The organism is Microvirga sp. 2YAF29 (assembly GCF_052114605.1).
Lineage (GTDB): Bacteria > Pseudomonadota > Alphaproteobacteria > Rhizobiales > Beijerinckiaceae > Microvirga.
Window position 1 is genome coordinate 1 of record NZ_JBFRFB010000006.1, and the last position, 230,686, is coordinate 230,686.

The following is a 230,686-nucleotide window of genomic DNA, read 5'->3' on the forward strand; positions in this document are numbered from 1 at the left end:
TTCAGGCGCACGGCCTCCTCGACGGCGATCTCGTCAAACGGGTTCATCGACATCTTCACGTTCGCAAGCTCGACGCCAGACCCGTCCGCACGAACCCGGATCTTCACGTTGTAGTCAACAACTCGCTTCACGCACACAAGAAGCTTCATATTGAGAACCCCTAACGAGGAATGGTGTTTAAGCCGCCTCAGCTCGAGGAGCCGCGAATTCTTGCAGCAATGCGTTTCTGCGTGCCTCCGCCTGTTCGATAGCGGCCTGCTTGACGGGACCGAAGCCTCGGATGGCATCAGGTAGGGATGCGATCTTGATCGCCGTTGCAAGATTCGTCTGTGTCAGATTGCTGAGCACAAGAGCCAGATCACGCTCGTAGTTGCTGATGAGATCACGCTCCTGCCGGCGTTCATGCGTCCAGCCAAATGGATCGAGAGGAGTCCCGCGCAAGCTTCGGAATTTCGAGAGGGCATTCAGAACCGGGAAAATCCAGGGCCCGAAACGCATCTTCTTAGGGCGCCCGGTCGTCTCATCCTTTCGGCTCAACAGCGGAGGAGCGAGCCAGAGAGAAAGCCGCTCATGTTCCTCGAAAGTGCGGTTCAAGCGCGCCTTCCATGCACTCTCGGCATAAAGCCGGGCGACCTCGTATTCGTCTTTGTAAGACATCAGTTTCGCGAGATTCAAGGCAACCGCTTTCGCGAGGTCGTCGGAGCCTGGTGCGATACCATGTTCTGCCTTTCGCACCCGCTCGATCCAATGAGCATAGCGGCTTGCCCATTTTTCATTCTGATAGCAGGTCAGATGTCCGATGCGATGCTCGACGATCTCGTCGAGAGTATCCAACCTGCGCGGCCTTTTCTCGCCAGCTGAGACAAGCTCTGGCGACACGGCACACAGACGGCCGAGATCGAAGGCATCGAGATTGAATGCAACCGCTGCGCCGTTGAGCTCTATCGCTTTTCTCAACGCATGAAGCGGCAGCGGGAGCCAACCCTTCTGATAGGCGAAGCCCACTATCATCATGTTCGCGCCAATCTTATCTCCGAGCAATCGATGAGCGATGTCTTCCACATCGAGCACGATAGCTTCGGCTGCGGCTGCCCTGACGACCGAAACAAGACGATCCTCATCAAGCCTGAAATCTCGGTTCGATTGGAAGGCGGCCGTTGGCGCTGGATTGGCACCGAGGATCACCCTCGTGCGCGCCGTCGAGCATGCCTTTATACCGTCTGGGCTCGCAGCGGTGACGAGGTCGCATCCAAGGACCAGATCTGCGCTTCCCGGGCCTATTTGCGAGCCTTTGAGGTTGTCAGGACTAGACGAGAGCCGAAGGTGACTGAAGACTGCCCCGCCCTTTTGGGCAAGACCGGTCATATTATAGCTATTGGCTCCCTTGCCGACCAGATTTGCAGCCATGGCAAGGACGCTGCCAATCGTCACGACGCCAGTTCCGCCAACTCCCGTAATCAGCACATTGCAATTCTCGAAGTCAGCGGCGGCGACCTCAGGCAAGCCCGCAAGGCTCTCCCGGTCAACCGCGCCGGACTGCTTTCGAAGCCGCCCACCCTCCACGGTCACGAAGGAAGGACAAAAGCCTTCGACGCAGGACATGTCCTTATTACAGGACGATTGCTCGATCCTTCGCTTGCGACCGAGCTCGGTCTCTACTGGAAGAATGCTGACACAGTTGGACTGAACAGAGCAATCGCCGCAGCCCTCGCACACATCCTCATTGATGAAAATGCGAACGGACGGATCAGGCATGAGGTTGCGCTTGCGCCTCCGTCGCTTCTCGGCCGCGCAAACTTGTTCATAGACAAGAACTGTTGTGCCAGGCGTTTGACTGAGTTCCTTCTGCACCCGGATCAGTTCACCACGCGCGACCACATCGACACCTGGAATCGCGATCGCGGTGCGGTCGAGGTCGTCTGTAACGACCACCACCTTTGCAGCTCCTTCAGCCAGAACCTGCCTCACGATCATCTCAGTAGAGAGCGCCCCTTCGACAGGTTGCCCGCCAGTCATCGCGACAGCGTCGTTGGCGAGGATCTTATAGGTTATGTTCACATCCGAAAGGATTGCGGCTCGGATAGCGAGAAGACCGGAATGCGAGTAGGTTCCATCTCCCAGATTCTGGAAGATGTGCTTTGTATCCGTGAAATGTGACAGCCCGATCCAATTTGCTCCCTCACCGCCCATCTGGACCGGTTTGAGCGTATCGCGGTTCATCCACATGGCCATCGAGTGGCAGCCGATGCCCGACATAGCGAGAGAACCAGCGGGAACCTTGGTCGACGTGTTATGAGGGCAGCCAGAGCAAAAATATGGCACACGGCGGGGCTGGCTCGCATCCGGCGCAGGACTGCCCGTAGGGTGCGCCTTCGCGTAAGCCTGCCGCACCTCGTCGTCGGCAAGCCCCAGATCTTCCATTCGAGCCAGAATCGCCGCAGCAATCATCATGGAATCGAGCTGGATGTCGGAGGGGAGAAGCGCCTTACCCGCCAGGTCCTGCTTTCCGACGATGTGCGGTCGCATCTCGTCATTGAACAGGATTTTCGCAGCTTGGTCTTCAAGGAAGGGCCGCTTCTCCTCTACGAAGAAAAGCTCGCGGCACCCGGCGGCGAACTCTTTTATTCCGGATGGCTCCAGCGGCCAAACCAAGCCTACCTTGAAGACCGCAAGCCCTCGTTCGACAGCTCGCTCCTCGTCGAGCCCCAACAGGCCGAGGGCATCCATCAGGTCGGCATAGGCTTTGCCTGCGCTGACGATCCCGAGTTTGGCGCCAGCGCGCCCGAGTTTGCGGACATCGAGCTTATTCGAGCGGGCATACTCGTGGATCCGCGGCAAACGTTGGCGAATGACCACCATTTCGTCACGTTGCGGCCCGTAATCGAGCTTGGGTCTGATATCCGTTGAAGCATCCGCTGAAGTAGGCAGGGTGATTTGCGGCATATCCTCTGCCATGCTCACCGTCGACGTCGTCTCGACGGTCTCGTTGACCGTCTTGAGGCCTACCCAAAGCCCGGAATAGCGGGACATGGCCCAGCCATGGATTCCGTACTCCATGATTTCCTGAACATTCGCCGGATAGAGGACAGGCACAAGGTTGGCGGCCAGCGCCTGCTCACTCTGATGCGCGACGGTGGAGGACTTCCCTGGATGGTCATCCCCGAAGACCACCAGAACCCCACCATGCTCTGTCGTCCCGGCATAATTGCCATGCTTGAACGGGTCACCGGAGCGGTCGACACCAGGCCCCTTGCCGTACCACATGGCGTAGACGCCATCGACCGTTTTGCCTGGTACGCTATCGATCTGCTGCGTTCCCCATACCGACGTCGCAGCCAGGTCCTCGTTCACACCGGGCTGAAAGACGATGGATGCACCTTTCAGCAGGTCTCGCGTCTTCCAGAGTTCCATGTCGAGCCCGCCGAGTGGCGACCCGCGATATCCGGAGACGAAGCCGGCTGTGTTCAAGCCAGCTTTGCGGTCACGCTCCCCTTGAACCAGCAACAAGCGCACTAGGGCCTGAGTGCCACTAAGGAACAGCGTACCGGAAGTTTGAGTGTAGCGATCAGTGAGGGAAACGTCCCTGAGAGCGATATTCATGAGAAGCCCTTCTTTCAGACTGCTTCGCGGCGCAGGCCAAGATTGACGACTCCTTCGCGAGCTAATGAATCGATAGCCTCCGCACTCCAACCGGCAGCTTGAAGGACATCTTGCGTGTCGCAACCAATCTCAATGGGTAGGCGGCGAAACTCGGGAACCGCTCCATCGTAGCGCACGGGATGGGCCAGGACCGTTCCTACGCCCTCACCCACATCGAATTGCTGAATGCACTGATTATGCAGAACCTGCGGATCGCTCCGGATGGCATCATAGTCCTGAACTTTTTCATACCACATCGAAAGCGGGGCAAGCGTCCTGTCGAGACGGTCATAGGTCCAGCTCTTCAACTCCTCGCCCAGGATTTTTGTGAGCGCGTCTCGATTTGCCATTCGGTCGGCGGACAGTGCAATGAGATCGGGATTGCCGATCGCCTCCGCGAACTTGGTCACTTCCCCCCCGAGACTAATGACGGCGTGACAGTCGGCAAGCTGATAGACCCCATAGGGAGCAGGAAGAAACCACGAGGCCAGCCGGGGATCACGACGGAAGCGTTCGCTCGTGCGCTTCCCGGAGAAGTAGCCTGCAAAGGATTCGGTCTGCAGGTCCAATCCGGCATTCAGAAGGTTGGACTCGATTCTCGTGCCTTGCCCTGTCTTCAACTTCTTGATGAATGCGGCATTGATTGCCATCGCCATCAATGCCGCCGCATGCTGGTCGACAATCGGCGCGCCCGGCACAGTCGGCCCCGACTCGAGATTACCCGTAATCGCGATCAGACCACACCTCGCCTGGATGAGGAGATCCTGGCCCGGCATTTCGGCCATAGGCCCTGAAGATCCCCAGCCTGATGCCGAGGCATAGATGATATTCGGCTTGACCGCTTTGGCGGCCTCATAACCAAAGCCGAGCCGCTCGAGCACGCCGCCGCGATAGTTTTCCAAAAGGACGTCAGATTCTTGGATCAAGGAAAAGATGACTTCCTTCCCTCTCTCGCTTTTAAGGTCGACTGAAATCGAGCGCGTATTGCGGTTGACGGAGAAGAATGTCGCGCTCAATCCATCAACGAAGACATCGTCGGCACCATAGCTGCGTTCAAACGCGCCATTGAGGGGCTCAACCTTGATGACGTCGGCTCCCATATCCGCAAGATACTGCGCCGCAGCAGGCCCTTGGACGAAATGGGTGAAGCTCAGGACCTTCATGTTTTCGAGCATATCGTGGTCCCCTTTATTTATTAGGCTTAAAGCGACTGGTAGCCGTTTTTCAGCAGGCTACGGGCAATGATGACACGGTGGATATCGGACGCGCCGTCGAAGATCCGGTAGACGCGAGCGTCACGGTAGAGTTGCTCGAGAGGCATCTCACGGCAATATCCCATACCGCCGAATATCTGGACCGCTTTGTCGGCTACTCGCCCAAGCATCTCAGAAGCGTAGTATTTCACCATGGAGACTTTCTCCCTTGGGTCCATTCCCTGGTCCGTCTCCCAGGCCGCATTCAGGACCATCATCCGGGCCGCGAAGATTTCGGTCGCTATGTCGGCGAGCATGGCCTGCACCATCTGAAAGTCACCGATATTTTGGCCGAACTGTTCGCGCTGGTTCGCATAGTCGATGCACATCTGCATCAGCTTCCGCGCCATTCCGACAGAACGGCCTCCAACCATTCCAAGGCGCACCTTGTTGATCGTCGACAACGCCTGATAGAGACCGGATCCTTCCGGCCCGAGCATCTGACTTTTCGGAAGCCGGACGTCCTCGAAAATCAGTTCCGAGTGGTTCGTTGCCCTTAGCCCCATCATGTATTGGATGCGGCCCACGGTGAAACCGGGTGTACCCTTATCGATCAGAAAGGCACTGATACCCTTGCTGCCCTTCGATGGATCAGTGACTGCCGTGATGATGACCGCATCAGCCACATCTGCATCACTGATGAAATGCTTCGTTCCACTGATGATATAGTCGTCGCCGTCGCGCCTCGCGGTAGTCTTGATGCCGGCGGCATCCGAACCGGCATTCGGCTCGGTCATTCCGAGAGCAACATTGATATCGCCATGAACCGCTGGATAGAGATACCTCTCGCGCTGCTCACCTACGCAGTTGACGAGAGACCCAGGGATCGCCCCGAATGCACGCCTGACAAGCGCATCCTTCGTGAAGCCGAACTCTTCCTCACACAGACACATATCAACGGCACTGAGACCGCCGCCACCGACCTCCTCCGGCATTCCCATCGCGAAAAGGCCCAGCTCCTTCGCCTTGGAGCGCAGGCTCCTGGCGAGATCCGGCCGGACCTGCTGGATCTCTTCTACCTCTGCTTCATGGGGAGCGAGCTCGTCCTTGATGAACCGCCGCACTGTACCGAGGATCATTTGAGTTTCCTCGGGAATGGAAAAATCTATCACGTCACATTCCTCCAGATGCTCTCACAGGAGCCATAGATTGGTCTTTTGCTGTCGAAGAGAGCCTGGTTCAGCCTTGAGTTTCGAAAGCAGCAGGATTCAGGCGATCGTTAAATTTCGCTGGTCTCTTGGCACGGAAGGCTCCAACGCCTTCGCTGAAATCGCCGGTCTGCGAAAGGCCTTCACTGAGATCCAATGTCCTTTTGATCGCCAGTTCCTCCGGCAGATCGTGAGCATATTCCAGAGCAGCCTTACACGCATACATTGCTTGGGCTGGGCCCGATGCGAGGGTGGCAGCCAATTCCCGCGCGACTGTCAGCGCATTGCCTTTTGGAGCGATCCGGTTTGCCAGTCCCCAATCAAGGGCCGTTCGGGCGTCGATCGGATCGCCCAACAGCATCATTTCCTTGGCCCGACCGAGCCCGATGCGCTGCGTAACCCGTACCGTTCCACCACTTCCGGGGAAGCCGCCCAGTTTGATTTCAGGAAGCCCCAGGACTGCGTCTTCTGAAACCACAACGAGATCGCAGCCGCTGGCCAGTTCCAGTCCGCCACCAAGCGCGAGCCGCTCAATGGCGGCGACGATCGGTTTCGGAAAATGGGCGACCTGCCCGTAGACCTTGTTCTCGGGGCCGAGCTTGCGCGACACGATTGCTCTCTCGGAAACGAGCGTGGGAAACTCCTTGATGTCGGAGCCTGCGCAGAAAGCCCGATCCCCTTCGCCCGTCAACACCAATGCTCCGACGGCGGGGTTCGCGGCGAGATCGGCCAGGGCTTCACCCAACTGCCGAGTCAAATCTAGGGTAACTACATTCAGAGGGGGATTTGAAAGAAACAGGGTCGCAACTCGACCATCGATTTCCACCCGAATTTTATTATCAGGCATTTTGGGGCGTCCTCCATGATCGGAACTTGACTTATACTGACTTGCACGTCAATAAGTTTTTACAGGCTTTGGCACGCACTATGCCTCGGTGTTCTGGCCACACCCGCCTGCAGCTTTGTCGAGGCGCGAAAACACAAAAGTTATGGAGGAGACACGCAGCATGGCCGCCATCGTCGTCGCGAAGATAAAAGTCACCGACTCCGACAAATACGAGCACTACAAACCGCTCGCAAAGCACGCCATCGAGCTCTTTGGTGGCCGTTACCTCGTTCGGGGGTCCGAGCCGCACAGTATCGAAGGAGATACAAGTGAAGCGCGATACGTAGTTGTCGAGTTCGACTCCGTCGACACCATTCGCCGCTTTTACGATTCACCGGAATATCAGAAGGCGCGAGAGGCGCGCGCAGGCGCCGCGATTGCCGAGATCATCGCGCTTCAAGGCATCTGACGATAGGAAGAGATCCATGCCCAGAATGAATTACGATTGTTCCGGCGTCATCCCGGCCTGCCTCCTCCCTCTTCACGACGACCTGTCGATTGATGTGAAGAGCTTTCGAAAGCATCTTAAGGACGTCGCGTCTGTCCGCGGCATTTCCGGCATCACCGTAAACGGTCACGCATCAGAGGTATCTTCATGCACATTTGAAGAGCAGGAGCGCCTTTTGGACGTAGCGCTGGAAGAGATCGGCAGCAGCGCACCGATCATCAACGGCGTCTATACAGACAGTGGAGTTGAGGCCGCGAAAATCGCTCGCATGGCCGATCAAAAGGGCGCATCCGCACTTCTAGTATTTCCGTCCAATGTTTTCATCCTTGGATCGCGTCCCGACATGATCATCGATCATTACAAGCGGGTCGCCGAGGTGACGGATCTGCCGCTCATCATTTTCCAGTTCCCCGTCAACACGCCCTTGACCTACTCGCACGATGTTCTCGCCCGCCTCATCGAGCAAATTCCGACCGTGCGCGCGATTAAAGATGGATGTGGCGATCCGGCCCGCCATGAGCTGACCGTACGTGAGCTCCAATCCGACAAGCGCCCCTTCCACGTTCTGTCGACCCACAGCGCCTGGCTCCTCAGCTCTCTCGTCACCGGTTGCAACGGCCTCCTATCAGGTGCGGGCAGCACCATAGCCGATCTGCAGGTTGCCCTCTTCGAAGCCGTAAAAAGCAACGATCTCGCGAAGGCAAAGGCTGTCGCGGCACGAATTTACCCGATGACTCATGCGTTCTATGGCGCTCCCGGGGTCGATATGCACAACCGCATGAAGGAGGCTCAGGTCATTCTCGGCCGCCTGCCCAGCGCGGCGGTTCGTCCGCCTTTGCAAAAGCTCGACAGTTCTGAGATCGAAAGAATTCGACGGGCCCTGACGCTTGCCGGAATTCAGAATGAGGGCGCAGTCATGTCGGCTGCGTAATTCACAGGCCTCTAATTGCAAGAACTTGCGAAAACTGAGAATATGGGGGAGTTGACTACCAGTGAAAGCGGTCAAATGCCCAATAGATGGTTTCATCTCCCCCATGCGTGAGCAAATCAAGCTCGTTGCCGAGGAACTTCTTATCAAGCACGGTTATCGGGGCCTCAGTTTCCGTCAGATTTCAGAGGTTCTCAACACAACACGTGCCAATCTACATTACCATTTCGGCAGCAAGGACGGCCTCGTCGAGGAAGTCCTTGAGGACTATGCCGACAGGACGATTGCGTCTTATCGGGACATCTGGACGGATAATACGACGACGCTCCGGAAGAAGGTCGCGTCCGTCTGTACGCATGCCAAACAGCGCTATCAGACCTATAACCCGCCTGGCAGCCACGGCGAGCCTTGGAGCCTTCTTATCAGGCTCAGGACCGACAGTGATGCTCTTACGCCCAAAATGCGCGCCAAACTCCGGGATTGCACCGTTGAGTTCGAAACGCTGGTCCGTGTCGGCGTAAGGGCGGCTATCCAGTCCGGTGAATTGGAAGCAGATGCGCCCCAGGAGCAGATTGTCATTCAGCTGGTCAACATCATTCACTATGCCGGCTCGATCACCCGAGATCATGGCAGCTTCGACCGGCTGGCGCATTTGTGGGAGGCAACGCTCTCCACGATCGAGCAGGCCTACGGGCGCAAAACAGCTAAGAGCAAGCAAGCCGCGCGCATTTAGACGACCTGCGTCGGCTTTTCTCCCGATCTATTATCGATGCTCGCAGCCTCACTCAGGCATCCGCCTCTTGAGGAGCAGCGCGCGCATTTTCGATCAGAGCTTTCAAATCGATCCCGTGCGCCTTACGGTCCCACGTCCGGCTAGTCACCCCGGCAACTCTCAGATCGACCTTCCGGGTTTTCTTCGTAGGCGTTCGAGGCATCTCGTCGAGAACCTCGATGTATCTGGGAATCATGTAATGCGGCAGGTTGGATGCGAGAAAGACAAGCAGGTTCTCCGGTGAGAAGGAGAATCCTGGCCGCACCACTACGCACAGCTTGATATCGTCATCGGATTCATACTCGGATGGCACCCCTATCGCTGCGCTCTCCTCTATCGCGGGGAATGCATTAGCAATGGCCTCGATCTCGTATGACGATATGTTCTCGGCTCTGCGCCTGATGCGATCGCCGAGGCGGTCGACGAAGTAGACCCACCCGTCCGCGTCCACGTAGCCGCTGTCCCCGGTATGGAACCACAGGTTCCGCCAGGCACGGACGGTTGCGTCCGGATTCGCGAAGTAGCCCGGGCTGATGATGCCCGGCAGTTTCGGGCGTATTGCGAATTCGCCGACCTGCCCTTGAGGCATTTCTTCGTCGGTATCCGGATCGACAATGCGGAAATCATACCATTCATGCCGCACTTTTCCGCAGGAGCCCGGTTTCAAGGGCTCCTCTTTCGGATGCCAGCATGGGATGTTGACCTCGGTCATCCCCCAGGTCTCGATGCCCTTGACGCCAAAGCGACGCTCGAATGCCGAAGCGATGCTCTTGGGAAATGGCGAGGTCCCGACTCGCGCCAACTTCGTATCTGCGTCGTCAGGACGCTCCGGCTGTGAAAAAATCATCTCCAACAGGGGCCCATGTCCGATCGTCACTGTTGCTCCTGTGGCCCGGATACGATCAATCCATTCGGGAGCAGAAAACTTTCTATCAAGATGGATCTTGGCCCCGGTCAAGAGCGACGCATAGATCACGCAAAACCGTGGCGACATATGAAAGAGGGGATGAGCGCAGTAAAAGGTATCATGACCCGCAACCCATAACCCCTCGACGGTTTGACGCGCCGTCAGAAAGGCTTGCGCATGGGTGAGCATGACGCCCTTCGAAGGCCCGCTTGTGCCCGATGTAAACAGAATCGACATGACGTCGCTGTAGCGCGCTGTCGGTGATAGCTCACTTGCTGTTGCGGCATGTGAGCCTTGGACGAGCGGCAGGATCTCCATGGTGAATTTTGAAACAATGCGATCGGAGTCGGCATCGATAGTAAAGACCTTGCGAACATGAGAAAGGCTTGACTGCATGTCATGCAAGGCAGGCAGCAACGAAGCCTCAATGATGACTGTCTCCGCTTCCACAAGGTTCAAGGTGTGTTCTAGCGGCTTGCCGGAAAGTGCCGTGTTGACAGGTACGTCAATGGCGCCAAGAAGGTTGATGGCGAACCAGAGAGCCACGTGTTCCGGCCGGTTGCCGACCAGGAGGACCACTCGGTCTCCAGCCCGAATTCCTGCCTGCCTCAGACTGGAAGCATAATCTCCCGCCTTCTGGCGGATCTCAGAGAACGAGATTGGGTCATCGTCATGAAAAATGAGAAATGGCGCATTAGGCGTAAGACCGATGCGCCAGTCCAAGGTTTTCACAAGTGTCCAATCCTGAAGTCCAATGTCAGAATACTTTTCATACACGGCGCTGACCTGACATCATCATAGCTGGCGGAGCGCACGGATGCGCCCCGCCCTGCATTCTCATTTCACGGTCTTGAATTTGCCGTCGCGAATTTCAACGGTGATCAAAGTATCCTCGAAAACTCCTTCATGCTGATCTTTTGAATAGCAGAGCTTTCCGTCGAGATAAGTATCCTTGAAATCGCAGATCGTTTCCAGCGCGTCACGGATCTTCGGACCTGTGACATCGCCTTGGACCCGCCGCACAGCCTCAAAGGCGGCAATGATCCCGGTTGAACCAATCAATTCCGCATAGCCTTTCGGCGTCTTGCCGGCTGCTACGATGACCTCTCCCAGCTCCTTCTGCCTCTCAGAAGGATCATCCCAGTTTCCTATCGAGACGATCTGAATGCCCTCGCCGGCGGGTCCGGACGCATCAAGGAAAGGCCGCTGGTTCAGGCTGCCAGTGCCGATGATGGGCGCCTCGATTCCGACCTGCTTGGCCGCGCGCACGAAAGCTGCTCCGAGAGCGGGAGCGGATGTCTTGAGCAGCACCACATCGGGCTTGGAATTGCGGATGTTCGTTGCTGCCGCCGTGAGGTCGATGGCGTTAAGCGGAGCACCGACGGCGGAAACGATCTCGATATCACGCTCTTCCGACAGCTTCTTCGCCTGCTTCATGCCTGCTTCGCCATATGCATCTTCCTGATACATGATGGCGACACGCTTGTGCTTCGGCTGAAAGACGCCGCGCTCCATGATCGCCGAGATGATGAGCGTATCGGAAGGTGCGGTGCGGAAGACCCAAGGCCAGAACTTATTGTCCTTGGAGGTCACGGTAATGGTGCCAACCGGCGCAAGCACAGGCACTTCGTTGGAGGCGGCAATCGGCATCAATGCCAATGTTCCCGTGCCAATCGTCGAACCAGTGATCGCCACCACCCTATCTTGACGGATGAGCTTGGTGGCGCAGCGCGCGGCTTCTGTCGGATTGGTTTGATCGTCGCAGAAGATCACCTCGACCTTCTTTCCGTTCAAGCCGCCCTCTTTATTTGCTTTTGCAACGAGCGCCTCTACGATGTCTCGCTCCGGCACACCGAACGGTGCAGCCGGGCCGCTCAGGCTGTAGATACCGCCAATCTTCACCGTTTCTTGTGCAGATGCCGCTGCTATGAGAAAGCCGCTAGCGGCAATTCCAGACAGCAGCCCCAACATGAACTTCTTCATGACTTGATCCTTTCCGAGTTCCCTGCTTAGACGACGTTAGTTGCTCACCTTGCCCAGAAAAGCGTCTGCAAGCTCTTTCGGGTTCGCGAGATCTTCCTTGCCGCCGCTGCGAATGATCTCTCCCTGCGACAGGATCACGTATCGGTCTGCGATACGCGCGGCGAAGGGAACATTCTGTTCGGCGAGGAGCAAAGCCAAGCCCCTCTCCTTGAGCACGGCAAAAGCTCTTTCGAGAATATCAAACACTGCAGGAGCCAAGCCTTGACTCGGCTCGTCAAGGATCAGGACGTCGGGCCGACGTCCAAGAGCGAGGCCGATTGCCAGCATCTGCTGCTCCCCTCCGCTGAGAACGCCTGCCATGGCCGTCTCTCGCTTCTTCAGGATAGGAAACAGATCGTTGATGAAATCGCGCTGCGCTTCACGTTCCTCGGGAGGGAGAAGGCGCAGCCCGATATCGATGTTCTCCTTGACGGACATCGTAGAGAAAATGTTACCGCGCCTTTCCGGAACGAAGGCGATACCGTTGCGAGCGCGGAGATGTGCATTCATCCGTCCCACATCCTGGTTCTTTACCCTGACCTCACCACTCCCGCTGACGGTGCCGGCGATCGAACCGAGCATGCTGCTCTTCCCGGCACCGTTTGGCCCGAGGATTGCGAGCATTTCCCCGGAGCGTAAGGAGAAGTTCAATCCTGATACGACGGTAATGCGACTATAGCGCGCCACAATGTCCCGACAGGACATCACCACCGTGTTCTGGTGTCGGCTAAATTCGGAAGCTTTGTCTATGATGGTCATCGCCCGGTGCTCCCGAGATACGTGTCGATGAAGGCCTGGTTTTTCGCTATGTCAGTTGGAGTACCCTCGAGCAGGGTAGATCCCTCCTTCAGCACCACAACATGCTCCGCCAGTTCACGGATGAGGTTGAAGTTGTGCTCGACAAGGAGAACGCCAACGCCGCGCTCTGCGAGACGGCGCACCTCATGGCTGAGCATGCGTTGCTCATCGACGGCGAGACCAGCAGCCGGTTCATCGAGGAGGATATATTTGGGCTCGTTCGCAACGGCGCGGGCCACCTCCACGAGACGCACCCGTCCCATCGGAAGTTCGCTCATTTGCTGTGAGCGGAACTCCGATAGCTTGAGGTCGTCGAGGATTTCGTCACAGCGGCTCCGAAAGCGCCTTTCCTCAGCAGACGCACTGGGCGTGCGAAGCAACGAGGCCAGGATGGAAGTGCGGCGCAGCCGGAAGAACCCGCACATTACGGCTTCTTCAACCGTTACCTTGGGGTCGAAACGCGGCGTCTGGAATGTCCGCGCCACTCCCCATGCAATTCGCTTGTAAGCAGGCAGGTCATCGATTCTCTTTTCGTCGACGACTACCGTGCCAGCTGACGGCTTCGCCATCCCCGTGATCGCATTGAACAGGGTGCTTTTGCCTGAGCCATTTGGCCCGACGACGGCAAGGATCTTGCCCCGCTCAAGAGTAAGTGACGCGTCCTTGAGAGCTGTGACGCCGCCGAAACGAACTGTGACATCCTTGACTTCGATCGTCATGCCGCACCTCCACCCACAGCCGGCTGCACTCGCGCGACGTCCGATTTGCGTTTCCTTCCATGAAGGATTCTCCGCCAGTCAGTTCCGAGCACGCCGTTCGGCGCAACAAGCAAAACGAGGATCAGGACGGCACCGAAAATCATGCCCTGAGTTTCTGCCGCAGGCAGATACAGGGTGATCAGAGTAAGAAAGGCCGCGCCGAGAATAGGCCCGAGGAAGGTCGAAGCGCCCCCGATGACAGCCATGAGCATGATCTTGATCGAGACATGCATCGTCAGAGAGTCGGGCCCCATATAGGTGAGGTGATGGGCATAGAGCCATCCAGCGAGCCCGGCCACCGATGCCGAAAGCGCAAAGTATACCGCCAACAGCGAAGGCACCTGCACTCCGTCCGCCGTTGCCCTCAGCGGATCGTGCCTTGCCGTTCTCACGGCGCGACCGATGGCGGAGTTCGTCAGATTGACGTAGAGGACAAGGACGAGCGCAACGAGCAGCCATCCTAGGATATGCATCGAGACCAGATTGGGCGCGAACCAAAGTGTGGGAATTCCCGAGAGGCCGATATAGCCTCCGGTGAACTCTCCTCCTTCACGTATGGCGAGTTCCAGAACCAGGCTTAGCAGCAAGGTCGCAATCGACAGCGGCAACGGCGAGAGTCGGGTAATAGCTCTTGCCATTGGATAGGCAAGGAGCATCGGCAGCACCAGCGCAAGACCAAGCCCGATCAGAGGCGAAAGGCCATAGCGCGTGGTGACGACGCTCGTGGCGAACGCGCCAATCGACGCGAAGGCGGCGGGTGCGATGGAGAGAATTCCTGCCTGCCCGTAAGCCATGCCCATTGAGAGCGCCATGAGCGAGAAGATCGCGACGAGGACGGAGTTGTCGAGCCAGAAGGGGCTGGAGACGATAAACGGCGATATGAACGCAATCACCAAAATGACCGAGAGAGCTGGCAAAAGCAGCTTGAACCTTGAGCCTTGCATCAAACCCGCCCTCCCGTGGCAGCGATCTGGTTCATGCGTCCCATGGAAAGGATTACGAAGATGAAAATCAGCGGCGCGGCCGTTGCCCAACCTCCCGGCAAATAGCCGGAGCTGAGAGCCTGAACCACGCCGATGATCAGCCCACCCGCGAAACCACGCAGCGGACTATGCATTCCGAAGATGATCGCAGAGCCGAATCCCCAGATGGTCAGCGTAAATGCAGTGCTGTAATCGGCACCTGTCGAGAAGAGAATGAGAACGCCGGCGACCCCAGCCAGCAATCCACCCAGCACATAGGTCGAGAACCAGATTAGTCTGACCGGGATACCATTCAGAGCCGCACCGACCGGATTGACTGCGCTGGCACGCATGGCGCGACCAAATGGCGTGCGCTGAAGGACGATGAATAGAACGGAGAGGATGACGAGACAGACGGCAAGATTGATGCCCATTTGAGGGCTGATCCGAATGTCACCAAAATTCCAGAACGCGGTGAACGGCTGCCTGATCATTGGGCTTGTGCCGAATATCGTCAGAATTAATGATTCCAGGAAAGTCGCAAGGCCGAACGTACCGAGCACTGCGATCACGTGGTCGACCGCGCCAGGACGATTGAGACGCATCGAGATGAGACCGACAACGGTCGAGGCGAGGATAGCCGCGCCAATAGCAAGGATCGCACCCGCCGGCCCGCCCACCGTATACATGATCGCAGCAGCCAAAACCGCATAGGCGCCAAGCGCAACGTCCACCGAACCAGTCGTTACAAAGAGCAAACTCACGGGAAAAGCGAGAAGCCCATAAGTAACGCCCAGCAGAGATCCACGCAGGAGATATTCCGCCAATTCAAACAACTTGTTCCTCCCTCGGCCTACTTCTCGAGGCATTCGAGTTTTTTGCTTACTTACCTATGAGTAAGTATCGTTTCGATTAACCTGTCAAGCCGTTTGCGCCCGCTTGCTTCTCCCCCATTCGCACTAGTTCATCCAAAGTCCGCCAGTGACGTTGATCGACTGCCCGGTCATGTAGCTCGCCTCATCGGACACCAGGAATGCAACTGCCTTCGCAATATCCTCGGGCTGCCCCAACCGCCCTAGCGGGATCAGGTGAACCCGCTCAGACGCTGGAGGCAGTCCGTTCGCGACCGCCGCAGCGTCCGCCTCATCACGCATACGTGTATTTGTGATTGTCCCAGGGCACACCGCATTCACCCGAATGCCATGCTTCGCCAGGTCGAGTGCCATTGATTGCGTCATACCGATAAGTGCAAATTTTGAAGCGCAGTAAGCCAGTGACATTGGACGGCCCGATTTTCCGAACCATGAAGCGACATTGATGATCACTCCGCTGTTACGCTCGACCATCCCAGGAACGACTGTATGACAGCAATTGAATACGCCCCGGACATTGACTTGTATCGTACGGTCGAAGTCTTGCGGCGCTGCATCCAGAATGGAAGCCACCTGCCCGATTCCCGCATTGTTGACAAAAATATCCGGGACTCCGCCGAGCGCATTTGTCGTGTCCTGGAAGACATCTTTTACAGCGGCGAGATCAGAAACATCGACATGATGCGCCGACGCACGCGCGCCTGCCTTCCGCAACTCCTCGACGGTCGCATCAAGGCTCGACTTGTCATGATCCCAGAGCGCAACAGCACATCCTTCGTCGATCAACCGCTGAGCGATAGCCTTACCGATCCCGTGGGCCGCGCCAGTCACGACCGCTGTTTTTCCTGAGAATTCGTACATCACGACCTTACTGAAAAGTGCCATCCGAAACGCCAACTTCTCGTTGACATATCGCAGACCGGGGAGAACGCCGCTCTCACCGGTGCGATGAGGAGCGGTCAATTTTGCCTAAACGATTTCTGGTTCTCGGGACCGAACCGGGACCCAACGCATGATATGCGTTGCCGAGGCGACTACTTCGCCATGCTGATTGATGACAGCGACATCGGCAAAGGCCCGGTTCTTATCGGAGTCGATTTTGGCAATCGTGTAGGTGACTGTCACTGTATCACCGAAGAACACTGGTCCAATGAAGCGGACACGGTCATACCCTTGAGACACAGGCGTGAGATCGGCATATTTCTCGACATGCGGCGTGTACATCACTGTCGAAGCAGTAGACATGAATCCCATGGACAGCACGCCATGAGCAATCCGCCGTCCGAAAGCCGATTTTTTCATGAACTCTTCGTTACAGTGAACGTCGGAAAGATCTCCGGTGATGCCGGCGAATAGATAGACGTCGCTTTCACTCACCGTCTTCGAAAAACTGACCTTGTCGCCGATAGCGACCTGGAAATCCGCATCTCTCATAACGTCCCTCCTGTGATTTTTGCCAGGAACGCTAATCCTGACTTGCATGTAGGTCAAGATGGAATATTATTTGGGGCAGGAGGAGATGAAATGGGAATTGAGGGGAATGGCACGATCGCGACGCCTGATCGCGACATCAGTCGCGTGCTGATTGGCCTCGCCGACCGTTTCGGCGAGAGAGTGAGCACCAATCCAGCGGTCCGCCAGCAGCATTCGAGCCAGCTGACCTGGCTGACAGGCCAGCCCCCGGATGCGGTCGTTTTTCCTGAAAGCACGGAAGAAGTGTCGGAGATCGTCCGAATCTGCGCCACCGAGAGGGTTCCCGTTATCCCCTTCGGGGCGGGTTCCTCCTTCGAAGGGCACGTTAACGCTCCATATGGGGGCGTCTCTATCGATCTCAGCCGCATGAAGAAGGTCCTCTCCGTCAATGCGGAGGATCTGGATTGTGTTGTTCAGGCAGGAGTGACGAGGAATGAGTTGAATGAGCACCTGCGCGACACAGGCCTGTTCTTTCCAATAGATCCCGGGGCTGATGCTTCGCTCGGCGGCATGGCTGCGACACGGGCATCCGGCACCAACGCGGTTCGATACGGGACCATGAGAGAGAATGTTATTGCCGTCACTGCCGTGATGCCCAACGGCGATATTGTAAGAACGACCCGTCGAGCTCGGAAGAGTTCAGCCGGCTACGATCTCACCCGGCTTCTCGTTGGCTCGGAAGGCACGCTCGGTGTCATGACGGAACTGACGCTTCGTCTATCCCCCATACCCGAAGCCATTGCTGCGGCCGCCTGTCCGTTTCCCACGGTCGGCAGCGCCTGCGACGCGGTCATTGCAACGATCCAGAGTGCCATTCCTGTGGCGCGCGTCGAGTTGCTTGACGAAGTCACGGTCAAGGCCGTCAATCAATATTCCGGACTTGCTCTGGCCGAGACGCCACTTCTCTTGCTTGAATTTCACGGCACACCAGATGGAGTGGCGGAGCAGTCACGACGTTTTGAGGAGATTGCAAAGGAGGTTGGAGGCGGCCCCCTGACCTGGTCTGCCAAGCAAGAAGACCGCTCGACACTTTGGAAGGCCAGGCACGATGCTTATTGGGCATGCGTGGCGTTGCGCCCTTCCGCACGCCCGATTCCTACGGATGTCTGCGTACCGATTTCGAGACTGGCTGAATGCGTGGAGGAAACCAAGGCCGAGATTCAGCGACTTGGCCTGATTGCTCCCATCGTCGGCCATGTCGGCGACGGCAATTTCCATGTTCAGCCCCTCGTCGACATGACGAACCCCGAAGAGATCGAAACCGTGCGGCGCTTCGTTGGGAACATGGTCGAGCGGGCGATCTCCATGGATGGCACATGCACAGGCGAGCATGGCATTGGGCAGGAAAAGATAAAGTACTTACGATTGGAACACGGGGACGCGACCATCTCCCTGATGCAACTCATCAAGCGTGCGGTCGATCCCGACAATATCATGAATCCTGGAAAAATGCTGGAGGCCACACGATGAACTTCGCCGCTGCACGTCCGCCTCGCGCGGGATCCGTGGACTTTGTCAACGGTCGTACGCGACTTTACGGGATTGTCGGCCATCCCATTGAGCAGGCCCGCTCGCCGGAAACAGTCACCTTCGAACTCCAACGGCGCGGCCTGAATGCAATTTTGCTGCCGATCCACATTAGGCCCGAGGAATTCTCGGATGTTTTTCCCCGGGTCCTGCGAATTGGAAATCTGGACGGCATCGTCGTTACAGTGCCCCACAAGGGCCGAGCTCTCTCCCATGTTCATCGGGTTGGGCCCATGGGACAACTGAGCGGCGGGGTATCCATCATAGGCCGATCACTGGATGACCGGTGGATCGGCGAAATGTTTGACGGCGCTGGATGCGTCGCAGCCCTTTTACGCCGCAAGGTAGCATTAGCCGGCCGGCGTGTTCTTTTACTCGGCGCAGGCGGCGCAGGATCGGCCATCGCGGCGGAACTGGCTCGCTGCGAGCCTGCCGTTCTGTTCATCCATGATCCGGAGACGCCGCGCTGCGCCGAAGTGATCGGCAAAGTCAGCAGAGCATTTCCGGCCATTCGGATACACTCTGGGCTCCCTCCGCTGGAGGACATTGACGTGCTGGTGAATGCTTCTTCGGTAGGCATGCTTGACGACAATGCCTCACCACTCAACGTCGACCGTCTGCCGAGCCGGATGACGGTAATGGATGCCATCATGGATCCCGACAGAACAAAGCTGTTGCGGATAGCTGAGGAGAGCGGATGCCAGACGGTCTATGGCCGGGAAATGCTCGATTCTCAGATCGTCGCAGCCTGCGATTTCATGCTGGATATCAGGACAAGGATGGCCGACGACGTCGTTTTTCAGAGCCATCGGCCACTCCAGTCCCTCATGCAATCCTGACGATCAGCTTCCCCTTGTTTTTTCCCTGCAGCAGACCGATGAAAGCATCGGGAGCTGCATCGAGCCCATCCACGATATCCTCAAGGTGAGTGATTTTGCCGGACGCGACAAGCGGCATGGCCATCTCAAGAAACTCGTCGCGATACTCTGCGAAATCGGTGACGATGAAGCCGCGCATGGTCAGCCGCTTGATGAGCACATCGCGCATTAAAGAGGCAAGACGCGTCTCGCCTTCGTAAGGGCCGTCGTCATTATATTGAGATACCAAGCCGCAGACGGGCACTCGCGCGAAGTCATTGAGTAAAGGTAAGACGGCGTCCAAGGTCCTTCCGCCGATATTTTCAAAGTAGACATCAATGCCCCTCGGACAGGCTTCGGCAAGACGTTCTCCCAGATGAGACGCCCGATGATCAATTGCAGCGTCGAAGCCGAACATTTCCTTTGCCAACGCGCACTTCTCCGGGCCGCCGGCGATCGCGACCGTGCGGCAGCCCGCGAGTTTCGCGAGTTGCCCTACCATGGAACCGACCGGCCCTGTTGCCGCGCCGACGACAACTGTCTCGCCAGGCTTAGGCATCCCGATCTTCATGAGACCAGCATAAGCCGTGAATCCTGGGCTTCCGAGCACTCCTAGAGCGGTTGATGGCGGGACATTGCCCGTCAGCTTTTGCAAGGTCTCGCCCTTAAGGATGGAGTACTCCTGCCAGCCCCCACCACCTAAGACTGTGTCACCCGGCTTGAACCCAGGATGCTCGGAGACCAGCACCTCGCTGACGGTCGCTCCGACCATGACCTGCCCGATCTCGACGGGACGCGCATACGACTTCGCATCATTCATGCGCCATCTCATATAAGGGTCCAGCGAGAGGAGAAGATTTCTGACAAGAACCTCACCTTCCACGACTCGCGATTTGAGAGGAACAGACTGCAAACTGAAATCCTCGACACTGGGTTCTCCCATGGGGCGACGCGCCAGCGTCCAACCTTGATTTTCCAGCATGTTCCAGTCCTTTCCGACACTGAGGTCCCTATTTACTTACGTGTAGGTGATCGATACATTCTCAGCAAGACTGCAGGCATCTTCAAGCTCCAGATGATCACTAAACTGGCTGCGCCAAATTTGGCGGCGAAGTTCATTGGTATGATCATGAAGATGGAGTGCAATGATCTCACTCTCGCTCAAGGGACAAACGGATGAAGGTTCAGGGCAAGGTCATTGTTGTGACAGGAGGCGCAAGCGGCATTGGCGAGGCACTATGTCGATGTTTTGCTCATGCAGGCGCGGCTCGCGTGATCGTTGCCGACATCGACCGAGAGAAGTCTGCTGATGTCGCGCGTTCAATCGATGGCGAGGCAGCCTATTGCGACGTCACGGATGAGGACCAGATCCGACACCTCGTAGAGATGACCGAAAGCACGATCGGTCCGATTGACCTCTTCTGCTCTAATGCCGGCATCGCCACGGGCTTCGACACTACCTTCGAGAATGCGGCTGGCGCACCGAACGACGTATGGGCGAAGGCATGGGCGGTGAATGTGATGGCCCATGTCTATGCTGCCAGAGTGCTAATCCCGCGTATGAAGGCCCGCAAGAGAGGATATTTCCTGCTGACTGCATCCGCTGCGGGACTTCTCTCGCAGGTCGGCAGCGCCGTCTATTCTACGACCAAACACGCTGCAGTGGGATTTGCCGAAAATCTTGCCATCACACACCACGATCATGGGATCCGTGTCTCAATACTTTGCCCTCAGGGTGTGGACACTCCCCTGCTGCGCGATCTTCCAAGCGGACCTCAGGCGTTTGACGGTATCCTTTCAGCCGACGCCGTATCAAAGGCTGCCCTGGAAGGTATTGAGGCCGAGCAGTTTCTCATTCTCCCTCATCAAGAGGTAAAAAAATATCTGCAATTCAAGACTCAAGAATACGATGAATGGATCCGCCGCATGGCGAGGCTGCAGCAGAGGGCCTATGCCTCCTGAGGCCATGGAACGACAAGGCTAGGATGACCCCCTAAGGCACTCCCTTGGTTAGTCTCAACAGCGCAGCCCTCGATGCTGCGGCTCCAGCTGTGCTCGAACCTTTCTCCGTATTAGCCGGCCTCTCTCGAACGCAGACATACGATATCGAACCGGCATGGAGTCGCCTGCCCACGCTAAATGAAACCTAGTTTCTGAGTGCAGATCGCATTTGCGCCATGGTGACATGCATGATGGAGGCTACCTGAAAGAAGATTGATTTGGCGCAAGGCAGGACCAGCGGTTGATCGGTTAAATGCTTGACTTTCCCAGCCGGTGGAACTTGGGAGATTGGCCGTGCTGCCCCGGACCTCACTGCCTCGCCATGGACAGGTGCTTCCGAGCGAGGTCGACCCGGGTGAAGCGCGCTCCCCCGCCAGAACGCCCCCTCGCCTTTCCCGGCTCATTTGGCTCGTCAGTGCCCGCGACCAGTTCGCGCTGGCGCTGTTGTCCGTCCTTGCCTTCACGTCTGAAATTGCTCCGCTGGAACTTCAGCGGCGGATCATCAACGATGCATTCGTCGGCGGGGCGGCGGGGCCCATCGCCCGCCTTGCAATCGTCTATGCGGGTCTTGCCATGCTGGCTGGATTTCTCAAGCTTGGGCTGAACATCTATCGAGGCTATGTCGGCGAGAGTGCAACGCGTTGGCTCCGGACCGCCCTTCTGGACGATTTCCGACAGATCAGGCCTGAACTCTGTCAGGCCGGCACCGAAGGTGTCCAGATCTCCCTGGTTGTCGACGAGGCGGATCCAATCGGAGGATTCGTTGGGACGAGCGTGTCCGAGCCCCTCCTCCAAGGCGGCCTGCTCATCGGCGTACTTGCCTACATGGTCTATTTACAGCCGCTGATGGCTTTAGTCGCCTTGGCCGTCTTTTCGCCGCAGCTTGTTTTTGTGCCATTGATGCAGAAGGCCATCAACAAGCGGGTGGCTTACAGAATCGCCACGCTCCGCCAAGTCAGCGTCGGCATCATCGATCAGCCACGCGCGGGCGCTGCCGCGGGGAGCCCTCAGCAGGATCGCATTCAGCAAGTCTTCGTTCTCAACATGGGGGTCATCCGATTGAAGTTCTCAATGAACTTCCTGATGAACCTCATGCATCATCTCGGCATCGCCGCCATCCTCGCACTCGGCGGTTACTACGTCATCAAGGGTGAGGCCGAGGTTGGGACCGTCGTCGCGTTCATATCTGGACTGGGGCAGCTCAACGAGCCTTGGGGAGACCTCGTGAACTGGTTTCGGGATTTGAAGGTAACCCAGACGAAGTACGATCTGATCAGCCGCGCTGTCGAAAGTCTCCGCGCTTGAAGGATTTTGCGTGCATCCTTGGTGCTGGAGACTGGCATCTGGCCAGGGCAGCCGCGAAAGCCTAAGATGTGGAGGCGGTGTTGTGCGCTTTCATCTGATTGCGACTCGCCGATAGTGAGAGCACAGGCCTTGAGACCCTGGGCAATTCCCTCCGTCTATACGATCGTCAGTCTGGCGGCAGCCGCCGTCTTGCCTCGGCTCGAGCACCATTTCCTGCCAGGCTATACGCACGCCATGTCGGCTGCCGCCGCCATGGCGTTCCTATCGGCTACGGCATCCGGAATTCTCGCCTTCACGGCAATCGTCTTCTCCGTCGCTTTCGTCATGGTGCAATTCAGCGCCGTCGCCTACTCACCTCGGCTAGTTTTGTGGTTCGCCGGCAAGCACGAACTCTACCACGCTCTCGGCATCTTCGTTGCGACATTCACCTATGCCATGGCCACGCTCCTGTGGACCGACCGTGGCGGCAGCGGTGAAGTCCCACCGCTGTCGACGTTGCTGGTCCTGGCGCTCCTAGTCGCAAGCATGCTGATGTTTTCGCGCCTGGTGCAAAACTTGGCCAAGATACAGATTACCGATGTTCTGATAATTGTCGGCGATGAGGGACGGCGGGTGATAGAGACACAAGCGCACCTGTTCGATACCTCCACAATCTCGTGGGTGACCGAGAACCGGTCAGAGAACCATCGTGCGGAACGTTCGGTCGAGACAATCGTTCATCGCGGCTCGCCGCGTTGCGTGACACGCATCGATTTTCACGCCCTCTTGTCCCTTGCCGAAGCGACGGACATTCTTGTCGACCTGGTGGCCGCTGTCGGCGACACGTTGGTGGAAGGAGATACCATCCTCAAGATTTATGCTTCGGCGAAGCCATTGCCGAAGGGCGACCTGGTCAGGTGCATCCAGACCGGACGCGAGCGCACCTTTGAGCAAGACCCCAAATACGCCTTCCGTATACTCGTGGATATCGCAGTAAAGGCCCTGTCGCCGGCTATCAACGATCCAACCACGGCTGTGCAGGCACTCGACCAGATCGATGATCTTCTGCGCCGCCTAAGCCGCCAGCCGCTAGGCAATCTGTGGATCAAGGACCAGGCCGGCACCGCACGCCTGTTCATCCCCATGCCGGCATGGGAAGATTACCTGTCGCTGGCCTTCGATGAGATCCGCCAGTACGGCCTGACATCTGTTCAAGTCATGCGACGGCTGCACGCCACTCTCACCGCACTTGCTGAAACAAGCGATGTGAAGCGCCGTACCGCAGTGCGGCGTTATCTGGCCCATCTCGACGCGACGATCCGGCATTCGGGCCTCGACGCGCAGGATCGAGCTGCCGCTCGTCAAGAGGATCCGCAGGGATTAGGATTTGCGCGCAGTGAACGTCTGGACGATCTCACGCCGGCACGGCGCAAGTAACGATGGCGCCGGAATGCATGGGTGCGCCCAAGTCCGAGCGGCCCGCAGCGAGAGTAGGCTCTATGGCTGTTGGGGGTTTCTGTCCCGCCGGCGCAAATTGTCCAGCAGTATATGCACACTGATCAGCAGCACCCAAACGGGCAAAACCATGATGCTCCAGCTGATATAGAAGCTGCCGAGCAGCACAAGCGCGGCCAACGCGTAGCCGATCCCGGCCATCCATCGGGGAGCGATCCCGGTGTAGATCACGACCGTGGACGTGGAGATCATGAACACGCCAGCCATCTTGATCGCATAGACATTGATCAGAATATACGCGACCGCCCTCGCGAAGTGGAACGTCGAAGCGGCGCCCATCTCACCCGACTCGTTTGACGGGGCCATGAGAAGCAAGGCGCCGACAATCGTCGCTGCAACGAACAGAACAGCCAGGAACAACAGGCCGCTGCCCAGGAACACCGTCGCGAAGAAACGATCTTCCTCCGAACCGAGGCGATCACGCAGCACACCGATGAACCATAGGAAAGCGATCCCCGCAAAGGGAATGAGGTTCAGCGCCAACGCGACGTGCCCCGAGCCACCGACCAGCCAAATGCCAGGGTCTAATGGATCGGCAGGAACCGCACTTCGGAACCCCCAGAAGATGATAACCAGTAGGATGGAAAAGGCTATGCCTGCAACGGCCGCCGCTCTCGGCGTTCTCAGATGTGAGTATATGGGTGTCTGTTCCTGAGACATCCTCAACCTCTTCGCATGCATTCAACTTCTTGCACCTGATTTTACCGTCGGCGGGGCACCGGGGTGAAGGGGCATAAGGAGGTTTGCCGGGCCCACCCTAGGGGCCGCCGATTCAACATCGTGATCCGGAAAACGTCGTTTTCGTGTATGATCAGATCGGCGACATAATATTGGTGACCACCCTACTCCCGGAGGCGCCTATGACCCTTTTCCAAGATCGCGAACAAGCCTTTGAACAGATGTTCACGCATGACGAGGAGGCACGGTTCAGGGCCCTGGCACGTCGCAACAAGCTCCTTGGACAATGGGCAGCGACCCAACTCGGCCTCGTGGGGCAGAAGGCCGACGCCTATGTCAGCGAGATCAGCCAAAGCTTGGTGGCACGTATCGTCGATGAGGCTCTGGTCGAGAAGCTTCGGACCGATTTCGAGGCAAACGGCATCAACCAGTCCGACGAGCAGATTCGCGAGAAAATGGCCGAGCTGATGACAGCCGCCATCGCTCAGATCCGCTCAAGCACGTGGTGAGCGGACGACAGCTCTTTGCTCATGCGGCTTGCGCGGAAAGAATCCGTCAGACCGGCGAACAGGGCCTGGAGGTCCTCATCGCCTTGAGCCAGATCCGCCTTTGACGGACTCGATGCATATTGTCATCAGCTTCCCCGCCTCGTTGCTGTAGTCGCGCAAGGCTTCCTCCATCCAGCGGGACTGGATGGCAGCAATGTCTGCCGGATCCTTGCAACTCATCATGGCGCGGATTGTCTCGCCGTCCTTATCAAGCCGTTTGGAGATAAAGCCGATTGCCTCCCGCTGGCATTCGGCTGTTGCGGAGAACCAGGCCTCCGTGGCGGCGGCCAAAGCTTGGCTGCCTTCAGGCCAGCTGATTCCGGTGCTGCTGCGCCGGGCCTCTGAGGTTACTGCTGTCTTCGGCATTGCGGCCATAATCCATCCTCCTTTTCCGCATCAGAATAAAAGGGTTGTTTTTACCAGCTCAAAGCGGCTGATGGCATAATCAGCCTCTCGGCGCGCCCGGTCGTCCCGCATGGCTTCGCGCATAGTCTCCAGACGTAAGATCTCTTCGTCGAGACGATCACGCGTGAGCTCCTCGGGCGGCAAAGCCCGCTCGGCCAGGACCGACACGCTGGAGCCGGTAATCTGCACGAACCCGCCCCGCACGAAGGCGCGGTGACCGTGCCCCTGAATATCGGTTACCGCGATAATCCCGGGGTTGAGCGTCACCATGGTTGGCTCGTGGCCGGGCATGACGGTCATGTCACCCTCGGTCGCAGGCAGCATCACTGCCCGCACCACGCCGGTGAACAGGATCCGCTCCCGAGAAATCAGCTCGAACAGGATATTAGCCACGGCGTTCCTCCCTGCTGTTGACGCTAATGCCCACCCCCGAGCACAAGGGTCTGGATCGGGTAAACCAGTGCATGGATGCGCAGGATCATGGCATGCACTAGCCCAACCCCGTCCACTACATGGAGAACGATCCGTCGCATTGCGCCCGTCTCCGGCGAGATGATTTCCTCGTGGTGACTGGTATAGACATTGACGACGCAACTGCTGCCTGCGGTGACTCCGTTAAAACCGCCCTCGTAGAGCGGCTCAAGAAACGTCAGGATGGTTCCCGGCTGCGTCACCTGTTGCGGATCGAGCAATTGCTCGCCACCGCGGAATTGGCCAGCGGCGATGAAATCCTGCACGCCCGTCACCACCATGGGGATAACAGTCCAGGGCTTCGACGCGCAGGCCGCCTCGGTGGCCATACCGACCTTCATCACTTGAGCCTCAACTTGCCCGAAGCCGGCTTGCAGGCGCCCTTGCCCAGCGCCCTCCGGAATCAGGACGCCGGCAGGCCGCATGAGCGGGTTGACCACATCGCCCACCCGCAATGTGAACTGCTCCACCCGTCCATTGACGCCGGCCCGAATGACGGTCTTCGACAGATCCACTTCAGCCTGGGCCAGCTCGGCCTCAGCGCTGGCCTTCTGAGCGGGGAGCAACGTGGAGAGCTGCGCCTCGGACTGCTCCATGGTGGCAACGGCGGCGTCGATGCCACCTTGGCGGCCCTGCACGGCGACTTTGAGCTTCTCGATGTCCCGCGTGGCGACGGCACCGGGATTGCGCCGGTAGATCTCCTGCTTTGTCGCCAATTCGTCCACGGCCTGTTGGTAAGAGCTTCTGGCCTCCTGGATCTTGCCTTCGGCAGCCTGGATGTCGGCATGCGCGACAACCATGGCAGCATCGATTTCAACGATCCTGCGGCGGGCGGTTTCAGCGGCAGCCTCCTGCTTCGAGTCGTCGAGCCGGAAGATCGGTGCGCCTTGCTTCACCTCGCCACTAACGCCTCCCACATAGATTTCCGCAACGCGCCCATTGGTTTCCGGCAGGATCGGAATGGTGCGGAAGAAGGCCGTGGCATTCGTGGTCGCCGGATGGTTATAGAAGACGGTCGTGATCAGCCCGATGGTGAGCATCAGGCAGAGCGTAATGCCCCACCGCAACTCGAACCAGACCGAATACGGCGTGATTTCTTTGCCGATCCGTTTGCCCTGGCCATAGCGGCGGTAGAGATAGTCCGGCAGGATCGTCAACATGGAGCAGAGAAGGAGTTCAAGCATGGGCTCTTTCCTTCGGGTTCCAGAGGAGACCACATTTTTCGGTGGCTCGATCACGCCCCTTGAGCCTTCGCGGATGGCGTGGCTTTCGCGCAGCGTCATCCAGGGTCTTCATAAGTTTCTGTGCCCATTGATATTCTGCAAACCGGCGAACATCGTCATAACCTTCACGAGAATGTTGCAACCGTCAGACACGGTGATTAACCTCGGCAGATGAAGAGACAGCAGCATTGCGAGACAGCCTCTTGAGTGACTGCCCTCGAACTGCTTGGACCTGCTGATTTCATCTCGGCATTCTCCTGCCTGCAGCAGGTAAGTCAGGAGCCTGTATCCCTCTTAATCTCGACCGACTCTAAAGCCTGAATTCTACGCTGAACCATGCGAGCTGCTTGATCGAGTGAGACATCTTCTTGACAGAACAGGACGATGGTCGTGTCCGTCGGGTCTGGACCCTGCGGGCGTCACCTGCCAGAACAAGGTGCAGGCAACGGTGGAGGCGTAGTGAGTGGGCCGGAGGCGAGATCTCCGGCTCATTCCGCTCACGCTGAAAGAGTGCCTTTTCCGGCTCGGAGAGCGGTCGGCTCCGAGTGGCTCCCTCTGAACGAAGGTGATGCCCGATGCAGCGCCGCTCACCCGCAAGGACAAAGCTTTCTCCAGCCTCAAGCACTTCGGAGGCATTTTCCTCTATCTTTGGGCCCTGCTGTCCATCCCAGCTCTGCACAAATCGCTGATCCTGTCGGAAAGCGGTATCCATTATCGGCAGGGCTTTGCAATTGTGAATGCCCTCATGCTGGCGAAGATCATATTCGTGGCGGCGGCACCCGCTTGGCATCGTGACGACAACACTGCGCCTGTTCTTTTCTTTGCTCCCATTCTTCGGCTTCCGGGAGCTCTGCACAGTGATTGGTGAACCGGAGCTTCATCGCGTTCTGTTCATCAAGCGAGAACGGCTGAGAGTCATGGACGAAGCTTGAGCGAAGGCGCCGCCGGGCGTCTCCGTAAAAGGCTTGGCCGTCTTATTCGCACAGGATCTGCCGGCGGAACGCGGCTGGTGTTTCTCAGCCCACCTTGTTTTGCTGGATTCGAGACTGAGGCTATCCAGATACTTCGGAATGTCTGGTTGATGGCCGAGCTGAGATTGCACATGCCAAGGCGCGACCTATGATGACTGGTCTACGGTGTTAGACATTACCGATATTTCACTACAGACATCGGTGCGCCTCGGTTAGGATTTCCGGATCGGGAGAGGCCGACATGCCACGCTATTCCAAGTTCATGATTGCCCTGCATTGGGCTACCGCCGTGCTCATTCTGGCAGCCTGGTTCACCTCTGAAGGCGGCCGTCACATGCGCGAGAACCCGCCACTGTTTCACTTCTCGCTCGGTCTAACGGTACTCGTCCTCACGATCCCGCGCCTGATCTCGCGCCTGACAGGCGGAGCGCCACGCGTCGAGGACATCCAAGGTCCCTGGCTCAACTTGGCGGCGAAGATCGGACATTGGGTTCTGTACATCTTTCTCATCGGTTTGCCGCTCACGGGCTGGTACGCTGCCTCGCGGCTTGGCGTGCAGATCTCGTTCTTCGGGATCGGTCTGCCAGCCCTTGCCGCACCCGCTCAGGGGGCACCCGGCATGCTGGCGGAACTGCACGAGACGGGCGGCACTCTGATCCTCTGGCTCGCTGGCCTACACACTTTGATAGCGCTCTGGCACCACTTCGTTCTACGCGATGGCACGCTACGCCGCATGAGACCGGTCTAGAACATCGTTTAAGTGGAAACCGGAATCGCTTTTACTGACGCAATCCTCTGGGTCCGCGCAATGCACGAGATCACATATTCAACCTCCTTGATCTGGATCAACTCCATCGCGGGAAAATGCTGTCATGCTTATTCCCTGTTTGCTGAGAATGTTTCTTCAGCCTGACCGCCAAGCTGCTGCATACTTCCAATCGCAGCCTGTGCGATTTTCAGGTATGATCAGAGCCAAGCGGGCTTGTTCATGAATCGGAACAACGGCGGAGGTCTCCATGATCTTCAATGATGAGCATTCGCATATTTCAAGTGGTCGCAACGGTTATCAGGTTTATGATCCGGGCGCGCTTCCACAACTTCAGTCGCTTCTGGCGATCTTGGCTGATATCGATGTTGACCATGGGAACAATCTGCGGCTGATCGAGAACAAGCGGATGGACGATGCCAGCAAGGACCGAATGATAGCGGATCTATGGCAGAAGCATCGCAAGCGGCGCGCGCCTTATGTCCATGAGATCGATTCGCTCAGGAAGCGAATGATAGCCGCATTTCGCTGAGGCGATGTCATGATAGCCATGACTCTGCACGAGGTGCACGCACCTCTGATCATGGAGGAGTGCTCGCTCCCATCGCCAAGTGCGGGCGAGATCCGCATTGAGGTGGAAGCCTGCGCGGTGTGCCGGACAGACCTTCATGTGGTGGATGGCGATCTGCCGCATCCCAAGCTTCCCGTCATCCCGGGCCATGAGATCGTGGGACGGGTGGAAGCACTCGGTTCAGGCGTCCACGATCACAAGTTGGGAGAGCGCGTCGGCATTCCCTGGCTTGGCCATACCTGCGGACATTGCCCCTACTGCGTCAGTGGGCACGAGAACCTCTGCGACGAGCCGCTGTTCACCGGCTACACCCGCGACGGAGGGTTTGCGTCTCATGCGGTTGCGGATGCGGCCTACGCCTTCAGGCTGCCTGACGATGGCGATCCTGTTGCTTTGGCTCCCCTCCTCTGCGCAGGACTGATCGGGTGGCGCTCCCTCGTGGCGGCGGGTTCCGGCGAAACGATAGGCATCTATGGATTTGGCGCGGCAGCACATATCATCGCTCAGGTCTGCACATGGCAGAAGCGGCGCATTTGCGCATTTTCGCATTCACGCGACCGGGCGATGATGCGGCACAGAATTTCGCGCGCTCGCTCGGTGCGGTCTGGACTGGAGGATCGGAGGAAATACCGCCCGAAAAACTCGACGCCGCGATCATCTTCGCGCCCGTCGGCGAGCTCGTTCCTTTAGCGCTCCGTGCAGTGCGCAAAGGCGGGCGTGTCGTCTGCGGCGGCATTCACATGAGCGACATCCCGCAATTTCCTTACCGGCTTCTGTGGGAAGAGCGGCAAATCGTATCCGTCGCCAATTTGACCCGTCAGGACGCCATCGACTTCCTGTCTATCGTTCCCGAAGCCAACATCAGAACGCAAACGGTGCGATATCCATTGGAAGCCGCGAATGAGGCGCTGGACGATCTACGATCGGGACGGTTACAGGGCGCGGCGGTTCTGATCCCGGAGCAGACGCGACTTGAGGGGCCGACACTCGTCACCTGAAGAAATTCTGCAGGAGGACCATTATGCTGGAAAACATCCGAAGCATTCTGATCGGACTAACGGAAGAAGGAGATGCCGAGGAAAAATCTTCGGCCCTTGCTTATGGGCTCTCCCTTGCCCGTGCGGCCGGTGTCCATGCTACCGTTCAGGCGGCCTCGCTGAAGCTTCATCTCACCCATGCCTTCATCAGCAACATCGCCGAACAGCTCGTGGCAACTGAAAATCAGCGCCTTGACACCCTTGCTCATGCCGTGGCGGACTCATCGCAACGGGCAGCGGCCTCGTCGGGCGTCGCCTGCACGACGGTCGCACCACAACTCGCTTATCAGGATCTGATCAGAAGCTTTACAGCGCTCGCCAGAATCCATGATCTGACTGTGCTGGATGCCGAGCCCGCCGCCACCGCCGTGGATCGAGGACTCATCGAGGCTGTTCTGACGGATAGCGGACGTCCTCTGATCATCGTTCCACTTGACCGCGAAGCATTCACTGGAATGCGCATCATGGTGGCATGGGACGGCAGTGCGAAGGCGGCGCGTGCGCTTAACGATGCCCTGCCTTTCCTGCGCGAGGCCGAGCTGGTCGATCTGGTCAGCGTCACCGGCGAGAAGGACCTGAAGGACACCGTGACAGGTGCAGATATCGGCCCGCATCTGGCACGCCACGGCGTCAATGTAACGGCCCTTGACCTGCCGGCGCTGGACGGCGATGTCGCCGAGACTTTACGCAATCATGCCAACCTGACGCGTGCCGACATGATCGTGATGGGAGCCTTCGTGCATTCGCGCCTGCACGAGATGTTTCTCGGCGGCACGACACAATCGATGCTGAAGGACTGTCCGGTGCCTCTGTTCCTATCTTACTGAGCAAAAGCACCGAGATATCATCCAGAACGCTTTGGCCGAGATACCCTAGCTTTGAATGGATTCCAGGTACGCGAGCAAATCGTTGATCTGCGCCGGATCGAGTTGGAACTGAGGCATGGACGGATGGCCTGTCGTAATGCCCTCCGCAAAAGCCTCGGCCAGGTCTTCAATGGGGTAGCGGTTATGAAGCGTCCGGAACGGTGGCGTCTCAGGGATAGGGCTGTCACCGTAGCGCCCGATGGCGTGGCATTGGGAGCAGTTCGTCTGTGCGAAAGTCAACCCACGCTGCGCGCGCCCGGACTGCGCAACAGCCATGGATGCACCCAATGCAAGCGCAACAGCAAGAAGAGCAAGCCGCCTCATGATCGATGCTCCTCTACTTTGACGGGCTCGGCCCGCTTCACGGACACGATTTGAAATGTATACGACTTCTCGTCGTCATCCTGAATAGTAATGTATTCGCCCTCTGCGAAACGATGCTGGTTGAGCCGATAACCTGCCTCTTCGTCGCCTGGGCGATCCTGATTGTAGTCAATCATCCAGGTTGCCCCGCCGGCTCCGCCCGGGCGATGAATGAGAATGCCCTGGCGATCCCCTTCGCCGGCCCAGAAACGACGGACCCGGCAATAGGCGCGTTTGCCGGCCCATTCTTCCTGGTCCAGATGTCCCTGCGCGTCGAGAGGCGCGGTGATTTCGTAGCCGTAGCGCGGACTGCCCTCTGGAAACTCTCTGCTGCGGGCCAAGTGAAGCGTGACGTGATAAAGCACTTTTCCCTCCAAGGTTCAGAGCGCGTCTCAAGCGAACACCGCCATTGTGGCAAAGCTTAGAGGCATGCCGCTCGACAGCCTTGATTCCGATCAATCCGTCGTCGAGATGGAAGCTCGGCCGAGCCTACTCTTTAGGGTTACTCTTCAAAGCCTCCCGATACGCCGGATGATGACGCCCTTTGCCCTCCTATCAGCGGCAGCCTCGACGGCATCGTTGAGCTAGAGAAGCAGCTCCGCATAATCGTTATGCCAGTCCCGATGCCCTGCGCTTGACCCAGGCAGGTAGATAAGGCAGGGCCAACGACACTCCCTCAACGACCATCGTTGAACCTGAAAGCCGAACCCGAGATCCAGCATCTGCCTGGCTAGAATCAGGATTGCTCATGCCCCCACAAAGCCCGCAGGGCATTCAGGATCACGGCGACATCGATTGCCTCCTGGATAAGGGCACCCTGCACGGGCGACAGATAGCCCAGCGAAGCCACGATCATCCCGGCAACCGAGAGCCCGATCCCGACATAGACGCTCTGAAGTGCGATCCGCCGAGACCGCCGTGCGGCACGAATGGCGACGGGAATTTTGTCCAGCTGATCGACGAGAAGGACCACGTCGGCGGCCTCAGCCGATGCGGCTGCACCTTTCGCGCCCATGGCGACACCAAGGTCGGCAGCAGCGAGTGCGGGCGCATCGTTCACGCCGTCGCCGATCATCATCACAGGCCCATGCCTCTTCTCATCCTGCACGACGCCGATCTTCCGCTCTGGCGTGAGATCGGCGTAGACAGCGTCGAAGTGCAATCCGACGGTCACAGCCTCCGCCACGTCGCGGCGGTCTCCTGATGCCAGGGTAAGCCGGGCAATTCCCAGCCGGCGAAGACTATCGAGCACCCGTGCGGCGTCTGAGCGTAGCGGATCTGCCAGGACCAGAAGTCCGGCAGCGCGGCCATCGAGCACCACGGACACCACCACCGATCCAGTAGGGAAAAGACCATCGGCAAGCGCCCTGGCGGCCTGCGGAACACGTTGCGAAACGAACCGAAGACCACCTACGACCACGCGTCGGCCATCGACGATCCCTTCCAGCCCCTCACCGGGACTCTCCTCGACCTCGGTAGGAGGCAGGAGATCGAGCCCTCTGGCCTGCGCCTCCAAGGTGAGGGCCCGCGCGATGATGTGTTTCGACGCCTGGTCGAGCGACGCCGCAAGCTGGAGAAGCCTTTCGGGCGAGAGCCCGGCCATAGGGCGAATTTCGACGATCTGCGCCTGGCCGTGCGTGAGAGTGCCGGTCTTATCGATGACTAGCGCACGCACACGGGCAAGCGTCTCCAATGCCTTCCCGCCCTTCACGAGCACCCCGGCTTTCGCGGCGCGCGACACCCCCGAGACGATGGCTACAGGTACGGCAAGGATGAGAGGACAAGGCGTGGCGACAACGAGGACGGCCAGGGCCCTTATCGGGTCGCCACTCCACAGCCAGGCGCCGCCTGCGAGCATCACCGTCACCGCAAGGAACGCCATGGCAAACCGGTCGGCGAGACGCGCCATGGGCGCCTTGGAGCGTTGGGCGGCCTCGATCAGGCGAACGATGCCGGCATAAGTGCTGTCGGCGGCGCTGTGTGTAGCCGACAGATCGAAGGTATCGCCGACATTCGTCACGCCGCTCATGACCGGCTCGCCGACTGCCTTCTGGACAGGAACGGATTCGCCTGTCAGGGCCGATTGATCGAGAACGGCCAGCCCTTCGGCGACAAGTCCGTCGACAGAAACGGTATCCCCTTGGCGGATCATCAGGCGATCTTCGGGCTTGACGGCATCAAGCGGGATCTCCTCAAGCCGGCCGTCCCTATAGCGGAGTGCTGTCCGCGGCACGCGGGCAAGGAGCGCCGTCATCTCACGGTTGGCGCGGCGCTCGGCAAAGCTCTCCAGGTATTGCCCGCCGGCGTACATCAAAGCCACGACTACGGCGGCGAGATGCTCGCCGAACACCAGCGCGCCGATCATGGATAGAGCTGCGATAATGTCGAGCCCGACATCTCCGCGCCGCAGACTGGAAACGATCTCGATGAGCAAGGCGAGCAGGACCGGTATCGTCGCTATGGCCCAAATCGTCCCCGACCAATATCCGCTTCCGATAAGATGTGCTCCGAAGCCGGCGAGAAGTCCCAATGCGGGCAAAATGACCAGGATGGGGCGGACGAATTTGTGGAGATCCCGCAGCGAAACGATTCTCTGCGCCTGCGGAGTCCGCAGAACCTGAGAGGATTGAAGACTGGCTTTCTCAACGTCGAGCATCGGCGATCCGCAATCGGGCGAAGGGCCTCGCAGGCGAGAGGCGGGAGAGCCTGCCATGGAATTTGGGATGATCCTGGATGGAGGCAACACGCTTCCTACCGGCACTCGTCGCTTGTTGCTGGACGCCACCATCAACATCGCCGGAGGCCAAGCCTAGCTCCGCCGATCCTGCTGAACGGATGGTGCGGCCAAGAGGAAACGCCCGTTGGCTGAGCACTCTCAATGGGCCACCAGGACCGGGCTGTCGGAGGCGGCGAGCATGTCCCGGGTTGCACCGCCGAATATCTGCTCCCTCAGGCGAGTGTGACCGTAGGCTCCCATGATGACGAGATCCGCCGAGACACTGCGCGCTTCATCGAGGATGACATCTGCGACACGACGATCTTCGCTTTGGGCGGTGGCGATCTCCGCGACGATGCCATGGCGGGCGAGATGGGCCTTCACCGATGCTGCGGCGTCGGGGGAAGGATCAACGATGAGAACAACTGTGCGCTTTGCTTCGCCGATGAAATCTAGTCCCTCGCGCAGGGCGCGGGCGGATTCACGGCTGCCGTTCCACGCCACCAGCACGGTCTGGATCGGTCCCTGGCGATGGCGACCGGGCGGCACCAACAGAAGTGCGCGCCCGCTGCCGAAGAGCACGGTCTCGACGAGATCCGACCATTCGAGCGCACTGGCTTCGCCGAGGGGCCGCGTGGCGATGAAGAGATCGGCGCATCGCGCCTGTTCGACTACCCTTGCGGACAAGGCATTGTATGTCTCATCCAGCCGACGCAACTCGCTCGGCACCTGAAGGCTGGCAAGCCGTTCCGTCAGCCGCTTGGCGGTGGCGTCGCCCTCCTGGCGGGCCCTTTCCTCAAGCTCGGTCAGAACTTGAATCGCGGCCGCACCGCCATCCATCGGCATGGCCATGTTAAGCTCGGGCAACAGGTTGGTGTAGATCCCGGTCAGATGGGCCCGCCCCGCCGAGGCGAGGGCCTGCCCATGCTCCAGACGGATATCGTCTTCGGAACTCCCATCGAGATGTACCAGGATGTCCTTGATCATCGCTCTCTCCCTTCACGGCCTGACCGCGCCTGCCGTGCCGCAGCAACTATCGATCATCATGTGGTCGAAATCGGGGTGAATGCTTTGATCTGAAGCAATTTGCGTGAGAGTGGCCCGCTTTAGCGTCGATCACCGATCCCGGTGTGAGGGGAGCTCTGGAGGCTGCGATGCCGTCCCATCCATCTGGTGTTTTTACACGCCATCGAGCATCGAAGAACCAGCCAGTCTTAGCGCCTGGGCAGATGGGCCCGCCCTCATCCAATGCGTTGGCCCATCTATCCGATGAGGCCGAGCTTCACCGGATCCGGGACACTCTCGATCATGCAGCCCATGCAAGCTTGGCCCGCCTCACCGGCGGCCTGTCACCGGCGGCGCTCACGGCCGCGTTCACGGATTGGGCGGTCCATCTTGCCGTCTCGCCCGGCAAGCAGGTCGAACTCACCGCAAGGGCAATTCGCAAATGGAATTGCCTGGTGCAGTTTGCTACGTGTTGCGCCCTCAGCGGTGGAACCTCCGAGCCGTGTATTGAGCCCCTGGCTCAGGACCGTCGTTTCGCCGGAGACGAATGGCACCGCTGGCCGTTCAACACCTTCCATCAAGCCTTTCTGTTGCAGCAGCAATGGTGGCACAATGCGACGACGGATATCGACGGCGTCACCAGGCAACATGAGGCTGCGGTCGAGTTTGTCTCACGCCAGATTCTCGACATGGCATCACCTTCCAACTTCATCGCCACAAATCCGGTGGTGCAGAGGCTTATCCTTGAGACCGGCGGCGCGAGCCTCATGCAAGGCCTGCACAATTTCCTGGATGACTGGGTGCGGATCGCTCGTTCGAAACCCGCTGCCGGAACAGAGGCTTGCCAGGTCGGCCGTGACGTTGCCACGACACCGGGAAAGGTGATTTACCAGAACTGTCTCATCGAGCTGATCCAGTACGAGCCTGCTACCCACAACGTCAGGCCTGAGCCGATCCTGATCGTACCCGCCTGGATCATGAAGTACTACATTCTCGATCTCTCGCCTCAGAACTCTCTCGTCCGCTACCTTACCGATCAGGGCTTCACGGTTTTCATCATTTCCTGGAAGAACCCCACGGCAGAAGACCGGGATCTCGGCATGGACGAGTACCGGAAACTCGGTGTGATGGCCGCGCTCGATGCGGTCAACGCCATTGTCCCGCATCATAAGGTTCATGCGGTCGGCTATTGTCTTGGCGGCACGCTTCTATCGATTGCCGCAGCTGCCATGGCACGCGACGGAGATAAACGCCTGCAAACCGTTTCACTGCTGGCAGCCCAAGCCGACTTTCGCGAGGCCGGAGAACTCACGCTCTTCATCAACGAGAGCCAGGTCCACTTCCTCGAAGACCTGATGCGCAGCCAGGGTTATCTCGATACGCGCCAGATGGCAGGTGCCTTTCAGCTCCTGCGCTCCAACGATCTCATCTGGTCGCGTGTCGTCCGGCATTATTTGCTCGGCGAGCGCACGCCGCTGAACGATCTCATGGCGTGGAATGCCGACGCGACCCGCATGCCCTACCGCATGCACGCGGATTATCTGGAGCAGCTTTTCCTCGACAACGACCTTGCCGAGGGACGTTTCCTGGTCGACGGACAGCCCATCGCCATCAGCGATATTCGAGCGCCGATTTTCGCCGTCGGCACGGAACGCGATCATGTGGCGCCGTGGCGCTCCGCGTTCAAGATCCACCTCCTGGCAGATACCGACGTGACGTTCCTTCTCACGACAGGAGGCCACAATGCCGGCATCGTGGCGGAACCCGACCGACCGGGAGGGCGCTTCCAGGTTCTGACAAAATCCGCCGCAGACCGCTACCTCGATCCTGACACTTGGGCCCGGATCGCGCCCTCTCATGAGGGTTCGTGGTGGCCGGAATGGACGCAGTGGCTGACCTCGCATTCGGGCAAGCCCACGCAGCCACCAACAATGGGCGCACCATCTCGCGATTATCCCGTGCTGTGCGACGCTCCAGGCACCTATGTCCTGCAAACCTAGCCCTGATGAATTTGTCGGCTGGGCTAGGGAGTGATGGCCACCTTCAATACACCGTCGCGCTGGTGGGCAAACAGGTCATAAGCCTCCTCGATCTGATCGAGCTTGAATCGATGCGTCACTAATGGACGCGTATCGACACGCCCGGATGCAACCACTTCCAGGAGCCGCCGCATCCGCTCCTTGCCGCCCGGACAGAGCGTCGTCCGAATGGTGTGGTCACCAAGTCCGGCCATGAAGCCGTCGAGCGGGATTCGAAGGTCGGATGAATAAACCCCGAGCGACGACAACGTACCGCCGGGACGGAGCACGCGCAGCGATGCCTCAAAGGTTTCCTGACGTCCGAGCGCCTCGATGGAGACATCGACACCGCGTCCACCCGTGAGACGCCGGATCTCTTCGACCGGATCAGCTTTCGTGAAGTCGACCACATGATCCGCCCCCATCCGGCGCGCCACTTCCATGCGCGCGGGCACGCTCTCGACCGCGATGATCGTACTTGCGCCCATCAACCGAGCGCCAGCCGTGGCACAGAGGCCGATGGGACCCTGTGCGAATACGGCCACCGTATCGCCGATGCGGATGCGCCCGCTTTCCGCCCCCGAGAAGCCGGTCGACATGATGTCAGGACACATGAGCACCTGCTCATCGGTGAGTCCATCAGGCACAGGGGCCAGATTTGCCATGGCGTCCGGGACGAGCACGTACTCGGCCTGACAGCCGTCGATGGTGTTACCGAACCGCCAGCCGCCGAGCGGCTTCCATCCGTGCTTCGTACCGGCTCCGTCCTGCGAATGGAAGCCGCAGAGGCAAGCCTCGCTGTGACCGCTCGGCGTGATCGCTCCGGCAATGACACGCTGCCCCTCGCGGTAACCCTGCACCGCAGAGCCGAGCTTTTCGATGATGCCGACGGGCTCGTGGCCGATGGTCAGCCCCCTGGCCACGGGATACTCGCCCTTGAGGATATGCACATCGGTGCCGCAGATCGTGGTGGTGGTGATGCGCACAAGCGCGTCGAGCGGACCGATCTCCGGAACCGGCTTCTCGTCGAGGGCAATGCGTCCAGGCTCGACGAAGATGGCGACTTTCATCCTGGGCATGGTCATCTCCCCAAGGAATGTTCCTGCAAAGCATAGCATGTCAACGATATTTAGCAGAACTAAGTCTGCGAGCCGTCCGCCGCTACCGGTGCGGCCGCGCGCCTCCAGACCTTACGACTTGCTGGGAGTGAAAAGTGAAAGCTGTCCCAAAATGCCAAGCCGTCGTCACGTCCGGTCAAGCGATGATGGAGCATTTCTGTATGCTGCCTATCGATCGCTGCCCGCAGCGACCCACGATGATGCCATTCCAAGGACGTGGTGCGTGACATGAAGCGTCAAGACCTTCTGAAGAACGAGAGAGCCGACGTCGGCACAGCAGTTTCCTCCGACAATCGGGAGAGGATGAAGCGGAAGGATTTCGAGAGCGAGCTGAGGAAGCTGCAGGTCGAGCTCGTGCGCCTACAAACCTGGGCCAAGGCTACAGGCGCCCGGATCATCGTGGTCTTCGAAGGTCGCGACACCGCCGGCAAAGGCGGCGTGATCAGCCGCATCACGCAGCGGGTGAGCCCGCGCGTGTTCCGCCACGTCGCCCTGCCCGCCCCGACCGAGCGCGAGAAAAGCCAGCTCTACATCCAGCGCTACATGGCCCATTTCCCCGCCGCCGGCGAGATCGTGCTGTTCGACCGCTCCTGGTACAACCGAGCCGGTGTTGAACGGGTAATGGGCTTTTGCAGCGATGACGAATACGAGCGCTTCATGCGCCTGGTGCCGTCGTTCGAGCAGGAGATCGTCGGCAACGGCGTCATCCTGCTCAAGTACTTTCTCGATGTCAGTCAGGACGAGCAGCGCCGCCGTTTCGCGGACCGGATCGAGGATCCGATCAAGCATTGGAAGCTTAGTCCGATGGACACCGAGTCGGTGCGGCGCTGGTGGGATTATACGCTGGCCTATCAGGCCATGTTGCGGGCCACCGACACGCCAAACAATCCCTGGTTCATCGTACCGTCCGATGACAAGCGCCGCGCGCGCCTGAACCTGATCGCGCACCTGCTCGACCAGATTCCGTACAAGAAGATCAAGGTCGATCTGCCGAAAGTGCCCAAGGCCGAGTCCAAACCCAAAGGAGCCAAGGACGGACTGCCGGCATCGCATGTCGTGCAGGCCCCGTATTGAGGCCTCCATAAGGGCATAACACGGAGCGCGGTCATGGCCGGTACGCCCCCAGTGGATCCGCTTCCTCACAGCCGGATGAAAGCTGCGGCGGCGCCGCCTGCTGATGAGGGCAATGAGATGGGTGGGCCTGTGGCGTCTGCCGCCCATGGAAACGGCCTAAAGGTCGAATGGTCTCGCTGGACGCCCGGGCTCAGCACCCTCCTCCGATACGAGGCCGCGTGGCTGGGCCACGATGTGGTGGCAGGCTTGGTGCTCGCGACCATGCTTGTCCCCGTCGGAATTGCCTATGCCGTGGCGTCCGGCCTGCCGGGCATCTGCGGCCTCTACGCAACGATTGTGCCGCTGTTGGTCTATGCCGTACTCGGACCAAGCCGCATCCTCGTCCTCGGCCCGGACTCGGCCCTTGCAGCCGTCATTCTCGGCGTCGTGCTCCCACTATCCGGCGGAGATCCGCAGCGCGCCGTCGTTTTAGGCGGCATGATGGCCCTCGTATCGGGAACGGTCCTGATCCTAGCCGGTCTGGGACGCTTGGGATTCGTGACAGAACTCCTGTCCAAGCCGATCCGCTATGGCTACATGAACGGCATTGCCTTGACCGTCCTGATTAGCCAGCTTCCCAAGCTCTTTGGGTTCTCGGTCGCGGGCACAGGCCCATTGCGTGAGCTGTGGTCAATCGGCGGGGCTATCCTGGCCGGCAGGACAAACTGGGTGGCCTTTGCGATCGGCTTGGGAACGCTGGCGACCATTCTGCTGCTGCGCGGAAATCGGCGCGTGCCCGGCATCCTGGTCGCCGTCGTCGGCGCCACAATTCTCGTCGGCATGCTCGATCTCGCGGAACGCTACGCCGTCTCGATCCTCGGCTCTCTTCCCGAGGGCCTGCCTCGTTTCGCGATCCCCTGGATCGCCTTCGATGACGTCGTTCCTGTGCTGATCGGAGGCTGCGCAGTCGCCATGGTGTCGTTCGCCGACACCAGCGTGCTCTCGCGTGCCTACGCAGCAAGGACCCGCACCACTGTCGATCCCAACCAGGAGATGGTGGGGCTCGGAGCCGCTAATTTTGCCACCGGGTTTTTCCAGGGTTTTCCGATCAGCAGCAGCAGCTCGCGCACGCCGGTCGCCGAAGCCGCAGGCGCGCGTACGCAACTGACGGGCATCGTCGGCGCACTCGCCATCGCTTTGCTGCTCCTTGTGGCCCCCGACCTCCTGCGGAACCTGCCGACCTCCGCTTTGGCTGCGGTCGTCATCGCGTCCGCCATTGGACTTTTTGATTTCACCGACCTCAGGCGAATTTATCGCATCCAGCGCTGGGAGTTTTGGCTCTCGATCGCCTGCTTCGCCGGCGTGGCCGTGTTCGGCGCTATTCCGGGGATCGGCTTGGCGATCGTGATCGCAGTGATCGAATTCCTATGGGACGGATGGCGCCCCTACTACGCAATCCTTGGACGTCCGGCCGGCATCGAGGGCTATCATGACGTCACGCGCTATCCGGAGGCTCGTCGAATTCCTGGACTTGTCCTGTTCCGGTGGGATGCGCCGCTTTTCTTCGCCAACGCTGAGTTATTCCGGGAGCGCATTCTCGCTGCCGTAACGGATTCGCCGACGCCTGTGCGGTGCGTGGTTGTCGCGGCAGCCCCGGTCACGAGCGTCGACGTGACGGCGGCCGATGCCCTGACGGAGCTCGACGAGGCATTGCTGGCGCAAGGCATCGAGCTCCGGTTCGCCGAACTGAAGGATCCCGTCAAGGACAAGCTGCGCCGGTTCGGGCTGTTCGACCGCTTCGGCGAGACGCGGTTCTTTCCGACGATAGACGCTGCCGTATCGCGATACCTCGAAACCAAGTGAAGCCGTCTAATTCTTCCGGTGCGGATCTAACGCAAACTCTCCGCGACGCACCGTCCCAATGCTCACGGCCTTCCTGTCCGATCGCCGCTGCGCATGGCTTGCCTCAGCACCTCGAAGATGACCGCTGTCGACCAGCCGAACAGCAGCACGCCATTCATGGCGGCCATCGGCCCGAGCAGCCGCCATCGCTCGACAGGCAAGACGTCGCCGTATCCAAGCGTCGTATAATTGACGAAGGCAAAGTACAGGACATCCGTTCCGCCGGGCGCGGCATCCAGGATTGCATAGGCAAGCGACCAGGTCATTACCTCGGCCACATGTGCAACCATCAGCACCCCGACGGTCACGACCATAACGACAGCAAGCCAAGCCTGGGATTGGCGACGTTCCCATTTCGAAGCGTTGCGAGCGGTGCCTACGACCGTCGCCATCACGATGGCATGGATGGCTATGTTGCCCAGACTGACGACCCCGCCGACGAGTATCTGTCGCAGCATGGCCGGCATCCTAAGGCGTGGCCGGGATCAGATAGAGGATAGCAGCGATGATGAGGTAGAGCGCGAGCAGTTGCGCCCCGCGGAACCAGGTGGAGTGCCCCGCCGTGGTAACGATCGCTCCGAGAAGAACCGCGCCGAACAGCATCCACATCTCAGCCTGTGAGAAGACCAGCCGGAACTGGGATTGGCCTAAGGCCGGCGCAACCAACACCAGGACCGGCGCCACGAAAAGAGCGATCTGCACACAACTTCCCAAAGCAATGCCGATGCTGAGATCCGGACGGTTCGCTCGGCCCATGGCAATTGCCGATCCGGATTCCGCAGCGCCGCCGACGAGTGCCAGCACGATCAGGCCCATGAACATCTGCGACATGCCGAGTGAATGCCCGGCCTGCTCAGCTGCCCCGACGAGAATTTCGCTCATCCACGCAGCACCGAGCGACGCGACCAGCAGGGTCGCAATGCCCCGCGCGAGGCTGGGGTGCTCCTCAGCCTCTTCATCCACAGCAGGCGCGTTGAGCTCGGTGAAAGTTTCCGGGTGCGTCCGGAGCGAGTAGAGTAGGAAAAGCCCGTAGAGGCCCAGCAAAACGATCGCCACGACGAGATCCAAGGTGGCGTGCACACCAAGGTGGGGTTCCGTATCGAGGGCGCGGTGAAACGCGCTCGGAAGCGCCAGGCTGATCCAGGCCAGCACCATTGTCGAGGAGTAGGTGCGGACGGCACTCGGATTATACTCCTGACTGTGGTGGCGCAGGCCACCCAGAAGGAAGGACAAACCGAGTGCCACCAGCAGGTTCGCGAGCAGCGCCCCGACGATGGAGGCGCGAACCATTTCCAGCAGACCAGCCCGCAGGGCAGTCATGGCGATGATCAGCTCCGGCAGGTTGCCGAAGGTGGCGTTGAGCAAGCCGCCAATCGTGGCGCCGGTGTGAGTGGCCACCTGCTCCGTGCCTTGAACGATGAGTTTGGCGAACGGCACGATCGCCAAGGCGGCGCAGAAGAACACGAAGCCGGCAGGCACGGTGCCGATGCCGTCAAGGATGGCGGCGATGGGCGCAAGGACCAGAAGCCACAAAAGCGATGGCCTGAGCAGGGATGATTTGCTCAGGGGCGCCAAGACCATTGGTTGTGCATCGGAATAGGGCTTCTCCGTCATGCTCTCGTCACTCTGGTTCCAGCAGGCAGCCGGTGCAGGGTCAATCCTAGCGTATCTTGAACGCAGCGCTTGATAAGCTGGGACAATTCATTGACGCTTTGGGCCACGCGTATGCCGCCCAACCCCGAAGGCTACCTCAACTCGCCTTCCACGTGGGATGTGACCGGACAGCTGAGTTCTATTTCGGAGGCGCAAATCTCGCGCCTGCTCGTGACCGCTTTACGTCTTCTTTACGTCTTCGGAATCGGCACTTGCCTTGAGATCGCCCGACTTGGCGTATCAGCTCTCTTCACAATAACATCAATGATACAACGGCGGGGTCATGCGGGAACCTCTCCTCGAGCGCTTGGGCGCTGTGTTTTTTATCAGCCGTTGGTTTCGTCCGGCGAGCCTTGTCGTGGCTTTGGCGTTGATGGGTGGTGGATCGGAGGCCCAAACGGTCTCCGCCTTGCCCAAACCATTCAGACATCACACGACAAGGAGCTATCCCGTCATGCCTGTCCCGGGCTGGATCCGTTTCTGCAAGCAGAGGCCCGAGGAATGCGTGATCGATTCCTCCGAACCGGCAATGGTTCCCCTCACGCCGCAGGTATGGGAGGTCCTCACCCACATCAACCAACAGGTGAATGCCGCTATTCGCCCCATTACCGATATTGCGCATTGGGGAGTGGATGATCATTGGGGCCTTGCCGAGGATGGCTATGGCGACTGCGAGGATTATCAGCTCGTCAAGCGCAAGCAGCTGGTTTCCGCCGGGTTTCCTCGCAGGGTGCTACGCATGACGGCCGTCATCGATGAGGGCGGCGAACCCCATGCAGTCCTGATGGTGCGGACAGATCGAGGGGACCTTATCCTCGACAACAAACGCGATGCCATCCTGCCTTGGCGGCAGACCGGCTATGTCTACCTTCAGCGTGAAGGCAGCACGGGATCGACCTGGGTATCGCTTGGCGGCACCGTCAATTCACCCGCCACGGCATTCGCCCCTGTATCGCGCATCGTCAGACAGCCCTTGCCGCGCCCCAGAAAAACGCCGGGATCCCAGTAGCAGGCTCGGAGTCGTTGCCCATAGCCTGAAGCGCAGAGCGATTTCAACGCAGGCCGATCTCCACCCCGCTCACGCTGGCATTGAGCTCAAGTCCGACGGTGCGCCCCCGAAGTTCGAGCACGACACCTTTCGCGTTTTGCAGCCGAATGCCGGATACTCCGCCCCCAACCGCGGCGCCACCACCGACAGCCGTATAGGTGCCGGCGATGTCGGAGGGACGGCGCAAATTGTGAGCACGTCCAACCATCTCCGCCTTCGATGCACCGATGGTCGCGCCTACGCTCAATCCGCCGACGCTCAAGGGGTAACGGCGCCCCTGGAAGACAAGCGTACCACGTCCCCCTCCAACGCCGACGATGAACCCCGCCTTGGCAATCTCGATATGGACTGTTCCGGTTGCTGCCCAAATGGGGCTCACTGGCACGGACAGGAATATGGACGCGAGCGCGACCAGACCGTTTCGCAGAACCTTCGGTGCTCTGAGCATCAATCCCTCCATCTCGCGGCGACGAGATCCGTCTTTCGGCAACTCGATTTCGGACTGTCCGCTCTCACTGAGCTCAATAGGCTCCTACGACCGAGCCGCGAGCCCGGCCTCCCGTGGTGCGGCAGGAGCATCCCGTCCCAACCGGGGCGGCATTGATGAGCGCGCAGGTCTTGACCGAGGTTGCGCAATATCCGCCGGCGCCCAACGCGACGGGCGTCTGATAAGTGGCAGATGGGTAGCTGTTGTACGGGTAATTGTAATACGGGTATGCGGTCGCGGCACCAACCACTGCCCCTGTGGCCAGACCTAAGCCCCACCCGCCGTAATAATTCCCGTAATACGGATAGCGCCCCCCATAGTAAGGATAACGTCCAGCATAATTTGGATAGCGTCCGCCATAATACGGATAGCGTCCGCGCCAATCACCGCGATTGCCGTAGCGGTTACCATAGCGGCCAGGATTGTTGATTGCCGCTTGACGAAAATCACTGCGCCCGGGCCGTGCCGCAATCGCCTGCCCGCGGAAATTCCCGCCCCCCATGCCGACGCGAGAGCCACCCATCCCGCCGCGCGGCGGGATATACATCCTGGAGCCGCCCCCGAAATTACCGCCCTGAAAGCCGCCACCACTTCGGAATCCACCTCCACCTCCGAAGCCGCCACCTCCGCCGATGCGGCCGCCGCCGCCTCCACCGCGACCGCCACGCTGGGCATCGGCAACATTCGGGATCAGAAGCGCGCCCGCTGCGAGAGCGCATAGAGCCAGGAGGGTCTTGTTCATTGGCATTCTCCCTTTCGCTGCCCAGCGCACTGCACCACACGGGGCAGGCTGACATGAACAGAGCACATTGCGCTCATTCCAGGGAATTTGCTTGATCATTTGGGACAAGTGCTTGGCATTTGTTGCCATGAAACTCGCAGGGAAGCTCTGCAGGCGCGATGTTCGGCGAGCCTTATTGTCCCAAGATGGCAAGCAACTGGCCCTTTCGGTCAAGCAACTCGATCTTTCAGTGCCATACTCATGCAGGTCGGATGAATGCTATCCGGCTTTCGAGGGGCCGCCGCTGCACCGAACTACACCGCGCATCTTTCCGCCCTTTCACTTGGGCTATGAATCCGCTGACATAACGGCGCATTCAACGGCCCGCCATCGGAGAAACAGAATGACCGCCTCCGACGATGTGCAGAAGACCATCCTCCGCAACAAGCTCCTTGGCCGATGGGCAGCAGAGAGACTGGGCATCACGGGCCGGGACGCCGATGCCTATTCGGACGCCCTTGCCTGCGACACGACTGACCCCGAACGCTGCGATGTGTTCACTAAAATTCGCAGGGACTTTGACGCTGCGGGCGTAGTTGAATCAGATGACCGGATCCTACAGGTCATGACTGAGCTCATGCTCAAGGCTGGGAATCTGATGCCAACCGCCCGAGGCGATTCCTCCGATGCGGCAACAGTGGCGATCGCACGCAATCTCATGTCGCGGTAAGACAGTGAAGCGATCCGAGTGAAGCAGCATTCGCGTTTCCCGCCCTTCCGGCTTGATGCAAATCAAGCGCCGGCACCGTACTCAATCAGCAAGGACAACCCCTTGATACTTCGGGCTTGCCGCATGGGTTTACTGACAAGGGCGGAGGGGTATCGCCTTGATATCGATGCCTTCCTTCTTCAAGTAAAATCGGCAGGCGCCATGACAGTGACTAGAAGTCTTACACGGCGCGGCTCGGCATACAGGCTGCATTCTTTCTGTCTCAAACTGGCAAGAAAGAGTCCCAAGCCATCAAGCAGACCGCAGCCCAGTGTCTAAGCTGAGATTCGTGAAACCTCTAGGAGATTGATATGCGAAGGGAAATTATCGGAGTGGCAGCGGCTTTGTTAATCGCTGGCGCGCCTGTGGCTCATGCCCAGCAAACTCCTTCGGGCTCTGCCGGCCCACCAGAGGCCGGTCGACTCGGTCAGGCCGATTTCAAGATGCTGACCGATATTCGGGTCGCGGCAATCAAGGCTGCACTGCAGCTCACCCCGGATCAGGAGAAGCTCTGGCCCGCCGTGGAAGATGCGATCCGCTCGAGGGCCGACACACGCTATCGTCGGATCGCCGCGATAGGAGAACGCATGGACCAATCGCGCGACATCGATCCGGTGCAGCTCTATCGCCAACGCGCCGATATCCTCAACGAGCGCGCGGGAGGCTTGAAAAAGCTCGCCGATGCCTGGCAGCCGCTTTACCAAAGCCTAACTCCCGAACAGAAGACGCGGCTGCGTCTCGTGACGGTACACGCCATCGAGGGCTTCCGGTCCGCGATGGAGAACCGGCGCATGGGATTGGATAACGAGGAAGACATCGATCTCTGGGTTTTCAGTGATTAGGCGAATCGGCGCCACTTCCACGTCCGTGAACCGCTAATGCATCCAACCGCTGATCAAGGAGATATCATGCAAACGATCGTCATCACGCTTGCAATAAGTATTGTACTGGCAGGCTGCGTCTCAAGCTCCGGTTCGATCTCGCAGCCGCCGAACTACGTTTCGTCCCAGGCGACCCAATCCCCGGGGATCCGCAACGACGCCTTCGGAGGAGCTGCGATGCCGATGCGAGGTCAGCCCCGCTGACATCCTTTAGCCGAGCCGCCCGGGCAATCTCGAAACCTGTCTAACAGAGGCGTAACATCTCGGAGCAGAAAACAGCTCGCGAGATCGGATGGCAGTTCGATATACGTCTCCGGCCAGGCCCTCCCTAATCGCGCTTATATGGGCGCGATCTTCGCTCCAAGTTACACGAGCCCCATAACCAGCAGAACAGTGCTGGCCATTGCCACGCGCGTGCCTTGGAACGATGGCCATTGCGGCGGCGATGTGTCCTGCGCCGGAAGATCGCGCTGTTGGAGTTCTCGCTATCCTGCCGGACAGAACCCGCATCCGCCGCGACGCGAGCCGCGCCTTCTGGGAGTATTCTTGACAGGCTCATTGGATGCGGGGAGCCATTTTCTGCGTGGCGCTCATAGAGAGGTGCGCGGGTTCAACCAGATTTGTCTGGAACAGGCGCATTTACACTATATCTCTCATCATCGACGGCACGTATCATCTGTGCAACGACAGGAGAAGCTAGGCCATGGACATCAAAAGAGCTGGCTCGCAGCCATCCGGGAAAGGACCGGAGGAATATTTCACCGGAACAGTTCGGGTCGATCCGCTATTCAGTGCACCCGATCCCGCTCGCGTTGCAGGGGCTCTCGTGACATTCGAGCCTGGCGCCCGCACGGCCTGGCACACGCACCCCCTCGGCCAGACCCTCATTGTGATGACCGGCTTGGGCTGGATTCAGAGCGAAGGTAGACCGATTGAGGAGATACGCCCCGGCGACGTCGTTTGGTTCGGGCCCGGCGAGAAGCATTGGCACGGGGCCACGGCGACAACCGCCATGAGCCATATTGCCATTCAGGAGAAACTCAACGGATCGCCCGTGAATTGGATGGAGCACGTCACCGACGAGCAGTACCGCGGCTGACGCCTGGGGCGAACACCGCGGTTCCGTCGCCTCGTCTATGCAAGGGTGCCTACAACGGATTGACGATTATCAGGTCAAGCCATGCAAGGCTCACCTAGATGCTGGTGATCAGGCCGCCATCGATCCGGATGACCGAGCCGGTGATATAGGAGGCGCGGCCGCTCGCCAGAAAGGCAATCGCGTCGCCATACTCCTGCGGCTCACCATATCGTCCAACCGGGATAGAGCCGGTGCTTTCCGTGACCACATCGTCGAGCGTTCGCTCCTCCCGCTTCGCCTTTTGCTCGTCCAGAAAAACGATTCTCTGCGTAGCGATACGTCCAGGCAGGACGATGTTTGCGGTTATCCCATCGCGACCAACCTCGCGGGCGAGGGTTTTCGACCAGCCGACGAGCGCAAGCCGTAGGCTGTTGGATATGCCAAGATTAGGAATTGGCGCGACCACGCCCGACGATGTCGAGGTAATGATCCGTCCCCATTTGCGCTCGCGCATGCCAGGCAGAACCGCATCCGTCATTGCGATCACCGACCGCACCATCAGGTCGAAATACTTGGACCATTCATCGGACGGCTGACCGGCTACGGGGGTTGGCGGTGGGCCGCCGGTATTGTTGACCAGAATATCGACCGGCCCAAATTTGGCGGCCACCTGATTGAGCATTTCCGGAATGAGCGATTGATCAGCGATGTCCCATTTCATAGCAAGCGCCTTGCCGCCGTCTCCAATTATGGACTCGGCTGTCGCCTCGGCTGCGTCGCCGTTAATATCTGCAACGATCACTGATGCGCCCTCCGCAGCCAGAGAACGCGCAATTGCACCCCCGAGACCTCCACCCGCACCGAATACGAGAGCGGTCTTGTTATCGATTTGTAGATCCACTGCTTCTCTCCTTTTCCCTCTTATACCCGCGCAGGGATGCAAAAATGAGCTATGCTTTTCTCTCTTCAGACGATAGAAAAATTAAACTATGGAAACCCGCTTTCTGGAGACGTTTGTTCAAGTCGTGCAGCTTGGCTCTCTCGCGGAGGCCTCACGCCGCCTCGGCATAACTCCTGCAGCAGTTGCCCAGCGGATTACTGCGCTTGAAGAAGAGATCGGCATGCCCTTGCTGGTTCGCGCGGGCAGACGTGTAAAACCGACTGAGGCGGGCCGTTCTATTCTGGAGCATAGCAGCCGAGTTCTTTCCGACGTGCGCCGCCTACGATTTCTAGCGCAGCAAGATCAAGCTTCTGGTGAACTAAGGCTCGGAGCGATATCGACGGCACTTACCGGAATGCTGCCGCCAGCGCTGCGTTTCATCTTCGATAATATGCCGAATATGGAGGTCTTCCTTCTGCCTGGCACTTCCGCAGATCTCTATCAAAGCCTCATGGACGAGAAGATTGATGCGGCAATCCTTGTTCGTCCGCCTTTTCCGATACCGAAGACACTCGAGTGGAAAACCTTGCGCTCGGAGAAACTGATCCTGATGGCTCCTCGAGCCTTCAAGGAAGCCGACCCGCATGAGCTTTTGCGCAGTCAGCCCTTCATTCGTTATGACCGAAGCAATTGGGGTGGGCGCCTAGTCGATCACTATCTTCAACAGAACGGCATCCTTCCACGCGACTGGCTGGAACTCGATTCTCTTGAAGCGATTGCGGTGATGGTCGCGAACGGGCTTGGTGTTTCGCTTCTTCCGGACTGGTCAGCGCCCTGGCAAGAGACCATGAACATCGTGCGTCTCGACATGCCGGAGAAAAGCGCCTCGCGTGAGGTCGGATTGCTCTGGCCGAGGAACGCGCCGGCGGGTCGGCTGGTTCAGATCATCCTGGATGCCTTGGCAAAAGGGCCATAGCAGCAAACCTGTTTCGACAAAGACAAGGCCGCTGGAGACATCTCCCCAGCGGCTGAATTTCTTGCGCTTGCTCCAACAGATGCCTTTTATGCGACCTGACCCGCAGCCTTGAAGCGCCGCAGGATAAACGGCAGCGCCAAAAAGAGGAGCACCAATCCGAGCAGAAGCGCTGCGAACGGCCGGTTGAGGAAGATCATAGGGCTCCCCAACGACAGGAGGAGCGACTGTCGCAGCGACTCCTCCATGAGAGGGGCAAGCACGAGAGCCAAAACCAGAGGCGCTCTCGGAAGATCGAGCTTGATCATGGCATAGCCGATTGCGCCGAACACCATTGCGGTCACCATGGTCGAGTAACTCAAGGTCGCCGCATAGGCTCCGATCAAGGAGAAGATGATGATGCCTGGGGCGAGATAGACATATGGAACTCGCAATAATGCCGCAAAAAGTGGCGCCAGCGGGAGGTTCATGATCAGCAGGATGATGTTGCCAAGCAGCATCGAGGCGATCAGGCTCCAGACAAGAACGGGCTGATCCGTCATCAGTGTCGGGCCCGGCCGAATGCCCTGCAGAACCAGCGCGGCGAGCAACACGGCAGTACCCGTCGAACCGGGGATTCCCAAGGCAAGCATCGGAGCGAGGGCGCCGGTGACCGACGCATTGTTGGCGCTCTCCGAAGCGGCCACGCCGTCGAGCGCGCCATGCCCGAAACGCTCCGGCTTCTTGGAAAAGCGACGCTCGGTCACATAAGCAAGAAAGGCGGCGATGGTTGCTCCCGCGCCAGGCATGAGCCCGACCAGAAACCCGATCAGCGTACCTCGGGCAATCGCCATGCGGCTGGCCATCCATTCCGACTTCGTAAGCCACATGTCTTTCAGACGAGCCGGCAACACCGGTTCACGCTTGATGCTTTCAAGCGATACAAGCACCTCGGCGATGCCGAACAAGCCAATCGCGACCGGCAGAAAGTCGATCCCTTCCAGAAGGGCATTCGTATCGAATGTCAGGCGGTTGAGCCCACTGATGGGATCGACGCCGACGAGCGCGATCGCGAGACCGAATCCTGCCATCAAAAGGGCTTTTACGGGAGACCCTGTGCCAAGGCTCGCTGTCGCGATAATTCCAAGAATAGCCAGCAGGAAGAATTCCGGAGCATTGAACTGCAAAGCAACGGAGCTGATAGCAACGGCTGCGACCGCCAGCGCGAACGTTCCGGTGATGCCTGCAAAGAATGATCCGATGGCGGACACCGACAAAGCCGCACCGGCACGGCCCTCGCGGGCGAGCTGGTGGCCGTCGATTGCAGTCATCACGCTGGACGATTCTCCAGGAACATTGATCAGGACGGAAGTGAGCGTCCCACCATACATTCCGCCGTAAAGAATGCCCGCCAGCATCATAATCGCTGCGGTGGGTTCCATACCAAAGGTGATCGGCAGCAGCAGCGCCATGCCCGCCGCAGGGCCCAAGCCCGGTAGTGCGCCGACCACCTGCCCGATCAGCACGCCGAAAAAGACCGCGACAATGCCGGACCATGTGAACGCCACCGCGAAGCCTTCAACGATTCCTCCGAAGCCACCCATAGCGAACACTCCCAATTATATTCCAAAGATCCCGACCGGCAGGCGCAGATCGAGCCAAGCGACGAAGATTGAGTAGATCACCCCAATCGTAACGATTGATGCCAACAGGCTCGGCAACAGAGGCTGTCGGAGGATGAGCAACAAGGTGACAAGGATGAACACGAAGGCGGCGACGATGATTCCCAGCGGGACCGCGATCAAGGCGAATGCAATGATCGCGAGCGCGATAAAAATGATCCTTCGGCCATCGCTGCCTGTAGGAAAATCAATCGCCGCGTCCGTCGCGTGCTGATTGACTTCGTACATATACAGCGCGGACAACACGAGGATCGCCGTTCCGACGAGAATGGGCATGAAGCGCGGTCCAGGCGAAATGCCGCTCCAGAACTCAAGGCCCGCCGTTCCGAGAATAATAACCAACGCCACTGCACCGAGAACCGCTGCGGCGATGAGCTGGAAGCGCTTCATGACTTTACCTCGTTACTTTGCGGCGCCGATGAGCTTCAACACTTCAAGCCGGCGCTCGTGGAAGCGATCCATGTTCTGCGGCAAGCTGTCGCCGACATACACGGTGGCACCAAGGTAGTTCTGCTTGAGCGCTGCCTTCCAGGCTTCAGTTTGCGCCAGGGCCTGAATCTTCTCACTCCACCAGGCTGTTACCGCAGGATCCAGCTTCGGCGCACCGAGAAGACCGAAAACCTGCTCCCAGGCGACATCGATGCCTTGCTCCTTGGCCGTCGGCACATCCTTGAGAGCTTCTTCTGTCCGACGCTCGTTGTTGAGGATCGCCAGCGCCCTGGCCTTTCCGGCCTGAACGTGCGGCAGTGCTTCGTCGAGCGTCAGGACGATCAGCTCCGTGTTGCCACCCAGGAACGTGGCTTGTGCAGCGCCGCCGCCGGAATGCGGAATGAACGTCATATCCACTCCGCCCGCCTTCTCAAGAAGGCCCATGATCTGATCGTCGGTGGCACCTGCGCTCGAACCGGCGACACGCACCTGTTGCGGTCGGGCACGCGCGTCTTCGATGACATCCTTCAGCGTTTTGTTCGGGCTGTTGGGTTGCGTCAGGATCATCAGCTGCGTTTGTACGAAAACGCCCAAGGGAGTGAACTTATTGTAGGCAGGTTCCTTTCCCTGCACGATCGGCGTGGAGAAGACCGGCTCGGCAAGCGCCATGAGGTTGTTTTCGTTGCCTGGCCGGTCAAGCACGAAATTCATTGCCGTCGTCATCCCGCCCCCTGGACGGTTTACGATCACGATCGGGTTCTGGATGATTTTCTCATCGTTCCAGATCTTGGCGGCCCGGCGCATGAGAACGTCGGGCGTGCAACCAGCGGCGCATCCGACGGATATCTCGATTGCTCCGACAGGCGCCCGGGCATTCTGTGCGAACGACATGGGCGCAAAGGCAACGAACGTGGACAACGCGAGCGTCGTCGCATGAGCGAGTCTGAACATTGCTGGCATGGTTTCTCCCTAACGACATGGCGCATGGCCAATCATGCAACCACATCACATCAATGCCTCCAGACCTGGCGGCCTGATGGCTATCTCACTTCATGTGAGTTCGATGCTGCCGAAGCCTTGTTATTGAAGTTGTATAGCTCGGCAGGATTATCTGTTAGAATTTTGCGGCAGATTGCTTCGTCGGTTACCCAATCTCCCAATAGATCGAGAAGATCGGGATCATTCGGCATCGCCTTGACCTGCATCACATGCGGCCAGTCCGATCCCCAAACCAGCCGAGACGGAGCCGCCTCCACCAGTGCCTCGGCAAAAGGCCTGACATCAGCATATGGAACGCGGTCTTCTCCCGAGATGCGATACGGCGCGGTCAGCTTGACCCAGCAACGTCCATCCGCAACCAACCCGAGAAAGCGTCTGTAACCCGGGTGGTTCACAGTTAGGTGTGTTTTCGTATAACCGAGATGCCCGACCGAGACGAGCACCGCCAGTCGCGACACGATTTCCGGCAGCTCCTCGACTTCCTCAACATGGACGAGGAGTTCGATATGCCAACCCATGTCTTTGATGCGCTCGCCCATTGCGACCAGCTCGTCGAGGGACTCGAAGGGCATTCCGCCCTTGTCCACCATATTGACCCGGATGGCGCGGACTCCGCCCTCGTGAAGCCGGGCGAGTTCCTGGTCAGTGACATCACGAGACACGGAGGCGACCGCCCTGAGCCTATCGGGCGCCCACGCCACGGCGTCCAGTATCGCGCTGTTGTCGGTTCCGTGGACACTGGCCTGGACGATGACGCCCCGCTCGATCCCCAGAACCGAGTGCAGCCTGAAGAGCATGTCGGGCGTGCAGTCATAGGGCGTATAGGCTCGATTGCGCTGGTAGGGATAACGCTCGCGCGGGCCGAAGACGTGAACATGGCAGTCGCACGCGCCAGCCGGCACGCGAAGCGATGGCACGCTCAACTCCGTGGAGGGCGGCGGGCAATAGGGAGCATCCTGATCAAGCATCGGCAGGGCCTCCCGACCTTGCTGCCGGATGGAAGCGCTCGGCCAGCCAATCCGCAGCGAATGCGATTCCAGCGGGACGGTCATCGACATGCGCATGAGCGCTCCCGCCCTCCTCCTCTTGGAAAATTCGCAGCGTCTTGTCTGTTGTCTCCGGGATTGCATCGAACAGCTTCTGCGCATTAGCAACAGGGACAACCCGATCCTTGCCCCCATGCGTGACCAGAATCGGACAGCGTATCTCGTGCGCGACTGTCTTCACGCTAAAATCCTCGGCGATGCGAAGGGCGCTCTCAGAGTCGGGCGCGCCGACCACCCATTGGAACTGAAAGTTCGATTGGGCGACGGATTTCTGCTCCGCCCTCGCCTTTTCCATGACCTCGCGTTGGAATGCAGCCAGATCCCAGTGACCCGCCGTGAGGGCAATGGCAGCGGCAATCCTCGGCTCATGGGCCGCAATTCGTGCGGCGTAATAGCCGCCGAAACTGTATCCGAGAACGGCGATCCTCTTGTCGTCGACGTCGGAGCGCGCGCTCAGCCAGTCGATGGCGGCCGCAGCCGGGACCTCGTAGTCATGCCGAGCGTGGATGCCGCGAAGTCGCATCGTTTCCCCTTGCCCCGGCCCATCGACAGCAAGGGTGTGAAAGCCGCGCTCCGACAGCTCCAAGCCGACGAAGAGAATACTCATCTCCTTACAGTTATCCATCCCGTTGAAGATGATAACGCAGGGCGCGTTGCCATCGACACCCTTCGCAGGCATGAACAAGGCCGGCAGCGACTTGTCGCCATAGGGAAGTTCGACAAATTCGATCTGCGGGAACCGCCGACGAATTCCCTCGTGGTAGCAACGGAAGGCCTCGCGGCTGGCCTGTTCCTTCTCAGGGCCAGGCTTGAGGAAGCGCTCCCCGGTATAAAGGTAATTTCCTGCTCTCAGATAATAGGAGCCTGCTGTGCGGGCACTTCCCCGCTCATCAGCCTCTTTCGCGAGCTCCTCACTCTGGCGCCCGACAGCGCTCCACTCACGGTACCAGTTTTCAGGCGTAACATCGCTCTGCGCCAACCGGTCGACGATCCGGTCGAGATCGGCGAGGGAGACCGCTCCGTAGGGCGCCATGCCTTTGCAGACGAGAAGGGCATTGGACCATTGAAAATTGCCGGGGAACTGCTCCACCCAAGACGGCCGGACATTCATCAAGCTGGTTCCTCCATGAGACACACCATGGGTACCAACATTTATAAAATTGGGCAACCCAGTTATCTAAGTTTTATTGATTTTCTTCTGGTCAGGTTTTTACGGATCGGTGTAGACATCGGAGAACGAACTAAGGAGAGCAGCATTGGACAAGGACGCGGCCAGCCATCTGACTGAGGCGGATTTTGCCCCGGTTCGGAATACGCGCCTATCCGAGGAAATCATTAAGCAGATCGCCTCCCTCGTCGAACGGGGGCACATCACCTTAAATCAACGGTTTCCGAGCGAGCGTGAGTTGCAGCAGCGTTGGAGGGTCTCGCGCCCGGTGCTGCGCGAGGCGTTTCGCGTCCTAGAGACCCAAGGCGTGGTGGAAAGCCGCCAAGGTGGCGGACGTTATCTGCGGTCAACGAGGGTGCTGGACCCGAGCAAGCTGAGATCGTCGGAACTCGCTGCCAACCGCGATGTTTTGTTACGGATCTGGGAAGCTCGCGAAGCGGTCGAGACCAAACTCGCTGAACTCGCTGCTGAGCGGGCTACGCCGGAACAGCTGGCCGCAATCGAGAGGCCGCTTCTTGCGATTGCCGCAGAACCATCTGAAAACCTCATGGACCTCGACCTCAACGGCGAGTTCCATGGGGCTATCGCCAAGGCCGCAGCCAACCCGATCCTGGAAGAGATTAGCGAACGCCTTCTGCAAACGTCCAAACAGGTCGGCTTCAAATCGATTGTCGGCGTGCAGGATTGGCGCGCGCTGCAGGGAGAGCATCAGCCGATATTCGAGGCCATCAGAGACCGCGACCCGAATGCAGCCAGGCTGGCAATGGTGGATCATTTCCGTAACCTGCGTCAGCGGGTCCTTGCCGCGAATGAAACGAACACCTGAATATGCGAACTGATCTAGAGGCCCTAAAGGCGATCATCGGAGCGCCGTGAAGCGCTCCGATGATACTTGGACTTCGATAAGGCTACCGACTGCGTGGTCCTTTAATTGATCACCTCGATCACACGACGGGTGCTTGGCTCAACCAGCGCAATCTCGTCGCCGATCACGACATACCGATAAGTGCGGAGCTCCGGGACGTCCGAGATGATGGTCTGAGGAACATCGAGAATCTCGACCTCCTGCGGAAGGACGACACCTTCACGGATCTCGATCCGCGATGTGCTCGCGCGGGTGGATCCCGTCGTTTCAACCGTGGTCTTGAACTTCCTGCGCTGTTCGCTGCTGAGGCTGATCGATGCCGACTTGCGTGAACCACCGGTTTTATGAATCACCTCGACGATCTTCTTAGTCTTGGGTTCAATGATCACGATTTCTTCGCGCACCACGATGTATTGATAGCCTCGATACTGCGGGACGATCCGCACCACTTCGGTCGGCAGGGGCGCAAGACGAATGTCCTCCGTGATCGTCGTACCGACCGACACGTTGAAGGATACGTTCGTGACGGTATTCACATTCGTGCTGCTGAAAGCCTCGGTCACTTCTGAGCGCTTCTCAGTGTTCAGATTCGCAACGGCATTGGTTGAGGAGCCGGTTGAACCAGATTGCTGGAAAGCGGAGTTCTGCTGCACGGTAGCGCTCGGCTCCGGCTGAGCATTCTGCCGCTGGGCCGAACTCGATGTGGGCTCCTGGCGATTGTCGCCCGACGACTGGGAAGCCGAATTGGATCCCTTGGTCGGATTTGCGCGCTGATCATTCGCAGACTTGGACTGATCCTGCTGAAGCCGCTTCTGGCCCTCGGACGCCTGGGTGGAGATCTGCGAACTTGAGTTGCTGTCGGCCGCATTCGGACGTTCGGGTTGACCGCTCTGCTGCGACGAAGAGCCGGACGATATGGTTGAACTCTGGCTGCGGCCGGGAGCAGCCTCGGACCGACCAGGAGCATCGGACGACATGGTCGAGCGGTTCTGGCCCGGCGCACTCTCAGACTTGCCTGGAACGTCAGGCGAAATGGCTGGCGGTTTGATTTGGCCCGGTGCGGTTTCCGACGCTCCCGGGGACTGAGTCTGAGCGAACGCTGGAGCAGAGGCGAGCGTCAAGGCGAGGACAGCCCCGGATGAAAGTAGGATATTACGCATGAATGGATTTCCTTATTTTTTCTGATGCGTGCACGAGCAAAAGGGCCATCGCCCCTCAATTCAACAAGCCATTTCATTCCAAAGGCCGTGCTTCAGCCGCCGCTCATTCCGTGCGACGAAATGCGGGAGCTCATCGACATCGATACCTATTGGAGTTGAGCAGTCCAAGCGCGTCGCTCTTTTCATTGGACCGCGCGAGCAGGCGAGATGTATGTGGGCAGCCTCAAGAGGCTGCCCACACTTTCTTCTCTTGCAATCCGCAGCTTAGCGGATGACCTGAACGATCTTGCGCGAGCTGGGTTCAACCAGAACCGGAGTATCATTCACAACCGTGTAGCGATAACCCTTTACCTTGTACTGCGTGGGGACCTCATGGTAGATCACACCGCTCTCAGGCAGGACGGTTCCCACGCGCACTTCCTCCTTATATGCGTAGGAAGGCACCTTCTGGGTCGTGACATACTGGCGGAACTCCGGCTGCTGCTGATCAGCAATGCCGCCAACAATCGCGCCGGTGACTCCGCCGACTGCCGCACCGACTGGGCCGCCGACAATGGCACCGCCTACAGCACCGGTTGCTGCGCCTGCTGCTGCGCCACCCGATTGTGCGAAGGCGGCAGCCGGGGCGATCGTTACGAGAACTGCGCTGGCCAGAAGAACTTTCTTGAACATCTATCACTCCTGAAGTTGCTCCGGATCAAACATCCGTTGCCCTGCAAACGCGCGCCGCTTCAAGTAGTTTCACGCACCCTCAAGTTTTCATGATATTTTCAACTTACGTTCATCTGCATGAACGCGAATTTATGCACCACCCTTAAGCCAAGCGCGAGTATTTGTCAGTATATAAGAAAATTTGAGGCGCATATGGAATAGAAGCGCAGCGCCATCCGTTCTTTCAAAAATGACTTCGAAATGATGGCTGGCACTCGTGCGCGCTTCTTATCGTCTAGCTCTGTTCATTCTCACATTGAGCGTCTCTGGAGTGGGTGCGCAGTCGTTGTTTCATGCTCGGAACGGAGAGATCTCAGAGGGCGCTTCATTTCACCTCGACATATTCGATACAAGCATGATTCAAATTGCACGAAGGACGTTCGAACTCATCAGCCACTCACTGACTGAGCGCAATCATGATGAAATGAGGATTACGACCGCTTCCCCGGAAGCCATACTTCTTCAAGAGATTCCAGGACACAAATCGTACAGCTACGCAGTGATCGGAAGTCAACGCGTTATTGTAGATTCAGCGACCTATGCTGTGATCTACAGATTGAACTAGCCGTCCGAATTGCCGTCATCGACAGACCGGATGCCGCCAAGTCCCGCGAGCGGAACCATTCATCTTGCCGATGTGGATTGCTGGGCTTGCCGAACTATAAGCTCAAACCTGCATATGTTCGGAAATGCGGATCAAATGCTGGCCAACAAAAGGCTTATGCCGATAAAGGCCGACAAAGACGTAGCAAATGCGAGAGACGCCTTTTGAAGCGACATAACAGACGGATGGAATTTGGAGGCCTCGAAGTCAGCCATTTGCTTATCTTTATTCATTGAATAAACCCCATGCTCTCACATGGAGTAAACAAATTTTAAATATACCAGTTCCAATTTATTGTATAACTAAAAGTAGTAAATTATTTATACGGAATTTTATTAAATAAATAAAGATCGGCCTTCAATAAAGACGATCTTTTTTCAGCAAATAATTGAATTATACGAATTATCGCAGGAGCAAAACTTCGTGACACTAGGAAACGGCAAGGGAGAGTTGTCAGATAACTGCGCCTCGTCCTCAACCAAATCTCGGAAGCGGCGGACGGCTTTGAGACTTGCCAAATGAGCGTTCTGCTCACGCATGAGCGCTTCCAGTGAAACCAAACGGCGCGCGAGATCGCTTCCCAAATCCACATCCTGGGCGATGAGCAGGTCGATCATGGCCGCGAGCACACTTTCCAACCCGTCGAGGCGGGCGCGATAGGTCTCTTTCCACTCAAAATCTGATGCAGCACTCATCATGCAGTCTCCGCGAACCTCCGATAACGGAGCCTGCATGCGATTTATTCCCGCGCGGCCAAAAATTCTTGAGTGCCGACCTCATTGCCAAGCCCCGGCAGTGAGTTATCTTGCCCCGGGAATAGATGAGACATGTCTTCCGTTCTCAGAGGGACCGGGCATCAAGCGAGGGATGTATGGCGGCGATCGGGCATGAGTTAGTGGCGCTGCTTCCCCGGCTTCGACGCTTTGCTCTGACCCTGACCCGCTCGCCGACTCTTGCCGACGATATGGTGCAGATAGCCTGTGAGAAGGCGCTTTTGAACGCGGAAAGCTGGACGGCTGGAACACGTCTGGACGCATGGGTTTTCCGGATCCTGCGCAACTCCTGGATTGACCATCTGCGCCATCATAAGGGCGACGGGATGATGGATGACGTGCACAACTACGAAGACCGTCTCATGGATCAGGACAGCGGCGAAAGCCAGATCGTCAGCAAACTAACCCTGGCAGATGTTCAGCGTGCGATTGCGGAATTGCCGGCAGAGCAGAGAGAGGTCCTTGTTCTTGTCTGCGTCGAGGATCTCGCCTATCGCGAGGCCGCCGAGGTCTTGGGTGTTCCGATCGGCACCGTGATGAGTCGCTTGGCGCGAGCCAGAAAACGTATTGTCGAGGCTACAGATGCCGCCTGAAGGAAAGAGCCGAGTTGAGAGGGGGAAGCCTTGTCTCGCATTCATTTGACCGATGAAATTCTGATGGCCTATGCCGACGGAGAACTCGACGAGCCGGTCAGAAGCGCCGTCGAAGAGGCCATGGCTCGCGACTCCGAATTGCGTCAGCGGGTTGCCGGATACACGCGAAGCCGTCGCCTGGTCCAAACCGCGCTCTCGACAGATGACTATCTTGCTGTCCCTCCAACCTTACGGGCGAAGGTCGTACGGCAAGTGTCGGCTGCCGAAGGAAGAGGCCTAGAAAATACCAAGACAGAGACGATGCTAAATGCTGGCGCAGCCAGGCCAAGGGCTGCGGCTCGGTCGCGCCTGCCGCAATATCTGCTGCTGATGGCGGCCTCCATGGCTGCCATTGCGATCGGCGTCGGCATCTTCTTCGCGGGACGATGGACGGACGGTGCCGCATTCACCGAACAGAGCCTTGTTGCCAGTTTGGAGAGTTCTTCCGTTCAAGCTGCACTCGGCAGGGTAGCTTCAGGCCAATCACAGAACCTCGAGGCAGGTCAATTCCGGGTAATAGCGACCTACGAATCAGAAAGCGGAGCCCTTTGCCGAGAGTTCACCCTTCAAGACGCCTCAGGCAAAGCCAATGCCGTTGCCTGCCGCTCCAAATCGGATTGGAACATCACGTTCGCGCTGGTCGAACCGGCTCAGGCATCCGGCTACGCTCCGGCGGATGGCGGCGATCTGATAAGCTCCTATCTGCAAGGATTGAACGCGGGTGACCCGCTCGAACCATCTCTTGAGAAAAAGGCACTTTCCGCATCCGAGTGAGACATCGGCGAAGGCCTTTATCGCGGGGCTGCCACGCTCATCGCGGAGCTCGATTGGGCGATAGGCTGTTCATCCTGCGGCAGCGGACACAAGTGAGACATCTGAATAAGTCCGTGGCCATAGGTCGTATCGCGTCCAGGTTCACCGAGATCTTGAGTGCTCTGCTCCAGACGCACCCGAAGTTCCTTGGCATCGACATTGGGGTCATGCGCCTGCGCCAAGGCTGCGGCCGCCGTAATGTAAGGAACTGCGTACGAAGTGCCGCTCCGAAGAACGGTCGCGCCAGAAGCGGAAACCGTACGGATTCCGACACCAGGTGCGGCAAGGTCAACATAGGATCCCCGTGTCGCCCGCGCATAAACCTTGCGCTGGTTGTCGACCGCCGTCACGGCAATGACGCCGTCATAGGCGGCAGGATAGGATGGTTCTGCCCCAGGGCCGTTATTCCCCGCGGCGGCAATAATCAGAACGCCTTTCGCCTGAGCAGCTTTGATGGCTTGCAAGAGAACGCTATTGGGCGGTCCGGACAGGCTCATGTTGATGATCCGAACACGGCGTTCGACAAGAGCCTCCAAAGCCTGAACGAGGGACACTACGTCGGTACGGTCATTGCTGGCGCCGTCAAAGGAGAAAGCATCAACCGCGATAACCCTGGCGTTCGGCAGCAAGCCTGGAGTTTCGCTGTCGCTACGCCCCGCGAGAAGCGCCGCGATTGCCGTTCCATGATCAGGCCTTGAGGCAGGAAGTCCGTTCTTAGGGATCCCCACCAAGTCGATCACCTGATCCTTCAAGGCTGCATGAGTAGGGTCGATTGCCGTGTCGATCATCCCGAGTTCAGGTATTGCGGCGCATTGACCGACGATCTCGGGATTCCACTCGACGAGGGAGGCCATTTCACAAGCCTGGCTGTCACACAGGCCTGGGCCTTCATCCGTATAGTAATAATGATCGAGATCGGTGACGGCTGCGGCATCGACCATTCGAACAGCTCTTCGCGCTTGAGAGAGAGACATCCCTTGAGGAACGCGGAGCCGGGCCACGTTTACAATCGTGCCCTTGGTTACGCTCTCGCTCCTGAAGCCCTGCGCGGCCAAGCGGCCGAGCTGTGCGGGCGTGAGGCCTGCCGTGACGATGGAGCGCGATGCATAGCGTGGCTGCGGGAGGCTGTTTTGCCCGTCAGCGCCAGCTATGGGGCGCTGGACATTTTGGCTGGCACTTTTGGCAGAATTTTTCGCGGGATTTTTGGCATTCTCTTCCTTTGAAGCTTTGCGGTTTGCGCCTGCCTGAGTTTTGGCGGACTTGCCGCTAGGGACTGAAGCCTTCGCTCTACTCTGTGACGTATCTTGCTTGGCTTTTACAGGTGCTGCCTGTGTGTTGGCTGGGCGGAAGCTCTCGACGAGCGCTCCTAAAAGGCCCGGCAACCCAGCAGGCGCTTGTGAGTTCGATCCAGCCGTAGGATTTCCCAATGATGAGGGATTTTGGGCAGAGCTATTGCCACGATTAGCGCCATTATCGTTGCCTCGCCCTTGGCCGGTTCCGTTAGCGTTTCCTTGTCCATTGCCTCCTGGGCTGCCACGTCCGGAGTTCCCGTTTGGATTACCGCCCTGGTTACCTTGACCTTTTCCATTATCACTGCCTGCGCCATTACGGCCTCCGCCCGAGGCGCCATTGCCCTGACCGCCGCTGGCGTTGCCCCCACCGTTTCCGCCTCCGCGACCGGGATTCTCTCCTCCATTGGCATTACCATTGCCGTTATTGCCATTTCCGCCGCCGTTGGCGTTGCCACCACCGTTTCCACCTTCGCCGCGGCCTGAGTTCCCCCCTCCCTGACCTCCGCCTCCATTACCGTTGCCATTGCCATTACCGCCACCGTTGCCTCCATCATTGTCGCCTCTTGCGAAGGCGGCGGCATCGGTCAGAGCGACGGTATTGCCGGATGATAGCCCGAGCTGAAACTGGACAGGGCATGCAATAGCCAAACAGGAAACGAGGAGGGAAATGGAGAACTGCTTCGAGAGCATATTGACCATCACCTTTGATCAAAATCGGGAATATGGAACAACGATAACGGATATGCTCAAGATTAGTTGCCTGAACCAATCCGACCTGCTTCATCGTGGCTCACCCTATAAGACGCGAACCATCATCCCCAAGGTGCTCGTTATAAAGATGCACCATCATCGCAGGAGACGATCAAACGGCACCTGTTTCGAATACGTGTTGTCAGTCTCAGCAATCTCGGCTTTCAGTGCGGCTCCATGTCCAAGAAATGAGCCAACCAGCCGGCTCATCCTTCCGTCTTTTTTGAAATTTTGCCTCAGGTCCGGCTAGACCAATACCCGGCCAGACTGGTTCCATCCCGAGAACCCCAGCCCTGCTGGCTCGCCTCGTCGTAGACGGAGAGTGTGCGTTCGGCGACGGGAAGCGAAAGACCGAGTTCGCCTCCCTCTGCGATCATGGTTCGCAGGTCTTTCCGGAAGGAATCGACATCGAAAGTCACGGGCTGCGGCTCATCTCCGCGCATTCCATTCGCGATCATGGCTCCGCGCGCCTTGAGAATATTGGCGCCGCCGGATGTATCCGAGAACAGGTCGATGATCCGCTCCGGCTCGATGCCGAGATGGCGGCAAAGCGCATAAGCTTCACCCAGCGCCTGATAATAGACGACCAAGGGCAGGTTCACGGCAAGCTTCAGGCTAGCCCCGGAGCCGACCGGCCCGGCATGTTCGACGCGACGGCAGAACTGCTCGATGATCGGGCGGGCGCGGGCAACCGCTTCGGGCGTGCCGCCGACAAGGCCGATCAGCCGGCCCTCACGGGCTGGCCCTGTCGAACCACTCACCGGACACTCCACATAGGCTCCGCCTTTTGCGTTGACCTGCTCGGCAAGGGCACGCTGCATCTTGGGCTGGACAGTGCTCGTCTCTATGAACAGTTTACCGTTCAAATCCGTGGTTAGAATTCCTTGATCGCCATTGAATATATTCTCCAAAGCATCCGCGTCTAAAACGCAGGTGATGATCGCCTCGGTCTGTCCGACGACAGCGGCCGGAGATGCGCCAAGCACGGCGCCAGCCTCAACGAGGCTCTTGGCCTTTTCAGGCGTGCGATTCCAGACCACGAGCTCATGCCCGCAGCCCTGAAGCCGCGTTGCAAGGGCAGCGCCCATACGGCCAAGTCCAATGATGCCAATCTTCATCGACGCCTCCCGGTCTTCGCGTGCTAGTGTTGACGGTGATTAAGAGAGGCAGCCTGTCGGAGTTTTGCCGCCTCCCCCTTTAATGCTCAGGAAAGCCTAGCCCTGTCCGTTCCAGCTCCTGACGAGCTGATCCTGCTGGCCAAGGCCTTCGATGCCCAAGCGAACGCGATTGCCGGGCCGCAGATAGACCGGGGGCTTCATTCCCATGCCGACGCCGGGCGGTGTACCGGTCGCGATGACATCGCCCGGCTGAAGGCTCATGAACTGGCTCAGGTAGCTGACCAGGAACGCGGCCCCGTAGACCATCGTCTCCGTGCTGCCGTTCTGATAGCGATTGCCATCCACTTCCAGCCACATCTGGAGGCTCTGGGGATTGGAGACTTCATCGCGCGTGACAAGCCAGGGGCCGATCGGTCCGAAAGTGTCGGCGCTCTTACCCTTCGTCCATTGGCCTGAGTGCTCGATCTGGAAAGAGCGCTCCGAGACATCATTGACGACGCAATAGCCTGCCACATGCTCAAGCGCCTCGGCTTCGTCCACGTATTTCGCAGCCTTGCCGATCACGATGCCGAGCTCAACTTCCCAATCCGTCTTTTCGGAACCGCGCGGAATTTCGATATCGTCATTCGGACCGCAGATGGAGCTGGTCGCCTTCATGAAGACAATGGGCTCAGGCGGCACGGCCATGCCGGGCTCGGCTGCGTGATCGGAATAGTTGAGACCGATGCAGATAAACTTGCCCACCTGCCCGACGCATGGACCGATGCGCGGATGACCCTGGACCCGCGGCAGCGTGGATGGATCGATGCTGCGCAGCCGCTCAAGCTCTTTATTCGACAGGACCGCGCCCGCGATATCCGGAACGACACCGGAGAGGTCGCGGATGTCGCCATTCTGATCGAGAAGGCCTGGCTTTTCCTGGCCGAGCGGACCGTAGCGTAGCAGCTTCATGAGGTTTCCTTGTTTGTTTAAGATGATTATTAAAATGGGATGGACTGTCGAGCAGACGCAGTTGCCCTGAACGCCTCCGTCAGCCGGGCGGCGAGCGATCCAATCTGATCTTGGGCGTGGGGTGAATTTGATCTTCGATGTGCCTGAGCGTCGTCTGGTAATGCTCGATGAGCCGCTCGACGGCCAGATCCGCCTTGCGATCAAGCGCGGCTTCCATGAGAGCGCGATGCTCTTCCAGGGTGTTCCGATAGCGCTTCGATGACGCCACGGAAATGAAGCGATATCTCTGCGCCTGATCCATCAGGTCCTTGCAGATTCCGATCAGAATCGACGAGCCGCAGGCTGCGATCAGGGCGAGATGGAAAGCGCGGTGACGATCCTCCCACGCAGGATTGGTGCTCGTATCCTCCTCGGACAGCTTCCATGGAGTGCGTGAGAGATGGTGGAAGTCAACGACGATGCGCTCCTCCCAGGACTGGTCGCCATTCTTGATGGCCTCTTCAAGGGCCTTGCCTTCGAGCCAGCATCGGGTCTTCACCAGCTCGCGCCAGCCCTCGATGCTCACCGGCGGTACGAAGAAGCCTCGCTGATCCTTTCGCTCGAGCAGCCCTTCGGAAGAAAGACGGTTGAGAGCTTCTCGGACCGGATTGAGGCCGGCTCCGTACCGCTCGGAAACGAAGTCGATCAGGAGTTTCTGTCCCGGCCGCACTCCGCCGTTCAGAATGTCCTGGCGAAGCCTCTCGTAGACCGAGGTTGCCGCAGTTATCTTTTCGATCTTGTTCATGACGCAGCTCGCGCAAGGTGTGATTCAGAGCGGAATGTCCCGGCGGCCGATGAAGGTCAACCGCCGGAACGCCGCACTCCCTCTATTGCGCAAGAGTCTCCTCTGTAACGCTTTCCTTATGCCAGAACACGAACCGGCGCTGGACCCAGGCTACGATCCAGAATGTCGCCAGCCCGAGCAGGCTCAGGTAGATGATCAGCGAGAACACGCGTGGAGTATTGAGCTGAGCTGCCGCCACGCGGATCAACTCCCCGAAGCCTTTTCCGCCGCCCAGAAACTCCCCCACCACGGCACCGACGACGACCAGCACCGCAGCGTTCTTCAACCCCGAGAAGAAGTGGGGCATACCAATGGGAAGTTTGAGCTGCACCAGAGTCTGCCAACGGCTTGCCCCCATCGTCTTGAACAGCATGCGGGCATTGTGGTCAGCCGCGTGCAGGCCCGCCGCCGTCCCGACGATGACCGGGAAGAAGGCGATGAAGGCAGCAAGCGCCACCTTGGATGCGATGCCGAAGCCCAGCCACGATACGAAGAGGGGCGCGAATGCCACCTTCGGCATCGTGTTGATGGCCACCAGATAGGGCATGACGGCCTTCTCGCCGAAAGCTGTCTCGCCCACAAGGACACCGAGCCCGAAGCCGAGAACGACAGCGATCACGAAGCCGAGGAGAACCTCCTGCGTCGTGACCCATAGGGCCTTGAGCATGTAGTCGCCGGTCAGCAGGTTCCTGCCGACCACGAACAGATCCTCGATCGTCTCGATCGGACTGGGTAGAATGATGGGCGAGATCAGTTCGATTAAATATACGAATTGCCATACGGCCAGGAAGCCGATCATCAGGGCCAGCATCGACACCCAACGCGGAACTCGGTCGATCCAGGAAACGTGCTCTGCCCATACGGTCTGTTCGGGAATGGCGGGAGCAAGGACTTGTGCCTGGGTCATTGAAACGCTCCTTTGTCGAGATGACTGCGGATGCGGTGGACAAGCGCTCCGAAGCGCGGATCGGTCATCATGTCCAAGGTTCTCGGCCTGGGCAGGTCGACCGTGATGGCCTCAACGAAACGGCCCGGCCGCGGCGACATCACGTACACCACGTCCGACAGGATCACGGCCTCAGGAATCGAGTGGGTTACGAGGCAGGATGTCGCGTTGCGCTCCAGGCAGATCCTCTGCAGCTCCATGTTCATGAAGTCGCGGCTCAATTCATCGAGTGCGCTGAACGGCTCATCGAGCAGCAGGACCGCGGGTTCAGTGATCAGCATTCGGCAGATCGCCGCGCGCTGCGCCATGCCGCCGGAAAGCTCGCTTGGATATACGTTCTCGAAGCCTTTCAAGCCGACAAGATCGAGAAGCTGGCGCGCCTGACCGTGCTTGGCCCGAGCGGCCCCCTTGCCGTCGCGGATCTCGATCGGCAGCACGATGTTCTCAAGGGTGGTCCGCCAGGGGAATAGGGTAGCCTGCTGGAACATCATGCCGATGTCCCGACGAGGTCCCATCACCGGCTTGCCTTCGAGAACGACACTGCCTGACGACGGCGGCTGCAAGCCTGCCATGATCTTCAGCAAGGTGGATTTACCGCACCCGCTCGGCCCGATGATCGATGAGAAAGTGCCCTCCCGCAGCACCAGATCCACCTTGTCGAGAGCCTGCACATTGCGCCTGACGAAAGTCTTGCTCACGCCTCGCAGTTCATACACCGGTCGGCCCATGAGGCCGACCGGTGCAACAGCTTGTCCAGCCATCGAAACCACCGCCATTACTTCGCGCCCTTGTTCCAGGCATCGACAAACTGGTTGGTGTAAGCTGCTTTCAAATCAGGAAGCGGAGCTTTCAAAACACCAGATTCCACGGCGCTCTTGTGCCACAGTTCCCAATGCTCCGGCGGCTGGTAGCCCCAGCCTTTCGACTTGTCGAACGGCGTGATCCGCTCCTTCACCTGCTCGAACAAAGCCGTCGACAATTTGGTATCCTCGCCTTCCTGCGGGTTTCCGGCCTTCGTGTGCTGCAGCACCTTTTCCTTGTTCTCCGGCTTCAACCCGAATTCCGTTGCCTGCACGAGAACGCGACCGAACTTTTCGACAGCCTGAGGATTCTGATCGATGAAAGACTTCATCGCCGCGTAGCCGTTTCCGAAATAGCTCAGATATTGCTCGGGCGTGATTTCCCGCAGCTCGATTCCTCGCGTTTGCATGATGGCTGCATCGCTGACGGCTGCCGCATAGGCTTTGATGTCACCGCGCAGGAATGCCGCCGCAGCAAGGCCGCCGTCACCCACCGGAAGGAACGTGAAGTCCTTACCCTCCTGCATCTTCAAGTCGTTCAGAATGGCGCGCGTGAAGCCGACCTCTGCGCCGTCGGCGGTTCCGACACCGATAACCGTTCCCTTGAGATCGGCAGGCGACTTGATCGCAGATTTTGCGGGAGCAACCACACCGAAGACCGATTTCGCAAAGTGATTATAGATGAAGACCACATCGACACCGCGGGCGCGCGCGGCGAGAACCGGAGCCGGGCCCGGCTGCCCGATCTGTGCCTGGCCGGCCGACATGGCCTGAAGGACCTGTGAGGAGCCGTCCACGGCTTCGACCGTCACAGCGAGCCCTTCCTTCTCGAACATCTTTTCGCCGAGCGCCACATAAAGCGGGAAGTTGTTCACGGCAGATGGATTCGGAAGAACAACAGTTATCTTCGTGGGCGCGTTCTGCGCTTCAGCAACGCTCATCGCCCATGGAGCCAGGGCAAGCGTTATCGCTAATCCAAGAGTCTTGCTCATCTTCATCGACGTTTCCTCTCCTGCATTCTGCGCTCTTTGGCGCCGCCGCTTTTTTGACGCGGCGACTAATGATGTACGGGCCACCGTCGAATGTCAAAAAATGTATATTTTTATTCTAAAGTACAAACTCCATTTATACGCTCATTGCGTTTTGCAAAGCACAATATAATCCAGAAAAATTAATATTTTCATTGTGCAATGCAGTAATTATGGATCCATCAATAGAATTGATTACAGCCTTACCCTACGAAAGAATAACTCGCATCCAGCCGATAAAATACATTTTATAGAGCCAAATGAGAAATCAGTGATCCATGCAGGCACCTGAGCACAGGTGCATTTAGGAGGACGGCGATGGATGTTAGTTCTTATGTGATAGCGCCCCCGGCTCGCGCTTTTTTGCCTGTGACGGGCACGAGCCAGACTTTCCCGGTGCGAAGGATCTATTGCGTCGGCAGGAACTATGTCGCCCATGTACGCGAAATGGGTGGCGACGAGTCTCGAGATCCGCCGATCTTCTTCCAGAAGCCCGCCGACAGCATCGTCCAGGACGGGAGCACGATCTCCTACCCGCCCATGACCAGCAACTACCATTACGAGCTCGAGTTGGTCGTTGCGATCAAGGAAGCCGGGCGGAACATTCCGGTCGCGAACGCTCTCGAGCATATCTACGGCTATGGCATCGGCCTCGACATGACCCGCCGCGATATTCAGATGGATCTCGGCAAAAGCGGCCTGCCGTGGGAGGCCGGCAAGGCTTTCGATCACTCATGCCCCTGCGGCCCCATTCATCCGGTCGAGCAAGTCGGGCATATCTCGGAAGGCTCTATCCGTCTCACCGTAGACGGTGAGGTGAAGCAGGATTCCAATCTGGGATTGATGATCTGGAAGGTGCCGGAAATTATCGCGAATCTCTCCAAGTACTTCACACTCCAGCCTGGCGACATCATCCTGACCGGCACTCCGGCGGGCGTCGGCCCGGTGGTACCGCGCAATGAACTCGTCGGTACGATCGACAAGCTGGGAACGTTGAGAGTGCAAATTAGCGACTCAGAAACATCTCAGCGGCAATAGCACGCGTGAGTCAGAGCACAGGCCAACATCGTCTCAAAATGAGTCCAAAGCACAATTTTGTCAGGGATCATTCAAGACGACTTGGCCTGCGCCAAGACTTTGTCGAACTCCTCCACTGGTAGCTGGGATCCGCCAGTTGTCCAGACGACGCAGGTGGAGGGAAGCTGAGCACCCTGCGCTTTCAGTCCTTTGAGATAAGAAGCGACAGATGCAAATCCCGAAGCGGCGGAAGGCTCCAGTTTCATGCGCGCCTCATCGCCCATGCCGGGGCCGATCTCTCAGGCGCTCTTCTTATTGAAGCGTGCCGTGCCAGATTACGAAGACGGAAGCGCCGCCTGCGAGGAGAACCAGCGGGTTGAGTTTCGGGCGCCACGCCAGGATCGCCGCCGAGACCCCTGCGACGATCCAGGACAGTACACCCGCACCGGCAATGCGAAAAATGGCAAAGACACCAGCCAGGATCAGTCCCGCGCCGATAGGCGCGAGACCATTCTCCAGCGCCGTGTGCCAGTGGCGCCCACGATAATGGTTCCACATCTTCGTCACGCCGTAGCAAAGCAGGGATGAGGGGATGAACAGCGCAAGCGTCGCCACGACGGCTCCGGTCCAGCCAGCTACCTTCCAGCCGAGCAAGGTCACGAGCATGGAGCCCGGGCCGGGCGCGGCCCTGGCGATGGCGAAGAGATCGACGAATTCCCGCGCGCTGACCCAGTGATAGACCTCGACGGACTGATGCTGGATGCCTGCAAAGATGCTGGGCCCTCCCCCGATGGAGACCAGGGAGAACGGCACGAAGACGACCATCAGAGTCCAAAGGATATTGTCACGCATTGGACGAAGCCTTCCACCAGGCATAGGCGACCGACACCGGCGCGAGCCCCAGCACGACCGGTACCAATGGCCATTGCAGAAGGCCAACAGTCACGAAGGTCGCCATCAGGATCATGAACGGAACGAGCTTTTTGCTCGTGCTGTAGGCTCCCTTGGCGGCGACGATCAGGAGCAACCCGATGGCAGCGGCAGCCGCCCCGCTCATGGCATCCTGAATCCACGTCATCGTGGAGAAGCGTGCATAGGCCGTGACGAGCGCGATGACCGCGAAAAAGGGACCGATGATAAGACCGGTGAGAGCGCAGACCGCCCCCATGGGCCCGCGCAGGCGCTGCCCGATATAGACTGATAGGTTAGTGATGTTCGCCCCGGGAAGGATCTGCGAGAGGGCCAGACCGGAGAAGAAATCGCCGTCGCTCATCCAACCGCGCTGGGTCACCACTTCGCGATAGACCCAGCCGGAAAGCCCGCCGCCGAAACTGAAAAGTCCCACGCGGAAGAACACGAGGAAAAGCGATGATAGGGGAACAGGCGCCCGGGTCGGGGACATGACGATATTCAGAACTCGAACTTGGTGACTGTCTGGGGATATGCAGGCCAGCACGTCAAGCGCATCGGGCATTCCCTGCGACACCCTATTCTATAGCTTTTGCCGGGTCGCATCCGCAATGGCGGCGAAACTATCTTTATTCCTGGATTGCAGGCCCTGATTGGCGAACATGGATACAGCAGCTAGAATGCCTGCGTTGAATACAAAGGAGGTCCTGCCAAGCCGTTCGCGCATTTCAGCACTCGAGGCCGGCAGATAAACGATTCTCGCGAACTTTTCCCTTCATCTATCGCCCTACGGTTTAGCTCCCATGAACCTGTTCGTCTTTGGCGCCGGCTATACAGCCAGCCACTTTATTACCCAATGCAGGAAAGAGTTCACGACGATTTGCGGCACCGCGCGCTCCAGTGAGAAAGTCCAGGCTTTAGAAGAGACAGGCGTCTGCGCCTATCGGTTCGATGGCGCCGATCATGATCCTGCTCTGATCGAGCAGCTTTTATCCGCCGATGCGCTTCTCGTCTCCATCCCACCAAGCAACGGGACGGATCTTGTACTGAACCGTTTCGCGGACGTGATTGCGTCTTCCTCGCGGCTGCGCTGGATCGGATACCTCTCCACCGTTGGCGTCTATGGCGACGCGCAAGGCCGGTGGGTCGACGAAGACACCGCGCCAAGCCTGGCGACGGATCGCGCGCACCAGCGCATCGAGGTCGAGCAGCAATGGCTGCGCCTTGGTCAGGACGCTTCATTCTCGGTCCAGATTTTCCGTCTTGCGGGAATTTATGGCCCAGGGCGCAATGCTCTCCAGCGTGTTCTGGACGGCACGGCCAAGCGCCTTGTCAAGCCAGGGCAAGTCTTCAACCGCATCCATGTCGATGACATCGCTCAGGTTCTGATGTCGTCCATCGAGAGGCCGAGCAGAAGCGCGATCTACAACGTGGCCGACGACGAACCAGGGCCTCCGCAGGACGTCATTGCCTATGCGGCCGAACTCCTCGGATGTGAACCTCCCCCGGAAGTTCCATTCGAGGAAGCTCATCTCCCTCCCATGGCCCACAGCTTCTACCAGGACAATAAGCGTGTGCGAAACACGCGCCTCAAGACGGATCTCGGGGTGGCATTGCACTATCCCACTTACCGCGAGGGCCTTCAGGCGCTACTGCCATCGGTTTTGGAGCAAGGCCGTTGAAGAGGCCGCCCGGCGAGTGTGGCTCGACTATCCCTACGGCCATGGAAGACCGAGCTGGGACTGGGGACAGATATGGTGAGGCAGGTCCGATATATGCATCGCGCCACCAAGTGCACAAGCGCACACCCCTGCAGATGAGAAAATGCCACGGTACACTTCATCGCCGTGGGCCTATGGAGACAAAGAATGCGCATGATCCTCGCAGTCCTTTGCCTGTTCTGGGGTTCACTGGACGATGTCGCAGCGGAAAGTCTCGATACATCGCAGAAACGGAAGATAGAACATTATCGGACGCTGCTCGTTGAGCTGGCATCCTCGGATTCGCGCCTGGAAGCCAAAGGCCCGATCGATCTTCCCGAAGGACTCAAGAATGCCATTGAGGATTGGACGCGCAGCTAAGGCCCCGCCATCAAGGCGCATCCATCTGCCCCCCACTCAGGAAGAACGATGAGGATCCGTGAGCGCGTCGCCGATCTCGTGAACGCGCGGCCCTGCATCGGACATCATCACTCCGGTTTGCCGCTCGATCATCCGGCGGACACTCGGCGGATTGGGGCCTTGATGAAGCGCACGAAGCCTCTCGCCGACGAAGGCATCGGCATGCGTCCGGCGCTGGTTGTGCCGCACATATTCCAGCCATGTCGGGCTGTGGTAACGTTCGACCCAGAGCTCTGGATTTTCAAGGTCCCGCAGCAGCGTCCAGTGGCGCGCGCCATCCCTGCGGCGAATCCGACGCCGCTCTGCCATGATGGCTAAAAATACTCCGGTATCCGCTTCCCGAATAAGGTACTCGATCGTCACGACGATAGGACCGCTACGCGTGCGAATATCGAGGGCGACATTCGGTTCGGCCCATCGGTTCAATGGATCGAGATTGAGCGACTTCATTTCCGGAAGGGTGAAATGCAGGCCAAGTGCGGCTCCCGCCAGCAGAACGATGGCCGAGATCAGCAGCGCGTTCGTCGTTCCAAGGTTCTCAGCAGAGATGCCCCAGATCCAGCTGCCGAACGCCATCCCGCCGAAGGTGGCCATCTGGTACAACGCGAGAGCACGCCCGACCACCCAGCGCGGAGAAGACAGCTGCACCGTGGCATTGAAGCTGGAGAGCGCCAACACCCAACTGGCGCCGCCTAGAGCCATCGCGGCAAGGCTCATGGCCGCACTGCTGCTCACACCCGACACAGCCGCGCAGATGGCGAAACCGACGAAGGCGATGCGCACCAATGCTTCGAGCGACATGGCCTGTCTGAGACGTGCACTGAGGAGAGCGCCACCGACGGCACCGGCACCGAATGCACCCAAAAGAAGGCCAAACGTGAACGGTCCGCCCTGGATGAGATCACGGGCAATAAGCGGCATCAATGCCTGAACAGCGACGGCGGCGAAGCCGAACACGGCTCCGCGCAGAAGAACGACGCCAAGGTTGGGAGACATGGCGACATAGCGGATACCGGCAGCCATTGCGGTCCCGAGGGACTCCGGAGGCAGGACCCTGGGAATGCTTGCAGGCCGCCAGCGCGCCAGCACGAGGATCAACCCAAGATAACTCATCGCATTGATCGCAAAGGCAGCAAAGGCTCCCGCCGCCGCGACGATGAGACCACCAAGGGCAGGCCCCACGCTGCGTGCGATATTGAAGCCCATGCTGTTCAGGGCTATGGCGGCCGGCAGGTCATGGCGTGGCACCATCTCCCCCACCAGTGATTGCCAGGCTGGCCCATTGAAAGCGATCCCGCAGCCGACCAGGAATGTGAAGGTGAGCAGGAGCCAGGGCGTCACCAGCCCGAGATAGGCGAATAGGGTCAAGGCAACCGACACCGTCAACAGGAAGAGCTGCGCGACGAGCATCAGCCGGCGTCGGTCGAAATTATCTGAAATGGCTCCCGCCATCAGGGAGAACAGCATGATCGGCAGAGTCATGGAGGCTTGGACCAGAGCAACCATATCCGCAGAAGCGCCGATCGAAGTCATCAGCCACGCCGCGCCGACCGATTGGATCAGCCCACCCAGATTGGAGGCAAGGCTTGCGAGCCAGACGGTGAGGAAGATGCGATGCCGGAACGGGGACAAAGATGAAGCCCCACCCACAAAAGGACCGGTTTCTCGCGATGTATAGCGCACTCGGCTTCGCTCCCCCTTCCTTAACTAGCAGAGCCTGCCTGATTTGCCACCTCTTTGGATGATCCTTGCTCGAAGACACGCAGTTTCAGGCGAGGGTCATCTCTTACCGTCGCCCCTCGCCTCCATCAGGACCTTGATGCTGTCGAGCGAATTTGCCACGGCAATGGCATCGTCCCACTCCTCAAGCCGATAGCGGTGGGTAACGATGCCTTTCGAGATGACAAGCCTGCGCGACAAAAGATTGATGGCGATGGGGTAGCAATAGGGTCCGAGATGGGCTCCCCGGATATCGAGCTCCTTGCGGTCGCCGATGATCGACCAGTCGATGGTTGCCGGCGCCCCGAACACGGAGAATTCCACGAAACGGCCGAGCTTGCGAATGATATTGAGGCCCTGCTCGACTCCTGCCGGAGAACCGGTGGCCTCGATATAGACATCGCAGCCATAGCCGTCCGTCAGGGAACGGACGACAGCCAATGCATCCTGCCCGCGGGGATTGATGACCACATCCGCGCCGAAAGACTTCGCGAGTTTGAGCCTTTCATCGACCATATCGATGGCGATGAGCAATTTCGGCGTCTTGAGCCTCGCGACCTGAATCATCATGAGCCCAATGGGCCCCGCGCCTGCGATCACCACCACATCATCGAGCTGAATGTCGCCCCGGTTGACCGTGTGAATCGCGCAGGAGAGCGGTTCGATGATCGCCGCGTCATCGTCGGAAATGTCCTCGTCGATCTTGTGCACCCGCGCAGTGCGCGGAATGCGCATGTACTCGGCCATCCCACCATCGGCCACGATACGCTGGAACCCGAAGATATTATGGACCTCACACATCCAGTATTTACCGGTCCGGCAGAACCGGCATCGATCGCACGGCACGATCTGCTCAGCGATCACACGGTCTCCGGACTTGACGCCGAAATGTCCCTCGGCGCCAGGCCCCAACTCGTCCACATAGCCATAGAATTCGTGGCCGGGAATGACGGGCGGCTTCACATACGGATTGTCGCCGCCCCAGAACATCTTGGCGCCCGACCAGCATTTGCAATCGCTGGCGCATATCCCGCACGAAGCGATGCGGAGCACCATTTCCTGCTCTCCCGGCACCGGGCGATCCACCTGCTCGACGCGGTAATCCTCGGGGCCGTGGCAGACGATGGCCGTCATTCTGCGATTGGAGCCCTGGGGTTTCTCTTCGGTGACGGCCATGTCGAGATCTCCTGCCCTTTGATGTGCTAACAAACCAATCCGCTGTGCACTTTTAAGATACCGATGCCGCAAAGGATGACTTCAGGTCCGAATACAATCGGCGATACAGAGAGCGTCGGGACACAAGTGCCTCGACCAGCTCAGGCTCCGGCGCGATGACATGAGAGATAGGCGGCGGCGGACATGCTTCATCGAGACTCACGCCCGACGCCGCAATCCTGCCGAGCCGTGCCGCGCCCAAAGCCGGCCCCACTTCGCCACCATGGTGATAGGTGAGAGGGCGCTGAAGAGCAGCTGCCAGAATTCGTCCCCACAGTTTCGAGCGCACCCCTCCGCCGATAACCGAAAGCCCTCCGATGCCCCCGCCGCTCGCCTCCAGAACATCGAGGCCATCGGCCAAGGCGAAGGCGACCCCTTCGAGAGCGGCGCGCCCCAGATCCGCTCGCGTCGTCGACCCATCGAGCCCGAAGATGACACCGGATGCAGCCGGATCGTTGTGAGGTGTGCGTTCACCGCTGAGATACGGCAGGAAGACAAGACGGCTTTGCACCTTGGTCGCGAGGCCGGCGGCCTCCACTTCCGCAATCAGGGCTGCCTCGTTATCCGCGCCGGAAAGACGGGCGGCGAAAGATAACGTCGCGGCCGCCGACAGAATGACGGCCATCCTGTGCCACATGCCCGGGATGCAATGGCAGAAGGCATGAACCGCGCGCTCCTGGTCTGTCTTCAAGCGGTCGTCGGCTACGAAAATCACGCCGGATGTGCCGAGCGAAACAAAGGCCATATCCGGATGCACGACGCCGATGCCGACAGCACCGGCGGCATTATCGCCTCCACCTCCGGCAACCGGGATGCTTGGCGGCAACCCAAGCAATGCGGCGGCCTGCGAAGACAGCGTTCCAGAAACCTCAGTTCCCTCCACAAGGCGTGGCATGTGCCGTTCATCGAGGCCGGTCGCGGCAAGCATGTCGGGCGACCATTGCCGCCGTCCGACATCGAGCCACAATGTGCCCGCGGCATCCGACATCTCGCTGACAGCCTCGCCGGTGAGCATCAGGCGTAGCCAATCCTTTGGAAGCAGAACCCGCGCGGTTCGCTTAAAGATCTCAGGCTCGTGCCTCGCCACCCACAGGAGTTTGGGCGCCGTGAAGCCGGGCATCGCAAGATTTCCAGTGATCGAACGGCTTTTCGGCTCGCGCTGTTCCAGCTCCCTGCATTCCGCGCCGGCACGCCCATCATTCCAGAGAATGGCAGGCCGCAGCACCTGATTGCGATCGTCGAGCAGAACTGCACCATGCATCTGCCCGGATAACCCGATGCCGGCCACAGCATCGAGCGGGCGACGCGTTTTCAAGCGGCCAACAGCCACTTGGATCGCTTCCCACCACGCCTGAGGATCCTGCTCTGACCAGAGAGGGTGCGGGCGAGACAATGCGAGCACAGCCGATGCCTCGTCGATGAGCGAGCCGTCTTCGTCGATGAGGATGACCTTGACGCTGGAGGTGCCTAAATCAATTCCCAGATACATCGGCTTTCCTCCTCCATCGCATCAAGCGGGGGTGCCGCTCAAATAACGCTGCAATGTCGCTCGTGTCCCCTCCCGCCATAAGCCGTTGAGGGCAATCCTGAACTGTGATCGGAATTGGGAGGAATCCGCGAGATCGCCGAAGATATCGCGCAAGGACAGGAATGCGTCCGGGTCATCTTTCGCAGCGAGAGCCGCTGGCGTCACGCGCCCGGCATTCGGATCATTCAACTCGAAGGCGGCGCCTGCATCCGTCGTTCCCGCGCAATAGCGACACCAGAGTGCCGATTCCAAAGCAAGGCCGGCGACATTCGCTCCAGCCTCCAGCCTGTCGCGTGTGGAAGGCAGGATGAACTTCGGCTGGCGGTTCGATCCGTCCTGCGCCAAGCGCGGAATAGTATCGCCCACATCCGGGTTGGCGAAGCGGTTCGCAATGAGCTTGTAGTAATCGTTGAGATCCACGCCAGGCACTGGCGGCACATGAGGAATGATCTCTTCGGTCTCCAGCTTGTCGAGGAAACCGCGCACGAGGGGATCGGCCATCGCGTCGTGCACGAAGTGAATTCCCAGAAGTCCCGCCGGATACGCGATAGCCGCGTGTCCACCATTGAGGATGCGCAGCTTCATCAGTTCGAAGGCCGCCACATGCGACGTGAAAGTGACGCCGACCTCTTCAAGAGCCGGCCGACCTGTGGGGAAATGGTCCTCGAGGACCCATTGCCGAAAAGGCTCGCAGAAGACCGGCCAGTTGTCTTTGACGCCGAACCGCTTCTCCAGAATGGATCGCTCTCGATCCGTCGTGGCCGGAGTGATGCGGTCCACCATGCTGTTCGGAAATGCGACCACCTCGCGCACATGGGCCGCGAGTGCAGGGTCAACCAAGTCCGCAAGGCCAGCGACGGCATCCATCGTCACACGCCCATTGTGGGGGATGTTGTCGCACGACATGACCGTGAAAGGAGCCAGCCCCCGATCTCGGCGGCGCTTCAAGGCGGCGAGCAATATGCCGAACACGCCTCTAGGCGCATCCATGTGGGAAGCATCGTAGCTGATTTCGGGATGCTCAGAGTTGAAAGTTCCTGTTGCCGGATCGATGCAGTAACCGCCCTCGGTTACGGTGAGCGACACGATCCTGATTGCCGGATCGCCGAGGGCGTCGACAACGGCACTGCCATTCTCATTCACCGGCACGAAACCGATCATGGGGCCAGTCACGCGGGCTCTGTTGGCTCCAGGCTCCAGCTCGACCACGGTGGTAAGCCAGTCCTGCGGCGCGAGCGCTTGGCGCATAGCCGCATCTCCCTGTCGCACACCGGCGCCGACAATGGCCCAGTCATGGTCCTTTCCGGCATTGAACAGATCGTCCAGGTACACGGCCTGGTGGGTGCGATGGAAGTTTCCAAGGCCGATATGGAGAATACCTGCGCGCAAGTCCCCACGGGCATAGCGTGGCCGGGCAACCGTGTCAGGCAAGGATGCGAGATTTGCAAGGGAAAGGGAGCGAGCCATCCGATCAGAACCTAACGAGTGAGGACAACGGGATTCATAGACTTTCCGCTGGAGCGCCGAATGCCTAGACGAAAGAGTTTTACTCCGCTTTGCCTCTGGGGATCAATTGATCATGAAGCCGCCATCGACAGGCATCGCCAACCCATTCAGCATCGCGGCCCGGTCGCTCAACAGGTAAAGGATCACCTCCGCGACGTCTTCCGGATCGGCAAAGCGCCCAAGAGGAATGCGCGAACGCATCCTGCCGGACTTCTCAGGATCGCTCCATGCCTTCGTCGCCATCGGCGTGAGGGTTACTGTCGGGTTGATCGCGTTCACGCGGATCTGGTGACGCCCCAGTTCGTTGGCCATCACCCGCGTCAGGGCATCGAGCGCGCCTTTCGAGGCACAATAGGCCGCATGATCAGCAAAGCCGATGAAGGACGAAATCGAAGAGACGTTCACGATGGATCCCGGCAGGCCACGAGCCACACGATCTCGCGCATATTCCTGGGCGACGATCATCGGCGCGCGGGTATTGACCGCGTAGATCAAATCGAACGTCTCCGTGGTCACATCCAGGAACGGATCGAGAGCCGTCGTTCCGGCGCAGTTCACCAGATAATCGACAGGAACGGCGGCAAGCGCTGCCTCACGTGTCGCAACCGCATCCGCCAGATCGACAATGATGGAGCGGCAGCCGATCTCTGCCTCCAGGATATCGAGATCTTCCTTAGTACGCGTCATCGCCACCACTTGAGCGCCGTGCTCTGCGAGGCGCCTTGCCGTTGCACGACCGATCCCTTTACCGGCTCCGGTCACTAGAACACTTTTTCCTGAAAATTCCATTGATGTTCCCTCACCAGCACGTAAAGCCGCCATCGGCGCTGACCACGGAGCCCGTCATGAGGCTCGCCCCATCGGACGCCAGGAAATGCACCACGGATGCGATCTCATGCGGCTGCCCCAATCGTCCCATGGGCGTATCGCGCAGCCACGCTTCGACCATCCCAGGCGTCTCGTAGGCGTATTTTGTCAACGGTGTCTCGATATAGGTCGGCGCGACCGCATTCACACGCACACCACGATCCGCCCACTCAGCTGCGAGCGAGCGCGTCAGATGATGAACGGCTGCCTTGGACGTGTTGTAATAGCTCTGACGCTGAGGGCGATTGACGATGAAGCCAGACATGGAGCCGATATTGACGATGGCGCCGCGCCGGGCCTGAAGCATGTGTCGCCCGAAAGCCCGATTGCACCAGAAGACGCCGTTGTAATTGACGTCGTTCACATTCAGCCAATGCTCATCCGTAACATCTTCCGCAGGGGTTCCCGTACGGGCGATCCCAGCACTGGCGACGAGGATATCGATGCGCCCAAACCGTTCTACCAGTGCATCGGCTAACTGCGTCACCTGGGCGGAGTTGGTGACATCGAGAGAAGCGGCTTCAGCCGAGAAGCCTTTACTCTTCAGATATGACCGACCCTCTTGCGTGACATCCGCGTCGATGTGGGCGATGACGACCTGTGCTCCTGCATCAGCCAAAGCCTCGCAACAGGCAAGTCCGATCCCACGCCCTCCCCCGGTTACGACGGCCACACGGTCATCAAGCCTGAGCTTTTCAAGGAACATGCTGGTCTCCTTAATCGACAGCCTTCAGGACAGCTTATGCCGTGGATGACCTCAGCGTTGGCATAACGCTTTCTGACATTGCTGATCGTGACTGGCGCCATAAGCTACTCCTGGTATTCCTGGTCCTGCATATCGATCTGAATTTTGACCTCCCCCTTCGGAGCCGAAGCCGCGTACTCGAAGGCCTCGATGCTCCTGGAGAATGGAAAGGTGCGGGTGATCAGCGGCCCAACATCGATGGAGCCCGATGCAAGCATGGCGATGCAGCGCGGGAACACATGGGCGTAGCGAAACACGTGCTCGACGCGGGCTTCCTTCACCTGGGCCTTGGCAACATCATAGGCGATGGGCGCAAGCGGGATGCCGACATAGACCACGCAACCTCCCGGACGCAGCGGATCGAATACATTGGCAGCGGCTTTCTCATTGCCCGAACATTCGAACACGAGGTCCACGCCCCATCCGTCCGTCTCGGTGCTCACCACCTCATTCAGGTCGCGATTGCGAACATTCACGGCAGTGACCGGTCCCAACGTCTCGGCGAGTGAGAGCTTGTCGTCATCGACATCGGTCACGATCACCCGGGCGCATCCGGCAGCCAGAGCCGCAAGCACCGTCACGAGGCCAATGGGCCCCGCGCCGATGACGACGGCAATGTCGCCCGGCTTGACCTGCGCCTTCGTGGCAGCGTGAACGCCCACGGCCAAAGGCTCCACCATGGCGGCAGCCTCGAGGGAAACGTTGTCCGGCAGCTTGAACGTAAAATCCGCCGGGTGAACGACACTGGGGCGTAAGACACCATGAACGGGAGGCGTGGCCCAGAACCGCACGGCCGGATCGAGATTATAAAGCCCGAGGCGGGTGGCTCGGCTGGACGGATCGGGAATGCCCGGCTCCATGCAGACACGGTCTCCCACCTTGAACTCCCGAACGTCGGACCCAAGCCCCGTGATGACGCCTGCGGCTTCGTGGCCCAGCACCATCGGCTCGCGCACGACGAAGGGGCCGATGGCGCCGTGGGTATAATAGTGAACATCGCTGCCGCATACGCCCACCACCTTCAGCTGAATGCGGACATCGCGCGGGCCGAGCCTTTCTTGGACGACGTGATCACGAAGGGAGAGCTTTCCCTTCTCCTCAAGAACCAGTGCTTTCATCATGGATCCTCCTACCCACGCGCGATGACGATCGCTCCTATAACCAGCGACAGGACGGCCGCGATGCTGAGAGGAAGGACGGATTCGACGAAGCGCATCCAGAACAGGTTGATGGCAACGAAGGCGAGGACCGCGATGAAGACCCGGTCAAACGCATTAGTCTCGATCGGCAGGAATCCGCGGCGTTCCACAGCGGGCCGTTCAGTATCATCGGCCATCCGTCACTCCTTCACCGCGCCGAAGGTGAGACCAGCCACAATATGGCGCTGCGCAAGGCTGAGCACTATAAGTGCCGGGATGAGGGTCAGCATGGCGGTCGCGGCCATTCTTCCCCAGTTCGTTCCGGTCACGGTTACGAATTCGGCCAACCCTGTCGTGATGGTCCGGGCATTAACACTCGTCAGTGTTGCCGCGAACAGGTACTCGTTCCACGCGAAGACCCAGGTAAGAATTCCGGTCACAGCAAGGCCCGGCCTGGCCAGTGGCAGAATGACCCTGGTCAGCACCTGCCACGTATTGGCTCCATCCACGAAGGCTGCCTCGTCAAGCTCCTTGGGAATGCCATCGATCACCCCGCGTAAGGTCCAGATCGCGAATGGAAGATTGAAGACACAGTAGAGAAGGATCAGGCCGATCCGTGTGTCGAACAACTTGAAGTCGCCAATTACGAAAACCTGCGTATAAAGAAGAAAGAGCGGGAGCAGGAAGACGGCAGGTGGCGCCATGCGGTTCGTGATGGTCCAGAAGAAGACGTTTTCCTTTCCCGGCAGCTTGTATCGGGACAAGGCATAGGTCGCGAGCAGGGCTAGCGCCGTGACCAGCAACGCGTTCGATGTGGCGATCACGATGGAATTAGTCATATAGCGCTGGAAGGCAGGATCGCTCAGCGTGGTCGTGTAGTTCTCCGTAAAGAAGCTCGAGATCAGGAAGCTCGGGCTCCCGAACAGTTGTACGCGGCTCTTCGCGGATACCGCGAACATCCAATAGATCGGGAGCAGCGTAATGAGGCTCGCGATCGTCCAGAAAGCGATGGGACCGAGCACTGCAGATGCCCTGTTACGAAGATGCCGCATCATTCAGCCCTCTTCAAATCGCGCCGTGCGACAAGGCCCGCATAGAGCATCCAGCACATGACGATGGTGAGATAAAGCGTGATAAGGGACATGGCGGATCCGTAGCCGTAATCCGTTCTCGGAAAGACGACGCGCCAGATGTAAAGTCCGACATAGCGCGTGGCAGCGCCAGGCCCTCCGCCAGTCAGCATCCAGACTTCGTCGACCGTGCGTAGAGCATCCATCATTCTGATGAAGACCGTGGCGAGGATGGCCGGCTTCAGGAGCGGCAGCGTGATGTGCCAGAAGATCTGGAATCGGTTCGCGCCATCGATCTGCGCTTGTTCGAACGGCTCTTTCGGCAGAGAGGAAAGTGCTGCGAGCAGTGTCAGGGTAACGAGCGGCGTCCAGTGCCAGGTATCCATGACGACTGTGGTGAAGAACGCTTGGTCGATGTAGCGACTGATATTGAAATCATAACCGAACCACCGGTTCAGATAATAGGGCAATGGTCCGAGGCCGGGCACCGTCAGGAGACGCCACGTCGCGCCGACTGCAATGGGTGCAATGACGAGCGGCAATGTATGAATGGTTCGGAAGAAGCCCTTGCCAGGGAAATCGCGCATGAAAAGCTGAGCCAGAAAGTAACCCAGCACAATCTCGCTTACCACGGCAAAAAATGCGAATTTCAGCGTGATCCAAAGAGAATAGAGAAACTGCTCGTCAAAGACGAGGCGCCTGAAATTGCCGCCCCATATGAACTGCATATTCGGATTGGCGGCAAAGCTGTTCCATTGCATGAACCCGATGACGAGAACATAGAGAAACGGAACGACGCCGAAGATGAACAGAATGACGAGGGTTGGCGCGAGGAAAAGCCATCCCACCGAATTCGAACGCATTGGATGCTCCTGCCGGCCGAGCGTCACCGTTCGGCAAATTTCGGGTTAGATGACCACCGCGCTTTAAGCGCGGTGGTCCAATCAGCCCAATGGGAGGGCGCATTACTTGCGATAGCCGAGGTTCTTCAATTCCGCATCTGCGGCCGCAGCAGCCTTATCGAGAGCCTCATCAGGCTTCAGTTCGCCCGTGATCGCCTGGTAGATAAAGGGAGCGATCGCCTCACGAACCTGATTGTGGAACGGGAACGGAGGAGCGCCACGGAAGAGCGGCCCTTCCTCGCGCATCATCGTGTAATATCCGTCGACCTTGGCATCCTGAGCCTTAACCTTTGGATCGTCATAGGTTGCCTTGTGCGTGATGCGGGATCCGGCGAGCGCCCAATCGGCCTGAACTGAATCCTGCGCGATATATTGCAGCCAGAGAAGCGCGGCGTTCTTGTTCTTCGAGGAGTGCGGGATGCCGAAGGCGCCACCATCGTAGTAGCCGATATATCCGACGCCGGATGCCGCCTGCTCCATGACGCCGGGCTCTACAGGTGGAAGCGCAACGCCTACCTTCCCGACGACAGTGGATTTCTTGTCGTCGGTCGCGACCCAGGCCGCGTTCTCACCATAGACGAGACCCTGTGCGGCGCGGCCAGCCGCGAAGGTCGCGGCAACCTCATCCCAGGTGCTCGATGTCGATTCCGGCGGTGCGTAAGCGAGATTGCCGATCCACCACGCGAAAGCCGCCTTGGCCTCAGTGCTGTTCATACGCCCGCCATTGGCAACGGAAGCACTATAGGACTTTGTGTCGATGCCCCAATTGTAGACACCGAAGGTGGGAAATATGCTCTCCACCACTTCATAAACGGCAGCCGGATGTCCAGAGGCTGCCTGAACGGTGGTTCCCCAAAGCTCCTTCCCGTTGCTCTTGCCCCAATCGGTAAAGAATTCTGCGATCTGGCGATATTCCTTGTGATTTTTGGCAGGCACGAGGTCAGTGCCGTATTTCGCCTTGTAGGCGTCCTTTATCTTCGGATCCTCGAACAGATCTTTGCGATAAAGATAGACCTTGATGAAGGCTTCCATCGGCACGCCGAAGAGGTCGCCCTTATCGTTCTTGAAATTATCGACGAAGCTCGTGAATTTCGACACGTCGAAATCAGGGGACTTGAGCTTGGGGTTATCGTTCAGCGCCTTTGTGAGATCGACGAGAAAATTGCGCGCGAGATAGCTGTAGATGATGTCCTGTTCGATATAGACGAAGTCATAGATACCCGTATTGGCCTCCATGTCCTTGATCGCCTTATCGTACATCTGATCCCAGGACGTGGCCTCGAACTCGACCTTGATGCCGGTTGCTTTGGTAAAGGCTGGTCCCAGCACATCCTTGGCGTAATTGGATGGCGGCGTGCTCTCGGAGATTCCTCGAATAGTCGTCCCTTCCATGCCCTTCGCAGCATCCGACCAGAAGTCGGCAAAAGCTGGCGATGTGCCTGCAAGCAAGGCGGCAGTGAGCGTAGAGGCTACCAAACTCTTGAAGTGATACATTGCGTTTTCCTCCCGAAAGTGAACCCAAGCCAATCTATTGGCGTCGCTTGAGGCCAGAATGCACGGCGCACCCATTGAGAGATGCGGCATGTCGTTTTCCTGGGCGCTGGGCGAGCGATCTGGAGCCCTGTGCCCGGACTTATTCCCGAAAGCCGTCCGAATACTTCGCCGACTTCTTAGGAAATTTTAGAAAGTGGTTGCGGAGGCTTCCACGCCTCTGCTCATCGGGAACTGTACTTTTTTGTCCGCACCAGCGTTAGATCCGTATCTGACAGGCGCAAAAGAACTCTCCTGTCCTGCGGCAGAAGCCGGTGTCGTGCAACGCCGCGCCGTTCTGCGGTAGGCAGACGGGGTCTGGTCGCAGATCTTCACGAACTGGCGATTGAAATTCGCGATGTTGTTGAAGCCCACATCGAAGCAGATCTCCGTCACTGACCGATCCGTATGGGCTAGCAGCGTGCAGGCTGAGTAGATGCGCGTCTGATTGACGAATTTTGCGAAGGTATGTCCCGTCTGTTTCTTGAAGAAACGCGAGAACGCGCTGGGCTCCATGCCGCAAAGCTGAGCTACGACTGGGAGGTGAATATCGGAAACGTAATGATTGTGGATATAGTTGATCGCACGCTCCGCCTTCTCCGACGGGCGAGATAGAATGGTTGCCGCCGGGGCACGATGAGACAGCGTCTTCCGCTCGGATGGATTGTTGGCCAAGGTGGCCAGAAGCTCCAGAAACAGGATCATCCGCTGAGCACCCTGAACATGACCGATCTGCCGTAGCAGGGATGCGCCCTTGCGCGCCGTCTCGCCGGAGAACAACAAGCCGAATGCCGCTTCGGCGAGAAGGAGTTGCACTTCCTCGAATTCAGAGAAGTTGCTGCAGATGCGGTCCGCGCATTCAGGGCTGAATTGAACCAGCATGTCGCGGTCGGGGACGATGAGACTACCGGTCTCGCTGAGCCAATTGTGAGGCAGGTTCGGCCCTGTCAGGACGAGGCAGTCAGGCTCGAAAGGGCCGACGTAGTCGCCGATCATCATCGTGCCTGACGAGTTCTGGATCAGGTGCAGCTCGTACTCGATATGGTAATGCCACTTTGCCAAGTGATGGGGGTAATCATGCACGTTCCAGCGGAACGATGCGGATGGCGGAAATACGATAACCTCATACGCGGGGACTGATTTACGTTCCATTCTCGCCGCCCTCCATGTGGTGCAGCAGGCCGTTTCCTCTAAAGTCCGCTCTTTGGCGGTTATTGTGCCGCGTCTTGTTTCAACGAGACTGCGGTGCGAATCAAAGCCCGCGATGCAGGCTCTTTATGCATTCCCGTGTCACTCTTCAGTTTTGTGATAGAATTTCATACCGTCGATCCTTGGTAGGATACCGAACTGACGCCGTCACAAATTCGGCGGCCCGATGCCCGAGCATCAGGGCTGCCGCATTTGTGTTGGCGGAAGGAATGAAGGGGATGGCGGAGCAGTCGATCACGCGAAGATTCTCGATGCCGCGCACCCGCATTCGGCTGTCGAGCACGGCCATCGGATCATTGTCGGGTCCCATCCGGGCAGTGCCGGATGGGTGATAATTGGTCTTCACGGTGCGGCCGCAATAGTCGATGAGCGCTTCATCACTCGCGATGTCGGAACCGGGCAGCAATTCCTCGGCGATCTTTGGGCCGATCGGCTTTGTTCCAAGTAGCCGCCTTGCAACACGGAGAGAGGCCAGCGTCAGGCGCAGGTCATCCGGATGACCGAAGAAGTTCGCGTCGACCAGAGGCTTGTCGGCCGGATTCGCGCTCCGCAGCCGTACGCTTCCCCTTGCCTTCGGGCGAAGCAGACACGAGGTGAGCGTGACTCCGAAGGTCGGCGTTGCGCTCGATACATCGCGATCCAGATAGACGATGGGAGCACAGTACAACTGCATCGTGGGCCGCTCGCCGCCGTCCGGGTCGTAGAACAGGCAGGACTCGATCCCCGTCGTCGTCACGGGGCCTGTGCCGAACAGAACGTATTGCAAGCCATTGCGCAGCATTCGCCAACCCTTGTCCTGCCCGAAATAGCCACTCGGCCGGCGCGTCGATGCGATGATCGGCACCTCGTGATGGTCCTGCAGATTGGCCCCGACACCCGGAAGATCGGCCACGACCTGAAGATTATGCTGCTTGATGTGATCCGCAGGACCCAAGCCGGATAACATGAGAAGCTTGGCCGTATTGTACGTGCCTGCCGCAACAAGGACCTCACGCTCGGCATGAGCGCGTAATGTCTGTCCGTGGTGGATGTACTCCACGCCGACGGCTCGGCCATGCTCGACAATGATCTTGCTGACAAGGGCATCCGTCACGATGGTGAGCCGTGAATCGTCGAGCACCTGGGACAGAAAGGCCGACACGGCATCGCACCGAACCATGCGCCCGCCGCCATTCGTGCCCATCGTATGCTGCATGATGCCGATTCCTGCCTGGCGTTCGCCGTTGAAATCGGGATTGTAGGAATGGCCCATTCCCTGAGCGGCTAAGAGGAAGTCCTGCGTCGTGTCGCATAGATTTCCTGGGTCGGAGACCAGAAGCTCCCCATCGATGCCGTGATAAGTATTGTTGAACTTGGTGTTGCGCTCCATCGCCTTGAAATGCGGCAGCACATCCTCATAGGACCAGCCGGAGCCTTTACCGAGATAGACGTCCCAACCGTCATAGTCCTCGCGTTGACCGCGCATGTAGACCATGGCGTTGACGGCGCTGCCGCCACCCAGAACTTTCGCCTGTGGCACGATCGGCGCACGCCCCCCCAAACGCGCTTGCGGCAAGGTCTCGTGCATCTCCAGAAAGTCGTCGCGCGCAAGATATTTCATATAGCCGGCAGGCATGCGCATGATGGGTGCTGTTCGGGCCGGGCCTCGCTCGATCATCAAAACACGGCAGCCGAAATCACGAACAAGCCGGGTCGCCGCCACACAGGCGGACGAGCCGCCCCCGGCAAGAATGAAGTCGTATCGCGCCGTCTGACCCGATGACGTCATAAGGCTTCCACCCTGCTTCCTCTCTTTCATGAGAGGCTTGCCAAAGAGCCTACGATGGCAATTTCCTACCGGCTACAATCTCTACTGCGCCCGACCTGTACTTTTTTGATCTAAAGGCGGATTTAAAGTATGCGCCGGGATTTCGAGGTAATACTTCCTCTTCCGCGCGCAGCACGGACAAGGGCACCAAATATCAGAAGCCCAGCAGGCTCATTGCGCATTCCGCTGATACGACAAGCTTAAGAGCCTGCGACGGACGAGCAGTTATTCCGTAGCGATCAAGCAACGTCGTATGCGGTCTCGCCTCAACCCTGCGAACTACTCGGGGTCGCCAATCGCGCCTGGCAGGTCCGGGTCGTTCCCCATTGAGCCTCGAGGGATTGGAGACTGGGTAAGCTGGGACTCAACGTAGTTGGGAGGCCTTCCATCCGAGCTTCCAGACACGCAGCCGGAAACCAAAGCCGTCAGGATGATCAGAAGTGGGAGCTTAGCTTGCATCGACTGTTCCTTCACATGGAGGAAATCTGAAGCGGCCTCTATGGCCAACGCAACAAAAGCCAAGTCTGTATGTCTCTGGCAGATAGAAAGTGAAAATCTGCCTTTTTCTTAGATTTGAGGAGCCCTGCTCCCTATTGTTTAGCTTAAGCCTCTCAGGTCAAGTTTAAAGTGTTTGTATAATTTCACCGACATGTACCGTGATCTCAGGAGGTCAGGTTGAATGCCTGCTTGATGCCGAGCACAATGCCATTCACGGCGACACTGGCGAGGATGAGTCCCATGACGCGGCTGATCACGCTCGCCCCGGCATCGCCGATGATCTTGATGATCCGCGAAGCCATCAGCATGAGAACCAGGGTAACCGCCAGAATGAACGCCATCTGCAGGACGGTTTCGGCCTGCTCGGAGATACTGAACTTGCTGTTATCCGTCAGGGAGACGACAGCAAGCATCGCTCCTGGGCTTGCGATGGACGGAATGGCCAAGGGATAGATCGATCGATCGGAAACCGAACTTTTAATATCCTTTTCTTCTGCTTCCAGCTTCGGCTCGCCGAAGATCATCGTCATGGCGAACAGGAAGAGCACGACGCTGCCGGCGATCTGAAATGCATCGAGGTCGATGTCCATCGCCTGAAGCAGTACTTGGCCTGCAATGACGAAGAACAGGAGAACCGCGAAAGCCGCAAGCGCGGCACTGAGAGCCGTCCGCCTGGCAGCGGCAGCACTCATCCCGGCCGTGACGGCGAGAAAAACCGGAAGGGTTCCGATCGGGTCGATTACCACCCACAGGGTGATCAAGTCAGTCAGATATTGGCTCATGCGGCAAAGCTCAGGTTCGGGAGCAAACTTAAGCGTTCTCAACGGCTCTCGCCAAGCTCAGCTGTTAGCTCCCTCCCCCCATTCAGTTGCCGATGGCTACGCCTTCCCGGCGGCCGTCCGCACCGCCAGTCAGGCCATTGGGACCAACCACGATGGCCTGAATGCCGGAATTCATCTCAATCGCCTTCACCTCATGCCCTTTGGCCTCAAGTGCCGCTTTCCAGCCCTCCGCTTCAGTACCGGCCTCGATCTCGGTTGGGCCATTGCGGCTGCCGAAATTCGGCAGATCGACCGCCACCTGCGGATCGAGCTTCCAGTCCAGAAGGCCGACCAGGGCCTTCGCTACATAGGGAATGATCTGGCTTCCGCCGGGCGATCCCACGACTGCATAGAGCTTGCCGCTGCCGTCCAGCACGATGGTCGGCGCCATGGAGCTGCGTGGGCGCTTGCCGGGCTCCACGCGATTGGCAACCGGCTTGCCCTCCTCGACCGGCGCGAAGTTGAAGTCCGTGAGTTCGTTGTTCAGAAGGAAGCCGCTCCTGGTCATTATGCGAGATCCGAACCCATCCTCGATCGTGGTCGTCATCGATACGGCATTGCCGTCTCGATCAACGATGGAGACGTGGCTGGTGCCGAACTCAATCCCGTCCGAAGGGGCAAAGCGAAACTCCGTCTTCTGGAACGGCGGATCACCCGCCTTGGCCTTTCCCATGGATTTATCGGGGCTCGCCAGCGAGGCGCGGCTCTTGAGATATCCCGGATCGACAAGGCCGCGAACCGGGACGCTCACAAAAGCCGGATCGCCGAGATAGAGCGCCCGGTCGGCGAAAGCGAGACGGCCGGCTTCGGCCATCCAATGCACCGCCTCGGGACCGGGCTTCATCGCCGCCATGTCCTGAGTCTCGAGCACGCTCATGATCTGCTGGACGGCCACACCTCCAGAGCTCGGTGGGCCCATGCCGCAGATGCGGTAGGTGCGGTAAGAACCGCAGACGGGCTCTCTCTCCTCGACCTTATAGGATTTAAGATCCTCAAGCGTCATGTCGCCCGGATTGGCGGTGTGGCGCGTGACCGATGCAACGATATCGGCCGCGATATCACCGGTGTAGAAGACGTCCGCTCCCTTCTCGGCAATTTCGCGCAGTGTCCTGGCGAAGGCCGAATTCTTCAGGATAGTGCCGACAGGTTTCGGCGTGCCGTCCGCCTGATAAAAGTATGCGCGTGCAATGGGATCGTTCTGAAGAAACTTCTCCTGAGTAAGAAGGCCGTTGAGACGCGGTGAAATCGTAAAGCCATCTTCTGCCAAGCGGATGGCCGGCGCGATCACCTGAGGCCAAGGCAGCTTGCCCCAGCGCTTATGCGCTGTTTCGAGCAGGCGAACAGTCCCAGGAACTCCAACAGAACGCCCCCCTACGACCGCGTCGTAGAACTTCATCGGCTTGCCGTCAGGTCCCAGAAACCGCTCCGGATTCGCTGCGGCGGGCGCTGCCTCGCGCCCGTCCAGGGTCGCGAGTTTCGTCTTGTCCCAATAGAGGAGAAACGCACCGCCGCCGATGCCGGAACTCTGCGGCTCCACGAGGTTCAGAACGAGTTGCACCGCGACGGCGGCATCGACTGCGCTTCCTCCCGCACCCAGAATCTCGCGTCCTGCCTGTGCGGCCAGCGGATTGGCGGCCGCGACCATATCGCGGGCCGATGTGCCGGCCTGCTTAACGATGCGCCCCGTAGAGGCTTCAGGAGCGGGTGCAGTTGGCTGGGCCTTTGCGCCGGATATCAGGACAAGGCTTAAGGCCAGCAGGCTTGCACAGACGACATGTTGCCAGGAGGAAAGAGCATGATCGGTCATAACGTGGTCCTTAACCAGGGGTGCACAGGCACCACGAGCATAACAGCAGGTTTTGGAGTTAGGAAATTCTGCCGGAGTCTTCAGACTTGAGTGAGCCTGTCCCTAGTTAATTATCGCGCTCCATAAAGAACATTTCGTTCTTTAAAAAAAATCTCTGCCAGAAACGATCTTCCGCGGTTTTCTCCTCCCGAAGCTCATAACCGGAGAGAGGAATGCATCGCAGGCAACATTTCGCATTGGCGCTATGATCGGCACCGATGAATCACAAGCTGCCCCGTACGCGCAGTGGCACGGCGGCTCGGTGGGTGGAAAGCTCTTGATAGGACTTGCCTAACCGAGGACAATTGCTCCGAGCCATTCTCGCAAGAAATACAGGCCAAGGGGAAGCGCCCGTGACTCCGTCTGTCTACGATACGAATCTCGATAAGAACCCGGCGAATTATCAGCCCTTGACGCCACTGCTCTTTCTGGAGCGCGCGGCGGGTGTCCATCCTGATCGGACAGCCATCATCCATGGTTCCCTGAGACGCAGCTATCGTGACTTCTATGCCCGCTCCAGACGCCTCGCCTCGGCTCTGACACGGCGCGGCATCGGACACGGCGACACGGTGTCCGTGGTGCTACCCAACACGCCCGCCATGCTCGAATGCCACTATGGCGTTCCCATGGCAGGGGCAGTGCTCAACACGCTCAACACGCGCCTCGACGCCAAGGTCATCGCCTTTTCTCTTGAGCATAGCGGTGCGAAGGTCCTCATCACAGATCGCGAGCTGTCAGGCGTCGTAAAGGCGGCCCTTGAAATGGTTGCCATCAAGCCGCTTGTCATCGATTACGACGACCCGGAATTCACAGGACCGGGCGAACTCTTGGGCGATCTTGAATATGAGGAACTTCTAGCCGAAGGCGATCCAAATTTCGCATGGCAGTTGCCCCATGACGAGTGGGACGCCATCACCCTGAACTACACCTCCGGCACGACCGGTGACCCCAAAGGCGTCGTGTACCATCACCGCGGCGCGTATCTGCTGGCGATGGGAAATATCGTCACCGGCGAAATGGGGCAGCACCCCGTCTATTTGTGGACGCTTCCCATGTTCCACTGCAACGGCTGGTGCTTTCCATGGTCCTTGTCGATCGTTGCCGGCACGCATGTGTGCCTGCGCGCTGTGCGGGCAAAGCCCATATACGACGCCTTGGCAGAACATGGAGTCACGCATCTTTGCGGCGCGCCAATCGTCATGTCGACGCTTCTCAACGCTCCCAAACCTGAGAAGCGTGCCCTGCCGCACACGATCCGCTTCATGACAGCCGCCGCCCCACCGCCGGAAGCCGTGCTGGCCGCCATGAAGGAAGCCGGCTTCGATGTCTCGCATCTGTATGGCCTGACCGAGGTCTACGGACCTGCTGTCGTGAACGAATGGCATAAGGATTGGGACAATCTATCCTCAGCCGAATATGCCGCCAAGAAGGCCCGCCAAGGCGTCCGCTATCCAGTGCTGGAACAGCTGGATGTGCTCGACCCGGAAACGATGCAGCCCGTGCAAGCAGACGGAAAAACCCTCGGCGAAGTCATGTTCCGTGGCAATGTCGTCATGAAAGGTTACCTGAAGAACCCAGCCGCGAACGAGAAAGCCTTCGCAGGCGGATGGTTCCATTCCGGCGATCTGGGCGTGAAGTATCCGGACGGTTACATTCAACTGAAGGATCGCTCGAAAGACATCATCATCTCAGGAGGAGAGAACATCTCATCCATCGAAGTGGAAGATGTTCTCTACAAGCACCCCGCGATCCAGGCCGCAGCCGTAGTTGCGATGCCGGATCAGAAGTGGGGGGAGACCCCATGTGCCTTCGTGGAACTGAAACCGGACCAATCAGTCACGGCTGAGGACATCATCACCTGGTGCAGACAGCATCTCGCTTCGTTCAAATGTCCGCGCACGGTGATCTTCATTGAACTGCCGAAGACCTCCACGGGCAAGATCCAGAAATTTCAGCTGCGTGAACTGGCGCGCGCCCATGCGGGAGCTGCTTGATTGGTGAGCCGTAATTACCGCCCTTTCCACTCCGGCTTGCGCTTGCCGATGAAGGCATCGATCCCCTCCGCCGCATCTTCAGCCATCATGTTGCAGGCCATCACTTGACCAGCGTAGGCGTAGGCATCCTCCAGGCCCATGCTGCGCTGGCGGGCGAACATGGCCTTTCCGGTGCGGATCGCGACAGGGCTCTTGGAGCAGATCACATCCGTCAAGGCGGCAACGGTTGAGTCGAGCTCTGCATCCGGGGCCATACGGCTGATCAGCCCGTAGGAGAGAGCCTCGGCAGCTGAAATGAAGCGCCCTGTCACGAGCATGTCGAAAGCCTGCTTGGGCGCCACGTTCCGGGAAAGGGCCACTGCCGGTGTGGAGCAGAAGAGGCCTACATTGATACCGGAGACGGCAAATGTGGCGCTCTCACCTGCAACAGCGAGGTCGCAGGAGGCGACCAACTGGCATCCAGCCGCAGTCGCCATGCCATGGATACGGGCAATTACCGGAACGGGCAGATTCACGATGCTCTGCATGACCCGGCTGCATTGCTCGAACAGGTTCTCATAATATTCCTGTCGTGGATTGGAGCGCATCTGCTTCAGATCATGCCCTGCGCAAAATGCCTTCCCTGCCGCGCCAATGACGACACATCGAATGCTTTCATCCACCGCAAGCTCGTCCAGGTTCTCCTGCAAGGCACGCAGCATTCTCTCCGACAGCACATTGTACTGGCCCGGCTGGTTCAGCGTCAGAGTCACGACGCCGTCCTTGTCCTGGCGCGCCAGAATGGAATCATCGGCGATGATCTGCTGTGCGGTCATAGGCTTTTGCTCCTGCCCTCATACTTTAGCGCGTTGTTCGCCCAGGCCAAGCCGAATAAGCTGGCACGCGAACGAGCCGCCTACCCAGTAGAGGCTCAGCGAAATGGCAGGAGGGAAGATATCGTGAACAAGGCGCCGATAAGCAGATTCTCAACACCGGAAATCGCTGACCTGCCGGATGATATCCGCACGCGCATTCTCACTGTGCAGGAAAAGTCGGGCTTCGTTCCGAACGTATTCCTCGTCCTAGCCCGGCGTCCCGACGAATTTCGCGCCTTCTTCACCTATTACGATGCCCTCATGGACAAACCTGGGAACATCACGAAAGCCGAACGTGAGATGATTGTCGTCACCACCAGCAATGCCAATCAGTGCCAATATTGCGTCATTGCCCACGGGGCCATCCTGCGCATTCGAGCGAAGAACCCTCTAATTGCCGATCAGGTGGCGATCAACTACCGAAAGGCCGATATCACGGACAGGCAGAAAGCGATGCTCGATTATGCTATGAAAGTGGCTTTCGAGGCATATGCCGTCAACGGTGCCGATATGGGGCTGTTGGCCTCGCACGGTTTCAGCGAGGAGGATGCATGGGATATCGCCGCCATCGCGGCCTTTTTCGGGATGTCGAACCGCTTGGCCAATGTCACGAATATGAGACCCAATGACGAGTTCTACACGATGGGGAGAAGCTAAGAGGCGTGCCCCTTAAGAGCAAATTGTATGCGAGGCAATTTAGGATCACTTTGTAGAGCGAGATTCCACCAACCACCCGCCAAGACCCATGGTGCTCTATTACTCTGATCGAGAGCGGGATTTTGGAACACGTGTGCTCCTCTTCCCGCAGGCGCCCTTTCTATCCGGTTTCACGGAGCCCGAAGTCGTTTGGCTGTCGCCCCCCGCCGGAAGCGTCGGACCAGGCCCGGCGGATGATCGGATGTATGTCATCGACGCGATCGGCAAGGATGAGCCTTATGCGTTCCCTTATCTCCCACCTTATCTCGGCCCGATCAGGCCTCCTGTTGCACCTGACGCCAACGGTCATTTCGCGTATTTGACTCCCGGATCCCGCGATTTTCTGGCTGTCCACATGTATGGCTCCGTCCGCCGGGTGTTGGATATCTTCGAGAGCTATCTCGGACGGAAGATCGAATGGCCTTTCCGTCATGACTATCCGCGCCTTGAGATCATTCCTTTGATTGACTGGGACAATGCACAATCCGGTTACGGCTATATAGAGTTCGGCCGACCCTCTTCGGCCGAAGATATCACCCACTCCTACGGCCTCAATTTCGATGTTATCGCCCATGAAATCGGGCACACCATCCTGTTCTCATTGGTGGGATTTCCCACCACCAGCCAGCTGCCGCTCATGTTCCGCGCATTTCATGAGGCCTGCGCAGACGTCACGGCCCTGATCGGCCTGCTGCATTTCGACAGCGTGCTCGATAGATTGCTACGCGCGTGCCGCGGCAACATCTACACGCTCAATGAGCTCAACCGCCTCGCCGAGGTATCGGATACGAAGCAGATCCGCATCGCCAGCAACAATGCGCGTATGTGGGAAGTGGGATCCGAACCTCATGACGTGTCGCGTCCTCTCACCGGGGCATGCTTCGACATCATCGCTTATCTCTACGCGTCAGAGCTCCAGCAGCGCGGTCTCATTCCGCGCGATCTGTGGGAGCTTGCTTACGAAACCAACGAGATGGGTGAGGCGGCGCACCATGTCTCCGAGGCCTTCGCGAGCCACTACGCGAACCGTCACTTTGCCTTCAAAGCAGCTCTTGTCGAAGCACGGGACATCTTCGGACGCTGTCTTGTCTCATCCTGGCAAGCCATGTCTCCTGACCAGATGAGCTTTGAATCATTCGGCTCGGCTCTTATCGATGCCTGCCGTATCATCTCCGGCGACCGCCATGTCGGCGAGTTCGGTGCCATCTTCCGCTGGAGAGGCATCGACATCTCGAGCGCTACGCCTGCGTTTCGCTGAAAGGTCATCGTCATCGCTGAGGGCGACAATGCCCTTGATCATCGTTCCAGGCCGAAACATATCGATAAAAAGACGGACGTCCACAATGAATCCAACGGAGGAAACAGGAGGATTGATCTCAAGCAGGTCTGCTTCGCTCCTACCGTCGCAGGTTTGGTACTCCGGCAGACATCGGTAGAGATCGACAATCGTTCCTTTCACATGCCCATCAATAAATTTCTCCGGAATCTTCGGCACACCTCGCTTTGTCCAGAGATCCTCATAATGAGGAAAAGCGATGCGCTCGATGGTACACTCGGCCCCTCGGATATTGGCAGAGACGCGACCGAGAAGAGAATCGCATCGTGGAGCGATGAGTCTCACCCTGAAATATCGCGCATCGACATGAGTGCAGGCTGTGCGGACATAAGCGGGCGATCTGAGCTCGTGCGTCTCATCAATGGCCCCAGAGAAAAATCCGAAAACCGCCACCATCACGATGCTCCCTCAGATCACTCCGTCAGCTTCCCGCTTCGATGCGCCATTCGATGAGCGATGGAATAGGCGACCGGCTGCTTGGCCACGTTGATATTGCGGTTGAGGATCAGTTGCTCGAACGTGTCGCCTTGGACCTGCAACTGGATGGTCGGAGCGAGCTTATCGACATCCCAGGAAAAGTAACCTTGATCCTCCCACCCACATCCTTTCGCATCATCCCCTGGCCCTGAAACGAGGACGATCACGGGCTCCGGCAATGAGTAGCAATGCCCCTGATAGCAAAATCCATAAACCAGAGCCAAGGTACGCTTCGGATGGGGAGGGTCCGGGGTGCAGACGATTGTTCCCTGCTCTCCCAGTTCGAGTGCGAAAATGGGAACACCATAGAGAGTGATGCGAGAGGGGCTGTAGCTCAAGTCAGCCGGAACAGGTCTCTTCCGTGTGACTTCGACCAGATCGGTCATTGGCCCACCTCCTGCTGCCAGCGTATTTCAGGTAATGCCCGCGCTTAAGTCAATCGACACGATCAGGTGCAGTACTTTTACGCCTTGACCAATCGCTAAAGAGATACTCCCGAAGAAGCGCTCTATTCATGGCGGATACGTCGGAAAATCCCAGTTTCTGTGCCAGCATTGCGGGCGACATCATCAGCATCTGCCCCGGGAACTTTCTGCGCCAGAACCAGCCGAGCATGGCGGCCGGGGATTGCGCGCTTGTCTGCGTCGTCGATCCCTCTTTTCCGATGCTTCGCAGCGCCTGCCGCTTGGCATGGGCACGTTGGATAAACGGGGCAAGCGTGCCATGAGAGCGCAGCGCGCCGAGAAGGTTTTCTTGAGTGACAGGATCGAGTCTTTCTGCGGTCCAACGGACAAGCGCCTCATCACTTAGAAATTGACCTAGTCCAATTTCATCCAGCCCGCTCTTTTCAAGAGCCTCCTGCAGGCCCATGCCACGCTCTCGAAGCCACTCCCGCAGGGCATTCTCCTTCTCTTCCTGTTCAGCTGCAACTCCGTGACGCTGCGCCTCCCGAATGGAGAGGACACGGAGCAGTGCCTCCCTCTGGGCAATCATGTAGTCAGCTGGCGACAGACGAAGCTCATCGAGAACGTCGTCCACCGGAAGCGCATCAACTTCGCTCGCAATGGATTTGGGAAAAGTATTCGCAGCCTCGTAATCTAGATCCCAGACATCGGTCCTCTCGAATAAAAATCCTGACGTGAAAGGCGGTGGGTCAGATGCCATGAAGCTTCGGATGGCTGTCAGCAATTCAATTGCATCGTCGCGCTTGCGACATACCTTCCCAGTCGGTATCCAAGCCTGCAGGGCATCAATCATTGTGCCATCGAGGACAGAGTTTCGAGCGCACTTGAAAAGCTCCTCCCAACACCGCTCGGGATAAAATCGCCGCTTTGCTTGATTGAGGAAGTATTCTTCTGAAGTCCTGTCGATGACTCCATGCCGCACAGCCGCATCGACTGTTGCCCTGATATCGACCATCGCTTCGCTCAGCGGCATAAAATTCAGTTCGCTCGGCCCATGCTCGATGGCGACTTCGTCATCATCCTCAAGCTTCCCGTTTCGGTAGTCCGAGAAAATTGATCCGATGCCAACCATGCCGTGGTCGCAGAGTTCGGCGGCTCTGAGAGCCCCCATGCTGGCAGCCCCGAATACGTGTATCCCTTCGGATAAAGCCCAGAGAATTTCCTTATGTCGCACTGCCGGAGCAGACCGGAACATTCCGTCGATGATGGCAATGACGCACGGCCGCGGCGTCAGTTTTGCTGCTCTGATGACATCACCATACCCAGCGGGTGGAAGGCAGATCGCGTCGAGATGCTCACGCACTTCCGCGGCGGAGATTGTCGGCCCGCAAAAGATGACAATGCTCACGATCCCCGTCCCATATGCAGACGAGCCCTTCTCCCGAGAACAACGCCCGGCTCAAGAAGCCCCTCGAGTCCCGGCACGACGACGCGAACGACGGAAAGCGGAGCGGAACTTTCCTGCAGCAGGTCCGCGACAATGACTTCACTGATTCCAACTCGCTCAAGGCGCTGGACGATGTAATCGACATCTTCATCGATTGTTGCATGAAAGGCATGAGGAATGTCGCTGTAACAGCGGCTCGCCTTATCGGAACCGATCCGTTCGCGCCACCTGCTCAGTTCCTCCATATCGTCGAAGCGCTCATAGAGGCTGGGACCTGTATCATCCCGTGTGCCGGCGATGATTGTCGCGCGGGATTGAACGGCTTCGAGGAGCGCTCTCAAAAGTGCGATGCCCTTATCTGGATGACAGCCGTGCCCTTCGGCAGGCAAAGGCATGAGACCCGGGCCGCCGCGCCGCTCCATGATGTGACATTTGAAAGCTGCGATGCCGATATCCGAAGTCAAGTCCCATACGGCCACCACGAAACCTTTCGCAGTGATCTTCGTCACAATGGAGAGGGCATCCGGTTCATCCATCGACGCAAGATCCAGACGCCGACTCTCGAGACATGCCGGGTCGAGCGAAAAAAGAACCTGCGCATCGCGTTCGATCAACTCGCACAGGCCATGAACGATAGCCTCACGCACGTCATTGCCGGAAGCGAGACCATTGGTGCTTGCGGTAAAGTGTCCGCTGCCCGCAGGCCTTGGAAGAGTAAAATTTGTGTGGACGCATTCGAAGGGGAGCCAACACCCCGATCCAGTGAGGAGCTGGCGCCCCTCGAACCAAAGAATGCGGGTCGTCTCAGAAAAGCGGGCACCTCGGTGAAAGGATAAGTTCCTGACATCAATGATACTCCTTCCGGCTTTTCGCATCTCGCTGGCATGAGCCCAGATCAAGGGACCCTGCACACTCTCCGCGCAGAAGGCTTCGATGGATTCCATGATGGCGGAAACCTTCGCCGCTGCACGATCCAATCCTTTTCCCTGCGAGGTAATGTTTGAGCGTGAACCGGGCCGTATGGCGACTGCGACCGGAATTCCGATGGAATCGAGACCCGTGATATCCGCAACCCGAGCGATGCCGAATGCGCCGAGCATGGGGCGCAGTCGATCCAACGTTATTGCCGGCTCGACTGCGCGGTGAGTTCCACGAAGGTAGAGTTTCGACAACAAGGCCGGCGGTACACTCATGCGGCTTCTCGCAATCTCTTCAACAAGTTCACGGCCAAGGACCTATCCGCCGTCGGCGCAGCCTCCGGGAGGTTCGCTATTGCTTTCTCAAGTCGCGCAACAGCGTCATGATGCAAGCCACTCTCGACGAAAACAGGAGAGCTGCTGATGGCGACACGCAGACAGAGAGCATTCGCGTTTTGAGACTCAGCGGTGGAAACAGCTTCATCGTAGCATCGTAGCGCCTCATCATTCCTTCCGAGAAAAAAGAAGAGTTCCCCCCTTCGCCGCAAGAGCTCGGCAAGCCAGTAACGCAGATTGGTTTCATCAACGATTTGGGTGGCCTCTTCGATGACTTCGAGACCGCGCGAGAACCTGCCTGCAAGGCCATAGGCTTCCGCCAACATCTCCAGATAAGCTGGGAAATCCTCCTGCGTGCCGATAAGGCGCTGTGTCGCAAGGCCCCGCTCGATCTCTACTATGCCTTCGTCATGTCTGCCGCTCAGCGCGACTGCCCACCCACCAAATATTTCAGCCTTCGCAGCGATATCCTTGAAGCCGAGCTCATCAGCGAACCGATGCATTCTCATGGCGCGCTGTTTGACGGCTTCTATGTCACGGCGGTAGCGTAGAAGGTTGATCTCCGCCTCTTCGAAATGCGTTTTACTGGCCCGGTGATCCAGCGCTGCAGCGTGCCGTGCGCAGGCCTTGATGGCGGCCTGGGAGCGTCTGGAGAAGCCCTGTATCCAAAGCGACAATGCCTTCTCGCCAAGACCGCAGACTTTGGGATCATGCCCTCCATAAAGGATGGCGTCGTGTCGATGCTCGACCGCATCGTAAAGCGCGAGCCCTTCAGCCACATGTTCGCAACACCGCCTCTGTTCGCCGAGCATGAAGAGGGTGGCCCACTGACAATGATGGGCCTGCAAGGACAAATGCGGATCGGAAAGGTCTTGGACGATAATGGATAATTGATCCGCACGTTCTCGCATGCTCTTGAAATTCGAGGCTGTCCTCCACCATCCCCAATATGCCGTAAAGCGGCGATAGTCGTGTATGGAATCTGAGAGCGCTATGGCTTGTCTATAGAGGCCTTGCACTTCTTCGGCACCGGGTCCGGCTAAAGAGATAAGCAGCGGAGCGAGAGCCAAATATATATCGAGTTCGATCTCGGTTCGATCCTGCCCCGGCTCAAGCTCGCTCGCGAGGGACAAAGCGCGTCGAAAAAGACTGATCGCCTCCAGATTGGCGGACCGCGATGCCGCTCGCTTGCCGGCCTGTTGAAGCTTGTCAATCGCCTCCCTTGGGAGTCCAGCCTCGGTGAAATGGCGCGCGAGGATTTCAGGCTCGGCGTAGGCTGTTTCCAGAACCTGGGCAAGTTGCCTATGAACAGCCTGGCGGGTTGTCTTCAGCATACTGTCATAGGCACTCTGCTGCAGAAGAGCATGCCTGAAACTATAGGAGCGCTGTGGCACTTCCTGTTCAAGGGTAATGACCCCAAGTTCGTATAATCGATCCAGTCCAGAATTGACGTCTCTCTCATCGAGGCGTGTTGCTTGCCGCAGAAGATCGGCAGGAAAGGTGCGCCCGATAGCGCTGGCAGTCTGCGCGATCTGTTTCCCTAGGGTGGACTGATCAAGCCGAGATGCCAGAATATCCTGAAGCGATGTTGGCAAACTGCTTGCATCGTCAAAATCCCGATCTCGATTAAGAAGTTCTACTGTCAGCTCTTCCAGGAAAAAGGGATTTCCTTCTGCCCGATTAAGAATATGTCGCAGTTCCTTCAACTCGAGAGGCGCTGCGCCGGCGACGTGTTTGATGAGGGCAGTCGCGGCCTCTTCTCCCAAAGGAGAAAGGTCGATCCTCGTCACATTTTCTGAATCCGCCTGCTGCAGAACTGAGTCCACGGGGCGCCCAGTCATAAGCAGAAGAACCGGCAGATCCGTGATGCGTACGATGAGGCGGTTGAGCAGTTCCGACGAGCTTGGGTCGATCCAATGTGTATCCTCGAATATGATCAAAAGCGGTCCGCGTTTCGCCAGACGCGCGACGATCTCGATCAACGTCGCAAATGCTTCTTCCTTGAGCTGTTCTGTCGATCTAGGACCTTGGCCAAAATCTGCCTCATCCTGGAACGAAAAGAGGATATGATTGAGAACGGGCGCTGCCTCCGGGAAAGACAGCACGGGCATGTTGAGGAGGCGGCTCAATCCTTTCTCGGTCGAACCCTGCCGCTCGTCAGTGTTATTGAGATACCTACGCTCAAGGAGCGACCTTATAGGATATAGTGGCGTCAGAGCATGAAGCGGCGAACATTGGAGGCTTAGCGCTGTCGCAGCCTCGTGGGCCAGAACTGTACGAATTTCAGCCGCCACGCGCGATTTACCTATGCCAGGATCGCCGATCAGAATAACGGCCTGTCCCTGTCCGCTCCGCGCGAGACGCCATTTATCGGTCAGTTCGGCGAACTCCGCTTTCCTCTCAAGAAAAGGAGTGACACCGCGCGAGTGCAGCCCCTCGAAGCGCGTCTGCGGATGTCGGGCGCGAAGGACTGTCCAAGCCTGTTGCAGATGCGTGAACCCCGGCAATTCGAGTTCATGTATCCCCCCGAACCGGAACATGGTGCCGACGAGTCTGTGTGTCGCATTACTGACAAGGACCGAGCCCGGTGCCGCCGCAGCCTGAAGGCGAGCCGCGAGATGAGGCGCAATACCGACGACCTCGTCGGCTCCGAATCCTCTCTCTCCCGTCATATTCCCCGCCACGACCTTGCTGGTGGCGATACCGACGCGGACGCTTAGAGCGTGTCTGCTGCCGGATACGGTTACCCCCAGCTGCGCGCAACCTTTTACAATGGCGAGTCCTGCATGGATGGCCCGTTCCGCGGCATTCTCGTAAGCCGTGGGATACCCGAAATAAGCCATGCCTCCATCACCGATGTAACGGTTGACCTTGCCGCCGGTCTCCTCGATGGCGGCGGTGCACATGGCGTGGAAGCTCTGAAGGAGCGTGTGCATATCTTCCGGATCGAGGCGCTCCGCAAGGCGGGTTGAACCCACGAGATCATACGCGAGTGCAGTGACCTGCCTTCTGTCGGCAGTGCCTAAAGAGTGCGCCGGTGGGACATGCTGTGGCATCTGCGACCCCGCTGCGCCGCAAAATTTAGCATGTTTTATCCAGCGAGTATCAGCCTGATCGTTAGGCAGCGTCTCCTGAATGAGGTCAAGCCTGGCAAGTTCTTGCGGAGTCAGAGCTCGGACGCTTCATACAAACGGGTCACTTGTACCCGATTAATCGTTGCAACATTTCGTTTCCAACGAAGGCGCCGACGCAAAGCGTCAGAATCTGACGCCGAGATATGCTCTGTCGTCGGCCCAGAGGGAGGCTGTCGATCCTTTGGGGGAAGGGTACAGAAGGACCTTTGCTGGATCCTCGCGCTCTGCCTCGGCGAATGCCTTTTCCCAGGCCGCGACGCCGAAGCCGTTTCCGGGCTTGAAGTAACCGTCTGAGTAGATTTCGATCGTTCTCACATCCGAGCAGGAAAATTGTTCGATCTTGAGCATGTGCTGCGGCACCTCGAAGCCATCCAGGCAAGGATATCCGAGCTGCAAAGAGGCATTGTTCTGATAGCCGCCCTGGGCATTCACGATTCCGCCGCGTACGAGGTTCTCGATATCCGCCCTGGACACATGCGGCAGGGCTTCGAGATTGGCGGCAATAGCGCGGCTCTCGATGACGGCCATGTCATCGGCATCGAGCGTTCCGGCTACATTCTCCAGAGATTGTTGCGTACCATGCCAAGTCACCTGACGGGACATCTGCTCGTGCCTCTCAGGGTCCGAGACCTTGCGCCCGATCACAGGCCAAGCCTGGCGGCGCAGAAGCGAGGTGATCAGGTCGAGATCCTTCTCTACCCGAATGGTGTGATTACCATTGATCCGAACACCGCTGTCACCCACGAGGAGCACATCCACGGTTTCACGCCGGACCAACACAAGGGCCAGGGCAGCCGAAATCCGGAAATTCCAGTCGGCCTGAGCCCTCTCGGCCATGCCATGCTTCTCATAGACGGGAGCCAGCGCCGCCGTCAGCGCGTTGACGATGGCAACCGGATCGTCCGATCCATCAGGCGCGCTCAGCAGATGCTCGAGCGCGCGCTGGACGGTCATGGCCGCATACTGACCGGAGAGCATTCCATCGAAGCGCGTTCCGAGGCGGTCCGTGACCCCGTCTATGACCGCATAGGCGCGGCCCGGCAGGATCACGAGACGGTCCTCGTTGGTGTGAGGCGCGGACGGATCCTTCGCCTCGGTGAATGCCTCGATCAGCATGACAGCCGTTAGACCTTATGAATGCAAAGCTCAGCGGTTCTGCAGAGCTGCCTTCCACTTGGCAACCCAATCGCTCCGATTCTGGGCGACCTTCTTGATGTCATACTCGACCAGCTTGATCTCGCTCATCGGCTTAAGGCCTGCACCGGTGACGTCCTTGCGGACGGAGCGGCGTCCAATTTCGGAAACGAGCTGTTCCTGCACGGGCTTGGAAAGAAGCCAGTCGATGAACACCTTGCCGTTCTCCGCATGAGGAGCGCCCTTCACAAGCGCAACGCCATCGGCGACGGTGGAAGAGCCGTCCTCCGGATAGACGATGGCAACGTTGCCGCCGCCCTTCACGTAATCCAGGGCGTTGTCTTCGAGGGTCAGGCCTACGAGCGCCTCGCCATCGTTCACATAGCGAGCAACGGCACCCGAGGAATCGGACAGGTTGATGTTCGCGAGAGACTTATTGTAGACGTCCCACCCCTTGTCGCCATGGGCGATGAGAACGGTCGCAAGCTGCTGGAAGCTGGAGCCGGAGGTATCGGCACGCGCGGAAGAGATCTTACCCTTCCATTTGGGGTCACCGAGATCGGTCCAGCTCTTCGGATAATCGGCGGGCTTGAGTTCCTTGTTGTTCACAGCCATGACCAGAAGGATGCCGGTATAGGGGATCCATTCCGGGCTCACCTTGTAGTTGGGAAGGAGGACATCGTCTTCCTTCGGCTTGTAGGTCGCCAGGAGGTCCTTGTTATCCTCCAGCTGCTCGCCGCCGATGCTCCAGATCACATCGGCCTTCGCCGCGGAAGACTCCGCTTTGACGCGCTTGATGATGTCGCCGGAACCGGCCTTCACCACATCAACCTTGATTCCGGTGTCCTTCTCGAATTTCGGGACCAGGGCATCGACGATGGAGGCCTTGTGGGCGGTGTAGACCACGACAGTCTTATCCTGGGCCAAGGCCGCAGTAGCAAAGGAAGCGAGCAGCACGCCCGCGGTCAGTCCGACTTTCAACACGTAATCCTCCCATGGATTTAGTTAGCCAGGTAATAGTATGTTGCTGAAGGCGGCAACTTTTGTAAAGTCGTGCCCCGTCGAAGTTGAATTATACGAACAAGGGAGCCGTGTGTGGCCGATTTGAAGATCCAGGGGCTGGCCAAGAGCTATAGGGACGTACGCGTCCTGGAGAGCATCGATCTCGCGATTGCGTCCGGCGAGTTCTTCACCCTTCTGGGCCCTAGCGGCTGCGGCAAGACTACGCTCTTGCGGACAATCGCGGGCTTCCAGCACCAGGATCGCGGTGAGATCATCGTCAATGGCGAGCGCATCGACCACAAGCCTGCCCACAAGCGTGATATCGGCATGGTTTTTCAGGATTATGCCGTATTCCCTCACCTGACGGTTGCAGACAATGTTGCCTTCGGCCTCAAGGCCAGGTCCCTACCAAAGTCTGAGATCGAGGCCCGCGTGGCCGAGGCTCTCAAGATGGTTCGGCTTGAGGGTTATCAGAATCGCCTGCCGGCGGAAATGTCAGGAGGGCAGCAGCAGCGCATCGGCCTTGCCCGCGCCATGGCCATCCGCCCGACGCTTCTTCTGATGGACGAGCCGCTTTCGAACCTCGACGCGAAGCTGCGTATCGAACTGCGCGAAGACATTCGCGACATCCAGCGACGGCTGGGCATCACGACCATCTACGTGACCCATGATCAGGAAGAGGCTCTTGCGGTTTCGGACCGCATCTGCGTGATGAATAAAGGCAATGTCGAGCAGATCGGCACACCTTTCGAGATCTACCGGAAGCCTCTGCGCCGTTTCGCGGCGACATTTGTCGGCACCATGAACCTCCTGCCGGGAGTCATTGAGGACGGGCACCTGCTTATCAGCGGCCACAGGATTGCCTATCCGGCGACGCCGGGAGGCGTTGAAGTCGCCATTCGTCCGGAGAATGTGCTGCTCGCCGGCATGCCATATGATGGTGAGGCCATCGCCCTCAAGGGTATCGTGCAGAAAGTCACGTTCCTCGGGCGCGAGGCTCACTACACCCTCAAAACCGATGCCGGCGAGATCGTCGCCCAGGTAGCGGACCCGGCGCACGACTTTATCGCGATGGAAGGGCGTCAGGTCGATGTAAGGCTTCCGCTTCAGAAGATCGTTCTTTTTCGCGAGAATGGCGACGTGATCGATGCGGGGCAGGCATGATGAGAAGGCGGGCTCGCTTCGATATCTGGACCTTCGTGCTCATTGCCGCGTGGGTCATTCTCATCATTCTTCTGATCTGGCCACTCTCCTCGGTTCTGCGCGCCAGCCTGATCGATAACGAGACCGGCGCGCTCTCGCTCACGCATTATGTAGAAATTGCCACCACCAAGGTCTATCAGCGCGCCATCCTCAATACTCTCCTTGCAGGCCTGGGGGGCATGACCGGCGCTCTTATTCTCGGCGTGACGCTCGCCTTCATCACGACACGATTTCACATCTATGGCCGGGCGCTGATTCAGACCCTGGCCGTGGTCGCACTTGTGTCTCCGCCGTTCATCGGAGCCTATGCGTGGATCGTGTTGTTTGGTGCAAGCGGCGTCGTGCGCAAGGGACTTGCGACAATCGGGATTTCCATACCACCGCTTTACGGTGCCCTTGGCGTGATCCTTGTCTTCACCTTCAAATTCTTCCCGCATGTCTTCCTGCTGACATCGGGGGCGCTCGCCTCTATCAACCGCTCGGTCGAAGAGGCTGCGGAAAGCCTCGGCGTATCGCCAACGAAGCGGCTCTTCAAGATTACGTTTCCATTGATCCTGCCGGCGATTTCGGCGAGCGCTCTCCTGACCTTCATTCTGTCGATCGCCGACTTCGGAACACCACGCATTATCGGGCGCGACTTCAATGTGCTGGCAACGGAGGCCTTCAACCTTTACAGCAGCGAGGTCGGCGGCAATCCCGGCATGGCCTCAACCTTAAGCATCGTGCTGATCATTCTGTCCATGATCGTCGTGTTCGGTCAGCGTTGGGTTCTGCGCAAGAACGTCTATCACAGCAATCTCATCAAAAAGCCGGAACGCACGCCAGTCGGCGGCCTTAAGAGCCTCGGACTTCATGTTCTGGCCTATACCATCGTGCTCACCGGCGCCCTACCGGCCATCATCGTGGTTCTCTTCTCGTTCCGCCGAACCAGCGGGCCGGTTTTCCAACCAGGTTTGAGCTTGCAAAGCTATGAGAAGGTTGTCTCTAACCTGTCGGCGCCGATCTGGAACACGCTGATCTTCTCTACTGCCGCAGTCGTCGCTATAGTGATCACCGGCACTCTGATCGGCTACCTGATCTCGCGGCGTCCGAACATTGCCACGGGAACGCTCGATGCGCTGCTCATGGTGCCATATGTGGTGCCGGGAATTGTCATGGGTATCGCGTTCATCACGCGATTCAACGATCCGCCGCTGGCACTGACAGGAACCGGCCTGATCATCATCATGGCCGTTTTCATACGCCGCCTGCCCTATTCCGCCAGATCCGTCGCCGCTGCCTTGAAGCAGGTGAGCCCGAGCCTGGAGGATGCCGCGGTGAGTCTCGGCTACTCCCCCGGCAAGGCCTTCCTCAAGGTGACGGTGCCACTCATCCTGCCCGGCATCATGGCAGGCGCGCTCATGAGCTTCGTGACAGCCATGAACGAGCTTTCATCCTCGCTCGTGCTCTACGTGGGCAGCACGATCACGATGCCGGTCCGCATCTACCTCTCGGTCATGGACGGCGAATACGGGACCGCATCGGCTCTCTCGACCGTTCTTCTGACCATGACCGTGCTTGCCGTCTATGCGGCCTTCCACCTTTCAGGCCGGAAGGAAAGCGCGCTTCTCTAAATCTGAAACGTCAAGGGTTCGCCTGGCATCGGGCGGGACCCTTCGATCTTTAGGATTTCGCATTCAAAGGTTTATAGGCAATCGCCTCGATCTCGATCTTGATATCGACCATCAGGCGCCCCTCGGCTGTTGTCCGCGCCGGTGGATTCGAGGGAAAGTAAGTCGCATAGACCTTGTTGAAGGCACCGAAGTCGCGAGCATCCTCGAGCCATACCGTCGTCTTGACCACATCCGACATGTCGGCGCCAGCCAGTGCCAGAGCGGCCTTCACGTTCTCAAGCACCTGACGGGTCTGCACCTCGATGGTGCCGCCGACATATTCTCCGTTCGGCCCCACCGGAACCTGCCCTGAAATGAAAATGAAATCTCCGGCCCGCACCGCAGGCGAGAGGGGAACATAGGACGACCCGAAAGTCTGCTTCATCACTTCATCCTTCTTTTGAAAACTTACTTCACGGCGCCGAGCGCAAGGCCGCGCACAAGGTAACGCTGGAGCCATGCGAACGCGATGGCAACAGGGACAGTCGCGGCGAAAGTCGCCGCCATCACGTGGTGCCACTCGACGGTATAACGGCCGGAGACAAGCGAGAAGATCTGAATGGGCAATGTGTAGCTGTCATGCGAACGAAGCAGAGTCAGCGCGATGACGAACTCGTTCCACGCATTGATAAAGGTGAAGATCGCCGTCACGACGATGGCCGGCACGGCAAGCGGCAGGAATACCTTCACGAGAGTTTCGGCCCGCCCTGCCCCCTCCATCCAGGCCGCTTCCTCCAGATCGAGCGGAATGGTGGCGAAGTAGCTTTGCAGCATCCAGACCGAGAAGGCGATGTTGAATGCCGCATAGACCACCGTCACCGCATTGATGTTGTCGATCACACCAAGCGCCACCATCAGTCGAAAGAGCCCTACCACCAGAACGATGGGCGACAGCATCTGTGTGACCAGGAGGAACTGACGATAAAGTTCACGCCCCTTGAAGTCGAAACGCGTCAGGGCATAGGCAGCGGGGATGGAAACGATCAGCGAGCCCAATGTCGCCAGAACGGAAACATAAAGCGAGTTCTTCAAGGCATTTCCAAAATTCGTGGCAACCCACATGGTCTGGAAGTTTTCCCAGGCGATCCGGGAAGGCCACCATGTCGGCGTGAGAACTTCGGTATTGGGCTTAAGAGCCGTGATCAGCATCACCGCGAAGGGAAAGATCGCAGCGACGACGATCGGCGACAGAATGAGCCAACAGATCACGGACCGGCGAAACTTAGATGCGTTCATACTCTCGCCCTCGCGGAAGCGGTGAGGCGCACATAGATCAAGGTGAAGATGAGAAGGATCCCGAACATGACCAGGGACACGGCGGAAGCCTCACCGAGTTTCCCAAGCCGGAACCCGACTTTGTAGAGATAGGTCACGAGAATGTCGGTGGAGTTGGCCGGCCCACCCTGCGTCATGGCCCAGATGATCGGAAACGAATTGAAGACGTAGATCGTGTTCAGCACCAGTGCGATGTTGAGAAACGGCGCGATCAGCGGCAGCGTGATATGCCGGAACTGCTCCCAGCGACCAGCACCTTCCAATGCGGCCGCCTCGTAGAGATCATCGGGGATGGATGAAAGCCCGCCAAGGATGATGGTGACCGTGAAGGGAATGGTGACGAGGATGCCGATCAGGATCTGCATCGGGAAGGCCGTGCTCGCTTCGGCAAGCCACTGGATATTCTGGTCGATGACACCGAATTCGATCAAGGCCGAGTTCAGCATGCCGCTCTCGCCAGAAAGCGCCCAGCGCCAAACGATGGCGGTCATCGTGAGCGATACTGCCCAGGGCAGCATGACGATCACGCGCGCAAGGTTACGCCCATAGAAATCCTCGTTCAGGACGAGAGCCACGGGGACCGAACAGAGGATAGCGCCTCCGACAACTGCGACGGTCCAAATGCCTGTGCGCCAGAACGATGCGATGAAGTTCGGATCATCGAGAAGCGCGCGAAAATTCGCCATGCCGACGAAGTCGCGCAGCTGGCCGAAGCGGTTCACGCTATGGCTTGCGAGCTGTGACAGCTCGTTGACGGGCCAGATGACGATCAGGGCTGCGAGCACGAAGCTGGGAAATATGAGAACGTAGGGCGCAACCACACGCTTTGAGGTCATATGCGTTCCGCTGACAGAGCAAACAGCGTAAAGGGACAGGGCCCCAAGGCCCCATCCCTTTGTCGATACTACTTTTTCAGGATCGCGTTAGCCTTGGCTGCAGCTTCTTTCAGCGTCGGCTCGATCTGTCCCTGGCCGAGATAGATCCGCTGGAGTGCCGATGAGGTCGTATCTGCGATTTCCTCCCAGCCTGCGATCACAGGCGCGAAGCGGGCAATCGGCAGGAGGCTCGTGAACACCTTGAGATTGGCATTCTCGGTGAAATACTTGTCTTCGGCCTCGGCCTTGGTCACCGGCAGGAAGCCCTCATCGACCGTGAACTTGATGCGTTGCTTCGGCTGGAACAGGAAGTCGAGAAACTTGAATGCCTCGGCCTTGTTCTTGGAGTTCTGGAACATGATGACGGAATCGGTCACGCCATAAGTTCCCTGATCGCCACCCGGCCCCTTTGGAATTGGAGCCACGCCGTATTGCAGATTCGGTGCCTCGTCACGGATCTGGTTGGCAAGGAACGGCGCGGTTATCATCATGCCGATCTTGCCCTGCTTGAACAGGTTCTGCACATCCTCACGGGCGTAAGACGTCATGCCCGGCTGTGTGGAGCCCTGATCGATAAGGCGCTTGTAGAGCGATGCGGCATCGATGGCGGCTTTCGAGTCGAGACCCGACTTGCCATCCTTCACGATGTCGCCACCGAAGGACCACATGCCGTAATAGAAATAGACGTCTGTCTCGACTTCCTTGCCTTGAAGGCCGAAGCCATAGACACCGTTGCCCAAAGCGGAAATCTTCTTGGCATACTCCTCCAGTTCGGCCCAGGTCTTCGGCGGCTCGGAAAGGCCCGCCTTCGAAAACAGATCCTTGTTGTAGTACATCGCGCGCGCAGAGGCTGCGATGGGCAAGCCATATGTCTTGCCGTTCATCACGGAAGGCGTGAGGAAAGTCTCGATGAAACGTCCCTTGATCTCGGGAGTGATATAGCTGTCGAGCGGCTCTGCGATGCCCTGCTGAACGAAATCCACGAGCCAGCGCGTGCCGATGATCGATAGGTCGGCATTGGCATTGGCCGAGATATCGGTGGTCAATTTCTGGAGCAGGTTATCCCACGGCACGACTTCGTACTGGATCTTGATACCCGGATTCGCCGCTTCGAAGTCCTTGGCGACCTGTTCGAAGTAAGGACCGGTTTTGGCCGAGTATTCCGCGACCGTGACGCGGACGGTTCCAGCATTGGCGCTAACGGACAGCGCGACGGCGCCGAGGCCGGCAAGCATAAGTCCCTTGAGGCTGAAGAAGGTGTTCTTGTGGTTTGTCTTCACGTGCATGTTCCCTCTGCTTAGGGCCGCACACCTTAGCAAAGCAGCCCGGCAGTTCATATTGTTGTGAAAGATAATTACTTGCGCAAGGGAATTTTTGCATACGCTACGACCTTTCATGTTGCTAAATTTCATAAATCGCTCCAGCCTCAAGGAATCCCAAAGGTTAGAAACGGTTTGGAGTAAGTCTTTGGCAAACAGCTTGGAGGGCCGGCTCGCGGTAATTACCGGTGCGGGCGGCGGCATCGGCGCCACAATGATCCGTTGCTTTCAGGAAGCCGGAGCAAAGGTCGTCGCCTGCGACGTCTCGGAAGACGCTCTTGAAGCGCTGGATGTCGCTCACAAGGAATTCTTTGACCTCAGCAATGCCGGCGCATGCAGGCAGGCCTGCGAGCGCATTCAATCGAAGTTCGGCCTGCCCGACATCATCATCAGCAATGCAGGCTATACGCGCGCGGAAACCCTTGAGCAGGTCGATGACCAGGCATGGAATTTCGAGCTCGACGTGAACCTCAATGGTGCCCGCAATTTCACCGCTCCATTCCTTGAGCCCATGAAAGCCAGAGGCTCCGGTGTATTCGTCTTCATCTCATCCGTGAATGCACTCGCGCATTTCGGCAACCCGGCCTACGCCGCGGCCAAGGCAGGCCTCGTGGCTTACGCCCGCGCCATCGCAACAGAATACGGAATCCATGGCATCCGCTCGAATGCGATCTGCCCGGGTTCCGTGCGTACACATGCCTGGGATCACCGCATCGAGAAAGATCCTCACATTCTCAAGAAGGTGTCGCGCCTTTATCCGCTCGGCCACATGGTCGCCCCCGTCGATGTCGCGAACGCCGCGGTTTTCTTGGCCTCGCCGCTTTCGGCCGGCATTACTGGCGTGACCTTGCCTGTGGATGGCGGCCTGACAGCCGGCAACCTGCCCTTTATCGATGCTATCCGGTGAGAGGAGGAGCGTCCCATGGCCGATCTCCAGCTCGACAACGTCAAGAAACGCTACGGCGCATTCGACATTCTCCATGGAATCGACCTCGACGTTGAAGATGGCGAGTTCGTCGTGCTTGTTGGCCCGTCGGGATGCGGGAAATCCACCCTGCTGCGCATGATCGCCGGCTTGGAAACGGTCTCCGACGGGGAAATCCGCATCGGCGGGCGGCGGGCCAATGAGGTGCCACCGCAGAAGCGCAACATTTCGATGGTGTTTCAGTCCTATGCGCTATTCCCTCACATGACGGTAAAGGACAACATCACGTTCGGCCCACGCATACGCCGAGAGGGTTCACAGGAAACCGAGGAGAAACTGAAACGCGCCGCCTCGATCCTGAATCTTGGTGCCTATCTGGAGCGCCGACCCGGTCAGCTCTCCGGCGGCCAGCGCCAGCGCGTCGCAATGGGACGCTCCATCGTCCGCAACCCGGATCTTTTCCTGTTCGATGAACCTCTCTCCAACCTCGATGCGAAGCTCAGGGTGCAGATGAGGACGGAAATCAAGGCACTGCACCACAAGTTCGAAAGTACGATCATTTATGTGACGCACGATCAGATCGAAGCCATGACCATGGCCGACCGCATCGTCGTCATGAATGGCGGGCGCATCGAGCAGGTTGGCACGCCCCTGGAGCTTTACGATCGTCCCGCCAACCTGTTCGTCGCAGGCTTCCTGGGCTCTCCAGCCATGAGCCTGATCGAGGGGACGCTGGTTGGAACCGATCAGGGCGCCGCAATTCGGCTCCCGGATAATACCATAATACCGATTGCGGCCACACTCGCACCTGATGGTGGCAGCGTCATTCTTGGCATCCGGCCGGAGCATTATCGCCTCGACCCCGCAGGGCCGATCAGGCTCGTGGTAGACGTCGTCGAGCCTACCGGCTCGGAAAGCCACATCTACGGGCATGTCGGCCCTTCGGAAGTACGTGCCGTCCTCCGAGAACGGATTTCCGTCAGCCCTGGCGAAACGCTTCGCCTGTCCGTCGAACCGGAGAAGGTTCACCTTTTCGATGCCGATACCGGCATGCGGCTTTCGGGAGCTTGAACGTGAATGCGGCGCAGGACATCATTGCACCGTGCGCCACTGGCCCGAGGACAGCAGTCTCTACAAGCCCAACTCTGCCCGTTATGCAATGATGGCCATTGTGGATCTGATTGCGATGAGTACGGCTGAAACCATCGGCCCTTCCCTTCTCGAAGGGCTTCGCCGCATCAAGCACAGCCTGGCGGCGCTGAATATCAACGACCCCAGGCTCCCTCTGGGCGACTAGAAGATGGAAGATTCTACGATGACGAAGATCCAGGACCTTGATACCCCTGTCGTGCTGATCGACCTCGACCGTGTCGAAGCCAATCTCAAGCGCGCGCAGGACTATGCGGATGGTCACGGAGTAAAGCTGCGCCCCCATGTCAAGACGCACAAGCTAACCCAGTTCGCCAAGCGCCAGATGGAACTCGGCGCCATCGGCATCACCTGTCAGAAAATCGGCGAGGCGGAAGTGATGGCAGATGCCGGGATCACGGACATCTTCCTCCCCTACAACATTCTCGGCGCGCCCAAGCTGAAGCGCTTACTGGCACTTGCCAAGCGGACATCGATCAAGGTCATTGCCGACAGCACCACTACCATCGACGGCTATTCAAAGACCTTTGCTGGATCTGGCATCACCATCCCCGTGCTCGTAGAATGCGACACGGGCGGCGGGCGTGTGGGCGTCCAGAAACCTGAGGATGCGCTAACCCTTGCCAAGCGCATTGCCGATTCTGACGGTTTGCACTTTGCAGGTCTGATGACTTATCCCGCAAAAGGTACGGTCGCACAGGCGAATACGTGGATGGAGCAGGCAACTGATCTGCTGAAGCAGGCCGGCCTGCCGCCTGAGATCGTCTCGACAGGCGGAACGCCGGATATCTGGCGCAGCGACGAGAACCGCGCCGCGACGGAATATCGCCCAGGCACCTACATTTATCTTGACCGTTTTCAGGTGCAGGAAGGCGTCGGCAGCTTCGATGATTGCGCACTCACCGTGCTTGCAACCGTTGTCTCGCGGCCGACCGATATCCGCGCAGTGCTCGATACCGGCTCGAAGTCACTCACCAGCGATACCCTTGGCCTCCAAGGCTTCGGCCGTATTGTCGAATATCCGGACGCCAGTATTGTTTCGTTGAGCGAGGAGCATGGTGTCGTCGATCTCACCGACTCCAAGGCAAAGCCGAAGGTCGGTGAGATGGTTCGCATCATTCCAAACCATGTCTGCCCCGTGTCGAATCTCTTCGACGAAGTGACTTTCGTGCGAGGAGACCACGTGATCGAAACGGTCCCGGTCGCAGCACGCGGCAAGGTATCTTGAAGCATCTCACTCTTTTTCTCCCCTCGGAGTCTCTACCGTGATGTCCCATATGCAAAATCCCTTTTCCGAGACCGACCCGGATCGCCGCGAGATCTGGGCCATGCTGGTCGAGCGCGACATCGATGCTTTTCTCGCTGCCGACTGGGCGATGGTGGATGGAGACTTCCGCCGGGAGGGATTTCTAGGCCTGCATGCGCATAAGTCCGAGCTGCCCGACAGCTGGCGTCTCGATTTCCCGGATCTGGAGACTTATCGCGATGAGTGGCTGCGCCAGGCAAAGGCCTCGCAAGGTGTCGAATATGCCGAGCCTGTCCGCGACGCGCTATTCCGCGCAACGAATATGCGCGACATCGATTTGAGAGGCGACACCGCCGTCTGCCATAAGAAATTCGATGGCACCATCGCGCTGAAGGATGGCGGTGTCGATGTGCTCAACTGGCAAACACTGTATTTCTGCGCGCGGCTCGACGGCCGCTGGAAGATCACAGGCTTCCTGGGATACATGCCATTCCCGATGGGCAAGCCCCGCACCTGATCCGAAGTTACAGAATTTATGCGGTCGAGAAGACAATGACGAGAGATTGGCTTATCCGGAATGCCCGGATCATCGATGGCACTGGAGCCCCTTGGTTCCGTGGCGAAGTCCATGTGGCCGATGGGCGGATCGCCAGTATCGGCTCGAATCTGAAAACGAAGGCGGGCGCCGTCATCGTCGATGCGCAGGATCGCTATCTCACGCCCGGCTTCATCGATGCCCATTGCCATGACGACCTGATCTGCCTTCGCGATCCTGATCGGCCCGAGAAGGCGTTGCAGGGCGTAACCACCGTTGTCGTCGGCAATTGCAGCTTCTCGCTTTATCCGGCACGCGGTCCATCCCGAGAGGATCTGCGAAAGCATTTCTCCGGCCTTCTCGGCCAGACTGAACCAGAAGAAATCTTTGACGACTTCACAGATTATCGCGAGCGCCTCCACGAGGGTGTCGCCATCAATGTCGTCTCCCTTGTGGGGCACGCGGCTTTGCGTCTCGCCGTCATGTGCTACGAGCGACGCGCCGCGGACCCGGATGAAATTGCCGCCATGGAAGCCCTTCTTGATCGGCAGCTTGCGCAGGGTGCCATCGGCTTGTCGCTTGGCTTGGTCTATCCTCCGAGCGCATTCGCCGCGCTGGACGAGATGGTGGCCCTTGCAAAGGTCGTGAATTCTCACGGTCGCCTCATGACCGCACATGTGCGCAGCTATGAAGATGGCCTCATTTCCTCCATCGAGGAATTCATCGAGATTCTTCGCCAGTCCGGCGCTGCGGGTCTCCTGTCGCATCTTCAATCCGCCGGGCGCCCGAACTGGGGCCAGATCCCTCAAGCATTGGAGACTCTGGAAAAGGCGCGACAGGAAGGCGTCGACATAAGCTTCGATATGTATCCCTACCCGGCGGGAAGCACCTATCTGCTGCAGTTACTCCCGCCTGCCGCTCTTGAGGGAGGCGTCGACCAGCTGAAGAAGAGGCTGCGCGATCCTGAAGTCGGCCCCGTGCTGCGCCGCTGGGTGGAGAATGGCGGCCCGGCCTTCCATGGCCAAAGCAAATTATCCTTGATCGGCTGGGAGAACGTACGCATTTCCGGCGTCAACAATCCGGCTCTCAAGGCCCTTGAAGGTTTGGACATGCTTCAGGCCGCGGAGCGTGAGAAGATCGAGCCCTACGACCTGCTCATCCGCCTTGTCGAAGAAGACGAAGGGCAGACTGGCGTCATTCTTTTTCAGCTCGATGAAAGCGATCTGCATGCCGCGTGCTGCCACCGGCTGTATATGGCAGGATCCGATGGCCTGCCTCGCCCGGGCACGAAACCGCATCCGCGCGCCTTCGGTACATTCCCTCGCATCGTCGGCCCTTTGCGCAGGGACAAGGGATGGTTCCCCATCGAGGATGCCGTACGGCGCATGACATCAATCGCGGCGCAGCGCTTCTCCCTGCAGGACCGCGGCCTGGTGCGGCCCGGCCTGGTGGCGGATCTGGTGCTGTTCGAAGATGGCGTGACGGATCGGGCCACTTTCGATACTTCGACACTGCTGCCCTCCGGCATCGATTACGTCTGGGTCGATGGAGAGGCCATCGTTCGCGACGGTATTCCAACCGGCGCCCGGCCGGGACGCATGCTGCAGTCCTCGAAATAAGAAGAGCGTTCTCAAGGCTTCGCTACTCTCCGGTGCGGCAAGACACAGACAGCGATGGGTACAATCCCGCTCTATGCGAGAGAACGGCGATCTATCTTGGTCGATGACATATGGCAGCCATCGAGACTTGGCTTTCAAAGTATCGCTTTTCAGGGAAGCACCCAGAGGCCTGCCCCAAGCTGAGCCATGGCTTCTCTCAGAATCCTGAATAGGGTGATTGTTGACGCTAAACCAAAAGCGCAACAATAATCCGATCCTGCAAGCGATACGGGGATGGGTCCATGTTCCGTCAGTTAATGTCAGCCGCATTGTTTTCCATGGCGCTGGCGCTTCCCAGCGGCGTTCTTGCCCAAACCCCAAAATCCTTTGTCCGAGACGATCTGGCGAGCCAGTCAATCCGGTTGGAACAGGCTCTCAAGACGGAGGGCAGCGGATCGATCGGTGGGCGCTCCGCTCAGCAATTGCGCAAGGATGCGGAAACCTATCTCTCCCAAGGCCTCGCCCAAAACGCCATGACGGCCTACTCGGTAGCCATCGCGGCAGAACCTGGCAACGATGCGAATTGGCTGGGCTATGCCCGCGCCGCTTTGGCTGTCGCGCCCAGCAACAATTGGGAGGAGCGTTACAAGCTTCAGGAGCGCCGAACTGCTGCTGCCTATATGGCCTACCAGAAAGCCAAAAGTGTCTCTGGCGAGGCTGCGGCGCTCACTGTGCTCGGTGAGGCCTATGCCGTTCAGAAGTCCTGGCGCCCCTCACTCAACGCCTATGCCGCCAGCCTGAAAACCCGGGAGAACCCCGACACCCGAATGATCTATGAGGCGTTGCGGGAGGAGCATGGTTTTCGGGTTCTCAATTACAAAGTGGATTCAGATGCCGCCTCTCCCCGGGTCTGCTTCCAGTTTTCCGACCCGCTGGCTCTAAAGGGCGATTTCGGGCCATATGTGACGGTATCGGGCGCGAGCAATGCAGCCGTCTCCACCGATGGATCCGAGCTTTGCGTGGATGGGCTGAAGCATAGCGAGCGCTATACTTTCCTTTTGCGCGAGGGCCTTCCCTCAAGCGTCGGGGAGAACTTGCTGCATCCTGTCGAGAATGAAATCTACGTGCGCGACCGCGCCCCTCAGGTGCGTTTCACGGGCCGCAATTATGTGCTGCCCAGCACAGGCCAAGAGGGCATCCCCGTCGTTTCCGTTAATACGGCCAAGGTAGATGTCCGCATTTATCGCATCGGCGACCGAAGTCTTGCTCCGACTGTTCATTCATACAACTTCCTCCAGCAGTTGGAATCCTACTCCGCCGCGAGGATCGGCCGTGAGACTGGCTTCAAGGTCTGGAGCGGCACCTTGGATACGCCGTCTGCCCTCAATCAGGAGGCGATCACCGCATTTCCCGTCACGGAAGCCGTCGGCAGGATGGAACCCGGTGTCTACGTGATGACGGCGAAGCCCGGCACCGGAACCCCCAGCACCGATGAAAATGGTGAAGACGACTACGCGAGCCTTGCAACGCAATGGTTTGTGGTCTCCGATCTCGGTCTCACCGCTTTTACGGGCAAAACAGGAGTACAGGTTTTCGTGCGCTCGCTCGCCAGCGCTGCCCCCGTCGCTGATGTGGAAGTCCGTCTCGTTGCGAAGAACAACGAAATCCTGGCAACGAAAAAAACCGATGGAATGGGCGTCGTCACATTCGATCCGGGGCTCGCAAGAGGTGAAGGCGGCCTAGCGCCGGGTCTTGCTGTCGCAACAGCAGGCTCCGATTACGGCTTCCTGAATCTCGAAACCGCTGCTTTCGATCTCTCGGATCGGGGCGTCAAAGGCCGCTCTGTCGAAACTGCCGTCGATGCATTTCTATATACGGAGCGCGGCGTCTATCGGACGGGTGAGACCGTCCATCTGACAGCCTTGCTGCGGGACAGCCGCGGCACCGCCATCCAAAACCTTCCCCTGACTCTCGTCGTGCGCAGGCCTGACGGCGTCGAGTATCGCCGAACTCAGGTCGAAGACCAGGGACTTGGCGGGCGCGCATTTTCCATGCCCATTCTCCCAGGCTCATTACGCGGCACTTGGCGTATTTCCGCTTATACGGATCCGAAAGGATCGCCGGTGGGGCAAGCGACATTCCTCGTCGAGGATTATGTGCCCGAACGGCTTGAGGTGAACCTTACGCCCCAGGGAAAAGCCTTGCAGCCCGGCGAAGAGGCAGCCATCGATGTCTCGGCTCGTTATCTCTATGGGTCGCCCGGTTCAGGATTGAACGTCTCGGGCGAGGTTGCCGTCGCAGAGGCAAAGGCAAGCGGCATCAAAGGCCTCGAGGGTTTCGCCGTCGGACTGGACGACCAGCCCGTCGAGGCTTCGACTGCCGAGATTGAAGCAAGTGCCGTCACGGATGATAAGGGCCATGTTGTCATGCAGGTTCCTGTTCAGGAGGTGACAGCCACCCGCCCGACGGAAGCGCGCATCACATTGCGCGTTGCCGAGCCTGGCGGGCGCGCGGTGGAGCGCAGCATTACTCTGCCAATTCTGCCGAACGGTCCCGTTATCGGCGTCAAGAAACTGTTCGAGGAACTGACGGAAGGGGCCAACGCGACCTTCGATGTGGTGCTCGCCAAGCCTGACGGTCAGCGCCTCTCATCGCGAGGCGTGGCGTGGACGCTCTATAAGATCGAGCGCCGTTATCAATGGTACAGCTCCAGCGGCACTTGGAATTATGAACCGGTGAAGAACGCCCGCCGGGTCGCGGACGGCACGCTTGCCGTGACCGAGAATACACCGGCAAAGATCAGAACGCCTGTGGAATGGGGTGCCTACCGACTCGATGTCAGCGCTCCCGATCTCGGCGAGACGGCGCAGACCAGCGCTTCCTTCACGGTCGGATGGTCGGGCGACCAGACTGCTGAAACGCCGGATCTGCTGGAGATGAATCTCGACAAGGCCAGCTATGCGGCGGGTGATACGATGCAAGTACGCCTCAATCCGCGCTTTGCGGGTAAGGCGACACTGGCCGTGGTCAGTGATCGTGTGCACGATATCCGCGTCGTCGATATCGCTGCCGCCGGATCCGATATCGGCATTCCCGTCAAGGCGGAGTGGGGGCCTGGAGCCTATGTCGTTGGAATGGTGCACCGCCCTCTCGATCAGGCTGCGAAGCGTATGCCCGGACGGGCGCTCGGTACGGCTTGGTTCGAGATCGACCGCGATGCACGCTCACTTACCGTCGATCTCAACGCGCCGGACAAAATCGCACCACGCACGAGCCTGAGCCTGCCCATCAAGGTCACGGGCCTTCAACCGGGCGAGGAAGCGCGCATCACGGTCGCCGCCGTGGATGTCGGCATTCTCAATCTCACGCGCTATCAGGCGCCTGAGCCCTTCGCGTATTTCTTCGGCCAGAAAAGCCTGTCGATGGATATTCGCGATCTCTATGGATATCTGATCGACGGAATGCAGGGTACCCGTGGCGCCATTCGCTCCGGTGGCGACGGAGCGGCTCCTGCGCTCAGCGACATTCCGCCGACGCAGGAGCCATTCGCCCGCTTCTCAGGGGTCGTGAAGGTGGAGCAGGATGGTACGGCAAACATCATCTTCGATGTGCCGAGCTTCAACGGCACGGCGCGCATCATGGCCGTCGCCTGGACCAAGGATCGGGTCGGCAGCGCAAGCCACGACATCATCATTCGCGACCCTGTCGTGGTCGCGGGAACGCTGCCGCGGTTTCTCGCCATCGGCGATCAATCGCGCTTCTTCCTTCAGATCGATAATGTGGAAGGTCCTGCGGGAAACTATGAGGTCAGTCTCGCGGTGAATGGGCCGGTTACTGTTGCGGCCAGTGCCATGCGCGCAAGCCTGAGGCTCGATGCCAAGTCCAAGGGCAGCTTCACCGCACCTTTGACGGCAAGGAGCATCGGAAATGCCGTGATCGACGTATCGCTGAAAGGCCCCGACATGGAGCTGATCACGCAATCCTTCACGATCGCGGTTCAGCCGGGTACGTCATCCATGGCTTATCGCGTGGTTCGCCCCATCGACCCGGGAACCAGCCTCACGCTGTCGAAGGATACCATGACGAATATCCTGGAGAGCACGGGCGCCGCATCGGTCTCCGTCTCGCCACTGGCAGCTCTCGACGTGCCGGGCCTGCTGAAATCGCTCGACCGTTATCCTTACGGCTGCACCGAACAGACCGTGAGCCGCGCCTTGCCGCTCTTGTACGTCAACCGACTGGCACGGGAAGAGCGACTGTCTCTCGACGAGAAGGCCGATGAACGCGTGCGCGGCGCGATCGAGCGCATCCTCGCCCGGCAGGGCTCCGACGGCTCGTTCGGCCTTTGGGGTGTCGGCGGCAACGACCTATGGCTCGACGCTTACGCGACGGACTTCCTTACGCGAGCCCGCGAGAATGGCTTCCCCGTTCCGCAAACGGCGCTGACTGTCGCCATCGACCGCCTGCGCAATTTCGTCGCCAACACAACCAACGTGGACGAACAGGCATCCGACATTGCTTATGCGGCCTATGTCCTGGCACGCAACGGCAGGCCCGTCATGGGTGATCTGCGTTATCTTGCCGACACCAAGATCGAGGCCTTCACTTCCCCGCTCGCACGGGCACAGCTCGCCGCCGCCTTGGCCCTCCTGGGCGACCGGGGGCGTGCTCAGGCCACATTCGGGAATGCCGTGAAAGGATTGCAGGCATCGAACGACAATGGCCAATATCGGCATGATTACGGCTCGCGGCTGCGCGATGGCGCGGGTCTTCTCGCCCTAGCATCCGAGACGGACAATACCGCCGCCGTTCTTCGTCCTGTCGCCAACATCATCGCTCAAGAACGCGGGAACCGCCGCACAAGCACTCAGGAAGAGGCCTGGCTTGTCCTGGCGTCTCAAGCCGTCAGCCGCGACGCGGGAGCGATGCGCCTCAACGTGGATGGCGCCGATCACCAGGGCGCGTTCTACGGGACATACCGCGACACGGTGCTGGCCTCCCATCCGGTCAGGATCGCCAATAACGGCCGCGATATCGTGCAGGCCGTGATTACCGTCACCGGCAACCCCATCGATCCCGAGCCTGCAATGTCCCATGGCTACGCCATCGAGCGCAGCTATCACAAGCTGGACGGCACTCCAGTGCAGCCTGACAAGGTGCGCCAGAACGACAGGCTCGTGGTCGTTCTCAAGGTCACCGAACCGGAAGCGAAGCAAGCACGCCTGCTTCTCGTCGACCGCTTGCCAGCCGGCCTCGAGATCGACAATCCCAGTCTCGTGGACAGCAACACGACAGCCAATCTCAGTTGGCTCGGCACCAATCCCGAACCGGCTCACACCGAGTATCGTGATGACAGGCTCGTTGCTGCCTTCGATCGTGACACGAACCAATCCGCGACGTTCAGCATCGCCTACATGGTAAGAGTCGTTTCGCCCGGCATCTACGTCCACCCGGCAGCGCATGTGGAGGATATGTATCGCCCCGAGCGCTATGGACGGACGGGATATGGAAAGATCGAGGTTCTGACGGCACAGCCATGACACAGGCGGCGGCAGGAAAAGCGATTCTTCGGATACGACGCCGCCACGCTGCGGCGGCGCTTCTGGTGTGCGCCGTCATCCTGCCTGGAGCGGCCCTCTGGCGATATACGAAATCCCTCGGCCCGCTCGATCTCACGATGTCAGAGCAGGGTTCGACACTCGTGCTGGATCGGAACGGACACCTGCTCCGCCCCTTCGCGACTGCGGAAGGGAGGTGGAAGCTGCCTGTCGATCCTGGCGATGTCGACCCGCGCTACATTACAATGCTGGAGGCTTACGAAGATACGCGCTTCGAGAGCCATTTCGGTGTCGATCCCATTGCGATGGCTCGCGCTGCCGTGCAACTCATCCGCAACGGCCATGTAGTGTCCGGCGGCTCGACACTCACCATGCAGGTCGCGCGTCTGCTCGAGCCGAGGCATGAGCGGACATGGCGGGCCAAGCTCAGGCAGGCCGTTCGCGCCGTACAATTGGAGCAGCGCTTTTCCAAGCAGGAGATCCTGCGCCTTTACCTGACACTCGCCCCCTTCGGCGGCAATCTTGAAGGTGTGCGGGCTGCAAGCCTGTCCTATTTCGGGCGCGAACCGAAGCGCCTTTCCTTCGCGGAGGCCGCCCTGCTCGTGGCGCTTCCGCAATCTCCGGAGACCCGTCGGCCGGACCGTTTCGCCAATGCGGCCAGGAAAGCACGCAACCGTGTACTTGATCGCGCGCACGAACGTGGTCTTCTGACGGATGCCGAAGTCGAGATGGCAAAGGCGGAGCAGGTTCCGAAAGCCCGTGAACTGTTCCCCATGCTGGCGGCTCACGCATCGCAGGCAGCCGTCTCTGAACGGCCTGCGGAAACAACCCACAAGCTGACAATCGATGCACGGCTTCAGACTAGCCTGGAGGCTCTGGCTGTAGAACGGGTCGCTCAGGTCGACCGCAGACTATCAGCCGCCATTCTCGTCATCGACAATGCTACAGGCGAAGTGCTGGCCCATGTGGGCAGTCCTGCATTCCTGGGCCAGGAAAGGGCCGGAGCCATCGACATGACGACGGCCCTGCGCTCGCCGGGCTCCGCCCTGAAACCCTTCATCTATGCACTCGCCTTCGAAAGCGGTCTTGCTCATCCTGAAACATTGCTGGACGACAGACCGTCCCGCTATGGCATCTATCAGCCGGAGAATTTCGATCTCGTATTCCAGGGCACGATCACGGCCCGCAAGGCTCTGCAACTCTCGCTCAACCTGCCGGCGGTGGAGTTGCTGAATGAACTCGGCCCATCGCGATTTCTGGCCCGGCTGAAGCAGGCGGACATCCCCGTAGCCTTGCCCAAGGATGCAGCTCCTGGTCTTGCAATCGGTCTTGGGGGCTTAGGCATTACGCTGACCGATCTGACGCGGCTCTATGTCGGGCTTTCCCGTGGCGGCGAGATCCCGACTCTCGTCAGACGCATGGGCGAAGCGAACAGCTCCCCATCGAGTACACGGATCGTCGACCCCGTAGCCGCCTGGTATGTGTTCGACATTCTGCGTGGTGCGCCGCCGCCGGATCGTGCGCTCGGCGGCCAGATCGCCTTCAAGACCGGAACATCCTATGGATACCGCGATGCCTGGGCCGTCGGCTACGACCAGCGCCACACCATCGGCGTTTGGGTCGGACGCCCTGACGGCACGGCAGTTCCCGGGCTGATCGGCCGCTCCGTAGCGGCCCCGATCCTGTTCGATGCCTATGGTCGTTTAGGGGCTGAGCCAAAGCCCCTGCCTGTCCCACCCTTCACGCTTCAGGCCACGACAGCCAGTCTTCCACCACCGTTGCGGCACATCCGTCGCGATGTGCCGAAGACAATTCTGTCCACCGTGCAGGCGCCGCTCAAGATCTCGTTCCCGCTCGACGGATCGCGTCTCGACCTCGGCCTGTCCATGACCTCGGTGGACAAGGCTCCGCTCGCGCTCAAAGCTTCCGGCGGTGCGCCTCCGCTCACATGGATGGTCGATGGAGCGCCGGTTGAAGCAGGCACCCTACGGCGCGAATCCTCTTGGGTTCCAGACGGTGCAGGCTTCGTCCGCCTCTCAGTCATCGATGCCAGAGGAGCAACCGACAGCGTGGTCGTGCGCGTGGAATGATCGCCGTCCCGCCAGCCCGCTTACGCCTCTGCACGAAATCTGCGTAAAAATTCTTGAAACCTGAACAGCCTTCGAGAGCCGCTTCGCGCCGACAGGCCTGATCGTGAGCTTAGGGCCACGTGGAGGTCAATTGTCTGCTCCTCACCCTAGCGGCAGGGTGATCTGCACGCGTCCGCTCGTGGCATCCGTCAGTGTTTGAGCGATCTGCTGGACCATTGCTTCCGGGAGAAGCGCTTTGATGATGGCGCCCGTTTCCGTAAAAGTCTCGCTTTGAATGTGAACACTCCCGATGCCGGCAAGCCGTGCCTTGACCAGGGCAAGATCGGAGAATGCTGCAGCGATGGTTACCTCCCGAACGGCGACGACCCCGACCAGAGTGGCCGCGCGCAGACAAGCCGCGGCGGTTCCGCCATAGGCTCGGATCAGCCCTCCACTTCCAAGGAGCACACCGCCGAACCATCGGGTCACTACGACCGCGACGTTATCGAGCTGCAAACGGTCCATCGCCTGCAGGATCGGCTTGCCCGCTGTGCCACTGGGCTCGCCGTCATCGTTGAAGCGGTAGGTCTGCCCCACCCGCCAGGCCCAGCAATTATGATTGGCAGCGGGGTCGGAGTGGGCCGCGACAAAAGCCTTTGCAGCGGATTCACCTGAGATAGGGCCAGCCACGGCAATAAACCTGCTCTTCTTGATGACCTGCTCAAGGGTCTCGATCTGCTCCAGGGTAAACATCGTTTCACATAGCGCTCCATCACTGCACGGGGCAAGCCGGCACGCCCGGATGCCGGGCAAGTGTCCTCACAGAGAACTTTTCGCTCCCCATTCCCGAAAGGGCTTTACGCCGCTAAAAGTCCTTGGACCCTTTTGCTTTCAACCGGATCGTACCCATGGCCACCAGCGTTACCGACCGTTTCCTCCGTTATGTCGTCATCGATACCCAGTCCGACGCCGCATCCTCCACCCAGCCTTCGACCGAGAAGCAGAGAAACCTGGGGCGCCTTCTCGTCGAGGAACTCCTCGAGATCGGAGTCTCCGACGCGCATCTCGACGAGCATGGCTATGTCTATGCGACCATTCCGTCCAACTCGCCCAAGAACAATATTCCGGTCATCTGCATCTGCGCCCATATGGATACGGCGCCCGATTTCAGCGGCACCAACGTCAAGCCGCAGATCATCAAGAACTACCAAGGTGGCGATATTCGACTTCCCGGCGATTCCAGCCAAGTCATCCGGGTCTCCGACCATCCCGTGCTGAAAGACCTGATTGGGAACGACATCGTCACGTCGGACGGCACCACCCTGCTGGGGGCCGACGACAAGGCCGGCATCGCCGAAATCATGGCGGCCGCCGAGTTCCTGATCAACAACCCGGATATTCGTCACGGCACGATCCGCATTCTCTTCACGACGGACGAAGAGATCGGGCGTGGAGTAGACAAGGTTGATCTGCAGAAGCTCGGCGCTGATTTCGGCTACACGCTGGATGGCGAGACGGCTGGCACCATCGAGGACGAGACCTTCTCAGCCGATGCGGCCGAAATCACGATCAAGGGCGTGGCGATCCATCCGGGCTTCGCCTACGGCAAGATGGAGAATGCCATCAGGATCGCTGGCGCCATCGTCGCACGCCTGCCGAAGGACATGGCGCCTGAGACGACTCAAGGGCGCGATGGCTTCATTCATCCAACCGGCATATCCGGCGTGATGGAGAAGGCGAAGCTCAGCTTCATCATTCGCGACTTCACGGAGGAAGGCCTCAAGAGCAAAGCGGCGCTACTGGAGAAGATTGTGAAGGAGGTAATGGAGAGCTATCCGGGCTCCAGCTACACCTTCACGGTCAAGGAACAGTACCGCAACATGAAGGTCGTGCTCGACCGGCATCCCGAGATTGTCGAGAACGCCGTCGAGGCTATCAGCCGGGCCGGCATGAATCCGGTGCGCGGCAGCATTCGCGGCGGCACGGATGGTTCGCGCCTCTCGTTCATGGGGTTGCCTTGCCCGAACATCTTCGCGGGCGGCCACGCCTTCCATTCGCCACTGGAATTCGTCAGCAGTCAGGATATGGAAAAGGCCGTAAAGACCATCGTCGAACTCGCAAAAGTTTGGGAAGAACGCGCGTAAGCCTTACGGTTTCACGCATCTCGGCGGAGCGCCATGACCCGGCAATGCGGGCATGGCGCTCTTTTCCTGATCGCTCTGGATCATCCTCTTATGAATGCAAGGATATCCGTATTGGCGATGTCTGGATGTGTCGTGCAAAGGCCGTGCGGCAGGCCTTGATAGACTTTGAGCGTTCCCTGTTTCAGAAGTTTGGCGGACAAAGGCGCCGAGTCGGCAAAGGGCACGATCTGATCGTCGTCGCCATGCATGACCAAGACCGGGATGTCGATCTTCTTCAGATCTTCGGTGAAATCCGTTTCCGAGAAGGCCTTGATGCAATCGTATTGCGCCTTGGTGCCGCCCATCATGCCCTGGCGCCACCAATTGTCGATGATGCCTTGGGAGACCTTCGCGCCCGGACGATTGAAGCCATAGAAAGGCCCTGCAGGAATATCGACGTAAAACTGCGCCCGGTTCGCGATCAGCGTCTCGCGGAAACCATCGAAAACCTCGATCGGCAGGCCACTCGGATTTTTCTCTGATTTGACCATGACAGGAGGCACGGCACCGATCAGCACGGCCTTCGCAGCGCGGCCCGTGCCATGCCGGCCCAGATAGCGGGCCACTTCTCCGCCGCCCGTGGAATGACCGATATGGATCGCTTCTCGTAGATTGAGCGCTTCTGCAAGCTGCGCCACGTCGTCGGCGTAAGTATCCATCTCGTTGCCGGTGTCGGTCTGCGTCGAGCGTCCGTGTCCACGGCGGTCATGAGCGATGACACGATAGCCCTGATGGAGGAAGAACAGCATCTGATTGTCCCAATCATCCGCGCTCAGTGGCCATCCGTGATGGAAAACGATGGGCTGCCCAGTTCCCCAGTCCTTGTAAAAAATGTCCGTGCCATCCTTTGTGGTGATGGTACCCATTGTCCTACCTCCTTCATTTAATTGCGTAGTCGGATGTTACGGAGCACAAAGTCGGAAGCCGGACTCTGATGCCCCGAAGCGGATATCAACGCGCCATCGCTCTTCCCTCCAAATCCGTTGCGTATTCAGGCTACGCAATATTGGAACAAGAGCGGTGATGTGGGACTGAGATGCGGTATTGAAGGATACTAACGGCCTCAACGCTCTCGCTAGCCCGACTCATTTCAGCACATGGGGAAACTAATATGCGACCGTTTCAAATGAGCGGCCTTCGATAAAGTGAAATAAAGGTGAAGTGCGGCCTTTCCCTGCCCCACCTTCATTCGCTTTCACGCCATTCTCTTCGTCATCTCAGCACAAATCCGAACTTTTCATGGAAGGAGAATAAGCTTTACTCCGCATGGAAAGCTGCTGACTGGATGTGAAAGAATCTTAGATTTCGGCAACTGTCCGCTTCGCACCCTGGGCGTAGAGCTTTTTGAGCGCAGAGGTTACAGACCCGGTGAAGCGAGGATCGCGAGGGAGGTCATCCCCAAATATTTCCCGAAGAGTGAACAACTCGCCGGATAAACGCTCGGCATCAGGCCCCGCTCGGCTTGCCCTCTCCTGCAAGCGGGCTACCATCGGATCACGCACGTCAATCGGCGCGCCATTTTCATCGATGCCTGTCACATAACGCATCCATGCGGCAACGCCGAGCGCCAAGCGGTTGATCGGCGCATTGTCGCGCAGACGATCCCGAACCGTTCCGAGGAGGCGCTGCGGCAACTTCTGCGAGCCATCCATGGCGATCTGCCAGGTACGATGCTTCAGAGCTGGGTTCTTGAAACGCTCGACAAGCGCACGCCTGTAAGGGACTAGATCGGTGCCCGCAGGCATGTGCAATGTGGGCGCAACCTCCTCGTTCATGAGGCTTTCGATCAGCCGCACGAAAGCTGGGTCAGCCATGGTCTCGGCAACCGTTTCGTATCCACAGAGGTAACCCAGATAGGCCAGTGTCGAGTGACTGCCGTTGAGCAGCCGCAGTTTCATATGCTCATAGGGCTCGACATCGGCGACGAACTCAGCACCTCCCTCTTCCCAAGCCGGACGCCCCTGCGGGAAGCGATCCTCGATCACCCATTGAGTAAAGGGTTCCGTCACGACGGGCCACGCATCGGCTACACCGAGCGCCTCGGCGATGCGTGCGCGATCATCATCGCTGGTTGCCGGCACGATCCTGTCCACCATGGTGGAAGGGCATGACACCTCTTCGACAACGAACCGACCGAGTGCCGGAGAAACCAGTTCCGCAAATCGGGTCAGAACGCGTTTGACCGTGCGGCCATTGGAGGGAAGGTTGTCACAGGTGAGAACGGTAAAAGGTGGGAGGCGCGCCTCACGGCGGCGGCGCAGCGCTTCAATGACAAAGCCTGGAGCCGAACGAGGCGTGCGCAGGTTCGCCAGATCATGAATGATATCGGGGTGAGCTTCGTTCAATGCGCCTGTCGCCGGATCATGGCAATAGCCTTTCTCGGTCACCGTGAGGCTCACGATCCTGGTTGCCGGGTCGCTCATGACGGCGAGAAGATCCTCAATGGCGCGTGGTGCGACGATGACACGGCTGATGGAACCGATCACACGCAGGGCCTCGCCCGCTTCTGAGCGGACGGACAGAGTATAAAGCCCATCCTGTGGCTCGAGAGCATCGTAAGTGTCGGCGCTGCGCAAGCTCGCGGCCACGATGCCCCATGCGGGATCAAGCGCCATCACTTCATCGGTATAGGCGGCCTGATGCGCGCGGTGGAAGGCGCCGACGCCCAGATGCACGATGCCCGTTTTCATAGAGAGCCGGTCATATGAGGGGCGCGCTATCGCCTCCGACAAACGGTCAAGCGCGTCTTCGTTCAGGCGATCAACCATCGTTGCCTCAATGTGCGGGCTGTTGCTTTGCGCGGGTGACGATCTGCGTCGGATTGACGAAGCGCAGCGCAATGATAAGCCAGACAAGGGTCGTGACCATATAAACCACTGCCATGGCATCGATGGACTGCACCGCCCGTACACCAGCGGCGAACACAGCGTAGTAGAGCGCCACCACAAGCGTCTGGCTAGTCGGGCCCGCGACCAGGAAGGTCAGCTCGAACATGGCGATGGTGCGCACGAGCACCAGCAGCAAGGCCGCCAGGATACCTGGCAGGAGCAGCGGCAACAAAACATGAATGAACAGCTTGAAGGTGTTAGCGCCGAACACCCGAGCCGCCGCCTCGATCTTCGGATCAATTTGCTCGATGAACGGAATCATGACGAGGATCACGAAGGGAACCGTCGGGACGAGATTGGCAGCCACGACACCCCAGAACGTGCCGGCAAGACCGGTCCGATAGAGGACCGTGGCAAGCGGGATGCCGAAGGTGATCGGCGGAATGAGGAGAGGCAGAAGGAACAGAAGAACGAGAAGGCGCTTTCCTGGGAAATCGCGGCGGGCAAGTGCGTAGGCAGCAGTGACGCCGAGAGCGCCGGAGATGAGCACGACCGCGCCCACGACCTGGAATGTGACCATCAGCACATCCCATAATTGAAACTCGCTCCAGGCGGAGGAGTACCAGCGCGTGGTCCACCCAACCGGCAGCCATGTGCCGAGCCAGCGAGTAGCGAAGGAACTCGTGACCACTGTCGCGATCATCGCCAGAAGATTGAGAACGAAGAAGCCTACCAGGAACCAGATGGCCGCAGCCCATAGCTTCGAGCCGAGTGTGGTATCGCGTATCATCAGCTCACCCTTTCGCGCCGGAAGCAGGACCACGGTAGAACAAGCCACGAGCCGCCAACACAGCCATCACGATGGCGAGTTGGACGAAACCCATGATCATCGCGACTGCGGAAGCCATGGAATAATCATATTCCTCGAAAGCCGCCTGATAGGCCGCGATCGAGATTACACGCGTCAGATTCGCCGGCTCGCCGAGAAGCACTGCCGATGGGAACACCGAAAACGCCTGCACGAAAGACAAGCAGAAGGTAATGGCGAAGCCTGGCATCAGGAGCGGCAGATAGATGTGGCGGAATCGCTGCCACGCATTCGCACCAAGCGTTGCACCCGCCTGCTCCAGGGCGGGATCGATACCGGTCACGTAAGAAAGCGTCAGCAGGAAGGTGAAAGGGAAGCCTGTTATCACGAGTGAGGCGAAGACACCCCAGTAATTATGGACAAGCTTAAGCGGCTGGGAGATCAGGCCAAATGCCATCAGCGTACGGTTGAACCACCCTTGCGGTCCGAGATAGTTCAGCAAGCCCTCTGCGACGAGCACCGTACCGAGGGTGATTGGAAGAACGAGGATCGTGGTCAGCAGACGCTGATGGCGCAACAGGCGCACGCGGAATGCAATTGGAACCGCAAGGATCAGGTTGACCAGTGTGGTCGGGATCGCGAGCCATAGGGTCTTGCCGATGGTGTCGTAAAGATACGAGTCTGAAAAGAACCGCTGGTAATTGGCAAGCCACTCGCCGTTCTTCGGCTCGAAGGAGAGAAGAAAGCCGAAGGCGAAGGGATAGACGAAGAGCAGTAGACTGAAGATTGCCGCTGGAATGACGAGAAGCGTCACGGCGTCGAAGCCACGGGCGGCCAAGCGCTGGCGCAGGCTCGGGCCATGGTCGATGGGAGTTGCTGTGGCAACGGTGTCCATCAGTTCCTCCCCTGGATTGGCTCCGCGAAGACGAGAATGCGTTGATTGTCAGCACGGAGGTGCACGGAGGATCCGGGCTCCACCGCCTGATGAGCACGGAACACGACATCCAGCCCGCCCGTACTATGCGCCGTACCGACAAACTCACGCCCGCGATACTCGATAGTGTCGACGGTCACCCTCAATGCATCCGGGCTGGGCTCTCCGAGCTCGAGATCGTCCGAACGGATCGCTGCATAAGCGCTTGAACCGACAGACAATGTTTCGCGGGCGGTTCCGCTGAACCGTGTCCCTTCGACGTCGACCACGACACGGCCGCCCTCGGCCGCGACCACCTTTCCGCGCAGCTTGTTGCGGAACCCCATGAAGTCCGCCACGTCGAGATGGGAAGGCGCTTCATAAAGCTCCTTCGGCGATCCGACCTGACGGACGACGCCGTCGCGCAAGACGACAATGCGGTCGGCCAGCGACAAGGCCTCGTCCTGATCGTGCGTCACATAAATCGTGGTAGCCCCAAGCTCGTTGTGAATGCGCCGGATCTCGGCGCGCATTTCGAGACGCAGTTTGGCGTCGAGATTGGACAGAGGCTCATCCATCAGGACAAGCGGCGGTTCGATCACGATGGCCCGCGCGATCGCGACACGCTGCTGCTGGCCGCCCGAGAGCTGGCCCGGCAGTTTGTTTTCCTGTCCTTTGAGGCGCACGAGGTTGAGCGCCTCATCGACCTTGCGGTCGATCTCCGCTTTCGGCCGTCCGCGCATCTTAAGCCCGAAGCCTATATTCTGGCGTACGTTGAGATGCGGGAAAAGCGCATAGTTCTGGAACACCATGCCGAATCCGCGCTCCTCGGGGCGCAGGGTATCGACACGGTTCTTGTCGAGCCAGATCGCGCCACCCGTTACAGGAAGAAGACCCGCGATGCAGTTCAACGTCGTTGACTTCCCGCATCCCGATGGGCCGAGCAGCGCGATGAACTCGCGCCGCCGGATCGTGAGAGAGATGTCACGCAAAGCGTTGAGCGCCCCGAAGTCACGGCTGACCCGGTCGAGCCGCACTTCGTCGAATTGGGAAAGGGCAATGGTCATCGCGGATCCTTCGCTTGTCTTATCTTATTTGCGCTTCGCGCCGCCCACCTGCTCGTCCCACATGCGGAAGGCGACGACCATCTGCTCGGGCTGGAGCGGCAACTCGATTGGATTCTCGGCGATCCACTTCTCGTATTCAGGACGGCCGAATTCCTTGATTGCGGCTTGGCTTTCCGGGGGGGCCATGTCGAGCGTCACGCCCTTCACGGCAGGACCTGGATAGAAGTAGCCTTCATCGTAGGTGTAAGCCTGCTGCTCCTTGGTGAGCAGGAAGTTCATGAGGTCGATGAGGACAGCGAGCTTCTCGTTCGACAGCCCCTTGGGCACGCACATATAATGGGCATCCGCGACCCAGTGGAAGCCCTTGAGCGCAGCGACTTTCGCCTCTTTCGGCACGACGCCCAGAACGCGCGGATTGATGTCCCAGCCGGTGGTGGACACAGTCATGTCGCGCGAGCCTTCGCCGAGTTCCTTCATCACGGCGCCGGTGCCGGACGGGTAATACTCGACGTTCTGCCCCAGCTCCTTGAGGAAAGCCCATGTCTTGTCCCACCCCTTTGCCGGATCTTGCGGATTGCTGTCTCCGAGGATGTAGGGAAGGCCCATGATGAAGGTACGGCCCGGCCCCGAATTCGCGGGGCGTGCATAAAGGAAGCGGCCCGGATTGGCTTTGCTATAGGCGAGAAGCTCCTCAGCCGTCGTGGGCACGGTCTTTACCTTGTCGGGCATGTACTCAAGCAGTGGCCCCGACGGATAGTAAGTCACGACGACGCCTTGTCCCTTGGCGAGGGTCTGCATCTTGGCGGCAGGCGGAAGATAAATATCGTCGAGCTTCGGCAGAGAGCCCGCATGCTGCGGAATCATCTCGACCCAGAGTTTCTGATCGATGCCCGCAGAGAGTGCGTCCGTGCCGGTCAGCACGAGGTCGATATCGACGCGGCCAGCATCCTGCTGCGCCTTGATCTTACCCGCAAGCTCCGGCGCCGGAGCTTTGGTGAATGTGATACGCGAGACGAGATTGGGCTTCGCCTTGCGATAGTTCTCGATAGCTTTCTGTGTCAGGGCCAGATTGCCGGCAACATCAATGATGTTGAGCGCCACAGGGCTCGTCGGCAGCGGCAACTGCTGGGCCAAGGCGCGCCCGCCGAGCGCGGCGACACCGGCAGCACCGGCGACCCCGCCGACGAAAGTCCTTCTGGTGATCACGTTCGTCATCGTCTTCCTCCCTTTTCTGTGCTGCATGGCCGTCGAGGGCCATGCCCATCGTCACAGCTTGTAAGCCTCTTTCGCGAGGCGATATGCGAGGTCGTATGCCACCTCATTCGCCTCATCTTCATCGAGGCGATGGGTTGTCACGAGATTGGCGAGATACGCGCAATCCACTCGGCGCGCGACGTCGTGGCGTGCCGGAATGGACAGGTAAGCCCGGGTGTCGTCGTTGAAGCCGACTGTGTTGTAGAAGCCCGCGGTCTCCGTGGTGAGTTCACGAAATCGCCGCATGCCCTCTGGCGCATCGAAGAACCACCAGGCAGGGCCGAGCTTCAGGATGGGATAATGCCCCGCCAAGGGAGCCAGCTCGCGCGAGTAACTTGTCTCATCCAAGGTAAAGAGAATGACGGTCAGGTTCGGCTCGTTCCCGTAACGGTCGAGCAGCGGCTTGAGTGCATTCACGTAACCCGTCTGCGATGGAATATCGGCACCCATATCACGACCGAACCGACTGTAGATCTTGTGGTTGTGATTACGGAACGAGCCTGGGTGGATCTGCATCACCATGCCGTCCTCCACGCTCATCGCCGCCATCTCGCTGAGCATCTGAGCACGGAACAGCTCGGCATCGCCTTGATGCATATCGCCTGCCGATACGCGGCGGAACAGAGCTTCTGCGTCGGCCTTGGGAAGGTCGGCTGTGCGCGCAGTCGGATGGCCGTGATCGGTGGAGGTGGCTCCGTACTCACGGAAGAAGGCGCGCCGTTTGCGGTGGGCTTCGAGGTATCCGCTCCAGGTGGACGTGTCGCAGCCGGTAATTTCGCCAAAGCGAAGGACATTGTCACGGAAGCCGTCGAAATCCGGATCGACGACAGGATCGGGACGATAGGCCGTCACGACGCGACCCTTCCAGCCCGATTGCCGGATCGTCTCATGGTGTTTCAAGGAATCAAGCGGACTTTCCGTCGTGGCGATGGCTTCAATGCGAAAGCGCTCGAAAAGAGCGCGCGGACGAAATTCCGGGGTACGCAACGCCGCATCGATACGATCATAGTATTCATCCGCATTCTTCTCGGAGAGCCGTTCCGTGAATCCAAAGAGCGTGGCGAAGGTATGATCGAGCCAGGTGCGCGTCGGAGTGCCGCGAAAGAGATCGTATTGTGCAGCGAAACGACGCCAGATCTTACGGGGGTCCTTTTCGACAGGGCCTCCATCCTTGGCCGGAATGCCGAGATCCTCAAGCCGCACACCCTGGCTGTAGAGCATGCGGAAAATATAGTGATCGGGAATGACGAAGAGAGCGGCGGGATCGGGAAAAGGTTCATTCTCCGCATACCAGCGCGGATCCGTATGGCCATGAGGCGAAATGATGGTCAGATCCTGGATTCCCGCATAGAGCCTACGGGCCACAGCACGGGCCTCAGGCTCGGCAGGAAACAGCCGGTCCGGATGGATCAGCATGGCGTTCTCCCTGGCGCTCGCCTCCACCATGAATGGCCGAGTTTTAAGCGCCGTTGGGTAAACTTTAGAGAGATCCGATCTCCTTTGCAATGGTCTACTAGTATGGTAGTGTGCCACTTATGACTAATAGACCGCCCCTCTCCAAGCTCGATACCGGCCGCGAACCAATGGCCCGGCAAGTCACGCGCGCCTTACGCCAAGCCATAGTGACGATGCAGCTGGCACCCGGGGAAATGTTGTCGGAACAGGATCTTGCCCAGCGTTTCGGCGTCAGCCGATCCCCGGTGCGGGAGGCCCTGATCAAGCTGAGCGAGGCGGGCCTCGTGCGGGTTCTGCCGCAGCGAGGGACGCAGGTCGTCAAAATCTCGAAGGCTGCGGTCGAGGATGGCCGCTTCATCCGCGCCGCCGTGGAATCGGCTGTCGTGCGCGAGGCCGCCATGAATGCAACCCCTGTGATGGTTGCCGAGCTGAACGCGAGCCTGACGCGGCAACGCCGCGCGCAGCGCTCCGCCTCCACGGAGGAGTTCCTCTCACTCGACGAAGAGTTTCACCGGCTTCTTGCGGAAACGGCGGGGCGCCCTGCAGCTTGGCAGATGATCGAGGACATCAAACCTCAGATGGACCGGGTGCGATTTCTTGACATGACCAAGGCTCTTCCACGCCATGCGGTGCTTGCGCAGCACATCGTCATCGTGGACGCGATCAAGGCCAAGAATCCTGTCGCCGCCGAACAGGCGATGCAGCAGCATCTGAGCGAGATCCTGCGTTCGCTGCCGGAACTCGCCGCTCAGTATCCCGACCTTTTTGAACCGGAAACAAGTGCGTCTCCCGAAGCACTCAGCGCCTAAGCGCGCCGTGCTCGCGAAGATCGGGGCGCCGTAAGGATGGAACCATGTTGGACAAGCCTGCCCTGTCGCCACGCAGCGTGCGCCTGCACGAGAGCGACAAGCTGGTGGTCGCAGTCGATGCTATCATGCCCGGCGCGGTCGTTCACAATGTTACCGCCAAGGACCGTGTGCCCAAGGGGCACAAAATGGCGATTGCCCCAATCAGTCAAGGCGAGCCGATCCTGAAATTCGGGCAGATCATCGGCTTCGCTTCAAAACCAATCGAGCCGGGCGAATGGCTGCACGAACACAATGTGGAGATGCACGCCTTCGCACGCGACTACCATTTCGCCGAGGATGCGCAGGCGGAAGAAGTCCTTCCCGTCGCATTGCAGGCTACCTTCGAGGGCTTCCGACGTTCGAACGGCAAAGTCGGCACGCGTAATTACCTGGCAATTCTCACCAGCGTGAACTGCTCGGCCTCGGTCGCGCGTTTCATTGCGCGCGAGGTCGAGCGCTCGGGCCTTCTCGACGATTATCCCAATGTCGATGGTGTCATTCCGCTCGTCCATGGCACTGGCTGCGGCATGGATCAGAAGGGCGAAGGCTCAGATATTCTCAAGCGCACCCAATGGGGATACGCCTCCAATCCCAACATGGCCGGCGTGCTGATGGTGGGCCTTGGCTGCGAGGTGTTCCAGATCGGCCGATGGAAGGAACTCTACAACATCGAGGAGAGCGACACCTTCCGGTCCCTGACGATTCAAGATACCGGCGGCACGAGAAAGTCCGTCGAGGCCGGTGTCGCCGCGATCCGTGACATGCTGCCCTTAGCGAACAAGGTGAAACGCGAGACGGCTCCGGTCTCCGAGCTGATGCTGGCCCTGCAATGCGGTGGATCGGACGGCTATTCGGGCATCACCGCCAATCCGGCCTTGGGAGCCGCCGTCGATCTTCTGGTCCATCACGGTGGAACTGCGATTCTGTCCGAGACGCCGGAAATTTATGGCGCGGAGCATCTTCTCACGCGGCGCGCGGCCACACACGAAATCGGTGAGAAGCTCGTCGAGCTGATCGCGTGGTGGGAAGATTACACGGCCCGCAATCGCGGTGAGATGAATAACAACCCATCGCCTGGTAACAAGGCCGGCGGCCTCACCACGATCCTCGAAAAATCCTTAGGCGCCGCCGCCAAGGGTGGCACGACGACACTCAATGGCGTCTATCGCTACGCTGAGCCAGTCACGGCAAAAGGTTTCGTGTTCATGGATACACCCGGTTACGATCCTGTCTCGGCAACGGGGCAAGTGGCCGGCGGCGCGAATGTTCTATGCTTTACCACCGGTCGCGGATCAGCCTATGGCTGCAAGCCTACGCCCTCGATTAAGCTCGCAACCAACAGCGAGATCTACCGCCGCATGATCGACGACATGGATATCAATTGCGGCGATATCCTCGACGGCGTACCGGTTGCCGAAAAGGGGCAAGAGATTTTTGAGACGATTTTGAAGATTGTCTCCGGCGAGCGCTCCAAATCGGAAGAGCTCGGATACGGCGACGCCGAGTTCCTGCCCTGGCAGGTCGGCGCTGTGATGTAAAATCGAAAAGAGGACCGGCCTATCGGCCCATCCTGTAAGGAGACACTCATGGAACAGACCTGGCGCTGGTTCGGCCCTGACGATGTCGTCAAGCTCCCCCATATTCGTCAGACCGGCGCGACGGGTATCGTGACGGCCCTTCATCACATCCCCTATGGTGTCATCTGGAGCATCGAGGAAATCGAAGAACGCAAGGCGCTGATCGGATCCGATGCCTCTCTTGGTCTTCGCTGGAGCGTGGTCGAAAGCCTGCCGATTCATGAAAACATCAAGATCGGCGAAGGCGACCTGAAGCCTCTCTTCGACAATTATCGCCAGTCCCTGCGCAACCTCGCACAATGCGGTGTCACCACCATTTGCTATAACTTCATGCCGGTCGTGGATTGGACGCGCACAGAGCTTGCCTACCCGCTTCCCGGCGGCGGCACGGCACTGCGTTTCAACCTTCATGAATTCGCGGCATTCGACTGCTTCATGCTCGAGCGCCCTGGAGCAGAAGAGGATTTCTCGAGCGATGTCCTGACGCGTGCCCGGGAATGGTTTGACCGCTCGACGGAGGCCGACCGACGCAAGCTCCTCGAAAGCATTATGGCAGGTTTGCCCGGCGCCTATGATCGTTATGACGTTCCCGGCCTTCGCGTGATGCTCAACCGTTATCGCGGCATCGACAAGGATTCACTGCGGAGCAATCTTGCGCGTTTCCTGCGCGAGGTCATTCCCACGGCGGAAGAAGTCGGCATCCGCATGTGCATCCACCCGGACGATCCGCCGCGCTCTTTGATGGGCTTGCCGCGCATCGTCTCCAACGAAGAGGACATCGCTTTCATTCTCGACTCCGTGGGCTCTCCGGCCAACGGCCTCACGCTTTGCTGCGGATCGCTGGGTGCGAACGCCGCAAACGACGTGCCGGGAATCGCCAAGCGCTTTTCAGACCGCATCTGGTTTGCCCATCTGCGCAACGTCGCCAAAGATTCTGATGGATCCTTCATGGAAGCGGATCACCTTGGAGGTGACACCGATATGGTTTCCGTCGTCAGCCTTCTTCTGGAAGAACAGAAGCGCCGCAAGGATTCAGGGGATGACAGATGGCGCATCCCCTTCCGCCCGGACCATGGTCATGAATTGCTCGACGACGTAGGAAAGTCCACACATCCAGGGTATCCGGCTATCGGCCGCCTGAAAGGCCTCGCGGAAATCCGTGGTGTCATGACAGCGGTGTCATCCTTGAGAGGATTGCCGCTTTAACAATCACGGGCTTGGGGGCACGAATCTCAACGTCGATACGTTGCGATTGCCCCCTCAAGCCGCGTCCATGCAGCTTCCGAGCCCGGCAGTCCGAACCGGAGGCGTCGGGAATTATATTCGAAGCGGCGCACCCAAATGCCGCTGCGCCCCAAATGCTTGAAAAGGTCCGGCGCCTGCTTGCACTCCATCAGGCGATACAGCGTCGTGCCCTTCGGGGCGCTATCGGCAACAGACATCAGAATGCTATCGAGGCGTCGGGCATCGGCGGCACGTGCCTCTTGTGCAGCAGCCAGCCATGCGTGGTCGCAGAGAGCCTGACGGCCAACCTCGATGGCAGGACCTGAAACCGCCCAGGGCCCGAGCATCGTCCTCAGCTTTTCAGCCATGTCGATCCCAGTAATCGAAAAGCCGAGCCTTATGCCTGCCAGACCATAGGTTTTGCCGAACGAGCGCAGAACAATGGCGTTGTCAGGCAGGTGCGGAACGAGGGTTTTGCCTGCATCGAAATCGGCGAAGGCTTCATCGACGATCAACCATCCCCCCTGCTCGCGGAGACGGTTAGATATCCCAATCAGATCCTGCCTTGGAATGATTCGACCATCTGGATTGTTCGGGTTCACGACAATGAGGATGTCGGCATCCGGTGCCTGCTCAGGCGTTGCGCATTCCACAACCCTATGGCCTGCCATGCGCCAAGCCCGCGCATGTTCGGCATAGGTTGGCCCCAACACGGCAACATGCGACTTTTGCCAGAGGGCAGGCAGAAGACTGATCAGGACTTGCGTTCCGGGAGCCGCCACGACCATGCCGGCATCGGCGGTGCCATAAGCCCTGGAGGCAGCACGCTCCAGATCCTTGTGATCCTCCGGTGACGGCAGTCGTTGAAAGATGGAGGGTGGCAACGGGGGCATGGGATAGGATATGGGATTGATCCCTGTCGACAGGTCGACCCACGGTTGGGGCGCATCGGGGAAGAGCCTTGCGGCTTCACCCAGATCGCCTCCGTGCCAGATCTGCGCCTCACTCATTCGATCTCACCCATGGTTCTGCCCGATAGTCTGCTCATCCTGGTTCTCGCCCTCGCGACGGAAGCGGCCTTCGGTTACCCGAACCGGCTTTACACGGCCATTGGGCATCCCGTCACCTGGATAGGTCGGCTGATCAAGCTCCTCGATCACGGTCTCAACCAGGAAACTTGCCGTCCCAAGGTTCGTCGTGCGGCCGGCATTCTGGCCCTCGCCGTCATTCTCTTCGTAACAGGGTTGGCAGCGTGGTTTCTACAATTTCTCCTGTTCCCCCTTGGGATGACAGGCCTGGTGATTCTCGCGATGCTCGCCAGCACTCTCCTGGCTCAGCGCAGTCTCCACGACCATGTGGCCGCTGTCGCCAAAGGTCTGCGTGGGGGAGGTCTCGATGAGGGACGGCATGCTGTCTCGATGATCGTCGGGCGCAACCCGAAAAGTCTTGATGAAGCAGGCGTCTCACGCGCGGCCATTGAGAGCCTGGCCGAGAATTTTTCGGATGGCATCGTGGCGCCGGCCTTCTGGCTCGGTCTCGGCGGACTCCCCGGAGCTGCCCTCTACAAGGCGGCGAATACGGCAGACAGCATGATCGGCCACCGCACACCCCGCCACGAGGCCTTCGGTTGGGCGGCGGCACGGTTCGACGACCTCATCAACCTGCCGGCCTCGCGCCTGGCAGCCCTTTTCATCATCGCGGCCGCCTCCCTCAGCCGTGATGCCTCGGCACGTGGCGCCTTCAGATCCGTCCTGCGGGATGCCCGTCACCATCGCTCCCCCAATGCCGGCTGGCCCGAGGCTGCGATGGCGGGAGCTTTGGGCCTGCGTCTGGCAGGACCGCGCATCTATGGCGATGTGCGGATCGAAGATCGCTGGATGGGCGATGGCCGGGCGGAAGCGACCGCGCAGGATATCGAGCGGGCACTCTTGCTCTATCGAACGGCATGCGGACTGCAATTCGCGCTCGCTGCGGCGCTTGCTCTTGTCAGCTTTCTGATCGTGCGCTGATCGCGAGAATATGGTCGCAATCGAGATTCGCTTCCAGATGATCCGCGAAGCGATCGAGAATGTCATCGACCAACGCCTCATAGGCGAGATCGCTGCTCTCGGCCCCAAGCCGCTCAAGCCACCTCTTCCTCTGGAGATCATCCGCGAAGAGGCCATGCACATAGGTGCCGGAGACACGCCCATCCTTTGAAACCGCACCGTCGAAACGGCCCGTTCCCAGCCGCGCGAAAGGACGTTCCGCAGCCTCAGCTCCAGTCGTCTCGCCGATATGCATTTCATAACCGGAAAGCGGCGCTCCATCAGAAATCGTGGCGCCGGTGACCGCCTCAAGCCGCTTCCTGGCTGTCAGCGTCGTCGTTACGTCGAGAAGCCCCAGGCCTTCGACAGAGCGGCCTGCCGCGCCTTCGATGCCGAGCGGATCGTCGATGCGCTGCCCCAGCATCTGATATCCCCCGCACAGACCCAGCACGTGTTCCCCGCGGCGCACATGAGCCTTGAGATCGATGTCCCAGCCCTGCGCGCGGATGAAATGAAGATCGTCGATGGTCGTTTTCGATCCGGGCAACAAGACGAGAGCTGCATGAACGGGGAGCGGCGCTCCAGGCTCGACCAGTACGACCTCAATCCCCGGCTCCTCGCGCAACGGATCGAGATCGTCGAAATTCGAAATCCAGGGTGTCACAGGAACCGCAATCACAACGGAACCCTCCCGCCTCTGGGTTCCTTTCCGACGAAGCCCTAGACCGTCTTCTGCGGGCAAGCGTGCAGCATCCGCGAAATGTGGCACAAGGCCAATCGCCGGCCAGCCTGTGCGCTCGGCGATGATGCGCATCCCTTCATCGAACAGGAGCGGATCGCCCCGGAAGCGGTTGACGATGAACCCCTTGACCATGGCGGCATCGGCATCATCGAGCACCGCCTTCGTGCCCACGAGACTAGCAATGACGCCGCCTCTGTCGATATCGCCGACGAGCACCACCGGTACGTTGGCAGCACGGGCAAAGCCCATATTCGCAATGTCGCCTGCGCGCAGGTTCACCTCGGATGCGGAGCCTGCGCCCTCGGCGAGAACGAGATCGGCCTCGTCCGACAACCGGCCATAACTATCCAGGACAGCTTCCATGAGACGCGGTTTCCATGATTGGTATTCGCGCGCCCGCGCTATACCGACGACGCGGCCCTGCACCACCACCTGCGATCCAATCTCGCTTTGCGGCTTAAGCAGAACCGGATTCATGTGAACGCTCGGCGCAATGCCGGCGGCTCGCGCCTGAAGCGCCTGCGCGCGGCCGATCTCGCCACCATCCGCCGTGACGGCGGCATTGTTCGACATGTTCTGCGGCTTGAAAGGACGAACCCTCAAGCCGCGCCGCGCGAAAACGCGACAAAGGCCAGCCACGAGCAGCGACTTCCCTACATTCGAACCGGTGCCCTGCACCATGAGCGCGCGCATCAGAACTCGATGCCTTGCTGCGCTTTCACGCCAGCCGCGAAATGGTGCTTCACAAGCGTCATCTCCGTCACGAGGTCGGCGGCTTCGATCAGTTCCGGCTTCGCGTTGCGCCCCGTCACGACGATATGGAGATCGGCTCTGCGCCCACGCAGCGTTTCCACGACGTCGGTGAGAGGCAGGTAATCGTAGCGCAAGGCGATGTTAAGTTCATCGAGAACGAGCAAGCGAATATCTTCGCGCGCCATCAACTCCTTCGCCTTGCTCCAAGCCCGCTCGGCAGCAGCCACGTCGCGAGCGCGATCCTGCGTCTCCCAGGTAAAGCCCTCGCCCATGGTGTGCCATTCGATCTGGTCGGAGAATCGATTCAAGGCAAGTTTCTCGCCGGTCTCCCAGGCGCCCTTGATGAATTGTACGACGCCGACATGAAAGCCGCGCCCGATTGCCCGCAGCATGAGTCCGAAGGCAGCCGTCGATTTGCCTTTGCCCGGGCCGGTATTGACGATGAGAAGCCCCTTCTCGACTGTCTTCGCTGCAACCTCGCGGTCCTGAACTTCCTTGCGTTTGATCATTTTGGCGCGATGGCGCGCCTCGTCGTTCAGGGGCATCGGGTCTATGTATCCCTATGAAAGAGCTGCACCATGACGACCACGGATGAGGATTTCAAGGCCACTCTCTGTTCATGAGCAGGCTTGAAAGATGCTTCTTACCCCGGTAAGTATGTTTCTGACGGTGCCCCGGCAACGGGGTGAAAAGGGAATGCGGTGAGACACCGCGGCTGCCCCCGCAACTGTAAACGGCGAGCCTGCGCTCCGAAAGCCACTGGAATATTCCGGGAAGGCGGCTGCGCAAGGCATCGACCCGTGAGCCAGGAGACCTGCCGTCATCAACAGCTTCTCTCGGGACTATCGGACGGGGTGCGCCGATTGTGACCGTAATCGAATGATCGGCAGTCATTCGATTCCGTCCGTGGAAGCTCAACTGACCTCACGGTCTCCGGACGGAGAATACAATGCCTGTAGTACCAAAAACCAGTCTTCTTGCCCTGACTCTCGGCGGCTTCCTCGCCGCTACGCCTGCCTTGGCGCATCACGCTATGGACGGTGAGACTCCGACGACCCTGATCCAGGGCCTTCTGTCGGGCCTCGGCCATCCCGTCATCGGTCTCGATCACCTCGCCGCCCTCATCGGCGTCGGTCTGGTTTCCTCGCGTTTCCCCCGTGGTTGGACGCTTCCTGCCTTCTGGATCCTCGCCATGGCAGCGGGCGTCGGCATCCACCTCGCCAGCGCGGATCTTCCGCAGGTGGAGTTGCTCGTAGCGCTGAGCGTCGTGATCATCGGCATCGCCGCGACCCTTCGCACCACCTTGCCCTATGCTGTCATCGCGGCCCTGTTTGCCGCGGGCGGTCTTGTGCATGGCTATGCCCTGGGCGAATCGATCATCGGCGCGGAAGCCGCTCCTCTGGGCGGATATCTCGTGGGACTGGTCGTGATCCAGACCGCCCTTACAACGGGCATTGCCTATGCGGCGACCAAGCTCTCGAAGGCGTCCTTCGCGTCTCCGTCGCTCCAGTTCCGTCTGGCCGGCCTTGCCGTCGCCGTGACGGGCGCGGCCTTCATCGCCCTTCCGTCCTTCGCATAAAACGGGCGGCCCGGTCATGACCGCAGCTCCTGAGGAGATCTGCCTCCATGTCTGCGTCACCTGCCGGCAGGCAGGCGGCCCTGACGATAAGGCCCTTCGCCCTGGGGCGGTCCTGCACCGGGCCCTCTCTGACGCGCTCGCGCAACCAGGTGCTCCTGCGGTGCGGGTGGAGGCGGTCGAATGCCTCTCCGTCTGCAAGCGCCCCTGCACCATCGCAGTCTCCGGCCCCGGGCGCTGGACTTATATTTACGGCGATCTGGATGCCGAGATCTCAATCGACACCATCATCGAAGGACTTCGCCTTTATGCGGCGACGTCCGACGGACTTGTGCCTTGGCGCGCGCGGCCGGAAGCCTTCCGCAAAGGCGTCGTCGCCCGCATTCCTCCTTTCAAGACAAGCAGCGCGGCCTGATTGAAAGCCGCTGAAAGGTTCGCCTCATGAGCGATCTCTCCAAGATACCCTGCACCATCATCACCGGCTTTCTCGGTGCCGGCAAAACCACGCTGGTGCGTCACCTGCTGGAGAATGCGGGTGGCCGTCGCCTTGCCGTTCTCGTCAATGAATTCGGTGATCTCGGCTTCGACGGTTCATTCATCGAAGGCTGCGGCATCGAAGGTTGTACGCAGGAAGACATCGTCGAACTCCCGAACGGCTGTTTGTGCTGCACGGTGGCGGATGACTTCGTGCCTGCTCTGAACACACTTCTCAACCGGCCAAATCCACCTGAGCACATTTTGATCGAGACATCGGGCCTTGCCCTGCCCAAACCGCTCGTGCGCGCCTTCAACTGGCCGGACATCCGCTCACGCGTAACGGTCGACGGCGTGATAGCCGTGGTGGATGGCCCCGCCGTCGCATCCGGTGCCTTCGCCGACAATCCGGATGCGCAGGAGGCCCAGCGCAACGCCGATGCTTCCGTCGATCACGAGAACCCGCTCGAAGAAGTCTTCGAGGATCAGCTTCTCTGCGCCGATCTCATCCTGCTCAATAAGACGGACCAGATGGCAGCAGGCGACAAGGCGAAGGTTCTCGCCGAGATCAACGAACACCTGCCTCGCGCCGTGAAGGTGATCGAGACCTCGCACGGCAAGGTCGATCCGACAGTGCTGCTCGGTCTCGGTGCCGCTGCCGAAGCCGATCTCGAGTCTCGTCCCTCGCACCATGAAACAGCGGATGACCATGACCACGATGATTTTGACAGCGTCGCCATTCCGGTCGATGCCGTCGCCACTCCGGAAGCATTGATGGCCCGTGTGGAACGTGCGGCTGAAGCTGCTGGCGTGTTGCGCATCAAGGGTTTCGCGCCAGTCGAAGGCAAGCCCATGCGCCTCGTGGTTCAGGGTGTCGGACAGCGCATCGCCCATCACTTCGACCGGCCCTGGAAAGCCGGCGAGACGCGGGCCGGGCGCATGGTGGTGATCGGCCTCAAAGGTTTCGACGTGAAGGCCGTCGAGGCCGCTTTGCGCAACGGGTAAGATGCACCTCCTTCCGGTCACAGCTATTTCCCTCGATGAAGGCGCTGAGGCCATCGACCTCCAGCAGCCCCCTGGGGACATCGTGGTCCTGTCCTTCGCGGACAGCGACCTCGGTGCGCTGGCGGCCGCTCATAAGCAAAAGCCGGACGGTCCGTCGCTCCGTCTGGCTTCACTGCGACGCCTGCGTCATCCTCTTTCGGTCGATCTCTATGTCGACGACACAGCTGCAAAGTCGCGCTTCATTCTCGTGCGCTGCCTTGGGGGGCGCGATTACTGGCGTTACGGACTGGACCGCTTAGCCGAAACCTGCCGTGCCGCAGGCGTGAAACTCGCCGTGATGCCGGGCGATGATCGCCCCGACTCACGGCTTGCAGCCTATGCCACGGTTTCCCCATCTCTCTGCGATGAATTGGAATCCTACTTCCGGGCTGGCGGCATCGACAACATGCGCCGTCTCCTTGAGCGCGTCGCTCACGAGATCGGCGAGACGGACTCGATTGCGGAGCAGCCTGTGGCCGCCCCTCGCGCCTTCGCCTGGACGCCGGAAACCGGGATCGTCGATCCCGAGACCCTGCTCGCCGGATACTCCGATCAGCGCCCGCTCGCTCATATCCTCGTCTATCGCTCATCCGTTCTCGCTGGCGACACGCAAGCCATCGAAGCTCTGTCGATTGCCCTTCATGAACGCGGCATCACTCCGCTCATCCTCGCTGTTTCAAGCCTGAAGGATGTGGAGGCCGCCTCTATCCTCCGCCGAGCGATCAAGACGCGGCGTCCTGATGTTATCGTCACGACGACAGCCTTTTCCTCACGCGACGATTCCAGGTTCGTGCTCGACGAGGCCAATTGCCCGATTCTTCAGGCCATTCCGGTCGGCAGCGCGAAGGATGCCTGGAAGGCTTCGCCCCGTGGCCTTTCCGCCGCCGATCTTGCCATGCAGATCGCGCTGCCCGAATTCGACGGGCGCATCGCGGCAGGCCCCATCTCATTCAAGGCCGAGATGTCTGCCGATCCTGCCCTCTGCTTCTCCCATCGCGTGCAGGCGCCGGATACGGACGCCATCGGCACGGTTGCGGATATGGCTGCGGCCTGGATCAGGCTTAGGCATGCACCACACCAAGACCGGCGATTGGCGCTTGTTCTCTCCGATTATCCGGCGCGTGGCGGACGAGCGGGCTTCGCGGTTGGGCTCGATACGCCAGCGAGCACCTGCGCCATCCTCGATCTGCTGGATGATGCCGGATATGACGCGCAAAAAAGCTTCAGTGCCGCCGACTTGATGCCGCGCCTAACCTCAGGCGATCATTCATTCGAGGTTTCCCATTCTGCCTATCGGGCCTGGCTCGACAGCATTCCCACCGAGCAGCGCACCGCGATCACCCATCGATGGGGCAATCCTGAGAGCGATCCCCTTTTTGACGGTAAAAACTTCCTCTTTCGCGCCCTGCGAGCAGGCAATATCATCGTTGCTCTTCAGCCAGATCGCGGCCATGGGCAGGACCGCAAAGGCTCCTACCACGACCCCGATTGCCCGCCGAGCCATGGCTACCTCGCCTTCTATTTCGGCTTGAGGAATATCGAGAATATCCACGCGCTCATCCATCTAGGAACGCATGGAACGACCGAGTGGCTTCCCGGCAAGGCGGTAGCACTTTCACCCATCTGCTGGCCGCGCCTCACCATGGGTCCGCTTCCGGTCATCTATCCCTTCATCGTCGATGATCCTGGAGAGGCCGCACCCGCAAAGCGCCGGATCAGTGCCGTGACGATCGGGCATCTTGCGCCGCAAACCGGCGAAGCGGGCCTGCATGGCGAAGCGGCAGCTTTACGCGAATTGGTGGAGGAGTTTTCCTCCGCCCAGGTGCTTCATCCGGGGCGGGCGGAGCTCGTGGCTGGCGAGATCCTGGAACGCGCACGCGCGAGCGGTCTTTCTGCCGCCTGCGGCGTGGATGATGCGATGCCCATGGACGAGGCTCTGACTCGACTCGATGCCCATCTCTGCGATCTTGGCGAAGTCACGATCCGCGAAGGCTTGCACGTGTTCGGGCATGCACCCGAAGGCTTCGAGGCCTGCAGCGAGGGTGAACGCAGAGGTCTGTTGAAGGCGCTCGATGGTCGCTTCGTTGTTCCTGGCCCTGCCGGATCGCCTTCGCGCGGACAGATGGATGTTCTGCCCACCGGCCGCAATCTTGCCACCCTCGACCCACGCGCGATTCCCACGCGCGCAGCCACCGAACTCGGCACACGAGCGGCATCCGAGGTTGTACGCCGCCATCTGCAGGAGGAAGGCGACTGGCCGCGCCGGATCGTGATGGACCTTTGGGCCTCGCCCACGCTGCGCTCAGGCGGTGAGGATATCGCACATGCACTCGCGCTCATGGGGGTGCGCCCCGTATGGGATCACGCCTCCACTCGCGTAACAGGATTTGAAATCGTCCCGCAGCCGCTACTCGACCGCCCGCGCGCCGACGTGACGCTGCGCGTTTCCGGCGCCTTCAGGGACACGTTTCCAGAGCAGATATCCCTTCTCGATCAGGCTGTCCGTGCTGTGGCCGCGCTCGATGAGGATGACGAGTGGAATGAACTCGCCGCCGCTCGCCGTCGTGGAGAGCCGCTCTCGCGCGTGTTTGGATCGGCACCAGGCACATATGGAGCGGGTGTTTCCTCGCAAGCTTTGGACGGGGAATGGAATGCGAGACACGAGCTCGGTCATACTTACCTTGACAGAACGTCCCATTCCTTCGGCACATCAGGGGATGCAAGCGCGGACGAAAGCTTTTCGCAGCGTGTCCGACAGGCTGAGGCCTTCATCCATGTGAGCGATGTGGCCGAGCGTGACATCCTGGATGGCGACTCGGCGGCCGATGCCATGGGCGGCTTCGCAGCTGCGGCGGAAGCTCTGGGCGCGTCTCCCTCGCTATACAGCCTCGACACAAGCCGTCCTGGAAATCCGAAATCTCGCACCCTTGACGAGGACATAGACCGGCTCGTGCGCGGACGTCTGACGAATCCGCGCTGGATCGAGAGCCAGCTTCGCCATGGCTGGCGTGGCGCCGCCGAGATCGCGCAAGGGGTGGACGCACTCTTCGCGTTCGCGGCAACAACGAATGCGGTTTCGACCGCGATCTTCGATCTCCTGTTCAATGCTCTTGTCGCGGATCAAGCCACTCGCGAGCGGCTCGCAACGGCAAACCCGGCTGCATCTCAGGCGATTCGGGACCGCATGACCGAGGCACGACGGCGCGGCCTGTGGCAGAGCCGGCTTAATTCCGTGGCATCTCTGCTCCATGATGATCGGCAGGAGGCGGCGGAATGACAGAGGCACCCACGATCATACGCAAAGGCTGGTGTCCGGACATACGCCGTCCCATGGCAACCGGCGACGGTCTTCTCGTGCGCCTCCATCCCCTGGCAGGCCGGCTCACAGCCGATCAGGCATGCCTCATCGCCGAGGTCGCGCGCCGGCATGGCAACGGCCATTTGGATATCACCGCACGCGGCAATCTTCAGATTCGAGGCGTGCGCGAACAGACCTATCCTGACTTAGTGGCGCTTTTGGATCGCGAAGGTCTCGTCGAACCGGAGGGCGATGGTCCAAGTCGTCTCGTCATGGTGTCGCCGCTTGCCGGAATCGATTTGAACGAACGCATCGATACCCTGGCTCTCGCGCAGGCCATCGAGGAGAAGACACGTCCTATTAGGGTGCTCCCTGCCAAGTTCTTCGTGTCTGTCGGCAATGGCGGCTCTCTGTCGCTCGACAGGGCCGGCGCCGATCTTCATCTGGTGCCTCGCAATAGCGAGATCATTGCCTTCGCTCTTTCAACGCCCGGTGGTTGGAATTGGATCGGCGAGACCTCTCTCGGCCAGACTCTCGAGGCCGTCCAGGCCATTCTCTCAGGCTATGCAGCCATGAGAACATCGGGCCTGACGGATGCACGGCGGCTGCGGGGTCTTCACTCCGCTATCATCCCGCAATTGGTGGCACAGGCGCAGCTAAAGCCGACCGCTCCGCATCCTCAAGGTCAACCTGTATCCCGCGCCGGTGTTCTGAACGTCGGGAGCAGCAAGGCCGTTCTCCTTGCCCTGCCCTTTGGCCGCTGCACCAGAATGCAGTTGGAACAGGCTGCTTCATGGAGCGAACGGTTCGGCACCGGTGAGATCCGCCTGTCGTTCACGCGCGGCATCCTGATCCCTGGCGTCGACCAGAGGCACCTGACTGAATTGCTTGACGCGGCTGCCGTGGCCGGCTTCGTCACTGACGGAAATGATCCTCGTCTCTCATTGCATGCCTGCCCCGGCAAACCTGATTGCGCAAGCGCTCTGACATCCGCTTCAGCAGATGCTCTGAGGGTTGCAGAGGCCTGCAAGGGCCTATTGTCTCAAGGCGTTACTCTCCACGTCTCGGGATGTGCCAAGGGATGCGCCCATCCCGGAAAATCCGACCTGACATTGATTGGGCGATCCGATGACAGTTATGACATAGTCCATCAGGGCTGTTCCCGAGACGCAACATCCCTTCATTTGTCTGTCGAAGAGATCATGAAGAAGTTATCGCCTTTAACCACTCTGGACGATTTGCGCAGCGCATTACAGGAGAAGGCGCGATGAACAACGCCCGCGACTACATCCGTGAAGGCGCCGAGATCTATCGCCGCTCCTTCGCGATCATCCGCTCCGAATCCGACCTGTCACGGTTTTCCGGCACCGCCGAGCGCGTGGTTGTCCGCATGATCCATGCCTGCGGCATGACGGATCTGCCGAAGGATGTGGACCTTTCGCCGGATTTCGCTGAAGCTGCGGAGGATGCACTCAAGCGCGGCGCGCCGATCCTGTGCGATGCCAAGATGGTGGCAAACGGTATCACGCGCGCGAGACTTCCTGCGAACAACGAGGTGATCTGCACCCTCGACGATCCACGCGTCCCCGCACTGGCGGCTGAACTCGGCAACACCCGCTCGGCTGCCGCCATGGAATTGTGGCGAGAACACTTGGAGGGAGCGCTTGTGGTCTTCGGCAATGCGCCGACCGCACTCTTCCACCTTCTCGAAATGCTCGATGCCGGCGCGCCGAAGCCCGCCGCTGTCATCGGCATTCCCGTCGGGTTCATCGGCGCGGCGGAATCGAAGGAAGCGCTTGTCCGTGATGGGCGCGCGCCGTACCTCGTCATTCACGGACGACGCGGCGGGAGCGCGATGGCGGCCGCAGCGGTCAATGCTCTCGCGAACCCGATCGAGTGAGGCAGACATGACCGAAAACGCAATTCGCTTCTACGGATTGGGGCTAGGCCCCGGCAACCCGGATTACATGACCGTGCGCGCCCGCAAGGTGTTGGAGACCGCGGACCGGCTCGTCCATTTCTGCAAGCGCGGCAAACGCGGCAATGCCCGCACGATTGCGGATGCCATCGTCGGCATGAGTCCTGAGAGAGAGATTGCCCTGGCCTATCCGGTCACCACGGAAATCCCCGCCGATCACCCGGATTACGCCGCAGCACTCAATCCTTTCTACGAGGCCGCGGCATCGCAGCTTCTCGCCGAGGTCGAAGCAGGCCGCACGGTCGCGGTGCTGTGCGAAGGCGATCCATTCTTCTACGGCTCTTTCATGCATTTGTGGTGGCGCCTCAAGGACAAGGTGGCAACAGAAGTCGTGCCCGCCGTGTCCAGCATGTCGGGTGCCTGGACACGCGCCGGCGCACCGATCACCTGGGGTGACGATGTGCTTACGGTCGCACCAGGAACGTTGTCTGAAACAGAACTGACGCGGCGTCTTTCCGGCACCGATGCAGCCGTGGTGATGAAGCTGGGGCGTAACCTGCCGAAGGTTCGTGCGGCACTCGCAAGGGCTGGTCTGTCGGAGCGCGCCATCTATGTGGAGCGCGCTACCATGGCCGAGGAAAAGATCATTCCGCTGTCGGAACTGCCAGTCGGAACGGAAGCTCCCTATTTTTCTCTCATCATCGTCCCGGGCCAAGGGAGACGCGTATGACGGGCCGCGTCACCATCGTGGGCCTTGGCCCCGGCGATCCGCGCTGGCTCACACCTGCGGCCTCCGCAGCGCTTGCCGATGCCACTGACATCATCGGCTACAGTCCCTATGTCGACCGCGTGCCCGAGCGCCCAGGCCAGCACCGCCATGGCTCCGACAACCGGGTCGAGCTTGATCGTTCACGCCACGCGCTTGAACTCGCGGCAGGGGGCGCGCGCGTCGCCGTTGTTTCCGGTGGCGATCCTGGCGTCTTCGCGATGGCAGCGGCATTGTTCGAAGCCCTCGAGAACGGCGATCCCGATTGGCGCAAACTCGACATCCATGTGGAACCCGGCATCACCGCAATGCTCGCGGCGGCGGCCCGCGTCGGCGCCCCCCTGGGTGGAGATTTCTGCGCCATGTCGCTTTCCGACAATCTCAAGCCCTGGGAAGTTGTGGAGAAGCGTTTACGATCTGCTATCGAGGCCGACTTCGCGGTCGCACTCTACAACCCCATCTCTTCCGCACGGCCATGGCAGCTGGGTGCGGCCCTGAAGATCGTCTCCGGCATACGCAGCGCAGATACCCCGATCATTCTCGCACGGGCCGTGGGACGAACCGATGAGCGGATCACAATTTTACCACTCGGCGACGTAGACGCTTCAATGGCCGACATGTCCACGATGGTAATCATCGGCGCCAGCACGACGCGACTGATCGACCGCCCCGAGGATCAGACGCCCTATGTCTACACCCCTCGTTTCTACGGAGTGCGGCAGTGATGTTTTTCGAGCCAATCGAGAGCAGCCTCAGCGGTCGTGACCTCCTCGACATCCCGCGGTTTCCCAGGACGCGATACGATGATGACCGGAAGTCCCAGGGCGCGCGCGGCGGCAATCTTCGGATAGGTCGCATCGCCGCCGGAATTCTTGGTCACCAGCATATCGATGCATTCACGCTCCATCAACGTGCGTTCGGCCGCCTCGTCGAAAGGCGCGCGGTCACGAAGGGTGAGGACATTCGGCACGGAAAGCACATCGCCAATGGGCTCGATGGTGCGGACCAAATATGTATGCTGTGGAGCCGATGCGAAGAACCGAAGTTCGAGGCGGCCAATCGTGAGGAATACGCGGCGAGGCATGTCTCCAAGAACGCTGGCAGCCGCATCCATGGACGGAGCCTCGATCCAATGATCACCGTCCTGCTGCTTCCAAGGCGCTCGGCGCAGACCGAGAAGCGGCACGGCGGCTCGCGCACAGGCTCCAGCGGCATTGTGCGACATGATGGCCGCGAATGGATGCGTCGCGTCGATGACGGCTTCGATGCGCTCATTCTTCAGAAAGTGAGCAAGCCCCTCGATACCCCCAAAACCGCCGATGCGGGTTGGGATGGGCAAAGGCCTAGGGTCGCTGGTGCGACCGGCCAAAGACAGGACAGGACTGAATTCGGACCGTCCCGAGAGCCGCGCCGCAAGCGCGGAGGCTTCCGTGGTACCGCCCAGAATGAGAATGCGCATGACCCTCTTTTCTCCGAATTCTGAGTCTAAGTCGAGCGGTTCGGCAACCCGCCCCTGGCTGACCATCATCGGCATAGGAGAGGACGGCCGCGCTGGGCTCTCAACGGCTGCCCTTGCCGCGCTTGATGAGGCCGAATTCGTGATCGGCGGCGCACGCCATCTCGACCTCGCAGCCCCACTCTCCGCGCGCACGTTGACATGGCCGAGCCCCTTTTCCGTTGGATACGCCACGGTCGTTGACCGTCGTGGCCAGCCGACATGCGTGCTCGCAACGGGTGACCCCTTCCATTACGGCGTGGGTGCGGAACTCGCCCATCTGATTCCTGCCGCCGAGATCGTCAGCTTCCCCCAACCCTCAGCCTTCAGCCTTGCCGCCGCTCGTATGGGCTGGTCCTTACCCGATTGCGATTGCGTGAGCCTCCATGGTCGCGCGCTGGAGCGCATCATCCCGCAACTCCAGCCCGGAGCACGCATCATCGCTTTATCCTGGGATGGCTCGACACCCGGCGAGATCGCAGAACTTCTGACGAGACGTGGGTTTGGAGCGTCCTCCATCACCGTGCTCGAAGCCATGGGCGGCCCACGCGCGACCACCCGCAGCAGAGCGGCGGCTGATTTCGATATTGCGGGGATCGACCCGCTCAACACGGTCGCCATCGACATCGTGGCAGCGACTGATGCCAGGATTGTCTCCCTTGCGCCTGGTCTTCCCGACACATGGTTCGAGAATGACGGCCAGCTCACGAAGGCGGAAATCCGCGCACTGACGCTGGCGGCTCTCGCACCGAAAGCCGGCGAATTGCTCTGGGATATCGGCGCCGGTGCCGGCTCGGTCGGGATCGAATGGTGCCTGCGTCATCCCCGCAACCGCTGCATCGGCATCGAAGAGAAACAGGAGCGAGTCGAGCGGGCACAGCACAATGCGACTGAGCTCGGCGCAACCGCCATGGAGTTCAGGATTGGTCATGCACCAAAAGCGCTGTTGGACCTGCCTTCGCCGGATGCGGTGTTTATCGGCGGCGGGGGATCCGAGCCCAGCGTGTTCGATGCTGCCTGGGCGTCTCTCAAGCCTGGCGGACGCATCGTCATCAATGCGGTGACGATTGAAACAGAGATATTGCTCGGCACGCTCCACGCCCGCCATGGCGGTGTCATGCGTCGGTTCTCGCTTTCACGCCTGGATCGCGTCGGCGGCATGCATGGCTGGCGGACGGCGATGCCGGTCACGCAATGGGTGGTGACAAAGCCATGATCGTAGCGGGGGTAGGATTCAGGCGCAGCGCCACCGCCGATGAGATCGTATCGCTCGTGGAACAGGCTGTCGCCCGCGCTGTATCGGGCGGTGATGTCTTGAAGCGATTGGCGACAATCGGATCACTCGCCAACCTTCCCGCCTTCGCGGAAGCATCGCATCGTCTTGCTGTTACGGGTGTCGCCGTTGACGATGCCGCCATCAATGCTGCGGCCCCACGGGTAAGCACGCATTCCGTGCGCTCTCTGGCGGCGCATGGCATCGGATCGGTCGCGGAAGCTGCCGCTCTTGCTGCGGGAGGGTCTAAGGCCAGGCTCATTCTGAAGCGTATCAAATCCGCATCGGTGACATGCGCCCTCGCACAGGGAGAGGCCAATTCATGACCGTTCATTTCATCGGAGCAGGCCCCGGCGCCGCCGACCTTATTACCGTTCGCGGGCGCAACCTTATCGAGCGCTGTCCCGTCTGTCTTTATGCGGGCTCCATCGTCCCGCCGGAAATTCTCTCATGGTGCCCGATCGGTGCGCGCCTCGTCGATACGGCACCTCTCGATCTCGATGCGATCACGGCTGAATATTCGCGCGCTCATGAGAGCGGTGAGGATGTCGCGCGTCTGCATTCAGGCGACCTCTCGATCTGGAGCGCGATGGGAGAGCAGATCCGGCGGCTCGATGCGCTCGGTATTCCGTACACCATCACACCCGGTGTTCCCGCCTTCGCGGCGGCGGCTGCAGCGCTCGGACGTGAACTGACGGTGCCGGAAATCGGCCAGTCGGTGGTACTGACCCGAACATCAGGCCGGGCCTCGGCCATGCCCGAGACGGAACAGCTTGCAACCTTCGCGCAGACGAAAGCGACGCTCGCCATCCATCTCTCGATCCATGTGGTCGAGAAGGTCGTCGAGGAATTGCTGCCCTCCTATGGAGCCGATTGCCCGGCTGCCGTGGTCTGGCGCGCATCCTGGCCTGACGAGCGCGTGATCAAGGGCACGCTCGGCACGCTTGCCGCCATGGTGCATGCGGAGAATCTTGAGCGCACAGCGCTGATCCTGGTCGGCGAGGCGCTCACCGCAAAGGATTTTCGCGACAGCGCCCTCTATTCGACAGATTACGACAGGCGCTTCAGGCCCAGTGCAGACGAAGGCAAGCGATGACACGTTCTTATCAAATTCCCTCTCCCGATCGCGCATGGTGTCATGCATGACTTCCCTCGCCACTCTCTCTCCAGATTTTACGCCCGGCACGGTCTGGCTTGTCGGCGCCGGCCCAGGTGACCCGGGACTTCTGACCATTCATGCTCTCAACGCCTTGAAGGCAGCGGACACGGTTGTTTACGACGCTCTCGTCGAGCCTGGGATCCTCTCCCTGAGCCGTGAGGGCGCCGTTCTCGAATATGCAGGCAAGCGTGGTGGGCAACCCTCGGCGGTGCAGAAGGATATCTGCGAGCGCCTGATCGCACTTGCCCGCAAGGGACATCGCGTTCTTCGCCTCAAAGGAGGCGACCCCTTCATTTTCGGACGCGGGGGTGAAGAAGCAATGGCTCTAGCGGAAGCCGGTATTCCGTTCCGCATCGTCCCCGGCGTGTCGAGCGGACTGGCCTCGCTTGCCATCCATGGCATTCCGGCAACCATGCGCTCCGCCAACCACGCCGTTATTCTTGCAACAGGTCATCGCGCGCCGGATCAACGGGCGGATTGGGCGGCGTTGGCGCGCACGGGTGTGCCGATCGTGCTCTACATGGCGGTTACGAATCTACCGGACATCGTCGCGGAATTGATCGAGGGCGGCCTTCCTGCATCGACCCCTGCCCTCGCCGTGCATGGGGTGACGACCTCGCGGGAGAGTGTAGTCGATGCCACACTTGAGGAACTGCCTCAGCTTGTTGCGGAAGGTGTCATCCGCTCTCCGGCGATTGTCGCCATCGGCGCCATTGCAACCTTCCGCGCCGCGATCCAGAACCATCTCCTGACCCACGGCCCCGAGGCCGCGCAATGACGTTCGCTCGCGGGCTGCTGATCGCAGCACCCAGGTCCGGCTCCGGCAAAACCACCGTCGTGCTGGGCCTTCAGCGCGCATTCACACGCCGCGGATTGCGGGTTCGCGGTGCCAAATGCGGCCCCGATTATATCGACCCCGCCTTCCACGCGGCGGCGACAGGCGCGCCGAGCTTCAACTTCGACAGTTTCGCGATGGGAGAGCCTCTTCTACACGCGCTTGTGACGCGAACGGCGGACGATGCGGATATCGTCATTGCCGAAGGATCCATGGGCTTGTTCGACGGCATCCGGCAGGAGACCGGACGCACCGGAGCGAGTGTGGATATGGCGGCCCTCTTCGGTTGGCCTGTCGTACTGGTTCTCGACGTGTCAGGCCACGCACAATCCGCCGCTGCCGTGGCTTTGGGTTGCGCGCGCTTCGATCCGCGCATCACGGTTGTCGGCGTCATCCTGAACAAGGTCGCGAGCGAACGCCACCGCAGGCTCGTCGAGGATGGCATGGCACGCATCGGCATGCCTGTGCTCGGTGCCGTAATGCGAAGTAGCGAGCTTATCTTGCCTGAACGCCACCTCGGTCTCGTCCAGGCTGGCGAAACCGATGAGCTCGACCAGAGGCTGGAGCGGCTTGCCGATGCAATCGAGACATCCGTCGAGATCGAACGCCTGCTCGCCTTGAGCGGGCCGACGAAGATCGGCACGGCTGGAACCGGCGCGGCATTGCCGCCTCCCGGGCAGCGCATCGCTCTGGCGTCGGACCAAGCGTTCTCGTTCGTCTATCCGCATGTGCTCGCAAGCTGGCGCGATGCGGGAGCAGAGGTCGTGACATTCTCGCCCCTCGCGGACGAACCCCCGCCGGAGCATTGCGACACCTGCTGGCTGCCGGGCGGATATCCCGAACTTCATGCTGCGCGCATTGCAGCCTCTCAGCGTTTTCTCGACGGATTACGCGCCTTTGCCCAAACCCGGCCCGTTCATGGAGAGTGCGGTGGATACATGGTGCTGGGCGATACCCTCGAGGATGGCGACAGGCAGTCATACAGGATGGCAGGGCTTCTGCCCGTGAGCACGAGCTACGCCAAGCGCAAGCTGCATCTTGGCTATCGGGTGGCGCGCCTTCTCCACTCGGGAGCGCTTGGATCAGCCGGCCAGCGGCTTGTCGGCCATGAGTTCCATTATGCTTCCGTCACCTGTGGAAACGAAAGCGGGGAGGCTGCCTTTGCCACCATTACGGATGCCGAAGGCAACAATCTCGGCACGGCAGGGCATCGCGTCGGACTGACGACAGGAAGCTTCTTTCACGCCATTGCCCATGGGTGAGGGGTCGGATTGATGATCGTCCTCGCCAAGGCGAGATTCGCAGGTGCAGATGATCCTCGATATCTAAAGCCTAGCAGTTCAGGCCCTGCCAGCCGCATCCTGGAAGATTCTGCATCCTATGAACCCTTGTGATACTGTCTCGCTTCGCCCCCGAACCTTGTGGAACCGCTCCGTTCCCAACGAGGTTTACGGAGGAGCCAAGCCCGTTCGGCTGGCATGTGGTGAATGAGGTCGGTCGGAGATGGCGAATAATCCAGCAGTACAGCAATCCAGGTCATCATCATCCACGGCGTTGACGACCATGTGGGCAGTGGTCCTTGGCTGGGCCCTTGTCAGGCTGGTCGCCAGCGGGGAGCGCCAACCGCTACCGGCCACGAGATCCAATAGACGGCGAGTTCCACAACGATCCAGCCAAGCCTCGGGAGGCGATAAGGGCTTCGAAGAAAAGGAGCACGCCGATCCGAATGCGGCCGCATCGGAAAACGGCCGTGGTCGCCATGCCGATACCCCGACCGAGATTCCCGCGCGGGGCTGGAAGGATATTCTTTGGCGCACCTATGAAGAATTCGGCAAGGACCGCATCATGTCGGTCGCGGCGGGCGTCACTTATTATGCCCTGCTCGCTGTTTTCCCGGCAATCGCGGCTCTCGTTTCAATCTATGGCCTGTTCTCCGATCCCGGCACGATTCGAGACAACCTGACTACAATGTCGGGTGTTCTTCCAAGCGGCGCACTCGAGATCGTTGGAGATCAAGTTACACGCATCTCGTCTCAGGGCGGTGGAGCATTGGGCATCGGCTTCATCATCGGTCTGGCGATTTCGCTTTGGAGCGCCAATGCCGGCATGAAAGCCATCTTCGATGCGCTCAACATCGTCAATGACGAAGAGGAGAAGCGCAGTTTCATCAAGCTGAATTTGATGTCTCTGTCTTTCACGCTGGGCGCAATTTTCTTCATCCTGTTTGCGCTTGTCAGCATCGTCGTACTGCCCGTGATCTTCAATTTCATCGGCCTTGGAAGCCAGACGGAATGGATCCTCGCCATCGCGCGCTGGCCTATCCTCCTCGTCGGCGTCGTTCTTGCTCTATCGCTGATCTATCGCTTCGGACCAAGCCGTGACAAGGCGGAATGGCGCTGGGTGACTCCGGGCGGCATCGTTGCGGCTGTGCTGTGGCTTGCCGTCTCCATGCTCTTTTCGTGGTATGTGTCGAATTTCGGCAGCTACAACGAAACGTATGGATCTCTGGGCGCCGTCATCGGTTTCATGACGTGGATCTGGCTCTCGTCGATCATCGTTCTCCTCGGCGCGGAAATCAACGCCGAGATGGAGCATCAGACCGTGAAGGACACGACCGAGGGCGCTCACCAACCCATGGGCGTCCGGGGCGCTACAATGGCGGATACGGTCGGCCACGCGAAAGCTTGATGGTCATTCGATGAAATGGAAAAGGGCGCCTGTCAGGCGCCCTTTGTACATGTCCGAATAGGCTGTGATCTTCTAGATACCCGCCCTCTCAGTGAGGGAATGCTCGCTTGCATATTTTGTGCGTGCAGCACCATCCGGTGCCATGCCTTGCGCCAGGCACCATGCTCTGAACTCTTGCGGGTAGATCATGACGCGCACGATCTCGAGCCCTGCCTGCCGGCCTACAGCCTCATTATTTTCCGCGGCAGAAAGCCATTGCTCGTAAGTCGAAGCCAACACATACGGATCGTCCATCACCTGACGGATCGTGGGATAATCTTCGCGACGATACCAGGGCAGACCGATGATACGGCGAGGCGCGTCCGACACGAAAAAACTCCATTTGCAGGCAAGCCGGTTTCGATCTTTTGAAAGCGCTCGGAACCGGCTTGAAAGATCAAGTAAGCAGATAAAACACTGTAGGCGCAGCTGCCAAGACACCGGCTGCGGTAAACAACATAAGGCGGTGATCGGGATTGGCCAAGCGGTGAACTTTTCGGGCCGTCGTGCCTGCCTCCATGCTCCACCCGTTCATGCAGGAGCAGAGGAGCCGATGAGCTGCGCGGTCCGAGAGATCGAAGAACTCCACCGCGTCCCCAAGCTTGTCGCTTCTCAAGCCCGCCGCCCTTAGGACGGGATCCTCGAATGCCACCGTGATGGGTGATTCATCGGATCTCAATTCAGGGCGCTTGTCTTCGGGCGTGAACTCGATTTCGCCCAAAGAACGGAGCCGACGCTTCGGCTGCCTCTCCAGAACTTCGGCCCAGCGCTCCAGACGCTCACGCCGGGATAGAAAACCTTGGCTGAATTCATGAACCTCAGCAACGCCACGCAGTGCTTCTACAGGCTTATGTTCCATCGGTGTTCTCCAGAATGGGAGCCGGCCTTGAGGCCAAGGCCATGCCCTGGAGAGCCCATGATCATTCCAGTCATAGGCTTTTTTGCGTCAAAGAGGGTGCTCAAAAGAGCGTTTCGTGCGGATGCGCCACATGTTCCTGGAAGACCGCACCGGTTGCTGCCTCGACCTCCTTCAGGACCACGTCGTAGCCCCAGAGATTGGCCACCATCTGCAGGACGCGTTGGGCATCGTCTTTATGCAGAAGATTCTTGTCGAGGACGTGATGGTGAAGGATGAGACGGCGGTCGCCCGCCAGATCCACATCGACCACCTGAATGTCCGGGTCGCTCCAGCCCACATCGTATTCGCGCGACAAGGACCGGCGGAGGCGGCGATAGCCACGCTCATCGTGGATCGCCTCAATTTTCAGTTCAGGGCGATCCGGATCGTCGATGAGATGGAACATCCGCCATTGGCGGATAAGGCTTGGGCTCAGATATTGAGAGATGAAGCTTTCATCGCGGTAATTGGCCCAGATACCGCGCAGGACCGCCATCTCATCGCCCTTGCCCGCGATGCCGGGGAACCAGGCGCGGTCCTCATCCGTCGGCCTGGTGCAGATACGCTCGATATCCTGCATCATTCCGAAGCCGAGAGCGTAAGGGTTGATGCCGCCGTAATGAGGGTCGTCGTATTCGGGCTGGCGCGTCACATTGGTATGGGACTGCAGGAATTCCAGGAAGGCGCCATCGCTGATTTGCCCAGTTTCATGCAGTCGGGTCATGATGCGATAATGGCAATAGGTGGCGCAGCCCTCGTTCATGACCTTGGTCTGGCGCTGCGGATAGAAATACTGCGCGATCTGACGGACGATGCGCAGGATTTCGCGCTGCCACGGCTGAAGGCGCGGAGCCGACTTCTCCAGGAAATAGAGCAGGTTCTCCTGCGGCAATTCAAGCAGGGCACGGCGCCGATCCTCGCTGATTTGAGGCTTCGACACACCTGCCTTCGACGGAACCGTGCGCCAGAGATCGTTGAAGGTCTGCTCCTGATGCAGCTGCCGCTCTCGCTCTCGGCGCTCTTCCGAACGCAAGTCAGGCCGCTTCTTGCGGGGATAGCGATGGACGCCATGGGACATGAGCGCATGAGCAGCATCCAGGATGCGCTCAACCGCGGCGTGACCGTAGCGTTCCTCGCAGCGCGCGATGTAGCTCTTGGCGAATTCCAGGTAATCGAGAATGCCGTCAGCATCCGTCCATTCGCGGAACAGATAGTTGTTCTTGAAGAAATGGTTGTGCCCGAAAGCGGCGTGCGCGATCACGAGCGTCTGCATCGTCGCCGAGTTCTCCTCCATGATGTAGGAGATGCAGGGGTTCGAATTGATGACGATCTCATAGGCCAAGCCCATGAGACCCTGGCGATAGCCCGCCTCGTGGGTAGCAAAGCGCTTGCCGAAAGACCAGTGCTTGTAGAACAGCGGCATGCCGATCGAGGCATAGGCATCGAGCATCTGCTCGGCGGTGATCATCTCGATCTGGTTCGGATAGACATCGAGACCGAGTTCATCGACGGCGATGCGTTCGACGGCATCGTAGATCCGCTGAATGGCGCCGAAATCCCAGTCAGCGCCATGATAGAGCAGCGTGTCCTTATCGGTAACACTCATGGGACCCTTGTCTCGGCATCACGCCGCCGGAAAAGCTCGCGGAACACAGGGTAGATTTCGCGACGGTGATTGACTTTGCGTATGGCGATATTGGCGCCGTCCTCCTGCAACGCTTCGTAAGTCTGCCACAGGGCCGTCTTGTGATTGATGAAGCCGGCCTGCATCCGATCATGATCGCTGCCTACTTCAAGATAGGCGTAATATTGGCAAGCCGGCAGAATCACATCCCTGAGGAGGGCCGCACTCGTCGCCCCGTCATTGGGAGAATTGTCCCCATCCGAAGCTTGAGCTGCATAGATGTTCCAGCTCTCGGGAGGGAAGCGATCGGCCACGATCTTCTCCATTTCGCGAAGCGCGGAGGACACGACTGTGCCGCCGGTCTCAGGACTATGGAAGAACGTCTCCTCGTCGACCTCCTTCGCCTCGTGGGTGTGGCGGATGAAGACGATCTCCACATGCTTATAGCGCCGCGTCAGGAAGATGTAGAGCAACATATAGAAGCGCTTGGCGAGATCTTTCATGTGCTCAGTCATGGAGCCCGACACATCCATGAGGCAGAACATGACCGCCTGCGCCACGGGCCGCGAGATCGGCTCGAAACGGCGATACCGCAGATCGAGCGGATCGATATAAGGGAAGCGGCGCGAGCGGAATTGCAGCTTTTCCAACCGCTCCCGCAACTCCAGAAGCTTCTCCATGTCACCGCCTTGCTCTTCGAGCAGAGCGATTTCTTCCTGAAGATGAATCAGCTCGGCAGCCTTGGGACGCCGCATGGCGATCCGGCGAGAGAGTGCATTGCGCATGGAACGCAGCAACGCAAGATTCACCGGCGAACCGGAGACCGAATAACCTGCCCGCCGCAGACCCTGCACTTCGACCGTGGCGAGACGGCGTTTGGCGAGATCGGGAAGCTCCAGATCTTCGAGAAACAAATCCAGAAATTCTTCCCGGCTCAGAGCGAAGCGGAAATCGTCCTCGCCTCCACCACCATTGCCGGCATTCGAACCGCCCTCCCCGGCGCCCCTCGGTGGCCGGTCGATGGCGTCGCCTTCGACGAAGCGCTTGTTGCCGGGAAGGATGTGGTTGTTGACACCACCCTCCCCCGAGCGGCGAAAGCTGGGCTCCCGGACGCCATCGGCGGGGATCGAAATCTCGCCGCCTCTTTCGAGATCGGTGATGTCGCGGTCCCCAGCTGTCTGACGCACGGCGCGTTGAATCTGGGCTTTGGCACGACGAAGGAAGCGCTGGCGATTGGCGAGGCTCTTGCCGCCGGGATTGAGGCGTCTGTCGATGATGTACATAGGAACGCCTGCTCTGCCTCCGGGTGTATCAGCCTGCCTGCTTCACACGCATGTACCACTCCACCAGGCGCCGGACCTGGCGCTCGGTATAGCCTCGCTCCATCATGCGCTTTACGAACTCGCCATGCTTCTTCTCGGTATCGCTGTCCTTTTTCGAACCGAAGCTGATGACGGGCAGCAATTCCTCCACCTGCGAGAACATGCGGCGCTCGATGACGTCGCGGATCTTCTCGTAGCTCGTCCATGATGGGTTGCGGCCATTGTTGCCTGCTCTGGCGCGCAGGGAGAACTTGACCACTTCATTGCGGAAATCCTTCGGGTTCGCGATGCCGGCGGGCTTCTCGATCTTGGTCAACTCCTGGTTCAGGAGTTCACGGTTGAGAAGCTGCCCGGTATCGGGATCCTTGAAGTCCTGATCCTCGATCCAGGCGTCGGCATAGGATACGTAGCGGTCGAAAAGGTTCTGCCCGTAATCGTGATAGGATTCGAGATAGGCCTTCTGAATTTCGTGCCCGATGAAGTCGGCATAGCGCGGCGCGAGATCGGCCTTGATGAATTCGAGATAGCGCCGCTCCACATCCACGGGCAGCTGTTCGCGGCGCAGGGATTGTTCGAGCACATACATCAGGTGAACTGGGTCGGCCGCCACCTCGATCGTATCGTGATTGAAGGTTGCCGCCAGAACCTTGAAGGCGAAGCGGGTGGAAATTCCATCCATGCCTTCATCGACGCCCGCCGCGTCCTTGTATTCCTGCAGGCTGCGTGCCCGCGGATCGACCTCGCGCAGACTTTCGCCGTCATAAACTCGCATCTTCGAATAGAAGTTGGAGTTCTCGTGCGCACGCAGGCGAGAGAGCACGGAAAAGCGGGCCAGCATCTCCAGCGTCGCCGGAGCGCATGGCGCATCCGACAGCTCTGAGCTTCGAATCAGTTTTTCGTAGATCCGTTGCTCTTCCATGACGCGAAGGCAGTAGGGCACCTTGATCACGTAAATGCGATCGATGAAAGCCTCGTTGTTCTTATTCGATTTAAAGCTCTGCCACTCGGCCTCGTTCGAATGCGCGAGGATGACGCCGGTGAAGGGGATCGAGCCGATATTCTCTGTGCCGACGTAATTGTTCTCCTGCGTCGCCGTCAGCAAGGGATGCAGCATCTTGATAGGGGCCTTGAACATCTCGACGAATTCGAGAATGCCCTGATTGGCCCGGTTGAGGCCGCCGGAATAGCTGTAGGCGTCCGGATCGGCCTGGGAGAGCGTCTCGAGCTTGCGGATATCGACCTTGCCGACGAGGGACGAAATATCCTGGTTGTTCTCGTCGCCGGGCTCGGTCTTGGCGATGGCGATCTGGCGCAGGCGCGACGGATTGACCTTCACCACGCGGAATTTGGAAATATCGCCGCGGAATTCATCGAGCCGCTTGATCGCCCACGGGCTCAAAAGATTGGTGAGGCGGCGTCGGGGGATTCCGTAGCGCTCTTCGAGATCGCCGCCCATCTGCTCGGGATCGAAGAGAGCAAGAGGACTTTCGAAAACGGGGCTGATCTCGTCGCCTGCCTTCAGCACATAGATCGGATGCACCTCCATCAGAGCCTTTAGGCGCTCCGCCAGAGAGGATTTGCCGCCGCCGACGGGGCCGAGCAGATAAAGGATCTGCTTGCGCTCTTCCAAACCCTGAGCGGCATGGCGGAAGAAACTCACGATCATCTCGATCGTCTCTTCCATTCCGTAGAATTCTGAGAAAGCCGGATAGACCCGGATCGTGCGGTTCATGAAGATGCGCCCGAGACGGGCATCGCGCGAGGTATCGACGAGCTCCGGCTCGCCGATTGCCGCAAGGATGCGCTCTGGAGCGCTTGCATACATCATGGGATTGTCGCGGCACCCTTCCAGGAATTCCGCAAGAGACATCTCCGCCTCGCGGCGGTTTTCGTAAGCTTTCAGGAAACTCGAGAACAGGTCGTCGGAATCATGCATAGCGCCACCGAAATCAGATCCCTCTCAGAGATAACGATTCTGCACCGCTAAGGTTGCCCAGGCCACGTGGTGCGATGATGCGGCAGATCGTACTTTGGCGACATCCCCTTACATGCGGCGTAACTCAACGCGGTCACGGATGCCCAGGATCTGGTACGTGGCTTCCATGACCGGAAGCGAGCCGTCTTTGCTAAGCCCCAGCCTCGCGGATTGCAGCGTCATCGGCAAGATAAAGTTTCTCAAAGCCGTGTGAAATCCACTGTGCTGCTTTGCCGCCGTTACAAGCGTTCCACGCGTGAGCGCTCGAACAGTGAAAAGCACCTCATCCTTAGATAGATCGTCCGCCGGACAAAACCAGATCGCCGCCACATAAAACTAGTTACATTGTATCTCTGAATGAGCGTGTGGATGCCAACAACACTACCATTGAGAAGCCGTTCGTCCGCTCATCATGCTAACTTTGGCGGAGCGCGTGTTGACGCCCGGCATGTTGAGCCTATCGTTCTACCGGTCGCCCTCGTGGCCTTGCAGGCTTCGCCATTCCTCAACGATATTGGAGGCTCCCGTGATCAAAGCATTCGGCTATGCCGCTCAGGATGCATCGACCCCTCTCGCGCCTTTCAGCTTCGAACGCCGAGATCCGAAAGAAAACGACGTTCAGATCGAGATCCTTTATTGTGGCGTATGTCACTCCGACCTTCATACGGCTCGGGCCGAATGGGGTGGCACGAACTATCCATGCGTGCCCGGTCACGAAATCGTGGGCCGCGTCACACGCGTCGGCAGTGGAGTGAAAAAGTTCAAGGAAGGCGATCTCGTCGGCGTCGGCTGCATGGTGGATTCCTGCCGCACATGCCGCAGCTGCCGGGAGGGCTTGGAACAGTACTGCGAGGTCGGCTTCACGGGCACTTATAACGGCCCGGAGCAAGGTACGGGCGCCAATACCTATGGCGGTTATTCCGACACGGTCACCGTCGACGAGAGCTTTGTGCTGCGCGTTCCGGATGGGCTCGACCTCGCGGCCACGGCACCGCTGCTGTGCGCTGGCATCACCACCTACTCCCCCTTGCGCCGCTGGCGTGTTCAGCCTGGCCAGAAAGTTGGCGTAGTCGGCCTCGGAGGTCTCGGGCATATGGCCGTCAAGCTCGCCTGTGCGATGGGCGCGCATGTGGTTCTCTTTACCACCTCACCCAACAAGCGCGAGGACGCCCTTGCCCTCGGCGCTCACGAAGTCGTCGTGTCAAAGGATAAGGAGGCGATGGCTGCGCACGTGAACAGCCTCGACTTCATCCTGGACACCGTCGCCGCCCCGCACGACCTCGACGCCCTGCTCGTCCTGCTGGCCCGGGACGGCGCCATGGTGCTGGTGGGCGCGCCGGCGGAGCCCCACCCCGCCACGACCGTGTTCAACCTGATCATGAAACGCCGCCAGATCGCAGGATCCCTGATCGGCGGCATCGCGGAGACGCAGGAAATGCTCGATTTCTGCGCCAAGCACGGCATTACGGCTGAGATCGAGATGATCCCGATCCAGGACATCAACCGTGCCTATGAGCGCATGCTCAAGAGCGACGTCAAATATCGCTTCGTCATCGACATGAAATCGTTGAAGCAGGACGCCGCCTGACCCTCACAATTCAGCTCCTGTCATGGCCGGGCTTGTCCCGGCCATCCCGATCCAAAAAGTGTGATGCTTCAAGTCATCGGGATCACCGGTACAAGGCCGGTGATGACGGCAGTGGGTTCCTCCACGTGAGATCATTCAGGAACACAACGAAGCCGCTGCCGGTTAACTGCCAAGGCAATGCTCACGCTTTGGACCATGTGGGCGGGAGAGAAACGGCACAGGCATGCTTTCCGACATTTGGCGACTTCTGAAAGCGGCATTCGCAGGCTGGTGGAACGACCGCGCCATGAGCCTCGGGGCCTCCATTGCGTTCTTTACGGTGTTTTCGCTGGCTCCGATGCTGCTCGCGGCCATAGCCGTCGCAGGCCTCGCCTTCGGACGCGAGGCCGCCCAAGGCGCCATCGTCTCGGAACTCGGCGGCCTGATCGGAAAAAGCGAAGCTTCCGCACTCGAAGCCATGATCGCCAGTGCCAGCAATGTCGGCTCCGGCCTCATCGGCACGACGGTGGGCATAGTCACCTTCCTGCTCCTCGTGACCGGCGCCGTGGTGGAATTGCAGGATGACTTGAACATCATCTGGAAAGCCGAGCCGCCGCAAAGCTTCGGGGTACTGGATTTCCTCCGCACCAGGCTTCTCAGCTTCGCCCTCGTGCTAGGGATCGGCTTTCTCCTGCTGGTTTCGCTGGTTATCGATGCAGGGCTTTCCGCCATCGGCTCCTACGTAGAGCCCAACTTCTCCGGCGCGGCGGCGCTCTTGCAATTCCTCAACAGCCTGGTTTCCTTCGCCATCGCTGTTTTTCTGTTCGCGATGATCTTCAAGCTGCTGCCTGCAGTGCAGATCGAGTGGAGCGATGTCTGGATCGGCTCCCTCGTCACCGGGCTCCTGTTCACGATCGGCAAGTTCCTGATCGGCTACTATCTCGGCAAGAGCAACCTGGCGTCGAGCTACGGCGCAGCCGCATCGATCATCACGATTCTGTTGTGGATCTATTATTCCTCGCTGATCCTGCTGTTCGGCGCGGAATTCACCAAGGTCTATGCCGAAAGCCGGGGCAGCCGGAGCAAACTTTAAGAGAAAACCCTGTCGCCCTGCTCGTCGATGATCTGCTTGCCCTTCGCAATGGCGAAGGTTGCGGCATCGTCCTTGCTGGGATGGGTCTCGGCGCGCACGAAGCGGTGTTCCTTCATGCCGCCTTCGAAATCCTTCTCGATCACGCCTGCGGTCTGGAACTGCCCCTTGGCCGGATAAGGCGCGGGTCGGATGCGGAAGCCCTTGTACTCCACCGCTTCCGCTTGCGGCTCGGACGAGGGCGCGCCATCGTCCGAGCCGCCGAGACGAGCCCATAAACCTTTGAAGAACGAGGACATACTGCACCTGAATGGGATGATTCGTTTGCGCAGGATATCGTTAGAGGACGGGCGCAGGTCAATCGAAGCCGATCACAAGCACCTGATCCTGCTCCCAATCCACACCTTAGCGCCTTGACGGAGGCTCGATGGGTCCAACCTCTCCTGGAGGTATTATCGATCCAACCAGCATGGGATTGCATGTCATGAGATATTCTCTTTCAGGCCTGCTTCTGCTTGGAGCGCTGACGACCGGAGGCTTGGCCTACGCGCATCACGGCTGGGGCAGCTACGATGCGTCGAAGGTTCTGACGGTGACCGGCCCGGTCGAGAGCGCCGCGTGGCAGAATCCGCATGTGATGATCATTGTCCGGCATGAGAACGAAAATTGGCACGCCGTTCTGGCGCCGCCTTTCCGCATGAGCGCGCGAGGCCTGCAACCCGACATGCTGAAGCCCGGCACGCAGGTAACCCTTGTAGGCTATCCCTCCACCCGCGAGGATGCCGAGTTGAGGGCAGAACGGATTACAGTCGACGGCAAGACCTTCGAGCTGCGCTAGGCCGCCGATGTATCCCGATCTTCTCGCCGCGCTCGAATCGTCAGGCCTAGGCCATGCAGGCCGGCATTCCGCATGGCTCTATACAATCGCGAACCTGCTGCACGTGCTGGGCGCGGCCTTCGTGGTCGGCGGCATCGCCGTCTTCGACCTGAAGGTCCTGGCCGAGCACGGCAAGAACGCACATCAGGTTGGGCGCTATGCGATTCCGCTGGCCGCCACAGGGCTGGCGATCCAGATCCCCACAGGCTTTTTGCTGCTGGCAGTGGAGGCCCGCGCACTCGGAACCAACCCGGCCTTTTATGTGAAACTTGCCTTCCTCGCTCTGGGCCTCGTCAACGTCGCGCTCTTTCATGCGCGCTTCGGCTCGTCCTTAAGGAGCGACACCCTGCCCGCTGAAGCGCGTCTCTACGCCCTTGTTTCCCTTCTGGCCTGGATCGTCGTGCTCTTGGCGGGGCGGATGATCGCCTACCTCTAATCGTGTTCGTTCCAGCGAGGTCTTTCATGCGGTTCGTGCTGCCGCTGTTCTGCGCAAGCCTGATCTGCTGCGGCGCGGCTCGGGCGAGTTCCGGCGCGGAAGGCGAAACCATCGAGCAGGCACTCTGCCGCCTCATCGAAGGAGCAGCGAAAGACCATCGGGTCCCCCGAGATTTCCTGACCAAACTCATCTGGCAGGAAAGCTCCTTCCGGCCCGGCGTCGTCAGCTCGGCGGGGGCGCAGGGCGTCGCGCAGTTCATGCCAGGCACCGCCAAGGAGCGCGGATTGAGCGATCCCTTCGATCCTGAACAGGCGATCCCGAAAGCAGCGGAACTCATCGCGGAGCTGTCAGGTCAGTTCGGCAATCTGGGGCTTGCCGCAGCAGCCTATAATGGCGGTCCGGCGCGGGTGAGCGCCTGGCTGGCCGGCCGCGGACAGCTTCCCTTCGAGACAAGCCACTACGTTCTGAGGATTACCGGACGACCGGCGGAAGATTGGGCCAAGGATGTGAAGGAGGCATCGGAAGCGGCAGAGGAGAAAAAGGCCGATCCGGAAAGCTGCCATCAGGTCGTGGCCACGCTCCGCCTGCCCATGCGCGGCGAGGCTATGGAAGCGCCCTTTGCGCCTTGGGGCGTTCAGTTGGCTGGCAATTTCTCGAAAGAGCGCGCCCTCGCAAGCTTTCAGCGCGCAAGCCAATCCTATGTGTCCCTGCTGAAGGATTCGCGGCCCATGATCATCGGAACGCGCCTGCGCTATCGCGGGAGCAGAACCTTCTATCGAGTGAGGGCTCCGGCGCAGACACGGCAGATGGCGGAGGATTTATGCAGGAATATCCGCAAGCTCGGGGGCAGCTGCATCGTGCTTCCGAGCTGACGAAATAAAATGGCCTGCAGGGTGAGTGCAGGCCATTCTTATTCTTAGAGCTGTTTCCACTTGCGTGGAAACAGCTCTCCTCTTTGTGGGACCGCATTTTTGACGGCGAACCGGATCCACTTCGCCGAAAAATGCTCTAGCGGCGCTGCGGGCGTAGCGAGCGCGCCAACTCGCGGATGACGTTGTCCTCGATGCTGAGATTCAGATCGCTCTCGTCTTCCGCGACCTCCACATCGGTCACGACCGGAGGCGTCGGTTGGGCCGCAGGCACACCCTGCGCGGCAGGAGCGCCCTGGCTCACCTCGACTTCGGCGGAATTGCGCATCTGATGCGCAGGCGCATAGGACCGCGCGGAGCTGTAGCGGTTCTCCAGCGTATCGAGCAGACTGTTTAGCGCAGCGTTCGTCAGCGCGACATCAGGAACCTGAGGCAACCCTTCCAGCGCGATGAAGCGGTTCTGGTAGATGGTATCCGACGTGACATCAGGGCCGAACCACGACAGAGGACGGAAATCCTTTGCCTCTTCTTCGCTCTCGAAGGAAACCGAGATCATGTCCAGAGGACCGGGCGTGACGAAGCGCGCGATTTGAACGTCGCGGGTGCCGACGGTGAGGTGAGTCAGCAGGTAATCGAGCTTGCCGGGTGTCACATCAAGCAGCGCTTCAGCATGAGCGCGCGGCACATCCGTGCGTTCTTCCACAGGGCCGTCGGCGCCGTTCTGAAGCAGGACCAGGCTGCCTTTCTCGCCATCCACGATCACGAAGGAGCTACGGTCTGCCTGGTTCGGGAAATGGCCCTCGGTGACGCGATTGCCCCCCCTCTCCTTACGGATCAAGCGCGCAAGGGATGAAGCAATGAGATAACGTCTGTAAGCAACCATTTTATGCTCTCTGAAACAATGAGTAGAATTACTCGCTAGCTTACAGAATTCAGCGCGCTCTCGATTGCAGAATGTAGTTTCAATTCACATGAACAGTGTCGATTATCGCTGCAATCGACACAAAACAACATTCTGCTTCGGCGCAGCTTCCTTTCTGTCAACTTCAAGTACTCAGTGAGCGCTTATGATGGCGTTCCAAAGGCAAAGTTCAATGGAACAAGCAATTATCGCCTGAGGATTTGCAAATGGGGTTAACTCGTTTGGCAACATCGTTCGGTGGAAGACGAATGACGTTGAGATCAGACGTCGGCTGATGTGTTGAGCAATCCGCGCCACGCAAGATTGCGCATGAATGCGTGAAGGCCGAAGGTCCACGGCTCGCATTCGGAACTCGGCTTCATGCGGTTCACAAGCATTCCCAGTTCCGGCGCGGCGATCGAGACAATGTCGCCCGTCTTGTGCGTGAACCCCATCCCTACATCATCCCGATCCTTCGTGGGCGCGAACATCGTTCCGAGAAACAGCACGAAGCCGTCGGGATATTGATGATGAGGCCCAAGTGTCTGCGCCACCAGATCCTCCGGATCGCGGCTGATCTTCGTGATCGACGATGCGCCTTCCAACTTGAAGCCGTCTTCACCCTCGACCGTCAGCGTCACCGTCGTCCGGCGCACGTCGTCGAGCGAGAAGCTGGCGTCGAAGAAGCGGATGAACGGGCCGAGTGAGCAAGAGGCGTTGTTATCCTTGGCCTTTGAGAGCAGCAGGGCGGAACGCCCTTCGAAATCGCGCAGGTTCACATCGTTGCCGAGGGTTGCGCCGACGATCCTCCCATCGGCGGTCACGACCACCACAACTTCCGGCTCGGGATTGTTCCAGGTGGATTTAGGATGCAGGCCCGCATCCATGAACGCGCCGACGGCGGACATAGTGGGAGCTTTCGTGAACACCTCCGCATCCGGCCCGATACCCACTTCGAGATACTGACTCCAGGCGCCTTGCGCCATCAGCACCTTCTTCAGCTCCATCGCCTCGGGGGACCCTGGCTTCAGGCGGCTGAGATCGTCACCGACGAGACGAAGGACCTCGGCGCGAATGGCCGCCGCTGCACTGGCATCGCCGCGCGCCCTCTCCTCGATGACGCGCTCCAGCATGGAAACGGCGAAGGTCACGCCCGCAGCCTTGACGACCTGCAGATCGACCGGTGCCAGAAGCCACGGCTTCGATGAATCGCGGCGGTCGCCGGGTGTGTTCGCGATGATCTCTGCAAGGGAAGCAATCCACTCCCCCCTGGCTTCCTTGAGCGCCTGCGCCGGATTGGGAAGCGCCGCCAGCTCGCTCATGGTGGGATGAAGCGCCGAGATGTCGAAAACGCCATCCTCGCGGATCGCGACGACGCATGGCCCGATTTCAGGACGCCAGACGCGCCCCGCGAGCGCCCCGCGATAGCCATCGGCAGGCAGGATCTCAGCGGCATTGTGAACGGAGAGGTCTCTCACAGGCGGGCTCCCTTGCATGGGGCGTGCCGCCCCTCTTTGGCCGCCACTATAGCGGCCCTGGTCATGGGGCCTATAGGGAAAAGGGCGGAACCGACCCGCTCGGAACAATCCTTCCTCGTCCTCCGTTGCGCCCATGATCCCCATGTTGCGGATTCCTTCGCATCGCCACTGAGCTCCAAGAAAGGATGCCGGCCCATGTCCGACACCCCGAACCCCACGCCTCCGCAGCCCGACGTGCCGAACCCCGCGCCGCAGCCCGTGTACCCCGATCCAGGCCCTGCAGGCATCCCCAATCCGGGCGAGCCCTTGGGCGTTCCGCCGACCATACCGAGCGAATCGCCGAGCCCGGCGGAACCCGTGGGCATCCCACCCGCCGGTCCCCAGGAAATCCCGACAAACCCGGCAGGCTCTTAACCGAAGCCTCAAGATGTGCTTTGTGCGGGAGAGGATCACAGGAGCCTCTCCCGATGGATAACGGCAAGCCTTCGAACGCGGCGATCACGGCTTCGGCCTCCTATCGCCTCGCCGCCCTGGATCAGGACTTCCTGCTGGGCGACACCATGCGTGGCGTCCGTTTCCAGCTGGAATATGCCAAGGCGGAAGAAAGCCTGCGCATCTGGGGTGTCCGCTCGACCATCGTCGTATTCGGCAGCGCGCGCATCCGCGAGAGCGGACCTGGCAGGCACCCATACTGGTATGAACAGGCCCGCGCCTTCGGCGCCATTGCCTCCCAAAGAGGCGGCGCGCTGAAAGTGGATAGCGGCCTGCGGGACAACGTGATCGCAACAGGCGGCGGCCCCGGCATCATGGAAGCCGCCAACAGAGGTGCTTTCGACGTCGGCGCGCCCTCCATCGGCTTCAACATCACCCTGCCGCACGAGCAGGAGCCGAATCCGTATTCGACACCCGAACTGACCTTCCGCTTTCACTACTTCGCCATGCGCAAAATGCACCTCGCCATGCGCGCCAATGCCCTCGTGGTCTTTCCTGGTGGGTTCGGGACCCTCGACGAATTGTTCGAGCTCCTGACACTTCGTCAGACCGGGAAAGTGCCATCGCTGCCCATCGTGCTGTTCGACAAGGCCTATTGGCAATCTGTGATCAAGTTCGATGCCCTGCTCGAGCACGGCATGGTCAGCGAGGCAGATCGTAGCCTCGTTCATTTCGCGGAGAGTGCAGAGGACGTCTGGACGAAGCTGGTCGAGAATGGCCTTCTCGTTCCCTCCGATATCGACCATGCCGAAGCGAAGACGGCGCCGTGAGCGACGGGGAGAAACCTTCGGGGGCCCATGGGGTTTCACTTTCCGAAGCCTTCCGCACCTGGCTTCGCGTAGCCGCATTGAGCTTTGGAGGACCGGCCGGGCAGATCGCGGTGATGCACCGGATCCTCGTCGAGGAGAAGCGCTGGATTTCGGAAGCGCGGTTTTTGCATGCGCTCAATTATTGCATGCTCCTGCCAGGCCCGGAGGCGCAGCAGCTCGCCACCTATATGGGCTGGCTCATGCATCGGACGCTCGGCGGCCTGATGGCAGGGTTGCTTTTCATCCTTCCGGGCATCATCGCCATCATGGCCTTGAGCTGGATCTATGCGCTCTTCGGCAATGTCGGCCTCGTCGCAGCCCTGTTTTTCGGCTTGAAAGCAGCCGTTCTCGCCATCGTTTTCGAGGCGGTTGTCCGTATCGGCAAGCGGGCGCTCAAAAGCCGAGCCATGATCGCGATTGCAGGCGCGGCCTTCGTCGCAATCTTCTTTCTCGGAGCCCCCTTCCCTCTCATCATCCTGACGGCAGGCATCGTCGGTTTCGTTAGTGCGCGGGCAGGTGCAAGCCCGTTCATGATCGCCTCTCCGAAAGACAAGGAAGAGATGGATGATCTGCTCGGAGAGGAGCTGCCCGCCCATGCAAGGCCGAGCCTTTCCCGAAGCCTGCGGGTATCCGCTCTATGGCTGACACTCTGGCTCGTGCCCGTGGCGGCCTTGCTCATGATCCTCGGCAGGAGCGACGTCTTCAGCCAGATCGCCGTCTTCTTCTCGAAAATGGCCATGGTCACGTTCGGCGGCGCTTATGCCGTGCTGGCCTATGTGGCGCAGCAGGCTGTCGAAACCTATGGCTGGCTGCGGCCCGGCGAGATGCTGGATGGGCTTGGCATGGCCGAGACGACGCCGGGGCCCTTGATCATGGTGCTGCAGTTCGTCGGCTTCATGGCCGCCTATCGCGACCCTGGAGCGCTGAGCCCTCTCATGGCGGGAACGCTCGGAGGCCTTCTCGCCACATGGGTGACATTCGCACCCTGCTTCTTATGGATCTTTCTCGGCGCGCCTTACATCGAGATCCTGCGCGGCAACCGGGCCCTGAGCGGCGCTCTGTCGGCAATCACGGCCGCAGTGGTGGGCGTCATCCTCAACCTGGCCATCTGGTTCGGCATCCACACGATCTTCCGCGAGGTTCGCAGTGTCGAATGGGGCCCTCTCACCCTCGACATGCCTGTGTGGAGCAGCGTGCATCCATGGGCGCTTCTGCTGTCGCTCGCCGCAATGATCGCCATGTTCCGCTTCCATGTCGGAATGCTGCCGACGCTGGCGGCAACATCGGCTGCCGGTATCCTGCTTTACACGTTCGGTATCATCACTTGAAATGGCGGAGCGAGGAAAACCCTCCTCGCCCCGCAATCAGGTTCAAGTCACGGACGAGATCTGTCCGCCATCCACGCGCAGGATCGAGCCCGTCATGAACGAGGCCTTCTCGCTGGCCAGGAACACGGCTGCCGCCGCGAACTCCTCGATCTCGCCGTAGCGGCCCGCCGGAATGCCCGCACGGGCGGCCGTGGCCACATCCTCGACGGAGCGGCCGGTGCGCTCGGCATTGACCGTATCGAGTTGCTTGAGGCGATCCGTGGCGATGCGGCCGGGCGCAATGGCATTCACCGTCACGCCGGAAGGCGCAACTTCGCTCGACAGCGTTTTGGCCCAACCCACAAGGGCTGGGCGGATCGCATTGGAGATCGCAAGGTTCGGAATCGGCTGGATCACGCCGGAGGAGATTACCGAGATGATGCGGCCGAACTTGCGCTCAATCATGCCGGGCAGCAGTAGATCCGTGATGCGCACGAGGTTGACGAACATCGCATCGAAAGACTGGCGCCATTGATCGGAGGAGACGCCCTGAGCCTTACCGGGCGGCGGGCCGCCGCTGTTGAGCACGAGAATATCCACGCCGCCAAGCGCGGCCGTGACATCTTTGGCGAGAGCATCGACCTGCTCCACCTTGCCCGTGTCGCAGATGAAGGGCAGCACGTCCCGCCCGATCTTGTCGGCGGCGGCTTTCGAGCCCTCCATGGTGCGGCTCGCAATCGCCACCCGCGCGCCCTCTTCCGCCAAGCCCTGGGCGATGCCGAAGCCCAGTCCCTTGCTTGCGCCCAGCACCAGTGCGCGCCTGCCCTTCAATCCCGTTTCCATGCCTCAAGGCTCCCCGTTTTCGAATGAGTCACCCATCCCTATCCGCATTGGCCCGAGGGCTCAACCTTGGCTTTTGGATGATCCGTACGGCGGGCCCCAACAGCAAACTGCCCGGACGAGGCCGGGCAGTTGCAAAGCTTGATCGCGATGAGGGGACAGTCAGTGCCACCCACCCTTCTTGCCGCCACCGTCCTGCTTGTTCACGGTAGCCCAGGCACGACGCTCAGCCTCCTTCTCGGAGACGCCGCGGTTCTCGTAACCTTCCTCGATATGCTCGGCCTTACGCTTCTGCTTGTCCGTGTAATTGGACTTGTCGCCACGTGACATAGTTTCTCTCCATCGTTCGACTGACGAAGCTTGGCCGCCCCGCGAGGGACTGAACCATTGCTGCATCGTTTCAACCCATCGCTGGAAAGAGGATTCCTGCCTGCGCTCGTCAGCCGCTGTTGCGAAGACCCGCAGCGATGCCGTTGATGGAAAGGTGGATGCCCTGCACGACCTGTTCGTCCGCATCGCCCGAACGGTGACGCTTCAAGAGCTCGATCTGCAGATGGTTCAGCGGATCGAGATAAGGGAAGCGGTTGCGGATGGAGCGCGCCAGAAGCGGGTTCTTGTCGAGAAGCGCTTGCTGTCCGGTGATGGCAAGCAGCGTCCCGATCGAATCCTCCCATTCACGGCGAAGACGCGGGAAGATCGCCTCACGCAGGGCCTCATCCTCGACGAGCTTGGAATAGCGCGATGCAATGGCGATGTTGCTCTTGGCGAGCACCATGTCCATGTTCGACAGCAGGGCCTCGAAGAAAGGCCACTCGCGATACATTTCCTGAAGAAGCTTCAGGCCTGTATCCGCGTGCTTCTCGAGAAATTCGTCGATCGCGGAACCGAAGCCATACCAGCCCGGCAGCATGAGGCGGCATTGCGCCCAGCCGAACACCCACGGAATCGCACGCAGATCCTCGATCTTGCGCGAATTCGTGCGCGATGCGGGGCGGCTGCCTATATTGAGGTTGGCGATCTCGCCGATGACGGTGGATTCCCAGAAATAGCGCTCGAAGCCCTCGGTCTCATAGACGAGCGCGCGATAGGCCTTGTAGGCGCTGTCCGACAGTTCCTCCATGGCTTGCAGATACTCGGCGCGCGGCGCGGGTTGCCCTGAATGAAGAAGAGACGCTTCCAGCGTCGCCGCCGCGAGAATTTCGAGATTGCGCCGGCCGAGATCCGGGTTCGAATATTTTCCGGCGATGACTTCGCCCTGCTCCGTGATACGGATCGCGCCCTGCACCGCACCGCCGGGCTGTGCGAGAATGGCCTGATAGCTCGGCCCGCCGCCACGGCCGACGGAGCCGCCGCGACCATGGAAAAGACGGAGACCAACGCCGTGGCGCTTGAACACGTCGATGAGATCGATCTCGGCCTTGTAAAGCTCCCACCCGGAGGTGAGGAAGCCGCCGTCCTTGTTGCTGTCCGAATAGCCGAGCATCACCTCCTGCGCCTGATCGCGGCTGCGCAGCAGGCGCATGTAATCGGGCAGCGAGAAGAGGTTGTCCATCACGCCGCTGCAATTGCGCAGATCCGCAATGGTCTCGAACAGCGGAATGATGTTGACCGCCATCTCGCCTTCGCGCGAGCGCAGCAGGCCTGCTTCCTTCAGCAGCAACGCGACTTCGAGAATGTCGGATGGATCGCTCGCTTTCGAGATCACATAATTGGGCACGCTGGCACGTCCATACAGGCGGTGCGCCTTGGCGGCCTCGTGAGCGATGGCGAGCTCGGATGTGGTCTCGGCTGAGTATTCGAGGTAGGGCGAGGTGAGAAGCCTCGGTGTCCGCAGCTCTTCCAGCAGGAGAGCGACCCGCTTTTTCTCCTCCAGCGTCTCATAAGCCGTCCCGGGAACTGCCTTCTCGAACAGCTCCGCGACGACCCGCTGATGCACATCGGAATTCTGGCGCAGGTCGATGCTGGCGAGATGGAAGCCGAAGACGTCGACCGCGCGGCGCAAGCGGCGCAGGCGGCCTCGTGCGAGCGATCCCGATCCATTGGAGACCAGCGAGCGATGCAGAATCGCGAGATCGCCCTCGAACTCCTCTACACTGGCATAAGCCGGCGCTTCGCCCACCGCGTGGCGCGCCACGTCGCTGTGACCCAAAGCCTGCGCGGTGGCTGCCAGGCGCGCATACATTCCGGTGATTGCGCGGCGATAAGGCTCGTCCTGCCGGTGCGGCGACGGATCAGGCGAGATCTTCGCCAGCTCCGTCACCTGCTCGGAGACATTCACGTAGCGCCCATCGAGCGACAGTTCCGCGCCGAGGCAATGCAGCTCCTCCAGATAGGAGCCGAGCGCGTGCCGGCTTTGCAGCAGCAAAGCCTGCCGCAGGGCATCCGCAGTCACGAAAGGATTGCCGTCGCGGTCTCCGCCAATCCAGCTTCCCATGCGCAGGAAGGACGGCAGTTCCACGTTCTCCCATTTCGGGTCCATGGCGCAGAGCTGATCCTCGATGGAGGCATAGACGCGCGGCAACTCCTTGAAGAAGGTATAGTCGTAATAGGACAGGCCGTTCACGACCTCGTCGATCACCTTCAGCCGGTTGCGGCGCAGGATGCTCGTCTGCCAGAGGGTCAGGATCGCGCGGCGTAAGGACTCCTCGCTCGCGCCTGTCTCTTCAGGCGTCAATTCATTCCGGTCTCGCTGCGCCAGGATTTGTGAGATCTCCATCTCGCGGTCGATGGTGCTCTTGCGGCGCACTTCGGTCGGATGCGCGGTCAGCACCGGACAGACGAGCGCCGATGCGAAAAAGGCCTGAAGGGCCGTTTGGCTGATCCCGGCCTCCTGCGCCAGTTTGAGCGCCCTGGCGACAGTGCCTTCGCGTGGAGCGGGCGCCGCCATCGCATGCGCGCCTGCCATGGCATGGGCGCGGGAGCGGCGGACGTGATGCTGATCCTCCGCGATGTTGGCGAGATGCGAGAAATACGTATAGGCTCGGATAATCTGGTTGGTGCCGCCACGAGACAGGGAGTTCAGGATCGTCTCAAGATCCCGACGGGCATCCTCGTCCTCATCGCGGTGGAAGCGGATCGAGGTCTGGCGGATGCGCTCGACAACCTCGAAGACCGCATCGCCCTCCTGCTCGCGGATCGTGTCGCCGAGGAGCCGCCCGAGCAATCGGATATCATCGCGAAGCGGAAAATCCTTTTCAGGCGTCACATCGGGATTGATCAGGGACACGTTTTGGGCTCCGCTTCAGGCGTTCATGCTGCACCTGCGAAGTAAAGCGCATATTTCCCCATCTGCAAGCGTAATTTAATGCGCCAAAGGCCTAGCTTGTGTGAATAGCCCAGCGCCCCGGGTCTTCGGTCTGGCCGATCAGCGCCAATCCATAGGCGATCGATTCGAACTGGTCACCCGAGGCCAGACGCTCTTCCCCGAAGCGCTCTACGAAGAGATTGCGGATGGCAGGCACGAAGGAGGTGCCGCCGGTGAGGAAGACCTTGTCGATGCCGCCCGGCTTCACGCCGGCATTGGCCAGCGCCTCATCGACGGTCTGCGCGATCCGGTTCACGTCCTCCGCGATCCAACTCTCGAAATCCGCACGTGCGATGCGCGCCTTGATATCGACGCCCTCGCCATGGAAATGGAAGTCTGTCTCATCCTGGCTCGATAGCGCCACCTTCGTGGCGGAAACGGCGCGGTAGAGCGCGAAGCCGAGATCGTACTCGATGATGTCGATGAATTTCTCCAGCGGCTCAGGCTCCAGCGCCACGCGAGCCAGCTCGCGCAGCTCCTTCAGATCCCCGCTGCCCTTCATCATCGCCAGCTGATTCCAGCGCGCAAAATTGGCGTAGTAGTGGTTGGGAATCGCGAGGATCTTGCCCATGGAGCGATAGGAGCCGCCCTTGCCTAGACGCGGCGAGACCACACGGTCGACGATGCGGTAATCGAAGGCATCGCCCGCGATGCCGATACCGGAATGACCCAAGGGCTCAGCCCGCAGCACGCCGCTTCTGCGCGAAAAGCGCATGACGGAGAAGTCGCTCGTGCCGCCGCCGAAATCCGCGACGAGAACCGTGGAATCGTGTTCGAGCTGGCGCGCATAGAAAAAGGCCGCGCCGACGGGCTCATAGACATAACGCGCGTGATCGGCCCCGAGCTTACCAAACGCCGCGCGGTAGCGCTGCATCGCCAGGTCGTCATCGGGCTTGAAGCCCGCGAACTGCACCGGGCGGCCGATCACGACATTGCGCACACCCCAATCGAGCCGCGTTCCGCCATGGCGCGCAAGGGTGCGCAGGAAGGTGCTCAGCAGATCCTCGAAGCGGTAGCGCTCCCGGAAGATGCGGGTCTCCTGGAATGTCGCGCTGCCCGCGAAAGTCTTGAAGGATTGAATGAAGCGGTGGGCGTGCAGCCCCTCCAGGAACTGCTCGATGGCCCAGGGCCCACCCTCCACTTCGGTGCGCAAGCCGTTGCCGTGGCGCTCATCCCAGAAGCACAGGGCCGTCACATAGACCTTGAGGGCGTTCTCCCCGTGTTCAAAGGTCAGCGCCTCCACGTTCCCGCGCGAATCGGCAATCGCCACCACAGTGTTGCTGGTGCCGAAATCGATGCCGATGGACAGATCGTTGGGGGCGGACATGGCGGGCCTTGAGAATCTGGGGGCGAAGGGCCGGACGGTCTATACGCCAAGTCGCGACACGCCAAGCGTTTTCTCAGAAAACCGGCAAGCCGCCTCCCTCTAGGTCAACCTGCACTGCGACCCCGAAGCTGGGGACAGGCCGTTGACCCAGGGCCGCCCGGCACCGTAGAAGCCGCGCCTTAGCTTTACTCGGAGACTTCCATGCTTTCCATTGGCCAGCGCATCGCAAGCGAACTGAATGTCCAGGAATGGCAGGTCAAGGCGGCCGTCGACCTGCTCGACGGCGGCTCGACCGTGCCGTTCATCGCGCGCTACCGCAAGGAAGTCACCGGCACCCTGGACGATACGCAGCTGCGCACCCTGGACGAGCGCCTGCGCTACCTGCGCGAGATGGAGGACCGCCGGAAATCCATTCTCGACAGCATTCGCGAGCAGGGAAAGCTCACCGACGAACTGGCGCTCCAGATCAACAACGCCGATACTAAAGCGCGGCTAGAGGACCTCTATCTGCCCTATAAGCCCAAGCGGCGCACCAAGGCGCAGATCGCCAAGGAAGCCGGCCTTGAGCCTCTCGCTGACCTCATACTCACCGAGCCTCAGCGCGATCCGAAGGCGGAAGCCGTCGCTTTCGTGAATGCCGAGAAGGAAGTGGCGACGCCGGAAGCAGCGCTCGAAGGCGCACGCTCCATTCTCGTGGAGCGGTTCGCGGAGAACGCTGAGCTGCTGGGCGCCTTGCGCGACATCTACTGGGAGCGCGGCAGCATCACCTCGAAGGTGCGTGACGGCAAGAAGACCGATGGCGCGAAATTCGCCGATTATTTCGACTTCGCCGAGCCGCTGCCGAAGCTGCCCTCGCATCGTATCCTCGCGCTGTTTCGCGGCGAGAAGGAAGAGATCCTCGACCTTCGCATGGAAGAGGACAAGGATGCCGCCGAGCCCGGCTATGTGAGCCGCTACGAAGGCCGCACCGCCCTCGCCTTCGGCATCACCGACAAGGGCCGCCCGGGTGACAAATGGCTGCTCGACACGGTGCGCTGGGCGTGGCGCACGAAGCTGCGCTTCTCCATCGAGCTCGATATGAAGATGAAGCTGTGGCAGCTTGCCGAGGACGAGGGGGTGAAGGTCTTTGCCGGCAACCTGCGCGATCTTCTGCTCGCGGCGCCCGCAGGCACGCGCCCAACGCTCGGCCTCGATCCCGGCTTTCGCACCGGCGTAAAGGTCGCCGTGGTGGATGCCACCGGCAAGGTGGTGGGGACCGACACGATCTACCCGCATGAGCCGAAGCGGCAATGGGATGAATCGATTGCAACGCTCGCACGGCTCTGCCGCGTGCACAAAGTCGAGCTCATCGCCATCGGCAACGGCACCGCCTCACGCGAGACCGACAAGCTCGCAGGAGAATTGGTGACCAAGCATCCGGATCTGAAGCTCACCAAGATCATGGTGTCGGAAGCAGGCGCATCGGTCTATTCGGCCTCCGCTTTCGCGAGCCAGGAATTGCCGGATCTCGACGTCTCCATCCGCGGTGCGGTTTCGATTGCGCGGCGCTTGCAGGACCCGCTGGCGGAACTCGTGAAGATCGATCCGAAATCCATCGGCGTCGGCCAGTACCAGCACGATCTTGCCGAGCACAAGCTCTCGCGCTCCCTCGATGCGGTAGTGGAGGATTGCGTGAACGCGGTCGGCGTCGATCTCAACACGGCCTCCGCGCCGCTTTTGTCACGCGTGTCCGGCCTGGGTGAATGGGTAGCGAAGAACATCGTCGAGCATCGCAATGCCAAGGGGCCGTTCAGGACCCGCAAAGCCTTGAGCGATGTCTCGGGCCTTGGCCCCAAGACCTTCGAGCAGGCGGCGGGCTTCCTGCGAATCCCGAACGGCGACGATCCGCTCGATGCCTCCGGCGTGCACCCGGAAGCCTACCCGGTCGTGCGCCGCATTCTCGAAGCGACCAAGAGCGACATCAAGGTCGTGATCGGCAATGGCGCGGTGCTGAAGAAGCTCAATCCCCAAAGCTTCACGGACGAGAAATTCGGCGTGCCGACCGTCAAGGACATCCTGAGCGAGCTGGAAAAGCCCGGCCGCGATCCGCGTCCTGAATTCAAGACCGCCACCTTCATGGACGGCGTGGAAAAGATCAGCGACCTGAAGCCGGGCATGATGCTGGAAGGCGTGGTGACTAATGTCGCTGCCTTCGGCGCCTTCGTCGATGTCGGTGTCCACCAGGACGGCCTCGTGCACATCTCCGCGCTCTCGAACACCTTCGTGAAGGATCCGCGCGACGTGGTGAAGCCCGGCGATATCGTGAAGGTGAAGGTGCTGGAAGTAGACATTCCCCGCAAACGCATTGCGCTTACCATGCGCATGAGCGATTCCGCAGAGCCGCGCTCCGGCGACAACCGCAATGTCTCGCAGAAGTCGCGTCAGCAGATGAGCAGCAAGCCTGCGGCAGCACCTGCGGCGTCCGGCGCTCTCGCCGATGCGCTGCGCCGTGCCGGTCTCTCGGATGCCCCGGGTAGCGGTAAGAAAAGCCGCCGCTGATCGACGATCAGAAAAGCCCGCTCTCACTGTGAAGAGCGGGTTTTTCAATGTCGACACATGAAACCTGTTTATGCCAGCTTCGCGTTCGCGCGCAGGTAGTCGACCGTCTCCGCTTCCGGCAGCGGGAAGCTCAAGGTGCAGACGAGCCCGGGCGGCAGATAGTCGAGGGTCACCTCTCCACCGAGTTCGCGCGTCAAGCCACGCTCGATCAGACGCGAACCGAAACCTTTATGACTCGGCTTCTGCGTCAAGGGCCCGTCGCTCTCACTCCATTTGAGCACGAAATGAGGCCCAGCCGGCGTAGGCACGAGGTTCCAACTGACACGAACCTCGCCGGCATCGAGCGAGAAAGCGCCATATTTGGCAGCATTCGTCGCAAGCTCATGGAAGGCCATGGCGAGCGGCAGGGCGACCCGTGGAGGCAGTTGAAGCGGCACTCCCTCGCTCTTGTAACGCGCTACGTGGTCGCGCCGATAAGGCGCCAGCGCCTCGTCCAGGATGTCCTGTATATTCGCGCCTTCCCAGTTCTCGCGCGTCAGAACATCGTGCGTCTTCGACAAGGCGAAGAGGCGCGCCTCGAATGCCGCGCGCCCGGCCTGCGGGTCGCCGAGCTTGAAGCTGTGGGCCGCAATGGATTGTACGGTTGCCAGGGTGTTCTTGACCCGATGGTTGAGCTCGTTGATCAGCAGCCGCTGGCGCGCGTCGGCGCGCGCGCGCTCGACGGCCGCCCATGTCCGCTCGGCTACATCCTGGCAGAGATCGATCTCGCTTGCCGTCCATCGACGCTTCGTCGTGTTGTGAACATAGAGAGCGGCGCGCAACTCGCCTTCCTTGACGAGGGATACGACGATGGTGGCCGGGTTCTGCAACGCGACGAAGACGTCCGAGGATTCGCTGACACGAGGATCGGTGAGTGCATCGTCTATAACCAGGGTACGGCCCGCTCTCATCTCGTCGCACACGAAATCGCCGAAGGGCGTGAGCGGGTGACGGCCGACCATGCAGGGCATGCCCTCCGCATGCCAGTCGACGAGCGTCGAGAGCATCATCGTGGCATGGTCGATCTCGCCATAGCCTAAGCGCGTCACGCCGAGGTGCTTGCCGAGCGCTTCGGACACCGCCGACAGAATGTCATCGGGCCGCACCAGCTCGCGGATCCGATCGCTGAGACTCAGGAGAAAACGCTCGCGGACTTCGTTCTCCTTGCTCGGAGTAATGTCGAGGGTCACGATAACCGTGCGGAGCGGCTTGCCCAACGTACCCGCGAGTGACTGCCCGCGCATCTGGAGCCAGCGGACGGAGCTGTCGTCCCTGATGATGCGATACTCTGCCGTGAGCGGCTCGAGCGTGCGGGGAAGCTGCTTGACCTTCCACTCCATCTCCTCCCGATCCTCGGGATGGAGCACGTCGAGCCAGGCTTTGAAGGGGTTGGGCTCGTTTCCTGCCGCAGTGATGCCCGTGAGCGTGAACGTCTGATGCGACCAGCTGATCTCGCCGGTCGAATGATCCCAGTCCCAGATGCCAAGGCCCGCGACGTCCTGGGCGATCTGAAGGCGCTCTTCGCCCTCTCTAAGGCTTTTCAGAACCGTCTCACGCTCCGCCTCGCGCTGGCTGAGTTTGCTGATGATGTCGTTGAAGGTGGTGCTCAGGTGACCAATGGGCGTCCCGGGATCGGGCACAGTGACCCTTGTCTGCAAATCCCCATGCCGCCATTGATCGACGGCCTTATAGAAACTCCTGTATCGCCGCTTTACTGACACGCGCCCGGCCAGCCAGGCGGCCGTGACGGCGAGGCAAAGAATGAGTAGGTAGGCCAAGGCCCGCCAATCCATGAGCGGCAGATCAACCATTCCCTGAACCCGTCATCCCTCTGCCATCTGTGATTATCGCAGGTCGCGACGAGGCTCGCTTTTGATCGTTGATCCGAGCTGCGAAAGCAATGGCATGCCCTCCCTGCGCGTGTGCGCCTCACTCAAGCTGGAGCAGCAAGCGGACGGGGCAAGGGATGAAGCGCGGCGGGAATTCAAAAGCCTTTGATCCATGCTCGTTCTCGATGCCGTTTTCATGACATTACCGAAGCATTTCGCTCTTGCCGCGCATTGAAACGGGCCAAGGTGAAGGCAGACATGTCGATTGAGCCCTCTTCCGCAATCACACATTGCGACACCATTTCACCGATCGCAGCCGAATGCTTGAAACCGTGCCCCGAGCAGGGCGAGACGACGAGGATGCGATCGCTCTCCGGATGATGATCGATCAGGAAATGTGAATCCGGCGTGATCGTATAAAGACATGTTGCCGACTTCACCGCTTTCGCGGAAAGGCCCTGCACCCTGCCGTTCAGGTGAACGCCACGCATGGCGACCGCTTCATCGGGAGTAACGATGCGCTCGATATCGTCCGGCGTGGTGAAAGCTTCATATTGCTCGCCTGCGGTCTTGACCGCATTCGTGCCGCGCAAGCATGGGAAGCCATAGAAGAAGTCGTTCGGCTTCGAGCCATGGAGCCAGATGAAGACGGGACTCGCCTCCCAGTTTCTCGCCCAGCCGGGTTCGATCTCGAACCAATGCATGACCTGCCGGGCCGGGGCGAGAAGGCGGTCGAACGGCGCGCCGAGCAATTTCGCCGCCCATGGGCCCGCGGAGACAACCGCCTGCCCGGCAAGCAAGTCTCCCCGATCCGTCACGATGCGCACGCCCGAGCCTTCAGGCCCGATCGCCAGTACCCGTGTGCCGAGCCGCATGGTGGCTCCAAGGGCCTGGGCCTGGTTGAGCTGCGCGGCCACACAGCGCTCGGGATCGAGATACCCGCCGCCAGCTTCGAAATAGCCGATCTCGTCCTCACGCGGCGTGAATTGCGGAAAGCGGCGGCGAATGTCGTCCGCACTCAGCATTTCATGGGCAATGCCGTATTTTTCCGCGGCCTGCCGGGTGCGGTCGAGGAAAGCTACGTGGATATGGCCGCGAGTCGCGGGCTTCACGGCATCAACGATCAGGCAGCCGCTCCGGACCAGAAGCCGCTTCCCCGTCTCGGCCTCAAGGTCTTTCCAGATCTCATGGGCGCGCATGGCCATGGGAACATAGACCTCGCCTTCGCCGATGGCTTGGCGGGTGATGCGGGTCTCTCCGTGGGTCGAGCCCTGATCATGGGGCGGGTGGAAACGGTCGATTCCCAATGCTTTCACGCCCCGCCGCGCAAGCTGGTAAAGGGCAGCGGAGCCCATCGCCCCCAGGCCTATTACGGCAACATCGGCGGAAATATCATTATCCATTACGTAATATTATCCAGGATGCGTTTCTCTATTCCAAGCAGAATCCTATGCCTCCCGCAAGGGCAGCCATTCCCCGATAATCCGCCAGCTTGTCCCCCGCCCTGAACTGCTTTAGAAACAACCTGTCTCACGGGGAGCCTCACACGGGGCTGAGAGGTGGCATGGCCGCCGACCCGTCGAACCTGATCCGGGTCATGCCGGCGGAGGGAATGAGCATGCGACATCGCAGACAACACTGCGCCCCGTGCGAGTTGTGCCGCCAACCCGGCTTACATCATGCATGGGAGCAACCTTGATGTTACGCCGAATCCTTCTCACCCTTGCCTCCGTCGCGCTCGCGAGCAGCGTCGCGCATGCGCAGGGCAAGCCTGCCCTGACGGTCTACACCTATGGCTCGTTCGCCGGGAAATACGGCCCCGGCAAGACGGTCAAGGAGCGCTTCGAGGCCACTTGCGGCTGCGAGCTCAACTGGGTGACCGCCGAGGATGCAGGCAGCCTCGTCGGGCGCCTGCGCCTCGAAGGCACGAATACGAAGGCCGATGTGGTCGTCGGCCTCGACATGAACCTTGCCGCCGAAGCCAAGGCCCTGAACATGTTCGCGCCCCATGGCACCGACGTGAAGGGTCTCTCGGTGCCGATCACCTGGAGCGACGACACCTTCATCCCCTTCGACTGGGGCTATTATGCCTTCGTCTACGACGCCAATAAGCTCAAGAACCCGCCCAAAAGCCTGAAGGAACTCGTCGAGAACCCCAACGGCCCGAAGGTCGTGCTGCAGGATCCGCGCACCAGCGCGCCCGGCCTCGGCCTGCTGCTGTGGATGCAGAAAGTCTATGGCGATAAGGCCCCCGAGGCTTGGACCCAGCTGAAGCCGCGCATCGTGACCTTCACCAAGGGCTGGTCGGAAGCCTATGGCCTGTTCCTGAAAGGCGAGGCCGACATGGTGATGTCCTACACCACGTCACCTGCCTATCACATCGCCGCCGAGCAGAAGAACAATTACAAGGCCGCCGCCTTCGCGGAGGGCCACTATCTGCATGTGGAACTCGCGGGCATGACCAACACCACCAAGCAGCCGGAGCTTGCCAAGAAGTTCATGGCTTTCGTGCTCAGTGAGCCCTTCCAATCCGCCATGCCCGAAGGCAATTGGATGATGCCGGCGAAGACTCCGGCTGCGGGCCTTCCCGCTTCGTTCAAGGATCTGGTGCAGCCCAAGACAGCTCTGATCTTCACGCCGGAAGAGGTGCAGCAGAACCGCCGCGCCTTCACGGATGCCTGGCTCAACGCCACGGCGCGCTAAAACAGACACATGACACGTACACTGCCGCATCCGGGAAGCATCGTCGCTTTCGCCATTCTGGCCCTGGTTGCGGGCAGCTTCATCACGCTTGCTACATTCGATGGAGGAAGGCCCGCGCTTTTCTCCATCGGACCTTATCTCACGCGGGTCATCACCTTCTCGGTAGTCCAGGCCGCACTCTCCACTATTCTGTCGCTTGCACTGGGCATCGTTCTCGCGCTTGCCCTGTCACGCCGGCGCTTCATCGGGCGCGACTTCGTGCTGGCGATCTTAGGCACAACGATGGTGATGCCGACTATCGTCTCCGTGTTCGCGGTGTTCACCGTCTATGGCCGCAGCGGATGGGTTGCCGGTTTCCTGTCGGCTCTCGGCTGGAGCGGAGATTTCAGCATCTTCGGCTATCCCGGCATTCTCATCGCGCACGTGTTTCTCAATGCTCCCTTCGTAGCGCGCATCCTGCTCGATTCCCTGAACCAAGTGCCTGCCGAGCATTGGCGACTGGCATCCGCGTTCGGCTTCTCACCTGCACAGATACTCCGCCACCTCGACTGGCCTGCGCTTCGCGCGGAGTTGCCAGGACTCACCGGACTGATCTTCCTGCTGACGTTCAAGAGCTTTGCTATCGTTCTCGCACTGGGCGGCGGTCCGAGCCGTTCAACCTTGGAAGTAGCGATCTTCGAAGCCCTCAAGATCGATCTCGATTTCGGCCGCGCCGCATGGCTTGCACTCATCCAGCTCGCGATCTGCCTCTCTCTTACCGGTGCTCTCCATTGGGCCTTTCAACGGCCGCCCGCTGCTCATACCATTCGCTCGATCATCCTTCGGCCCGATGCCCGCAACCGGAGCCTGAAAGTTCTCGATGCGGTGGTGTTGATTGTCGGCACGCTCTTCATTGCCCCCCTGGCACTGAGCATTCTCGGCGGCCTGTGGAACATTGCAGAAGTGGCTGACAGCGATCTTCTTCAGGCTTTCGCGACAAGTCTCCTGATTGCCATCTGCGCCGCCACGCTCGCCTGCATGCTCGCCCTAGCGCTGGCCTCCGCCGCGCGACGCCATCGCTTCGCCATGCGATCTCCGCGCCTTGCGGCAATCTACGACTTCCTGCCCGACACACTGCTCGCGGTACCGCCCTTTGCGCTGACGGCAGGTCTGTTCCTGCTGATACGCCAGTTTGGAGATCCGTCTACAATCGGTTTCATCCTGCTGCCTCTCATCAATGGCCTGACCGCCATGCCTTTCGCCTATCGTTATATCGCGCCGCGTCTCATGACGACGGAGGAACGCTACGGACGCGTCGCCGCTTCGCTTGGCATTACGGGATTCTCTAAGCTCACGATCATGGATTGGCCCGTGCTCAAGCGCCCGCTCGGTGCGGGCTTTGCGCTTGCCATGGCGCTGTCATTCGGCGATTTCGGCATCATCGCTTTGTTCGGCGGAACCGATCTGGTCACCCTGCCCTATCTTCTCTATGAACGTCTCGGAGCTTACCGGCTCGATGAAGCCTCCGCCATCGGGCTCGTCATAGTGCTCGTCGCTCTTCTCCTTGCTCACGCCTCAGGTCGCTTGTCCCATGCTGGTGATTGAGAATTGCCGTCTCACATGGCCCGACTTCGAGGCCGACTACACCATGAGCGTCGAAACCGGCGCTCTGTGCGCCGTCATCGGCCCGTCGGGCGGCGGCAAGACTACTCTGCTGCACATGATCGCCGGTTTCGAGACGCCGGAAAGCGGAACGCTCACTCTCAACGGACGAAATCTCCTGCCGCTCGAGCCCGCGAAGCGACCCGCGGCCATCGTGTTCCAGGACCATAACCTGTTTCCCCACCTCACCGCCCTGCAGAACGCGGCCCTAGGGCTGCGTCCCTCACTCAGCATGGGCGCCGAAGATCGCAACCTGGTCAGCGGCATGCTGGGGGCGGTGGGCCTGAAGGGCTTCGAGGAACGCAAGCCCGGCGAGATGTCAGGCGGCCAACGCCAGCGGGTTGCATTGGCGCGGGCTCTGGTGTCTGGCCGTCCGCTGATCCTGCTCGACGAGCCCTTCAGCAGCCTCGACCCTGTTCTTCGCCGCGACATGGTCCAACTGGTGGATCGCCTGCGCCGTGAGCGAGGCGTCACCGTTCTCATGACCATCCATACGCCCGAGGACGTGGCGGACATCGCGGACCAAATGGCCTTCGTCGCCGATGGCCGGGTCGTGGCTACCGGGACGCCGGCCTCCATTCTCGACAGCGCGCTCGCACCCAGGATCGCGGCTGCGGTATCCGATTCCTGAAGGAATGAGTGACCTTATATTGGTATGCAATCCGCTTGCTTTGCAGAAGACTGGGTATTCCAACGCGGCGGCTCTTCACGAACTGGATATTAAGTGGCATTGTACAGGTCTCTAATCTCGGACCTTGAGACCTATCTTTCCCATGAGTGAGTCCTTCTTCCTCGGCATTGACGGCGGTGGCACCAAGTGCCGGGCCCGCCTGCGCGATGCGAAGGGCAATCTCCTTGGGGAAGGCACGGGCGGGCCCTCCAATATCCGGCTCGATCCCGATATGGTCTGGGCTTCCATTCTCACCGCCTGCCGCGAGGCGCTGGCACAGGCCGGGCTTCAGGATAGCGATCTGAAGGCCACCCATGCAGGCATGGGCGCCGCCGGAGCAGGGCAGACCAGCGCCGTCGAGCGGCTTCTCTCCCGCCCCCATCCTTTCGCGAGCTTCGCCATCGACACCGATGCGCATACTGCCTGGCTCGGCGCCTTCAATGGCGGCGACGGGGCGATCCTCATCGTCGGCACGGGCTCCTGCGGCTATGGCGGCGCCAATGGGCAATGTCATTATGTAGGCGGCTGGGGCTACGAAATTTCCGATGAGGGCAGCGGTTCCACCATCGGCCGCGAGGTTCTGCGCCGCAGCGTGTGGGCTCAAGACGGTCGCATTCCCTCGAGCCCACTCTCCGAAGCCGTGCTGCGCGATTTCAACAACAGTCTCGAAGCCATGATTGATTGGGTCGGCAAGGCTAGGCCCAGCGATTACGCGACCTATGCGCCTCTCGTGCTGGAGCACGCCAACCGGCGCGATCCGTTGGGCATGGCCATCATCGAGGAGGCGGCCACCGGAGTCGCGCGCATTGCAACCCGTCTTCTCGAACTCAGCGCGCCGGCCATCTGTCTTTTCGGCGGACTCGCCGAGCCATTGAAGCCCTGGCTTCCGCCTCCGCTCCAGACGGTTATCGTGCCTCCCGCAGCGGATGCCCTGGACGGCGCCATTCTCCTGGGGCGCGAAGCCTCGAAGCGGAGGCCCAAATGACCGGTCAGACCTCTGAAGCATTCTCCCTGCCGCTGGATGAAGCCAATCCCACGCCGCTTTATCTCCAGCTTCAGCAATCCATCGAGGAAGCGGTCCGCAAGGGCTCGCTGAAGGCCGACGATGCGCTGCCCGGCGAGCGCGATCTCGCCAAGCAGCTCGGCATTTCGCGCGTCACCGTGCGCAAGGCCATCACCGGACTCGTGAAGAAGGGCGTGCTCGTGCAGCGCTGGGGCTCTGGCACCTTCATTGCGCCGCAGATGCGTCTCGAACAGCCGCTCTCACGCCTGTCGAGCTTCACGGACGACATGTCCGCACGCGGCATGCAATCCTCCGCTGTCCTGCTCAGCCGCTCGACCGGCCAAGCTTCTCCGGATGAGCTCATGGCTCTCGGCCTCTCTCCCGGTGAGACGGTGAGCCGCGTCAATCGCCTGCGCCTTGCCAATGACATTCCCATGGCCATCGAGCATGCGGTCATCCCCTCGCGCTTCCTGCCCGATCCCGCACTTGTGAAGCAGTCTCTCTATTCCGCATTGCACGAGCAGGGCTTCATGCCGAGCCGCGCGCTGCAACGCTTGCACGCAGTATTGTTAAACGAGGAACAGGCGTCCCTGCTTCTCGTTCCACCTGAGAGCCCTGCTCTCTACATCGAACGTCGCTCGTTTACGGCAACGGGCGAAGTCGTCGAGTTCACCTCGTCCTACTACCGGGGCGATGCCTATGATTTCGTGGCCGAGCTGACCATCAGCCAGCCCGAACGGATCCAGAATGATGCCTGATCTCAACAATCCTGCTTCCATGACGGCCATGCTGAGCGAGGCCCGCGAAGCGCCGCAGGTGGTAGCCCGCCTTCTCGAACGCAACGCGGATCTCTGCCGCGATCTCGGCGATCGCCTGCGCGCATCCCCGCCGCCCTTCGCGGTCACCTGCGCGCGCGGCAGCTCCGACAACGCGGCGACCTTCGTGAAATACCTGCTCGAAATTCATTCGGGTCTCGTTACCGCCTCCGTCGGTCCGTCCGTCACCTCCGTCTACGAGGCGCGCCCGCGCATGCGCGATGCGCTGTTCCTTGCCGTCTCGCAATCGGGCCGCAGCCCGGACATTCTCAATCTGGCGCAGGCCGGACGGGACGATGGCGCGCTCACGGTCGCGCTCGTCAACGACACCACGTCTCCGCTCGCCTCCACTTGCGAAGTGGTGCTGCCACTACATGCGGGCCCGGAAAAGAGCGTCGCCGCCACCAAATCCTTCATCGCTGCCCTGGCCGCGGGCTTCCAGCTCGTGGCGCATTGGTCGAAGGACAAGGAATTGCTGGCCGCTCTCGACACCCTTCCCGATGTGCTCGACAAGGCCGCCGCCATCGACTGGTCACCGGCTCTCGCAGAGCTGTCGGAGGCCAACAACCTCTTCGTCGTCGGTCGCGGCGTCGGCTTTGCGGCGGCGCAGGAAGTGGCGCTGAAGCTGAAAGAGACATCTGGCATCCATGCTGAGGCGATGAGCGCGGCCGAGCTGATGCATGGCCCATGGACGCTCGCCGGCGATCACTTCCCGATTCTCGTGCTCAGCCAGCGCGACGAAACTCTGAACGGCGTGAACGATCTCGTGACGAAGCTCAACGAACAGGGCGTTCCCGTTGTCGTCGCGGGCGCGGCCGAAGGGCCCGCTTCCGTCATGCTGCCGTCGGTCGAGAACGTGCATCCCTATCTGGCGCCGATTGCGATGATCCAGAGCTTCTATCCGCTCGTGAACGCTATTGCGCAGGCGCGCGGTCGCAATCCCGACAACCCGCCTCGCCTGCGCAAGGTGACGGAGACGGTCTGATGCCGATTGCCCTCACAGGCGCCCGTCTTTTCGACGGAATCCACATGTTCGAAGGCCGCGCGGTCGTCATCGAGAATGGCCGCGTAATCGCCGTACCTCTTGAGCAGGATGTCGGCGCAGGCATCGAGCAGCGCCGCATCGAGGGCCTGCTCGCTCCGGGCTTCATCGACGTGCAAGTGAATGGCGGCGGCGGCGTCCTGTTCAACGATGCGCGCAGCGTGGATGCCATCCGCACCATCGCTTCCGCTCATCGTACCTACGGCACCACGGGCCTGCTGCCCACGTTCATCACCGATACCCGTGAGACGATGGCGGAGGCCGTGAACGCCATGCGTGACGCGCTCGCCGCGCGTATCCCCGGCGTTCTCGGAATCCATCTCGAAGGCCCCTTCATCAATCCGGAGCGCAAAGGCGTGCACAACCCCACCTTCATGCGCCCCATGGAGGATGAGGACATCGCGATCATGACCTCCCTGACGGAGGGAAGGACGATCGTGACGCTGGCGCCCGAGCGCAACAGCATGGAATCCGTCGCGCGGCTCGCCGCCGCCGGTGTCCTGATCTGTGCCGGGCATACCGCGGGCGATTACGACACGATGACGAAAGCGCTCCGCTACGGCCTGAGGGGTTTCACGCATCTCTATAATGCCATGCCGCCGCTCGCCGGGCGTGAGCCCGGCCCCGTAGGCGCGGCTCTCGACAGCCACGATACGTGGTGCGGCATCATCGTCGATGGCTACCACGTGAGCGATGCATCCTTACGCATCGCCATCGCGGCCAAGGGCGCCGAGCACATGATGCTGGTGAGCGATGCCATGTCGGTGACAGGCACTGATATCGAGAGCTTCGACCTGCACGGCCGCACGATCTATCGCAAGGACGGGAAGCTCACGACGGAAGACGGCACGCTTGCCGGTTCCGACCTCGACATGGCAAGCGCCGTGCGAAACAGCGTCGAGCGGCTGGACCTTGCCCTTCCCGACGTGTTGCGCATGGCCTCTCTGGTGCCGGCGACATTCCTGAAGCTCGATCACGAGCTGGGACGCATCGCACCCGGGTACCGCGCCGATTTCGTGCTGCTCGATGAGCATCTGCACGTGCAGAACACCTGGATCAATGGCGAAGCGCTGAACGAGGCTTAAGGGCTTTTCTCGTAAAAGACGAAGCTGCGCCGTTTCCCTGCGAAGTCGCGCTCGTACTCGCGTGCGATGCGCCAGCCATGGCGCTCATAGAAGCGGCGCGCACCATGATTGTCGCGAAAGCATTCAAGGGTACGCGCGCCTTTTAGCTCTGCCTCTCGCAAAAGAAGTGCACCCCCGCCGTGCCCGCTGGCGGCAGGATTCATGAACAGCATGTCGATATGGCCGTCGGTCATCAACAAGAATCCGGTAAGGCGATTTCCTGTGACGGATACGAGCATGCGCGGCCATGCATGGGCGAAGCGGGCCATGAAGAAGGCGATGTCGCGGCCTTCCAGCACCTCCGCTTCAAGAATAGCAGCGAAGGCTGCGCTGTAGGAAGCCTGCGCGATGGCGGCCAATGAGGGGATGTCGTCAGGCTTTGCCGCGCGAATCTTCACGGCTGACCTCTGAGGCGTGGATCAAGCGTATCGCGAAGCGCATCGCCCAACAGATTGAACCCGAAGGAGAGGAAGAGAATGGCAAAGCCCGCGAAGATCGCGCTCCACGGCRACAGCATAAGGAAATTGCGCCCTTCCGACAGCATGAGGCCCAGCGAAGGCGTAGGCGGCTGCGTGCCTAGGCCCAGGAAGGAGAGGGATGCTTCCACCAGGATCGCCGCCGAGAGCAGCAGGCTCGTCTGAACGAGGATGACGGAGGCGAGGTTCGGCAGGATGTGCAGGAAGATGATGCGCGCATCCGACGCGCCGATCGCTCTGGCCCCCGCCACATATTCGCTCTCGCAGAGAACGAGCGCGGGGCCGCGCAGCAAGCGCGCGAAGATCGGCGTATAGACCACGGCGATGGCGGCGGCGGCACTGTAGGTATGCGGCCCCAAAACCGCAATGATGCCGATGGCGAGCAGCATTACAGGGAAGGCGAAGAGCACGTCCATGATGCGCATGACGATGCGGTCGAGCCAGCCGCGATAATAGGCAGCAACGAGCCCGAGCGTACCACCGGCGAGAAGCGCGATGCCGACTGCAAGGATGCAGGCGATGAGGGACGTGCGATAACCGTAGAGAATGCGGGTGAGCACATCGCGCCCGAGCTGATCGGTGCCGAGCCAGTTGAGTTCGGTGGGACCGCGCAACCGCCGGGCCACGCTCTGCGCCATAGGATCGTAGGGCGCAAAGATCGGCGCACCGATAGCAAGGATCAGTTGGACCGCGACCAGAATGACGGCGAAGGTGAGAAGTTTGTTCTTGGCCAGCTGCTTCACGGCTCAAGCCCTCACGCGCGGATCGACAATCATGTAGAGAAAGTCGACGAGGAAGTTCACGATCACGAAGCCGGCGGTCACCACCAGAATTGTGGCCTGGATCAAGGGATAGTTGCGCTCCGCAATCGCGCCGAGGATCAAGCGACCGAGGCCGGGAATGGCGAAGACCTGTTCCACGACGATGGCGCCGCCGAGCAGGTAGCCGGTCATGATGCCGACGCTGGTGAGAAACGGGATGAGCGCATTTCGCAGCGCATGCTTGTAGACCACCTTCCGCTCCGACAGTCCTTTCGCCCGCGCGGTGCGGACATAATCCTGCCCCAGCGCATCAAGCATGGCCGAACGCACGAGGCGGGAGAGGTTGGCGAGGATCGGCAAAGCCAGCGCGAAGGCGGGCAACATCATGCGCTGGAGGTTGCCGAGTGGATCTTCCGAGAACGGCACATAGCCGAGCGATGCAAAACTCGGCGCGAGCGAGGAAAGCAGCAAGATCATCACGATGCCGAGCCAGAAGGATGGGATCGTGAGGCCCGCAATAGCGCCGATGCGCATCGCCACATCCGCAGCCCCCCCGCGCGTCTGCGCCATCAGGCAGCCGACTGGCACTGCGAGCACCGCGCCGACGACGAGCGAGAGGAAGGTCAGTTCCAGGGTCGGCCAAAGGTGATTGATGATCTCGGTGGAGACAGGGCGCCCGGTCCATAGCGAAACGCCGAAATCGCCGCGAAGCGCGGAGCCGGCCCAGGTCAGGTATTGCTCGATGATCGGCCGGTCGAGCCCGACGCGGCGGTTGAGTTCCGCCATGCGCTCGGGCGTGATCTCGGTATTGGCGCCCAGCATGATCGCCACAGCATCGCCGGGGATCAGGCGGATCATCAGGAACACGATGATCGACACGCCGAACAGCACGATAACGAGATCGATGAGACGCGCGAGCAGGACTCGGTTCATGCGGGCAAGCTCTCTCAAAAAAAGAAAGCACCGGCGCAGGCAAGCCGCGCCGGTGCCGTGGATTGCTCTTAGTACGATGCGTTGCGCAGCAGCATGAGCGAGCGGTTCGGCATCACGTCATAGCCCTGCAGTTTGCTGTTCATGGCGGAGAACAGCGTGCCATAGGTCAGGTGAGCCACGGGACCCGAGCATGCGAGCTTCTTCTGAACAGCGTCATACGCGGTCTTGCGCTCGGCCTGGTTCGACAGAGTGCGCGCCTTGTCGAGCAAACCGTCGATCTCCGCATCCGAGTACTTGAACACGTTGGTCGAGCCGCCTGTGCGGAACGTGCGGTAGAAATACTCGTCCGGATCAGGCTGGCCGGCATTGATGGAGGCGAACATGTCGAAGTTGCTGTTGCGCCAATCCTGAATGAACTGGCCCTGCTCCTGGTTGACGAGCTCGACCTTGAAGCCGGCCTTGTTCAGTTGCTCCTGCACCACCTGGGCCACATCCTTGATGTCCTGGCGCGGCAGGACCTTCATGGAGACAGTGACCGGCGTGGCAACACCCGCTTCCTTCAGAAGCGCCTGCGCCTTCGCCGGATCGTGGGTGTAGCAGCCGAACTGGTTCACATCGAGCGCCCAGGACTTGAGCGCCGGCGAGAGCGGACCGCCGGGAACGCCCGCGCCGAAGAGAGCCGCGTCCACGATCTCCTTGCGGTTGATGGCGTAGTTCACGGCCTCGCGCACCTTCGGGTTATCGAAGGGCGGCTTCGACACGTTCATGCCGATGAGCGTGTAGGCGAGATCCATGGTCTCGGCGAGCTTCACGTTCGGCTTGCCCTTGAGCTGCAGCGCGGTCGCTGCGTCGATATTGGGCAGAAGCGCATATTGGCCGTTGGTCAGGCCCACCTGGCGGGTGGCCGATTCAGGCACGATGTTGAACTTGAGGCCGGCGAGCTTCGGCAAGCCCTTTTCCCAATAGGCGTCATTCTTGCTGAGCAGGATGAAGCCGTTGGGTTGCCATTCCTGGAACTTGAACGGACCCGTGCCGACCGGCTCCTTCTGGAGGGCATCCTTGTTGGCTTCCATGGAGCGCGGCACGATGGCGATGGTGGCGAGCGAGCTCAGGAGAGCCGCGGACGGCTCCTTCAGCTTCAACTCGACGGTCTGAGCGTCGACCGCATTGGTGCTCTCGACAGCCGACAGGCGGCTGGCCAGCGGCGAGGCGATGTCCTTGCTGAGCAGGCGCTTCACGGAAGCCACCACGTCTGCCGCCTCAAAGGGCGAGCCGTCGTGGAATTTCACGCCCGAGCGCAGCTTGAAGGTATAGGTCTTGCCGTCCGGCGCGACGGTCCAGGATTCGGCAAGGCTCGGAATGACCTTGAGATCCTTGTCGATGGCGGTGAGGCCCTCATAGATATTGCCGTTCACCACCATGAAGCTTGGAAAGGCGGTAATGAGATGAGGATCGAGGCCGGTGGGGCCGAGATCCGCTCCGATCTCAAGGACCTGAGCCGAGGCAGAGGCCATTGCCGCCACCATGATACCCGCGCTCAATGTGCTGCGCAGCGCTGACCTGAACATGCGTCTTTTCTCCCTTGGAAACCGCTAGCAATTTATAGGACACCTTCCTGCACCTGTCATGGTCCAATATCATACCACTCTGGACCAGTCCGACGCCTGTGATATGGTCTGCCTACAATCGAAGCCCGGAGGATCGAATGTCCCAGCGCCCGCCCCTGAAAGCCATCGGGGTCATCAGTGGAACTTCCATGGACGGGATCGACGTCTCCATCGTCGAGACGGATGGGGACACCCTGGTTCGGCCCGGCGCGGGCAACACCTTTTCCTATCCCGCCGACCTGAGGAAAACCCTCCAAGGGTTGATCGCGGAGCCGGCCCGCGCGCAGAGCGAGCCGCTGGAGGATCTGGAACGGGCGGTCACGCAGGCCCATGTGGGCGCGATCCGCCGCTTCATGCAGGAAGAGGGCATCGCGGCTAAGGATGTGAGCCTCATCGGCTTCCACGGACAGACGGTCTATCACCGGCCGGAAGTGCGTTTCACACGGCAGCTTGGCATCGGCGCGATGGTCGCGCGGGAGCTCGGCATCGACACGGTAGACCGCTTCCGCCATGCGGATGTGGCCTCGGGCGGCGAAGGCGCGCCTTTCGTGCCGCTTTATCACCGCGCACTCGCAAGCCCGCTCGACCAGCCGATCATGATTCTCAATCTCGGCGGCGTCGGCAACGTGACTTATATCGACGGCGATACGGTGATCGCCTTCGATACCGGTCCTGCCAGCGCCCTGCTTGATGATTTCATCCTGCGGCGCCGTGGCCTCGGCTTCGACGAGAACGGACAGCTGGCTGCTTCCGGCAAGGCCGACCGCGCGCTGGTCGATGCCTTCATGCAGAATCCGTTCTTCGACCGCCCTGCCCCCAAATCCCTCGACCGTCAGGATTTTCATGCCCGCGCGAAAAGCGTGGAAGCCCTCTCGGATGAGGATGGCGCCGCGACGCTGGCGGAGTTCACCATCGAATCCGTCATCGCAGCGCTGAAGCATGTGCCGAGCCGACCGCAGCGCTGGCTCGTCACCGGCGGCGGGCGGCGCAATGCGCATTTCATGAAGCGGCTTCACGAGCGGCTCGGCGTTGCCGTCGATCCGGTGGAAGCCGTGGGCTGGAACGGCGATTTCCTCGAGGCGCAGGCCTTCGCCTATCTCGCCGTTCGCTCGACGCTCGGGCTGCCGCTCAGCCTTCCCACCACAACCGGCGTGCCGCATCCCATGCCCGGCGGCGAGCTGCATCGGGCGGCCTGATGTCCCTCGAGAACCTGATCGGCGAGGCCTTCGCGCCCGCCGCTGCATCGGTCGATAGCGGTCACATTCCCGGCGCCGTGCTCGGCATCGTCAAGAAGGACGGCAAGCGCGCCGTGTCGTGGCGCGGATGGGCGCAGATCGAGCCTGAGCGCGAAAGCCTGTCCCGCGAAACATGGTTCGATCTCGCCTCGCTGACGAAGGTGATCTTCACCACCACGCGCATCCTGCAACTGGTGGAACAGGGCAAGATCTCGCTCGACGATCCGCTCGTCACCGTCATTCCCGATCTGCGGCAATACGATATGAACGCCGCCGAGCGGCGCCTCACCTTCCGCCAGTGCCTCGCGCACCAGACGCATCTGCCCGCCGTCGAGCCGCTTTATACCTACGGACAGGACCCGAACACGCTGCGCGCCTTCATCCTGCAGCGCGTCTGGCAGAGCGGCCCGCCGGTCTATTCCGACATCAACTATAAGCTGCTCGGCATCGCCATCGAGCGCATCACGGGACAGGCGTTGATCGACCAGCCCCTGCCCCCGGATTTTTCGTTCCGCCCGGACCCGAAACTTTGCGCGGCGACCGAACGCTGTACATGGCGCAGGCGCGTGATCCGTGGCGAGGTGCATGACGAGAATGCCTATGCGCTCGGCGGCGCATCGGGCCATGCGGGCCTCTTCGGCACCATCGACGCCGTGCTCGATTTCGCGCATGGACTGCTTGACGGCTCAGGCCTCTCGCCCGACTCGCTCAAAGCCATCCGCACCCGCGAATCCGAGAAGCGAACGGTAGGCTGGGAAGGGTTTTATCCCGGCTGGCATGGCGGCGATCTCTGCTCACCCACGACCATCGGCCATACCGGTTTTACAGGTACCGGTTTGTGGCTCGATTTCGAGCGTGGCCTTGCCTGGTCGCTCCTGACCAACCGCGTCCATCCGAGCCGGCACAAAGACAGTGGGATCATGAGCTTACGTCGCGCAACCGGCGAGCGGGTGATCTCGTTGTTCGATGGGCAGGCCCGTCCTTAAGGATGCTCGCAAAAATTTGGTGAGTTACGCGCTGAAGCCTCCTCGGGCGATTGATGGGACGGCCAACTGGTCCTATAGTGGTCTGGAAGAAAGTTGGCATAATGGCGACAGAACATTTCAGTAAGCGCTTCCAGGATCTCGACACTTGGCCGAGCCTCGATGTCCTCTCCGCCTTCTATGAGGGTCAGCTCTCGGCGGTGGCCGCCGTACGCACCGCCCTGCCCGCCATTGCGGCGGCTGCGGAAGAGGCGGCCCTCCGGCTTCGCCGCGGCGGGCGGCTGGTTTATGCGGGCGCCGGAACCTCGGGCCGCATCGGCGTCCAGGACGGCACGGAGCTGCCCCCCACCTTCAACTGGCCCGACGACAAGGTGGTGTACCTGATCGCCGGTGGCCAGGGCGCGATCATGAAGGCGGTCGAGAACGCCGAGGATTCGGTGGAGGACGGTATCGCGGGCATTCGCGACAACGATATCGGCCCGAACGACGTGGTCATCGGCGTGGCCGCCAGCGGCCGCACGCCCTTCACCATTGCGGCACTGAAGGAAGCCGCCTTACGCGGCGCTCAGACCATCGGCATTTCCAACAATCCCGATGCATCGATTCTCGATGTCTCGTCGCATCCTATCCTTGCCGATACGGGCGAGGAGGTGATCGCAGGCTCCACCCGCATGAAGGCCGGCACGGCACAGAAGGTGATTCTCAACCTTCTCTCCACGCTGATCATGGTGCGGCTCGACCGCGTCTATCGCGGCCTCATGGTCAGCATGCGCGCGACGAACGCGAAGCTGCGCCGCCGCAGCGAGATCATGGTGCAGCAGATCACCGATTGCAGCGACCCTGAGGCCGCGAGCGCGATCAGCCAGTCCGGGGGCGATCTCAAGACCGCCGTTCTCATCGCCATGGGCGCCACGCTCACCGAGGCGCAGGATGCGCTTGAACGTAAGCATGGCAATTTGCGCGCGGCACTGGCAGATTTCTCGAACGTGACGAAGTAAAAGACCAAAGGGCTGCAGCGGGGGCATTCAGCGTCATGGCATTGGGGCTTGGCATCGACGCAGGCGGAACGGCGACGCGCTGGCGTGTCGCCGATGAGAATGGGCAATGCGTCGCGCAGGGCACGTCCGACCCGCTCACCGGCCATCTGTTTTCGCCCGCAGCCGAAGAGCGGGCGCGGCAGATCATACTCGACATGGCGCAGGCCGTGATGCGCATCGGCAAGCCGCTCGGCATCATCGCCGGCATCACCGGACTCACGCGCGATACGCCCGCCGAGGCGACCATGCGCGCGATCTTCGCGGATGTGTTCGACATCCCGCAAGACAGGATCTTCGTCGCCGAGGATATGTGGATCGCCTACCTGTCCTATTTCGCGCTCGGCGAAGGTATCCTGGTCTATAGCGGCACGGGCTCCATCGGCTATTACCTCTCCGAGGACAAGAACGTGATCCGCATCGGCGGGCGAGGCAACCTGATCGACGATGGCGGCTCCGGCTTCTGGATCGCCCGCGAGGCCCTGAAGGCGGTGCTTCGCAAAGAAGAGGAAAGCCCCGGCCAAGGCTGGTCCATGACCCTCGGCAAATCCCTGGAAGAGGCGCTCGGCGGCACGGATTGGAACCTCGTGCGCTCCTATGTTTATGGCGGCGACAGGGGCAAGATCGGCTCCCTGGCGCGGGCGGTAGGCGAAGCCACCGCATTAGGCGACGAGACCGCCTTGCACATCTTAAGCGAAGCAGGCGAGGAACTGGCCCGGCTCGCCAATGCACTCGCCAAGCGCGTCGGCCCCCGCCCGGTGGCGCTGGCGGGCGGCAGCTCGCGGCTTCATCCCATCGTGGCCGAGGCTTTCCGCAAGGGTTTGCTGGTCCCGGTCGAGTTCATCACCACGGATGTGGACGCGGCGCTCACGGCCGCCCGGCTTGCGGCAACCCTCAACAAAGCTTGAGGATTTTCCGAGAGGCTTGCGTCCGGCGCGCTCCTCGTCCAAGACTCCCCATGGAATTCACAGCCAAGGCGATGTTGAAGTCATGCAAGCTCTTTTCGTAGGCCAGACCTATATCGACGTAACCTTCCTGGCGGACGATCTGCCGACGGGCGACGAAAAGACCGTGGCCCGGGATTACGCAATTTCCTTTGGCGGCAACGCAGTGACGGCGGCTTTTGCCTGCGCCAAGCTCGGCATCGCGCCCGATCTCCTGACCTCGATCGCCGATGACTGGCTGGGCCGCATGTTCATCGACATGGCGGCGAAATACGGCATCTCCGTCCATCACCGGAAAGTGAAGGAATCCTCGCTCTCCTTCATCATGCCGCGCGGCGGCAAGCGCGCCATCGTGCGCTGCCGCGACGACCATTACCTTCATCCCGTTCCGCCGCTGAACCTCCAGGGCTGCAGGGCGCTTCATCTCGACGGCCACCAGGCCGACGCGGCGATGCATTACGCCAAGGCCTGCCGCGAAGCGGGCATCCTCACCTCCCTCGACGGCGGTGGCCTGCGCTCCAACACGCATGAGCTCCTGGAGCTCATCGATGTCGCCATCGTCGCCGAGCGCCTGTGCGAGCAGATGAACATGAGCCCGGGCGAGATGCTGACCTATCTCAAGGGCCGCGGCTGCAAGGTTGGCGGCGTGACCTTGGGCGAGCGCGGCATGGTCTGGTACGACGAGAACGGCATTGAGGGCATTCTCCCCTCGCTCGACGTGCCGTCTGACGCGGTGGTGGACACGAACGGCGCCGGCGACATTTTCCATGGCGCCTATGTCTATTCCGCCATGGCGCACCCTGAGCTGTCCTGGCGCGAGCACTTCATTTTCGCCCGCTCGGCTTCCGCGCACGCGATCCAGCATCTCGGCAACGAGGCGAGCCTGCCGACGCTCACCGACATCGTCGAGACTCAGACGCGCTTCGCGGAACGCAAGCAGGCGGCGTGAGCCTCTCGTGAAGCGTGACAAGCTTTTCCTCCTGAAGCCGGATTTCGAGGATCCGGCTTATCCCGGGCAGCATTTCTATTGCTGGCACTGCGCCCTGCTCGAAGGCGTTCTCGCCTCCTTCCCGCACCTTGCCTCCAGGCTCGATGTCGAGCGCGTGGCATGGCGGCGCCCACGCAGCAGCGTCATCGAAATGGTGGGCGATGCCAATCAGTCGCTGCCACTTCTCGTGCTTGCCGATGATGCCGTTGATACGCTCGCAACCAGCTCCTACAAGGGGCGCCGCTTCGTGGCGGACAAGGACGCGATCCTGCGGGCTCTCAGCATCCGCCACGGCTTCCCGGACCCGCATCCTTGAGAAAGTGGGCTGACATTCCCTCGAATAAGATTACATATAACTTTCACCCGATTCAGTGTTGATTCCCGAAAGGATGTTCGTTTGAGTCCCTTTCAACCTTGGGCCCATGGACTCGACGAGATTCGGTTTCACGGGGGTATCGAGGGCTTCAGTCGGGAAGCCCTCTCCGAGCTGTTGGAGAATGTACCGCTGGCAATAGCGGTCACCCTTGGCCCGGATCAGCACTTCGCCTTCGCCAACCGCCTATTCCGGTCTGCCCTTTCGCTTTCGCAGGAGGACCTGATCGGCAGGACTGCCTGCGCCGTCCTCGGCTCTCGCTACACTCCAGAGATCAAGGCTCTCTCCGAAAAGGTCTTTGAGACGGGCCAACCGCAGGAGCTGAAGGATCTCGCACTGGTCCTGCCCCTGGATGCTGCCACCTACTGGGACATCAAGCTTCTTCCTGTCCGCGATGCGGGCAACCGGATTAGCGGCATCCTGACTCTCGCAGCCAACGTGACCGAGCGCGTCAAGGCCCGCAGCGAGGCCGAACTCCAGGCCCGTGAGGCCGCCCTTCACAATGAGCGCCTGGCGCTCGCCGTGGAGGCCACAGAACTCGGATTGTGGGAATGGAACGCGCAGAGCGGGGACACTTTCTGGTCGGAGCGGCAGAAGGCAATTTTCGGGCTCGGCAAGGACGAACCGGCTTCCTATGAATTCTGGCTATCGGCCATCCATCCCGAGGACCGCGATCGTGTGGTCGGCAGTGTCGGGGCCTTGAGCGACCCCAAATCGGGAGGCCAACTTCATCTCGAGCATCGGATCGTTCATCCCAATGGCGAGATCCGTTGGATCGATAGCCGCGGCCGCATGCTTTACGAGATCGTCGATGGTGAGTTGAAGCCCGCCCGCCTGCTCGGCACCATCCTCGATATCACCGAACGCCGCAGGGGCGACGAGGTGCGCCAGCTTCTCGTCCAGGAACTCAATCATCGCGTGAAAAATGTCTTCGCCATGACGAGCGGCATGGTGGCGCTGACGGCGAAGAACGCCGAAACGCCACGGGAGATGGCGAAGGCCCTGCGCGGACGCATCGAGGCCCTGGCCCGCGCGCATGAGCTGATCCGCCCTGCGATCACGGGTAGCGAGCTTGGTGACAAGACCACATCGGTCCACGAGATCGTTCAGGCTGTCCTGGCACCTCACATCGATCATGGCGCCCGGCCGCAGATCGTCCTGGAGGGTTTGCCCCAGCAAATCGGCCCGAAGGCTGCGACGGCGCTCACTCTCGTGCTCCACGAGCTTGCCACCAACGCGGTCAAATACGGATCGCTGTCGGTTCCGGAGGGACATCTGCGCGTCAGCTGGACCTGCAATGGCAATCTCGCGCTGATCTGGCAGGAAGAGAACGGGCCGCTGATCGCACACGCACCGGAGCTGGAGGGCTTCGGCTCCCTGCTCTCACGCAAGAGCGTGACCGGCCAACTCGGCGGCACCATCGCTCACGACTGGCGCCGCGAGGGCCTGCTAGTACGCATCGACCTGCCGCTCGAACAGCTGGACGCATGAGCGGGACGTGTCATCCCCGGCGATCTTGCGACCGGGGATGACATCGCGCTGAACCTTTAAGCCGCCTTCTTCTGGTAATCCTTCACATCCGAGAATTGGATGCCCTTGTAGCGGTCCATCTCGTATTGAAGGTTGAAGGCATTCGCCGCCATGAACACCGGCGCCTCGTCGAGATCGCGTGCCATGGACGACAGGTGGCTCTCGACGAACTTGTCGAGCTCCTTCGGATCGTCCGCCGTGATCCAGCGGCAGATGGAGAAGCGTGTCGGCTCGTAATCGATGGGCAGGCCGTATTCGGCGGAGAGGCGCTCCTTCAGCACGTCGAGCTGCAGCGCGCCGACGACGCCGACGATGGCGCCGGAGCCGTCCTGCGGAATGAAGAGCTGAACAACGCCTTCTTCCGCCATCTGCTGCAACGCCTCACGCAGCTTCTTCGCCTTCATTGCATCCTGCAGCTTGATACGGCGCAGGATTTCAGGCGCGAAGCTCGGCACGCCGCGGAACACGATATCCTCGCCCTCCGTCAGCGTATCGCCGATGCGCAGGGTGCCGTGATTGGGAATGCCGACCACGTCGCCCGCCCATGCCTCGTCCGCAATCGCGCGATCCTGCGCGAAGAAGAATTGCGGCGTGTTGAGGCTCATGGGCTTGCCCGTGCGAACCAGCTTCGCCTTCATGCCGCGCTGGAGCTTGCCGGAGCAGATGCGCATGAATGCGATGCGGTCGCGATGGTTCGGATCCATGTTGGCCTGGATCTTGAACACGAAGCCGGTCATGCGCGCCTCGCCCGCTTCCACGAGGCGCTTGTCCGATTCCTGTCCGCGCGGCGGCGGCGCATATTCGCCCAGTGCGTCGATGAGATCGCGCACGCCGAAATTGCGCAATGCGGAGCCGAAGAAAACCGGAGTCAGGTGGCCTTCGCGGAAGGCCGCGAGATCGAACGGCTTGCAGGCTTCCTGCGCCAGCATCACCTCTTCCTGCCAGGCATCCGCTTCTTCCGGCGGCAGAAGGCTCACCACCTTCGGATCGGTGGGACCCGAAACAGGCGTCGGCTCGTCGTCGGTGTCGATGCGGCGAACCACGTTGCGGCGCAGATCGAACGTGCCCGCGAAGCTCTTGCCCTGGCTGATCGGCCAGGTGATGGGCGCGGTGTCCAGCGCCAGCGTCTTCTCGATCTCGTCGAGCAGGTCGAAGGGGCTGCGCGCCTCGCGGTCCATCTTGTTGATGAAGGTGACGATGGGAATGTCGCGCATGCGGCACACCTCGAAGAGCTTGCGCGTGCGCGCCTCGATGCCCTTCGCGGCGTCGATCACCATGATGGCGGAATCCACCGCCGTGAGCGTGCGGTAGGTGTCCTCCGAGAAGTCCTCGTGGCCCGGCGTGTCGAGCAGGTTGAAGACGCAGCCGCCATACTCGAAGGTCATCACCGAGGTCACGACCGAGATGCCGCGCTCCTTCTCGATGCCCATCCAGTCGGATCGGGTGGAGACGCGGTTCTTCTTGGCCTTCACCTCGCCTGCGAGCTGGATCGCGCCTCCGAACAGCAGCAGCTTCTCGGTAAGCGTGGTCTTACCCGCGTCGGGGTGGGAGATGATCGCAAAGGTGCGGCGGCGGCCCACAGGGGCCGGAAGGTCGGTCATGGCTCTCAGATTCTTCAGGAAACGCGGTGGAGGACAGAACGCCGCAGCGCCCCGCCCTTTCGTTGGCTTCTTCTGACCCCATATGGGGGTTTCCCGTCAACAGTGAAAGGAGGTGATCCAGTGTCTCATTGTCATAACCTACGGTGCCCGGTTGCCGTGACCTGGATCTTGGCCTCTGCCGAGATTGGTGCGTAACGCACATATGTCACCGGCTCTAACGGGCCGTGGAACCGACAATGGAAAGGCCGCTCCCCGGGAGCGGCCTTTCTTTTTGATTTTATTGGATTTTTCAGGCTCCGAGCAGCTTGCCAGACCGGCTGGCCTTGGTGCCCGCCACCTTGGCGAGGCGCGTACCTTGCGTGACGAAGCGCAGGGAGACCCTGGCGAACATAAGCCCGTCAGTCGGAGACTTGGCCTGCGTCACCGTGCCTGTCACGGGATCAACGATCTCGGCGATCACGTCCCCGGCCTTCACCCGGTCGCCCGGTTCGGCCTGGAACACCACGATGCCGGTGGCGGGTGCTGGGACAGGCTCGGAGGCTGCCAGAGGCGTCGCCTCGCAGAGCCCCTGCGGGATGCCGGGCGCTTCACCCGCGATGACCCCGCGCAGGGTCAGGTAAGCGATGAGCGCGCCCGCATCCGCCTGCCCGAGTTCATGGTTCACATCCCGCTCGCCCCGGAATTCGAGGGTCGTGGAATGGCAGGAGAAGGGAATCGGATGATCCTTGAACCGCTCGGCAAGCTCCGCCCAGGGACGGCTGCAGGCCTCGTCGAACGGGTCATCGCCCGATTCATCCGCCAGCAGGTAGGCCTTTGCGCCGATGAGGCATGAGAGCGGAGCGAATTCCTCGGCCGATTGCGTATGCGCGTAGAGGTGCTCGACGGCCTCGGAGTCGCAATGCATGTCGAGGACGATGTCGGCCTGAATGGCCATGCCGAGCAGGGCCTTCTTCAGCACTTCCGTGGGATTGGCCGTCACCCAGGCCTCCAGCTCGGCGCGCAAGGCCTCGCGGATCAGGCCCACATTCGCCGATGCGTCGTCCGTCAGCTTCCCCTCGACACGCTCGGCCACTTTCGGCACGAGATAAGGATAGCCCCGGTTGAAGTTGATGCCGTCCGCCAGATTGAAGCGGCCCACATGGCTGCCCATCACGCGCTGTGCGAGACCGATGGGATTGGCGACGGGCACCAGCACGATCTCGCCCTTGATCCGGCCTTCCGCTTCCAAAGCGGTCAGGCGCTCGCGCAGATGATGGGCCGCCATCATGCCGGGGATCTCATCCGCATGGAGAGCGGCCTGGATATAGATGAGAGGGCGCGCGCCGGGCTCGCCGAAGCGATGGACATTGAGGGCGATGTTCGCCCCGGGAGCGAGCGGCGAAAGGACGATTTGTTCTGTTTTCATGATGGCTTGCAGCTGAATACGGGCAAGCGCCTGCCAAAACGCGGCGCCGCCTTCTCTTTAAAGCGGTGTGGAGAGAAACCAAACCCGCTTTTTAAGCCGCGCTCCATCCCTGCGACTGGAACACGAATTGCTGCGGGTTGGTCACCAGGGCAGCCAGGCCCTGCAGGGCAGGCTCGGGATTGACGATGACGTAAGCCGGAACCCTCTCCGCCCAGGCCCGATGCGGCGCTTTGCGGTTGAAGGCCTCGCGGAAGCCGCCATTTTGGAGAATGTCCACCATGCGTGGCGCGATGCCGCCCGCGATGAAGACGCCGCCGGAGGATTCGAAGGTGAGCGCGAGATCGCCCGCGTAGCGGCCGAGCCAGCGGGAGAACAATTCGAGCGCGCCCTTCGCCAATTCGTCACCCTGGCGAGCAGCCTCCAGCACATCGTTCGGGCGGGTGAAGGGGCACTCCACGCATCGGTGAGCGGCCAGCGCCTTCACGATGCGGAACAGCCCTGGACCCGACAGAACGACCTCACCGGAAATCCGCCCGTCGAGCCGCTCCAGATGCGGCCACATGGCGGTTTCTTCCTCGTTCGCGGGGCCGAATTCCATGTGCCCCGCCTCGGTGGCGAGAATGGCGAAACGGTCCTCCACCGGAACGATGGCGCCAGCACCAAGGCCCGTGCCCGGACCCAGCACCACGCGCGCGCCGTTTCCGGCAGGCGCAACATTGCCCAAGGGCGCGAGATCGCCGCGCTCTTCGCTCAACACAGTTACGGAAGCCGCGACGGGCGTATAATCGTTGACGAGGGAAACACGCTGGAGGCCCAGCGCCTTGCCGATGGCCTCGGCATCGATCATCCAATGGGCGTTGGTGAGGCGGATGGCCGGCGCGTCCACGCGGGTCGCAACCGCGATCATGGCGGAACGGGGGGCTGCGCCCTCATAGCCCTCCAAGGCGATCCTGATCGCCTCCACAGGGCTCGGCGTCTGCGCCGTCAGGGTGCGCGGCAGAAGATGAACAGGCTCTCCAGGCGCGGGCAGAACGGCAAAGCGCGCATTGGTGCCGCCGATATCCCCGAGCAGAACAGGAAATGCATACATCGAGAGAGCCTATCGCCCTTTCCGCCCTCAATGGAGCCTTAGAAAGCTTCTTCCCAACTCCGGCTCAGGCGAACGGCGGAATTGATGAGACCCACCATGGAATAGGTCTGGGGGAAATTGCCCCACAATTCGCCGGTCGTGAAGTCGGCATCCTCGGAAAAGAGGCCGAAGGAGTTGCGCAGGCTCAAAATGTGCTCGAACAACTCTTTCGCCTCTTCCTTACGCCCGATGGCGTTGAGCGCATCCACGTACCAGAAGCCGCAGATCATGAAAGCCGTATGCATGAGTCCGAAATCGTCTTCCACATCATAACGCAGCAGAAGATCGCCCCGGCGCAGTGACTTGCCCACCGCATCCACCGTCGCGATGAAGCGAGGGTCTTCGGGCTTCACGAAGTTGAGTTCGGACAGGAGCAACAGGGTCGCATCCAGATCCTCACCGTCGAAAGAGGAGACGAAGGTGCCTTTCTCCGGGTTATAGGCGCGCGTATCGATGATGTGGTGCATCCGGTCCGCGTTCTCGCGCCAGAAGGCCGCGCGGTCTTCGCGGCCCATGGCGACCGCGACCTTGGTGAGCCGGTCGCAGGCCGCCCAGCACATCACGCTCGGAAAGGTGTGAACCGCCGCCTTGGTGCGAAGCTCCCACGGTCCCGCGTCGGGCTGGTCGAACACTTCGATGGCGCGCTGCCCCAGCTTCTCCAAGTGAGAGAACAGGGCCCGGTTGCCGACGGGGCGGATCATGCGCTTGTCGAGGAAGGCGTGGACGGAAGCCAGCACGATGCTGCCATAGGCATCGTTCTGGATCTGCGTGTAGGCCGCATTGCCCACGCGCACGGGCCCCATGCCGCGATAGCCCGCGAGCGCCGTTGCCTCGCGCTCCTCCAGATCGGGCGAGCGCGTGATGCTGAAGAGCGGCGGCATATCCTTTTGATTGGGGATAGCGTCCATGTCGTCGACGATGTTGGTGATGTAGGTGAGGTATTCCTCCATCGTCTTCGTGGTGCCGAGCCGGTTGAGCGCCTGGATCACGAAATAGGCGTCACGCAGCCAGCAATAGCGGTAATCCCAGTTACGCTTGGTGTGGGGCGCCTCGGGCACCGAGGTGGTGAGCGCCGCGACGATGGCGCCCGTCTCCTCGTAGTTGCAGAGCTTCAGCGTGATGGCGGCGCGGATCACCGCTTCCTGCCAGTCGAACGGGATCGAGAGCGAGCGCACCCAATCGCGCCAGAAGCCGACCGTGCTGTCGAGAAATTCGCGCGCGGTGGAATCCGCCTCCGAGCGCAGAGGCTCGTCCTCGCCGAAGAAGAACGACAGGGGACGCTCGACCACGAAGAAGCGCTCGTCCTGTACGTAGGAGATCGGCGCGTCGGTGGTGAGCCGCAGCGAATAATCGGGCCCGACGAAACGCAGGTGATTGCTGCCTCGCGTCATCTCGGGCGGGCAGGAACCCCAATCGTAATGAGGCCGCAACCTCACGCGGATGCGCGGACGGCCCTTTACCGGCGTTACGCGGCGGATCAGCATCGGCGGGCGGAAGGTGCGGTCGAAATGCTTGAAGCGTGGCGCGAAGTCCGTAACCTCGACGATGTTGCCGTAAGAGTCCGTCATGCGGGAAAGAAGAACGGCCGTGTTCTCGATATAGCTCTGCTCGCAGCTGACCATGCCCACCATGTCGATGGCGAAAACGCCGCGCTGCTCCTCATCCGTACGGTCTTCGGGACAATCGAGGAGGGCCGAGAAGACCGGGTCGCCGTCGATACGGGGAAAGCAGCTCCAGACGATCTGCGCGCGGCGGTCAATCAGGGCGGAGATCATGCAATTGCCGATCACGGCAAGATCCAGGGAACTCATTTTCGTCAATCATCCATCGTGAAAGGAAGGGCGCCCTCGAAAGCCCACATGGACAGGCAATGTCGCAAATCGGCAGGCGTTCCCAGGCGAACCTTGGCGACCGTCTCGCCCGCGCCGATGCGGACGGACAGGCCTCCATGGGCGTTTACGGTCTTGAATCCGTTCTCGTCGGTCAAGTCGTCACCGACAAAAATAGGCTTGCGGCCTTTGTAGGGCGTCTCGTGCAGGAAGCGCTCGATCACCTTGCCTTTGCCCGCCGCCGAGGGGAGGATTTCGGCCACGGCCTTGCCGTGCTGCAGGCGATACTCGCTGCCCAATGCCTCGACGGCAGCCTGGGCCGTCGCGAGGGCGAAATCCTTCTCCTGCGGCGCCAGCCGCCAGTGGATCGCCACCGAGCAGCCCTTGTCCTCGATCAGCACGCCTGTTTTTCCGGCGACGGCTTCATGCAGCCGCCCGACCATGCGCCGCAACTGCGGATGATCCTCCGGATCGCACAGATGAAGTTCGCCCGCGATGCGGTGCTCCAGCCCATGCAGGCCCCCGATGTCGTAAAGATGAGGCTTCAGCCTATCATCGATAAAGGACACGGGCCTGCCGCTGATGATGGCAATTGCGCCGTTCAGCCGCTCCTGCAATCTTGTCAGAATGCCCGGAAGCACGGGGTCGACGACGACGGCATCGGGACGCTCCACGATATCGACGAGAGTTCCGTCGAAATCGAGGAAGAGCGCGTAAGAATCATCCAATGAGCTCTCAGAAAAGTTCACAGCTTGAGACTCACGCATTGGCCGCCGCCCGTCTCCTGCCCGATGCGATCAGGCGCTTGATGCGCTGCCGCTTGCGCAGGCGCGATGCGGCGAGCAGCATCTGTCCCGCCCACCGATAGACATTGCGCTCCTTCACCTGATCGCGCATCAGCCGCATGCGCTCGCGCTGCTCGTCCTGCGGCATCGTCAGCGCACGGTTGATGGCCTGGCCCATGGCATGGGCGTTGTAGGGATTCACGATCAAGGCTTCCGACAATTCGCGCGATGCGCCGGCGAAGGCGGAGAGAATGAGCACGCCCTCTTCGTCGTCGCGTGCCGCCACGAATTCCTTGGCGACGAGATTCATGCCGTCGTGCAGGCTCGACACGATGCACAGATCCGCCGCGCGGAACAATTCGAAGACCTCGTTGGGCTCATGATGGCGGATGAGCAGCTTGATCGGCTCATACCCCTCGCTGCCATGGCGCTCGTTGATGTCGCGCGCCAAGGCCTCCGCTTCCTCCTGAAGCTGTCGGTAATTGGCGAGCTTGCTGCGCGTGGGCGCCGCCACCTGGATGAAGCAGAAATTGCCGTGCCATTCGGGATGCTCCCCGAGCAGCGCATCGATGGCCTGCATGCGATCGAGAATGCCTTTCGTGTAGTCGAAGCGCTCGATGCCCACGCCGACACGCATCTCCAACGGAAGGCCGAGCCGCTCGCGCACCGCGCGCCTGCACTCCTCGACAGGCTGTTGCCCTTCGAGCGCGGTCGGCGGCCATTCGATGGAAATCGGGTAGGGCCGGATCAGCGTTTCCTCGCCGCCGAAGGTGACCGAGTCGCGCTCGCGGTCGATGCGGCTTTCTACGTAGACGTCCACTGCCTCCAGGAAGTTGTTGCAATGGGCCTGCGTGTGGAACCCGAGGATCGACGAGCCAAGCAGTCCGTCGATGATCTCCTCGCGCCAGGGACAGATGCCGAATGTCTCCGCATTGGGCCAGGGGATGTGCCAGAAGGTCACGATGGTCGCCTGCGGCAGCCGGTTGCGGATCATGCGCGGCAGCAGAGCGAAGTGATAATCCTGAACCAGGATGATCGGATCCTCGCGCTTGGCTTCCGCCACGATGGCATCCGCGAATTTCTCGTTCACGGCCCGGTAATACTGCCAATCCTGCTCACGGAAGACCGGGCGCACGAAGGCGATGTGGCACAAGGGCCAGAGTCCCTCGTTGGCCGCGCCGTAATAATAACCGTCCTGCTCCTCGTCTGTCAGCCAGACGCGGCGAAGCGTGTAGGACGGATGGCTCGGCGGCACCGGCACACGGTCGGAAGAATCCACCACGTCGCGGTCCGCCGATCCGCTGCCATGGGCGACCCATGTGCCGCCACAGGCGCGCACCACGGGTTCGAGGGCGGAGACGAGGCCGCTTGCGGGAATCTGCAGGGTGATGCGCCCGTCATCGGCCTTGTTGTGGATGTAGGGCTCGCGGTTCGACACCACGATCACTTCCGATCCCGACAATTCGTTCGCGAGCGCCGCGCGCAACGTCTCCGGGCTCCAATCGGTATGAGCCGCGTCGATGGTGCGGCGCGAGGCTTCGAGTTCCTGAAGCACGTCGCGGATTTCCTGGCCGAGCGGAATGATGTTCTCCTGCTCGGGCGTGCTTGCCGTACCGGAGCGGGCGCTCTCCAGGGCCTGGCGGATGGAGGCGAGCCAGCGCCGCATGATGAGGGCCGCGATCATGGCGGCCAAGGCGGCGGCGCCGAAGGCCACCCCGGCCAGCGCCAGGAACAGGTAGTTCCGCGCCTCTCCGCCGCGCCTGTCGGAATAGGTCAGGTCGTGCAGGACGACGAGGTGCCCCTTGCGGCCCTGCACGGTCAGCGGGAACGCGCTGACCAGAATGTCTCCCGTCTCGCCGCTGAAGGAGGAGAAGCTTTCCGTGTTGGAGCGGGCCGCCTTGTCGCAGGTGAAAGTCGACGGCATGTTGCGCGACGGGTAGCGCAGCTCGTCGCCGTCGCAATAGCCGATGGCCAGCACCCGCTCATCCGAGGCGATACGCTCGAAAAGATTCCCGATCCGGGGCCCGTCGTTGCGCGCGATGAGCCCGGCGACCTGGTCGCGGGCCGAGTTGAACACCAGGCGGGCCCGCAATTCCACGTCCCGGCGTGTCCATTGCTCCACAAAGGATGTCGCGAAGGGCAGGACGGCTAGAATGACAATGGCGGCTACCAGCAACGCGATGCCGCCAAATCGAAAGATGATTCTCAAACCTCTATGTCCTCAAGATTTCTGTCTTGAACGGCTAAGCTTCAACTCCCGGTCAGCCTCGAAGTTTCGCTTTACGCCCGGACACCGGGAGGGGAAGGCGGCGTCCGCCACTGTTTATGGGTTCCCGGCGGCAAGTTTCCAGGTTCCATCGGTCTGATACAGGGCTAAATTGCTGGTAGTGCATGGAAAATAAAAACGCCGCCGGCATTTCTGCCGACGGCGTCTGGTTTGAAATCCCTGAAGCGAGAGATCAATGCTCGCGGAAGGCGCGGGCGATCTGTTCCTGCATGGGCTTGAAGAAATATTCGAACGGAGTGCGCTCGTTCACCTCGACGAAGACCTCGGCCTGCATGCCTGCGATGAGGTGCAGGTTTTCCAGGCGCTTGATCTCCTCCCCAGGTAGATCCACGCGGATCGTATAGAAGGACACGCCGGTCTGCTGATCACGGGAGACGTCGGCCGAGATACGGCTGACGGTGCCGTGCAGGTCGGGGATCATGCGGGCATTCGAAGCATGGACCTTCACCGTGGCCTTCTGCCCGAACTTCACCTGATCGATATCGTTCGGCATCACCTTGGCTTCGAGCTGGAGCTTATCGTTCGTGGGAACGATCAGCATCACAGGCTCGGCCGGTGAAATGACGCCGCCGATCGTGTGAACGTTCAGCTGGTGCACGTAGCCGTCGCTCGGCGCACGGAGATCCGTGCGCTTGAGCTGGTCTTCGGCGGCCACCTTGCGCTCAGTGTATTCTGCCACCTTGCCCTGCATCTCGCGCAGTTCCTGCATCGCCTCGGCGCGCATCTGCTCGTCGATCTGGATGATCTGGAACTCGGTCTCGGCGATGCGGCTCTGCGATTGTGCGACGGCGGCGATCAGCTGGCCGCGCTGGCCTTCGATGCTCGCGGCGTCACGCTCGAGGGCGTTCAGGCGGGGCAGCTGCACCAGGTTCTTCTGATAGAGCTCGCGGACGCCCTTGAGCTCTTCGACAATCAGCTCGGCCTCGCGGGCCTTGGCGGCCTGCTGTGCCTTCAGGCCGTTGATCTCGTCCTGCGATTGGGCAATGCGCTTCTTGAGCTGGTCCTTCTGCGCGTCACGGGCCGCACGGCGTGCGTCGAACAGGGTGCGCTCGGAAGACACGATCTTCCGAACGGCCGGCTCGTTGAGGCGATCCGTGAACTCGACCGGCAGCTGGATTTCGCTTACGCCATCGCGCTCCGCTTCAAGGCGCGCTGAGCGGCCCAGATACTCGTCGAGCTGCTTGGAGACCACCTGGAGGTTGGCGCGGGTCAGCGTCTCGTCGAGGCGGACCAGGAGGTCACCTTCCTTGACGCGCTCGCCTTCCTTCACCTTCAGCTCGCCGACGATGCCGCCGGTGGAGTGCTGGATCTTCTTGACGCTGTTGTCGACGACGAACTGACCGCCCGCGACCACGGCACCCGAGAGGGTGGACGTCGCGGCCCAGAGGCCGATGGTGCCGGCAAACAAGGCGATCATGGAGATGCCGACGATGGTGGACTGACGAAGAACCTGCTGATGCAGCGTGGGCTTCGGGGCTTGAGTGGGAAGGACCAACATTTAACCAACCTCCCGCAGGCTGGAAGCCTGCGCCTGCGCTGCTGCCGAGGCCTGCTGCGGACGCACTGTCGGAGCCTGGGCCGGAGCCGTATTGCGTTTCATCACGCCCTGCAGGACCTCGTCCCGCGGGCCGAAGGCCTTGATGCGGCCCTCTTCCATGATGGCGACCTGATCGACCTGGCCGAGAGCGGCCGGGCGGTGAGTGATGACGACGACGATGCCGCCGCGCTGGCGAACCGCGAGGATCGCCTGGTTGAGAGCCTCGTCGCCGGCGCCGTCAAGGCTGGCATTCGGCTCGTCGAGCACGACCAGGAACGGGTTGCCGAAGAGGGCGCGGGCCAGGGCGACGCGCTGGCGCTGACCGCCCGAGAGGGACGCGCCGCTTTCGCCGATTTTCGTATCGTAGCCGTCCGGCAGGTTGAGGACGAGCTCGTGGGCGCCGGCGGTCTTGGCCGCAGCGATAACGTCCTCGGGCTTCGCGTTCGGCTTGAAGCGTGAGATGTTCTCCGCAACGGTGCCTTCGAACAGCTCCACATCCTGCGGCAGGTAGCCGATGTGCGGGCCTAGGTGGTCAGGTTCCCACTGATCGAGGGCGGCGCCATCGAGGCGGATCTCGCCGCGCAGGGTCGGCCACACACCGACGAGGGCACGGGCGAGAGTGGACTTTCCGGAGGCGCTGGGTCCGATCAGGCCGAGGCCCTGGCCAGCCTGGAGCTGGAGCGCGGCGCCCTGGACGACCGGCTGTGTCGAGCCGGGAGGACCGACATAGATGTCTTCGACAGACAGGCCCTGCTTCGGGCCGGGCAGCGGCATGCGCTTACCCTGAGCGGGCACGATCGACATGATGTGCTGCAGGCGGCGATAGGCCTGGCGGGAGGCGGTGAAGCCCTTCCAGTGGGCGACCGCGATCTCGATGGGCGCAAGCGCACGGGACATGAGGATCGAACCCGCGATCATGAGACCGCCCGACATCTGACCTTCGATCACGAGCAGGGCGCCGAGGCCCAGGATGCCCGACTGGAGAACCATGCGGAACACCTTGGCGAAGGCGCTGATGCCGGCGGAGGATTCGCTGGCGGCCAGGCCGTCATTGACGTGGCGCACATGCACCTCGTCATAGCGCTTGGCGAGGAAGCCGAGCATGCCCAGCGCGCGGATGGCTTCCGCGTTGCGGCGGCTCGTCTCGGCCATGGCATGACGCTCGGCGCCGCTCTTGGTCACCTCGTAGGAGGGGGCCTTGCTCTTAGCGTCCGTATAGATGGTCAGGATGATGATGCAGATACCACCGAAGACGGACATGACGCCGACCCAGGGGTGGATCATGAAGCAGCCGATAAGGAAGATCGGCATGAACGGCATGTCGAAGAGCGCTGTGGGGCCGAGGCCCGACAGGAACCCGCGGATCGTGTCCACGTCGCGAATCGGCTGCATGCTCTCGGCAGCCTTGGCGCCCTTCAGAGGCATGGTGGCTACGAGGTCGAACACGCGAGGGGCCAGAATTTCGTCGAACCGGGCGCCGATGCGCGCCAGCATCTTGCCGCGCAGCATGTCGAGGCCACCCGAGAGGGCGTAGGCCGCCAGGGTGATGAGCGAGAGGCCGATGAGAGTCGGGATGCTCCGGCTCGACAGCACTCGGTCATAGACCTGAAGCATATAGATGGAGCCCGTCAGGGCCAGGATGTTGACTACGGCCGAAAAGACCGCGACGCCGGTGAAGGACGGAAAACACGATTTAAGAGCGTCTTGGACCTCTGTGCTGTCTTCCCGATTTCTCGATGCCTGCTTCATTTTCTTCTTTCCATCGATGGATCATGTTCGCGAACCCATCGTCGAGTTGCAGTACCATCATGCAAGAATATATCCTAGCATGAGGTTACCCGTCTTGCGACGGTTTCGATGTCGGGCTTTGGACCGCAAGGCATCCTAGCAGGAAACTGCCGGATTAAGGTGGAAAATTCCCACAGTTCTTACGGATTAAAGATGCCCCCGAAGTCGGCGCATTCCGTTACGCCATCCTCTTTAGTAACCCTATCCAGTGTAACTATGTCAATAAAAAGACTCGCTCAACGCAGAAGTAAATTTTCTTACTATACATTTGGGTAGGCACTTAACTGTGCCGTAACGGAATGCGATATTCTTAAAGGTAACGCTTCGGTAAATATTTATAGTTAAGCGGATGTGACCGACAAATGAGGTCGCATTATGGAAAAGAATGACAGCCTTCAGGCCCCTGCCGCTTCCGCAGAGAACGCAGCGGAATCACCTGCAAGCGCTATCCAGATCGACCCTGCGGCAAATGCTGCTCTGGAAGAGGCGATCAGAAGCGCGAGAGCCGGTTTGAAGCCTGTTCCCTTGGTTGCTCCCGTCACGGCGGCCGAACCATCGACCCTTCATCTTATACCCAAGTCCCGACCCACTTTGATGTATCATTTCGCACATGCTGCGACCGCGGTCGTCCTGATCGGCGCGGGCTGGTTCGCCTCCTACATGGGAACCCTCGGCAACCAAGAGGCTATCGAGCGCCTGGCGATGGAGACGGCCCGCAGCCAGGAGGTTCTGGCCCGCCTCACCAGCGACCTTGAGTCGCTAAAGGGTACGATGGCTTCCTACAAGGACGTCAGTCACACCGCCTCGACCGCCTCCGCCACCGATCAGGCCAAGCTCACCGAGAAGGTGGAGCGTCTAACCATCGCCCTGCAGGAGCCCGGTAAGAAGCTCTCCGCCATCGAAGCGCGGTTCGACAAGTTCGAGGGGCAGATCACGACGACCCTGAACAGCCTCAGCGCCAAGCCGGCTGTCACGGCGGCGGCAGCTGCTGCGGCCCCGGAGAGCACCCGGAAGACCGAGCCGGTGGACGGGTGGGTTCTGCGTGAGGTCTATAACGGGTCCGCCCTCGTGGAGAGCCGCAACCGGCGGCTTTACGAGGTCATGCCCGGCGGCGTCATTCCCGGCGTCGGCCGCGTGGAATCCATCGAGCGTCGCGGCGCACGCTGGGTGGTTCTGACCGACAAGGGCTTCATCGGCACCTACCGTTGAGCCTTCAGCGGGGAATGGTCCACCTGAGCCCGTAGACCAGCGCCGCGAAAACGGCGAGGCTCGCCACGTAGATGAAGACGAACCAGAGGAGGCGCTTGACGCGCCCTCCACCCGGCTGCTGCGGCGCGGCCCGCATCAGTGATACCCGTATCCGCCGCCCTTGATCTCCTCATCCACCTTTCCGCGGAACACGTAATAGGCATAAGCCGTGTAGGCGAAGGTGATCGGCAGCACGATGGCGAAACCGACCAGCGCGAAGAGCTGAGATTTCACCGTGTTCGCCGTGTCCCAGATCGTCAGGCTCGGCGGCACGAGGTAGGGAAACAGGCTGACGCCGAGGCCGAGATAACCGAGCAGGAACATGGCAATAGTCAGGAAGAACGGCCGCACATGCCGCCCCTCCTCCAGATCGCGGAACAGACGATAGGCTACATAGGCCGTGATCAGCGGAATCGGCGCGAGAAACGCGATGTTGGGCCAGGTGAACCAGCGCGTCTCGATCTGCCTGCCGAGGAAAGGCACCCAGGCGGACACGATCGCCATGGAGATGACGGTTGCGATCAGGAACCGCACCGCCACGCGCCGCGCCCAAATTTCCAGCTCTCCGGTGGTCTTCATCACGCACCAGGTGGCGCCGAGAAGCCCGTAGCCGAAGATCAGGCTGATGCCGGTGAGCACGCTGAACGGCGTCAGGAAATCGAAAGTGCCGCCGGTGAACTGGCGTCCATCCGTCGAGAAGCCCTGCACGAAGGCGCCGAGCACCATGCCCTGGAAGAACGTCGCGGCGAGAGAGCCGAAGAAGAAGGCGTTGTCCCACAAAAACTTCGAGCGGTCCGACTTGAAGCGAAACTCGAAGGCGACGCCGCGAAAGATGAGCGCGATCAGCATGAGCGTGATCGGCACGTAGAGCGCCGGCATCATCACCGCGTAGGCAATGTGGAAGACCGCGAAGAGCCCGCCGCCGCCGAGAATGAGCCACGTCTCGTTGCCGTCCCAGATGGGCGCCACCGAAAACATCATCCGGTCGCGCCAATTGTCGCTTTTCGCCGCCTTGAAGAGAATGCCGACGCCGAGATCGAAGCCATCGACGACCACATACATGGCCACCGCGACCGCGATCAGACCGGCCCAGATCAGCGGCAGCCAGAAAGCGAGACCTTCATACTGCATTCCGAAACCGAACATGCTTCTCGCCTCCTACCGTGTCAGCTGCGCCTGATGCCTAGGCTCGCCTTCCAGGCCTTCGTCCGTCACGGAGAACGGGCGCTTGGCCTTCCTGCGGGGATCGTCCTCGTCCGGCATCTGCTCGATCGGGTCGGGGCCGCGCCGCAGGAGCTTGGCGAGGTAATACGAGCCGAAGCCGAACACGAAGGCATAGACGACCATGAAGGTGACGAGCGACGCGCCGACCGCGCCCGCCGCAACCGGCGACACCGCATCCGCCGTGCGCAAATGTCCGTAGACCACATAGGGCTGACGGCCGATCTCCGCCGTGAACCAGCCGAACAGCACCGCGCCGAAACCCGAGGGAGTCATGATCATGGTGGCGGTGAGGAAAGTCCTGTTGGTGAACAGCGTGCCCCTGTAGCGCAGATAGAGGCTCCACAGGCCGATGCCCAGCATGGCGAAACCGAGGCCGACCATGATGCGGAACGAAAAGAACACCGGCCAGACCGGCGGGCGCTCATCGGGCGGAACATCCTTGAGCCCCGGCACCACGCCGTCGAAGGCATGGGTCAGAACCCAGCTGCCGATCTTCGGAATCGCGATCTCGAAACGGTTCGTCTCGTTGACCTCGTCGGGGATTGCGAAAAGGCGCAGGGGCATGTTGTCCATGCGGTTCCAGTTGCCCTCGATCGCCGCAAGCTTCGTCGGCTGATATTTGAGCACGCCGAGGCCGTGCAGGTCTCCGATGACGATCTGCACCGGCACGAAGATCGCGGCGAACCAGAGCGCCATCGACATGGAACGGCGCGAGGCGGCGAGCTTCGCCTCCGGCGCATCGTGAGGATGGCGCAGCAGCATCCAGGCCGACATGCCGGCCACCGCGAAGGCCGTCGTGATGTAGCAGCCCATCACCATATGCACGTAGCGCAAGGGGAAGGATGGATTGAAGACGATCTCGAACCAATCGTCCGGCACCATCTTGCCGTTCTCGATGGCAAATCCGACCGGCGTCTGCATCCAGGAGTTCACGGAGAGGATCCAGAAGGCCGAGATCAGCGTACCCAAAGCCACCATGCAGGTTGCAAAGAAATGCAGCCGGTTGCCGACGCGCTCCCAGCCGAAGAGCATGATGCCGAGGAAGGACGCTTCGAGGAAGAAGGCGGTCAGCACCTCATAGGCCATCAGCGGCCCCACCACGTTTCCGGCGATTTCCGAAAACCGCGACCAGTTGGTGCCGAACTGGTAGCTCATGACGATGCCCGACACGACGCCGAGGCCGAAGGATACCGCGAAGACCTTCACCCAGAACCGGTAGAGATTGCGGTAGAGCGGGTTGCCCGTGCGGAGCCAGTTGAACTCAAGGGCCGCGAGCCAGCTCGCGAGGCCGATGGTGAAGGCCGGGAAGATGATGTGGAAGGCTATCGTGAACGCAAACTGGATGCGCGACAGCATCAGGGCGTCAAGTTCCATACCGCTTCCCCTTCAACCTACCCCCGTGCTTTTAGGGCAGTTGCGGCATGAAACCAAGAGGCGGCTACGCCGCTTAAATCTGCAATTCGGGATCGAGAGCCGTCACTTCCGGCAGGAGAAGGGCGGGAAAGTGCTTGCCGTGCCTGCGTTCATGGCTGCGACGACCATCATGTTGGCGAGGTCGAATTCTTCGGTAGAGCGAGGGCAAACACTGCCTTGCGCCGTGCAGCCGGACGCGAGAAAGGCGTCATGGCGCTCCAGGAATTCCTGCCCGATACCCTGCGTGCCGCGCCGTTTCAGCGCTTCCGCCCAGGCATTCTTGTAACGCTCGCACTTAACTTCGACCCAGCTCTTCCCGGGGCGATCCTGCGCATGGCCCGGAGCTATTCCGAAAGCGATGACGGTGCTGGATATAATCAAAAGGGACAGGCGGCGCATGAAATCCTCGGCGACATGCGCGCGATGGAGCACAAGCGTGAAGGCTTGGTCAAGATATCTCAGACACGCGCCTCGGGCTGCGCCTTGCTCTGCCTTCGGGTTGAGACACCGCGCTTCTTCGCAGGCTTTGCCTTCTCCTGCTTCCTGACCTCGCGGGACAGGCGTTCCTGTAGGAGCGTGAGCACCGCTGCCTCTTCCGGTCTCAAGGAGGCCAAGTCTTCGCGCAACTCCGTCTCGACCTTGTTCTTGATCTCCAGCAGCAGATCGCCATCGAGATAGCAGGAGAAGACCTCCGGATGCACATAGCATTTGCGGCAGATGGTCGGCGTGTTGCCGAGGCGTGACGACACTTCCTCGATGGCCGCGCGGATGTTCTTCTTGGCTTTCGCCTCGCTGTCGAACTGCTCGAATTCGGAAAGCGCCAGGGTCGCCAGCACCGTGCCCGCCCATGTCCGGAAATCCTTCGCGGTAATGTCGCGCCCGGTGATCTCCTTCAAATAGGCGTTTACGTCCGACGAGGTGATCGATTGCCGCTCGCCGTTCTCGTCGAGATATTGGAACAGGTCCTGGCCCGGCAGATCCTGGCAGGCCTTTACGATCTTGGCGACGCGGCGATCCTTGACCTGCAACTTCCAGGTCTTGCCGCTCTTGCCCTTGAACTGAAACCGCAGCTCGCCGCCATTCACCTTCACATGCGGGTCGCGCAGGGTGGTGAGGCCATAGCTCTTATTCTGCTTGGCGTAATCCTCGTTGCCGACGCGGATAAGCGTGTTTTCGAGAAGATGCACGACGGTTGCGAGCACCTTCTCGCGGGCTAAGCCGCGCAGGCTCATATGCTCGTCGATGGACTTGCGGATCGCCGGGAGACCCGCCGCGAATTCCAGCATATGCTCGTATTTCGTGCTCTCCCGCGCCTCGCGGAAAGCGGGATGGTAGCGGTATTGCTTGCGGCCCTTCGCATCGCGGCCCGTTGCCTGGATGTGGCCGTTCGCCTTGGTGCAGATCCACACATCCGTGTAGGCGGGCGGAATGGCGAGCGACCTGATGCGTTTCAAGACGGCCTCGTCCTCGACCTTCTTGCCGTCGGAGCGCAGATAGGTGAAGCCCTTGCCGGACTTCCTGCGCCTGATGCCAGGCTCCTCGTCTGACACGTAGAGAAGCCCCGCCGTCTCAGCGGCATCGCGGGGATCGACGACATCGGTACTGTTTGAATCGGACAAGATGGTTCGCCTTGCAAGATGGCTCGCCCTGAATGAAGAGCAGAACGTCAACCAGAGGAGACGACCCCCGGTTCCCTGCGTGACGAGGACGCGCCCTCGCCTCTCGCTTCCTGCCGGTCGTTGCGGATCTTGAGCGCCAGGATCGTTCCGCTCAAACACAGGCTCAGCAGGTTGAACACGATGAGCGGCATGTTGCCGATCAGGAAGCCGTAGCTGGACCAGAGCGTGAAGGCCGTGACGGTGACAATGTACATGCGCTTGGAGATGGCCGCTGTGTCCCGCTCCCTCCAGGCCTTGAGCACCTGCGGCACGAAGCTTGCCGTGGACAGGATGCCGGCAACCGTCGCCAGGATCGTCGGAAGCCATTCATTCATACGTGTCTCCATCGTCAGGCCACGGCAACGGATGGGGAAAAGGGTGGTTCCCTCTCCCTGCCGCCACAGCTAGAAGAGCAGAGTCTCTTTCAACCGGATGATCCCTTGTCGTTGACCTCCCTTCCTGAAACCCAGGGCCGCAAGCTCGTCTTCATCGTCACCGAGGACTGGTTCTTCGTGTCGCATTTCCTGCCCATGGCCAGGGCTGCGCGGGAGCTGGGGCTTGATGTGAGCGTGGTCACCCGGGTGCGTACCCATCGCGAAGCCATCGAGGCGACGGGCGCGAAGGTGATCCCCCTGGAGGCGGAGCGGCGCAGCCTCAACCCCATGGCCGCCGGCTATGCCGCAGGCCAACTCGCCGCGATCCTGAAGGACGAGAAGGCCGATATCGTTCATTGCATCGCGCTCAAGAGCATCCTGGTCGGAGGCTTCGCCGCCTCCATGGCCGGTGTCGGAGGGCGGGTCTATGCGTTGACGGGCCTTGGTTTTCTCGGAGCCAGGACAGACTTCGTCGGCCGCTGGTCCCAGCGCGCCGTGCGCCTGCTGGTGCGCGGGCTCGCGACGTCCAGGACGCGCTATCTTTTCGAGAACCCCGACGATCCCAAGCTGCTGGGGCTCGACCCCAATGCCTCGAACGTCACCATCGTGGGCGGCGCGGGCATCGATCCGGAGCTTCTTCAGCCCGCCCCGCTTCCCCCGCAGCCACCCTTGAGGGTAGCCGTCGTCGCCCGCATGCTCTGGTCCAAGGGCATCGACCTGGCGGTCGAGGCGGTGAAGTCCGCGCGCGCGAAAGGCGCGGATGTGGAGCTGTCGCTCTATGGTGCGCCCGACCCCTCGAACCCCAAGGCCATTCCGGAAGACACCCTGAAAAGCTGGGCCGCCGAGCCCGGCATTTCCTGGCACGGGCCGACGCGGGATGTGGCCGCCGTCTGGCGCGATCATCATGTCGCCTGCCTGCCCTCGCGCGGCGGCGAGGGCCTGCCTCGCACCTTGCTGGAAGCCGCCGCCTGCGGCCGTGCCATTCTCACCACCGATGTGCCCGGCTGCCGCGCCCTGGTCCGCGACGGCTCGGAAGGGTTCGTGGTGGCGCCGGACAACGCGGATGCGTTGTCAGAGGCTCTGCTCAATCTGGCCTCCGAACCCAACCATGTGGCCCGCATGGGTGAGGCGGCGCGGGCCCGCGTGCTCGAGGGCTTCACGGAGCGCCATGTGATGGATGACCTAAAGCGGCTCTACACCTCCCTGCTGCGATCATGATCAAGGACCCGGCTGCCTTCATCCGCACTGAAACCCGGCTTCTGCCGGTTCCGCACACACCGGAACTCTCCCTGCATGCGGCCGACGAGGCGACGGAGCTCTGGCAGCGGACGGAGGAAGAGCTCGGTGAGATCGGCCTGCCGCCGCCTTTCTGGGCCTTTGCCTGGGCCGGCGGGCAGGCGCTCGCCCGCTATATCCTCGACAATCCTGAGACTGTGCGCGGCAAGCGCGTTCTGGATTTCGCCTCAGGCTCCGGCCTCGTCGCCATCGCGGCCATGAAGGCGGGCGCGGCGGAGGTGCTGGCCTGCGACATCGATTCCTTCGCCATTGCCGCCATCGGTCTCAATGCCGAGGCCAATGGCGTGACGGTCACTCCCGTGCAGGCCAACCTGATCGGCCGCGACGAGGGCTGGGATACGGTGCTTGCGGGCGACATCTGCTACGAGCGCGATCTGGCCGAGCAGGTCACGGATTGGCTCTTCGCCCTGAGCCGGAGAGGCGCCGCCGTTCTTATCGGCGATCCGGGGCGCAGCTATCTGCCCAAGGACAAGCTCGAGCAGCTTTGTCTCTATGAGGTGCCAGTGACTCGGACCCTTGAAGACGCCGAGATCAAGAAGACCGGCGTCTGGCGTTTTCGTCACTCCGAAGCATAGATCTGCCTATATTCTTCACATGTGGCGAAATTGCCGTCTGCATTTTGCAAAGCTTCGGGTTGATTATGTTCCGATATAAACTATCTCATTAAAAGCAGGCCGTTCTGCCTCATCGTTGAATTCTATCCCTTTCCATTTGTGGCCGTCAGATTCAGAGCACTCTCATGACTCAGCCTGTCGTCGATCGTTCATCGAATCTTCGCGAACCCGCAAAATCGATCCGCATTCCGGAGAACGTTGCGAAAAGTCTCTCCCAGGCTGAAGAGGCTTGTAAAGCTCAGCGCGCCCGCCTGACGCCGATCCGCCGCCGGGTCCTTGAAGCGCTTCACATGGCCTCGAAGCCTCTCGGCGCTTACAATCTGGCCGCGCTTGTCGCGCCGCAAGGGCGCAAGATCGCCCCGATCACCGTTTATCGCGCCCTCGACTTCCTGATCGAGCAGGGCCTGGCCCATCGCATCGCCAGCCTGAACGCCTATGTCGCCCAGGATGGGGAGCCGGGCAGCGCCACCCACGCCTTCTTGATCTGCGAGGGGTGCGGCGAGGTCACGGACATCCCCTCCCCCGAGATCGCCCACACCCTGTCCAGCCTTCTGAAGCAGCACAGTTTCTCCTCGCACGCCAAGGCCCTGGAAATCACCGGCCGCTGCTCCCATTGCTGACCTGAAGAAGTATCTTTCCGCCCAAAACAGGTTCCCACTTTTGGGCCCGATGCTCTAGGCCGCGCTTGACGGAACAGGGTTTTGGCATCAGCTAAACGGCGGCAGCCATCGTGGCCGGCCGCCGTGGATTGCAGCATGTCTTCTTTGTCTTCCCCTGAAGCGCCTTGCCTTGAGGCCCATGCAGGTCCTAGCCCCCGTCACCGTACGGTGGGGGTCAGGGTCGGCAACGTCATGGTCGGAGGCGGCGCTCCCATCGTCGTCCAGTCCATGACCAACACGGACACGGCGGATATAGACGCGACGGTCGCTCAGGTGGCGGCACTGGCCCGGGCAGGCTCGGAGATCGTGCGCATCACGGTGGATCGCGACGAGGCCGCCGCCGCCGTGCCGAAAATCCGCGAGCGGCTCGACCGGCTCGGCGTGAGCGTGCCTCTCGTGGGCGATTTCCACTATATCGGCCACCAGCTGCTAGCGGACCACCCAGCCTGCGCCGAGGCTCTCGACAAGTACCGCATCAATCCAGGCAATGTGGGCTTCAAGGAAAAGAAGGACCGGCAGTTCGCGGCAATCGTCGAGCAGGCCATCCGCCACGATAAAGCCGTGCGCATCGGCGCGAACTGGGGCTCCCTCGACCAGGAGCTCCTGACCCATCTCATGAACGAGAACGCGGCCTCCGCGAACCCGCGCGACATGCGCTGGGTGACCCGCGAGGCCATGATCCAGTCCGCCCTCCTCTCCGCCACCCGCGCAGAGGAGATCGGCCTCGCGAAGGACCGGATCATCCTTTCGGCCAAGGTTTCCGCCGTGCAGGACCTGATCGCGGTGTATGAAGACCTTGCCCGCCGCTCCGACTACGCGATCCATCTGGGCCTCACCGAGGCCGGCATGGGCTCGAAGGGCATCGTCGCGTCCTCCGCGGCCATCGGCATCCTGCTCCAGCAGGGCATCGGCGACACGATCCGCTTCTCACTGACGCCCGAGCCCGGCGGCGACCGAACCCTGGAGGTGAAGACCGCCCAGGAGCTGCTCCAGACCATGGGTTTTCGCACCTTCGTGCCCCTGGTGGCCGCCTGCCCCGGCTGCGGACGCACCACGTCCTCGGTCTTCCAGGAGCTGGCCCGGGACATCCAGAACTGGATTTCCACCTCCATGCCTGATTGGAAGCGCACCTATCCCGGCGTCGAGAACCTGAATGTCGCCGTGATGGGCTGCATCGTGAACGGGCCCGGCGAATCGAAGCACGCCAATATCGGCATTTCCCTGCCCGGCACCGGCGAGCAGCCGGCGGCGCCGGTCTTCATCGATGGGAAAAAGGCCCTGACCCTGCGTGGGCCAACGCTCGCCCAGGATTTCCAGAAGCTCGTCCTCGACTATATCGAGAAGAATTACGGCCAAGCCGGGCGCGACGCCGCCGAGTAAGGCAGTGGAACCGTTGTTGGAATTCCGTTTTAAGCTAGAGCGCGATGTGCTAGAGAGCCCGCCGCGCCGGCAGTGACGGCCGCTGCACTCATTGAGAAGGGGCCGCCCTTCGTCGTCGACAGAGTGTTCCAACAAGGGTCGTCCGCGGACTAGCCGCAAAGAAAAGCACACATGGCAGAACAGCAAGTTGCTCCCGGGCATGCCGATTCCGCGGCTCCGGAGGCCAGCACCCCCGAAACCCACTCTCATGCGGGCTTCTGGACCCTCATGCTCGGCGCCATCGGCGTCGTCTATGGCGATATCGGCACGAGCCCTCTCTACGCCATGCGCGAGACCGTGGCCGCTGCCACCGGCGGACACCATGGAACGCCGGTTCCGCTGACCCGCGAGCTGATCATCAGCATCCTGTCGCTGCTGCTCTGGGCGCTGATCCTGACGGTCAGCGTCAAATACGTGCTGATTCTCCTGCGCGCCGACAACAAGGGCGAAGGCGGCTCCTTGACCCTGGTGGCCCTGACCCAGCTTGCCCTTGGGCGGCGCAGCCTGCCCGTGCTCATAATGGGCATGGCCGGAGCGGCCCTGTTCTATGGCGATGCCGCCATCACCCCCGCCATTTCCGTGCTCTCGGCGTTGGAAGGCCTGAAGCTCGTCGCCCCCTCCTTCGAAAGCTATGTGCTGCCGGGCGCGCTGGCGATTTTGATCGGCCTGTTCGCCGTGCAGAGCCGAGGCACGGGCAAGGTCGCGGCCTTCTTCGGCCCGCTGACCCTCTTGTGGTTCATCACCATGGGTGGCCTCGGCCTGCTCCATATCGCCGACGATTGGGAGGTGTTTCTCGCCTTCAATCCCTATTACGGCGTGCGTTTCCTGGTCACCCATCCGGGAACCGCCTTTGCCATTCTCGGCAGCGTGTGCCTGGCTGTGACGGGTGCGGAAGCGCTCTATGCCGATCTCGGGCATTTCGGCCGCCGCCCGATCCGCGTGGCCTGGGGCACGGTCGTGTTTCCGGCGCTTGCCCTCAATTATCTCGGCCAGGGCGCCCTGGTGCTGTCGAACCCCGACTCCATCGCCAACCCGTTCTTCCTTCTGGCGCCGCCCTGGCTGCTCCTGCCCCTCGTCGTGCTGGCGACGCTCGCCACCATCGTCGCGAGCCAGGCCGTCATCACCGGCGCCTATTCCTTGACGCGGCAGGCGATCCAGCTCGGCCTGCTGCCGCGCCTCGATGTGCGCTTCACCTCCGAGACCCATCAGGGACAGATCTATCTGCCCCGCGTGAACTGGCTGCTGCTGGCCGCCGTCGTGACCCTGGTGATGCTCTTCGGCTCCTCCAGCAACCTCGCCAGCGCCTACGGCATCGCGGTGTTCGGCACCATGGTCGTCACCACCCTTCTCGCCTGCGTCGTCATCAGCCGCAGCTGGGGCTGGGGGCCGGTGAAGACCGGATTGGTGATGATCCCGCTGCTGCTGATCGATCTCACCTTCCTGTCGTCCAACCTCGTGAAGCTCCTGGACGGCGGCTATGTCCCGCTCATCATCGCCGGCATCTTCTTCCTGCTCATGTATACCTGGGTGAAGGGCACGCGCATCCTGTTCGAGAAGACCCGCAAGATCGATGTGCCGCTGGTCGAGCTGGTGCAGATGCTGGAGAAGAGCCCGCCGCACCGTGTGAAAGGCACCGCCGTATTCCTCACGAGCGATCCCGACACCGCGCCGGCAGCCCTGCTTCACAATCTCAAGCACAACAAGGTACTGCACGAGAAGAACGTGATCCTCACCGTGCGCAGCGAGGACATTCCGCGCGTCGAGGACGAGGATCGCGTCGCCATCGCGCATGTGGGCGACTCGTTCTGGCGCATCCGCCTGAGCTACGGCTACATGGAAACGCCGAACATTCCGCGCGGCCTCGCGATCCTGCGCAAGCAGGGCTTCAAGGTCGACATCATGGCGACCTCGTTCTTCCTCTCGCGGCGCTCGATCCGCCCCGCCACCCATTCGGGCATGCCGCTCTGGCAGGACAAGGTGTTCATCAGCCTCGCCAAGTCGGCGAGCGACGCCACGGACTTCTTCCAGATCCCGACCGGGCGCGTGGTGGAAGTCGGAACGCAGGTCACCGTGTAAGTAGGGCTCGTCCCTTTATGAGTTGCCACCACCAGAGCGGGGTGGCAACTTCGTTGCATAACGATCACGCTCCTCCGCCCGAGTCTCGACTGGCTGCCCGCTTATGAAGACGCCCTTGCTCGTGGCTGGTCGCCCAACACGGATCAGGATGTGAGCGCGGAGCAACTGCATCAGCTCCGGCGCGACCCCGAACGCTTTCTCCACGACCTTTATCACAGCCCGACCATTCGGCTTCCCGATGGACGCCATGTTCCGCGTCTGCCGGCGCATGATTTCTGGATCAGCGATGGGGAGTTCTGCGGCCGGATCGGCTTTCGCTTCCAACCCGGCACGGAGGAGCTGCCGCCCACGGCCTATGGTCATATCGGCTACACCATCGTGCCGTGGAAACAGCGTCGCGGTTATGCCTCGCAGGCTCTCGGAATGATCTTATCCGTCGTGCGCTCCGAAGGTTTCTCGCGCGTTCTCATCACCTGCGACGACGACAATGAGGGATCCCGTAAAGTCATCCTCGCCAATGGTGGAGTGCCGGACGGCATGGTGCCTCACCTCGGGCGCCCCGGCCGTTTGAAGCTGCGCTTCTGGGTGCCCGCAGGCGAACCGTGAAACCCTCTCCTTGACCCTGCCATCCATTGCCCGTAACCCACGGAGCTCGCATGGAACACGTTCGTTGAGCACCGCCCCCTCCCCATCCGCCTCCCCCTTCGCCCTGAGCCGCAGCGAGGCGGCGCTGGTCGTCGTCACGATGATCTGGGGCGCGACCTTTCTCGTCGTGCAGCTGGCGCTCGCCGCGAGCGGGCCGCTGTTCTTCGTGGGACTCCGCTTCGGCACGGCGGCATTGATAATGGCGCTCATCGCGGCGCCCGTGCTGCGCGGGCTGACATGGCTCGAGATCAAGGCCGGAATCATGATCGGCGTCGCCATCTTCTTCGGCTACACGCTCCAGACTTACGGGCTGCAATATATCCCCAGCAGCAAATCGGCCTTCATCACGGCGCTCTATGTGCCCATCGTGCCGCTGCTGCAATGGCTCGTCCTGAAGCGCCCGCCGAGCCTCATGGCGTGGTCCGGCGTCGCGCTTGCCTTCATCGGCCTTGCATTGCTCGCTGGGCCCGACGGGACCTCCATTGGCCTCGGGATCGGTGAGGTGCTGACGCTTCTCTGCGCCATCGCCATTTCCGCCGAGATCATCCTCATCGGCGGCTTCGCCGGCAAGGTGGATGCGCGCCGCGTTACAGTGGTGCAATTGGCCACCACCTCGGTTCTCGCCCTCGGCCTGATGGCGCCCCTCGGCGAGTCGCTGCCCGCGCCGTCCTGGCTCCTGATCGGCAGCGCCGTCGGCCTGGGCCTTGCGAGCGCCGGCATCCAGCTGGCGATGAACTGGGCGCAGAAGACCGTCTCGCCCACCCGGGCCACGGTGATCTATGCGGGCGAGCCGGTCTGGGCGGGCATCGTCGGGCGCATCTACGGCGAGCACATGCCCGTCGCCGCCCTGCTCGGCGCGGCCCTGATCGTCGCCGGCGTGATCGTGAGTGAAATGAAGTTGCCGCGCTGGTTCAAAAGGCGCCACTCGGCAAGGGCCTGAACCAACCTGTCAACCTTGGCCATGCAGGCGAAACGGAAAGCCTGCATCGGCGCGTTCGTCGCAGTTGATCCTTGCTGCAATAGAGTTAGTTTGCTGCAAGCAATATTTCTTCACCACCCCTTGGCCTCACATCCTTCATGCAGCGGGCGCTCGGTGTTGGGCAATGACTGCCTGTAGCCTTAGAGATCACGCGCAATGGATGCGAACGAGCCTGTCAATCTGACCAACTGCGATCGCGAGCCGATTCATATTCCCGGGAGCATCCAAGAGCATGGATGCCTGCTTGCCTGCGATACGCAAGCGTCCATGATCCTGCGCCATTCCGCAAACGCACCCGCGATCTTGAGGATAGGCGGCGCGATCAACGGAACTACGATAGAGAATCTTCTCGGGGGCGAAATTGCTCACACCCTGCGCAATGCTCTCGCGACATCAGGCGGCGAGGGCCGGGCCGCCCTCGTGTTCGACCTCGACATCAAGGGCGCGCATTTCGACGTCGCCATTCACCGTTTTCAATCGACCGTCATCATCGAGTTCGAGCCCTCGGCCGCGCGGTTCAGCCAGCCTCTCGACCTCACCCGCGCCTTGATCGGACGCCTGAGCAAGACGGCCGATGTGGAGCGTCTCGTTCGCGAGACAGCGCGCCTCGTGCGGGGGCTGCTCGGCTATGACCGCGTCATGGTCTACCGGTTCGAGCGCGACGGTGCCGGCAAAGTGGTGAGCGAAGC

The 230,686-nt window shown here is 60.2% G+C and carries 206 protein-coding genes, 3 pseudogenes and 2 riboswitches (1 of these 211 cut by a window edge); of the genes and pseudogenes, 93 read left to right on the forward strand and 116 right to left on the reverse strand.

Annotation, left to right across the window (positions count from 1 at the left end; genetic code table 11):
* The 5 genes and pseudogenes from AB4Y85_RS09600 to AB4Y85_RS09620 all read right to left on the reverse strand — a co-directional run.
* Positions 1–149: pseudogene (locus AB4Y85_RS09600) on the reverse strand (electron transfer flavoprotein subunit beta/FixA family protein); the annotation flags it as partial.
* 28 nt (positions 150–177) lie between these two features.
* On the reverse strand, positions 178–3,600 hold the full coding sequence (locus tag AB4Y85_RS09605; protein WP_441984666.1) for an indolepyruvate ferredoxin oxidoreductase family protein: 3,423 nt from the start codon (positions 3,598–3,600) through the stop codon (positions 178–180).
* Between the two features lie 14 nt (positions 3,601–3,614).
* The gene (locus AB4Y85_RS09610) at positions 3,615–4,814 is read right to left on the reverse strand and encodes a CaiB/BaiF CoA transferase family protein (protein ID WP_441984667.1); all 1,200 of its coding nucleotides are present in this window, start codon (positions 4,812–4,814) and stop codon (positions 3,615–3,617) included.
* Positions 4,815–4,840: 26 nt separating this feature from the next.
* The gene (locus AB4Y85_RS09615) at positions 4,841–5,971 is read right to left on the reverse strand and encodes an acyl-CoA dehydrogenase family protein (RefSeq protein WP_441984668.1); all 1,131 of its coding nucleotides are present in this window, start codon (positions 5,969–5,971) and stop codon (positions 4,841–4,843) included.
* A gap of 100 nt (positions 5,972–6,071) precedes the next feature.
* Positions 6,072–6,887: an enoyl-CoA hydratase/isomerase family protein gene (locus tag AB4Y85_RS09620; RefSeq protein ID WP_441984669.1), complete on the reverse strand. Its 816-nt coding sequence runs from the start codon at positions 6,885–6,887 to the stop codon at positions 6,072–6,074.
* 160 nt (positions 6,888–7,047) lie between these two features.
* On the opposite strand from AB4Y85_RS09620, the gene AB4Y85_RS09625 reads away from it, so the two are divergent.
* From AB4Y85_RS09625 to AB4Y85_RS09635, 3 genes are all read left to right on the forward strand, one after another.
* Positions 7,048–7,335 carry a DUF1330 domain-containing protein gene (locus tag AB4Y85_RS09625; protein WP_441984670.1) on the forward strand — a complete coding sequence of 96 codons (288 nt, stop codon included), beginning with the start codon at positions 7,048–7,050 and terminating at the stop codon, positions 7,333–7,335.
* Between the two features lie 16 nt (positions 7,336–7,351).
* Positions 7,352–8,305, forward strand: a complete 954-nt coding sequence (locus tag AB4Y85_RS09630; protein ID WP_441984671.1) for a dihydrodipicolinate synthase family protein — start codon at positions 7,352–7,354, stop codon at positions 8,303–8,305.
* A 103-nt stretch (positions 8,306–8,408) separates the two neighbouring features.
* Positions 8,409–9,035 carry a TetR/AcrR family transcriptional regulator gene (locus AB4Y85_RS09635; protein ID WP_441984672.1) on the forward strand — a complete coding sequence of 209 codons (627 nt, stop codon included), beginning with the start codon at positions 8,409–8,411 and terminating at the stop codon, positions 9,033–9,035.
* A 52-nt stretch (positions 9,036–9,087) separates the two neighbouring features.
* On the opposite strand, the gene AB4Y85_RS09640 is transcribed toward AB4Y85_RS09635, so the two are convergent.
* The 8 genes from AB4Y85_RS09640 to AB4Y85_RS09675 all read right to left on the reverse strand — a co-directional run bounded on the left by AB4Y85_RS09640 (position 9,088) and on the right by AB4Y85_RS09675 (position 16,827).
* Positions 9,088–10,713 carry an AMP-binding protein gene (locus tag AB4Y85_RS09640; protein ID WP_441984673.1) on the reverse strand — a complete coding sequence of 542 codons (1,626 nt, stop codon included), beginning with the start codon at positions 10,711–10,713 and terminating at the stop codon, positions 9,088–9,090.
* A 105-nt stretch (positions 10,714–10,818) separates the two neighbouring features.
* The gene (locus AB4Y85_RS09645; RefSeq protein WP_441984674.1) at positions 10,819–11,964 is read right to left on the reverse strand and encodes an ABC transporter substrate-binding protein; all 1,146 of its coding nucleotides are present in this window, start codon (positions 11,962–11,964) and stop codon (positions 10,819–10,821) included.
* A 36-nt stretch (positions 11,965–12,000) separates the two neighbouring features.
* Positions 12,001–12,762: an ABC transporter ATP-binding protein gene (locus tag AB4Y85_RS09650; RefSeq protein ID WP_441984675.1), complete on the reverse strand. Its 762-nt coding sequence runs from the start codon at positions 12,760–12,762 to the stop codon at positions 12,001–12,003.
* On the reverse strand, positions 12,759–13,520 hold the full coding sequence (locus AB4Y85_RS09655) for an ABC transporter ATP-binding protein (protein ID WP_441984676.1): 762 nt from the start codon (positions 13,518–13,520) through the stop codon (positions 12,759–12,761). The genes AB4Y85_RS09650 and AB4Y85_RS09655 overlap by 4 nt, the downstream gene beginning before the upstream one ends.
* Positions 13,517–14,503 (reverse strand): branched-chain amino acid ABC transporter permease, encoded by a 987-nt coding sequence (locus tag AB4Y85_RS09660; RefSeq protein WP_441984677.1) that lies wholly within the window; start codon positions 14,501–14,503, stop codon positions 13,517–13,519. Before AB4Y85_RS09660 ends, AB4Y85_RS09655 begins: the two co-directional genes overlap by 4 nt.
* Positions 14,503–15,357, reverse strand: a complete 855-nt coding sequence (locus tag AB4Y85_RS09665; protein ID WP_441984678.1) for a branched-chain amino acid ABC transporter permease — start codon at positions 15,355–15,357, stop codon at positions 14,503–14,505. Before AB4Y85_RS09665 ends, AB4Y85_RS09660 begins: the two co-directional genes overlap by 1 nt.
* Before the next feature lie 123 nt (positions 15,358–15,480).
* Complete coding sequence (locus AB4Y85_RS09670; protein WP_441984679.1) at positions 15,481–16,278, reverse strand: SDR family NAD(P)-dependent oxidoreductase; 798 nt, start codon at positions 16,276–16,278, stop codon at positions 15,481–15,483.
* Positions 16,279–16,362: 84 nt separating this feature from the next.
* Complete coding sequence (locus tag AB4Y85_RS09675; RefSeq protein WP_441984680.1) at positions 16,363–16,827, reverse strand: MaoC family dehydratase; 465 nt, start codon at positions 16,825–16,827, stop codon at positions 16,363–16,365.
* A 90-nt stretch (positions 16,828–16,917) separates the two neighbouring features.
* On the opposite strand from AB4Y85_RS09675, the gene AB4Y85_RS09680 reads away from it, so the two are divergent.
* Positions 16,918–18,336, forward strand: a complete 1,419-nt coding sequence (locus AB4Y85_RS09680) for an FAD-binding oxidoreductase (RefSeq protein ID WP_441984681.1) — start codon at positions 16,918–16,920, stop codon at positions 18,334–18,336.
* On the forward strand, positions 18,333–19,232 hold the full coding sequence (locus AB4Y85_RS09685) for a shikimate dehydrogenase family protein (RefSeq protein WP_441984682.1): 900 nt from the start codon (positions 18,333–18,335) through the stop codon (positions 19,230–19,232). Before AB4Y85_RS09680 ends, AB4Y85_RS09685 begins: the two co-directional genes overlap by 4 nt.
* Here AB4Y85_RS09685 and AB4Y85_RS09690 read toward each other — a convergent pair.
* Positions 19,219–20,232 carry an NADP-dependent oxidoreductase gene (locus AB4Y85_RS09690; RefSeq protein ID WP_441984683.1) on the reverse strand — a complete coding sequence of 338 codons (1,014 nt, stop codon included), beginning with the start codon at positions 20,230–20,232 and terminating at the stop codon, positions 19,219–19,221. The two genes, AB4Y85_RS09685 and AB4Y85_RS09690, sit on opposite strands and share 14 nt — an antisense overlap.
* 194 nt (positions 20,233–20,426) lie before the next feature.
* On the opposite strand from AB4Y85_RS09690, the gene AB4Y85_RS09695 reads away from it, so the two are divergent.
* From AB4Y85_RS09695 to AB4Y85_RS09705, 3 genes are all read left to right on the forward strand, one after another.
* A complete protein-coding gene (locus AB4Y85_RS09695) occupies positions 20,427–21,212 on the forward strand; it encodes an SDR family oxidoreductase (protein ID WP_441984684.1) in 786 nt (261 codons plus the stop codon).
* 333 nt (positions 21,213–21,545) lie between these two features.
* Complete coding sequence (locus AB4Y85_RS09700) at positions 21,546–22,556, forward strand: ABC transporter transmembrane domain-containing protein (RefSeq protein ID WP_441984685.1); 1,011 nt, start codon at positions 21,546–21,548, stop codon at positions 22,554–22,556.
* A 129-nt stretch (positions 22,557–22,685) separates the two neighbouring features.
* Entirely contained in the window at positions 22,686–23,972 is a 1,287-nt protein-coding gene (locus tag AB4Y85_RS09705) for a DUF2254 domain-containing protein (RefSeq protein ID WP_441984686.1), read from the forward strand.
* Positions 23,973–24,032: 60 nt separating this feature from the next.
* Here AB4Y85_RS09705 and AB4Y85_RS09710 read toward each other — a convergent pair whose 3' ends face one another.
* Positions 24,033–24,710 carry a hypothetical protein gene (locus AB4Y85_RS09710; RefSeq protein WP_441984687.1) on the reverse strand — a complete coding sequence of 226 codons (678 nt, stop codon included), beginning with the start codon at positions 24,708–24,710 and terminating at the stop codon, positions 24,033–24,035.
* Between the two features lie 200 nt (positions 24,711–24,910).
* Here AB4Y85_RS09710 and AB4Y85_RS09715 point away from each other — a divergent pair, with 200 nt between their 5' ends.
* Complete coding sequence (locus tag AB4Y85_RS09715) at positions 24,911–25,237, forward strand: DUF1476 domain-containing protein (protein WP_441984688.1); 327 nt, start codon at positions 24,911–24,913, stop codon at positions 25,235–25,237.
* Positions 25,238–25,312: 75 nt separating this feature from the next.
* Here AB4Y85_RS09715 and AB4Y85_RS09720 read toward each other — a convergent pair whose 3' ends face one another.
* Genes AB4Y85_RS09720 through AB4Y85_RS09730 form a run of 3 tightly spaced genes read right to left on the reverse strand, consistent with a single transcriptional unit; the run spans position 25,313 to position 27,336 of the window.
* Positions 25,313–25,651 carry a phasin family protein gene (locus AB4Y85_RS09720; RefSeq protein ID WP_441984689.1) on the reverse strand — a complete coding sequence of 113 codons (339 nt, stop codon included), beginning with the start codon at positions 25,649–25,651 and terminating at the stop codon, positions 25,313–25,315.
* A 21-nt stretch (positions 25,652–25,672) separates the two neighbouring features.
* Complete coding sequence (gene atpC, locus AB4Y85_RS09725; RefSeq protein WP_441984690.1) at positions 25,673–26,074, reverse strand: ATP synthase F1 subunit epsilon; 402 nt, start codon at positions 26,072–26,074, stop codon at positions 25,673–25,675.
* Between the two features lie 23 nt (positions 26,075–26,097).
* Positions 26,098–27,336 (reverse strand): HlyD family secretion protein, encoded by a 1,239-nt coding sequence (locus tag AB4Y85_RS09730; RefSeq protein WP_441984691.1) that lies wholly within the window; start codon positions 27,334–27,336, stop codon positions 26,098–26,100.
* A gap of 607 nt (positions 27,337–27,943) precedes the next feature.
* Here AB4Y85_RS09730 and AB4Y85_RS09735 point away from each other — a divergent pair.
* The 5 genes and pseudogenes from AB4Y85_RS09735 to AB4Y85_RS09755 all read left to right on the forward strand — a co-directional run bounded on the left by AB4Y85_RS09735 (position 27,944) and on the right by AB4Y85_RS09755 (position 31,547).
* Entirely contained in the window at positions 27,944–28,243 is a 300-nt protein-coding gene (locus AB4Y85_RS09735; protein WP_441984692.1) for a hypothetical protein, read from the forward strand.
* 344 nt (positions 28,244–28,587) lie between these two features.
* On the forward strand, positions 28,588–29,094 hold the full coding sequence (locus AB4Y85_RS09740; RefSeq protein WP_441984693.1) for a cytochrome b: 507 nt from the start codon (positions 28,588–28,590) through the stop codon (positions 29,092–29,094).
* Between the two features lie 268 nt (positions 29,095–29,362).
* On the forward strand, positions 29,363–29,644 hold the full coding sequence (locus AB4Y85_RS09745) for a hypothetical protein (protein WP_441984694.1): 282 nt from the start codon (positions 29,363–29,365) through the stop codon (positions 29,642–29,644).
* A gap of 9 nt (positions 29,645–29,653) precedes the next feature.
* Positions 29,654–30,681 (forward strand): annotated as a pseudogene (locus AB4Y85_RS09750) (zinc-dependent alcohol dehydrogenase family protein).
* A gap of 23 nt (positions 30,682–30,704) precedes the next feature.
* A complete protein-coding gene (locus AB4Y85_RS09755; protein WP_441984695.1) occupies positions 30,705–31,547 on the forward strand; it encodes a universal stress protein in 843 nt (280 codons plus the stop codon).
* Positions 31,548–31,592: 45 nt separating this feature from the next.
* Here the strand turns inward: AB4Y85_RS09755 and AB4Y85_RS09760 are convergent, their stop codons facing one another.
* The 4 genes from AB4Y85_RS09760 to AB4Y85_RS09775 all read right to left on the reverse strand — a co-directional run bounded on the left by AB4Y85_RS09760 (position 31,593) and on the right by AB4Y85_RS09775 (position 35,652).
* Positions 31,593–31,910, reverse strand: coding sequence for a c-type cytochrome (locus AB4Y85_RS09760; RefSeq protein ID WP_441984696.1), 318 nt, complete (start codon positions 31,908–31,910; stop codon positions 31,593–31,595).
* Positions 31,907–32,314: a hypothetical protein gene (locus tag AB4Y85_RS09765; protein WP_441984697.1), complete on the reverse strand. Its 408-nt coding sequence runs from the start codon at positions 32,312–32,314 to the stop codon at positions 31,907–31,909. Before AB4Y85_RS09765 ends, AB4Y85_RS09760 begins: the two co-directional genes overlap by 4 nt.
* Before the next feature lie 371 nt (positions 32,315–32,685).
* Complete coding sequence (locus AB4Y85_RS09770) at positions 32,686–34,662, reverse strand: heavy metal translocating P-type ATPase (RefSeq protein WP_441984698.1); 1,977 nt, start codon at positions 34,660–34,662, stop codon at positions 32,686–32,688.
* Positions 34,663–34,824: 162 nt separating this feature from the next.
* On the reverse strand, positions 34,825–35,652 hold the full coding sequence (locus tag AB4Y85_RS09775; protein ID WP_441984699.1) for a universal stress protein: 828 nt from the start codon (positions 35,650–35,652) through the stop codon (positions 34,825–34,827).
* Between the two features lie 242 nt (positions 35,653–35,894).
* On the opposite strand from AB4Y85_RS09775, the gene AB4Y85_RS09780 reads away from it, so the two are divergent.
* Entirely contained in the window at positions 35,895–37,670 is a 1,776-nt protein-coding gene (locus tag AB4Y85_RS09780) for a PHA/PHB synthase family protein (protein WP_441984700.1), read from the forward strand.
* Between the two features lie 23 nt (positions 37,671–37,693).
* Here the strand turns inward: AB4Y85_RS09780 and AB4Y85_RS09785 are convergent, their stop codons facing one another.
* On the reverse strand, positions 37,694–38,767 hold the full coding sequence (locus AB4Y85_RS09785) for an NAD(P)-dependent alcohol dehydrogenase (RefSeq protein ID WP_441984701.1): 1,074 nt from the start codon (positions 38,765–38,767) through the stop codon (positions 37,694–37,696).
* Between the two features lie 267 nt (positions 38,768–39,034).
* Here AB4Y85_RS09785 and ppk2 point away from each other — a divergent pair, with 267 nt between their 5' ends.
* Both ppk2 and AB4Y85_RS09795 read left to right on the forward strand, forming a co-directional pair.
* Positions 39,035–39,880 (forward strand): polyphosphate kinase 2, encoded by an 846-nt coding sequence (gene ppk2 / locus AB4Y85_RS09790; protein WP_441984702.1) that lies wholly within the window; start codon positions 39,035–39,037, stop codon positions 39,878–39,880.
* Between the two features lie 117 nt (positions 39,881–39,997).
* On the forward strand, positions 39,998–41,722 hold the full coding sequence (locus AB4Y85_RS09795; RefSeq protein WP_441984919.1) for a SulP family inorganic anion transporter: 1,725 nt from the start codon (positions 39,998–40,000) through the stop codon (positions 41,720–41,722).
* A gap of 62 nt (positions 41,723–41,784) precedes the next feature.
* On the opposite strand, the gene AB4Y85_RS09800 is transcribed toward AB4Y85_RS09795, so the two are convergent.
* Positions 41,785–42,219, reverse strand: a complete 435-nt coding sequence (locus AB4Y85_RS09800; RefSeq protein WP_441984703.1) for a potassium channel family protein — start codon at positions 42,217–42,219, stop codon at positions 41,785–41,787.
* A gap of 10 nt (positions 42,220–42,229) precedes the next feature.
* Positions 42,230–43,375: a calcium/proton exchanger gene (cax, locus tag AB4Y85_RS09805; protein ID WP_441984704.1), complete on the reverse strand. Its 1,146-nt coding sequence runs from the start codon at positions 43,373–43,375 to the stop codon at positions 42,230–42,232.
* Between the two features lie 493 nt (positions 43,376–43,868).
* On the opposite strand from cax, the gene AB4Y85_RS09810 reads away from it, so the two are divergent.
* Positions 43,869–44,423: a transglutaminase-like cysteine peptidase gene (locus AB4Y85_RS09810; protein ID WP_441984705.1), complete on the forward strand. Its 555-nt coding sequence runs from the start codon at positions 43,869–43,871 to the stop codon at positions 44,421–44,423.
* Positions 44,424–44,466: 43 nt separating this feature from the next.
* Here the strand turns inward: AB4Y85_RS09810 and AB4Y85_RS09815 are convergent, their stop codons facing one another.
* Positions 44,467–44,910 carry a hypothetical protein gene (locus tag AB4Y85_RS09815; RefSeq protein ID WP_441984706.1) on the reverse strand — a complete coding sequence of 148 codons (444 nt, stop codon included), beginning with the start codon at positions 44,908–44,910 and terminating at the stop codon, positions 44,467–44,469.
* Positions 44,911–44,983: 73 nt separating this feature from the next.
* Complete coding sequence (locus tag AB4Y85_RS09820; RefSeq protein WP_441984707.1) at positions 44,984–45,691, reverse strand: hypothetical protein; 708 nt, start codon at positions 45,689–45,691, stop codon at positions 44,984–44,986.
* A 382-nt stretch (positions 45,692–46,073) separates the two neighbouring features.
* Here AB4Y85_RS09820 and AB4Y85_RS09825 point away from each other — a divergent pair, with 382 nt between their 5' ends.
* The 3 genes from AB4Y85_RS09825 (at position 46,074) to AB4Y85_RS09835 (ending at position 48,419) form a co-directional block, all read left to right on the forward strand.
* Positions 46,074–46,400 (forward strand): ATPase inhibitor subunit zeta, encoded by a 327-nt coding sequence (locus tag AB4Y85_RS09825; RefSeq protein ID WP_441984708.1) that lies wholly within the window; start codon positions 46,074–46,076, stop codon positions 46,398–46,400.
* A gap of 482 nt (positions 46,401–46,882) precedes the next feature.
* The gene (locus AB4Y85_RS09830; protein WP_441984709.1) at positions 46,883–47,281 is read left to right on the forward strand and encodes a Spy/CpxP family protein refolding chaperone; all 399 of its coding nucleotides are present in this window, start codon (positions 46,883–46,885) and stop codon (positions 47,279–47,281) included.
* A gap of 742 nt (positions 47,282–48,023) precedes the next feature.
* Positions 48,024–48,419 (forward strand): (R)-mandelonitrile lyase, encoded by a 396-nt coding sequence (locus tag AB4Y85_RS09835; protein ID WP_441984710.1) that lies wholly within the window; start codon positions 48,024–48,026, stop codon positions 48,417–48,419.
* 94 nt (positions 48,420–48,513) lie between these two features.
* Here the strand turns inward: AB4Y85_RS09835 and AB4Y85_RS09840 are convergent, their stop codons facing one another.
* Complete coding sequence (locus tag AB4Y85_RS09840) at positions 48,514–49,299, reverse strand: SDR family oxidoreductase (RefSeq protein ID WP_441984711.1); 786 nt, start codon at positions 49,297–49,299, stop codon at positions 48,514–48,516.
* An 88-nt stretch (positions 49,300–49,387) separates the two neighbouring features.
* Here AB4Y85_RS09840 and AB4Y85_RS09845 point away from each other — a divergent pair, with 88 nt between their 5' ends.
* Positions 49,388–50,254, forward strand: a complete 867-nt coding sequence (locus tag AB4Y85_RS09845; RefSeq protein WP_441984712.1) for a LysR family transcriptional regulator — start codon at positions 49,388–49,390, stop codon at positions 50,252–50,254.
* An 86-nt stretch (positions 50,255–50,340) separates the two neighbouring features.
* Here AB4Y85_RS09845 and AB4Y85_RS09850 read toward each other — a convergent pair whose 3' ends face one another.
* From AB4Y85_RS09850 to AB4Y85_RS09870, 5 genes are all read right to left on the reverse strand, one after another.
* A complete protein-coding gene (locus tag AB4Y85_RS09850; RefSeq protein ID WP_441984713.1) occupies positions 50,341–51,834 on the reverse strand; it encodes a tripartite tricarboxylate transporter permease in 1,494 nt (497 codons plus the stop codon).
* A 15-nt stretch (positions 51,835–51,849) separates the two neighbouring features.
* Positions 51,850–52,302 (reverse strand): tripartite tricarboxylate transporter TctB family protein, encoded by a 453-nt coding sequence (locus tag AB4Y85_RS09855; protein WP_441984714.1) that lies wholly within the window; start codon positions 52,300–52,302, stop codon positions 51,850–51,852.
* Positions 52,303–52,314: 12 nt separating this feature from the next.
* Positions 52,315–53,145, reverse strand: coding sequence for a tripartite tricarboxylate transporter substrate binding protein (locus AB4Y85_RS09860; RefSeq protein ID WP_441984715.1), 831 nt, complete (start codon positions 53,143–53,145; stop codon positions 52,315–52,317).
* A 236-nt stretch (positions 53,146–53,381) separates the two neighbouring features.
* Positions 53,382–54,398 carry an amidohydrolase family protein gene (locus tag AB4Y85_RS09865; protein ID WP_441984716.1) on the reverse strand — a complete coding sequence of 339 codons (1,017 nt, stop codon included), beginning with the start codon at positions 54,396–54,398 and terminating at the stop codon, positions 53,382–53,384.
* A complete protein-coding gene (locus AB4Y85_RS09870) occupies positions 54,301–55,497 on the reverse strand; it encodes an alpha/beta hydrolase (RefSeq protein ID WP_441984920.1) in 1,197 nt (398 codons plus the stop codon). Before AB4Y85_RS09870 ends, AB4Y85_RS09865 begins: the two co-directional genes overlap by 98 nt.
* 145 nt (positions 55,498–55,642) lie before the next feature.
* Here AB4Y85_RS09870 and AB4Y85_RS09875 point away from each other — a divergent pair, with 145 nt between their 5' ends.
* Positions 55,643–56,380 (forward strand): FadR/GntR family transcriptional regulator, encoded by a 738-nt coding sequence (locus AB4Y85_RS09875; RefSeq protein WP_441984717.1) that lies wholly within the window; start codon positions 55,643–55,645, stop codon positions 56,378–56,380.
* A gap of 101 nt (positions 56,381–56,481) precedes the next feature.
* Here AB4Y85_RS09875 and AB4Y85_RS09880 read toward each other — a convergent pair whose 3' ends face one another.
* Both AB4Y85_RS09880 and AB4Y85_RS09885 read right to left on the reverse strand, forming a co-directional pair.
* Positions 56,482–57,579, reverse strand: coding sequence for a DUF1236 domain-containing protein (locus AB4Y85_RS09880; RefSeq protein ID WP_441984718.1), 1,098 nt, complete (start codon positions 57,577–57,579; stop codon positions 56,482–56,484).
* Between the two features lie 264 nt (positions 57,580–57,843).
* On the reverse strand, positions 57,844–58,251 hold the full coding sequence (locus AB4Y85_RS09885; RefSeq protein ID WP_441984719.1) for a DUF1236 domain-containing protein: 408 nt from the start codon (positions 58,249–58,251) through the stop codon (positions 57,844–57,846).
* 394 nt (positions 58,252–58,645) lie between these two features.
* Between AB4Y85_RS09885 and AB4Y85_RS09890 the strand changes: the two genes are divergently transcribed.
* A complete protein-coding gene (locus AB4Y85_RS09890) occupies positions 58,646–58,855 on the forward strand; it encodes a DUF1236 domain-containing protein (protein ID WP_441984921.1) in 210 nt (69 codons plus the stop codon).
* Positions 58,856–59,271: 416 nt separating this feature from the next.
* On the opposite strand, the gene AB4Y85_RS09895 is transcribed toward AB4Y85_RS09890, so the two are convergent.
* Positions 59,272–59,592, reverse strand: coding sequence for a hypothetical protein (locus tag AB4Y85_RS09895; protein WP_441984720.1), 321 nt, complete (start codon positions 59,590–59,592; stop codon positions 59,272–59,274).
* 173 nt (positions 59,593–59,765) lie between these two features.
* On the opposite strand from AB4Y85_RS09895, the gene AB4Y85_RS09900 reads away from it, so the two are divergent.
* Together AB4Y85_RS09900 and AB4Y85_RS09905 are read left to right on the forward strand one after the other, a co-directional pair.
* Positions 59,766–60,260 (forward strand): sigma-70 family RNA polymerase sigma factor, encoded by a 495-nt coding sequence (locus tag AB4Y85_RS09900; RefSeq protein WP_441984721.1) that lies wholly within the window; start codon positions 59,766–59,768, stop codon positions 60,258–60,260.
* A gap of 252 nt (positions 60,261–60,512) precedes the next feature.
* The gene (locus AB4Y85_RS09905) at positions 60,513–61,073 is read left to right on the forward strand and encodes a hypothetical protein (protein ID WP_441984722.1); all 561 of its coding nucleotides are present in this window, start codon (positions 60,513–60,515) and stop codon (positions 61,071–61,073) included.
* Between the two features lie 17 nt (positions 61,074–61,090).
* Here AB4Y85_RS09905 and AB4Y85_RS09910 read toward each other — a convergent pair whose 3' ends face one another.
* From AB4Y85_RS09910 to AB4Y85_RS09945, 8 genes are all read right to left on the reverse strand, one after another.
* Complete coding sequence (locus tag AB4Y85_RS09910; protein ID WP_441984723.1) at positions 61,091–62,053, reverse strand: S8 family serine peptidase; 963 nt, start codon at positions 62,051–62,053, stop codon at positions 61,091–61,093.
* A 425-nt stretch (positions 62,054–62,478) separates the two neighbouring features.
* On the reverse strand, positions 62,479–62,958 hold the full coding sequence (locus AB4Y85_RS09915; protein ID WP_441984724.1) for a hypothetical protein: 480 nt from the start codon (positions 62,956–62,958) through the stop codon (positions 62,479–62,481).
* Positions 62,959–63,390: 432 nt separating this feature from the next.
* On the reverse strand, positions 63,391–64,272 hold the full coding sequence (locus AB4Y85_RS09920; RefSeq protein WP_441984725.1) for an NAD(P)-dependent oxidoreductase: 882 nt from the start codon (positions 64,270–64,272) through the stop codon (positions 63,391–63,393).
* A gap of 96 nt (positions 64,273–64,368) precedes the next feature.
* Positions 64,369–65,223, reverse strand: coding sequence for an ureidoglycolate lyase (locus tag AB4Y85_RS09925; protein WP_441984726.1), 855 nt, complete (start codon positions 65,221–65,223; stop codon positions 64,369–64,371).
* Positions 65,224–65,302: 79 nt separating this feature from the next.
* Positions 65,303–66,007 (reverse strand): GntR family transcriptional regulator, encoded by a 705-nt coding sequence (locus AB4Y85_RS09930; RefSeq protein ID WP_441984727.1) that lies wholly within the window; start codon positions 66,005–66,007, stop codon positions 65,303–65,305.
* 82 nt (positions 66,008–66,089) lie between these two features.
* Positions 66,090–66,953, reverse strand: a complete 864-nt coding sequence (locus AB4Y85_RS09935; RefSeq protein WP_441984728.1) for an ABC transporter permease — start codon at positions 66,951–66,953, stop codon at positions 66,090–66,092.
* Positions 66,950–67,753 carry an ABC transporter ATP-binding protein gene (locus AB4Y85_RS09940; RefSeq protein ID WP_441984729.1) on the reverse strand — a complete coding sequence of 268 codons (804 nt, stop codon included), beginning with the start codon at positions 67,751–67,753 and terminating at the stop codon, positions 66,950–66,952. The genes AB4Y85_RS09935 and AB4Y85_RS09940 overlap by 4 nt, the downstream gene beginning before the upstream one ends.
* Before the next feature lie 14 nt (positions 67,754–67,767).
* Positions 67,768–68,784, reverse strand: a complete 1,017-nt coding sequence (locus tag AB4Y85_RS09945; RefSeq protein WP_441984730.1) for an ABC transporter substrate-binding protein — start codon at positions 68,782–68,784, stop codon at positions 67,768–67,770.
* A gap of 354 nt (positions 68,785–69,138) precedes the next feature.
* Here AB4Y85_RS09945 and AB4Y85_RS09950 point away from each other — a divergent pair, with 354 nt between their 5' ends.
* Positions 69,139–69,858 carry a fumarylacetoacetate hydrolase family protein gene (locus AB4Y85_RS09950; RefSeq protein WP_441984731.1) on the forward strand — a complete coding sequence of 240 codons (720 nt, stop codon included), beginning with the start codon at positions 69,139–69,141 and terminating at the stop codon, positions 69,856–69,858.
* A 71-nt stretch (positions 69,859–69,929) separates the two neighbouring features.
* Here the strand turns inward: AB4Y85_RS09950 and AB4Y85_RS09955 are convergent, their stop codons facing one another.
* The 3 genes from AB4Y85_RS09955 to AB4Y85_RS09965 are packed head-to-tail and all read right to left on the reverse strand — an operon-like array spanning position 69,930 to position 71,239.
* Positions 69,930–70,103 carry a hypothetical protein gene (locus tag AB4Y85_RS09955; protein ID WP_441984732.1) on the reverse strand — a complete coding sequence of 58 codons (174 nt, stop codon included), beginning with the start codon at positions 70,101–70,103 and terminating at the stop codon, positions 69,930–69,932.
* 46 nt (positions 70,104–70,149) lie between these two features.
* Positions 70,150–70,689: a chromate transporter gene (locus tag AB4Y85_RS09960; protein WP_441984733.1), complete on the reverse strand. Its 540-nt coding sequence runs from the start codon at positions 70,687–70,689 to the stop codon at positions 70,150–70,152.
* Positions 70,682–71,239: a chromate transporter gene (locus tag AB4Y85_RS09965; protein ID WP_441984734.1), complete on the reverse strand. Its 558-nt coding sequence runs from the start codon at positions 71,237–71,239 to the stop codon at positions 70,682–70,684. Before AB4Y85_RS09965 ends, AB4Y85_RS09960 begins: the two co-directional genes overlap by 8 nt.
* 310 nt (positions 71,240–71,549) lie before the next feature.
* Here AB4Y85_RS09965 and AB4Y85_RS09970 point away from each other — a divergent pair, with 310 nt between their 5' ends.
* Positions 71,550–72,428: an SDR family oxidoreductase gene (locus AB4Y85_RS09970; RefSeq protein WP_441984735.1), complete on the forward strand. Its 879-nt coding sequence runs from the start codon at positions 71,550–71,552 to the stop codon at positions 72,426–72,428.
* 186 nt (positions 72,429–72,614) lie between these two features.
* Positions 72,615–72,827 carry a hypothetical protein gene (locus tag AB4Y85_RS09975; RefSeq protein WP_441984736.1) on the forward strand — a complete coding sequence of 71 codons (213 nt, stop codon included), beginning with the start codon at positions 72,615–72,617 and terminating at the stop codon, positions 72,825–72,827.
* 36 nt (positions 72,828–72,863) lie between these two features.
* On the opposite strand, the gene AB4Y85_RS09980 is transcribed toward AB4Y85_RS09975, so the two are convergent.
* The 15 genes from AB4Y85_RS09980 to ggt all read right to left on the reverse strand — a co-directional run bounded on the left by AB4Y85_RS09980 (position 72,864) and on the right by ggt (position 91,229).
* Positions 72,864–74,498 carry an MFS transporter gene (locus AB4Y85_RS09980; protein ID WP_441984737.1) on the reverse strand — a complete coding sequence of 545 codons (1,635 nt, stop codon included), beginning with the start codon at positions 74,496–74,498 and terminating at the stop codon, positions 72,864–72,866.
* Between the two features lie 147 nt (positions 74,499–74,645).
* The gene (locus AB4Y85_RS09985; protein ID WP_441984738.1) at positions 74,646–75,761 is read right to left on the reverse strand and encodes an alcohol dehydrogenase catalytic domain-containing protein; all 1,116 of its coding nucleotides are present in this window, start codon (positions 75,759–75,761) and stop codon (positions 74,646–74,648) included.
* Between the two features lie 52 nt (positions 75,762–75,813).
* Positions 75,814–77,289 carry a xylulokinase gene (gene xylB / locus AB4Y85_RS09990; RefSeq protein ID WP_441984739.1) on the reverse strand — a complete coding sequence of 492 codons (1,476 nt, stop codon included), beginning with the start codon at positions 77,287–77,289 and terminating at the stop codon, positions 75,814–75,816.
* 21 nt (positions 77,290–77,310) lie between these two features.
* Complete coding sequence (locus AB4Y85_RS09995; protein WP_441984740.1) at positions 77,311–78,795, reverse strand: mannitol dehydrogenase family protein; 1,485 nt, start codon at positions 78,793–78,795, stop codon at positions 77,311–77,313.
* 102 nt (positions 78,796–78,897) lie between these two features.
* Positions 78,898–79,623 carry an SDR family oxidoreductase gene (locus AB4Y85_RS10000; RefSeq protein ID WP_441984741.1) on the reverse strand — a complete coding sequence of 242 codons (726 nt, stop codon included), beginning with the start codon at positions 79,621–79,623 and terminating at the stop codon, positions 78,898–78,900.
* Between the two features lie 10 nt (positions 79,624–79,633).
* A complete protein-coding gene (locus tag AB4Y85_RS10005; protein ID WP_441984742.1) occupies positions 79,634–80,407 on the reverse strand; it encodes an SDR family NAD(P)-dependent oxidoreductase in 774 nt (257 codons plus the stop codon).
* A gap of 104 nt (positions 80,408–80,511) precedes the next feature.
* The gene (locus tag AB4Y85_RS10010; protein WP_441984922.1) at positions 80,512–81,564 is read right to left on the reverse strand and encodes an NAD(P)-dependent alcohol dehydrogenase; all 1,053 of its coding nucleotides are present in this window, start codon (positions 81,562–81,564) and stop codon (positions 80,512–80,514) included.
* A gap of 11 nt (positions 81,565–81,575) precedes the next feature.
* Positions 81,576–81,782: a DUF2160 family membrane protein gene (locus tag AB4Y85_RS10015; protein WP_441984743.1), complete on the reverse strand. Its 207-nt coding sequence runs from the start codon at positions 81,780–81,782 to the stop codon at positions 81,576–81,578.
* A gap of 3 nt (positions 81,783–81,785) precedes the next feature.
* A complete protein-coding gene (locus tag AB4Y85_RS10020; RefSeq protein WP_441984744.1) occupies positions 81,786–82,640 on the reverse strand; it encodes a carbohydrate ABC transporter permease in 855 nt (284 codons plus the stop codon).
* Positions 82,637–83,518, reverse strand: a complete 882-nt coding sequence (locus tag AB4Y85_RS10025; RefSeq protein WP_441984745.1) for a carbohydrate ABC transporter permease — start codon at positions 83,516–83,518, stop codon at positions 82,637–82,639. Before AB4Y85_RS10025 ends, AB4Y85_RS10020 begins: the two co-directional genes overlap by 4 nt.
* Positions 83,519–83,620: 102 nt before the next feature.
* Positions 83,621–85,051, reverse strand: a complete 1,431-nt coding sequence (locus tag AB4Y85_RS10030) for an ABC transporter substrate-binding protein (RefSeq protein ID WP_441984746.1) — start codon at positions 85,049–85,051, stop codon at positions 83,621–83,623.
* 186 nt (positions 85,052–85,237) lie between these two features.
* Complete coding sequence (locus AB4Y85_RS10035; protein ID WP_441984747.1) at positions 85,238–86,239, reverse strand: AraC family transcriptional regulator; 1,002 nt, start codon at positions 86,237–86,239, stop codon at positions 85,238–85,240.
* Between the two features lie 145 nt (positions 86,240–86,384).
* Positions 86,385–88,064 carry a GMC family oxidoreductase gene (locus tag AB4Y85_RS10040; protein WP_441984748.1) on the reverse strand — a complete coding sequence of 560 codons (1,680 nt, stop codon included), beginning with the start codon at positions 88,062–88,064 and terminating at the stop codon, positions 86,385–86,387.
* Positions 88,065–88,765: 701 nt separating this feature from the next.
* Entirely contained in the window at positions 88,766–89,383 is a 618-nt protein-coding gene (locus AB4Y85_RS10045; protein WP_441984749.1) for a MarC family protein, read from the reverse strand.
* Positions 89,384–89,465: 82 nt separating this feature from the next.
* Complete coding sequence (gene ggt / locus AB4Y85_RS10050) at positions 89,466–91,229, reverse strand: gamma-glutamyltransferase (RefSeq protein WP_441984750.1); 1,764 nt, start codon at positions 91,227–91,229, stop codon at positions 89,466–89,468.
* Between the two features lie 392 nt (positions 91,230–91,621).
* Here ggt and AB4Y85_RS10055 point away from each other — a divergent pair, with 392 nt between their 5' ends.
* Positions 91,622–93,262 (forward strand): acyl-CoA synthetase, encoded by a 1,641-nt coding sequence (locus tag AB4Y85_RS10055; protein ID WP_441984751.1) that lies wholly within the window; start codon positions 91,622–91,624, stop codon positions 93,260–93,262.
* Between the two features lie 14 nt (positions 93,263–93,276).
* Here the strand turns inward: AB4Y85_RS10055 and AB4Y85_RS10060 are convergent, their stop codons facing one another.
* Entirely contained in the window at positions 93,277–94,077 is an 801-nt protein-coding gene (locus tag AB4Y85_RS10060; protein ID WP_441984752.1) for an enoyl-CoA hydratase, read from the reverse strand.
* Between the two features lie 123 nt (positions 94,078–94,200).
* Here AB4Y85_RS10060 and AB4Y85_RS10065 point away from each other — a divergent pair, with 123 nt between their 5' ends.
* A complete protein-coding gene (locus AB4Y85_RS10065) occupies positions 94,201–94,773 on the forward strand; it encodes a peroxidase-related enzyme (RefSeq protein ID WP_441984923.1) in 573 nt (190 codons plus the stop codon).
* Between the two features lie 241 nt (positions 94,774–95,014).
* Positions 95,015–96,070 carry a hypothetical protein gene (locus tag AB4Y85_RS10070; protein ID WP_441984753.1) on the forward strand — a complete coding sequence of 352 codons (1,056 nt, stop codon included), beginning with the start codon at positions 95,015–95,017 and terminating at the stop codon, positions 96,068–96,070.
* 491 nt (positions 96,071–96,561) lie between these two features.
* Here the strand turns inward: AB4Y85_RS10070 and AB4Y85_RS10075 are convergent, their stop codons facing one another.
* The 6 genes from AB4Y85_RS10075 to AB4Y85_RS10100 all read right to left on the reverse strand — a co-directional run bounded on the left by AB4Y85_RS10075 (position 96,562) and on the right by AB4Y85_RS10100 (position 104,981).
* Entirely contained in the window at positions 96,562–97,011 is a 450-nt protein-coding gene (locus tag AB4Y85_RS10075) for a hypothetical protein (protein ID WP_441984754.1), read from the reverse strand.
* Positions 97,012–97,060: 49 nt separating this feature from the next.
* A complete protein-coding gene (locus tag AB4Y85_RS10080; protein ID WP_441984755.1) occupies positions 97,061–98,437 on the reverse strand; it encodes a TfuA-like protein in 1,377 nt (458 codons plus the stop codon).
* The gene (locus AB4Y85_RS10085; RefSeq protein WP_441984756.1) at positions 98,434–99,669 is read right to left on the reverse strand and encodes a YcaO-like family protein; all 1,236 of its coding nucleotides are present in this window, start codon (positions 99,667–99,669) and stop codon (positions 98,434–98,436) included. Before AB4Y85_RS10085 ends, AB4Y85_RS10080 begins: the two co-directional genes overlap by 4 nt.
* Positions 99,666–102,785, reverse strand: a complete 3,120-nt coding sequence (locus AB4Y85_RS10090) for an ATP-binding protein (RefSeq protein ID WP_441984757.1) — start codon at positions 102,783–102,785, stop codon at positions 99,666–99,668. The genes AB4Y85_RS10085 and AB4Y85_RS10090 overlap by 4 nt, the downstream gene beginning before the upstream one ends.
* A 201-nt stretch (positions 102,786–102,986) precedes the next feature.
* Entirely contained in the window at positions 102,987–103,979 is a 993-nt protein-coding gene (locus AB4Y85_RS10095) for a hypothetical protein (protein ID WP_441984758.1), read from the reverse strand.
* Positions 103,980–104,009: 30 nt separating this feature from the next.
* Positions 104,010–104,981, reverse strand: a complete 972-nt coding sequence (locus tag AB4Y85_RS10100) for an extracellular solute-binding protein (protein WP_441984759.1) — start codon at positions 104,979–104,981, stop codon at positions 104,010–104,012.
* Positions 104,982–105,092: 111 nt separating this feature from the next.
* Between AB4Y85_RS10100 and AB4Y85_RS10105 the strand changes: the two genes are divergently transcribed.
* Together AB4Y85_RS10105 and AB4Y85_RS10110 are read left to right on the forward strand one after the other, a co-directional pair.
* A complete protein-coding gene (locus tag AB4Y85_RS10105) occupies positions 105,093–106,163 on the forward strand; it encodes an ABC transporter ATP-binding protein (RefSeq protein ID WP_441984760.1) in 1,071 nt (356 codons plus the stop codon).
* Positions 106,160–107,815, forward strand: a complete 1,656-nt coding sequence (locus AB4Y85_RS10110; protein ID WP_441984761.1) for an ABC transporter permease — start codon at positions 106,160–106,162, stop codon at positions 107,813–107,815. The genes AB4Y85_RS10105 and AB4Y85_RS10110 overlap by 4 nt, the downstream gene beginning before the upstream one ends.
* Positions 107,816–107,864: 49 nt before the next feature.
* Here the strand turns inward: AB4Y85_RS10110 and AB4Y85_RS10115 are convergent, their stop codons facing one another.
* From AB4Y85_RS10115 to AB4Y85_RS10130, 4 genes are all read right to left on the reverse strand, one after another.
* The gene (locus tag AB4Y85_RS10115; RefSeq protein ID WP_441984762.1) at positions 107,865–108,239 is read right to left on the reverse strand and encodes a RidA family protein; all 375 of its coding nucleotides are present in this window, start codon (positions 108,237–108,239) and stop codon (positions 107,865–107,867) included.
* A 23-nt stretch (positions 108,240–108,262) separates the two neighbouring features.
* The gene (locus AB4Y85_RS10120; protein WP_441984763.1) at positions 108,263–109,090 is read right to left on the reverse strand and encodes a carbohydrate ABC transporter permease; all 828 of its coding nucleotides are present in this window, start codon (positions 109,088–109,090) and stop codon (positions 108,263–108,265) included.
* Positions 109,087–109,965, reverse strand: a complete 879-nt coding sequence (locus tag AB4Y85_RS10125) for a carbohydrate ABC transporter permease (protein WP_441984764.1) — start codon at positions 109,963–109,965, stop codon at positions 109,087–109,089. Before AB4Y85_RS10125 ends, AB4Y85_RS10120 begins: the two co-directional genes overlap by 4 nt.
* Before the next feature lie 68 nt (positions 109,966–110,033).
* Positions 110,034–111,290 carry an ABC transporter substrate-binding protein gene (locus tag AB4Y85_RS10130; RefSeq protein WP_441984765.1) on the reverse strand — a complete coding sequence of 419 codons (1,257 nt, stop codon included), beginning with the start codon at positions 111,288–111,290 and terminating at the stop codon, positions 110,034–110,036.
* Between the two features lie 181 nt (positions 111,291–111,471).
* Between AB4Y85_RS10130 and AB4Y85_RS10135 the strand changes: the two genes are divergently transcribed.
* From AB4Y85_RS10135 to pbpC, 8 genes and pseudogenes are all read left to right on the forward strand, one after another.
* On the forward strand, positions 111,472–112,230 hold the full coding sequence (locus AB4Y85_RS10135) for an SDR family oxidoreductase (RefSeq protein ID WP_441984766.1): 759 nt from the start codon (positions 111,472–111,474) through the stop codon (positions 112,228–112,230).
* Between the two features lie 15 nt (positions 112,231–112,245).
* Entirely contained in the window at positions 112,246–113,319 is a 1,074-nt protein-coding gene (locus AB4Y85_RS10140) for an ABC transporter ATP-binding protein (protein WP_441984767.1), read from the forward strand.
* A 46-nt stretch (positions 113,320–113,365) separates the two neighbouring features.
* Positions 113,366–113,545 (forward strand): annotated as a pseudogene (locus tag AB4Y85_RS10145) (MurR/RpiR family transcriptional regulator); the annotation flags it as partial.
* An 18-nt stretch (positions 113,546–113,563) separates the two neighbouring features.
* Positions 113,564–114,625, forward strand: coding sequence for a D-TA family PLP-dependent enzyme (locus AB4Y85_RS10150; protein ID WP_441984768.1), 1,062 nt, complete (start codon positions 113,564–113,566; stop codon positions 114,623–114,625).
* 40 nt (positions 114,626–114,665) lie between these two features.
* Complete coding sequence (locus AB4Y85_RS10155; protein ID WP_441984769.1) at positions 114,666–115,160, forward strand: hypothetical protein; 495 nt, start codon at positions 114,666–114,668, stop codon at positions 115,158–115,160.
* 35 nt (positions 115,161–115,195) lie between these two features.
* Positions 115,196–116,797, forward strand: coding sequence for an N-acyl-D-amino-acid deacylase family protein (locus tag AB4Y85_RS10160; protein WP_441984770.1), 1,602 nt, complete (start codon positions 115,196–115,198; stop codon positions 116,795–116,797).
* 281 nt (positions 116,798–117,078) lie between these two features.
* Positions 117,079–122,316, forward strand: coding sequence for an MG2 domain-containing protein (locus tag AB4Y85_RS10165; RefSeq protein WP_441984771.1), 5,238 nt, complete (start codon positions 117,079–117,081; stop codon positions 122,314–122,316).
* Entirely contained in the window at positions 122,313–124,424 is a 2,112-nt protein-coding gene (gene pbpC, locus AB4Y85_RS10170; protein WP_441984772.1) for a penicillin-binding protein 1C, read from the forward strand. The genes AB4Y85_RS10165 and pbpC overlap by 4 nt, the downstream gene beginning before the upstream one ends.
* Before the next feature lie 141 nt (positions 124,425–124,565).
* Here the strand turns inward: pbpC and AB4Y85_RS10175 are convergent, their stop codons facing one another.
* Positions 124,566–125,156, reverse strand: coding sequence for an IMPACT family protein (locus tag AB4Y85_RS10175; protein WP_441984773.1), 591 nt, complete (start codon positions 125,154–125,156; stop codon positions 124,566–124,568).
* A 155-nt stretch (positions 125,157–125,311) separates the two neighbouring features.
* Here AB4Y85_RS10175 and pepT point away from each other — a divergent pair, with 155 nt between their 5' ends.
* Positions 125,312–126,547: a peptidase T gene (gene pepT, locus AB4Y85_RS10180; protein WP_441984774.1), complete on the forward strand. Its 1,236-nt coding sequence runs from the start codon at positions 125,312–125,314 to the stop codon at positions 126,545–126,547.
* An 80-nt stretch (positions 126,548–126,627) separates the two neighbouring features.
* On the opposite strand, the gene AB4Y85_RS10185 is transcribed toward pepT, so the two are convergent.
* The 7 genes from AB4Y85_RS10185 to uxaC form a co-directional block, all read right to left on the reverse strand.
* Positions 126,628–127,452, reverse strand: a complete 825-nt coding sequence (locus AB4Y85_RS10185) for an alpha/beta fold hydrolase (RefSeq protein ID WP_441984775.1) — start codon at positions 127,450–127,452, stop codon at positions 126,628–126,630.
* A gap of 432 nt (positions 127,453–127,884) precedes the next feature.
* Complete coding sequence (locus tag AB4Y85_RS10190) at positions 127,885–129,354, reverse strand: mannitol dehydrogenase family protein (RefSeq protein ID WP_441984776.1); 1,470 nt, start codon at positions 129,352–129,354, stop codon at positions 127,885–127,887.
* Between the two features lie 7 nt (positions 129,355–129,361).
* Complete coding sequence (locus AB4Y85_RS10195) at positions 129,362–130,204, reverse strand: ABC transporter permease (protein WP_441984777.1); 843 nt, start codon at positions 130,202–130,204, stop codon at positions 129,362–129,364.
* A 4-nt stretch (positions 130,205–130,208) separates the two neighbouring features.
* Positions 130,209–131,117 (reverse strand): ABC transporter permease, encoded by a 909-nt coding sequence (locus AB4Y85_RS10200; protein WP_441984778.1) that lies wholly within the window; start codon positions 131,115–131,117, stop codon positions 130,209–130,211.
* The gene (locus AB4Y85_RS10205) at positions 131,117–132,202 is read right to left on the reverse strand and encodes an ABC transporter ATP-binding protein (RefSeq protein ID WP_441984779.1); all 1,086 of its coding nucleotides are present in this window, start codon (positions 132,200–132,202) and stop codon (positions 131,117–131,119) included. Before AB4Y85_RS10205 ends, AB4Y85_RS10200 begins: the two co-directional genes overlap by 1 nt.
* Positions 132,203–132,226: 24 nt before the next feature.
* The gene (locus AB4Y85_RS10210; RefSeq protein WP_441984780.1) at positions 132,227–133,417 is read right to left on the reverse strand and encodes an ABC transporter substrate-binding protein; all 1,191 of its coding nucleotides are present in this window, start codon (positions 133,415–133,417) and stop codon (positions 132,227–132,229) included.
* A gap of 51 nt (positions 133,418–133,468) precedes the next feature.
* Positions 133,469–134,872, reverse strand: a complete 1,404-nt coding sequence (gene uxaC / locus AB4Y85_RS10215; RefSeq protein ID WP_441984781.1) for a glucuronate isomerase — start codon at positions 134,870–134,872, stop codon at positions 133,469–133,471.
* Between the two features lie 119 nt (positions 134,873–134,991).
* On the opposite strand from uxaC, the gene AB4Y85_RS10220 reads away from it, so the two are divergent.
* From AB4Y85_RS10220 to uxuA, 3 genes are read left to right on the forward strand one after another with little or no spacing between them, the layout of a single operon-like run.
* Complete coding sequence (locus tag AB4Y85_RS10220) at positions 134,992–135,720, forward strand: GntR family transcriptional regulator (RefSeq protein WP_441984782.1); 729 nt, start codon at positions 134,992–134,994, stop codon at positions 135,718–135,720.
* A gap of 44 nt (positions 135,721–135,764) precedes the next feature.
* Entirely contained in the window at positions 135,765–137,297 is a 1,533-nt protein-coding gene (locus tag AB4Y85_RS10225; protein ID WP_441984783.1) for a UxaA family hydrolase, read from the forward strand.
* A 48-nt stretch (positions 137,298–137,345) separates the two neighbouring features.
* Positions 137,346–138,542, forward strand: a complete 1,197-nt coding sequence (gene uxuA / locus AB4Y85_RS10230; protein WP_441984784.1) for a mannonate dehydratase — start codon at positions 137,346–137,348, stop codon at positions 138,540–138,542.
* A 26-nt stretch (positions 138,543–138,568) separates the two neighbouring features.
* Here uxuA and cobD read toward each other — a convergent pair whose 3' ends face one another.
* Positions 138,569–139,570, reverse strand: coding sequence for a threonine-phosphate decarboxylase CobD (gene cobD, locus AB4Y85_RS10235; protein ID WP_441984785.1), 1,002 nt, complete (start codon positions 139,568–139,570; stop codon positions 138,569–138,571).
* A gap of 12 nt (positions 139,571–139,582) precedes the next feature.
* Between cobD and cbiB the strand changes: the two genes are divergently transcribed.
* Positions 139,583–140,569 (forward strand): adenosylcobinamide-phosphate synthase CbiB, encoded by a 987-nt coding sequence (gene cbiB, locus AB4Y85_RS10240; protein WP_441984786.1) that lies wholly within the window; start codon positions 139,583–139,585, stop codon positions 140,567–140,569.
* Here the strand turns inward: cbiB and AB4Y85_RS10245 are convergent.
* Together AB4Y85_RS10245 and cobO are read right to left on the reverse strand one after the other, a co-directional pair.
* Complete coding sequence (locus AB4Y85_RS10245) at positions 140,547–142,010, reverse strand: cobyric acid synthase (RefSeq protein WP_441984924.1); 1,464 nt, start codon at positions 142,008–142,010, stop codon at positions 140,547–140,549. The genes cbiB and AB4Y85_RS10245 overlap by 23 nt on opposite strands.
* 11 nt (positions 142,011–142,021) lie before the next feature.
* Positions 142,022–142,627 (reverse strand): cob(I)yrinic acid a,c-diamide adenosyltransferase, encoded by a 606-nt coding sequence (gene cobO / locus AB4Y85_RS10250; RefSeq protein ID WP_441984787.1) that lies wholly within the window; start codon positions 142,625–142,627, stop codon positions 142,022–142,024.
* 105 nt (positions 142,628–142,732) lie between these two features.
* Positions 142,733–142,918: riboswitch (cobalamin riboswitch) on the forward strand.
* 113 nt (positions 142,919–143,031) lie between these two features.
* On the opposite strand from cobO, the gene AB4Y85_RS10255 reads away from it, so the two are divergent.
* From AB4Y85_RS10255 to cobJ, 8 genes are read left to right on the forward strand one after another with little or no spacing between them, the layout of a single operon-like run.
* The gene (locus AB4Y85_RS10255) at positions 143,032–143,661 is read left to right on the forward strand and encodes a HupE/UreJ family protein (RefSeq protein WP_441984788.1); all 630 of its coding nucleotides are present in this window, start codon (positions 143,032–143,034) and stop codon (positions 143,659–143,661) included.
* 16 nt (positions 143,662–143,677) lie between these two features.
* Positions 143,678–144,073 carry a DUF1636 family protein gene (locus AB4Y85_RS10260; protein WP_441984789.1) on the forward strand — a complete coding sequence of 132 codons (396 nt, stop codon included), beginning with the start codon at positions 143,678–143,680 and terminating at the stop codon, positions 144,071–144,073.
* Between the two features lie 26 nt (positions 144,074–144,099).
* Positions 144,100–145,137, forward strand: a complete 1,038-nt coding sequence (cobW, locus tag AB4Y85_RS10265) for a cobalamin biosynthesis protein CobW (RefSeq protein WP_441984790.1) — start codon at positions 144,100–144,102, stop codon at positions 145,135–145,137.
* Position 145,138: 1 nt separating this feature from the next.
* Positions 145,139–148,453: a cobaltochelatase subunit CobN gene (gene cobN, locus AB4Y85_RS10270; RefSeq protein ID WP_441984791.1), complete on the forward strand. Its 3,315-nt coding sequence runs from the start codon at positions 145,139–145,141 to the stop codon at positions 148,451–148,453.
* On the forward strand, positions 148,450–149,745 hold the full coding sequence (gene cobG, locus AB4Y85_RS10275) for a precorrin-3B synthase (protein WP_441984792.1): 1,296 nt from the start codon (positions 148,450–148,452) through the stop codon (positions 149,743–149,745). The genes cobN and cobG overlap by 4 nt, the downstream gene beginning before the upstream one ends.
* Positions 149,742–150,374: a precorrin-8X methylmutase gene (locus tag AB4Y85_RS10280; protein WP_441984793.1), complete on the forward strand. Its 633-nt coding sequence runs from the start codon at positions 149,742–149,744 to the stop codon at positions 150,372–150,374. The genes cobG and AB4Y85_RS10280 overlap by 4 nt, the downstream gene beginning before the upstream one ends.
* A 7-nt stretch (positions 150,375–150,381) precedes the next feature.
* Positions 150,382–151,122 (forward strand): precorrin-2 C(20)-methyltransferase, encoded by a 741-nt coding sequence (locus AB4Y85_RS10285; protein WP_441984794.1) that lies wholly within the window; start codon positions 150,382–150,384, stop codon positions 151,120–151,122.
* Positions 151,119–151,883 (forward strand): precorrin-3B C(17)-methyltransferase, encoded by a 765-nt coding sequence (gene cobJ, locus AB4Y85_RS10290; RefSeq protein WP_441984795.1) that lies wholly within the window; start codon positions 151,119–151,121, stop codon positions 151,881–151,883. The genes AB4Y85_RS10285 and cobJ overlap by 4 nt, the downstream gene beginning before the upstream one ends.
* Here cobJ and AB4Y85_RS10295 read toward each other — a convergent pair.
* Positions 151,865–152,617, reverse strand: coding sequence for a cobalt-precorrin-6A reductase (locus AB4Y85_RS10295; RefSeq protein WP_441984796.1), 753 nt, complete (start codon positions 152,615–152,617; stop codon positions 151,865–151,867). The genes cobJ and AB4Y85_RS10295 overlap by 19 nt on opposite strands.
* Between AB4Y85_RS10295 and cbiE the strand changes: the two genes are divergently transcribed.
* The 6 genes from cbiE to AB4Y85_RS10325 all read left to right on the forward strand — a co-directional run bounded on the left by cbiE (position 152,616) and on the right by AB4Y85_RS10325 (position 158,608).
* Complete coding sequence (gene cbiE / locus AB4Y85_RS10300; protein ID WP_441984797.1) at positions 152,616–153,869, forward strand: precorrin-6y C5,15-methyltransferase (decarboxylating) subunit CbiE; 1,254 nt, start codon at positions 152,616–152,618, stop codon at positions 153,867–153,869. The two genes, AB4Y85_RS10295 and cbiE, sit on opposite strands and share 2 nt — an antisense overlap.
* Positions 153,866–154,252 (forward strand): cobalamin biosynthesis protein, encoded by a 387-nt coding sequence (locus tag AB4Y85_RS10305; protein WP_441984798.1) that lies wholly within the window; start codon positions 153,866–153,868, stop codon positions 154,250–154,252. Before cbiE ends, AB4Y85_RS10305 begins: the two co-directional genes overlap by 4 nt.
* Entirely contained in the window at positions 154,249–155,022 is a 774-nt protein-coding gene (gene cobM, locus AB4Y85_RS10310; protein WP_441984799.1) for a precorrin-4 C(11)-methyltransferase, read from the forward strand. The genes AB4Y85_RS10305 and cobM overlap by 4 nt, the downstream gene beginning before the upstream one ends.
* A 46-nt stretch (positions 155,023–155,068) precedes the next feature.
* Positions 155,069–155,863, forward strand: a complete 795-nt coding sequence (gene cobA, locus AB4Y85_RS10315) for a uroporphyrinogen-III C-methyltransferase (RefSeq protein ID WP_441984800.1) — start codon at positions 155,069–155,071, stop codon at positions 155,861–155,863.
* Positions 155,860–157,182 carry a cobyrinate a,c-diamide synthase gene (locus AB4Y85_RS10320; RefSeq protein ID WP_441984801.1) on the forward strand — a complete coding sequence of 441 codons (1,323 nt, stop codon included), beginning with the start codon at positions 155,860–155,862 and terminating at the stop codon, positions 157,180–157,182. Before cobA ends, AB4Y85_RS10320 begins: the two co-directional genes overlap by 4 nt.
* Positions 157,183–157,423: 241 nt before the next feature.
* A complete protein-coding gene (locus AB4Y85_RS10325; protein WP_441984802.1) occupies positions 157,424–158,608 on the forward strand; it encodes a YihY/virulence factor BrkB family protein in 1,185 nt (394 codons plus the stop codon).
* A gap of 72 nt (positions 158,609–158,680) precedes the next feature.
* Here the strand turns inward: AB4Y85_RS10325 and AB4Y85_RS10330 are convergent, their stop codons facing one another.
* The 5 genes from AB4Y85_RS10330 to AB4Y85_RS10350 form a co-directional block, all read right to left on the reverse strand.
* On the reverse strand, positions 158,681–158,977 hold the full coding sequence (locus AB4Y85_RS10330; RefSeq protein ID WP_441984803.1) for a hypothetical protein: 297 nt from the start codon (positions 158,975–158,977) through the stop codon (positions 158,681–158,683).
* Between the two features lie 67 nt (positions 158,978–159,044).
* A complete protein-coding gene (locus AB4Y85_RS10335; RefSeq protein ID WP_441984804.1) occupies positions 159,045–159,506 on the reverse strand; it encodes a hypothetical protein in 462 nt (153 codons plus the stop codon).
* Between the two features lie 100 nt (positions 159,507–159,606).
* Positions 159,607–161,151 carry a SpoVR family protein gene (locus tag AB4Y85_RS10340; RefSeq protein ID WP_441984805.1) on the reverse strand — a complete coding sequence of 515 codons (1,545 nt, stop codon included), beginning with the start codon at positions 161,149–161,151 and terminating at the stop codon, positions 159,607–159,609.
* Positions 161,148–162,452, reverse strand: coding sequence for a YeaH/YhbH family protein (locus tag AB4Y85_RS10345; RefSeq protein WP_441984806.1), 1,305 nt, complete (start codon positions 162,450–162,452; stop codon positions 161,148–161,150). Before AB4Y85_RS10345 ends, AB4Y85_RS10340 begins: the two co-directional genes overlap by 4 nt.
* Before the next feature lie 28 nt (positions 162,453–162,480).
* On the reverse strand, positions 162,481–164,427 hold the full coding sequence (locus AB4Y85_RS10350) for a PrkA family serine protein kinase (RefSeq protein WP_441984807.1): 1,947 nt from the start codon (positions 164,425–164,427) through the stop codon (positions 162,481–162,483).
* A 565-nt stretch (positions 164,428–164,992) separates the two neighbouring features.
* Here AB4Y85_RS10350 and AB4Y85_RS10355 point away from each other — a divergent pair.
* Together AB4Y85_RS10355 and AB4Y85_RS10360 are read left to right on the forward strand one after the other, a co-directional pair.
* Positions 164,993–166,054 carry an NAD(P)-dependent alcohol dehydrogenase gene (locus AB4Y85_RS10355; RefSeq protein ID WP_441984808.1) on the forward strand — a complete coding sequence of 354 codons (1,062 nt, stop codon included), beginning with the start codon at positions 164,993–164,995 and terminating at the stop codon, positions 166,052–166,054.
* 223 nt (positions 166,055–166,277) lie between these two features.
* Positions 166,278–167,126 carry a YihY/virulence factor BrkB family protein gene (locus AB4Y85_RS10360; protein WP_441984809.1) on the forward strand — a complete coding sequence of 283 codons (849 nt, stop codon included), beginning with the start codon at positions 166,278–166,280 and terminating at the stop codon, positions 167,124–167,126.
* Here AB4Y85_RS10360 and AB4Y85_RS10365 read toward each other — a convergent pair.
* A complete protein-coding gene (locus AB4Y85_RS10365; RefSeq protein ID WP_441984810.1) occupies positions 167,123–167,422 on the reverse strand; it encodes an HlyU family transcriptional regulator in 300 nt (99 codons plus the stop codon). The genes AB4Y85_RS10360 and AB4Y85_RS10365 overlap by 4 nt on opposite strands.
* Positions 167,423–167,607: 185 nt before the next feature.
* Here AB4Y85_RS10365 and AB4Y85_RS10370 point away from each other — a divergent pair, with 185 nt between their 5' ends.
* Genes AB4Y85_RS10370 through AB4Y85_RS10380 form a run of 3 tightly spaced genes read left to right on the forward strand, consistent with a single transcriptional unit; the run spans position 167,608 to position 169,308 of the window.
* Positions 167,608–167,961: a DUF6152 family protein gene (locus AB4Y85_RS10370; RefSeq protein WP_441984811.1), complete on the forward strand. Its 354-nt coding sequence runs from the start codon at positions 167,608–167,610 to the stop codon at positions 167,959–167,961.
* A 7-nt stretch (positions 167,962–167,968) separates the two neighbouring features.
* Positions 167,969–168,436, forward strand: coding sequence for a DUF6644 family protein (locus tag AB4Y85_RS10375; protein ID WP_441984812.1), 468 nt, complete (start codon positions 167,969–167,971; stop codon positions 168,434–168,436).
* Between the two features lie 26 nt (positions 168,437–168,462).
* Positions 168,463–169,308: a lytic transglycosylase domain-containing protein gene (locus AB4Y85_RS10380; RefSeq protein ID WP_441984813.1), complete on the forward strand. Its 846-nt coding sequence runs from the start codon at positions 168,463–168,465 to the stop codon at positions 169,306–169,308.
* 136 nt (positions 169,309–169,444) lie between these two features.
* Here AB4Y85_RS10380 and AB4Y85_RS10385 read toward each other — a convergent pair whose 3' ends face one another.
* Positions 169,445–170,188, reverse strand: coding sequence for a hypothetical protein (locus AB4Y85_RS10385; protein WP_441984814.1), 744 nt, complete (start codon positions 170,186–170,188; stop codon positions 169,445–169,447).
* Between the two features lie 299 nt (positions 170,189–170,487).
* A complete protein-coding gene (locus tag AB4Y85_RS10390) occupies positions 170,488–171,702 on the reverse strand; it encodes a fumarylacetoacetate hydrolase family protein (RefSeq protein ID WP_441984815.1) in 1,215 nt (404 codons plus the stop codon).
* Positions 171,703–171,879: 177 nt separating this feature from the next.
* Between AB4Y85_RS10390 and AB4Y85_RS10395 the strand changes: the two genes are divergently transcribed.
* The 3 genes from AB4Y85_RS10395 to chrA are packed head-to-tail and all read left to right on the forward strand — an operon-like array spanning position 171,880 to position 174,313.
* Positions 171,880–172,098, forward strand: a complete 219-nt coding sequence (locus AB4Y85_RS10395) for a hypothetical protein (protein WP_441984816.1) — start codon at positions 171,880–171,882, stop codon at positions 172,096–172,098.
* A gap of 53 nt (positions 172,099–172,151) precedes the next feature.
* Positions 172,152–172,946 carry an LOG family protein gene (locus AB4Y85_RS10400; protein WP_441984817.1) on the forward strand — a complete coding sequence of 265 codons (795 nt, stop codon included), beginning with the start codon at positions 172,152–172,154 and terminating at the stop codon, positions 172,944–172,946.
* On the forward strand, positions 172,943–174,313 hold the full coding sequence (chrA, locus tag AB4Y85_RS10405; RefSeq protein WP_441984818.1) for a chromate efflux transporter: 1,371 nt from the start codon (positions 172,943–172,945) through the stop codon (positions 174,311–174,313). Before AB4Y85_RS10400 ends, chrA begins: the two co-directional genes overlap by 4 nt.
* Positions 174,314–174,355: 42 nt before the next feature.
* Here chrA and AB4Y85_RS10410 read toward each other — a convergent pair whose 3' ends face one another.
* From AB4Y85_RS10410 to AB4Y85_RS10425, 4 genes are all read right to left on the reverse strand, one after another.
* Positions 174,356–175,135, reverse strand: coding sequence for an SDR family oxidoreductase (locus tag AB4Y85_RS10410; RefSeq protein WP_441984819.1), 780 nt, complete (start codon positions 175,133–175,135; stop codon positions 174,356–174,358).
* Between the two features lie 159 nt (positions 175,136–175,294).
* Entirely contained in the window at positions 175,295–175,462 is a 168-nt protein-coding gene (locus AB4Y85_RS10415) for a hypothetical protein (protein ID WP_441984928.1), read from the reverse strand.
* A 109-nt stretch (positions 175,463–175,571) separates the two neighbouring features.
* Positions 175,572–178,358 carry a phosphoenolpyruvate carboxylase gene (gene ppc / locus AB4Y85_RS10420; protein WP_441984820.1) on the reverse strand — a complete coding sequence of 929 codons (2,787 nt, stop codon included), beginning with the start codon at positions 178,356–178,358 and terminating at the stop codon, positions 175,572–175,574.
* 91 nt (positions 178,359–178,449) lie between these two features.
* Complete coding sequence (locus AB4Y85_RS10425; RefSeq protein WP_441984821.1) at positions 178,450–179,763, reverse strand: Hsp70 family protein; 1,314 nt, start codon at positions 179,761–179,763, stop codon at positions 178,450–178,452.
* Between the two features lie 201 nt (positions 179,764–179,964).
* Here AB4Y85_RS10425 and AB4Y85_RS10430 point away from each other — a divergent pair, with 201 nt between their 5' ends.
* The gene (locus tag AB4Y85_RS10430) at positions 179,965–182,301 is read left to right on the forward strand and encodes a Tex family protein (RefSeq protein WP_441984822.1); all 2,337 of its coding nucleotides are present in this window, start codon (positions 179,965–179,967) and stop codon (positions 182,299–182,301) included.
* A gap of 68 nt (positions 182,302–182,369) precedes the next feature.
* Here the strand turns inward: AB4Y85_RS10430 and AB4Y85_RS10435 are convergent, their stop codons facing one another.
* Together AB4Y85_RS10435 and solA are read right to left on the reverse strand one after the other, a co-directional pair.
* Entirely contained in the window at positions 182,370–184,151 is a 1,782-nt protein-coding gene (locus AB4Y85_RS10435; RefSeq protein WP_441984823.1) for an HWE histidine kinase domain-containing protein, read from the reverse strand.
* 212 nt (positions 184,152–184,363) lie between these two features.
* Positions 184,364–185,572, reverse strand: a complete 1,209-nt coding sequence (gene solA, locus AB4Y85_RS10440; RefSeq protein ID WP_441984824.1) for an N-methyl-L-tryptophan oxidase — start codon at positions 185,570–185,572, stop codon at positions 184,364–184,366.
* Between the two features lie 120 nt (positions 185,573–185,692).
* Positions 185,693–185,799: riboswitch (TPP riboswitch) on the forward strand.
* A 68-nt stretch (positions 185,800–185,867) separates the two neighbouring features.
* On the opposite strand from solA, the gene thiB reads away from it, so the two are divergent.
* From thiB to nagA, 7 genes are all read left to right on the forward strand, one after another.
* Positions 185,868–186,872, forward strand: coding sequence for a thiamine ABC transporter substrate binding subunit (gene thiB / locus AB4Y85_RS10445; protein WP_441984825.1), 1,005 nt, complete (start codon positions 185,868–185,870; stop codon positions 186,870–186,872).
* A gap of 9 nt (positions 186,873–186,881) precedes the next feature.
* Entirely contained in the window at positions 186,882–188,456 is a 1,575-nt protein-coding gene (locus tag AB4Y85_RS10450) for an ABC transporter permease subunit (protein WP_441984826.1), read from the forward strand.
* Entirely contained in the window at positions 188,443–189,144 is a 702-nt protein-coding gene (locus AB4Y85_RS10455) for a thiamine ABC transporter ATP-binding protein (RefSeq protein WP_441984827.1), read from the forward strand. Before AB4Y85_RS10450 ends, AB4Y85_RS10455 begins: the two co-directional genes overlap by 14 nt.
* Positions 189,145–189,286: 142 nt before the next feature.
* Positions 189,287–190,168 carry a BadF/BadG/BcrA/BcrD ATPase family protein gene (locus AB4Y85_RS10460; protein ID WP_441984828.1) on the forward strand — a complete coding sequence of 294 codons (882 nt, stop codon included), beginning with the start codon at positions 189,287–189,289 and terminating at the stop codon, positions 190,166–190,168.
* Positions 190,165–190,944, forward strand: a complete 780-nt coding sequence (locus AB4Y85_RS10465; protein WP_441984829.1) for a GntR family transcriptional regulator — start codon at positions 190,165–190,167, stop codon at positions 190,942–190,944. Before AB4Y85_RS10460 ends, AB4Y85_RS10465 begins: the two co-directional genes overlap by 4 nt.
* Positions 190,934–191,986, forward strand: coding sequence for an SIS domain-containing protein (locus AB4Y85_RS10470; RefSeq protein ID WP_441984830.1), 1,053 nt, complete (start codon positions 190,934–190,936; stop codon positions 191,984–191,986). Before AB4Y85_RS10465 ends, AB4Y85_RS10470 begins: the two co-directional genes overlap by 11 nt.
* Positions 191,986–193,128 carry an N-acetylglucosamine-6-phosphate deacetylase gene (gene nagA, locus AB4Y85_RS10475; RefSeq protein WP_441984831.1) on the forward strand — a complete coding sequence of 381 codons (1,143 nt, stop codon included), beginning with the start codon at positions 191,986–191,988 and terminating at the stop codon, positions 193,126–193,128. The genes AB4Y85_RS10470 and nagA overlap by 1 nt, the downstream gene beginning before the upstream one ends.
* Here nagA and AB4Y85_RS10480 read toward each other — a convergent pair.
* From AB4Y85_RS10480 to AB4Y85_RS10495, 4 genes are all read right to left on the reverse strand, one after another.
* Positions 193,125–193,526: a GNAT family N-acetyltransferase gene (locus tag AB4Y85_RS10480; protein WP_441984832.1), complete on the reverse strand. Its 402-nt coding sequence runs from the start codon at positions 193,524–193,526 to the stop codon at positions 193,125–193,127. The two genes, nagA and AB4Y85_RS10480, sit on opposite strands and share 4 nt — an antisense overlap.
* A gap of 35 nt (positions 193,527–193,561) precedes the next feature.
* Positions 193,562–194,386, reverse strand: coding sequence for an ABC transporter permease (locus AB4Y85_RS10485; RefSeq protein WP_441984833.1), 825 nt, complete (start codon positions 194,384–194,386; stop codon positions 193,562–193,564).
* 3 nt (positions 194,387–194,389) lie between these two features.
* Positions 194,390–195,337 (reverse strand): ABC transporter permease, encoded by a 948-nt coding sequence (locus AB4Y85_RS10490; protein WP_441984834.1) that lies wholly within the window; start codon positions 195,335–195,337, stop codon positions 194,390–194,392.
* 68 nt (positions 195,338–195,405) lie between these two features.
* A complete protein-coding gene (locus AB4Y85_RS10495) occupies positions 195,406–196,905 on the reverse strand; it encodes an ABC transporter substrate-binding protein (RefSeq protein ID WP_441984835.1) in 1,500 nt (499 codons plus the stop codon).
* Positions 196,906–197,042: 137 nt separating this feature from the next.
* Here AB4Y85_RS10495 and AB4Y85_RS10500 point away from each other — a divergent pair, with 137 nt between their 5' ends.
* The 7 genes from AB4Y85_RS10500 to AB4Y85_RS10530 all read left to right on the forward strand — a co-directional run bounded on the left by AB4Y85_RS10500 (position 197,043) and on the right by AB4Y85_RS10530 (position 203,992).
* Complete coding sequence (locus tag AB4Y85_RS10500; RefSeq protein ID WP_441984836.1) at positions 197,043–198,140, forward strand: anhydro-N-acetylmuramic acid kinase; 1,098 nt, start codon at positions 197,043–197,045, stop codon at positions 198,138–198,140.
* Positions 198,140–199,165 (forward strand): serine hydrolase domain-containing protein, encoded by a 1,026-nt coding sequence (locus AB4Y85_RS10505; protein ID WP_441984837.1) that lies wholly within the window; start codon positions 198,140–198,142, stop codon positions 199,163–199,165. The genes AB4Y85_RS10500 and AB4Y85_RS10505 overlap by 1 nt, the downstream gene beginning before the upstream one ends.
* A 101-nt stretch (positions 199,166–199,266) precedes the next feature.
* Positions 199,267–200,160 (forward strand): N-acetylmuramic acid 6-phosphate etherase, encoded by an 894-nt coding sequence (locus AB4Y85_RS10510; protein ID WP_441984838.1) that lies wholly within the window; start codon positions 199,267–199,269, stop codon positions 200,158–200,160.
* 35 nt (positions 200,161–200,195) lie between these two features.
* Positions 200,196–201,104, forward strand: a complete 909-nt coding sequence (locus AB4Y85_RS10515) for an N-acetylglucosamine kinase (protein WP_441984839.1) — start codon at positions 200,196–200,198, stop codon at positions 201,102–201,104.
* Positions 201,105–201,186: 82 nt separating this feature from the next.
* Positions 201,187–202,089 carry a sugar kinase gene (locus AB4Y85_RS10520; RefSeq protein WP_441984840.1) on the forward strand — a complete coding sequence of 301 codons (903 nt, stop codon included), beginning with the start codon at positions 201,187–201,189 and terminating at the stop codon, positions 202,087–202,089.
* A 7-nt stretch (positions 202,090–202,096) separates the two neighbouring features.
* Entirely contained in the window at positions 202,097–202,444 is a 348-nt protein-coding gene (locus AB4Y85_RS10525; RefSeq protein ID WP_441984841.1) for a DUF3088 domain-containing protein, read from the forward strand.
* Between the two features lie 81 nt (positions 202,445–202,525).
* On the forward strand, positions 202,526–203,992 hold the full coding sequence (locus AB4Y85_RS10530) for an HWE histidine kinase domain-containing protein (protein ID WP_441984842.1): 1,467 nt from the start codon (positions 202,526–202,528) through the stop codon (positions 203,990–203,992).
* A gap of 56 nt (positions 203,993–204,048) precedes the next feature.
* Here the strand turns inward: AB4Y85_RS10530 and AB4Y85_RS10535 are convergent, their stop codons facing one another.
* From AB4Y85_RS10535 to AB4Y85_RS10570, 8 genes are all read right to left on the reverse strand, one after another.
* The gene (locus AB4Y85_RS10535; protein ID WP_441984843.1) at positions 204,049–205,632 is read right to left on the reverse strand and encodes a peptide chain release factor 3; all 1,584 of its coding nucleotides are present in this window, start codon (positions 205,630–205,632) and stop codon (positions 204,049–204,051) included.
* Positions 205,633–205,921: 289 nt separating this feature from the next.
* Complete coding sequence (locus tag AB4Y85_RS10540) at positions 205,922–207,037, reverse strand: succinylglutamate desuccinylase/aspartoacylase family protein (RefSeq protein WP_441984844.1); 1,116 nt, start codon at positions 207,035–207,037, stop codon at positions 205,922–205,924.
* A gap of 91 nt (positions 207,038–207,128) precedes the next feature.
* Positions 207,129–208,127, reverse strand: a complete 999-nt coding sequence (locus AB4Y85_RS10545) for a glucokinase (protein WP_441984845.1) — start codon at positions 208,125–208,127, stop codon at positions 207,129–207,131.
* Between the two features lie 38 nt (positions 208,128–208,165).
* The gene (locus AB4Y85_RS10550; RefSeq protein WP_441984846.1) at positions 208,166–209,977 is read right to left on the reverse strand and encodes a glycoside hydrolase family 15 protein; all 1,812 of its coding nucleotides are present in this window, start codon (positions 209,975–209,977) and stop codon (positions 208,166–208,168) included.
* A gap of 5 nt (positions 209,978–209,982) precedes the next feature.
* Positions 209,983–210,723: a trehalose-phosphatase gene (otsB, locus tag AB4Y85_RS10555; protein ID WP_441984847.1), complete on the reverse strand. Its 741-nt coding sequence runs from the start codon at positions 210,721–210,723 to the stop codon at positions 209,983–209,985.
* Between the two features lie 31 nt (positions 210,724–210,754).
* Positions 210,755–212,989: an alpha,alpha-trehalose-phosphate synthase (UDP-forming) gene (locus AB4Y85_RS10560; protein ID WP_441984848.1), complete on the reverse strand. Its 2,235-nt coding sequence runs from the start codon at positions 212,987–212,989 to the stop codon at positions 210,755–210,757.
* 250 nt (positions 212,990–213,239) lie between these two features.
* Positions 213,240–214,565, reverse strand: a complete 1,326-nt coding sequence (locus AB4Y85_RS10565) for an HlyD family type I secretion periplasmic adaptor subunit (protein ID WP_441984849.1) — start codon at positions 214,563–214,565, stop codon at positions 213,240–213,242.
* Positions 214,566–216,353 (reverse strand): type I secretion system permease/ATPase, encoded by a 1,788-nt coding sequence (locus AB4Y85_RS10570; protein WP_441984850.1) that lies wholly within the window; start codon positions 216,351–216,353, stop codon positions 214,566–214,568. It abuts the gene before it with no gap.
* Between the two features lie 414 nt (positions 216,354–216,767).
* Between AB4Y85_RS10570 and AB4Y85_RS10575 the strand changes: the two genes are divergently transcribed.
* On the forward strand, positions 216,768–217,601 hold the full coding sequence (locus tag AB4Y85_RS10575; protein ID WP_441984851.1) for a hypothetical protein: 834 nt from the start codon (positions 216,768–216,770) through the stop codon (positions 217,599–217,601).
* Positions 217,602–217,736: 135 nt separating this feature from the next.
* Here AB4Y85_RS10575 and cydB read toward each other — a convergent pair whose 3' ends face one another.
* From cydB to AB4Y85_RS10600, 5 genes are all read right to left on the reverse strand, one after another.
* Positions 217,737–218,786, reverse strand: a complete 1,050-nt coding sequence (gene cydB / locus AB4Y85_RS10580; RefSeq protein WP_441984852.1) for a cytochrome d ubiquinol oxidase subunit II — start codon at positions 218,784–218,786, stop codon at positions 217,737–217,739.
* A 12-nt stretch (positions 218,787–218,798) separates the two neighbouring features.
* The gene (locus AB4Y85_RS10585; RefSeq protein WP_441984853.1) at positions 218,799–220,238 is read right to left on the reverse strand and encodes a cytochrome ubiquinol oxidase subunit I; all 1,440 of its coding nucleotides are present in this window, start codon (positions 220,236–220,238) and stop codon (positions 218,799–218,801) included.
* A 102-nt stretch (positions 220,239–220,340) separates the two neighbouring features.
* Entirely contained in the window at positions 220,341–220,676 is a 336-nt protein-coding gene (locus AB4Y85_RS10590) for a hypothetical protein (protein ID WP_441984854.1), read from the reverse strand.
* Between the two features lie 59 nt (positions 220,677–220,735).
* Positions 220,736–221,899, reverse strand: coding sequence for a DNA topoisomerase IB (locus AB4Y85_RS10595; RefSeq protein ID WP_441984925.1), 1,164 nt, complete (start codon positions 221,897–221,899; stop codon positions 220,736–220,738).
* Positions 221,900–221,943: 44 nt separating this feature from the next.
* Positions 221,944–222,270, reverse strand: a complete 327-nt coding sequence (locus AB4Y85_RS10600; protein WP_441984855.1) for a SemiSWEET family sugar transporter — start codon at positions 222,268–222,270, stop codon at positions 221,944–221,946.
* Between the two features lie 105 nt (positions 222,271–222,375).
* Between AB4Y85_RS10600 and AB4Y85_RS10605 the strand changes: the two genes are divergently transcribed.
* From AB4Y85_RS10605 to AB4Y85_RS10640, 8 genes are all read left to right on the forward strand, one after another.
* Positions 222,376–223,527: a glycosyltransferase family 4 protein gene (locus AB4Y85_RS10605; protein WP_441984856.1), complete on the forward strand. Its 1,152-nt coding sequence runs from the start codon at positions 222,376–222,378 to the stop codon at positions 223,525–223,527.
* Entirely contained in the window at positions 223,524–224,180 is a 657-nt protein-coding gene (locus AB4Y85_RS10610; protein ID WP_441984857.1) for a class I SAM-dependent methyltransferase, read from the forward strand. The genes AB4Y85_RS10605 and AB4Y85_RS10610 overlap by 4 nt, the downstream gene beginning before the upstream one ends.
* A 164-nt stretch (positions 224,181–224,344) precedes the next feature.
* Positions 224,345–224,839, forward strand: a complete 495-nt coding sequence (locus AB4Y85_RS10615; RefSeq protein ID WP_441984858.1) for a Fur family transcriptional regulator — start codon at positions 224,345–224,347, stop codon at positions 224,837–224,839.
* A gap of 135 nt (positions 224,840–224,974) precedes the next feature.
* Positions 224,975–226,258, forward strand: coding sequence for a flavodoxin-dependent (E)-4-hydroxy-3-methylbut-2-enyl-diphosphate synthase (gene ispG, locus AB4Y85_RS10620; RefSeq protein ID WP_441984859.1), 1,284 nt, complete (start codon positions 224,975–224,977; stop codon positions 226,256–226,258).
* A 171-nt stretch (positions 226,259–226,429) separates the two neighbouring features.
* On the forward strand, positions 226,430–228,373 hold the full coding sequence (locus AB4Y85_RS10625; protein ID WP_441984860.1) for a potassium transporter Kup: 1,944 nt from the start codon (positions 226,430–226,432) through the stop codon (positions 228,371–228,373).
* 150 nt (positions 228,374–228,523) lie between these two features.
* Positions 228,524–228,979: a GNAT family N-acetyltransferase gene (locus tag AB4Y85_RS10630; RefSeq protein WP_441984861.1), complete on the forward strand. Its 456-nt coding sequence runs from the start codon at positions 228,524–228,526 to the stop codon at positions 228,977–228,979.
* A gap of 64 nt (positions 228,980–229,043) precedes the next feature.
* The gene (locus tag AB4Y85_RS10635) at positions 229,044–229,958 is read left to right on the forward strand and encodes a DMT family transporter (protein WP_441984862.1); all 915 of its coding nucleotides are present in this window, start codon (positions 229,044–229,046) and stop codon (positions 229,956–229,958) included.
* Positions 229,959–230,153: 195 nt separating this feature from the next.
* Positions 230,154–230,686: the beginning of an HWE histidine kinase domain-containing protein gene (locus AB4Y85_RS10640; RefSeq protein ID WP_441984863.1), read on the forward strand. It continues 2,005 nt past the right edge of the window; the window shows 533 of its 2,538 coding nt (coding positions 1–533); the start codon lies at positions 230,154–230,156; its stop codon lies off the right edge, out of view.

Excerpts from the sequence above, each read along its gene's own strand:
- AB4Y85_RS09930 (WP_441984727.1), bottom strand. The coding sequence starts at position 66,007 with ATGAACAAGATCGAAAAGATAACTGCGGCAACCTCGGTCTACGAGAGG.
- AB4Y85_RS09910 (WP_441984723.1), bottom strand. The coding sequence starts at position 62,053 with ATGGTCGATGCCGCAGCCGTCACCGATCTCGATCATTATTACTATACG.
- AB4Y85_RS10505 (WP_441984837.1), top strand. The coding sequence starts at position 198,140 with ATGTCCCTCGAGAACCTGATCGGCGAGGCCTTCGCGCCCGCCGCTGCA.
- cydB (WP_441984852.1), bottom strand. The coding sequence starts at position 218,786 with ATGTTCGGTTTCGGAATGCAGTATGAAGGTCTCGCTTTCTGGCTGCCG.
- AB4Y85_RS09625 (WP_441984670.1), top strand. The coding sequence starts at position 7,048 with ATGGCCGCCATCGTCGTCGCGAAGATAAAAGTCACCGACTCCGACAAA.
- AB4Y85_RS10140 (WP_441984767.1), top strand. The coding sequence starts at position 112,246 with ATGGCCGATCTCCAGCTCGACAACGTCAAGAAACGCTACGGCGCATTC.
- AB4Y85_RS10120 (WP_441984763.1), bottom strand. The coding sequence starts at position 109,090 with ATGAACGCATCTAAGTTTCGCCGGTCCGTGATCTGTTGGCTCATTCTG.
- AB4Y85_RS09865 (WP_441984716.1), bottom strand. The coding sequence starts at position 54,398 with ATGTCGATGACCGTCCCGCTGGAATCGCATTCGCTGCGGATTGGCTGG.
- AB4Y85_RS10400 (WP_441984817.1), top strand. The coding sequence starts at position 172,152 with ATGGATAACGGCAAGCCTTCGAACGCGGCGATCACGGCTTCGGCCTCC.
- AB4Y85_RS09715 (WP_441984688.1), top strand. The coding sequence starts at position 24,911 with ATGACCCTTTTCCAAGATCGCGAACAAGCCTTTGAACAGATGTTCACG.
- AB4Y85_RS10210 (WP_441984780.1), bottom strand. The coding sequence starts at position 133,417 with ATGACGAACGTGATCACCAGAAGGACTTTCGTCGGCGGGGTCGCCGGT.
- AB4Y85_RS10220 (WP_441984782.1), top strand. The coding sequence starts at position 134,992 with ATGACTAATAGACCGCCCCTCTCCAAGCTCGATACCGGCCGCGAACCA.
- AB4Y85_RS10360 (WP_441984809.1), top strand. The coding sequence starts at position 166,278 with ATGCTTTCCGACATTTGGCGACTTCTGAAAGCGGCATTCGCAGGCTGG.
- AB4Y85_RS09880 (WP_441984718.1), bottom strand. The coding sequence starts at position 57,579 with ATGCGTAATATCCTACTTTCATCCGGGGCTGTCCTCGCCTTGACGCTC.
- AB4Y85_RS10095 (WP_441984758.1), bottom strand. The coding sequence starts at position 103,979 with ATGCTGATCGAGGCATTCACCGAGGCGAAGGATCCGTCCGCGCCTCAC.
- AB4Y85_RS10115 (WP_441984762.1), bottom strand. The coding sequence starts at position 108,239 with ATGAAGCAGACTTTCGGGTCGTCCTATGTTCCCCTCTCGCCTGCGGTG.
- AB4Y85_RS10590 (WP_441984854.1), bottom strand. The coding sequence starts at position 220,676 with ATGCGCCGCCTGTCCCTTTTGATTATATCCAGCACCGTCATCGCTTTC.
- cobD (WP_441984785.1), bottom strand. The coding sequence starts at position 139,570 with ATGAGTGAGGCGCAGATCTGGCACGGAGGCGATCTGGGTGAAGCCGCA.
- AB4Y85_RS09670 (WP_441984679.1), bottom strand. The coding sequence starts at position 16,278 with ATGGCACTTTTCAGTAAGGTCGTGATGTACGAATTCTCAGGAAAAACA.
- AB4Y85_RS10225 (WP_441984783.1), top strand. The coding sequence starts at position 135,765 with ATGTTGGACAAGCCTGCCCTGTCGCCACGCAGCGTGCGCCTGCACGAG.
- AB4Y85_RS10585 (WP_441984853.1), bottom strand. The coding sequence starts at position 220,238 with ATGGAACTTGACGCCCTGATGCTGTCGCGCATCCAGTTTGCGTTCACG.
- AB4Y85_RS09620 (WP_441984669.1), bottom strand. The coding sequence starts at position 6,887 with ATGCCTGATAATAAAATTCGGGTGGAAATCGATGGTCGAGTTGCGACC.
- AB4Y85_RS09895 (WP_441984720.1), bottom strand. The coding sequence starts at position 59,592 with ATGATGAGTGCTGCATCAGATTTTGAGTGGAAAGAGACCTATCGCGCC.
- AB4Y85_RS09815 (WP_441984706.1), bottom strand. The coding sequence starts at position 44,910 with ATGCTCAGAGCACCGAAGGTTCTGCGAAACGGTCTGGTCGCGCTCGCG.
- AB4Y85_RS10030 (WP_441984746.1), bottom strand. The coding sequence starts at position 85,051 with ATGTATCACTTCAAGAGTTTGGTAGCCTCTACGCTCACTGCCGCCTTG.
- AB4Y85_RS10015 (WP_441984743.1), bottom strand. The coding sequence starts at position 81,782 with ATGGCCGATGATACTGAACGGCCCGCTGTGGAACGCCGCGGATTCCTG.
- xylB (WP_441984739.1), bottom strand. The coding sequence starts at position 77,289 with ATGTATCTGGGAATTGATTTAGGCACCTCCAGCGTCAAGGTCATCCTC.
- AB4Y85_RS09730 (WP_441984691.1), bottom strand. The coding sequence starts at position 27,336 with ATGCTTGAACTCCTTCTCTGCTCCATGTTGACGATCCTGCCGGACTAT.
- cobM (WP_441984799.1), top strand. The coding sequence starts at position 154,249 with ATGACCGTTCATTTCATCGGAGCAGGCCCCGGCGCCGCCGACCTTATT.
- AB4Y85_RS10160 (WP_441984770.1), top strand. The coding sequence starts at position 115,196 with ATGACGAGAGATTGGCTTATCCGGAATGCCCGGATCATCGATGGCACT.
- AB4Y85_RS10550 (WP_441984846.1), bottom strand. The coding sequence starts at position 209,977 with ATGAGTTCCCTGGATCTTGCCGTGATCGGCAATTGCATGATCTCCGCC.
- AB4Y85_RS10020 (WP_441984744.1), bottom strand. The coding sequence starts at position 82,640 with ATGATGCGGCATCTTCGTAACAGGGCATCTGCAGTGCTCGGTCCCATC.
- AB4Y85_RS09800 (WP_441984703.1), bottom strand. The coding sequence starts at position 42,219 with ATGCTGCGACAGATACTCGTCGGCGGGGTCGTCAGTCTGGGCAACATA.
- AB4Y85_RS10150 (WP_441984768.1), top strand. The coding sequence starts at position 113,564 with ATGACGAAGATCCAGGACCTTGATACCCCTGTCGTGCTGATCGACCTC.
- AB4Y85_RS09995 (WP_441984740.1), bottom strand. The coding sequence starts at position 78,795 with ATGGCTCGCTCCCTTTCCCTTGCAAATCTCGCATCCTTGCCTGACACG.
- AB4Y85_RS09925 (WP_441984726.1), bottom strand. The coding sequence starts at position 65,223 with ATGAAGCTGCTACGCTACGGTCCGCTCGGCCAGGAAAAGCCAGGCCTT.
- AB4Y85_RS10545 (WP_441984845.1), bottom strand. The coding sequence starts at position 208,127 with ATGTATGCATTTCCTGTTCTGCTCGGGGATATCGGCGGCACCAATGCG.
- cobO (WP_441984787.1), bottom strand. The coding sequence starts at position 142,627 with ATGCCCCTGAACGACGAGGCGCGCCATCGCGCCAAAATGATCAAACGC.
- AB4Y85_RS09830 (WP_441984709.1), top strand. The coding sequence starts at position 46,883 with ATGCTGACCGATATTCGGGTCGCGGCAATCAAGGCTGCACTGCAGCTC.
- AB4Y85_RS10165 (WP_441984771.1), top strand. The coding sequence starts at position 117,079 with ATGTTCCGTCAGTTAATGTCAGCCGCATTGTTTTCCATGGCGCTGGCG.
- AB4Y85_RS10125 (WP_441984764.1), bottom strand. The coding sequence starts at position 109,965 with ATGACCTCAAAGCGTGTGGTTGCGCCCTACGTTCTCATATTTCCCAGC.
- AB4Y85_RS09955 (WP_441984732.1), bottom strand. The coding sequence starts at position 70,103 with ATGAAACTGGAGCCTTCCGCCGCTTCGGGATTTGCATCTGTCGCTTCT.
- AB4Y85_RS09965 (WP_441984734.1), bottom strand. The coding sequence starts at position 71,239 with ATGTCCCCGACCCGGGCGCCTGTTCCCCTATCATCGCTTTTCCTCGTG.
- AB4Y85_RS09635 (WP_441984672.1), top strand. The coding sequence starts at position 8,409 with ATGCGTGAGCAAATCAAGCTCGTTGCCGAGGAACTTCTTATCAAGCAC.
- AB4Y85_RS09660 (WP_441984677.1), bottom strand. The coding sequence starts at position 14,503 with ATGCAAGGCTCAAGGTTCAAGCTGCTTTTGCCAGCTCTCTCGGTCATT.
- AB4Y85_RS10390 (WP_441984815.1), bottom strand. The coding sequence starts at position 171,702 with ATGCAAGGGAGCCCGCCTGTGAGAGACCTCTCCGTTCACAATGCCGCT.
- AB4Y85_RS10380 (WP_441984813.1), top strand. The coding sequence starts at position 168,463 with ATGCGGTTCGTGCTGCCGCTGTTCTGCGCAAGCCTGATCTGCTGCGGC.
- AB4Y85_RS09650 (WP_441984675.1), bottom strand. The coding sequence starts at position 12,762 with ATGACCATCATAGACAAAGCTTCCGAATTTAGCCGACACCAGAACACG.
- AB4Y85_RS10385 (WP_441984814.1), bottom strand. The coding sequence starts at position 170,188 with ATGGTTGCTTACAGACGTTATCTCATTGCTTCATCCCTTGCGCGCTTG.
- AB4Y85_RS09615 (WP_441984668.1), bottom strand. The coding sequence starts at position 5,971 with ATGATCCTCGGTACAGTGCGGCGGTTCATCAAGGACGAGCTCGCTCCC.
- AB4Y85_RS10625 (WP_441984860.1), top strand. The coding sequence starts at position 226,430 with ATGGCAGAACAGCAAGTTGCTCCCGGGCATGCCGATTCCGCGGCTCCG.
- AB4Y85_RS09605 (WP_441984666.1), bottom strand. The coding sequence starts at position 3,600 with ATGAATATCGCTCTCAGGGACGTTTCCCTCACTGATCGCTACACTCAA.
- AB4Y85_RS10060 (WP_441984752.1), bottom strand. The coding sequence starts at position 94,077 with ATGACCGCACAGCAGATCATCGCCGATGATTCCATTCTGGCGCGCCAG.
- AB4Y85_RS09960 (WP_441984733.1), bottom strand. The coding sequence starts at position 70,689 with ATGCGTGACAATATCCTTTGGACTCTGATGGTCGTCTTCGTGCCGTTC.
- AB4Y85_RS09780 (WP_441984700.1), top strand. The coding sequence starts at position 35,895 with ATGGGCCCGCCCTCATCCAATGCGTTGGCCCATCTATCCGATGAGGCC.
- AB4Y85_RS09985 (WP_441984738.1), bottom strand. The coding sequence starts at position 75,761 with ATGGCCGTCACCGAAGAGAAACCCCAGGGCTCCAATCGCAGAATGACG.
- AB4Y85_RS10130 (WP_441984765.1), bottom strand. The coding sequence starts at position 111,290 with ATGCACGTGAAGACAAACCACAAGAACACCTTCTTCAGCCTCAAGGGA.
- cobG (WP_441984792.1), top strand. The coding sequence starts at position 148,450 with ATGACAGAGGCACCCACGATCATACGCAAAGGCTGGTGTCCGGACATA.
- AB4Y85_RS10040 (WP_441984748.1), bottom strand. The coding sequence starts at position 88,064 with ATGACGTCATCGGGTCAGACGGCGCGATACGACTTCATTCTTGCCGGG.
- AB4Y85_RS10500 (WP_441984836.1), top strand. The coding sequence starts at position 197,043 with ATGTCCCAGCGCCCGCCCCTGAAAGCCATCGGGGTCATCAGTGGAACT.
- AB4Y85_RS09835 (WP_441984710.1), top strand. The coding sequence starts at position 48,024 with ATGGACATCAAAAGAGCTGGCTCGCAGCCATCCGGGAAAGGACCGGAG.
- AB4Y85_RS10540 (WP_441984844.1), bottom strand. The coding sequence starts at position 207,037 with ATGAAAACAGAACAAATCGTCCTTTCGCCGCTCGCTCCCGGGGCGAAC.
- AB4Y85_RS10410 (WP_441984819.1), bottom strand. The coding sequence starts at position 175,135 with ATGGAAACGGGATTGAAGGGCAGGCGCGCACTGGTGCTGGGCGCAAGC.
- AB4Y85_RS10350 (WP_441984807.1), bottom strand. The coding sequence starts at position 164,427 with ATGCATGATTCCGACGACCTGTTCTCGAGTTTCCTGAAAGCTTACGAA.
- AB4Y85_RS10435 (WP_441984823.1), bottom strand. The coding sequence starts at position 184,151 with ATGGTTGATCTGCCGCTCATGGATTGGCGGGCCTTGGCCTACCTACTC.
- AB4Y85_RS09770 (WP_441984698.1), bottom strand. The coding sequence starts at position 34,662 with ATGGCAGGCTCTCCCGCCTCTCGCCTGCGAGGCCCTTCGCCCGATTGC.
- AB4Y85_RS10305 (WP_441984798.1), top strand. The coding sequence starts at position 153,866 with ATGATCGTAGCGGGGGTAGGATTCAGGCGCAGCGCCACCGCCGATGAG.
- AB4Y85_RS09890 (WP_441984921.1), top strand. The coding sequence starts at position 58,646 with ATGATTCAAATTGCACGAAGGACGTTCGAACTCATCAGCCACTCACTG.
- AB4Y85_RS10320 (WP_441984801.1), top strand. The coding sequence starts at position 155,860 with ATGACGTTCGCTCGCGGGCTGCTGATCGCAGCACCCAGGTCCGGCTCC.
- AB4Y85_RS10430 (WP_441984822.1), top strand. The coding sequence starts at position 179,965 with ATGCTTTCCATTGGCCAGCGCATCGCAAGCGAACTGAATGTCCAGGAA.
- AB4Y85_RS10285 (WP_441984794.1), top strand. The coding sequence starts at position 150,382 with ATGACCGAAAACGCAATTCGCTTCTACGGATTGGGGCTAGGCCCCGGC.
- AB4Y85_RS10450 (WP_441984826.1), top strand. The coding sequence starts at position 186,882 with ATGACACGTACACTGCCGCATCCGGGAAGCATCGTCGCTTTCGCCATT.
- AB4Y85_RS10395 (WP_441984816.1), top strand. The coding sequence starts at position 171,880 with ATGTCCGACACCCCGAACCCCACGCCTCCGCAGCCCGACGTGCCGAAC.
- cax (WP_441984704.1), bottom strand. The coding sequence starts at position 43,375 with ATGACGGAGAAGCCCTATTCCGATGCACAACCAATGGTCTTGGCGCCC.
- AB4Y85_RS10610 (WP_441984857.1), top strand. The coding sequence starts at position 223,524 with ATGATCAAGGACCCGGCTGCCTTCATCCGCACTGAAACCCGGCTTCTG.
- AB4Y85_RS09970 (WP_441984735.1), top strand. The coding sequence starts at position 71,550 with ATGAACCTGTTCGTCTTTGGCGCCGGCTATACAGCCAGCCACTTTATT.
- AB4Y85_RS10070 (WP_441984753.1), top strand. The coding sequence starts at position 95,015 with ATGTATGTCATCGACGCGATCGGCAAGGATGAGCCTTATGCGTTCCCT.
- AB4Y85_RS09920 (WP_441984725.1), bottom strand. The coding sequence starts at position 64,272 with ATGAAGATTGGCATCATTGGACTTGGCCGTATGGGCGCTGCCCTTGCA.
- AB4Y85_RS10110 (WP_441984761.1), top strand. The coding sequence starts at position 106,160 with ATGATGAGAAGGCGGGCTCGCTTCGATATCTGGACCTTCGTGCTCATT.
- AB4Y85_RS09645 (WP_441984674.1), bottom strand. The coding sequence starts at position 11,964 with ATGAAGAAGTTCATGTTGGGGCTGCTGTCTGGAATTGCCGCTAGCGGC.
- AB4Y85_RS09680 (WP_441984681.1), top strand. The coding sequence starts at position 16,918 with ATGGGAATTGAGGGGAATGGCACGATCGCGACGCCTGATCGCGACATC.
- AB4Y85_RS09850 (WP_441984713.1), bottom strand. The coding sequence starts at position 51,834 with ATGGGTGGCTTCGGAGGAATCGTTGAAGGCTTCGCGGTGGCGTTCACA.
- AB4Y85_RS09950 (WP_441984731.1), top strand. The coding sequence starts at position 69,139 with ATGGATGTTAGTTCTTATGTGATAGCGCCCCCGGCTCGCGCTTTTTTG.
- AB4Y85_RS10205 (WP_441984779.1), bottom strand. The coding sequence starts at position 132,202 with ATGACCATTGCCCTTTCCCAATTCGACGAAGTGCGGCTCGACCGGGTC.
- AB4Y85_RS09900 (WP_441984721.1), top strand. The coding sequence starts at position 59,766 with ATGGCGGCGATCGGGCATGAGTTAGTGGCGCTGCTTCCCCGGCTTCGA.
- AB4Y85_RS10025 (WP_441984745.1), bottom strand. The coding sequence starts at position 83,518 with ATGCGTTCGAATTCGGTGGGATGGCTTTTCCTCGCGCCAACCCTCGTC.
- AB4Y85_RS10490 (WP_441984834.1), bottom strand. The coding sequence starts at position 195,337 with ATGAACCGAGTCCTGCTCGCGCGTCTCATCGATCTCGTTATCGTGCTG.
- AB4Y85_RS10465 (WP_441984829.1), top strand. The coding sequence starts at position 190,165 with ATGACCGGTCAGACCTCTGAAGCATTCTCCCTGCCGCTGGATGAAGCC.
- AB4Y85_RS10010 (WP_441984922.1), bottom strand. The coding sequence starts at position 81,564 with ATGAAAGCACTGGTTCTTGAGGAGAAGGGAAAGCTCTCCCTTCGTGAT.
- AB4Y85_RS10370 (WP_441984811.1), top strand. The coding sequence starts at position 167,608 with ATGAGATATTCTCTTTCAGGCCTGCTTCTGCTTGGAGCGCTGACGACC.
- AB4Y85_RS10570 (WP_441984850.1), bottom strand. The coding sequence starts at position 216,353 with ATGAAGCAGGCATCGAGAAATCGGGAAGACAGCACAGAGGTCCAAGAC.
- AB4Y85_RS10155 (WP_441984769.1), top strand. The coding sequence starts at position 114,666 with ATGTCCCATATGCAAAATCCCTTTTCCGAGACCGACCCGGATCGCCGC.
- cobA (WP_441984800.1), top strand. The coding sequence starts at position 155,069 with ATGACTTCCCTCGCCACTCTCTCTCCAGATTTTACGCCCGGCACGGTC.
- AB4Y85_RS10175 (WP_441984773.1), bottom strand. The coding sequence starts at position 125,156 with ATGTTTACCCTGGAGCAGATCGAGACCCTTGAGCAGGTCATCAAGAAG.
- cobN (WP_441984791.1), top strand. The coding sequence starts at position 145,139 with ATGCACCTCCTTCCGGTCACAGCTATTTCCCTCGATGAAGGCGCTGAG.
- AB4Y85_RS10460 (WP_441984828.1), top strand. The coding sequence starts at position 189,287 with ATGAGTGAGTCCTTCTTCCTCGGCATTGACGGCGGTGGCACCAAGTGC.
- AB4Y85_RS10255 (WP_441984788.1), top strand. The coding sequence starts at position 143,032 with ATGCCTGTAGTACCAAAAACCAGTCTTCTTGCCCTGACTCTCGGCGGC.
- AB4Y85_RS09630 (WP_441984671.1), top strand. The coding sequence starts at position 7,352 with ATGCCCAGAATGAATTACGATTGTTCCGGCGTCATCCCGGCCTGCCTC.
- AB4Y85_RS09820 (WP_441984707.1), bottom strand. The coding sequence starts at position 45,691 with ATGAACAAGACCCTCCTGGCTCTATGCGCTCTCGCAGCGGGCGCGCTT.
- AB4Y85_RS10090 (WP_441984757.1), bottom strand. The coding sequence starts at position 102,785 with ATGCCACAGCATGTCCCACCGGCGCACTCTTTAGGCACTGCCGACAGA.
- AB4Y85_RS10375 (WP_441984812.1), top strand. The coding sequence starts at position 167,969 with ATGTATCCCGATCTTCTCGCCGCGCTCGAATCGTCAGGCCTAGGCCAT.
- AB4Y85_RS09740 (WP_441984693.1), top strand. The coding sequence starts at position 28,588 with ATGCCACGCTATTCCAAGTTCATGATTGCCCTGCATTGGGCTACCGCC.
- AB4Y85_RS10340 (WP_441984805.1), bottom strand. The coding sequence starts at position 161,151 with ATGAGTGTTACCGATAAGGACACGCTGCTCTATCATGGCGCTGACTGG.
- AB4Y85_RS09795 (WP_441984919.1), top strand. The coding sequence starts at position 39,998 with ATGGGTGGGCCTGTGGCGTCTGCCGCCCATGGAAACGGCCTAAAGGTC.
- AB4Y85_RS10365 (WP_441984810.1), bottom strand. The coding sequence starts at position 167,422 with ATGTCCTCGTTCTTCAAAGGTTTATGGGCTCGTCTCGGCGGCTCGGAC.
- AB4Y85_RS09975 (WP_441984736.1), top strand. The coding sequence starts at position 72,615 with ATGCGCATGATCCTCGCAGTCCTTTGCCTGTTCTGGGGTTCACTGGAC.
- AB4Y85_RS10005 (WP_441984742.1), bottom strand. The coding sequence starts at position 80,407 with ATGTTCCTTGAAAAGCTCAGGCTTGATGACCGTGTGGCCGTCGTAACC.
- AB4Y85_RS10600 (WP_441984855.1), bottom strand. The coding sequence starts at position 222,270 with ATGAATGAATGGCTTCCGACGATCCTGGCGACGGTTGCCGGCATCCTG.
- AB4Y85_RS10075 (WP_441984754.1), bottom strand. The coding sequence starts at position 97,011 with ATGACCGATCTGGTCGAAGTCACACGGAAGAGACCTGTTCCGGCTGAC.
- AB4Y85_RS09945 (WP_441984730.1), bottom strand. The coding sequence starts at position 68,784 with ATGAGCAAGACTCTTGGATTAGCGATAACGCTTGCCCTGGCTCCATGG.
- uxuA (WP_441984784.1), top strand. The coding sequence starts at position 137,346 with ATGGAACAGACCTGGCGCTGGTTCGGCCCTGACGATGTCGTCAAGCTC.
- AB4Y85_RS09870 (WP_441984920.1), bottom strand. The coding sequence starts at position 55,497 with ATGAATGTCCGGCCGTCTTGGGTGGAGCAGTTCCCCGGCAATTTTCAA.
- AB4Y85_RS10035 (WP_441984747.1), bottom strand. The coding sequence starts at position 86,239 with ATGGAACGTAAATCAGTCCCCGCGTATGAGGTTATCGTATTTCCGCCA.
- AB4Y85_RS09735 (WP_441984692.1), top strand. The coding sequence starts at position 27,944 with ATGCCCGATGCAGCGCCGCTCACCCGCAAGGACAAAGCTTTCTCCAGC.
- ggt (WP_441984750.1), bottom strand. The coding sequence starts at position 91,229 with ATGACCGATCATGCTCTTTCCTCCTGGCAACATGTCGTCTGTGCAAGC.
- AB4Y85_RS09855 (WP_441984714.1), bottom strand. The coding sequence starts at position 52,302 with ATGAAGCGCTTCCAGCTCATCGCCGCAGCGGTTCTCGGTGCAGTGGCG.
- AB4Y85_RS09610 (WP_441984667.1), bottom strand. The coding sequence starts at position 4,814 with ATGCTCGAAAACATGAAGGTCCTGAGCTTCACCCATTTCGTCCAAGGG.
- nagA (WP_441984831.1), top strand. The coding sequence starts at position 191,986 with ATGCCGATTGCCCTCACAGGCGCCCGTCTTTTCGACGGAATCCACATG.
- AB4Y85_RS10455 (WP_441984827.1), top strand. The coding sequence starts at position 188,443 with ATGCTGGTGATTGAGAATTGCCGTCTCACATGGCCCGACTTCGAGGCC.
- AB4Y85_RS10260 (WP_441984789.1), top strand. The coding sequence starts at position 143,678 with ATGACCGCAGCTCCTGAGGAGATCTGCCTCCATGTCTGCGTCACCTGC.
- AB4Y85_RS09885 (WP_441984719.1), bottom strand. The coding sequence starts at position 58,251 with ATGTTCAAGAAAGTTCTTCTGGCCAGCGCAGTTCTCGTAACGATCGCC.
- AB4Y85_RS10520 (WP_441984840.1), top strand. The coding sequence starts at position 201,187 with ATGCAAGCTCTTTTCGTAGGCCAGACCTATATCGACGTAACCTTCCTG.
- AB4Y85_RS10615 (WP_441984858.1), top strand. The coding sequence starts at position 224,345 with ATGACTCAGCCTGTCGTCGATCGTTCATCGAATCTTCGCGAACCCGCA.
- AB4Y85_RS09685 (WP_441984682.1), top strand. The coding sequence starts at position 18,333 with ATGAACTTCGCCGCTGCACGTCCGCCTCGCGCGGGATCCGTGGACTTT.
- AB4Y85_RS10535 (WP_441984843.1), bottom strand. The coding sequence starts at position 205,632 with ATGACCGACCTTCCGGCCCCTGTGGGCCGCCGCCGCACCTTTGCGATC.
- thiB (WP_441984825.1), top strand. The coding sequence starts at position 185,868 with ATGTTACGCCGAATCCTTCTCACCCTTGCCTCCGTCGCGCTCGCGAGC.
- AB4Y85_RS10085 (WP_441984756.1), bottom strand. The coding sequence starts at position 99,669 with ATGAGTGTACCGCCGGCCTTGTTGTCGAAACTCTACCTTCGTGGAACT.
- AB4Y85_RS10515 (WP_441984839.1), top strand. The coding sequence starts at position 200,196 with ATGGCATTGGGGCTTGGCATCGACGCAGGCGGAACGGCGACGCGCTGG.
- AB4Y85_RS09775 (WP_441984699.1), bottom strand. The coding sequence starts at position 35,652 with ATGATCAAGGACATCCTGGTACATCTCGATGGGAGTTCCGAAGACGAT.
- AB4Y85_RS10295 (WP_441984796.1), bottom strand. The coding sequence starts at position 152,617 with ATGCGCATTCTCATTCTGGGCGGTACCACGGAAGCCTCCGCGCTTGCG.
- AB4Y85_RS09720 (WP_441984689.1), bottom strand. The coding sequence starts at position 25,651 with ATGGCCGCAATGCCGAAGACAGCAGTAACCTCAGAGGCCCGGCGCAGC.
- AB4Y85_RS09755 (WP_441984695.1), top strand. The coding sequence starts at position 30,705 with ATGCTGGAAAACATCCGAAGCATTCTGATCGGACTAACGGAAGAAGGA.
- ispG (WP_441984859.1), top strand. The coding sequence starts at position 224,975 with ATGTCTTCTTTGTCTTCCCCTGAAGCGCCTTGCCTTGAGGCCCATGCA.
- AB4Y85_RS10565 (WP_441984849.1), bottom strand. The coding sequence starts at position 214,565 with ATGTTGGTCCTTCCCACTCAAGCCCCGAAGCCCACGCTGCATCAGCAG.
- AB4Y85_RS10415 (WP_441984928.1), bottom strand. The coding sequence starts at position 175,462 with ATGTCACGTGGCGACAAGTCCAATTACACGGACAAGCAGAAGCGTAAG.
- AB4Y85_RS09655 (WP_441984676.1), bottom strand. The coding sequence starts at position 13,520 with ATGACGATCGAAGTCAAGGATGTCACAGTTCGTTTCGGCGGCGTCACA.
- AB4Y85_RS10470 (WP_441984830.1), top strand. The coding sequence starts at position 190,934 with ATGATGCCTGATCTCAACAATCCTGCTTCCATGACGGCCATGCTGAGC.
- AB4Y85_RS10345 (WP_441984806.1), bottom strand. The coding sequence starts at position 162,452 with ATGTACATCATCGACAGACGCCTCAATCCCGGCGGCAAGAGCCTCGCC.
- uxaC (WP_441984781.1), bottom strand. The coding sequence starts at position 134,872 with ATGCTGATCCATCCGGACCGGCTGTTTCCTGCCGAGCCTGAGGCCCGT.
- AB4Y85_RS09695 (WP_441984684.1), top strand. The coding sequence starts at position 20,427 with ATGAAGGTTCAGGGCAAGGTCATTGTTGTGACAGGAGGCGCAAGCGGC.
- AB4Y85_RS09785 (WP_441984701.1), bottom strand. The coding sequence starts at position 38,767 with ATGCCCAGGATGAAAGTCGCCATCTTCGTCGAGCCTGGACGCATTGCC.
- AB4Y85_RS09675 (WP_441984680.1), bottom strand. The coding sequence starts at position 16,827 with ATGAGAGATGCGGATTTCCAGGTCGCTATCGGCGACAAGGTCAGTTTT.
- cobJ (WP_441984795.1), top strand. The coding sequence starts at position 151,119 with ATGACGGGCCGCGTCACCATCGTGGGCCTTGGCCCCGGCGATCCGCGC.
- AB4Y85_RS09690 (WP_441984683.1), bottom strand. The coding sequence starts at position 20,232 with ATGCTGGAAAATCAAGGTTGGACGCTGGCGCGTCGCCCCATGGGAGAA.
- cbiE (WP_441984797.1), top strand. The coding sequence starts at position 152,616 with ATGACCCTCTTTTCTCCGAATTCTGAGTCTAAGTCGAGCGGTTCGGCA.
- AB4Y85_RS09745 (WP_441984694.1), top strand. The coding sequence starts at position 29,363 with ATGATCTTCAATGATGAGCATTCGCATATTTCAAGTGGTCGCAACGGT.
- AB4Y85_RS10195 (WP_441984777.1), bottom strand. The coding sequence starts at position 130,204 with ATGATACGCGATACCACACTCGGCTCGAAGCTATGGGCTGCGGCCATC.
- AB4Y85_RS10495 (WP_441984835.1), bottom strand. The coding sequence starts at position 196,905 with ATGTTCAGGTCAGCGCTGCGCAGCACATTGAGCGCGGGTATCATGGTG.
- AB4Y85_RS09940 (WP_441984729.1), bottom strand. The coding sequence starts at position 67,753 with ATGGCTGGACAAGCTGTTGCACCGGTCGGCCTCATGGGCCGACCGGTG.
- AB4Y85_RS10325 (WP_441984802.1), top strand. The coding sequence starts at position 157,424 with ATGGCGAATAATCCAGCAGTACAGCAATCCAGGTCATCATCATCCACG.
- pepT (WP_441984774.1), top strand. The coding sequence starts at position 125,312 with ATGGCCACCAGCGTTACCGACCGTTTCCTCCGTTATGTCGTCATCGAT.
- AB4Y85_RS09860 (WP_441984715.1), bottom strand. The coding sequence starts at position 53,145 with ATGCGCCGGGCCGCCAAGATCTGGAACGATGAGAAAATCATCCAGAAC.
- AB4Y85_RS10575 (WP_441984851.1), top strand. The coding sequence starts at position 216,768 with ATGGAAAAGAATGACAGCCTTCAGGCCCCTGCCGCTTCCGCAGAGAAC.
- AB4Y85_RS10425 (WP_441984821.1), bottom strand. The coding sequence starts at position 179,763 with ATGTCCGCCCCCAACGATCTGTCCATCGGCATCGATTTCGGCACCAGC.
- cobW (WP_441984790.1), top strand. The coding sequence starts at position 144,100 with ATGAGCGATCTCTCCAAGATACCCTGCACCATCATCACCGGCTTTCTC.
- AB4Y85_RS10190 (WP_441984776.1), bottom strand. The coding sequence starts at position 129,354 with ATGGTTGATCGCCTGAACGAAGACGCGCTTGACCGTTTGTCGGAGGCG.
- AB4Y85_RS10245 (WP_441984924.1), bottom strand. The coding sequence starts at position 142,010 with ATGGTGCAGGGCACCGGTTCGAATGTAGGGAAGTCGCTGCTCGTGGCT.
- AB4Y85_RS10335 (WP_441984804.1), bottom strand. The coding sequence starts at position 159,506 with ATGGAACATAAGCCTGTAGAAGCACTGCGTGGCGTTGCTGAGGTTCAT.
- solA (WP_441984824.1), bottom strand. The coding sequence starts at position 185,572 with ATGGATAATGATATTTCCGCCGATGTTGCCGTAATAGGCCTGGGGGCG.
- AB4Y85_RS10045 (WP_441984749.1), bottom strand. The coding sequence starts at position 89,383 with ATGAGCCAATATCTGACTGACTTGATCACCCTGTGGGTGGTAATCGAC.
- AB4Y85_RS10280 (WP_441984793.1), top strand. The coding sequence starts at position 149,742 with ATGAACAACGCCCGCGACTACATCCGTGAAGGCGCCGAGATCTATCGC.
- AB4Y85_RS09760 (WP_441984696.1), bottom strand. The coding sequence starts at position 31,910 with ATGAGGCGGCTTGCTCTTCTTGCTGTTGCGCTTGCATTGGGTGCATCC.
- ppk2 (WP_441984702.1), top strand. The coding sequence starts at position 39,035 with ATGAAGCGTCAAGACCTTCTGAAGAACGAGAGAGCCGACGTCGGCACA.
- cbiB (WP_441984786.1), top strand. The coding sequence starts at position 139,583 with ATGGTTCTGCCCGATAGTCTGCTCATCCTGGTTCTCGCCCTCGCGACG.
- AB4Y85_RS10510 (WP_441984838.1), top strand. The coding sequence starts at position 199,267 with ATGGCGACAGAACATTTCAGTAAGCGCTTCCAGGATCTCGACACTTGG.
- AB4Y85_RS10185 (WP_441984775.1), bottom strand. The coding sequence starts at position 127,452 with ATGGGTACCATCACCACAAAGGATGGCACGGACATTTTTTACAAGGAC.
- pbpC (WP_441984772.1), top strand. The coding sequence starts at position 122,313 with ATGACACAGGCGGCGGCAGGAAAAGCGATTCTTCGGATACGACGCCGC.
- AB4Y85_RS09710 (WP_441984687.1), bottom strand. The coding sequence starts at position 24,710 with ATGTCTCAGGAACAGACACCCATATACTCACATCTGAGAACGCCGAGA.
- AB4Y85_RS09845 (WP_441984712.1), top strand. The coding sequence starts at position 49,388 with ATGGAAACCCGCTTTCTGGAGACGTTTGTTCAAGTCGTGCAGCTTGGC.
- AB4Y85_RS10000 (WP_441984741.1), bottom strand. The coding sequence starts at position 79,623 with ATGGAATTTTCAGGAAAAAGTGTTCTAGTGACCGGAGCCGGTAAAGGG.
- AB4Y85_RS09935 (WP_441984728.1), bottom strand. The coding sequence starts at position 66,953 with ATGACCCAGGCACAAGTCCTTGCTCCCGCCATTCCCGAACAGACCGTA.
- AB4Y85_RS09915 (WP_441984724.1), bottom strand. The coding sequence starts at position 62,958 with ATGATGGAGGCAACGGTGGCGGTAATGGCAATGGCAACGGTAATGGAG.
- AB4Y85_RS09810 (WP_441984705.1), top strand. The coding sequence starts at position 43,869 with ATGCCTGTCCCGGGCTGGATCCGTTTCTGCAAGCAGAGGCCCGAGGAA.
- AB4Y85_RS10200 (WP_441984778.1), bottom strand. The coding sequence starts at position 131,117 with ATGGACACCGTTGCCACAGCAACTCCCATCGACCATGGCCCGAGCCTG.
- AB4Y85_RS09825 (WP_441984708.1), top strand. The coding sequence starts at position 46,074 with ATGACCGCCTCCGACGATGTGCAGAAGACCATCCTCCGCAACAAGCTC.